This is a genomic window from Paeniglutamicibacter sulfureus (assembly GCF_030512175.1).
In the GTDB taxonomy this organism is placed as follows: Bacteria; Actinomycetota; Actinomycetes; order Actinomycetales; family Micrococcaceae; genus Paeniglutamicibacter; species Paeniglutamicibacter sulfureus.
Window position 1 is genome coordinate 365,820 of sequence record NZ_JAULBL010000002.1, and the last position, 225,243, is coordinate 591,062.

214 protein-coding genes, 4 pseudogenes and 1 riboswitch (2 of these 219 running past the window's edge) are annotated in these 225,243 nt (G+C 64.7%); of the genes and pseudogenes, 126 read left to right on the plus strand and 92 right to left on the minus strand.

Annotated elements, in window-relative coordinates; translation table 11 throughout:
- From Q2T94_RS08305 to Q2T94_RS08315, 3 genes are all read left to right on the plus strand, one after another.
- Positions 1-16, plus strand: the end of a protein-coding gene (locus tag Q2T94_RS08305; protein WP_302263640.1) for a M23 family metallopeptidase. The gene continues 1,022 nt to the left of window position 1, outside the view; 16 of the gene's 1,038 nt are visible here — the last part of the coding sequence; its start codon lies beyond the left edge, outside the window; its stop codon occupies positions 14-16.
- 256 nt (positions 17-272) lie between these two features.
- Entirely contained in the window at positions 273-827 is a 555-nt protein-coding gene (locus tag Q2T94_RS08310; protein ID WP_302263641.1) for an NAD(P)H-dependent oxidoreductase, read from the plus strand.
- Between the two features lie 111 nt (positions 828-938).
- Positions 939-1,892 (plus strand): acyl-CoA thioesterase, encoded by a 954-nt coding sequence (locus Q2T94_RS08315; RefSeq protein ID WP_302263642.1) that lies wholly within the window; start codon positions 939-941, stop codon positions 1,890-1,892.
- A gap of 95 nt (positions 1,893-1,987) precedes the next feature.
- On the opposite strand, the gene Q2T94_RS08320 is transcribed toward Q2T94_RS08315, so the two are convergent.
- A complete protein-coding gene (locus Q2T94_RS08320) occupies positions 1,988-3,703 on the minus strand; it encodes an alkaline phosphatase D family protein (protein WP_302263643.1) in 1,716 nt (571 codons plus the stop codon).
- Between the two features lie 149 nt (positions 3,704-3,852).
- Here Q2T94_RS08320 and Q2T94_RS08325 point away from each other — a divergent pair, with 149 nt between their 5' ends.
- The 5 genes from Q2T94_RS08325 to Q2T94_RS08345 all read left to right on the plus strand — a co-directional run bounded on the left by Q2T94_RS08325 (position 3,853) and on the right by Q2T94_RS08345 (position 9,338).
- Positions 3,853-4,302 carry an SRPBCC family protein gene (locus tag Q2T94_RS08325; RefSeq protein WP_264271107.1) on the plus strand — a complete coding sequence of 150 codons (450 nt, stop codon included), beginning with the start codon at positions 3,853-3,855 and terminating at the stop codon, positions 4,300-4,302.
- Positions 4,303-4,379: 77 nt separating this feature from the next.
- Complete coding sequence (locus Q2T94_RS08330) at positions 4,380-5,819, plus strand: glycosyltransferase family 87 protein (RefSeq protein ID WP_302263644.1); 1,440 nt, start codon at positions 4,380-4,382, stop codon at positions 5,817-5,819.
- Entirely contained in the window at positions 5,809-7,221 is a 1,413-nt protein-coding gene (locus Q2T94_RS08335; RefSeq protein ID WP_302263645.1) for a phytoene desaturase family protein, read from the plus strand. Before Q2T94_RS08330 ends, Q2T94_RS08335 begins: the two co-directional genes overlap by 11 nt.
- A 259-nt stretch (positions 7,222-7,480) precedes the next feature.
- Complete coding sequence (locus Q2T94_RS08340) at positions 7,481-8,710, plus strand: sensor histidine kinase (RefSeq protein ID WP_302266384.1); 1,230 nt, start codon at positions 7,481-7,483, stop codon at positions 8,708-8,710.
- Positions 8,703-9,338, plus strand: coding sequence for a response regulator transcription factor (locus Q2T94_RS08345; RefSeq protein ID WP_302263646.1), 636 nt, complete (start codon positions 8,703-8,705; stop codon positions 9,336-9,338). Before Q2T94_RS08340 ends, Q2T94_RS08345 begins: the two co-directional genes overlap by 8 nt.
- A 12-nt stretch (positions 9,339-9,350) precedes the next feature.
- On the opposite strand, the gene Q2T94_RS08350 is transcribed toward Q2T94_RS08345, so the two are convergent.
- The 3 genes from Q2T94_RS08350 to Q2T94_RS08360 all read right to left on the minus strand — a co-directional run bounded on the left by Q2T94_RS08350 (position 9,351) and on the right by Q2T94_RS08360 (position 11,987).
- Positions 9,351-10,091, minus strand: coding sequence for an SGNH/GDSL hydrolase family protein (locus Q2T94_RS08350; RefSeq protein ID WP_302263647.1), 741 nt, complete (start codon positions 10,089-10,091; stop codon positions 9,351-9,353).
- A gap of 127 nt (positions 10,092-10,218) precedes the next feature.
- Complete coding sequence (locus Q2T94_RS08355; protein ID WP_302263648.1) at positions 10,219-10,863, minus strand: hypothetical protein; 645 nt, start codon at positions 10,861-10,863, stop codon at positions 10,219-10,221.
- 68 nt (positions 10,864-10,931) lie between these two features.
- Positions 10,932-11,987 (minus strand): CPBP family intramembrane glutamic endopeptidase, encoded by a 1,056-nt coding sequence (locus tag Q2T94_RS08360; protein WP_302263649.1) that lies wholly within the window; start codon positions 11,985-11,987, stop codon positions 10,932-10,934.
- A 133-nt stretch (positions 11,988-12,120) separates the two neighbouring features.
- Here Q2T94_RS08360 and Q2T94_RS08365 point away from each other — a divergent pair, with 133 nt between their 5' ends.
- Positions 12,121-13,362 carry a sensor histidine kinase gene (locus Q2T94_RS08365; RefSeq protein ID WP_302263650.1) on the plus strand — a complete coding sequence of 414 codons (1,242 nt, stop codon included), beginning with the start codon at positions 12,121-12,123 and terminating at the stop codon, positions 13,360-13,362.
- On the plus strand, positions 13,350-14,018 hold the full coding sequence (locus Q2T94_RS08370; protein WP_302263651.1) for a response regulator: 669 nt from the start codon (positions 13,350-13,352) through the stop codon (positions 14,016-14,018). The genes Q2T94_RS08365 and Q2T94_RS08370 overlap by 13 nt, the downstream gene beginning before the upstream one ends.
- A 9-nt stretch (positions 14,019-14,027) precedes the next feature.
- On the opposite strand, the gene Q2T94_RS08375 is transcribed toward Q2T94_RS08370, so the two are convergent.
- Positions 14,028-15,095: an LLM class flavin-dependent oxidoreductase gene (locus Q2T94_RS08375; RefSeq protein ID WP_302263652.1), complete on the minus strand. Its 1,068-nt coding sequence runs from the start codon at positions 15,093-15,095 to the stop codon at positions 14,028-14,030.
- Positions 15,096-15,183: 88 nt separating this feature from the next.
- Between Q2T94_RS08375 and Q2T94_RS08380 the strand changes: the two genes are divergently transcribed.
- The 14 genes from Q2T94_RS08380 (at position 15,184) to Q2T94_RS08445 (ending at position 27,235) form a co-directional block, all read left to right on the plus strand.
- On the plus strand, positions 15,184-15,783 hold the full coding sequence (locus tag Q2T94_RS08380; RefSeq protein ID WP_302263653.1) for a CGNR zinc finger domain-containing protein: 600 nt from the start codon (positions 15,184-15,186) through the stop codon (positions 15,781-15,783).
- Positions 15,784-15,929: 146 nt separating this feature from the next.
- Entirely contained in the window at positions 15,930-16,880 is a 951-nt protein-coding gene (locus Q2T94_RS08385) for an ATP-binding cassette domain-containing protein (RefSeq protein ID WP_302263654.1), read from the plus strand.
- Positions 16,877-17,740, plus strand: coding sequence for an ABC transporter permease (locus Q2T94_RS08390; protein WP_264271119.1), 864 nt, complete (start codon positions 16,877-16,879; stop codon positions 17,738-17,740). The genes Q2T94_RS08385 and Q2T94_RS08390 overlap by 4 nt, the downstream gene beginning before the upstream one ends.
- Positions 17,741-17,770: 30 nt before the next feature.
- On the plus strand, positions 17,771-19,108 hold the full coding sequence (locus Q2T94_RS08395; protein ID WP_302263655.1) for a sensor histidine kinase: 1,338 nt from the start codon (positions 17,771-17,773) through the stop codon (positions 19,106-19,108).
- A gap of 11 nt (positions 19,109-19,119) precedes the next feature.
- Positions 19,120-19,836, plus strand: a complete 717-nt coding sequence (locus tag Q2T94_RS08400) for a response regulator (protein WP_302263656.1) — start codon at positions 19,120-19,122, stop codon at positions 19,834-19,836.
- Between the two features lie 12 nt (positions 19,837-19,848).
- Positions 19,849-20,013, plus strand: a complete 165-nt coding sequence (locus Q2T94_RS08405) for a hypothetical protein (protein ID WP_264271122.1) — start codon at positions 19,849-19,851, stop codon at positions 20,011-20,013.
- Between the two features lie 73 nt (positions 20,014-20,086).
- Entirely contained in the window at positions 20,087-21,364 is a 1,278-nt protein-coding gene (locus tag Q2T94_RS08410) for a M18 family aminopeptidase (RefSeq protein WP_302263657.1), read from the plus strand.
- Positions 21,365-21,438: 74 nt separating this feature from the next.
- Entirely contained in the window at positions 21,439-23,574 is a 2,136-nt protein-coding gene (locus Q2T94_RS08415; RefSeq protein WP_302263658.1) for an acyltransferase family protein, read from the plus strand.
- A 171-nt stretch (positions 23,575-23,745) separates the two neighbouring features.
- On the plus strand, positions 23,746-24,051 hold the full coding sequence (gene rpsF / locus Q2T94_RS08420; protein ID WP_071213679.1) for a 30S ribosomal protein S6: 306 nt from the start codon (positions 23,746-23,748) through the stop codon (positions 24,049-24,051).
- A gap of 44 nt (positions 24,052-24,095) precedes the next feature.
- Entirely contained in the window at positions 24,096-24,689 is a 594-nt protein-coding gene (locus Q2T94_RS08425) for a single-stranded DNA-binding protein (protein WP_264271125.1), read from the plus strand.
- Between the two features lie 62 nt (positions 24,690-24,751).
- Positions 24,752-24,991 (plus strand): 30S ribosomal protein S18, encoded by a 240-nt coding sequence (rpsR, locus tag Q2T94_RS08430; RefSeq protein ID WP_007269381.1) that lies wholly within the window; start codon positions 24,752-24,754, stop codon positions 24,989-24,991.
- A gap of 15 nt (positions 24,992-25,006) precedes the next feature.
- The gene (gene rplI, locus Q2T94_RS08435) at positions 25,007-25,462 is read left to right on the plus strand and encodes a 50S ribosomal protein L9 (RefSeq protein WP_264271126.1); all 456 of its coding nucleotides are present in this window, start codon (positions 25,007-25,009) and stop codon (positions 25,460-25,462) included.
- 213 nt (positions 25,463-25,675) lie between these two features.
- Entirely contained in the window at positions 25,676-26,302 is a 627-nt protein-coding gene (locus tag Q2T94_RS08440) for a dihydrofolate reductase family protein (RefSeq protein ID WP_302263659.1), read from the plus strand.
- 243 nt (positions 26,303-26,545) lie between these two features.
- A riboswitch (SAM riboswitch) is annotated at positions 26,546-26,658 on the plus strand.
- A 67-nt stretch (positions 26,659-26,725) separates the two neighbouring features.
- A complete protein-coding gene (locus Q2T94_RS08445) occupies positions 26,726-27,235 on the plus strand; it encodes a flavin reductase family protein (RefSeq protein WP_264271128.1) in 510 nt (169 codons plus the stop codon).
- 94 nt (positions 27,236-27,329) lie between these two features.
- On the opposite strand, the gene Q2T94_RS08450 is transcribed toward Q2T94_RS08445, so the two are convergent.
- Complete coding sequence (locus tag Q2T94_RS08450) at positions 27,330-27,755, minus strand: DUF1801 domain-containing protein (protein WP_302263660.1); 426 nt, start codon at positions 27,753-27,755, stop codon at positions 27,330-27,332.
- A gap of 515 nt (positions 27,756-28,270) precedes the next feature.
- Between Q2T94_RS08450 and dnaB the strand changes: the two genes are divergently transcribed.
- A complete protein-coding gene (dnaB, locus tag Q2T94_RS08455; protein WP_217390892.1) occupies positions 28,271-29,644 on the plus strand; it encodes a replicative DNA helicase in 1,374 nt (457 codons plus the stop codon).
- Positions 29,645-29,828: 184 nt separating this feature from the next.
- On the plus strand, positions 29,829-30,590 hold the full coding sequence (locus Q2T94_RS08460) for a ZIP family metal transporter (protein ID WP_302263661.1): 762 nt from the start codon (positions 29,829-29,831) through the stop codon (positions 30,588-30,590).
- Positions 30,591-30,848: 258 nt separating this feature from the next.
- On the opposite strand, the gene Q2T94_RS08465 is transcribed toward Q2T94_RS08460, so the two are convergent.
- From Q2T94_RS08465 to Q2T94_RS08475, 3 genes are all read right to left on the minus strand, one after another.
- Positions 30,849-31,592, minus strand: coding sequence for an ATP-binding protein (locus tag Q2T94_RS08465; protein ID WP_302262616.1), 744 nt, complete (start codon positions 31,590-31,592; stop codon positions 30,849-30,851).
- A 22-nt stretch (positions 31,593-31,614) separates the two neighbouring features.
- Positions 31,615-33,267, minus strand: a complete 1,653-nt coding sequence (gene istA, locus Q2T94_RS08470) for an IS21 family transposase (protein ID WP_302262615.1) — start codon at positions 33,265-33,267, stop codon at positions 31,615-31,617.
- A 121-nt stretch (positions 33,268-33,388) separates the two neighbouring features.
- Positions 33,389-33,691: an SRPBCC family protein gene (locus Q2T94_RS08475; RefSeq protein ID WP_302263662.1), complete on the minus strand. Its 303-nt coding sequence runs from the start codon at positions 33,689-33,691 to the stop codon at positions 33,389-33,391.
- A 116-nt stretch (positions 33,692-33,807) separates the two neighbouring features.
- Between Q2T94_RS08475 and Q2T94_RS08480 the strand changes: the two genes are divergently transcribed.
- Complete coding sequence (locus tag Q2T94_RS08480) at positions 33,808-33,999, plus strand: helix-hairpin-helix domain-containing protein (RefSeq protein ID WP_264271132.1); 192 nt, start codon at positions 33,808-33,810, stop codon at positions 33,997-33,999.
- 15 nt (positions 34,000-34,014) lie between these two features.
- On the opposite strand, the gene Q2T94_RS08485 is transcribed toward Q2T94_RS08480, so the two are convergent.
- The 5 genes from Q2T94_RS08485 to Q2T94_RS08505 all read right to left on the minus strand — a co-directional run bounded on the left by Q2T94_RS08485 (position 34,015) and on the right by Q2T94_RS08505 (position 37,318).
- A complete protein-coding gene (locus Q2T94_RS08485; protein WP_302263663.1) occupies positions 34,015-34,347 on the minus strand; it encodes a GNAT family N-acetyltransferase in 333 nt (110 codons plus the stop codon).
- Positions 34,348-34,370: 23 nt separating this feature from the next.
- On the minus strand, positions 34,371-34,754 hold the full coding sequence (locus tag Q2T94_RS08490) for a ribonuclease E inhibitor RraB (RefSeq protein WP_217390719.1): 384 nt from the start codon (positions 34,752-34,754) through the stop codon (positions 34,371-34,373).
- A 37-nt stretch (positions 34,755-34,791) separates the two neighbouring features.
- A complete protein-coding gene (locus tag Q2T94_RS08495; protein ID WP_302263664.1) occupies positions 34,792-35,799 on the minus strand; it encodes a pirin family protein in 1,008 nt (335 codons plus the stop codon).
- A 125-nt stretch (positions 35,800-35,924) separates the two neighbouring features.
- Positions 35,925-36,212 (minus strand): MoaD/ThiS family protein, encoded by a 288-nt coding sequence (locus tag Q2T94_RS08500; protein WP_264271135.1) that lies wholly within the window; start codon positions 36,210-36,212, stop codon positions 35,925-35,927.
- Positions 36,209-37,318 carry a WD40/YVTN/BNR-like repeat-containing protein gene (locus Q2T94_RS08505; RefSeq protein WP_302263665.1) on the minus strand — a complete coding sequence of 370 codons (1,110 nt, stop codon included), beginning with the start codon at positions 37,316-37,318 and terminating at the stop codon, positions 36,209-36,211. The genes Q2T94_RS08500 and Q2T94_RS08505 overlap by 4 nt, the downstream gene beginning before the upstream one ends.
- A gap of 194 nt (positions 37,319-37,512) precedes the next feature.
- Here Q2T94_RS08505 and Q2T94_RS08510 point away from each other — a divergent pair, with 194 nt between their 5' ends.
- Entirely contained in the window at positions 37,513-38,247 is a 735-nt protein-coding gene (locus Q2T94_RS08510) for a DUF998 domain-containing protein (protein WP_302263666.1), read from the plus strand.
- Between the two features lie 378 nt (positions 38,248-38,625).
- Here Q2T94_RS08510 and Q2T94_RS08515 read toward each other — a convergent pair whose 3' ends face one another.
- Together Q2T94_RS08515 and Q2T94_RS08520 are read right to left on the minus strand one after the other, a co-directional pair.
- Complete coding sequence (locus Q2T94_RS08515) at positions 38,626-38,766, minus strand: hypothetical protein (protein ID WP_302263667.1); 141 nt, start codon at positions 38,764-38,766, stop codon at positions 38,626-38,628.
- 110 nt (positions 38,767-38,876) lie between these two features.
- Complete coding sequence (locus tag Q2T94_RS08520) at positions 38,877-39,449, minus strand: recombinase family protein (RefSeq protein ID WP_264271142.1); 573 nt, start codon at positions 39,447-39,449, stop codon at positions 38,877-38,879.
- A 426-nt stretch (positions 39,450-39,875) separates the two neighbouring features.
- Between Q2T94_RS08520 and Q2T94_RS08525 the strand changes: the two genes are divergently transcribed.
- From Q2T94_RS08525 to Q2T94_RS08545, 5 genes are all read left to right on the plus strand, one after another.
- Entirely contained in the window at positions 39,876-41,222 is a 1,347-nt protein-coding gene (locus Q2T94_RS08525; protein ID WP_302263668.1) for a hemolysin family protein, read from the plus strand.
- Positions 41,219-42,262 carry a hemolysin family protein gene (locus tag Q2T94_RS08530; protein ID WP_302263669.1) on the plus strand — a complete coding sequence of 348 codons (1,044 nt, stop codon included), beginning with the start codon at positions 41,219-41,221 and terminating at the stop codon, positions 42,260-42,262. Before Q2T94_RS08525 ends, Q2T94_RS08530 begins: the two co-directional genes overlap by 4 nt.
- A 369-nt stretch (positions 42,263-42,631) precedes the next feature.
- Positions 42,632-43,654, plus strand: coding sequence for a TerC family protein (locus Q2T94_RS08535; RefSeq protein WP_302263670.1), 1,023 nt, complete (start codon positions 42,632-42,634; stop codon positions 43,652-43,654).
- A complete protein-coding gene (locus Q2T94_RS08540) occupies positions 43,651-43,785 on the plus strand; it encodes a hypothetical protein (protein WP_302263671.1) in 135 nt (44 codons plus the stop codon). The genes Q2T94_RS08535 and Q2T94_RS08540 overlap by 4 nt, the downstream gene beginning before the upstream one ends.
- Positions 43,755-44,138 (plus strand): hypothetical protein, encoded by a 384-nt coding sequence (locus Q2T94_RS08545; protein ID WP_302263672.1) that lies wholly within the window; start codon positions 43,755-43,757, stop codon positions 44,136-44,138. Before Q2T94_RS08540 ends, Q2T94_RS08545 begins: the two co-directional genes overlap by 31 nt.
- 61 nt (positions 44,139-44,199) lie before the next feature.
- On the opposite strand, the gene Q2T94_RS08550 is transcribed toward Q2T94_RS08545, so the two are convergent.
- Together Q2T94_RS08550 and Q2T94_RS08555 are read right to left on the minus strand one after the other, a co-directional pair.
- The gene (locus Q2T94_RS08550) at positions 44,200-45,303 is read right to left on the minus strand and encodes a zinc-binding dehydrogenase (RefSeq protein WP_302263673.1); all 1,104 of its coding nucleotides are present in this window, start codon (positions 45,301-45,303) and stop codon (positions 44,200-44,202) included.
- 113 nt (positions 45,304-45,416) lie between these two features.
- Positions 45,417-46,739, minus strand: coding sequence for an MFS transporter (locus Q2T94_RS08555; protein ID WP_302263674.1), 1,323 nt, complete (start codon positions 46,737-46,739; stop codon positions 45,417-45,419).
- Between the two features lie 139 nt (positions 46,740-46,878).
- On the opposite strand from Q2T94_RS08555, the gene Q2T94_RS08560 reads away from it, so the two are divergent.
- The gene (locus tag Q2T94_RS08560; RefSeq protein ID WP_302263675.1) at positions 46,879-48,357 is read left to right on the plus strand and encodes an aldehyde dehydrogenase family protein; all 1,479 of its coding nucleotides are present in this window, start codon (positions 46,879-46,881) and stop codon (positions 48,355-48,357) included.
- Between the two features lie 19 nt (positions 48,358-48,376).
- Here the strand turns inward: Q2T94_RS08560 and Q2T94_RS08565 are convergent, their stop codons facing one another.
- A complete protein-coding gene (locus tag Q2T94_RS08565) occupies positions 48,377-49,105 on the minus strand; it encodes a GntR family transcriptional regulator (RefSeq protein ID WP_302263676.1) in 729 nt (242 codons plus the stop codon).
- A gap of 59 nt (positions 49,106-49,164) precedes the next feature.
- On the opposite strand from Q2T94_RS08565, the gene lhgO reads away from it, so the two are divergent.
- The 3 genes and pseudogenes from lhgO to Q2T94_RS08580 form a co-directional block, all read left to right on the plus strand.
- The gene (lhgO, locus tag Q2T94_RS08570; RefSeq protein WP_302263677.1) at positions 49,165-50,415 is read left to right on the plus strand and encodes an L-2-hydroxyglutarate oxidase; all 1,251 of its coding nucleotides are present in this window, start codon (positions 49,165-49,167) and stop codon (positions 50,413-50,415) included.
- 528 nt (positions 50,416-50,943) lie between these two features.
- The gene (locus Q2T94_RS08575; RefSeq protein ID WP_302263678.1) at positions 50,944-51,420 is read left to right on the plus strand and encodes a hypothetical protein; all 477 of its coding nucleotides are present in this window, start codon (positions 50,944-50,946) and stop codon (positions 51,418-51,420) included.
- A gap of 176 nt (positions 51,421-51,596) precedes the next feature.
- Positions 51,597-52,334, plus strand: a pseudogene (locus tag Q2T94_RS08580) (pyruvate kinase); the annotation flags it as partial.
- 640 nt (positions 52,335-52,974) lie between these two features.
- On the opposite strand, the gene Q2T94_RS08585 reads toward Q2T94_RS08580, so the two are convergent.
- Together Q2T94_RS08585 and Q2T94_RS08590 are read right to left on the minus strand one after the other, a co-directional pair.
- Positions 52,975-53,583 carry a flavin reductase family protein gene (locus tag Q2T94_RS08585; protein ID WP_264271719.1) on the minus strand — a complete coding sequence of 203 codons (609 nt, stop codon included), beginning with the start codon at positions 53,581-53,583 and terminating at the stop codon, positions 52,975-52,977.
- Between the two features lie 120 nt (positions 53,584-53,703).
- The gene (locus tag Q2T94_RS08590) at positions 53,704-54,483 is read right to left on the minus strand and encodes an IclR family transcriptional regulator (protein ID WP_264271718.1); all 780 of its coding nucleotides are present in this window, start codon (positions 54,481-54,483) and stop codon (positions 53,704-53,706) included.
- 173 nt (positions 54,484-54,656) lie between these two features.
- Between Q2T94_RS08590 and Q2T94_RS08595 the strand changes: the two genes are divergently transcribed.
- Complete coding sequence (locus Q2T94_RS08595) at positions 54,657-55,472, plus strand: maleate cis-trans isomerase family protein (RefSeq protein ID WP_302263679.1); 816 nt, start codon at positions 54,657-54,659, stop codon at positions 55,470-55,472.
- A 12-nt stretch (positions 55,473-55,484) separates the two neighbouring features.
- A complete protein-coding gene (locus Q2T94_RS08600) occupies positions 55,485-56,882 on the plus strand; it encodes an SLC13 family permease (protein WP_302263680.1) in 1,398 nt (465 codons plus the stop codon).
- A gap of 255 nt (positions 56,883-57,137) precedes the next feature.
- Here the strand turns inward: Q2T94_RS08600 and Q2T94_RS08605 are convergent, their stop codons facing one another.
- Positions 57,138-57,662, minus strand: coding sequence for a hypothetical protein (locus Q2T94_RS08605; protein ID WP_302263681.1), 525 nt, complete (start codon positions 57,660-57,662; stop codon positions 57,138-57,140).
- Between the two features lie 211 nt (positions 57,663-57,873).
- Here Q2T94_RS08605 and Q2T94_RS08610 point away from each other — a divergent pair, with 211 nt between their 5' ends.
- Together Q2T94_RS08610 and Q2T94_RS20685 are read left to right on the plus strand one after the other, a co-directional pair.
- Complete coding sequence (locus Q2T94_RS08610) at positions 57,874-59,199, plus strand: MFS transporter (RefSeq protein ID WP_302263682.1); 1,326 nt, start codon at positions 57,874-57,876, stop codon at positions 59,197-59,199.
- Positions 59,159-59,482 carry a DUF302 domain-containing protein gene (locus Q2T94_RS20685; RefSeq protein ID WP_495885114.1) on the plus strand — a complete coding sequence of 108 codons (324 nt, stop codon included), beginning with the start codon at positions 59,159-59,161 and terminating at the stop codon, positions 59,480-59,482. The genes Q2T94_RS08610 and Q2T94_RS20685 overlap by 41 nt, the downstream gene beginning before the upstream one ends.
- Here Q2T94_RS20685 and Q2T94_RS20655 read toward each other — a convergent pair.
- Positions 59,464-59,642: pseudogene (locus Q2T94_RS20655) on the minus strand (DUF4158 domain-containing protein); the annotation flags it as partial. The gene Q2T94_RS20685 and the pseudogene Q2T94_RS20655 sit on opposite strands and share 19 nt — an antisense overlap.
- A 150-nt stretch (positions 59,643-59,792) precedes the next feature.
- On the opposite strand from Q2T94_RS20655, the gene Q2T94_RS08620 reads away from it, so the two are divergent.
- Positions 59,793-60,152, plus strand: a complete 360-nt coding sequence (locus Q2T94_RS08620) for a hypothetical protein (RefSeq protein ID WP_302263683.1) — start codon at positions 59,793-59,795, stop codon at positions 60,150-60,152.
- Between the two features lie 324 nt (positions 60,153-60,476).
- Here the strand turns inward: Q2T94_RS08620 and Q2T94_RS08625 are convergent, their stop codons facing one another.
- A complete protein-coding gene (locus Q2T94_RS08625; protein ID WP_302263684.1) occupies positions 60,477-61,550 on the minus strand; it encodes a LacI family DNA-binding transcriptional regulator in 1,074 nt (357 codons plus the stop codon).
- A 150-nt stretch (positions 61,551-61,700) separates the two neighbouring features.
- Here Q2T94_RS08625 and Q2T94_RS08630 point away from each other — a divergent pair, with 150 nt between their 5' ends.
- Positions 61,701-62,672, plus strand: a complete 972-nt coding sequence (locus Q2T94_RS08630; protein ID WP_302263685.1) for an asparaginase — start codon at positions 61,701-61,703, stop codon at positions 62,670-62,672.
- Between the two features lie 29 nt (positions 62,673-62,701).
- Positions 62,702-63,583: a polysaccharide deacetylase family protein gene (locus tag Q2T94_RS08635; RefSeq protein WP_302263686.1), complete on the plus strand. Its 882-nt coding sequence runs from the start codon at positions 62,702-62,704 to the stop codon at positions 63,581-63,583.
- 703 nt (positions 63,584-64,286) lie between these two features.
- Here Q2T94_RS08635 and Q2T94_RS08640 read toward each other — a convergent pair.
- A complete protein-coding gene (locus Q2T94_RS08640) occupies positions 64,287-64,592 on the minus strand; it encodes an ArsR/SmtB family transcription factor (protein WP_302263687.1) in 306 nt (101 codons plus the stop codon).
- Positions 64,593-64,990: 398 nt separating this feature from the next.
- On the opposite strand from Q2T94_RS08640, the gene Q2T94_RS08645 reads away from it, so the two are divergent.
- Entirely contained in the window at positions 64,991-66,094 is a 1,104-nt protein-coding gene (locus Q2T94_RS08645) for an NADH:flavin oxidoreductase (protein ID WP_302263688.1), read from the plus strand.
- Here Q2T94_RS08645 and Q2T94_RS08650 read toward each other — a convergent pair.
- Together Q2T94_RS08650 and Q2T94_RS08655 are read right to left on the minus strand one after the other, a co-directional pair.
- Positions 66,063-67,163, minus strand: coding sequence for an SDR family NAD(P)-dependent oxidoreductase (locus tag Q2T94_RS08650; protein WP_302263689.1), 1,101 nt, complete (start codon positions 67,161-67,163; stop codon positions 66,063-66,065). The genes Q2T94_RS08645 and Q2T94_RS08650 overlap by 32 nt on opposite strands.
- Positions 67,164-67,639: 476 nt before the next feature.
- Positions 67,640-68,815 (minus strand): zinc-dependent alcohol dehydrogenase, encoded by a 1,176-nt coding sequence (locus Q2T94_RS08655; RefSeq protein ID WP_302266386.1) that lies wholly within the window; start codon positions 68,813-68,815, stop codon positions 67,640-67,642.
- 642 nt (positions 68,816-69,457) lie between these two features.
- Between Q2T94_RS08655 and Q2T94_RS08660 the strand changes: the two genes are divergently transcribed.
- Positions 69,458-69,952: a DUF2231 domain-containing protein gene (locus Q2T94_RS08660; protein ID WP_302263690.1), complete on the plus strand. Its 495-nt coding sequence runs from the start codon at positions 69,458-69,460 to the stop codon at positions 69,950-69,952.
- A gap of 248 nt (positions 69,953-70,200) precedes the next feature.
- On the opposite strand, the gene Q2T94_RS08665 is transcribed toward Q2T94_RS08660, so the two are convergent.
- Positions 70,201-70,767 (minus strand): DUF4383 domain-containing protein, encoded by a 567-nt coding sequence (locus Q2T94_RS08665; protein WP_425566747.1) that lies wholly within the window; start codon positions 70,765-70,767, stop codon positions 70,201-70,203.
- A gap of 247 nt (positions 70,768-71,014) precedes the next feature.
- Between Q2T94_RS08665 and Q2T94_RS20555 the strand changes: the two are divergent.
- The 4 genes and pseudogenes from Q2T94_RS20555 to Q2T94_RS08680 form a co-directional block, all read left to right on the plus strand.
- Positions 71,015-71,371, plus strand: a pseudogene (locus Q2T94_RS20555) (GAF domain-containing protein); the annotation flags it as partial.
- Positions 71,372-71,457: 86 nt separating this feature from the next.
- Complete coding sequence (locus tag Q2T94_RS20560; RefSeq protein ID WP_367281534.1) at positions 71,458-71,661, plus strand: ANTAR domain-containing protein; 204 nt, start codon at positions 71,458-71,460, stop codon at positions 71,659-71,661.
- Between the two features lie 155 nt (positions 71,662-71,816).
- Positions 71,817-72,056 carry a hypothetical protein gene (locus Q2T94_RS08675; protein ID WP_302263692.1) on the plus strand — a complete coding sequence of 80 codons (240 nt, stop codon included), beginning with the start codon at positions 71,817-71,819 and terminating at the stop codon, positions 72,054-72,056.
- 232 nt (positions 72,057-72,288) lie between these two features.
- Positions 72,289-72,426 (plus strand): hypothetical protein, encoded by a 138-nt coding sequence (locus tag Q2T94_RS08680; RefSeq protein ID WP_264271567.1) that lies wholly within the window; start codon positions 72,289-72,291, stop codon positions 72,424-72,426.
- A 258-nt stretch (positions 72,427-72,684) separates the two neighbouring features.
- Here Q2T94_RS08680 and Q2T94_RS08685 read toward each other — a convergent pair whose 3' ends face one another.
- Complete coding sequence (locus Q2T94_RS08685; RefSeq protein ID WP_264271568.1) at positions 72,685-73,020, minus strand: YnfA family protein; 336 nt, start codon at positions 73,018-73,020, stop codon at positions 72,685-72,687.
- A 96-nt stretch (positions 73,021-73,116) separates the two neighbouring features.
- Between Q2T94_RS08685 and Q2T94_RS08690 the strand changes: the two genes are divergently transcribed.
- Positions 73,117-73,563 (plus strand): SRPBCC family protein, encoded by a 447-nt coding sequence (locus Q2T94_RS08690; protein WP_264271569.1) that lies wholly within the window; start codon positions 73,117-73,119, stop codon positions 73,561-73,563.
- A 21-nt stretch (positions 73,564-73,584) separates the two neighbouring features.
- Here Q2T94_RS08690 and Q2T94_RS08695 read toward each other — a convergent pair whose 3' ends face one another.
- Both Q2T94_RS08695 and Q2T94_RS08700 read right to left on the minus strand, forming a co-directional pair.
- Positions 73,585-74,310, minus strand: coding sequence for an SDR family oxidoreductase (locus Q2T94_RS08695; RefSeq protein ID WP_264271615.1), 726 nt, complete (start codon positions 74,308-74,310; stop codon positions 73,585-73,587).
- Between the two features lie 256 nt (positions 74,311-74,566).
- On the minus strand, positions 74,567-74,758 hold the full coding sequence (locus tag Q2T94_RS08700; protein WP_302263693.1) for a hypothetical protein: 192 nt from the start codon (positions 74,756-74,758) through the stop codon (positions 74,567-74,569).
- Between the two features lie 324 nt (positions 74,759-75,082).
- Between Q2T94_RS08700 and uraD the strand changes: the two genes are divergently transcribed.
- From uraD to Q2T94_RS08720, 4 genes are all read left to right on the plus strand, one after another.
- Positions 75,083-75,589, plus strand: a complete 507-nt coding sequence (uraD, locus tag Q2T94_RS08705; RefSeq protein WP_302263694.1) for a 2-oxo-4-hydroxy-4-carboxy-5-ureidoimidazoline decarboxylase — start codon at positions 75,083-75,085, stop codon at positions 75,587-75,589.
- Between the two features lie 61 nt (positions 75,590-75,650).
- Positions 75,651-76,007, plus strand: a complete 357-nt coding sequence (uraH, locus tag Q2T94_RS08710) for a hydroxyisourate hydrolase (RefSeq protein WP_264271572.1) — start codon at positions 75,651-75,653, stop codon at positions 76,005-76,007.
- A gap of 5 nt (positions 76,008-76,012) precedes the next feature.
- Positions 76,013-76,939: a factor-independent urate hydroxylase gene (pucL, locus tag Q2T94_RS08715; protein WP_302263695.1), complete on the plus strand. Its 927-nt coding sequence runs from the start codon at positions 76,013-76,015 to the stop codon at positions 76,937-76,939.
- Positions 76,940-77,014: 75 nt separating this feature from the next.
- Entirely contained in the window at positions 77,015-78,619 is a 1,605-nt protein-coding gene (locus Q2T94_RS08720; RefSeq protein ID WP_302263696.1) for a solute carrier family 23 protein, read from the plus strand.
- A 139-nt stretch (positions 78,620-78,758) separates the two neighbouring features.
- On the opposite strand, the gene Q2T94_RS08725 is transcribed toward Q2T94_RS08720, so the two are convergent.
- Positions 78,759-80,633 carry a CocE/NonD family hydrolase gene (locus tag Q2T94_RS08725; protein WP_310290458.1) on the minus strand — a complete coding sequence of 625 codons (1,875 nt, stop codon included), beginning with the start codon at positions 80,631-80,633 and terminating at the stop codon, positions 78,759-78,761.
- 149 nt (positions 80,634-80,782) lie between these two features.
- Between Q2T94_RS08725 and Q2T94_RS08730 the strand changes: the two are divergent.
- From Q2T94_RS08730 to Q2T94_RS08740, 3 genes and pseudogenes are all read left to right on the plus strand, one after another.
- Positions 80,783-81,524, plus strand: a pseudogene (locus Q2T94_RS08730) (DUF5937 family protein); the annotation flags it as partial.
- 87 nt (positions 81,525-81,611) lie between these two features.
- Positions 81,612-81,869, plus strand: coding sequence for an ArsR/SmtB family transcription factor (locus Q2T94_RS08735; RefSeq protein WP_302266388.1), 258 nt, complete (start codon positions 81,612-81,614; stop codon positions 81,867-81,869).
- Positions 81,870-82,122: 253 nt separating this feature from the next.
- Positions 82,123-83,679, plus strand: coding sequence for an AbgT family transporter (locus Q2T94_RS08740; protein WP_302263698.1), 1,557 nt, complete (start codon positions 82,123-82,125; stop codon positions 83,677-83,679).
- An 892-nt stretch (positions 83,680-84,571) separates the two neighbouring features.
- Here the strand turns inward: Q2T94_RS08740 and Q2T94_RS08745 are convergent.
- Positions 84,572-85,336, minus strand: a complete 765-nt coding sequence (locus Q2T94_RS08745; protein WP_264271577.1) for an IclR family transcriptional regulator — start codon at positions 85,334-85,336, stop codon at positions 84,572-84,574.
- Positions 85,337-85,553: 217 nt separating this feature from the next.
- Between Q2T94_RS08745 and Q2T94_RS08750 the strand changes: the two genes are divergently transcribed.
- From Q2T94_RS08750 to Q2T94_RS08765, 4 genes are read left to right on the plus strand one after another with little or no spacing between them, the layout of a single operon-like run.
- Positions 85,554-86,942 (plus strand): NAD-dependent malic enzyme, encoded by a 1,389-nt coding sequence (locus Q2T94_RS08750; RefSeq protein ID WP_264271578.1) that lies wholly within the window; start codon positions 85,554-85,556, stop codon positions 86,940-86,942.
- Between the two features lie 23 nt (positions 86,943-86,965).
- A complete protein-coding gene (gene aceB, locus Q2T94_RS08755) occupies positions 86,966-88,594 on the plus strand; it encodes a malate synthase A (protein WP_302263699.1) in 1,629 nt (542 codons plus the stop codon).
- Positions 88,591-89,868 (plus strand): DUF6986 family protein, encoded by a 1,278-nt coding sequence (locus Q2T94_RS08760; RefSeq protein ID WP_302263700.1) that lies wholly within the window; start codon positions 88,591-88,593, stop codon positions 89,866-89,868. The genes aceB and Q2T94_RS08760 overlap by 4 nt, the downstream gene beginning before the upstream one ends.
- Entirely contained in the window at positions 89,861-90,697 is an 837-nt protein-coding gene (locus tag Q2T94_RS08765; RefSeq protein WP_302263701.1) for a bifunctional allantoicase/(S)-ureidoglycine aminohydrolase, read from the plus strand. Before Q2T94_RS08760 ends, Q2T94_RS08765 begins: the two co-directional genes overlap by 8 nt.
- Before the next feature lie 144 nt (positions 90,698-90,841).
- Here Q2T94_RS08765 and Q2T94_RS08770 read toward each other — a convergent pair whose 3' ends face one another.
- Positions 90,842-91,540, minus strand: a complete 699-nt coding sequence (locus Q2T94_RS08770; protein ID WP_302263702.1) for a maleylpyruvate isomerase family mycothiol-dependent enzyme — start codon at positions 91,538-91,540, stop codon at positions 90,842-90,844.
- A 161-nt stretch (positions 91,541-91,701) separates the two neighbouring features.
- Here Q2T94_RS08770 and Q2T94_RS08775 point away from each other — a divergent pair, with 161 nt between their 5' ends.
- Positions 91,702-92,292 (plus strand): GNAT family N-acetyltransferase, encoded by a 591-nt coding sequence (locus tag Q2T94_RS08775; RefSeq protein ID WP_302263703.1) that lies wholly within the window; start codon positions 91,702-91,704, stop codon positions 92,290-92,292.
- Positions 92,293-92,325: 33 nt separating this feature from the next.
- Here the strand turns inward: Q2T94_RS08775 and Q2T94_RS08780 are convergent, their stop codons facing one another.
- The 4 genes from Q2T94_RS08780 to Q2T94_RS08795 form a co-directional block, all read right to left on the minus strand.
- Positions 92,326-92,817, minus strand: a complete 492-nt coding sequence (locus Q2T94_RS08780; protein WP_302263704.1) for an FBP domain-containing protein — start codon at positions 92,815-92,817, stop codon at positions 92,326-92,328.
- Positions 92,818-93,110: 293 nt separating this feature from the next.
- Entirely contained in the window at positions 93,111-93,869 is a 759-nt protein-coding gene (locus Q2T94_RS08785) for a formylglycine-generating enzyme family protein (protein ID WP_302263705.1), read from the minus strand.
- A gap of 204 nt (positions 93,870-94,073) precedes the next feature.
- The gene (locus Q2T94_RS08790; RefSeq protein ID WP_302263706.1) at positions 94,074-94,814 is read right to left on the minus strand and encodes an aspartate/glutamate racemase family protein; all 741 of its coding nucleotides are present in this window, start codon (positions 94,812-94,814) and stop codon (positions 94,074-94,076) included.
- Positions 94,815-94,859: 45 nt separating this feature from the next.
- The gene (locus tag Q2T94_RS08795) at positions 94,860-96,380 is read right to left on the minus strand and encodes an NCS1 family nucleobase:cation symporter-1 (RefSeq protein WP_302263707.1); all 1,521 of its coding nucleotides are present in this window, start codon (positions 96,378-96,380) and stop codon (positions 94,860-94,862) included.
- A 302-nt stretch (positions 96,381-96,682) separates the two neighbouring features.
- Between Q2T94_RS08795 and Q2T94_RS08800 the strand changes: the two genes are divergently transcribed.
- From Q2T94_RS08800 to Q2T94_RS08825, 6 genes are all read left to right on the plus strand, one after another.
- Positions 96,683-97,474, plus strand: coding sequence for a hydroxypyruvate isomerase family protein (locus Q2T94_RS08800; protein ID WP_302266389.1), 792 nt, complete (start codon positions 96,683-96,685; stop codon positions 97,472-97,474).
- Between the two features lie 68 nt (positions 97,475-97,542).
- Complete coding sequence (locus Q2T94_RS08805; RefSeq protein WP_302263708.1) at positions 97,543-98,460, plus strand: 2-hydroxy-3-oxopropionate reductase; 918 nt, start codon at positions 97,543-97,545, stop codon at positions 98,458-98,460.
- 169 nt (positions 98,461-98,629) lie between these two features.
- The gene (gene gcl, locus Q2T94_RS08810) at positions 98,630-100,435 is read left to right on the plus strand and encodes a glyoxylate carboligase (RefSeq protein ID WP_302263709.1); all 1,806 of its coding nucleotides are present in this window, start codon (positions 98,630-98,632) and stop codon (positions 100,433-100,435) included.
- A gap of 31 nt (positions 100,436-100,466) precedes the next feature.
- Positions 100,467-101,612, plus strand: a complete 1,146-nt coding sequence (locus Q2T94_RS08815; protein WP_302263710.1) for a glycerate kinase — start codon at positions 100,467-100,469, stop codon at positions 101,610-101,612.
- Positions 101,613-101,661: 49 nt separating this feature from the next.
- Positions 101,662-103,053, plus strand: a complete 1,392-nt coding sequence (allB, locus tag Q2T94_RS08820) for an allantoinase AllB (protein ID WP_302263711.1) — start codon at positions 101,662-101,664, stop codon at positions 103,051-103,053.
- 245 nt (positions 103,054-103,298) lie between these two features.
- Positions 103,299-103,790, plus strand: a complete 492-nt coding sequence (locus Q2T94_RS08825) for a hypothetical protein (protein WP_302263712.1) — start codon at positions 103,299-103,301, stop codon at positions 103,788-103,790.
- A 12-nt stretch (positions 103,791-103,802) separates the two neighbouring features.
- Here the strand turns inward: Q2T94_RS08825 and Q2T94_RS08830 are convergent, their stop codons facing one another.
- A complete protein-coding gene (locus Q2T94_RS08830; protein ID WP_302263713.1) occupies positions 103,803-104,750 on the minus strand; it encodes a GlxA family transcriptional regulator in 948 nt (315 codons plus the stop codon).
- Positions 104,751-104,855: 105 nt separating this feature from the next.
- Between Q2T94_RS08830 and Q2T94_RS08835 the strand changes: the two genes are divergently transcribed.
- Both Q2T94_RS08835 and Q2T94_RS08840 read left to right on the plus strand, forming a co-directional pair.
- Positions 104,856-105,506 carry an isochorismatase family protein gene (locus Q2T94_RS08835; RefSeq protein ID WP_302263714.1) on the plus strand — a complete coding sequence of 217 codons (651 nt, stop codon included), beginning with the start codon at positions 104,856-104,858 and terminating at the stop codon, positions 105,504-105,506.
- A gap of 94 nt (positions 105,507-105,600) precedes the next feature.
- Positions 105,601-106,953, plus strand: a complete 1,353-nt coding sequence (locus Q2T94_RS08840) for a flavin monoamine oxidase family protein (RefSeq protein ID WP_302263715.1) — start codon at positions 105,601-105,603, stop codon at positions 106,951-106,953.
- Between the two features lie 186 nt (positions 106,954-107,139).
- Here Q2T94_RS08840 and Q2T94_RS08845 read toward each other — a convergent pair whose 3' ends face one another.
- Positions 107,140-107,397 (minus strand): metal-sensitive transcriptional regulator, encoded by a 258-nt coding sequence (locus Q2T94_RS08845; protein ID WP_302263716.1) that lies wholly within the window; start codon positions 107,395-107,397, stop codon positions 107,140-107,142.
- A gap of 161 nt (positions 107,398-107,558) precedes the next feature.
- Between Q2T94_RS08845 and Q2T94_RS20690 the strand changes: the two genes are divergently transcribed.
- From Q2T94_RS20690 to Q2T94_RS08875, 7 genes are all read left to right on the plus strand, one after another.
- Positions 107,559-107,735 (plus strand): DUF8730 family Cys-rich protein, encoded by a 177-nt coding sequence (locus Q2T94_RS20690; protein WP_495885112.1) that lies wholly within the window; start codon positions 107,559-107,561, stop codon positions 107,733-107,735.
- Between the two features lie 189 nt (positions 107,736-107,924).
- Entirely contained in the window at positions 107,925-109,322 is a 1,398-nt protein-coding gene (locus Q2T94_RS08850) for an MBL fold metallo-hydrolase (RefSeq protein WP_302263717.1), read from the plus strand.
- 108 nt (positions 109,323-109,430) lie between these two features.
- On the plus strand, positions 109,431-110,015 hold the full coding sequence (locus tag Q2T94_RS08855; RefSeq protein ID WP_302263718.1) for a rhodanese-like domain-containing protein: 585 nt from the start codon (positions 109,431-109,433) through the stop codon (positions 110,013-110,015).
- Positions 110,016-110,123: 108 nt separating this feature from the next.
- Positions 110,124-110,420, plus strand: coding sequence for a rhodanese-like domain-containing protein (locus Q2T94_RS08860; RefSeq protein WP_302263719.1), 297 nt, complete (start codon positions 110,124-110,126; stop codon positions 110,418-110,420).
- Positions 110,421-110,489: 69 nt separating this feature from the next.
- Positions 110,490-111,383: a sulfite exporter TauE/SafE family protein gene (locus Q2T94_RS08865; RefSeq protein WP_302263720.1), complete on the plus strand. Its 894-nt coding sequence runs from the start codon at positions 110,490-110,492 to the stop codon at positions 111,381-111,383.
- Between the two features lie 163 nt (positions 111,384-111,546).
- Positions 111,547-112,197, plus strand: coding sequence for a class I SAM-dependent methyltransferase (locus Q2T94_RS08870; protein WP_302263721.1), 651 nt, complete (start codon positions 111,547-111,549; stop codon positions 112,195-112,197).
- Positions 112,198-112,366: 169 nt separating this feature from the next.
- The gene (locus Q2T94_RS08875; protein ID WP_302263722.1) at positions 112,367-112,714 is read left to right on the plus strand and encodes a monooxygenase; all 348 of its coding nucleotides are present in this window, start codon (positions 112,367-112,369) and stop codon (positions 112,712-112,714) included.
- Here the strand turns inward: Q2T94_RS08875 and Q2T94_RS08880 are convergent.
- The 4 genes from Q2T94_RS08880 to Q2T94_RS08895 form a co-directional block, all read right to left on the minus strand.
- On the minus strand, positions 112,711-113,898 hold the full coding sequence (locus Q2T94_RS08880; RefSeq protein ID WP_302263723.1) for a siderophore-interacting protein: 1,188 nt from the start codon (positions 113,896-113,898) through the stop codon (positions 112,711-112,713). The two genes, Q2T94_RS08875 and Q2T94_RS08880, sit on opposite strands and share 4 nt — an antisense overlap.
- Positions 113,899-114,023: 125 nt before the next feature.
- Positions 114,024-115,505 (minus strand): carboxyl transferase domain-containing protein, encoded by a 1,482-nt coding sequence (locus tag Q2T94_RS08885; RefSeq protein WP_302266390.1) that lies wholly within the window; start codon positions 115,503-115,505, stop codon positions 114,024-114,026.
- Between the two features lie 26 nt (positions 115,506-115,531).
- Entirely contained in the window at positions 115,532-116,764 is a 1,233-nt protein-coding gene (locus Q2T94_RS08890; protein WP_302263724.1) for a CaiB/BaiF CoA transferase family protein, read from the minus strand.
- Positions 116,765-116,807: 43 nt separating this feature from the next.
- Positions 116,808-118,172: an SLC13 family permease gene (locus tag Q2T94_RS08895; protein WP_302263725.1), complete on the minus strand. Its 1,365-nt coding sequence runs from the start codon at positions 118,170-118,172 to the stop codon at positions 116,808-116,810.
- A gap of 135 nt (positions 118,173-118,307) precedes the next feature.
- Between Q2T94_RS08895 and Q2T94_RS08900 the strand changes: the two genes are divergently transcribed.
- Positions 118,308-119,009, plus strand: coding sequence for a FadR/GntR family transcriptional regulator (locus tag Q2T94_RS08900; RefSeq protein WP_377700283.1), 702 nt, complete (start codon positions 118,308-118,310; stop codon positions 119,007-119,009).
- Between the two features lie 27 nt (positions 119,010-119,036).
- Here Q2T94_RS08900 and Q2T94_RS08905 read toward each other — a convergent pair whose 3' ends face one another.
- Positions 119,037-119,927, minus strand: coding sequence for a LysR family transcriptional regulator (locus Q2T94_RS08905; RefSeq protein WP_302266391.1), 891 nt, complete (start codon positions 119,925-119,927; stop codon positions 119,037-119,039).
- Positions 119,928-120,057: 130 nt separating this feature from the next.
- Between Q2T94_RS08905 and Q2T94_RS08910 the strand changes: the two genes are divergently transcribed.
- Together Q2T94_RS08910 and Q2T94_RS08915 are read left to right on the plus strand one after the other, a co-directional pair.
- On the plus strand, positions 120,058-121,473 hold the full coding sequence (locus Q2T94_RS08910; protein WP_302263727.1) for a M20 family metallopeptidase: 1,416 nt from the start codon (positions 120,058-120,060) through the stop codon (positions 121,471-121,473).
- 24 nt (positions 121,474-121,497) lie between these two features.
- A complete protein-coding gene (locus Q2T94_RS08915; RefSeq protein WP_302263728.1) occupies positions 121,498-122,805 on the plus strand; it encodes an MFS transporter in 1,308 nt (435 codons plus the stop codon).
- A 74-nt stretch (positions 122,806-122,879) separates the two neighbouring features.
- Here Q2T94_RS08915 and Q2T94_RS08920 read toward each other — a convergent pair whose 3' ends face one another.
- Positions 122,880-123,779 carry a LysR family transcriptional regulator gene (locus Q2T94_RS08920; RefSeq protein ID WP_302263729.1) on the minus strand — a complete coding sequence of 300 codons (900 nt, stop codon included), beginning with the start codon at positions 123,777-123,779 and terminating at the stop codon, positions 122,880-122,882.
- 85 nt (positions 123,780-123,864) lie between these two features.
- Here Q2T94_RS08920 and Q2T94_RS08925 point away from each other — a divergent pair, with 85 nt between their 5' ends.
- Positions 123,865-124,791: an EamA family transporter gene (locus Q2T94_RS08925; protein ID WP_302263730.1), complete on the plus strand. Its 927-nt coding sequence runs from the start codon at positions 123,865-123,867 to the stop codon at positions 124,789-124,791.
- Positions 124,792-124,899: 108 nt separating this feature from the next.
- Here the strand turns inward: Q2T94_RS08925 and Q2T94_RS08930 are convergent, their stop codons facing one another.
- From Q2T94_RS08930 to Q2T94_RS08945, 4 genes are all read right to left on the minus strand, one after another.
- On the minus strand, positions 124,900-125,877 hold the full coding sequence (locus Q2T94_RS08930; RefSeq protein WP_264271609.1) for an aldo/keto reductase: 978 nt from the start codon (positions 125,875-125,877) through the stop codon (positions 124,900-124,902).
- Positions 125,878-126,057: 180 nt separating this feature from the next.
- A complete protein-coding gene (locus tag Q2T94_RS08935) occupies positions 126,058-127,140 on the minus strand; it encodes a maleylacetate reductase (protein ID WP_302263731.1) in 1,083 nt (360 codons plus the stop codon).
- A 134-nt stretch (positions 127,141-127,274) separates the two neighbouring features.
- On the minus strand, positions 127,275-127,763 hold the full coding sequence (locus Q2T94_RS08940) for a MarR family winged helix-turn-helix transcriptional regulator (RefSeq protein WP_302263732.1): 489 nt from the start codon (positions 127,761-127,763) through the stop codon (positions 127,275-127,277).
- A 1-nt stretch (position 127,764) separates the two neighbouring features.
- Positions 127,765-129,393 carry an MDR family MFS transporter gene (locus Q2T94_RS08945; RefSeq protein ID WP_264271620.1) on the minus strand — a complete coding sequence of 543 codons (1,629 nt, stop codon included), beginning with the start codon at positions 129,391-129,393 and terminating at the stop codon, positions 127,765-127,767.
- A 356-nt stretch (positions 129,394-129,749) separates the two neighbouring features.
- On the opposite strand from Q2T94_RS08945, the gene Q2T94_RS08950 reads away from it, so the two are divergent.
- Complete coding sequence (locus Q2T94_RS08950; RefSeq protein ID WP_264271612.1) at positions 129,750-130,034, plus strand: hypothetical protein; 285 nt, start codon at positions 129,750-129,752, stop codon at positions 130,032-130,034.
- 457 nt (positions 130,035-130,491) lie between these two features.
- Here the strand turns inward: Q2T94_RS08950 and Q2T94_RS08955 are convergent, their stop codons facing one another.
- From Q2T94_RS08955 to Q2T94_RS08965, 3 genes are all read right to left on the minus strand, one after another.
- Positions 130,492-131,943: an MFS transporter gene (locus Q2T94_RS08955; protein WP_264271613.1), complete on the minus strand. Its 1,452-nt coding sequence runs from the start codon at positions 131,941-131,943 to the stop codon at positions 130,492-130,494.
- A gap of 150 nt (positions 131,944-132,093) precedes the next feature.
- Positions 132,094-133,404 carry an amidase gene (locus tag Q2T94_RS08960; RefSeq protein WP_302263733.1) on the minus strand — a complete coding sequence of 437 codons (1,311 nt, stop codon included), beginning with the start codon at positions 133,402-133,404 and terminating at the stop codon, positions 132,094-132,096.
- 62 nt (positions 133,405-133,466) lie between these two features.
- Complete coding sequence (locus Q2T94_RS08965; protein ID WP_264271368.1) at positions 133,467-133,973, minus strand: flavin reductase; 507 nt, start codon at positions 133,971-133,973, stop codon at positions 133,467-133,469.
- Positions 133,974-134,225: 252 nt separating this feature from the next.
- On the opposite strand from Q2T94_RS08965, the gene Q2T94_RS08970 reads away from it, so the two are divergent.
- A complete protein-coding gene (locus tag Q2T94_RS08970; protein ID WP_264271367.1) occupies positions 134,226-134,867 on the plus strand; it encodes a response regulator transcription factor in 642 nt (213 codons plus the stop codon).
- Between the two features lie 118 nt (positions 134,868-134,985).
- On the opposite strand, the gene Q2T94_RS08975 is transcribed toward Q2T94_RS08970, so the two are convergent.
- The 10 genes from Q2T94_RS08975 to Q2T94_RS09020 all read right to left on the minus strand — a co-directional run bounded on the left by Q2T94_RS08975 (position 134,986) and on the right by Q2T94_RS09020 (position 143,396).
- Positions 134,986-135,807, minus strand: coding sequence for an ABC transporter permease (locus Q2T94_RS08975; RefSeq protein ID WP_264271366.1), 822 nt, complete (start codon positions 135,805-135,807; stop codon positions 134,986-134,988).
- Positions 135,804-136,637, minus strand: coding sequence for an ABC transporter ATP-binding protein (locus Q2T94_RS08980; protein ID WP_264271365.1), 834 nt, complete (start codon positions 136,635-136,637; stop codon positions 135,804-135,806). Before Q2T94_RS08980 ends, Q2T94_RS08975 begins: the two co-directional genes overlap by 4 nt.
- Positions 136,638-136,647: 10 nt before the next feature.
- Positions 136,648-137,619 carry an ABC transporter substrate-binding protein gene (locus tag Q2T94_RS08985; RefSeq protein ID WP_264271364.1) on the minus strand — a complete coding sequence of 324 codons (972 nt, stop codon included), beginning with the start codon at positions 137,617-137,619 and terminating at the stop codon, positions 136,648-136,650.
- A 37-nt stretch (positions 137,620-137,656) separates the two neighbouring features.
- On the minus strand, positions 137,657-138,613 hold the full coding sequence (locus tag Q2T94_RS08990) for a PDR/VanB family oxidoreductase (RefSeq protein WP_264271363.1): 957 nt from the start codon (positions 138,611-138,613) through the stop codon (positions 137,657-137,659).
- A gap of 69 nt (positions 138,614-138,682) precedes the next feature.
- Entirely contained in the window at positions 138,683-139,471 is a 789-nt protein-coding gene (locus Q2T94_RS08995) for an SDR family NAD(P)-dependent oxidoreductase (protein WP_302263734.1), read from the minus strand.
- Between the two features lie 9 nt (positions 139,472-139,480).
- Entirely contained in the window at positions 139,481-140,014 is a 534-nt protein-coding gene (locus tag Q2T94_RS09000) for an aromatic-ring-hydroxylating dioxygenase subunit beta (protein ID WP_264271361.1), read from the minus strand.
- Positions 140,007-141,284, minus strand: a complete 1,278-nt coding sequence (locus Q2T94_RS09005; RefSeq protein WP_302263735.1) for an aromatic ring-hydroxylating oxygenase subunit alpha — start codon at positions 141,282-141,284, stop codon at positions 140,007-140,009. Before Q2T94_RS09005 ends, Q2T94_RS09000 begins: the two co-directional genes overlap by 8 nt.
- 23 nt (positions 141,285-141,307) lie before the next feature.
- The gene (locus tag Q2T94_RS09010) at positions 141,308-141,817 is read right to left on the minus strand and encodes a nuclear transport factor 2 family protein (RefSeq protein WP_264271359.1); all 510 of its coding nucleotides are present in this window, start codon (positions 141,815-141,817) and stop codon (positions 141,308-141,310) included.
- Positions 141,818-141,819: 2 nt separating this feature from the next.
- Positions 141,820-142,206: a hypothetical protein gene (locus tag Q2T94_RS09015; RefSeq protein WP_264271358.1), complete on the minus strand. Its 387-nt coding sequence runs from the start codon at positions 142,204-142,206 to the stop codon at positions 141,820-141,822.
- A 47-nt stretch (positions 142,207-142,253) separates the two neighbouring features.
- Positions 142,254-143,396, minus strand: coding sequence for an acyl-CoA dehydrogenase family protein (locus Q2T94_RS09020; protein ID WP_302263737.1), 1,143 nt, complete (start codon positions 143,394-143,396; stop codon positions 142,254-142,256).
- Positions 143,397-143,593: 197 nt separating this feature from the next.
- Between Q2T94_RS09020 and Q2T94_RS09025 the strand changes: the two genes are divergently transcribed.
- Entirely contained in the window at positions 143,594-145,078 is a 1,485-nt protein-coding gene (locus Q2T94_RS09025) for a PAS domain-containing sensor histidine kinase (protein ID WP_264271356.1), read from the plus strand.
- A 246-nt stretch (positions 145,079-145,324) separates the two neighbouring features.
- On the opposite strand, the gene Q2T94_RS09030 is transcribed toward Q2T94_RS09025, so the two are convergent.
- The 3 genes from Q2T94_RS09030 to Q2T94_RS09040 all read right to left on the minus strand — a co-directional run bounded on the left by Q2T94_RS09030 (position 145,325) and on the right by Q2T94_RS09040 (position 149,184).
- The gene (locus Q2T94_RS09030) at positions 145,325-146,863 is read right to left on the minus strand and encodes an MFS transporter (protein ID WP_302263740.1); all 1,539 of its coding nucleotides are present in this window, start codon (positions 146,861-146,863) and stop codon (positions 145,325-145,327) included.
- A gap of 20 nt (positions 146,864-146,883) precedes the next feature.
- Positions 146,884-148,119: an amidohydrolase gene (locus tag Q2T94_RS09035; protein ID WP_302266392.1), complete on the minus strand. Its 1,236-nt coding sequence runs from the start codon at positions 148,117-148,119 to the stop codon at positions 146,884-146,886.
- Between the two features lie 204 nt (positions 148,120-148,323).
- Complete coding sequence (locus tag Q2T94_RS09040) at positions 148,324-149,184, minus strand: prephenate dehydratase (protein WP_302263742.1); 861 nt, start codon at positions 149,182-149,184, stop codon at positions 148,324-148,326.
- Positions 149,185-149,299: 115 nt separating this feature from the next.
- On the opposite strand from Q2T94_RS09040, the gene Q2T94_RS09045 reads away from it, so the two are divergent.
- The 5 genes from Q2T94_RS09045 to Q2T94_RS09065 all read left to right on the plus strand — a co-directional run bounded on the left by Q2T94_RS09045 (position 149,300) and on the right by Q2T94_RS09065 (position 155,276).
- Entirely contained in the window at positions 149,300-149,935 is a 636-nt protein-coding gene (locus Q2T94_RS09045) for an RraA family protein (RefSeq protein WP_302263744.1), read from the plus strand.
- A 525-nt stretch (positions 149,936-150,460) separates the two neighbouring features.
- Positions 150,461-151,168, plus strand: a complete 708-nt coding sequence (locus Q2T94_RS09050; protein WP_302263746.1) for a FadR/GntR family transcriptional regulator — start codon at positions 150,461-150,463, stop codon at positions 151,166-151,168.
- A complete protein-coding gene (locus Q2T94_RS09055) occupies positions 151,165-152,130 on the plus strand; it encodes an asparaginase (RefSeq protein ID WP_302263748.1) in 966 nt (321 codons plus the stop codon). Before Q2T94_RS09050 ends, Q2T94_RS09055 begins: the two co-directional genes overlap by 4 nt.
- Before the next feature lie 103 nt (positions 152,131-152,233).
- Positions 152,234-153,667, plus strand: a complete 1,434-nt coding sequence (locus tag Q2T94_RS09060; RefSeq protein ID WP_302263750.1) for an aspartate ammonia-lyase — start codon at positions 152,234-152,236, stop codon at positions 153,665-153,667.
- Between the two features lie 79 nt (positions 153,668-153,746).
- Positions 153,747-155,276, plus strand: a complete 1,530-nt coding sequence (locus Q2T94_RS09065) for an amino acid permease (RefSeq protein WP_302263752.1) — start codon at positions 153,747-153,749, stop codon at positions 155,274-155,276.
- A gap of 117 nt (positions 155,277-155,393) precedes the next feature.
- On the opposite strand, the gene bcp is transcribed toward Q2T94_RS09065, so the two are convergent.
- On the minus strand, positions 155,394-155,870 hold the full coding sequence (gene bcp, locus Q2T94_RS09070) for a thioredoxin-dependent thiol peroxidase (protein WP_302263754.1): 477 nt from the start codon (positions 155,868-155,870) through the stop codon (positions 155,394-155,396).
- 302 nt (positions 155,871-156,172) lie between these two features.
- On the opposite strand from bcp, the gene Q2T94_RS09075 reads away from it, so the two are divergent.
- From Q2T94_RS09075 to Q2T94_RS09100, 6 genes are all read left to right on the plus strand, one after another.
- Entirely contained in the window at positions 156,173-157,906 is a 1,734-nt protein-coding gene (locus tag Q2T94_RS09075; protein ID WP_302263756.1) for an ABC transporter ATP-binding protein, read from the plus strand.
- A gap of 87 nt (positions 157,907-157,993) precedes the next feature.
- Positions 157,994-159,982, plus strand: a complete 1,989-nt coding sequence (locus Q2T94_RS09080) for an ABC transporter ATP-binding protein (protein ID WP_302266393.1) — start codon at positions 157,994-157,996, stop codon at positions 159,980-159,982.
- Between the two features lie 220 nt (positions 159,983-160,202).
- Positions 160,203-162,344: an acyltransferase family protein gene (locus Q2T94_RS09085; RefSeq protein WP_302263758.1), complete on the plus strand. Its 2,142-nt coding sequence runs from the start codon at positions 160,203-160,205 to the stop codon at positions 162,342-162,344.
- Between the two features lie 145 nt (positions 162,345-162,489).
- On the plus strand, positions 162,490-163,146 hold the full coding sequence (locus tag Q2T94_RS09090; RefSeq protein WP_302263759.1) for a pentapeptide repeat-containing protein: 657 nt from the start codon (positions 162,490-162,492) through the stop codon (positions 163,144-163,146).
- 60 nt (positions 163,147-163,206) lie between these two features.
- Positions 163,207-163,971, plus strand: a complete 765-nt coding sequence (locus Q2T94_RS09095; RefSeq protein WP_302263761.1) for a CPBP family intramembrane glutamic endopeptidase — start codon at positions 163,207-163,209, stop codon at positions 163,969-163,971.
- A gap of 95 nt (positions 163,972-164,066) precedes the next feature.
- Positions 164,067-165,218, plus strand: coding sequence for an MFS transporter (locus Q2T94_RS09100; protein ID WP_436836844.1), 1,152 nt, complete (start codon positions 164,067-164,069; stop codon positions 165,216-165,218).
- Positions 165,219-165,526: 308 nt separating this feature from the next.
- Here Q2T94_RS09100 and Q2T94_RS09105 read toward each other — a convergent pair whose 3' ends face one another.
- Entirely contained in the window at positions 165,527-165,811 is a 285-nt protein-coding gene (locus Q2T94_RS09105; RefSeq protein WP_302263763.1) for a transcriptional regulator, read from the minus strand.
- A gap of 2 nt (positions 165,812-165,813) precedes the next feature.
- The gene (locus tag Q2T94_RS09110) at positions 165,814-166,470 is read right to left on the minus strand and encodes a hypothetical protein (protein ID WP_302263764.1); all 657 of its coding nucleotides are present in this window, start codon (positions 166,468-166,470) and stop codon (positions 165,814-165,816) included.
- A gap of 140 nt (positions 166,471-166,610) precedes the next feature.
- Between Q2T94_RS09110 and Q2T94_RS09115 the strand changes: the two genes are divergently transcribed.
- Positions 166,611-167,966: an MATE family efflux transporter gene (locus tag Q2T94_RS09115; RefSeq protein ID WP_302263766.1), complete on the plus strand. Its 1,356-nt coding sequence runs from the start codon at positions 166,611-166,613 to the stop codon at positions 167,964-167,966.
- A gap of 13 nt (positions 167,967-167,979) precedes the next feature.
- Here Q2T94_RS09115 and Q2T94_RS09120 read toward each other — a convergent pair whose 3' ends face one another.
- Entirely contained in the window at positions 167,980-168,639 is a 660-nt protein-coding gene (locus Q2T94_RS09120) for a GntR family transcriptional regulator (protein ID WP_302263768.1), read from the minus strand.
- Positions 168,640-168,784: 145 nt separating this feature from the next.
- On the opposite strand from Q2T94_RS09120, the gene Q2T94_RS09125 reads away from it, so the two are divergent.
- The 4 genes from Q2T94_RS09125 (at position 168,785) to Q2T94_RS09140 (ending at position 172,356) form a co-directional block, all read left to right on the plus strand.
- A complete protein-coding gene (locus Q2T94_RS09125; RefSeq protein WP_302263769.1) occupies positions 168,785-170,119 on the plus strand; it encodes an MFS transporter in 1,335 nt (444 codons plus the stop codon).
- A 68-nt stretch (positions 170,120-170,187) separates the two neighbouring features.
- A complete protein-coding gene (locus Q2T94_RS09130; RefSeq protein WP_302263770.1) occupies positions 170,188-171,408 on the plus strand; it encodes an alpha-hydroxy acid oxidase in 1,221 nt (406 codons plus the stop codon).
- A gap of 34 nt (positions 171,409-171,442) precedes the next feature.
- Positions 171,443-172,015, plus strand: coding sequence for a hypothetical protein (locus Q2T94_RS09135; RefSeq protein ID WP_302263771.1), 573 nt, complete (start codon positions 171,443-171,445; stop codon positions 172,013-172,015).
- A gap of 38 nt (positions 172,016-172,053) precedes the next feature.
- Positions 172,054-172,356: a hypothetical protein gene (locus Q2T94_RS09140; protein WP_264271336.1), complete on the plus strand. Its 303-nt coding sequence runs from the start codon at positions 172,054-172,056 to the stop codon at positions 172,354-172,356.
- 330 nt (positions 172,357-172,686) lie between these two features.
- Here Q2T94_RS09140 and Q2T94_RS09145 read toward each other — a convergent pair whose 3' ends face one another.
- Both Q2T94_RS09145 and Q2T94_RS09150 read right to left on the minus strand, forming a co-directional pair.
- Positions 172,687-173,016 (minus strand): hypothetical protein, encoded by a 330-nt coding sequence (locus Q2T94_RS09145; RefSeq protein WP_302263772.1) that lies wholly within the window; start codon positions 173,014-173,016, stop codon positions 172,687-172,689.
- A gap of 57 nt (positions 173,017-173,073) precedes the next feature.
- Entirely contained in the window at positions 173,074-173,628 is a 555-nt protein-coding gene (locus tag Q2T94_RS09150) for a CGNR zinc finger domain-containing protein (RefSeq protein ID WP_302263774.1), read from the minus strand.
- Between the two features lie 145 nt (positions 173,629-173,773).
- Between Q2T94_RS09150 and Q2T94_RS09155 the strand changes: the two genes are divergently transcribed.
- The gene (locus Q2T94_RS09155; RefSeq protein ID WP_377700281.1) at positions 173,774-174,748 is read left to right on the plus strand and encodes an EamA family transporter; all 975 of its coding nucleotides are present in this window, start codon (positions 173,774-173,776) and stop codon (positions 174,746-174,748) included.
- 96 nt (positions 174,749-174,844) lie between these two features.
- On the opposite strand, the gene Q2T94_RS09160 is transcribed toward Q2T94_RS09155, so the two are convergent.
- The 3 genes from Q2T94_RS09160 to Q2T94_RS09170 form a co-directional block, all read right to left on the minus strand.
- On the minus strand, positions 174,845-177,127 hold the full coding sequence (locus Q2T94_RS09160; RefSeq protein WP_302263775.1) for a heavy metal translocating P-type ATPase: 2,283 nt from the start codon (positions 177,125-177,127) through the stop codon (positions 174,845-174,847).
- Between the two features lie 75 nt (positions 177,128-177,202).
- A complete protein-coding gene (locus tag Q2T94_RS09165; RefSeq protein ID WP_302263776.1) occupies positions 177,203-177,526 on the minus strand; it encodes a heavy-metal-associated domain-containing protein in 324 nt (107 codons plus the stop codon).
- Positions 177,527-177,599: 73 nt separating this feature from the next.
- Positions 177,600-177,929, minus strand: a complete 330-nt coding sequence (locus Q2T94_RS09170) for a metal-sensitive transcriptional regulator (RefSeq protein WP_264271331.1) — start codon at positions 177,927-177,929, stop codon at positions 177,600-177,602.
- Between the two features lie 83 nt (positions 177,930-178,012).
- Here Q2T94_RS09170 and Q2T94_RS09175 point away from each other — a divergent pair, with 83 nt between their 5' ends.
- Positions 178,013-179,281, plus strand: a complete 1,269-nt coding sequence (locus Q2T94_RS09175) for a carboxylate--amine ligase (protein WP_302263778.1) — start codon at positions 178,013-178,015, stop codon at positions 179,279-179,281.
- A gap of 325 nt (positions 179,282-179,606) precedes the next feature.
- On the opposite strand, the gene Q2T94_RS09180 is transcribed toward Q2T94_RS09175, so the two are convergent.
- Positions 179,607-180,023, minus strand: a complete 417-nt coding sequence (locus Q2T94_RS09180) for a VOC family protein (RefSeq protein ID WP_302263780.1) — start codon at positions 180,021-180,023, stop codon at positions 179,607-179,609.
- A gap of 269 nt (positions 180,024-180,292) precedes the next feature.
- On the opposite strand from Q2T94_RS09180, the gene Q2T94_RS09185 reads away from it, so the two are divergent.
- Positions 180,293-181,603, plus strand: a complete 1,311-nt coding sequence (locus Q2T94_RS09185) for a helix-turn-helix domain-containing protein (protein WP_302263782.1) — start codon at positions 180,293-180,295, stop codon at positions 181,601-181,603.
- Here Q2T94_RS09185 and Q2T94_RS09190 read toward each other — a convergent pair.
- A complete protein-coding gene (locus Q2T94_RS09190) occupies positions 181,600-183,396 on the minus strand; it encodes an HNH endonuclease signature motif containing protein (protein WP_302263784.1) in 1,797 nt (598 codons plus the stop codon). The genes Q2T94_RS09185 and Q2T94_RS09190 overlap by 4 nt on opposite strands.
- A 255-nt stretch (positions 183,397-183,651) precedes the next feature.
- On the opposite strand from Q2T94_RS09190, the gene exaC reads away from it, so the two are divergent.
- From exaC to thpD, 7 genes are all read left to right on the plus strand, one after another.
- Positions 183,652-185,175: an acetaldehyde dehydrogenase ExaC gene (gene exaC / locus Q2T94_RS09195; RefSeq protein ID WP_302263786.1), complete on the plus strand. Its 1,524-nt coding sequence runs from the start codon at positions 183,652-183,654 to the stop codon at positions 185,173-185,175.
- 175 nt (positions 185,176-185,350) lie between these two features.
- Entirely contained in the window at positions 185,351-186,379 is a 1,029-nt protein-coding gene (gene adhP / locus Q2T94_RS09200) for an alcohol dehydrogenase AdhP (protein ID WP_217387020.1), read from the plus strand.
- A gap of 148 nt (positions 186,380-186,527) precedes the next feature.
- On the plus strand, positions 186,528-186,941 hold the full coding sequence (locus tag Q2T94_RS09205) for a DUF779 domain-containing protein (RefSeq protein WP_217387021.1): 414 nt from the start codon (positions 186,528-186,530) through the stop codon (positions 186,939-186,941).
- A gap of 564 nt (positions 186,942-187,505) precedes the next feature.
- Positions 187,506-188,051, plus strand: a complete 546-nt coding sequence (gene ectA / locus Q2T94_RS09210) for a diaminobutyrate acetyltransferase (protein ID WP_254455710.1) — start codon at positions 187,506-187,508, stop codon at positions 188,049-188,051.
- Positions 188,052-188,194: 143 nt separating this feature from the next.
- Complete coding sequence (ectB, locus tag Q2T94_RS09215; protein WP_217387023.1) at positions 188,195-189,463, plus strand: diaminobutyrate--2-oxoglutarate transaminase; 1,269 nt, start codon at positions 188,195-188,197, stop codon at positions 189,461-189,463.
- A gap of 66 nt (positions 189,464-189,529) precedes the next feature.
- The gene (locus Q2T94_RS09220; RefSeq protein ID WP_264271322.1) at positions 189,530-189,934 is read left to right on the plus strand and encodes an ectoine synthase; all 405 of its coding nucleotides are present in this window, start codon (positions 189,530-189,532) and stop codon (positions 189,932-189,934) included.
- A 144-nt stretch (positions 189,935-190,078) separates the two neighbouring features.
- Positions 190,079-190,978: an ectoine hydroxylase gene (gene thpD, locus Q2T94_RS09225; protein WP_302263796.1), complete on the plus strand. Its 900-nt coding sequence runs from the start codon at positions 190,079-190,081 to the stop codon at positions 190,976-190,978.
- Here the strand turns inward: thpD and Q2T94_RS09230 are convergent.
- Positions 190,975-191,430 (minus strand): pyrimidine dimer DNA glycosylase/endonuclease V, encoded by a 456-nt coding sequence (locus Q2T94_RS09230; RefSeq protein ID WP_302263798.1) that lies wholly within the window; start codon positions 191,428-191,430, stop codon positions 190,975-190,977. The genes thpD and Q2T94_RS09230 overlap by 4 nt on opposite strands.
- A gap of 91 nt (positions 191,431-191,521) precedes the next feature.
- On the opposite strand from Q2T94_RS09230, the gene Q2T94_RS09235 reads away from it, so the two are divergent.
- From Q2T94_RS09235 to Q2T94_RS09250, 4 genes are all read left to right on the plus strand, one after another.
- On the plus strand, positions 191,522-191,968 hold the full coding sequence (locus tag Q2T94_RS09235) for an acyl-CoA thioesterase (protein WP_302263799.1): 447 nt from the start codon (positions 191,522-191,524) through the stop codon (positions 191,966-191,968).
- 147 nt (positions 191,969-192,115) lie between these two features.
- Positions 192,116-192,331 carry a hypothetical protein gene (locus Q2T94_RS09240; protein ID WP_302263800.1) on the plus strand — a complete coding sequence of 72 codons (216 nt, stop codon included), beginning with the start codon at positions 192,116-192,118 and terminating at the stop codon, positions 192,329-192,331.
- A gap of 595 nt (positions 192,332-192,926) precedes the next feature.
- On the plus strand, positions 192,927-193,232 hold the full coding sequence (locus Q2T94_RS09245; protein ID WP_264271317.1) for a transcriptional regulator: 306 nt from the start codon (positions 192,927-192,929) through the stop codon (positions 193,230-193,232).
- Between the two features lie 220 nt (positions 193,233-193,452).
- Entirely contained in the window at positions 193,453-193,980 is a 528-nt protein-coding gene (locus tag Q2T94_RS09250) for a DUF3253 domain-containing protein (RefSeq protein WP_264271316.1), read from the plus strand.
- Between the two features lie 494 nt (positions 193,981-194,474).
- Here Q2T94_RS09250 and Q2T94_RS09255 read toward each other — a convergent pair whose 3' ends face one another.
- The 5 genes from Q2T94_RS09255 to Q2T94_RS09275 all read right to left on the minus strand — a co-directional run bounded on the left by Q2T94_RS09255 (position 194,475) and on the right by Q2T94_RS09275 (position 201,320).
- Entirely contained in the window at positions 194,475-194,963 is a 489-nt protein-coding gene (locus Q2T94_RS09255; protein WP_264271315.1) for a hypothetical protein, read from the minus strand.
- Positions 194,964-195,187: 224 nt separating this feature from the next.
- A complete protein-coding gene (locus Q2T94_RS09260) occupies positions 195,188-196,438 on the minus strand; it encodes a phospholipase D-like domain-containing protein (protein WP_302263802.1) in 1,251 nt (416 codons plus the stop codon).
- Positions 196,439-196,575: 137 nt separating this feature from the next.
- Positions 196,576-198,051 carry an aldehyde dehydrogenase gene (locus Q2T94_RS09265; protein ID WP_302263803.1) on the minus strand — a complete coding sequence of 492 codons (1,476 nt, stop codon included), beginning with the start codon at positions 198,049-198,051 and terminating at the stop codon, positions 196,576-196,578.
- 732 nt (positions 198,052-198,783) lie between these two features.
- Positions 198,784-199,602 carry a CPBP family intramembrane glutamic endopeptidase gene (locus Q2T94_RS09270; protein WP_264271312.1) on the minus strand — a complete coding sequence of 273 codons (819 nt, stop codon included), beginning with the start codon at positions 199,600-199,602 and terminating at the stop codon, positions 198,784-198,786.
- A gap of 209 nt (positions 199,603-199,811) precedes the next feature.
- Positions 199,812-201,320, minus strand: coding sequence for a SulP family inorganic anion transporter (locus Q2T94_RS09275; RefSeq protein ID WP_302263804.1), 1,509 nt, complete (start codon positions 201,318-201,320; stop codon positions 199,812-199,814).
- A gap of 435 nt (positions 201,321-201,755) precedes the next feature.
- On the opposite strand from Q2T94_RS09275, the gene Q2T94_RS09280 reads away from it, so the two are divergent.
- A complete protein-coding gene (locus tag Q2T94_RS09280) occupies positions 201,756-204,074 on the plus strand; it encodes a helix-turn-helix transcriptional regulator (RefSeq protein ID WP_302263805.1) in 2,319 nt (772 codons plus the stop codon).
- A gap of 16 nt (positions 204,075-204,090) precedes the next feature.
- Here the strand turns inward: Q2T94_RS09280 and Q2T94_RS09285 are convergent, their stop codons facing one another.
- Complete coding sequence (locus Q2T94_RS09285) at positions 204,091-204,747, minus strand: IclR family transcriptional regulator (RefSeq protein WP_264271309.1); 657 nt, start codon at positions 204,745-204,747, stop codon at positions 204,091-204,093.
- Positions 204,748-205,003: 256 nt separating this feature from the next.
- Here Q2T94_RS09285 and Q2T94_RS09290 point away from each other — a divergent pair, with 256 nt between their 5' ends.
- The 3 genes from Q2T94_RS09290 (at position 205,004) to Q2T94_RS09300 (ending at position 208,605) form a co-directional block, all read left to right on the plus strand.
- Positions 205,004-206,239 (plus strand): CaiB/BaiF CoA transferase family protein, encoded by a 1,236-nt coding sequence (locus Q2T94_RS09290; protein ID WP_302263807.1) that lies wholly within the window; start codon positions 205,004-205,006, stop codon positions 206,237-206,239.
- A 1-nt stretch (position 206,240) separates the two neighbouring features.
- Positions 206,241-207,119, plus strand: a complete 879-nt coding sequence (locus tag Q2T94_RS09295; protein WP_302263809.1) for a hydroxymethylglutaryl-CoA lyase — start codon at positions 206,241-206,243, stop codon at positions 207,117-207,119.
- Positions 207,120-207,195: 76 nt separating this feature from the next.
- Positions 207,196-208,605, plus strand: a complete 1,410-nt coding sequence (locus Q2T94_RS09300; RefSeq protein WP_302263811.1) for a 2-hydroxycarboxylate transporter family protein — start codon at positions 207,196-207,198, stop codon at positions 208,603-208,605.
- Between the two features lie 56 nt (positions 208,606-208,661).
- Here Q2T94_RS09300 and Q2T94_RS09305 read toward each other — a convergent pair whose 3' ends face one another.
- Together Q2T94_RS09305 and Q2T94_RS09310 are read right to left on the minus strand one after the other, a co-directional pair.
- Positions 208,662-209,450, minus strand: a complete 789-nt coding sequence (locus tag Q2T94_RS09305; protein WP_302263813.1) for an IclR family transcriptional regulator — start codon at positions 209,448-209,450, stop codon at positions 208,662-208,664.
- Between the two features lie 54 nt (positions 209,451-209,504).
- The gene (locus Q2T94_RS09310) at positions 209,505-211,418 is read right to left on the minus strand and encodes an FAD-binding monooxygenase (RefSeq protein WP_302263815.1); all 1,914 of its coding nucleotides are present in this window, start codon (positions 211,416-211,418) and stop codon (positions 209,505-209,507) included.
- A gap of 220 nt (positions 211,419-211,638) precedes the next feature.
- On the opposite strand from Q2T94_RS09310, the gene Q2T94_RS09315 reads away from it, so the two are divergent.
- Entirely contained in the window at positions 211,639-212,436 is a 798-nt protein-coding gene (locus Q2T94_RS09315; protein WP_302263816.1) for a dioxygenase family protein, read from the plus strand.
- Between the two features lie 12 nt (positions 212,437-212,448).
- Here the strand turns inward: Q2T94_RS09315 and Q2T94_RS09320 are convergent, their stop codons facing one another.
- On the minus strand, positions 212,449-213,054 hold the full coding sequence (locus Q2T94_RS09320) for a GNAT family N-acetyltransferase (protein WP_302263817.1): 606 nt from the start codon (positions 213,052-213,054) through the stop codon (positions 212,449-212,451).
- Positions 213,055-213,658: 604 nt separating this feature from the next.
- Here Q2T94_RS09320 and Q2T94_RS09325 point away from each other — a divergent pair.
- Positions 213,659-215,119 carry an aldehyde dehydrogenase family protein gene (locus Q2T94_RS09325; protein WP_302263818.1) on the plus strand — a complete coding sequence of 487 codons (1,461 nt, stop codon included), beginning with the start codon at positions 213,659-213,661 and terminating at the stop codon, positions 215,117-215,119.
- A 143-nt stretch (positions 215,120-215,262) separates the two neighbouring features.
- On the opposite strand, the gene Q2T94_RS09330 is transcribed toward Q2T94_RS09325, so the two are convergent.
- Genes Q2T94_RS09330 through Q2T94_RS09340 form a run of 3 tightly spaced genes read right to left on the minus strand, consistent with a single transcriptional unit; the run spans position 215,263 to position 218,430 of the window.
- Positions 215,263-216,807, minus strand: coding sequence for a tripartite tricarboxylate transporter permease (locus Q2T94_RS09330; protein ID WP_302263819.1), 1,545 nt, complete (start codon positions 216,805-216,807; stop codon positions 215,263-215,265).
- A 1-nt stretch (position 216,808) separates the two neighbouring features.
- On the minus strand, positions 216,809-217,450 hold the full coding sequence (locus Q2T94_RS09335) for a tripartite tricarboxylate transporter TctB family protein (protein ID WP_302263820.1): 642 nt from the start codon (positions 217,448-217,450) through the stop codon (positions 216,809-216,811).
- Positions 217,447-218,430 carry a Bug family tripartite tricarboxylate transporter substrate binding protein gene (locus Q2T94_RS09340; protein WP_264268627.1) on the minus strand — a complete coding sequence of 328 codons (984 nt, stop codon included), beginning with the start codon at positions 218,428-218,430 and terminating at the stop codon, positions 217,447-217,449. The genes Q2T94_RS09335 and Q2T94_RS09340 overlap by 4 nt, the downstream gene beginning before the upstream one ends.
- A 163-nt stretch (positions 218,431-218,593) precedes the next feature.
- Between Q2T94_RS09340 and Q2T94_RS09345 the strand changes: the two genes are divergently transcribed.
- From Q2T94_RS09345 to Q2T94_RS09365, 5 genes are all read left to right on the plus strand, one after another.
- Positions 218,594-220,192 (plus strand): sensor histidine kinase, encoded by a 1,599-nt coding sequence (locus Q2T94_RS09345; RefSeq protein ID WP_302263823.1) that lies wholly within the window; start codon positions 218,594-218,596, stop codon positions 220,190-220,192.
- Positions 220,189-220,734 (plus strand): response regulator, encoded by a 546-nt coding sequence (locus tag Q2T94_RS09350; protein WP_302263824.1) that lies wholly within the window; start codon positions 220,189-220,191, stop codon positions 220,732-220,734. Before Q2T94_RS09345 ends, Q2T94_RS09350 begins: the two co-directional genes overlap by 4 nt.
- A gap of 230 nt (positions 220,735-220,964) precedes the next feature.
- Positions 220,965-222,458, plus strand: a complete 1,494-nt coding sequence (tcuA, locus tag Q2T94_RS09355) for an FAD-dependent tricarballylate dehydrogenase TcuA (protein ID WP_302263825.1) — start codon at positions 220,965-220,967, stop codon at positions 222,456-222,458.
- Positions 222,459-222,508: 50 nt separating this feature from the next.
- A complete protein-coding gene (locus Q2T94_RS09360; protein ID WP_302263827.1) occupies positions 222,509-223,162 on the plus strand; it encodes a GntR family transcriptional regulator in 654 nt (217 codons plus the stop codon).
- Between the two features lie 30 nt (positions 223,163-223,192).
- Positions 223,193-223,894, plus strand: a complete 702-nt coding sequence (locus Q2T94_RS09365; RefSeq protein WP_302263829.1) for an NADPH-dependent F420 reductase — start codon at positions 223,193-223,195, stop codon at positions 223,892-223,894.
- A gap of 84 nt (positions 223,895-223,978) precedes the next feature.
- On the opposite strand, the gene Q2T94_RS09370 is transcribed toward Q2T94_RS09365, so the two are convergent.
- Together Q2T94_RS09370 and Q2T94_RS09375 are read right to left on the minus strand one after the other, a co-directional pair.
- Complete coding sequence (locus Q2T94_RS09370) at positions 223,979-224,779, minus strand: 3-hydroxybutyrate dehydrogenase (RefSeq protein ID WP_302263830.1); 801 nt, start codon at positions 224,777-224,779, stop codon at positions 223,979-223,981.
- A 47-nt stretch (positions 224,780-224,826) separates the two neighbouring features.
- Positions 224,827-225,243 carry the 3' end of an MFS transporter gene (locus Q2T94_RS09375; RefSeq protein ID WP_302263832.1) on the minus strand. It continues 957 nt past the right edge of the window, so the window shows 417 of its 1,374 coding nt (coding positions 958-1,374); the start codon falls outside the window, past its right edge; the stop codon is at positions 224,827-224,829.

Here is a 225,243-nt window from a genome sequence, read left to right on the forward strand (position 1 = left end):
CGAGGGCTGGCTCTAACGGCCAGGCATCGCCGATCTGTGGCGGACTTCGTTTCGTATACCTCGAGAACTTGTCCTGCAAAGCTGAAACGATCCAGATCACCACGGCAATGACCGCAAGAACGCCCACGATTCTCCCTACGCGGCCGCTTCCGAGCATCCGCCAATGTGTTGCTCGTCACGGCGGTGTGGGGAATCGAGAGGCCCATTGCGTGGTTGACATTGATTGACGCATCAAGCACCACCCCCCCCGAAAAAACAGGAGACTCCCTCTTATGGCAACCACCGTCCTGACCCTCGTCGGTTCCCTCCGCAACGGTTCCACCAACCAGCAGCTGGCCGAGGCCACCGTCGCGAACGCCCCTGAGGGCGTTGAGGTGAACCTTTACGCCGGCATCGAGGACATTCCGTTCTACAACGAGGACATCGACGTCGAGGGACAGGTTCCGGCTGCTGCCGTCGCCCTGCGCGAAGCCGCCGGTGCGGCCGACGCCCTGCTGCTGGTTTCCCCCGAGTACAACGGCACCATGCCTGCAGTGCTGAAGAACGCCATCGACTGGCTTTCCCGCCCGATGGGCGCCGGTGCCGTCTTCGGCAAGCCCGCCGCCGTCATCGGCACCGCCTACGGCCAGTTCGGTGGCGTGTGGGCCCAGGACGAGGCCCGCAAGGCCGTCGGCATCGCCGGCGCCACCGTGCTGGAAGACGTCAAGCTCTCCATCCCGGGTTCGCTGGTCCGCTTCGCCGAGACCCACCCGAAGGACGACGCAGAGGTTGTCGGCCAGGTTTCGGCAGTGCTCGAGGGCATCCGCGCCGCCGCCGAAAGCAACTAGTCCAGAAATGGTATTGACCCTTCGGGGTCGATGAGTGCACCTGTGGCCGGTACCTGTTTCGGGTGCCGGCCACAAGCGTCTGTTGCGGCGGCACATGGCTAGTATTGGCACATGAACGACGTGATGACGCTGCGCTTCCTGGCCGCACCGACCGATGTTTCCGAAGACGGGCTCACGGTCCAGGCCGGGCGCGTGCTCGAGTGGATCGACAAGGCCGGCTACGCCTGCGCCGTCGGCTACTCCGGCGGCTACTGCGTCACCGCCTACGTCGGGAACGTCCACTTCACCCGGCCCATCGAAAACGGCGACCTGATCGAGGTTACCGCCCGGATCGTGCACACCGGGCGCAGCAGCATGCAGGTGGTGGTCACCGTCGACGCCGCCGACGTGCGCGAACGCGTCTTCAAGCCCGCCATGGACTGCATCCTGGTCTTCGTGGCAATGGACGAGCAACGCCGCGCCAAGGCGGTCCCGCCCTGGAAGCCGGCCGATGCCGCAGCGGCCCAACTGGCACATGGGGCGGCCGACCGCGTGGCCGCGCGCGCCGAGATCCGCCAGGCCATGCTGGCGCAGGAGTACACGGAGGCCGGCACCGCGCCTCGCGAGAAGTTCAGGTTCCTGGCCTCCCCGACGGACGTGAACTGGGGAGGGAACGCACACGGCGGGATCGTGATGCGCTGGATCGACGAGGTCGCCCGGGCCTGCGCCATGGGGTGGTGCGGGGATGATGCGGTGGCCGTCTATTCCGGGGGCATCCACTTCACCAATCCCATCCACATCGGCGACGTCGTCGAGCTCGAGGCGCGGCTGATCCACACCGGACCGCATTCCATGCACATCGCCGTGCACGTGCGCGCCCGCGACCCCCGCGAAACGCAGTGGCGCGACACCACCCAGTGCATGACCATCTTCGTCGCCCGTGACGAGTCCGGCCGCGCTTCCGCGGTGCGGCAGCTGGTGCCCGTCAGCGAGGAGGACCGGCGGCTGGACGCACACGCCGTGGACCTGGTCCGGCGGCGGGCGGAACTGAGCCCCCTGCGATTCGCCACGGAGCGGGTGTACTGAGCCGGCGGCAAATACCGTACGGGGCAGGTGCGGCCGGGCATCGGACGGTGCCCGCGGTTGCCGGCAGGGCGGTGCCCTGGAGATCCCCGCCCCGTTTACGATTCCGGCGAATGCGTGTGGTCCCCGCGCGCCCGAAGCGAGGCAACCTCCACGGTGTCCAACCTCGGATGCATATGGTCCCCATCCCGGACCACCCCGGTGACCCAGCTGATTTCCAGTCCGTCGCCGGTGGCCTCAATGATGGCCAGGCAATTGTCGAACCACGGCCCCTTGATGCCGCTCCAGGCAAACGGGGGGTTGGGCACGTGCGCCTGGCTCGCCATCCAGGCCCCGAAGGGGACCGCGGGACCCAGCGCCAAGGCTGCGGCAAAGTACCGCAGGAACCGGGGCAGCGGGTTGCGGATCGGGGAACACACGGCCTGCAGGATCCTGCTGCCGCCCTGTCGTTCGACTTCGGAAACGTAGGAAAAGTGCACATCCCCGGAGAGGAACGTGACGGTCTGCGGGGCCGGTCCGCGCTTGCCGTCGGCGACCTCCGTGGCAAACCGGGCGACCTCCTGGAAGCTGCTTTGGAAGGCCGCCCAATGTTCAAGGTCGAAGGTCCTGCGCAACCGCTCGCCCAGCCAGCCCCGCAGGCTTCTGCGGCTTCCGCTGGAGATGGCCTCATCCCAGGATTCCACGTGGTGCAGGCCCATGGGCAGCAGGAAGGGCAACGAGGTGCCGATCAGCAGGTGGCGGAAGCCGCCGCGCATCCGCCCATCAAGCCACGCAAGTTCAGTCGGGTCGAGCAGGGCACGCCGGCCGGGGTCCAAGGTGCGTGCGGCCCGGGAGTCAACCACGATCAGGCGCACCGCATCCCAGTCCCGGCAGTAGCTCCAACTGTGGCTTTCGGGTTCCGCGTCGACGCGCTCGGCGAATTCGTCCAGCTCGGCGGTCAGGTCCAGCTCGCCGGTTCCCGTGTGGGCAGCGATGCGCCGCCACAGCGGATCGGCAGCCCGCTGATCGGGGGAGAGGTTTCCGAGGTGCTGATAGATCCAGTACGAACCGATCCCGGAAACCATGCGTTCGTGCCACCAGCCGGTCTTCTGCATCTCACGTTTCCACTCCAGGGATGAGTTCCAGTCGTCGCGGATGTCGTGGTCGTCGAACATCATGGCGCTGGGCAGCGTGGAGAGAAGCCAGCGGTTGGCCGGGTCCGACCAGGCCAGGCTATAGAGGTGGGCGTATTCCTCGTAGTCCTTCAGCTCTTCCCCGGGGGCTTCCTTGATGTTGCGGCGCCTGCGGATGAACTCCTGCATTTCCAGGCTGGTGGAGTCCGCGTAGACCTGGTCGCCAAGGAACAATGCCAGGTCGGGCCAGCGGCCGTGCTCGAGCCCGGCCATGGAGAGGGCGTAGGCGCGCATTGCGTCGACCCCGTGCGTACGATTGCCCGCTTCGTCATGCGGGACACTGGTGCGACAGGATCCAAAGGCCAGCCGGGGTTCCTTGGCCGGATCCAGGGTGGCGATCATGGAGTCGGGGAACCCGTCCTCGATGGGCCAGACACGTTTTCCGTTCAGGTGCACGGTGTAGGGACGGACGGTTCCCGCCTTTAGCCCGGATACTTCGACCAGCGCGTAGTGGTGGCCGTGGGCACCGAACGTCGCTGCCTGCCAGGAGTCCGCGCCGCAGCGGACCTCGACGGTGCAGGCCATGGCGGTTTCGACCCAGAGGCTGGCGGAGGTGTTGTCCACGTGGCGGAGCATGGGGCCGAGCAAAAGGCCCTGGGCGGTCTCCGGGCCGAGGCCGGCCGGTGTGGTTCCAGTGCTCATCGGAATTCTCCCTGGTGGTGCCGGTCAACCCAGAATGGCACACCGGAAACCTCCGGCATAGACCGGCATTCCACCAAAACCCGGTCCCCGCCCTCTCGTCCTGGCCCGATGTGCCGCTGCGCGGTGCGGGCAGTGCATAGGATGGGCTGATGAGTCACTCCCGCTACCTGCAGACCCGCCGGCGCTTCATCCCCGCTGCTGCCCCGCACGAGGTCTTCGAGCTGCTCACGAATCCCGAAATGCACCCTGTCATCGACGGCTCCGGAACGGTGCGGGCCTCCAGCGGCCGGTCACAGCGACTGACCCTGGGCAGCGAATTCGGCATGCAGATGCGTCTGGGCGTTCCCTATCGCATCAGCAACACCGTGGTCGAATTCGAGCAGGACCGGACGATCGCATGGAGGCATTTCAGCGGACACCGCTGGCGCTATGAACTCGAACCCCAAGGGTCCGGGACACTGGTCAGCGAAACCTGGGACGCCAGCCGGCTGCGGCACCAGTGGATGCTTCGGCTCCTGGGCTTCACCCGGAGAACCGGGCCGAACATGGAACGGACGCTCGAGCGGCTCGCCGCGCAATTCCCCGGCCGCGCCGAGTAGGGCACTGCGGAAGGGCGAAACACCGTGCGCCACCGCGCATCACGCACCTCCCGGCGCCGGGCACTAGGCTAAAAGCCATGAGCCAACCACCCGCCCCGGGCCCGTCGAAGCCACGGCTCGCACCGATGCGCATCACCGTGCCGAGCCGCAGCGACGCCTTCCTGCGCAAGTTCACCGAGGTCATTGGCGGGCCATTGGGCAGGCACTCCAGCCCGGGGCGCATCGCCCCCGGGTTCTTCACCGTCGAACGCGTGCTGGTCATCCTCACGGTGATCGGTGCGTTGCTGGCGGTTCTGGCGAAGAATGCCTGCAGGCTCAATGGCTGGGGCGGCACCAACCCCTATGCGTGGGCCTGCTATTCGGACTGGACGGCACTCTTCCACGCCCGCGGCTTTGCCGAGAACGCGTTCGCCCCCTTCGCCGCCGGCGCCGAGTTCGAATATCCCGTGTTGATGTCAGTCATCGCCTCGCTCACCGCTGCCCTGGTGCCGGCCGGTGAATTCGACAGGTCGCTGGCCTTCTTCGACCTAAACCTCTTCCTGGTGGCGGGCCTGTGGCTCGTCGTCGTCGTGGCCACCGCACGGACCGCCGGGCGCCGCCCCTGGGACGCCGCCATGGTGGCACTGGCCCCGGGGATGATCCTTGCCGCTTCGATCAACTGGGACATGTGGGCCGTGGCGTGCCTGGCACTGGCGATGCTGGCCTTCTCGCGGCAAAACACTTTCCTGGCCGGGGTGCTCATCGGTGTGGGGACCGCGATCAAGGTCTTCCCGCTGCTCTTCTTCGGCGCCGTGATCGTGCTGGCCATCCGCACGGGCAGGTACAAGCCGCTCATCGTCTCGCTGGCCGGGGCGGCCCTGGCCTGGTTGGCGGTGAATCTGCCCATGGCCCTCGTGAACTTCGACGCGTGGAAGCACTTCTTCACCTTCACCGAGGACCGCGGGGCGGGGCTGTCCTCCTTCTGGCACATCTTCAACGTCACCGCCGGCGTCGTGCCGCAGATGGCGGAGCTGGATGCCGCCACCATCAATGCCCTGGCCCTGGGGCTCTTCGTGGCCAGCTGTGCCTTCATTGCCTATCTCGGCCTCAACGCCCCGGTGGCCCCGCGGCTGAGCCAGCTGGTGTTCCTCATCGTCGCCTCCTTCATCATGTTCAACAAGGTCTACTCGCCGCAATTCGTGGTGTGGCTGATCCCGCTGGCGGCACTGGCCTGGCCGAAGTGGAAGGACTTCCTCATCTGGCAACTCTTCGAGGTGCTGCACTTCTGGGCGATCTGGATGTACCTCTACGCCACCACCGCCGACATCCAGGCCTCCAACACGTTCCCCACCTCCTTCTACGTCTTTGCCGTGCTGGGGCACATGATCGCCACCGGGTACCTGATGTACCGGGTGGTCCAGTCGATGTACGACCCCGAGCTGGACCCGGTGCGCCGGGTGGGGCAGTCCGATCCGCAGGCAGGTGCCTTTGCCGGGGCGAAAGACCGGTTCGTTCTGGGAGCAAAGCATGGCGCATGACGTTGCGGTGATCGGGGCCGGGCCCAACGGGCTGGCCGCAGCCCTGACGATGGCCAGGGCGGGGCTTTCGGTGCGGCTCCTTGAGCGCAACGACACCGTGGGAGGTGCCGCGCGCACCAGGGGGCTGGGGTACCCCGGGGCAATCCACGACCTGGGCTCGGCGGTGCACCCGATGGCGCTGCTCTCCCCGTTCTTTGCGGAGATCGGCCTGCGGGACCGCGTCGACTTCGTGGTTCCGGAGATCTCCTTCGCCCACCCGTTTCCCGACGGCCGGACCGGAATTGCCTGGCGGGACCTGGAACGGACCGTTCAGGCGCTGGGCGCGGACGGCAACGGCTACCGCAGAATCCTTGGGCCCGTCGTTGAGCGCATGGCAACAACCTCCGACCTGTTGCTGCATCCGCTGCTGCGCCTCCCGCGGCAACTCGGTGCACTCACGGTCTTCGGGCTGCGCGCGGCCCAACTCATGGTCCCGGGCCTGGGCACCGGCGAACTCGCCGCTGCGATGATTGCCGGGTGCGCAGCCCACACCGCCGGCGGCGGCCGCGGGCCCGCCACCGCAGGTGCCGGTCTCTTCCTCGCTGCCGCTGCGCACTCCGGGGGGTGGCCGATCCCCATCGGTGGCTCGCAGGCGATCGCCGATGCGTTGGCCGGCATGTTCGTTGAGGCCGGGGGGAGCATCGAGCTGGACACCGAGGTCACCGACCTGGCCCAGATCCCCGAAAAGACAGTCCTCTTCGACACCTCCCCGGAGGCACTGGCCTCCATTGCCGGGCGGGTGCTGCCGCAGAAATATAAGAACATCCTCACCGGCACGCGCCGGGCTCCGGGGTCCTGCCTCATCCACTATGTCCTCAACGCACCCGTGCCGTGGCGCAACACCGAGCTTGCCAATGCCGGCACTATCCATCTGGGTGGCACCGCCGCGCAGATTGGGAGGGAGGAGCGCCGGGTGCGCACCGATGTTTCGAGCGCGCCCTACGCGATCGTTTCCCAGCCCAGCCGCTTCGATGCAAGCCGGGCGCCGGAGGGCAAGCACGTGCTCTGGGCCTATTGCCACGTGCCCAACGGAAACCCCGCGGACCTCACCGCCGTAATGGACCGCCAACTGGAGGCCGTGGCCCCGGGCTTCACCGACACCATCGAATACAGCCAGGCGGTTACCGCGCCGGGACTGGCGTCTCAGAACCCCAACCTGGTCGGCGGGGACCTCTCGGGCGGGGCGACCGACATGCGCGGCATGCTGGTCCGCCCCACGCTGTCCACCGATCCGTGGCGGACCCGGGCCAAGGGGATCTATCTGGCTTCCAGTTCAACCCCGCCGGGTCCGTCGGTGCACGGAATGAGCGGCCACCTTGCGGCGCTGAGCGCCCTTGACCACGAGTTCGGGATCCACAGGTAGGCAGCGGGAATCCGCGGGTAAAAAGAATAGGAAAAAACCTATACTCCCTTATACATCCTTGGACTTCACTAGATTCCGCCATGAACCGGGGGAGCTCGGGCCATTTCCCGAGCAAGACGAAGCGTGGGATCAACCATTTGGTGGAGCCGGTCCGTGAAGGTGCGCGGCTACGCTGGGTGTTGTGACAGATCCTGCCCCGCAACCCAGCCTCGGGGCCGAGCCGAGCCTCGCAGATGCCCCTACCGCCTCGGCCGGCGAGATGGTGCTGCGCGTTCTGCGCGTGGGGCTGCACGTCGGCTTCGCCGTGTTGCTGGGCGTCGGGCTGGTGCGCGCGCTGCTTTCCGAAACGACGATGCTCCGGCTGATCACGGCCATCGCCCTCACCGGTCTGTTGGCAGCGCTGTATCTGGCCGGAACCATCGCGGAAAAGCGCCATTCCGCCGGACGGGCGCCAAATACCGTGCGCTGGGCCAATTGGTGGCTTGCAGGGGTTGTGCTGTTGTGGCTCGTGCTGCTCTACCTGCACGCGGACTATTCCTGGCTGGCGTTCCCACTCTTCTTCCTGCACCTGCACATCCTGGGCCAACGCCATTCCCTGATCGCCGTGGCGCTGCTGACCGCCTCGGTCGTTGCGGCCGGATGGTTCCACTCCGGGTCCCTCGCCCTTCCCCAGATCCTGGGACCGATGGTCGGGGCGATCTTCGCGGTCATCATGGGCATGGCCTATCGGGCGTTGTACACCGAGGGCGTTAACCAGCGCCTTGCCCTGGACGAATTGCGGGCCACCCGGGCGGCGCTCGCCGAGGAACAGCACCGCGCGGGGACCTTGGGCGAACGCACCCGGTTGGCCCGCGAAATCCACGACACCCTGGCCCAGGGGCTCTCCAGCATCGTGCTGGTTTCCCGATCCGCCACGGCAGCCCTGGCGGCGGGGGACACCCGGGCTGCGGCCGAACGCCTCGAAACCATCGGCGCCACCGCCGCCGAAAACCTCGCCGAGGCCCGCGATTTCGTGGCCGACCTATCCACGGCCGGCGACGGAGCCCATTCCCTGGTCGGAAAGTTGCGCCGACTCTGTGTCGCCACCGAACGCACCGCGGCGGCAGCCGGCCGCGGTTTCGAGATCACCTTTCGGCAGGACGGCCCGGCCACCGCGCTTCCCGCCGAGGTTTCCGCGGCACTTATCCGCGCCGCCCAGTCCGGGCTGGCCAACGTCGCTGCCCACGCGCACGCCAAACGCGCTGTCCTCAGCCTGGGGTACCTGCCGGATGCCGTGACCCTTGATGTGTTTGACGACGGGGACGGCATGCACCTCGCACAACTTCCTCTTGAGCCGCGTGCCGACGGCACCGGCTATGGGCTGGCCGGGCTGCGCGAGCGCCTGGGACTACTGGGGGGTTCCCTGGAGATCGAATCAACCCCCGGGGAGGGAACGGTGCTGGGCGTTCGCATCCCCTTCACCACGGAAGGAAGCCAGGACGATGCCTAATCTGAAGATCATGCTGGTCGATGACCACCCGGTGGTGCGGGCGGGCCTTCGCGCGGTGCTCACCGAACAGGGCGGGCTCTCGGTGCTGGCAGAGGCCTCCGACGGGGCCGCGGCCCTGGCGCAGCTGGAGCGGTTGAAGACCTTGGGCCAGCGCGTGGATGTGGTGCTCATGGACCTGCAGATGGACGGCATGGACGGTGTCACCGCCACAAAGAAGATCCGTGCCGAGAACGGCCCGCCGGTGCTGATCCTGACCACCTACGACTCGGACGCCGACATCCGGGCGGCGCTGGATGCCGGGGCGGCAGGCTACCTGCTGAAGGACGCCCCGCTGCCCGAGGTGCTCGCGGCGGTCGAGGCCGCCGCAATGGGGGAGCAGGTGCTCTCGGCGGACCTTGCCGCCAGGGTGACCCCCGAGGCCCGTGCCAACTCCACCGACCTGAGTCCGCGCGAGCTCGAGTTGCTGCAGCTGCTGGCCCGCGGGCGGAGCAACAAGGAGATCGCCGCGGAACTGTTCATCTCCCAGTCCACGGTCAAGACGCACCTGATCCACATCTACGACAAGCTCGGGGTGGACAACCGCACCGCCGCCATCGACAGGGCCCGGGCGAACAGGGTCATTCGCTGAATCGTGGGCCGGCTACCGGGCCGCGACGTCGGGCTGCCCCTTGAGCGCCCCGAGAATGAGCGCCTCCATCTTTTCCCGCAGGTGGCGGTGCCCCTCCACCGAGGGATGCAGTCCGTCCGGGCCCACGAATCGCTCGGCATCAGCGACGACCCAGCCCCGTTCGATGGGATCGACGTACATTGCCCCGGCGGCTTGCGCCTCTTGTTTGACCGCGTCCCGCAGCGCCAGGAACCTTGCCTCCGGCCGGGTGCTGTACGCCGGTGGCCCAACCACCAGGAATGCGGAGCGCGGCGCCCTCTCCCTGGCCGCCGCGTACGTTCGGCCCACGGCAGCCGCCAGCTCCGTGGGGTCTTGGTGAAGATCGTTTATTGAGCCGAAGAACACCACCAGGTCGGCGTCCGGTGTCAGAGCCTGTTCCACCTGAAGGGCGAAGGTGGAGCCGGTGACGCCGACGTTGAGATAGCCGCTGCCGTTTTGCGCAGCGTTGAGCAGATTCAGCTGCATCGAGTCGTCCCCGGGCGCCATGGCGATGAGGTTCGGCCAGGCGTTCTCGGCGCTGGTGCCAAAACCGGTGCTCAGCGAATCGCCGATGATCACCACGCTGCGCACGGAGGTCGAGGCCGACACCGACGAGGAGTCCGGGGTGGAGGTCGTGGACCCGGTGCCTTGGCAGCCGGCAAGGACCAACGCCCCCGTCAGTGCCAGCAGCAGAGGAACGGGGGCTTGGCGCCATCGCCGCGGAGCATGCTCCATGTTTGGTCCCTTTCTGGCCGAACCAGGTACGCCGCCTTGGCGGCGCCCTCCTTCAAAACGACTGTCGCTCCCCAGCGTACGCGCAGCGTCTTGGCGTCGGCAGGGGCGTCGGCGCGCGGGCCTGGGATCAGCTTTCGGGGCAGTATTTATCCCGGGCCATGGGAATGGGGGAATCGACGATCTCGCCCTCGTTCTCCGAGCAATCGAAGACTCCCCGCTCCTTGTCTTTCCAGCTGTTGACCCTTCCCTGGTCGGAGAGGTTTCCGCACTCCAGGGTGATCGGCACGGAGACTTGTCTTACGGCCTGGTAGCCCAGTGTCTTGGTTGGTTCCTCGATGGACTCAAGCAACTCCACAACGCCGTCCAGCCCTTCAATGCCGCCCAGCGTGGGGTAGCCGATGGTGTCGCCGATATCCTCGGTGAACCTACCGGTGGAAGGGCCGGCCCCGTCCCAACTGATCGTCGCTTCATAGCTCTCGCTGAGGTATTGCGTGGTTTTCTTCCCACCCGAGGTCGTGTCCAGTTCCATGGCTCCGATGATTCTCCAGTCCTCCTCGCGAGGTGGACCCGAGGTAATGACCGGATGCTCGCAGCTCGCCCAATTGTTCGGGTCGCCTCCGGCTCTCTTGGCCGGTGCCGAGGGCGATGCGGACGCCGAGGGGGTTGGCGCCGGTCCGTCCAACGGAACGCATCCGGCCAGCAGCAGCATCGTTGCTGCCAGCGGCAGGATCGCCATCGAGGTCCTGCGGGCGCTGCGGCCGGTTGCCTTCACGGTGAACCCTTTCAACGATGTTTGCCCAAACCTACACCGGGATGCGCCGCCGAACCCGGCAACCCGGCTCAGGGCTGGCGCGGTGCGTCCCCGGGCTGCACCCAATAACCCGGTGGGGCGATCGCCGGTGCCGCCGCGGGCGGGACGCTGAGCCGCTGGATCTTGCGCCTGTTCGCCAGCCAGACGATGACCAGGACGAAGACCGTCGTGGTGGCCATCGATGCGATGAGGCTGGGCAGGTTGCTTTCGGTGACGCTGACATCGACCAGGCCGATGGCGCCCAGGGAGAAGATGGCGGAGTTGTTGACCACGTGCAGGGCAATGGCGGCCTCCAACCCGCCGGTGCGCCAGGTGAGCCACCCTGCGGCCAGGGCGAAGAAACCCACATCCAGCTGACCGTAGATGTCGTAGGCATGTCCCATCATGAAGAGGGGAATGGGCAACAGGATTGCGAAGGCTGGATGGCGCAGCCAGCCGCCCACCAGCTGCATCAGGTACCCGCGGAACACATACTCCTCGGCGGTGGCCTGAAACGGCACGAGCAGGATGGTCAGCCCCAGCAAGAGCCACATGTCCGGGGCGTTGAAATCCGGGCTGAAGCCGAGCCCGGACAAGGCGTCCACGACGAAGGTGATGCCGAAGCTCAGCCCCAGCACGCCGAGGGCAACCAACGCGCACAGCCCCAGCCAGCCCCAGCGCATGCGTCCGGCCACCGAGGTCAGCGATCCGACCTTCTGGACATTCATCATCCGGGTTGCCAGCAGGATCACCGGCAGCATCAGGATCAGGGAGACCATGGAGATGACAAAAACGAACGGGTCGGACATGTCGATCGAATCGATGGATATCATGACTTCGTCGGCGGCACTCTCCAGTTCCGGGTTTCCGATGGCGACGAAGACAAAGACGATCGCAGCCAGCAGCAGTAGGCCCAGGTACAGGCCTAGGGCAATGAGCCCCACCAGCAGCGTCTTCCACCAGCGGTAGGCGGAGTAGGTGCGGGCCAGCCGGTGAAATGGCAGCGGTTCGGCCGGGACCGGGGGCACCGGAACCCATTGGGCTGGGTGCTGGCCGGGCTGCGGGTTCTGTGCCGGGGGCAGTTGCGGCGGCGGGATCGTGTTCATGTCACCATTCTGTATCACCAGGGGCCCCGGGCGCCTCGCCAATTGGGACGATCTTTCCGCGGCCGGGAAGACGGTCCCACGTGGTCCTTTCGGTCGATACCGGGCCACGGGCCCCGCCGGTAACGTTAAGCCCATGACCACGGAACTCGAACCGACCGCCCCGCGCACCCGACTGCGCCGGTTCCTGTCCCAGGCCTGGCGCGTGGGCCTGGGCCTCGTGCTCGGATTCGTCTTCTTTTCCTTTGTCTACGAATCGTATTCGCCGGACTCCGAGGCGGACATGGACGCGGTGGGCCTGCTGGTGGGCCTGGACATGCTGTGCGGGCTGGCCGCCCTGCTGCTCTATCCCTTCCGCCATCGCTACCCGGTGCCCATCTCGGCGGCCCTGGTGCTGCTGTCGATTCCGTCCTCCATCGGCGCAGGGTTCGCTGTGCTGGGCGTGATTTCCCTGGCCACCCGGAGGAGGCCCTGGGAGATCGCGGGCATTTCGGCGATGTTCCTGGCCGCCGTGCCGCTGGGGGAGTGCCTGGTGGGTGCCGAGCTGGTGGCGGAAGACGACACGACCACTTGGTGGCAAGTGGGCATCGTGGCATTGGTCATGGTCGGGTTGATGGTGCTTTTGGGGATGTACGTCGGGGGTCGGCGGCAGCTCGCCGTTTCCCTGCGCCGGCAAGTGCACAGTGCCGAGCGCGAACGGGAGGCACAGCTCCACGCGGCCAAGGCCGACGAGCGCACCCGCATAGCGCGCGAAATGCACGACGTCCTGGCACACCGGCTCTCGTTGGTCGCCCTGCACTCCGGGGCGTTGGAATTCCGCAGCGACCTGACGCCGGAGCAAACGAGGCAGACGGCCGGCGTCATCCGCGAAAACTCCCACCTGGCCCTGGGCGAGCTGCGCGAGGTGCTGGGGATGCTGCGCGACCCCAACACGCTCTTTGACGGCGAATTGGCCAGGCCGCAGCCGAACCTCGGGCAGTTGCAGGAAATCCTGGATGCCAGCCGTGCGGTGGGCACCGAAGTCCAGTTGGTCCTGGAAGCGGAAACGCGAGAACGCCTGGACGTCCTGTCCGAGTCCACCGGGCGCCACCTGTACCGGATCGTCCAGGAGGCGCTGACCAATGCCCGCCGGCACGCGCCCGGGCAAGACGTCATGCTGGAGATCGGAGGCCACGCGGAGGACCGGCTGTCCCTGCGCGTCTCCAACCGACTGACCCAGGTTCCGTCCCTCGTCTCGGGTGCAGGGTCCCTGCCCAGCTCGGGCCTGGGGCTGACCGGCCTGGCCGAGAGGGTGCGGTTGGCCGGCGGGGAACTGCAGATCGATCCGGGGACCAAGGGAGAATTCGTGCTGAAGGTGTGGCTGCCGTGGGGACAGTAGGCGAGTCGATTCGCATCATGCTGGTCGACGACGAGAACCTGGTGCGGGCAGGACTGCGCATGATCCTCGAATCCGACCCGCGCATCGATGTGGTCGGCGAATGCGCCGACGGCCGCTCGGCGGTGTCGATGGTCGCGGAACTGTCACCGGACCTGGTGCTCATGGACATCCGGATGCCGGTCATGGACGGGCTGGCCGCAAGCGAGGCCATCCTGCGGGCCAGCCCGGAGCAAAAGATCCTCGTCCTGACCACGTTCAACACCGACGACATGGTGCTTTCGGCGCTCAGGATGGGAGCCAGCGGTTTCCTGCTCAAGGACACACCGCCGGCCGAGCTCATGGAGGCGATCAACCAGGTTGCCGCCGGGCGCACCATGCTCTCGGAGTCGGTGACCAGGCAGCTCATCGCCGTTGCCGGCTCGCGGCCGGAATCCACCCGGCGCAACGCAGCACTCGAAAGGCTAGCTGTGCTCACCGAGCGGGAACGCGAGATCGCCGCGGCGATGGCGCGCGGCAGCTCCAACCAGGAAATCGCCGAGGAGCTGTTCATCTCGCTGGCAACGGTGAAAACCCACATCGGGAGGGTGCTGGACAAGCTCGACGCAGACAACCGCGTCCAGGTCGCGCTCTGCGTCTTCGAATCCGAGGACCGCTAGCGTCCCGGACTACAACACGGGAAGGGCGTAGTGGTCGGCGATCAGCTCCACGGTCCGGGTCTGGGCGTGGCGCGAGTGGCCGCCGACCACGAGCATCACTTCGTCGACCCCCGTCTGGCGGTGGAGCAGCTCCAGGCCCTGGGCCACGTCCGCGGCGGTGCCGTGGAGCGTGCGGTCGGTCCATTCCTCGAGGATCGCGCGTTCGTGGTCGTTGGCCGGGTAGGCCGCGACCTCGTCCGGTGGCAGCATGGCAAAGGGCTTGCGCTGGAACATGCGCATCATCGCCATCGCCGTGGACGTGGACTGGCGGCGCGCCTCGGCCGGGTCGTTGTCGGCGATCGCGCCCACGCTGACCAGGCTGTAGGGCTGGTCCAGCAACGCCGAGGGCCGGAAGTTCTCGCGGTACAGCCGCATGGCCGTGACGACGTCGGCGCTGCCGAACTGCAGGGCGAAGGCGTAAGGGCGGCCGAGCTGGCCCGCCAGCTGCGCCGAGTACGGGGAGGAGCCCAGGATCCAGACCTCGGGATTCGTCTCGGGCCGCGGCACCCGGTTCTGTTCCGCCAGCCAGGGACCCGGCACGGCGTGGACGTCCCGGTACGGGTGCCCCTGCGGGAAGTCGTCCTCGATGAAGCCGAGCAGTTCCAGCACCTGCTGGGGGAAGTCGTCGTTGGCGTTGTGGCGCCGCCGCAGTGCCGCCGCCGTCTGCCCGTCGGTTCCCGGCGCGCGGCCCAGGCCGAGGTCGATGCGCCCCGGGGCGAGCGACTCGAGCATGCCGAACTGCTCGGCGATCACCAAGGGTGAGTGGTTGGGCAGCATGACGCCACCGGCCCCGAGCCGGATGCGCTGCGTCTCGCCGGTCAGGCGGGCCACCATCAGCTGGGGCGAGGAGGTCACGGCACCGGGCATGGCGTGGTGCTCGGACATCCAGAAGCGCTCGAGGCCGCGCTTCTCGGCCAACTGCGCCAGTGCGATGATCTCCTCGAAGGTCTCCTGCGCCGTCTGCCCGACACCGGTGATGGCATTATCGAGCACCGAAAGGACGAAGGGCGCGTTGCCCAGGGGGCGTGACTGGTTCATGGGTTCTCTCTCAATTATCACGGAAGAAGTATCAGATAGGCGTGATAGTCAGCCTACCGGCTTATCACGGGAAAATACAGCTGGTAACATGAGATCTATGTCAAGGATCCCGCTTCCCCCCGCGCCCGGCGCCGACGACCACCCGAGCCTCGCCCTGGTCAATAGCGTCGTGAGCCTTCCCGGCGGACGCGTGGCGGACGACCTGGGGAGCCCGGCCGAAGCCACCGCGTGGCTCGTCGGACAGCGACTGGTTCCGGCCGAAACCGCCCTGCTGGCCTATTGCCAGGACCAGCTGACGAGGTTGCGCGGAAATTTGCGCACCCTCTTCACCGCCCGGGTGGCGGGCGGCGCTCCGGCGCCGGAGGCAGTGGAGAGCGTAAACCAGGCGTTGGTGAAGGTGCCCAGCGCACCGCTGCTGCAGTATGACACCGGCAGCGGACTGCGCAGGGTCCTGCGACATCCCGTGACCCAACTGGTCGAACACGCCATGGCCCAGATCGCGGAGGACGCGGCCGCCTTGCTGACCGGCGGCCAGGCCGAGCTGATCGCACAATGCGAGGCCAGCTCCTGCGACCGGTTCCTGCTGCGGACGCACGCCCGGCGCTGCTGGTGCTCCACCCGCTGCGGCGACCGCGTGCGCGCGGCCCGGGCGTACGCCCGCAAGCTGGAGCGGGCCCAGGCCGGCTGATCCCAGGCCCTCGTCGGGCGGCACCAGCGCCTGGGCCCCGGGATCCCTCAGGGTAAACCCGTACGCCGAAAGAGTGACTGTCGATTCCGTGAAGATCATCCGCTTGGGCGGCGACCGCGGAGGCGGTCCTCCGTAACGTTGAAGACATGATCACAGCAACGGCACTGACCAAGAACTATGGCACCAAGCGTGCGGTGGACGGGATCTCCTTTACCGTCCAGCCAGGCAAGGTCACTGGATTCCTCGGCCCGAACGGCGCGGGAAAATCCACCACCATGCGCATGATCGTCGGCCTCGACCGGCCCACCTTCGGCAGCGTGAGCGTGAACGGCCGCAGGTACGCCGAACACCATGCGCCGTTGCGCGAGGTCGGCGCCCTGCTCGAAGCCAAGTCCGTCCACCGGTCGCGCAGCGCGCGCACCCACCTGCGGGCCCTTGCCGCGACCCACTCGATCCCCAATACCCGCGTCGACGAGGTCATCGAGCTCACCGGACTCGGTTCCGTCGCGACCAAGAAGGTCGGCGGCTTTTCCCTGGGGATGGGCCAGCGCCTGGGCATCGCCGTGGCACTGCTGGGCGACCCGCAGACGCTGATCCTCGATGAACCGGTCAATGGCCTGGACCCGGAGGGCGTGCTGTGGGTCCGGAACCTCGCCCGCCACCAAGCGGCACAGGGCAAGACGGTGTTCATCTCCTCGCACCTGATGAGCGAGATGGCGTTGACCGCCGACCACCTCATCGTCATCGGCCGCGGCCGGATCCTCGCCGATGCCCCGATCGAGCAAATCATTGACGGGGCGAATGTGCCCACCTGCAAGGTCAAGACCGATTCGGCCGAGGACCTGATGAATGCGTTGGCCGCGCAGGACGTTCACCTGACCCGAGTCGATGCGCAAACCATCCAGGTCGTCGGACTCGATGGCCGGGCAATTGCAACGCGCGCGATGGAATTGCAGATCCTGCTCCACGAGCTGACGCCCATCCAGCAGTCCCTCGAAGCCGCCTACATGGCGCTGACGCAGGACGAGGTCGAGTACCACTCCCACCTTGGCAACGAGCTTGCCGCCGCGACCACCGGAAAGCAGGACCAGCCATGAGCACCACGACCATGAAACGACCACGTACCGCCGCACCCGGTGCCGCCGGTGGCGGAAAGCTCAGCTTCGCCGGCGTTTTGCGCAGCGAGTTCATCAAGTTCTTCTCGCTGCCCTCCACGCTGATCCTGGTCATGGCCACCTTCGTGGCCATGACGGGGATCGCCGCGCTCGGCACCTGGGGCGTCGGTGCATCCCTGGAGGCCATGGCGTCCGAACCGGAAATGGCGGCGCAGATGGGGGACATGAATGTCCTTGCCGCCTCATTGCCTGTCAGCGGGCTGATGGTTGCCCAGTTGATCATCGGCGCACTCGCCGTCATGGTGATGAGTTCCGAGTTCGCGACGGGCTCGGCCCGTTCCACCTTCGTGGCGACTCCCACGCGGCAGCCGGTGTTCTGGGCCAAGGCCCTGATGGTCACCATCGTTTCGGCACTCGTCGCGCTGGCATCGATCCTGTCCGCTTTCCTGGTCACCAAGCCGATCGCCGACAACTACAACCTTCCGCTGGACTTCGCCTCCGAGGCCTTCGTACGCAACCTCTGGTTCGGGGTGCTCTACGTCGTGATGGTCTCGCTGATCGGCCTGGCCTTGGGTGCGATGCTGAGGAATTCCGCCGGCGGCATCGTGGTGCTTGCAGCCCTCTTCTTCGTGCTTCCCATCACCGTCGACGGGCTCTCAGGCATGGTGGAATGGCTGGCCGATGCCGCTCGATTCCTCCCCGACCACGCCGGAACCGCGCTGATGCAGATCCCAGGCGCCGAAGGGGCCCTGGAGACCTGGGCCGCCGGCCTCGTGGTCGGTGCCTGGATCGCCATCCCGCTGGCCGCCGCCGCAATGTTGCTACAGCGCCGCGATATCTAGAACCGGCCATTGGTCGATAGGCTCAGGGACATGAGTGAAAACACGGCGCCGCTCGACTCCGGGGACCCGGAGTCGAGCCTTGCCGAGATCTCGGCACAGCGCATCGGACCGCTGCGCGGATTCATGCGCCGCCGGCCGCTACTGGTCGACACCGCCGTGGTGCTGCTGTACCTGCTGCTGACCGGGCCGAGCCTGGCCGAGGCGGCGCTGGCGTCCCACTGGCCAACCCTCGGGTTGCTCGCGCTCACCGGCGCCTCGCTGTTCTTCCGCCGCAGCCGGCCCATGTTCGTGCTGATCGTGGTGGTGCTCTTCGAGACCGTCGCGACCCTGCTCGATTCCTCGTATTTCGGCGGCAGCGCCGGCCTGTGGATCGCACTGTATGCCGCATCCACCAAATATGCCGCCCGGCGCATGTTCGCGCTCACCGCACTGATCACCGCCCTGCAGGGGCTGGTTTTCGTCATGCTGGGGCTGCCGTCCATGTTCACCGATTCCCCGGAGGACCAGGCTGCCCTGGCCGAAATCGGCGGGCGCACCCTGACGATCACGCTGTCCCTGGCCTTCCTGCTGGGCACCAACGCCGCGGCGGTGGCCATCGGCGCGGCGGTGCGCAACAACCGGCTGCACGAGGCCGAGCTGGACAACTGGGCCAAGCGGGTCCAGACCCTGGCCCAGGTGCGCGAACGCACCCGCATTGCCCGCGAGATGCACGACGTGGTCGCGCATTCGCTTTCGGTGATGATCGCCCTGTCCGACGGTGCAGCGGTGGTGCTCAAGCGCGACCCGGCGCGGGCCGGGGAGGTTCTGGGCGAACTCTCCGGCACCGGGCGCCGCGCCCTGGCCGACATGCGGCGGGTCATCGGGGTACTGCGCACCGGGGACGGGGTCTCGCTGGAACCGCAGCCCGCCGGCGGATCCCTCGAAGAGATGCTGGCAGGCTTCCAGGTGGCCGGCCTGCCGCTGCGCTACACCCAGTCGGGTCCCGCCCTGCCGGACGACGCGACCTTCCAGCTCACCGTCCACCGCATCATCCAGGAATCCCTGACCAATGTGCTGCGCTACGGGCGCAACGTGAGCGCGGTGGAGGTCACCGTGCACCGGCTGCGCGACGATGTCACGGTGCGGATCCACGACGACGGCACGCAGCAGGAAGCGCGTCGCGAGATGATCGGATCGGCCCAGGGCATCCGCGGCATGAAGGAGCGCGCAGCGCTCTTCGATGGCACGCTGCACGCCGGGCCCGCATCCCGCGGCGGCTGGTCGGTCGTGGCCAGGCTCAAACTGCCGCACCAGAGCCCATGTCCCGGGGACTCCTCGACGTCCCAGGCCAAGCGCCCGACCCCCAAGTCCCAACACCAAGGAACGTGAGAACAACACCCATGTCCGAAGCCACTTCCACCTCCTCCGCCCGCATCGGGGTGCTGTTGGTCGATGACCAGCCGCTGCTGCGCATGGGCTTCCGGCTCATTCTCGAGGGCGAGGACGACCTCGAGATCCTCGGGGAAGCCTCCGACGGGGCCGACGGCGTGCGGCAGGCCATCAAGCTCAAGCCCGACGTGGTGCTCATGGACGTGCGCATGCCCACCATGGACGGCATCGAGGCCACCGCCCGCATCGTGCGTGAACTGCCCGAGGCGAAGATCATCATCCTGACCACCTTCGACCTGGACGAATACGCGTTCTCCGGGCTTCAGGCCGGGGCCAGCGCCTTCCTGCTCAAGGACGTGGCACCCGAGGAACTGGTGAATGCGGTGCGCCTGGTGGCCTCCGGCGACGCGGTGGTGGCACCCCGGGTCACCGCCCGGCTGCTGGAAACCTACGTGCGCGACGGCGCCCCGAACCGCTCCAGCTCCCCGGCACCGGAACGCGACCCGCTGCTGGGGGACCTGACCCCGCGCGAGTTGGAGGTGCTTGGGGCCATGGCCGAGGGGCTGTCCAACGCAGAGATCGCGCACCGCTTCTTCCTTTCCGAGGCCACGGTGAAGACCCACGTGCGCCGAATCCTGACCAAGCTGCACCTGCGCGACCGCGTGCAGGCAGTGGTCTACGCCTACGAGACCGGGCTGGTCATCCCCAGCCAGGGCCTGGATTACTAAGGACAAGCGACCATGAACTCGGAATTCCTGCGCAGCCCCTGGCTGCTGCTGGCCGTGGTGCTGGGGGTCCTTGGGGCCTTCCTGCTCACGCTCTTCGCCCTGCCCGTTCCCGGTTGGGCTAGCATCGTCCTTGGGGTCGGCGCCCTCGTGGTGGCACTGCTCCGCACCCGCACCTAGGGTGCCCCGGCCGCCCACCCCGGTCCGGCCCGCGCACCACACCCGCATGCCCACGAGTCCAAGGGAACCTTGAATGTCCAGCGCAGCCATCGAGCACATCAACGACCTGTCCGCCTTCGTCGCCGCCTCGCCGTCCTCCTTCCACGCCGCCGCCGAGGCGGCGCGCCGGCTGGCCGCGGCCGGCTTCACCGAGCTCTCGGAGTCCGAGGCCTGGGAGCCGGGCCCCGGCGGGCACTACGTGCAGCGCGACGGGGCGATCATCGCCTGGGTGCAGCCCGTCGACGCCACCGCAAGCACCGGTTTCCACATCGTGGGCTCACACACCGATTCGCCCTCCTTCAAGCTCAAGCCCAAGCCCACCACGGGGGCCCACGGATGGCTGCAGGCGGGAGTGGAGGTCTACGGCGGCCCGTTGCTGAACTCCTGGCTGGACCGCGAGCTGCTGCTCGCCGGACGCCTGGTGCTGCTTGACGGAACCGAGGCGCTGGCGCGCACCGCCCCGATGCTGCGCTTCCCGCAGCTGGCCATCCACCTGGATCGGACCGTGAACGACGGTCTCACCCTGGACAAACAACAGCACATGAACCCGGTGTGGGGGATCGGGAACCCGGCAGAGGCCGACGTGCTGGCGGTGCTGGCCGAATCGGCCGGCGTGGATGCGGCGGAAATCGGCGGCTACGACGTGGTGGTCGCCGATGCGCAGCGCGGCGAGGTCTTCGGGGGCTCCAATGAGTTCTTCGCTTCCGGGCGCCTGGACAACCTCTCCTCCGTGCACGCCTCGCTCACCGCCCTGGTGCACCACGCGGCCGCGGGCACCGGCGAACACATCGCCGTGCTCGCCGCCTTCGACCACGAGGAGATCGGCTCGGCCTCCCGTTCCGGGGCATCCGGCCCGTTCCTAGCCGACATGCTCGAGCGCATCGGGCACGGACTGGGCGCCGACACCCAGGACCGCAACCGCGCCTACTCCGACTCGGTCTGCCTCTCGGCCGATGCCGGGCACTCGGTGCACCCGAACTACCCGGGACGCCACGATCCGGCCAACCGCCCGCTGCTGGGGGCCGGTCCGCTGCTGAAGATCAACGCCAACCAGCGCTACGCCACCGACGCGGTGGGAGCCGCGCTCTTCGCCAGGTTGTGCGCGCAGGCAGATGTCCCGTACCAGGAATTCGTGTCCAACAACCAGATGCCGTGCGGGTCGACCATCGGCCCGCTGACCGCCACCAGGCTGGGCATCCGCACGGTGGATGTGGGAATCCCGTTGCTGTCGATGCACTCGGCGCGCGAGATGTGCGGCGTGGCCGATCCGCTGCGCCTGGCGAAGATCTCCGAGGCGTTCTTCGCAGCCTGAGAGTTCGCCGGGAAACGCGCGGTTAACACCGGGTGGTTACCCGCTGTTAACCGGTCCGTGCTTTGCTCGCGGACATGATTGCCGAACCGAAGCCACCACGCCGTTTCCTGCCCGAGGTCCAGTCGCTGCGCGCCGTGGCCGTGCTGCTGGTCGTGGCCTACCACCTCGAACCACGCCTGGTCCCGGGCGGTTTCATCGGCGTCGACGTGTTCTTCGCGATCTCCGGTTTCCTGATCACCGGGCACCTGCTGCGCGAGGTCCGCAAGACCGGTCGCATTGACCTGCCGGGCTTCTGGGCGGCCCGGGTCCGGCGGATCCTGCCCGCCGCGTTTGCGGTGATCCTCGCGGTGCTGGCTGCCACCATGGCCTTCCTGCCGGCCACGCAATGGAAGACCGTGGGCACCGCGGCCCTTGCCTCGGCGTTCTCGGTGGAGAACTGGGTGCTGGCCGCCGATGCCGTGGACTACCTTGCCTCCGATGCAGAGCCGACCGCGCTGCAACATTTCTGGTCCCTGGGGGTGGAGGAGCAGTTCTACCTCGTCTGGCCGTTGCTGGTGCTGCTGGCCGTATGGGTGGCCCGGTCGCTGCGTGGCATCGGGGCCCGGGAACGCGTCGGCCGCCGGGAAACCAGCGGCGGCCTTCCCCGCACCGCTCTCCTGCTGGTCTTCGGCATCGTCATCATCGCCTCGTTGGCCTACTCGATGGTGCTGGTGGGTTCGGGAAATCCTGCGGCCTACTTCATCACCCCCGCCCGCGTCTGGGAAATGGCCGCCGGTGGCCTGTTGGCGCTGCTGCTCGCCCCGCCCGAACCCGGGCTGGCGGCACGCGGCGCTCGATGGCTCGATGTCCCCGGCGTGCGGACGGCGCTGGCCTGGGGCGGCTTTGCAGCCATCGCGGCGGCAGCCTTCGGTTTCGATGCCGGCACACCCTTCCCTGGGCTGTCGGCAGCGCTTCCGGTCGCCGGAACCCTGGCGGTGATCCTGGCCGGCCAGACCAGTGGAGTCCTGGCCCCGCAAAAACTCCTGGAACTGCCCGCGGTGCAATGGGTGGGCAACGTGTCCTACTCGCTGTACCTCTGGCACTGGCCGGCGCTCACCTTCTTCCTGTTCTTCGCCGAGGACGAGCCGGGACCCGCCCAGAGCATCGGGTTGCTGGTCCTTTCGCTGCTGCTTGCAGGTGCCAGCCACCGCTGGATCGAAACCCCGGTGCGGACCCTGGCCCCGCTCGCCGCCTCGAACTGGCGTGCCCTGGGTGCCGGTGCGGCCGCCCTGGTCCTGGTCGCGGCACTCGCGGTGGCCCCCGGGACGCTGGCCGAGCGCGAGATCGCCGCACAGGAACGCGCTGTCGCCACCCTGCTGGCCGCCCCTCCGGCAGGGTTTGGCGCCGCGTCGGTCCCGGCCGGCGCCCCCGCCTACCTGGAGGGCCAAAAACAGATCGTCCCGGTCCCCGCCGACGCAGAGCACGACCTGCCCGACCTGGGAGAGTGCGTGCAAAAACCGAAGTCACCTATCACCGTCGAATGCGCCAAGGGCGCCAAGGACGGGTCCCTGACCGTGGCCCTGGTGGGCGACTCGCATGCCACGCATTGGTACCGGGCGATGGAAGAGACCGCCAAGGAGCAGGGCTGGACACTGCTGACCTACCTGAAGAACTCCTGCCCGTTCAACGCCACCAAGCGCACCGCCGAGGCCGACGGCAGCATTTCCTGCCACCAGGCAAACGAGGACACGCTGGAGCGCATCCTGGAACGCGGGGACGTGGACGCGGTGGTGACCAGCCACTGGGCCGGGGCCACCTTCGAAAAGGGGGCCGCAGAGGGTTTCGCCGAGTATTGGGGCAAGCTCGAGGACGCCGGCATCCGGGTCTACCCGATCATCGACACCCCGCGACCCGGAACGAAGTCCTATGCACGGGACTGCGTGGCGCAGAACCCGGACGAACTTGCCACCTGCGGCGCCCCGGTGTCCGAGGCCTTTGAGGCCAATGACTACACGCTGGCCGCGGCCGGGTTGGAGCCACGTGCGGGGGTGCTGGATTTCTCCGACCAGTTCTGCGCTGACGGATTCTGCCCCGCCGTCATCGGGAACGTGTTGGTATACCGGGACAAGCACCATGTCTCTGACACCTATGTACGGACGCTGGCCCCGGTCTTCGGCGAACGGCTTGAGGCGTTGCTTCGCGCCGACGGGCTTATCGACCCCGAGCGGTGAGCCCGGGTGATGCACCGCACCCGGCGTAGTCGGGCGCGGCAGTGATTTTCCGCTAGAATGGTTGAGGCTGTTTCTGCCGCGCCCGGCAATCGGGTTGTGGCGACAGCAAATGCAAAGAACCTCCTGTTGCGGAAATGCCGTGACCGTTTAGCCCAAAGGAGGTGGGTTCACATGCGTGCTTATGAATTGATGGTGCTGATCGACCCCGAGGTCGACGAGCGAACCGTTGAACCAACCCTCGGTAAGTTCCTCGATGTTGTCCGTAACGATGGTGGAACCATCGAGAACGTTGACATCTGGGGCCGTCGCCGCCTGGCCTACGACATTCAGAAGAAGAATGAGGCCATTTACGCGGTAGTTAACTTCACCGCCACCCCCGCTACTTCCGCAGAGCTTGATCGCCAGCTGGGCCTCAATGAGACCATCATGCGCACCAAGATCACCCGCCCGGAAGAGGCAAAGGTCGTTGCAGAGTAATTCTGCTCTTCGATCTTCGTAGAACAACACTTTAGGAGGCTCCAATGGCAGGCGAGACAGTCATTACGGTTATTGGTAATTTGACCGCTGACCCGGAACTGCGTTTCACCCCGTCAGGATCGGCAGTGGCGAACTTCACCATTGCTTCGACCCCGCGAACCTTCGACCGCCAGACCAATGAATGGAAGGACGGCGACACGCTGTTCCTCCGTGCGTCGGTGTGGCGTGAGGCTGCCGAAAACGTCGCCGAGACGTTGACCAAGGGCATGCGCGTCATCGCCCAGGGCCGCCTCAAGTCGCGTTCCTACGAAACAAAGGAAGGCGAAAAGCGTAACGTCACCGAGCTTGAGGTCGATGAAATCGGCCCGTCGCTGCGTTACGCTTCCGCAAAGGTCACCCGCACCCAGCGCTCCGGCGCCGGCGGTGGTGGTGGCTTTGGTGGCCAACAGAACGCAGGCGCAAATGCCGGCGGCTTCAGCGGTGGCAACCAAGGCGGCGGCGGTGGATTCGGTGGCGGCAACGCTGGCGGAAACTCCGGCGGCGGCTGGAATGCACCGGCGAACGATCCATGGGGTGCTCCTGCCGGAGGAAACAACGGCGGATGGGGCAACCCGGGTTCCGACGAACCACCCTTCTAAACAAAATTATTCACCATCCCGCAGAAAATTCTGCGGGCTCCACCTGATAAAGGAGCTCCACGATGGCTAAGGCTGAACTCCGTAAGCCCAAACCAAAGTCCAACCCCTTGAAGGCCGCTGACATCACTGTCATCGACTACAAGGACGTAGCATTGCTGCGCAAGTTCATTTCCGATCGCGGAAAGATCCGCGCCCGTCGCGTTACCGGTGTTTCCGTACAGGAACAGCGCAAGATCGCACAGGCCATCAAGAACGCGCGTGAAGTAGCCTTGCTGCCTTACTCCGGCGCTGGCCGCGGCTAAGGAAGGTATACCAACATGGCAAAGCTCATTCTGACCCACGAAGTTACCGGCCTCGGTGCCGCAGGCGACATCGTTGAGGTGAAGGACGGTTACGCACGTAACTACCTTCTCCCGCGCGCCTTTGGCATCACCTGGACCAAGGGCGGTGAGAAGCAGGTTGAGTCGATCAAGGCCGCCCGTGCTGCTCGCGCCGTTGCTTCCCTGGAAGACGCCAAGGCACTTGCCGCTTCGCTTTCCGCCAAGCCGGTCAAGCTGACCGTCAAGGCCGGCGCTACCGGTCGCCTCTTCGGCACCGTGAAGACCGACGACATCGCCAAGGCTGTTGCAGCCGCCGGCGTTGGCGCGATCGACAAGCGCAACATCGAGATCAACGACCACATCAAGTCGACGGGTAACTACACCGCGACCGTGCGTCTGCACACCGATGTCTCCGCAACCGTTTCACTGCAGGTTGTTGCCGCAAAGAAGTAATTCCTTGTGCACCCGCCGTCTTGTGTGACGGCAAACCACTGTGGACCCCGCCCTCGGCGGGGTCCATAGTGGTTTAAGGCCTCCTCTGGTGCATCGGGTCTGGCGCCGGGCGTTCCCGTCGAGTAGCTTGGCCAAATGGGGCAGTGCCCTCCTGGATGGACTGCCACGTCGAATCCCGGGAAAGGGCAGCCAAACAAGCGAGAAGGCGCGGTCATGAAGCTGGTATTAACGGAGTTTGTGAGTCTCGACGGGGTGTCGCAAGGCCCCGGGTCTCCCGAGGAAGACACCACCGACGGATTCACCCAGGGCGGATGGTTCGTCCCGCACATGGACGAGGCCTTCATCGAACAGGCCGCGCAATGGCTCGGCGAAGCGGACGGGCTGCTGCTTGGCCGCCGCACCTATGAGGCATTTGCCAGGGACTGGCCGCAAATCACCGACCCGGACGACCCCTTCACGGTGCTCATGAACTCCCTGCCCAAGTACGTGGCCTCGCAAACGCTTGGCGAGGGAACCTGGGATCCAACCACCATCCTCTCCGGTGACGTGGCGACCCGGGTTGCCGACCTCAAGGCGCGCCCCGGCAAGGAGCTGCAGATCCACGGGAGCGCCAGGCTTGCCGCTTCATTGCTCGCCGAGGGGCTGATTGACGAGCTGCGACTGGTGGTGGCGCCGGTGGTCCTTGGCCATGGAAGGCGACTCTTCCCGGAGGGAGGCGCACCCACAGGACTTCGGCTCTCCAGCACCACGAGCACCCCGGGCGGGCTTGCCATCCTGGTCTACGAGCGCATCGGCGATGCGTCCTATGCGACTTATACGGGAGTTTCGGACCTCTCGTAGGTGGAAGAGGTGCCGGCCACCGCGTTTGTGGCACGTATGCCAACCATAATTCCGGGCTATGTCATCGTCTTCTTCGGCCCCAGAGCTGTCGTCCACGCGTTCGGGAACGAATGCGGGCGTCTCGGGCAACTGTGGCACCATCGAGGCAAATGATCGCACAATCTTCGATTCTTACTCTTCGTGACTTCGTATGTCGAAACAAACTTTGACGAGACGTAATTATTTCTTCTAACGTTGGTGAAGAATCAAGAGTGTCAACGTAAGGCCCTGGCCCGTTGGCCGGCAACCCTCTCACGGTAGTGGGGTGCTCCAGGTGATGATTCGGCCTACCGGAACCCCGGAGGCAAGTACCGCACACCTCGTTGGTTGGCGCGTGTGTAGCACGCACCGCGATGGTGGGCCGAAGCCGAAGGATTGAGCACCATGACACTCACCTCTGACCTCACCCCCGACACCCTGCGCAACGTCTTTGCCCAGCATCCATCCGGCATTGCCGCACTCTGCGCCATCGTTGACGGGCAACCGCAGGGAATCATTGCCTCGTCCTTTACGGTTGGCGTCTCCATGGATCCGCCGCTGGTGATGTTTGCTGTCCAGAACACCTCGAAGACCTGGCCGTTGGTGCGCACCAACGGGCGGATCGGGGTTTCAGTGCTCAGCGAAAAGAACGAGGGCGTGTGCCGGCAGATCGCTTCAAAGTCGGGGGACAGGTTCGCCGGGCTTCGTCTTGATTCGACCGATGAGGGTGCGCTGTTCCTGCATGACGCCACCCTGTGGCTCGATTGCTCCGTCGAGCAAGAGGTTCCTGCAGGCGACCACCATGTGGTGCTGCTGCGCGTGCACGGCCACCAGACGCACGACAACGCCCACTCACCGCTGGTGTTCCACGGTTCGGCATTCCGTCGCCTGGATGCCGAACAGCTGGTCTCCTAGGGAACCTGAAATGCGAGGGCTCAGCCTCCGTGGTACCGAATCCATGATTCGATGCCACGGGGACTGAGCCCTTTGCCTTTGCCAACACGTTTTCCTAAGACGAGTGGTGCACCACGCCAGTCATGTACCGGTAGCCGTCACGGGCAAGCCGGGCGAGTACGTCCAGGTCGACGTCGGCAAGCTTGTTCACATAGAGGCACGATGCCCCGCGTTTGCACTTGCCCAATTTCTCCAATAGGGGGCCGGCGGTCGGTGCAATGGTCAGCCCGTAGAGGGCAAGGTTCGCCGCCCTCGGGGAGAAGCCGATGGCACTGGCATCCCCTTCGCGCCCCGATTCGTACTTGTAGTGGTAGCTGCCGAACCCAACGATTGTCGGGCCCCACATAACCGCGGGCTCTCCGCTGACCTCTTCCATCATCCGGAGCAAGACCTCGGCATCCGCGCGCCTGGTCGGATGTGACACTGCCGATATGAATTGAGCCGGGTCAACGGCTGTCGGTGCGGTCTTGTTGGCGCTCATGCGGCCCAGTATGTCAGTCGTTGGTGATCTCCATCAATCCCCGCTATCCCCAGATCCGCGGGAAGTTCCGGCGTGTCTGTGGATAGCTTGTGGGTAACTATGAAATGGTGGCCAATCCAAGCCCGGAATCCCGGGGTTTTTGTGTGTATAACCGACTTTTCCGCGTGTGGAGGATGTGGATAAATACTTTGTATCCACAGGGGTTGATCTACATAGTGCCTAGTCAAAGTCTGGTTATGGATAGAAAATTGGTGTAATCCACAATGTTCTCCCCAGACTGTGCACACAACACGCCGCAAGGTTCACAGGTTATCCACACGGCCTGTGGATAACCGTGTTGGGTTTGTGGGAAAACAGGTCTATGGTGACAGTGTTCCCCACCTATTTCCACAGGTTCGCGGTGCCCTACGGCACGTGTGAGTTTGAACCTAACGAATCGTCCGTGCTCCTTGAGACACTGAATAGGTAATGATGCGGAAAACTTGGGAACCCGCGCAGCTTGAAGGGAAAAACCCGTGTCGCTAGCCAGCACCGAAACCAGCTCCGATTCACATGGATCGGACTATGGACGCACCCCGCCGCAGGACCTCGTAGCCGAGCAAAGCGTACTGGGCGGCATGATGCTGTCCAAGGATGCCATCGCGGACTGCGTGGAGGTGCTGCGGGGACTGGACTTCTATCGCCCGGCGCACGAGGCCATCTACGAGGCCATCATCGACCTCTACGGCCGCGGTGAGCCGGCCGACGCCGTTACGGTCTCGGACCTTTTGACCAAGCGCGGCGAGATCACCCGGATTGGCGGTCCGGCCTACCTGCACACGCTCATCCAGTCAGTGCCCACCGCTGCCAACGCCGGCTTCTATGCCGAGATCGTTCGCGAACGTGCGGTCCTGCGCCGCCTGGTTGATGCCGGTACCAAGATCGTGCAGCTCGGATACTCGCAGGACGGCGAAGTCGACGCCATCGTGAACGAGGCCCAGGCCGAGGTCTACAAGGTCGCCGAACGCCGGACTGCCGAAGACTATGTCCCGCTACGCGACATCATCGAGGGCACCGTCGATGAAATCGAATCCGCCGGCAGCCGCGGCGAGGGCGTGATCGGTGTTCCCACCGGAATCTTCGAACTCGACGAGTTGACCCAGGGGCTGCATGGCGGCCAGATGATCGTTATTGCTGCACGTCCCGCGGTGGGCAAGTCGACCTTCGCACTGGATTTTGCCAGGTCAGCGTCCATTAAGAACAACATGACCTCCGTTTTCTTCTCCCTGGAAATGGGACGCAACGAAATCGCCATGCGCCTGCTGTCGGCCGAGGCGAGCATCGCGCTGCAGAACCTGCGCAAGGGTACGATCCAGGACGAAGAATGGTCGAAGATCGCCACCACGATGGGCAGGCTCAACGACGCTCCGCTGTTCATCGACGATTCGCCGAACATGTCGCTGATGGAAATCCGCGCCAAATGCCGCCGGCTTAAGCAGAAGCACGACCTCAAGCTCGTGGTGCTGGACTACCTGCAGCTGATGAGCTCGGGCAAAAAGGTCGAGTCGCGACAGCAGGAAGTCTCCGAATTCTCGCGTGCGCTGAAGCTGTTGGCCAAGGAGCTCGACGTTCCGGTCATCGCGCTGTCGCAGCTGAACCGTGGTTCGGAGCAGCGTACCGACAAGAAGCCGATGATCTCCGACCTCCGCGAGTCCGGTTCCATCGAGCAGGATGCCGATATGGTCATCCTCTTGCACCGTGAGGACATTTACGACAAGGAGTCGGCGCGTGCCGGCGAGGCGGACGTGATCGTGGCCAAGCACCGTAACGGTCCGACCAAGACCATCGTTGTCGCGTTCCAAGGCCACTACTCGCGCTTCAACAACATGGCACAGGACGGAATGGGCTAATTCCCACCGCATGGCGCCCGGCGGGCGGTTGCCCTCCCCGTTTCGGGGCGGAGCAACCGCCCGCTTTCGTTTGGCGTTCCCGAAGCGATCCGCCGAGGCACGTGCGTGGGTCCAGCGCTTGTCCGTCGATCATGGGTTGCGCGAAATCACTGCATGAATAGTCGTTATGCGATAGCGTGGCGCCATGTTGATGTCCATGCAGGCGTTGATGTGGGGCACCGTCGCCGGGTCTGCGCTGCTGCTCGGTGCCGCCGCGGCCTGGTGGTTGGAGATTCCGCGGAAAATCGTCTCGAGCGTTATGGCGTTCGGCGCGGGAGTCCTGATTTCCGCCCTCGCCTTTGAACTTGTGGTCGAGGCCGAGGAAGTCGGCGGACTGGGGGCCACGGTGATGGGTTTCCTGGCCGGAGCCACCATCTATGTCGGCGTAAACTCCCTGCTGGTGCGGTTCGGAGCCGAACACCGACGCCGGGGCAAGGTCGCCACGAGGGCCGGAAGCCGCGATGGCGCAGCGCCGAACGGGGGAGCCGCGGTAGCCCTCGGAGCATTGCTGGACGGCATTCCCGAGTCCATCGTGCTGGGTGTGGGATTGCTTTCCGGCACCGCCGTCAACCCGACCATGCTGGCGGCCATCTTCATTTCCAACGTGCCCGAAGGGCTGGCGAGCACGGCCGACATGAAGCGTGCGGGCAAGGGGCCGAAAGAGATCTTTGCGATCTGGGGGAGTATTGCGCTGCTTTCAGGGCTGGCCGCCATGATCGGCTTCCTGGCTCTCGACAACGCCCCGGGCGAGGTCATCGCGGTGGTCACCGCGATCGCAGCGGGCGGCATTCTGGCGATGCTCGCCGACACCATGATCCCCGAGGCCTTTGAGGAACAGCACATGCTCACGGGATTCATTGCTGCGCTTGGTTTCCTCACGGCGCTGATCCTGCATTACGGCGCTTAGGCGCGGGCTTCGGCAAACTCCTTGAAGGCGGTCATCGTCTTCAGGTTTTGCTTCCTGAACATGGGGGCAAAGAGCAATGCCACGATTCGCATGAAACCGGTGAACTCAAAGACATTGTGGGCAACCCAGCGTGTGGCGGTTCCATCGAGATCATGGAATTGTATGGACGGAGCTTTCGGTAACGCCTGTGGAACGAACCGGTAGCACTGGTGCGAGGACCCGGTAGTGCCCGAACCCTCGCACCAGCACCCCACCGCTTTAGCTTGCAGGCTCAGCTCCTTGATCGGCGTGGGCGCGCCGGCGCATATTCGGCCCGTCAAGCTGGATCAGTTCACTGCTGGAAACAATGCGGTTAAGGATTGACTCGGCGATCACCGCATCGTGCAGCGACTTGTACCAGTCCTCGGGATCGAACTGCGACGTCACCACCGTGGCGCCCCGGTGTTCACGTCCTGCAAGGATATTGAGCAGTTCGCTCGCAGTCTCCGGGCTGATCGGCGTGGTCAGGAAATCATCCAGGACCAGGACATCGCAGTCGTGCAGGTCTCCGAGGAACTTCAGCCGTTCGGAGTCCGCCCGATGATAGACCGCGAGCTTATTGGCCAGGTCATCAAGCCGGAAGTAGCGTGCCGTGTGGTCGTGCCGGCAAGCCGCGTTGACCAAGGCCTGGGCCAAATACGATTTGCCGACACTTGATTTCCCGAGGATCACCAGATTCGTCGTCTGCTCAATCCACTGGCACGACGCGAGCCGTGCCACGACCTCCCGGTTCAGCGTCCTATCGGGCAGATAGTGGATCTCTTCAATGCAAGCGGCCGGGTTGGGCGTTTTCGACTCCTTGAGCAGTTTCACCACCCGACGCTGGGCCCGGGCCGTGGTCTCCTGGTCCAAGGCGTGACGGACCTTGCGGGAGAACGTCCATTCGTCATAGGCCGGATCGTTGGCCATGTCGATGACAGCCTGGCCGAACGCGGTCATCCGCAACCTGGTAAACAGCCCCATGTCATCTTCCGTCAGGTGGTGGTCAAGCACGGCCTTCCCCCGTCGTCGGCTCGGTCAGGCTTGCGTTGGTCAGCGCCTCGAGACTGAACTGCGAGATCCCGTCCAGGTGGGCACGGCTGGTATCCCGGACGCCCACCGTTCTCCCCGTCGCAGCGGACGGCCCCGGGCCAGGAGCGAGAGTTGCAGGACGCCCGGCATGGTCCGCACGCAGGACGGCGATGCGATGCTTGACCGCGGTATAGCTGATCGGGTTCCTCGCGTCGTGCACGCAGAGGTCGTGGCAGGCCTGTTCCAACAGGCTGCGGTTGTTGCCTTTCCCCAGCTCGAGGATGTTCAAGCACGACCGGTAGCCCTGGGCTTCGATCTTCTTCCGCTCCAGCAACCGGGTCAAAGCCTGGACCGTGTAGGGGCCGACCTTGGTCGCTTGCCGGATGAAATAGGCCCGGGTCCATAGCAGTGAGGTGTCCTCATACCCGTGCGGCGCATGGTCGGCGTCGGTGACGTAGGAATGACGCCGCGCCCCACGCTGGTGCGAAGCGATCACTGCCCCGCCGGCAAGGATCGTGACCTGCTCACCGACCACCCGCACGTCCAGGGTCTGCCCGGCGTGCTGGTGCGGAACCGAGTATTTGATCGTGTCGACCTGCACGTGCCAGTCCCGCGAGACCTTCGCCTTGCGCCACTGAACTTCCCGCCACGGCTCATCCGGGAGGCCGATCAACTCGGGGCGCTCGGCTTCCTCGAACCACTCACGCCGGGAGCGGGGCTCACCGCGGAAGGGCGTCCGTTCGTTGATCATGTCCATCTGTTCGGCCACGGCCTCATTGAGCTCATCCAGGGTCGTGAAGCGCCGGTCGGCAAGATAGTGGATGATCCAGTTCGTCACGATCTTCACCCCGGCCTCGACGTGGCCTTTCTCTTGCGGCTTGTAGGATCCGGTCGGGACTGCCGCGCTCTGGTAATACTCCAGGAAAGCCTCATAGGACTGGTTCACGTCCCGGGCCTTTTCATAGCGGCTGATCTGGTTCGAGGCGGTCGAGGCATTGTCGGGAATGACCAGTTGGGTCACGCCTTGAAAATATTCAAAGGCCCTGCGGTGCATCTGGCACCACGCTGGAAGCTTCTCGTCCAGGGACCCGTACGCGAAGATCATGCCCGAATACGGCAACGACGCCACGAAGACCGAGACCTTCGTGGTTTCCCGGGTGATGGGGTCGGTCAGCTGCATCTTGGTCCCGGCCCAGTCGACCTGCATCGTGCGTCCGGGTTCGTGCGTAAGCGGGCTGGTCAGGTCGTTGGCCTTCACGTGCTCGGCAACGATCTGGCAGAACCGTTCATACCCGTAAAACCGGGCGGAGCCCGTGTGCGGGGTGTCCAGGTAGCGGGCCCACATGACCTTTAACGGTGGCTTTTTCCGGCCGATCCGGGCCTTCACCACGGCATCGATGTTGACGGGAACGAACTCGCTGGACACGTTCTTGCGGCCATCGCTGAAAAGCCGGTCAAGGTCCTCATCGCTAAGCGCACCGACCTGATCAAGGGTGGTCAGTTTCTGGTCGTCAAGGACCTGGCGGGCCTTGGAGATCGTTCGATGCGAGCAACCGGCTCGCGCTTGGACCTGCCGATACGAATTGCCCTGCACCAGCAGGGCCATGATTTGTTTGTAATCAGCCACTACGGTCGGTTTCCTTTCACTGTCCACGACCTGTTGCCGTGGGTGAAAGCAATCCTGACTCTGAATCCCCCGAAGCGCTACCGGATACTTACATTTTTGCTACCGGTTCGTTCCACATGCGCTACCGAAAGCTCCGCCTAAACAGGAATTCGTTCCGGCAGACATTGTGCACTCCCTTTGCGTCGTAGACGCCGTCGAATGCCTCTGGCAGGTCGCGCCGTGTCACGGTTTCGACCATCTCCATGGTGCCCCTGCCCTGCTTGTAGACCAGCCGGGACGTGGACCCGGGTTGGCCCGGCGTGCCGGTGAGGGCCTCAAAGGAAATAAGCCCCTCCTGCCAGACTTTGAGGTTCTCGAGGTCGTCAAAGAGCTCGATGAAACGTGGTCGGGGGACATTGACGGTGAGCTCCTGGGTGAATTCCATTCCTGAAGCATATCCACGCATATCAACTGTTTGACCGCCTGAGTGGGCCAGGTTCCGGGTTCCTGGCCTGTCCGCCAGTCCCGCGACCTGCGGGAGGGCATTGCTACGCTGGAGAGATGACCAGCCATCCCTTGCCCAGGATCTCCGCTCCCGCGGCCCGCGCCCTGGAAGGGGCGGGAATCACGACTCTCGAGCAGGCCGCTGCTTACGGCGCCGGTGCGCTCTTGGACCTGCACGGCTTCGGGCCCAAGGGCATCGTAATCCTGCGCGCTGCGCTCACCGAGCTTGGACTCGAACTGGAGGACTGATCCGCAGGCCGCGGCTCATGCCTTCGGCAGGATCGCCAGGTGCTCGGGTGTGGGCTTCACCAGTTCGGCGTCGAACTCGTGGTGCTTGGTCAGGTAGACCTTGATGTACGGGCAAACCGGGACGATCTTGTGGCCCTGTTCCACAGTGTCGGAAAGCGCGGCTGAAGCGAGCTTTCCGGCAAGTCCTTGTCCTGCGTAGGACTCGTCGACCACCGTGTGGAAGAAGACCCGCTCAACACCGCCGGCGGTTTCCAGCTCGCGGTAGTGTGCCGCCCCAATCGCCGTTTCCCCGTCCAGCAGGGCGTAGCGACTGCGTTCGGGCCTGTGCTCGACATGGATTTCGCTCATTCCTTGTTCCTGTCCCTTGGGTGTCATTGGTTTCCAAAAAGTCGGCCGAAGAAGCCCCTGGGCTCGCTGTCGGGGGCATCGATGAACATGGCGCCGAAACCGTCGTAGGTCCCTCCGTGCTTGCCGGTGATGGCGTGCACGTTGCGCAGGGCATGCTCAGCGCTTTCCACGTCGATGGCCTGGTCTCGGTAGACGCGCAGCAGGTATCGGGAATTGGCATCCTGGCCCTCGGTCCGATCGACTTGCCATCCGGCGCGTTCAAAGTGGGCGGCGGCCTCGTTCATCTCGCGCAACGCGCGGAAGGAAACGAAGTGCTCCAACTCGCGCTTGGCATCAAGCTGGTCGCCCAGCGCCGCGCGTTCGGCCAGGGCCCGGCGCAGCTTGGCCAGTTCCTCTTGCAATGACACGATGCCCACCGGCTCCTTCATCTTGTTGGCGTCTTGCTCAGTCGCGGGGCCGCAACCGCACCGATGGCAGCGCCGGTGCAGGCAGGGCGGCGGGCTCGCCGGCGGGGAAGTCCCCGAAGCGCTTGGTGGAAGCGTCGCCGGATTCTGCACCGATCTCCGCCTGCCACTGCCGGCGGTATTCGACCACTTCATCGTGGGTGCGGCCCACGAAGTTCCACCACATGAGGATCTGCTCGTTGAGCGGTTCCCCGCCGATGAGCAGCGCGCGCACCGGCTTCTCTCCCGCGGTGAGGGTGAGCTCTTGGCTCCCTGGCGGAAGGTAGGCCAAATGGTCTACTGGCAGCTCATCGGCCCCCACGGAAAGGGAACCCGAATCCAGCAGCACGCCATGCTCGTGGTGCGCCTTCACCGCCAGCCGGATGCTGGTGCCGGGTTCCAGGCGAATCTCTGCCCCCAGCAATTCGGTGTGGGTGGCGACGGGGGATTCGGAGTGTTGGTCGGCTCCGCCGTCGTTGGCCACGGACAGCTCGCCCAGGAAGACGCTGACATACCATCCGTCGCCGGCCAGCGGTTCGGGGCGGTAGTGGGCGAAGGTCGGCGGCATGTGCCGCGCGGAATCGGGCAATGCGACCCACAGCTGGGCACCGTGCAGCGTCGTGGTTTCGGGGGTGGAGAACTCGGAGTGACTGATCCCGCGGCCAGCGGTCATCAGGTTCACCTCGCCGGGGCGCACCATGGCATGGAAGCCCGCCGAATCGCGATGCTCGATTTCCCCGGTAAACAACCAGGAGACCGTCTGCAGCCCGGTGTGCGGGTGGCGCGGGACCTTCATCCCGCCGGATTCACCCACCGGATCCGGCCCGTAGTGGTCAAGGAAGCACCAGGCGCCGATGAGGCTGCGCTGCTTTTGCGGCAGCGTGCGACGCACATCCATGGCGCGCGGCCCGCCGAGCGGGACATTGCGCGGGAGAAGCAACTCGATTCCGGCGTGCGCCTCATCCGATCCGCAAACCAACTCGTCAGGGGCAGCCTCGAGGTTACTCATGTCTTCAGCGTAGTGCCGGGGGCGCTTTTCGGCACCCCCGCGACCCGCCCTGCCCCGGGTGCCGCGCCCTGCACCACGGCGCGGGACTCGCGGTGCTTGCCCCGTCGGGCCCGGGTGATCCTCCGCTAGCCGCCAGCCACCGATTGCATAATCAGCACGCTCTGCCCCTCCCGCACCGGCGAGCCCAGGCCCTCAAGGGTGCGGATATTGTCCGGCCCGACGAAGACGTTCACGAAGCGGCGCACCTCGCCGCGTTCGTCGCGCACCCGCCGTCCAAAGAGCGGGTATTTCTCGCCGAGCGCATCCAGGATCCCACCCACCGTGCCGTCCTCGGGCAGCGGGACCTGCAGGCTGCGTTGGCCCTCAAGCGTGGAAGCCAGCACCGAGGGCACTTCGACGGTAATGTCCGTCATTTCCCCGCACCGTTGACCTGGGCGGCCCGGACGCTGAGCACATCGGGCAGGCGTTGGGCCACCGTGACAAAGTGCGCGCCCTCGTCGTTGCTGGCGAAGACCTCTCCGCCGCGGGTGCCGAAGTAGACGCCCACGGTTTCGGGGTGATCGTCCACCGCCGCCGCGTCGCGCAGCACTGCGTTCCAGTCGGCATCGGGCAATCCGGCGTGTTGCTCGTTCCAGGTGTCCCCGGCGTCCGTGGAGTGGAAGACGGAGAGCCTTCCGCCCACCGGGTTGCGTTCCTCGGCGCCCTTGAGCGGAATGGTCCACACGCTGCCGCCGGTGCGCGGGTGGGACAGGAAGACAAAGCCGAATTCCGCCGGTAGGCCATCGGCGATGCTGTTCCATTCATCGCCGGAATCGTCACTCCGGTAAACACCGCCGTGGTTTTGGGCGTAGAGCCGGTTAGGGTTTTCGGCATCCGCGGTGATGTGGTGGACGCACTGGCCGAACTCGGGGAAGGGTTCCGGGAAGAAGTCCGCCTTGATGCCCTTGTTCCGGGGTTCCCAGGAGTCGCCGCCATCGGTGCTGCGATACACCCCGCCGGTGCTCATGGCCGCGTGGACGACGTTTTCGTCCACGACATTGGGCACGATGCTGTGCACCGCCGCCCCGCCGAAGCCGGCACCCCATTCGCTGCGGTGCGGGTGGTCCCACAGGCCGCGGTTCAGTTCAAAGTTTTCCCCGGAGTCCGTGGACTTGAAGACCGAGATCGGTTCGCACCCGGCCCACACGACACCGGGACGATCGGCGGTGTCGGGGCGCAGGTGCCAGATCCGCGCCAATGCGGTGTCGGTGTCCGCGGGAAACTTGATGGCACCTTGCTCGGGTTCGGACCAGGTTGCGCCGGCGTCGCCGCTGTAGACGACAGTGGGTCCCCAGTGCCAGTCGTTGACCCCGGCCAGGATACGGGTCTTGCCGTCCCGGGTGTCGATGGCCACGGAGGGAACCTCGAGGTTGGCGAAGTGGGGCCCCGTGAGATTCCAGTTTTCGCGGTCTGTGCTTTCGGCCAGCCAGAGGCCCTTCTTGGTCCCGATGGCAAGGATGGTGCGTGCGTCGTTGTCCATGACATTTAGTGCAACACCGCGGCGACCCGGATTCAAGGGTTGTGGTGACCCTTAAAAGACCTAGTTGTGGATCGATGTGTTGCCTCACAAGAAAACCTCTGTTTCCGGGGAGCATTTTCGTGTTTTCCTTGTCCGTTCCACGGTATCGGAGCCGTGCGGAAAAAGCTGACATGCCAATGTGGGAAGCTTGGGCAATGATCCCGCAGAGCCCGGACACTGCCCGACGGAGGTTTGCCGTCGCAGCCATGGTCGGCGTCGCCGTCTACGTCCTTGTCGACGTGGTGCTCCAGTTTCTGCCCCCGCACTACAGCGTGGTCAGTGACGCCGAAAGCAACCTGGCGGTTGGTCCGTTCGGGTGGATCATGAATCTGAATTTCCTCGGCCGGGCCGTCACCACCATGTGCGTCATTGCAGCCATAAACCGGGTCGGCCGGGTTTCGAGGCTTCGGCGCACAGGGACTCTGTTCTTGGGTATCGGGGACCTGTGTTCGGCGGTTTTGGCCTTTTTCCCGACCGATGTTGGCGTCGAGTCCGGCCTGAGTCCGGCGACGGTTGCCGGCACCGTTCATCTCTACGTTGCCGGCACGGGTTTCTTGGCGGCACTGGTAGGAATTTGGGTGCTGACGAAGTGGATGCGTTCGGGCCCTGGGTTTAGAAGTGCCTACCCGACCATCGTCTTTTTTGCGGCACTGGCTACGGCCGGATTCGCGTCACTGGGTTTGACGGCCGTCAGTGGGCAAAATCTGCTCGGGCTTGCCGAGCGGGTCTGCCTGGCCGGAGTCCTCGGATGGGTACTGGTGTGCAATGCCATCAGGCGCTTGTCCCGGCGGAGCGGGCCGATTCCTCCTGCCAGCACGGCGATTTCCGGGCAGGCTCCTCCGTCTGCGGGAACGACGGTCCAGGGTGGACAGCGGAATGTCGGTTCCTAGGGCGCGTCTCCTAATCGTGATTTTTTGATGGCGGTGCTCCAGATGAGCACGGCATGTAGCACGACCGCCGACCGGCACGTCAGCGAGAGCATGTCGTACCGGGTCGCCACGCCGCGCCATTGCTTCAGGGCATTGAAGCTGCGTTCGAGGACAGTCCATCTGCGGCAAAAGTTCCGAGAAACTGATGACCTGATTTGAGCCGGTGTTGCCCAGTCGAAGAATCGAATTCGTGAATTGTTCTGAGAACGTCAACATAGAATTTTTTGCGTTGGTTGTTGTGCCCAGTGAAGCCAGGTGGATAGGGATCAATTATCGAGAGCCTGGGATCGTGGGCACTGTTGATCCAACGTCTAATAGCAGCATTGATATGGTCGTCTCTCATTGAATAGCCCGCGTTTGAGCTGTATCGATTGTTTCCACAATCTTCTTCGTAAGATCGACGGAAGCAGGAATTCCAGCATTCACTGAAGCTCCCGCGCCAAGCAGGACGGTTATGCGCTCTTTGCTGGGATCGTTCATACGAAGGCCCTCTTTCAACGGGACGACTTTGTTCTTTTCCAGATAGCTCTTAGTAATTTGGGCTGGCGGGATAACTCTAGCTCTCGACGCGGAGGGAAAGGCGATCGCGGTTACATCGACCGCTGAACAATCCGGTAAACCGTGCTGCCGACGACCCCGAAGAGCTCGGCGATTTCCGCGCTGGTGTGCTTTCCACTGTGGTGGAGGGCGACGAGGTGTTTTTCCTGGGCGGGGGAGAGCTTGGGCTGCTTGCCGCGGAGCCTGCCCTTGGCCTTGGCCATCTGCATGCCTTCGCGAGTGCGGGCGCGGATGAGGTCGGACTCGAACTCGGCGACCATGGCCAGGACGTTGAACAGGAGCCGGCCGACGGGGTCGGTGGGGTCGTGGACGTTCCCACCCAGCCTCAGCTTGATGTGGCGCTTGGTGAGGTCCTCGACGATGTCGCTCGCGTCGGGCAGGGAGCGGGCGAGGCGGTCGAGCTTGGTGACCACCAGGGTGTCCCCGGCCCGGCAGGCGGCAAGGGCCTGCTGGAGGCCGGGGCGTTCGCGGTTGCGCCCGGTGAGCCCGTGGTCGACGTAGACCAGATCGTCGGGCACGCCGAGTGCCCTGAGCCCGGCTTGTTGGGCGGCGAGGTCTTGTTGGTTCGTGGAGACGCGGGCACACCCGACCAGATGCGATGGCAGGACTTGAGAGTAGCGTTTGCTCCACCTTCACCGGTTATGCATTATCTCGGGCGGGGCTCGTGGGAATCCTACATCCGTGGAATTTCAATGTTTTTTGATGCTGGATTTCTGTTGCTCGAGTGTCGCGCTGGGGGATCCATGGTCGCGGCACCCAATCCGGCTGAATCTGAAGGTGTGCAGGAGGTGCGTATCAGGATAGAGATGTGTATATGCTGTGAAAACGTGGGATATTTGGCGAATAAGGTCCGCTTCCTTCCGAAAGTGATCCTGGTCTGCTGGATAATCAGTCGAAGTATTTAGGCCGTAGGAAGATACTCCGGCCAGAAAGGAATGATGGACTCTCCAAGCGGCAGTCAATATCACAGTCCAAGCCCTCTGCTGGGCAAGCACGCCCCAGGGATGCATCACAGCAGGGGGTGCAAATAGATGGAGTGGATATCACTGCTTCTGGCCATCATCCTGATCTTCGGATGTGGCCTGTTCGTCGCCGCGGAATTTTCCCTGATCACGGTCAGCCGAAATGAAGTCAAGGCGGCCGCTGACGCCGGTGACAAGCGTGCAGTCGGTGTGCTCAGGGGGATGGGTACCCTCTCGACCCAGCTCTCCGGCGCCCAACTGGGCATCACCCTGACCAACCTGGGCATCGGCTTTCTTGCCGAGCCCGCCATCGCGGCGCTGGTCGTTGGACCACTGCAGTCCGCCGGGATGCCCGAAACGGCGGCTCGATCGATTTCCATCGCGCTGGCGTTGGTCATCGCCACCATCTTGACCATGGTCTTTGGTGAGTTGGTCCCCAAGAACCTCGCCATCGCCAAGCCCTTCGCCACGGCTAAGGCCGTGGTGGGTTTCCAGCGCGGGTTCAGCGTCGTGACCCGGCCCCTTCTGTATTTCTTCAACGGCAACGCCAACTGGATCGTGCGCCGTTTCGGCATCGAGCCAAAGGAAGAGCTGGCATCGGCACGGTCGGCCGAAGAACTGGTGGCATTGGTCGGCCACTCGGCGCGTGAAGGGGTGCTGCCGTCGGAAACGGCGGAAATGCTCCGGCGCACCGTGGCCTTTGGCAACCGCCGTGCACATGATGTCATGACTCCGCGAACCCGGATGGTTTCGGTCACCGCCGACCAATCCGTCGACAGCATCTTGGCCTTGGCCGCCGAATCCGGTCATTCCCGGTTCCCCCTGCTCGATGCCCAGGGTCATCGAGCAGACGGGCTCGTACATATCCGCACCCTCTTGGGGGTGCCCCACGCCCGGCGTTCCACCACCCCGGTGGGCGCATACGCTGAAACAGCTATCCTGGTTCCCGACACCATCGAATTGGATGAGCTGATGGATCAATTGCGCGGCGGCGGCATGCAAATGGCCGTGCTGATTGATGAAACCGGTGATATCGCCGGGCTTATCACCCTCGAGGATCTTGTCGAGGAAATTGTCGGCGAGGTTCGCGACGAGCATGACCCCGAGGAAAACACCGTTCAGATCCTCGCGGAGAACCACTGGCTCCTGGATGCCTCCCTGCGCCCGGATGAGGCCAACGATCTGATCGGCTGCGAGATTCCGGAGAATTCCGACTACGAAACCCTCGCCGGTCTGGTCACCTTGCATCTGGGCCGTTTAGCTTCCAGGGGGGACGCTGTCACGTTGGTCGTACCGGGATTGCCCGGCCAACTGCGGAAACAGTTGCTCTTCACTGTCAATGAGGTCCAAGGCGCGCGAATCGCCGCCTTGGACGTGGTGGCCACCGAACTCGATGACCTGGAGGAAACCCGATGAGCGATGTGGTTGGAATCGTTGTCACCCTCGTGCTGCTGGCCGCGAACTTCTACTTTGTGGGAGCAGAATTCGCGTTGATCTCCGCGCGCCGCAGTATCATCGAACCGCAGGCTGAACGCGGGAGCCGCAGCGCCAAGATGGCGTTATGGGCCATCGAAAACGTCTCCCTCGTCATGGCAGGCGCGCAGCTGGGCATCACCGTGTGTTCACTTGCTCTGGGATACGTCACCAAACCATTGGTGAAGTACGCGGTGGCCGGTCCCTTCGAGGCGATCGGCATCCCGGCCTCGTGGATCGACCCCCTGTCCTATGCGATCGCACTCGCCTTGGTGACCTACCTGCACGTCGTGTTCGCGGAAATGGTGCCCAAGAACATGGCCCTTGCCGGACCCGAACGGATGGCCCTGGTCTTGGGTCCAAGCATGGTGGTCCTGGTGAAGATCCTGCGCCCTGTCCTGTGGCTGATGAACAGCATGGGCAACTTGGTGCTGCGCGGTATGGGCGTTACCCCGAAGGATGAAGTCGCCAGTACCTTCACCCGGGACGAAGTGGCCAGCATGGTCGCCGAATCCCGCGAAGGCGGACTCCTTGACCACCACGATGAACGCCTGCTGATGGGGGCTTTGAGCTTCGATGCCCGCACCATCGGTTCGGTGGCCATCGACTTCGCCCGGGTCCAGACGCTGCCGCGGGATGTATGTGCGGCAGATGTCGAAGCAGCAGCCGCACATGGCTTCTCGCGCTTCCCGTTGACCGATCCCACCGGCGCCCCGGTGGGTTACGTTCACATCAAGGATGTGTTGGGACTGGACCCAGGGGCCCGCATCCTCCCCTTGGAAGACGATGTCGTGCGGGCCTTGCCCGAATTCATGGCCGACCAATCCGTGCGTCCGGCGTTGCAGGCCATGCAACGCAATGGTGCCCACCTCGCCCTGGTGCGAGACACGGCAACCGGAGCAATCACCGGAATGGTGACCCTGGAGGACATGCTGGAAGAACTAGTCGGGCAGATCCGCCACGACAGCAACACCGCACTCTAGTCACGGCAACGGAGGGGTGGCCATCATTTCGGTGGCCACCCCACTGCATGCTCCAGCGCCGTTCCCCACCCGCGTCCTGGTGGAATCCCGAATACCTGCCCAAAACCGGATCGTGGACTCCCAACTGGCCTGTCGTGAAGGCTCCACAGTCGCCAGGAATTCGCTGGGTAAATCCTGAATCTTGGACTCATGGCATCAACGACCGGTCGGCGATGTTGTAGTCTGATTTGTATCAAGGGGAGTACTCCCGTTCGCGATCGGTCCGTCAATACGTATGCATTGGTGCATCCCGGGCCATCGGTTCTGATCTGATCAGAGCGGAGGAGACCTTGGCGTCATGTCCACGCAATATCCCTTTGGAGTACCCTCATGCAGGTATCGCCCCTGATCTGGATCATCACCATTGCCGTGACGATCGTCTTCTTCGTTTACGAATTCTTCGTCCACGTGCGCAAGCCCCACGAGCCGTCCATCGGTGAATCCGCCCGATGGTCGGTGTTTTACATCAGCCTCGCACTGCTGTTCGGTGTCGGTATCGGCACGCTCTCGGGATGGACATACGGGGGCGAATATTTCGCCGGTTACCTTACCGAAAAGGCACTGTCGATTGACAACCTCTTTGTTTTCCTGCTGGTCATGGGTGCGTTCGCCGTACCGAAGATCTACCAGCAGAAGGTACTGATGGTAGGCATCATCATCGCGCTGGTACTGCGTGGCATCTTCATTGCCGTCGGCGCGGCGCTGATCGAGAACTTGTCCTGGATCTTCTACGTCTTCGGCGCCCTGTTGCTCTTGTTGGCCTACCGGCAGGCATTCTCAAACCACGAAAGCGATCCGGCCAACAACCGGTTCATGCGCTTCATACGCCGCCACTTGGCGGTGACCGATGAGTACCACGAAGACAAGCTCACCGTGAAGAAGGACGGCAAGCGGTTCGTTACCCCGATGCTGCTCACCATCATCGCCATCGGGTTCGTCGACTTGATCTTCGCTGTCGACTCGATCCCCGCCATCTACGGGCTCACCGACCAGGCCTACATCGTCTTCACGGCGAACGTCTTTGCCTTGATGGGGCTACGCCAGCTGTTCTTTCTCATCGGCGGCTTGCTGGAGCGACTGGTCTACCTCTCCCAAGGCCTTGCCGTCATCCTGGCGTTCATTGGCGTGAAGCTCGTCTTCCACGCACTGCACGTCAATGAGCTTGCCTTCATCAACGGCGGGCAGCCGCTCCTGTGGATCCCCGAAATCCCGATCTCCTTCTCCCTGCTCTTTATTGCCGCCACGATCACCGTGGCCACCGTCGCGAGCCTGTTCAAGACCCGCGGCAACCAAAAGCGTCCCGCTGCACCTGCACCGAGCGATCCCTCCACCACGAAGGATGACTCCAAATGAGCATGTTCTCCAAACTCACCGGCCTCGCCCTGAAAGCCCTGGACAAGTCCGGTACGACGAATCAGCCCAAAGCGCCGGCCAGAAAGACTGGCGTGCGATCGTGCGCACTGCAGCAGAAGCCGATACCCTGACCGGCGACGGACGCGCCACCGAGGGTTCTGCCGGCCGTCGGCCAGCTTCCCCCGATGCGTGCCGTGCACAGTCGCACCGCTCCGATTCGCGTGTTCCATCCGGAGTGATCAGCAACGCCGACCGGGCGGCCATCGCGCGCTACGATTACCTCCTGGAAACAGCCGATCCGCACCAAATAGAGCAGATGCACCGCGAAGCCTTCGAACGCCTGACCCCGGCCCAGCGGGATCAAATCCAGCAGCGGATACGCACGGAACTTCCCATCAAGGACCATCCCCGAACCTCCGGTGCCGATGACCTGGCCCGAACCGCCATAGCCCTGCCGGCAGCGGCTCTGCTGGGGACAGAATGAGGGCGTTCGCACGTTGGCATGCGAACGCCCTCATTTCATTTTTCCCTGGCCCTACTTCTGGTTAGTTCCCTGTCTGAGGTCTTAGGGCGGCCTTTGTAACCGCGCCTGATGCTACATCGGCAAGTGCTTCGTTCACGTTCTCCAAGTCGTATACGGAGAGTATGGAAGCCAGATCGTGATTCTTGACCAGCTGCGGTAGTGATTTCACGTACTTGACGTAGTGTGCCGGCGAGAAGCCCCAGGATCCGAACACCTTGAGCTGCTTCTTGGTGATCAGGTGGGGGTTGATCGGAGTGGGGCCGTGATCCGTGTATTGCCCGAGCACCAGTACCTGGGCGTTTGGCCGCGCCAGGTCTATGGATTCGGCCACCGCGGATGGTATACCGGCGCATTCGATTACGACGTCTGCTCCCTGGCCGGCAATCTCGTGGAAAGCTGCAAGACGTGCTTCGGCGGTCGGGTAGGTATCCATATCGATCGCGATATCCGCAGCTCCTATCTTCAAAGCGACCTCAATACGCGAGGTTGGGCCACCTAGGATGATGACCTGGGCGGCGCCCATGGCCTTGGCGTACATGGCCGAAGCCAGACCCACCGGCCCGGCTCCCTGGACCGCGACGATCGAACCGGGTTCGATCGTAAGGTTTTCAACGACACCATGGATGGCGGTTGGTCCCGCGCAGCCTAGTGTGATTACCTCCTCGAAGCTGACGGTGTCCGGCAGCTTGATGATGGTCGTACCTGCTTCTAGGGATATGGTTTCTGCCCAGCCACCTTGAAGGTGTGGTGCATCCGAAGCTTTGCGGTTGATGCCGTAGATCTTGCGGTTGAGGCAGAGCGTTGGTTCTTTCAGCACAAGGCATTCGTAGCAGCTGCCGCAGGGAATGTTGTTGGCCCATACAACGCGGTCGCCCACCGTCAGTGGTTGGCCCTCAACGTCGGTGGTTAGTCCCTCGCCAAGTGCCCGGATATGGCCGACTCCTTCGTGTCCCATGGCCAGTGGCAGAGGCACGGAAAGGTGCCCGGTGCGCAGGTGGACATCGGTGCCGCAGATTCCGCCGAGCGCAACATCCACCAGGGCGCCGCCGGGCGCTGCGGAGGGCATTGGATACTCCTGCAACTCGACCGATTCATTGAATTCTTTCAACACAGCCACTTTGGGCATGGAACTACTCCATTCTTGGGGCCATTGTCAGGTTTATTTTTTCCTGAAAGGCTCGCTGTCCATTAATTTGATTCTTGTAAGCGTATCGTCCGACGATTGCGCCTTCGCGGCTGTTAGTCGGCCGAGACGGAAACGGCGTCGGCTTCCTGCGGGCTGCGGGGATCCTTGGCCCTGCGAGCCAGGGCAATGGCCACGAATCCAATGGCCGCGGCGACGGCAATGTACGTGGCTACGGCCGTGGAAGAGCCGGTATTTTGCATCAGGTACGCGGCGATGAACGGAGCAGGAGCCGAGGTGATGATTCCACCGAGTTGATAAGCCAGAGAGCTACCAGTAAAGCGAACTTCGGTCTGGAAAAGTTCAGGGATGAAGCTGGCTACAGCTGAATAGGCGGTTGCGTGCGCAATGGGCAGAGCCAGGATCATCGCAGCAAGAGCGCCCATCGGTTCCCCGGTGTTGACAAGCCAGAATACCGGGTAGATCAGAAGAGCGACTAGGGCGGCACCGGCCAGCATGACGGTTTTCTTGCCAATTCGATCGGCGAGCATTGCGACCAGTGGGATGGTGAAGACCTGGATGCTGGCCGCGATGATCAGGGCAATAAAGACGGATTCACGGTTGAGTCCAACGTGAGCGGGACCGTAGCTGAGCAGGTAAACGGAAGAGATGTAGAAGATGATGTTCGGTGATGCCAGCGTCAGGGTGCCGAGGATTAGTGGCCACCATGCGGTGCGCAGCAACTCGAAGAGTGGAACTCGAACTTCACGCTTTTCCGACTTCATCTTGAGGAATTCCGGGGACTCCGTGATCCGCAAGCGGATGAACAATCCAACGAGGATCAAGAGGGACGAAATCCAGAAGGGTACCCGCCATCCCCACGCATGGAAGGAGGCTTCGTCCATCTGCTGCATCAGCAAGAAGATGGTGGAGGAAAGGACCAGTGCAGCAGGGACGCCCGACTGGGTCCAAGATGCGTAGAAGGCCTTCTTGTTCTTCGGCGCATGTTCCAGAGCCATAAGGACCGCGCCTCCCCATTCGCCGCCGACGGCCAATCCTTGGAGGAAACGGAGCACGACCAGGAGGATCGGGGCCCAGATGCCAATGGCATCGTAGTTAGGCAAGAAGCCGACGAGGAAAGTGGAGACACCCATCAGTATCAGGGACCACACGAGAATGGTCTTGCGGCTAACCTTGTCACCGAAGTGGCCAAAGAGGATGCCACCAAAAGGGCGGGCGATAAAGGCGACGGCAAAGGTGGCGAGCGCTGCCAGGGTCCCGGCTGCGGGTGACAACTGGGGGAAGAACTGGTCATTCAGAACGAGGACCGCGGCAGTGCCGAAAATATAGTAGTCATACCATTCGATGGTGGTACCGATCATCGAGGCGGCTGCTACGCGTCTCGCCGGATGGCGATGCGTCTGCGCAACGTTGGGCATCTATTACTCCGCTCAGGGGGCTTCACAAAATATGTACTTTATGTCACAGCCATACTTCCTTGCATGTAACATGTATGTCAAGAACGCTGCTGAATTCAGTGTGAAAAATGTGCAATCTAGTATAGAAGGAAGATGTCATATGACTGATGCTCCATGGAAAACGATTACCGGGAAGCTTGGAGAGATCGAGGTTCCGCTGGGGCTGTACATCGATGGTGAATGGCGGGCAGCGGAGGGGGAAAAGGTCTTTTCCGTGCAGAACCCGGCAGATGAGACCGAGATTGCGGCCGTTTCCGATGCCAGCCCACACGATGCGCTCGATGCCCTGACCGCGGCGACCGCTGCCCAGGAGGCGTGGGGAAGCACCACGACGCGCCACCGTTCCAATATTCTTCGCAAGGTCTTCGAGCTGCTGGTCGAGCGCAAGGAGGAAATTGCTTGGGTGATGTCGGCTGAAATGGGCAAGCCGCTCACGGAGGCGCGTGGCGAAGTCCAGGTGTCGGCGGATTACTTCCAGTGGTTCTCGGAGCTGGTCACGCAACAGCAGGGCACCTACACAGAGTCGCCCACCGGCGGCTTCAAAATCATCACCACGCGCCAGCCGGTTGGCCCTTCCTACCTGGTAACCCCGTGGAACTTCCCGCTCTTCATGGGCGCGCGCAAGGCGGCTGCGGCCCTGGCCGCCGGGTGCACGATTATCATCAAGCCAGCTGCGCTGACACCGTTGGTGACCCACATGTTTGTGCAGGTCCTACACGAGGCCGGGCTTCCAAAGGGCGTGGTTAACCTTGTCACCACGAGTTCGTCGTCCAAGCAGTCGCAGGCCCTGATGTCGCGCACCGAACTGAAGAAGGTCAGCTTTACCGGCTCGACGGCAGTTGGCGTCACCCTGCTCAAGCAGGCGGCGGACAACGTGATGGCTACGTCGATGGAACTGGGCGGAAACGGCCCGTTTGTCGTTCTTTCCGATGCGGATGTGGAAGAGGCCGCCGCGGGTGCGGTGGTAGCGAAGTTCCGCAACGCCGGGCAGGTTTGCGTTGCCGCGAACCGCATCATCGTGGAGAAGTCCGTGGCTCCTGCCTTCCGGGAAAGCTTCTTGGCGAAAGTTGCCGAGCTCCGGGTCGGAGCAGGTACAGAAGACGGGGTCAATGTCGGACCTTTGGTCGATGAGAAGCAACGCAACAGCGTGCAGCGGCTCCTCAGCGACGCGGTGGCCGAAGGGGCGGAGATCATCTTCGGTGGCGACTCGACCGAGGGGCCAGGCTTCTTCATTAACCCCACGGTGGTCGCGAATGCTGGTCTGGACTCGACCATTGCCACGAGTGAGATTTTTGGTCCGGTTGCCTCCATCTACGAGGTCGAAGGCGACGACGCCGCGCTTGACTTGGCCAACCAAACGCCCTTCGGCTTGGTTTCCTATGTCTACACGCGGGACGTGAGCAAGGCGATCAAGGCCGCTGAGCGACTCGACAGCGGTATGGTCGGCGTCAACCGCGCAGTGGTGGCCGATCCGGCGGCACCGTTCGGTGGGATCAAGGCTTCTGGCTTTGGCAAGGAAGGTGGGCATGCGGGCATCGAAGAATACCAAATCGAAAAGTACATCGCGCTCAACATCTGACCTGCAAGGGGAGCCGGAGTCAGAGGACACCTCTGCTTGGCTCGGACAACCAGGCGAATGAATGTTCGATGTCCGCCATAGCGAATTCGGGACGATTCTGGGTTTCCTGGTGAATCAGAATCCGTGCGGTATTCGTGATGTGTCTGAACACCGCACGTTCAACCGCCTGAGCATTGCCTTCTCGATAGCCGCTGATGATGTCGGCATGGTCATCGAAGCATTCCCTGGCAGAACGGGAGGTGGGGACGGTCCCGACGCCGGTGCTGAGAACAAAATCACGTTGTTCTTGAAGCATGATCAACGCCTTTTCATTCCCTGAGCCGGCGAGCAAAGTTTGGTGAAAGTCTCTGTCCGCGCGCAGCACCGCGTCAGGATCACCTGACTCGGCAGCTGCCCGAAATTTTTCTACCGAGGATTCGAATTGAACAGAAGAGAAATGGTTCTTTCGCATGGTTGCCAGCCGAGACAATGGCACTTCAAGCATCACCCTGATCTGGAAAACCTGGATCAAGGTCTCCACTGACGTATTGAGGACACGAAATCCTTTCTTGTCTTCGATACGTACCATGCCACGACGCGCGAGTTCCATGAGTGCCTCGCGGACCGGGGTGCGGGAAACGCCCAACTTAAGGGCGACCTCTGATCCCGTGTACAGCTGGCCGGGAATGAGTGAACCCTGGACGATTTCCAATCGGATTGAATCGACAGCTTGCTCAGTCAGGGTTGCGTTGCGATTGACGGATTCCATTTACCTATTATCCCAATTCAAGTAAGAGCCAAGACACATTCACAAGGAGAGACGTAGCAATGTCTACATATTCGTTCGGCGTCGTGGGTGCCGGAATAATCGGTGCGGCAGTGGCGAGAGAACTGACACTTCGCCATCCGGGCGCGCAGATCACCGTTATCGACAAGGCAAGCGAAGTCGCGTCCCACCAGACTGGCCATAATTCAGGGGTCGTCCACGCAGGGTTGTACTACCAGCCCGGAAGCCTCAAAGCCCGGCTGTGCAGGCGTGGCGTCGATCTACTGCGCGACTACGCAGTTGCCAAGAACGTTCCCTACGAGGAGTGCGGAAAGCTCGTCGTAGCGCTCACCGCTGAGGAAGAGCGCAGGGTTCGAGATATCTACGCCAAGGCCACGGCCAACGGTGTACCTGATGTCGAGCTCATCGGACCCGAAAAGATCCGGGAAATTGAACCCAACGCCGTCGGACGCTTGGCACTGCATTCCCCGCACACCGCCATCATCGACTATGCGGCCGTTACGCGCGCACTGATCGACGACGTGACCAACGCGGGAGGGAAGCTCCTGCTGGACAGCGAGGTCACAGACATCTCCAATACCGGGGAAGAATGCACCGTGACCGTAGACCGCAATGGGCAGCTAACGAGCCACCGGTTTGACTATCTCGTTGTTTGCGCCGGCCTTCAGACTGACCGGGTCGCCCGTCTCGCGGGAGGGGCAACGTATCCCAAGATCGTTCCATTCTTCGGCCAGTACTCGATGCTTGCTTCGGAACACCGGAGCATCCTCAACGGACTCGTGTACCCGGTTCCTGACCCCGCATACCCTTTCCTCGGCGTACATCTCACCAAGCGAGTCGATGGCGAAATGCTGGTTGGCCCGAATGCGTTTCTTTCGTTTGGACGAGAGAACTACAAGGGCTGGGGCATCGGGATCAAGGACAGCCTCGACGTGGTGTTCAGCGTAGCCTTCTGGAGGTTCGCATCACGGAACATCAAGGCCGCCATCCATGAATTTGGCGCAGTGATTTCTCGCAAAAAGTTCCTTGCGGGAGCCGCCGCCTACGCCCCGAGCTTGGACGGAGCACAGTCCACCCCAATTACCCGCGGAATCCGCGCGCAGGCGATGGATAAAAACGGACAGTTGGTGGATGACTTCGTTATCGAACAACTGGGTCGCGTCACCGCGCTGAGAAATGCCCCCTCTCCCGGCGCAACATCTGCGTTGGCCATTGCTGAGCATCTCGCCCAAAAAATCGACGAAACTTTGTCTAAAGTTACAGACGGCGTGCCGAAGAGCGACGCTCACTAACCAAGGGGTTTTACCGTGGTGCAGGAAACCGCTGATTTCCGTTTTTTGGGATTCAGCGGTTTCCTGATCTCTGGATCGTCGTTCACACCGTGGTCGCTGGTTTGAGTGCCGGGCTCCACACCTTTCGCTCGTTGTTCCCTTCTTGCGTCAGGCAGAAGGGCTGCCGATTCAAGCGGCAAGGGCGTCTGTGGCGCCATTGCCGCTTGAAGCATGTGAGGAGGAAGGCTATGCCCGGCGTTTCATTTTCGTTGCTAAAGACGCTAAATGACATCCCCCGCCATGAAAACGACAGCCTAAGAGAACAGACATCCCCTTCACCTTTCCCCGGAGCAGGCGATTGAACAACCTAGCCACATTCCCTATGAGATCCTGGCGGGATTGAACGCGCTTTTCCAGATAAATAGAGGAGCAAACGCATCGCAGCGGGGCTGCTCTCCCGGATGGGGGCAGGCTCCACGCTGTACGTGGCCTCGGCCATGCTGTCGGTGTCCCACAACAACGACGCCCCCAAGTAAGGAGCCCACTCGCATGCGCGCAGCCGATGGACGGTTCTGGTCCAAGGTCATCAAGGGACCGCGTCCTGAGGGCTGCTGGTTCTGGGTCGGAGCGATCAGTGACGACGGATACGGCAGGGTCACCGTGAACCGGGACGGACATACCAGGGCGGTGCGCCCGCACCGCTACGCCTACTGGCTGTTGACAGGTGTGTGGCTTGATGATACGCCCTCGTTGATGCATGACTGCGACGAACCACTGTGCATCCATGCCAGTGCGGATCCCGGTTCGCATCTGGTGCCGGGGAGCCACCGGGAGAACATGCTCGGCCGGATCAAGAAGAGGCGCCACAGCAATGGAACGGGCTTGCGCTATTGGGGCGTTGGCCGTGTCGCCCAATCAGACAGGTCACGGCGATTGCGTGACGAGTTGCTGGCCAACGGATGGAACCAGGAACGGATCGCGGCGATACGCTTCAACCACGACCCGGACACCCCCACCCTGTTCTAGGCTTCCCAAGGTTCGGAATCCGTCGCGGCGGAAGCAGGGGCCGGCTGGTACTTCTCGCTGAGCTCGATGACCGCCCTGGATAGTTCCCGCGACCCCGAGCTTTCGGCGGCGCTACTGACGGAGCTCGGAAAACAAATATCCGCCACCCTTACCCCGCACAAGGACAGCATCCATTCATGAGACGCGCCAAGAACGTTGCCACGTTCGGTCCCGCCATCGGCAGCTACGCTGCCACACTCGCCGACCTGGAAGCGGGTGTCGACATTGCCCGGTTGAACATGAGCCACGGTGAGCACGACGTGCACGAGCAGACATACCTCAATGTGCGCAAGGCCGCAGAAGAATTGAACCGGCCCGTCGGGATCTTCGCCGACCTCCAGGGACCGAACATCCGGCTCGGGCGGTTTGCCAAGGGACCACACCACCTCGCCGCGGGACAGCGGTTCACCATCACCATTGACGACATCGAAGGTACCGCCTAGATCTGTTCCACCACCTTCAAGGGATTGCCCGGCGATGTGAGTCCCGGCGACTTCCTGTTGGTTGACGACGGGAAGGTCGCGCTGCGCGCGACCTCGGTCACGGACACCGATGTGGTGACCGAGGTCGTGGTGGCGGGAGCCGTCTCCAAAAACAAGGGGATCAACCTTCCCGGCGTGGCCGTCAGCATCCCCGCCCTGGCCCCCAAGGACGAAGAGGATCTGCGTTGGGCGCTGCGCACCGGCGTCGACATTGTCACCCTGTCCTTCGTGCGGGATGCGGCCGACATCCGCCGGGTCCACGAAATCATGGATGAGGAAGGCAGACGCACCCCCGTCATAGCCAAGATCGAAAAGCCCCAGGCCGTGGCCGCTCTGGAGGAAATCATCGACGCCTTCGACGCCATCATGGTGGCCCGCGGCGACCTCGGGGTAAGCCACCGAAATTAAACGGCGGTCAGGGGTGGGTCGGTGGATCGAGGCCTAGTGGTGGTCCTAGAACTCATCTTGTGAGTTCGGTCGTACTCCTCGGCGAATTCTGTGGCGACAACTTGATTGCCGCGGCAGAACGTACACATGCTGTCCATGAGTCCGAATACACCGCGGCCGTTGCAGCGCGGGCATTCAACCTCATCTTGTGAGTTCGGGTCGTATCAAAATTTTCACCATGCCGCTATTGTGGGGCACGAGAGGCCCCTCTATTCGACAAGCTCCGGCCAGAGGATTGGGGCATCGATGCCAGCTGAAGCGCTGAGGAAACCCAGGCTGCTTCTGAGAGGGCACATCTTTAGAACACGAACTTTCCCACGACTGATCCGTGCCTCAAGAACAACGGGCATATGCAGCGCTGCTGTTAGAACATTGGCTATACCTGTAGAGGCGGACGTGTCCGCATGGACAGGGCCAATACCGACAGGGCGGTAGCTATCGGCTTGCGTATGACGTCCACGCTCGCCCTCTCACCGATCAATGACCCGGTGAAGGTTCCCGTGCGGACGCGACGCTCGGCTTCGATTGACGGACCCAAGAAAGCCACAGAAGCTGTCTGGTCTGCTCTCTATATGTTGCTGAAGTTCTAGCGTGGCCTCACGAGATCAAAACGGCCCTCGGCAAGGATCTCGAAGTAGGCACTTGGCCCACCTGCACGCAGGACAGGTTGGGCGAGAGCTGTCTGATAAATACCCTCGGGAATCATGGCTTCATCGATGTGCACCGCGATGACTTCCCCGATCGTGAGTACACCGGTGGAAGCGTGCCCGTCTGCACCGCGCAGCGGGATGATGTCACTGACCCGGCACTCGAAACTTACTGGTGAGGCGGCGACGCGCGGTGCACTGATATCAACGGAATCGGCGGCTTCCAAGCCGGATGCGACGAATTCATCGAGGTCGGCCGTCGTTGACGTTGCGTTCATTTGTTCTGCAAGGGGGCGCGTGACCAGGTTCCAGGTGAACTCACCGCTCAGCTCGGCGTTGAGCGCGGTGTGCTTGCGGGTCGTACTTGAGAAGCCAATGAGTGGTGGCTTGTAGGAGAAGGCATTGAAGAAGCTGTACGGGGCGAGATTGCGAACTCCAGCAGGGGAAAGTGTCCCAATCCAACCGATCGGACGCGGCCCGACAATTGCATTGAACGGATCGTGCGGAAGCCGGTGGCCCTCTGCTGGGCGGTAGAAGTGCGAAGTCATCTGTCCAGTCAATCATCAATCGACAGCCCCGATGTGTTTTTTCCGCACAGCCAGTATCCCAAGGTTCGCGGCCAATGCTATCGACCTGTGTTGACCGTCACTGTATTGTGGGCCAGACATCTATATATCTGGATTCGAGTATCCCAATGCGTTGCTAGCCTCAACCGCATAGCGGGCGATGATGGGGCCGAGTCGTTCAACGTCGTTGGGGCCGACCCGCTGCGTTGGGAACCCCAAACCTAGAACACCAGTGAGGGCCCCCATATGACCGAATACGGGGGCGCTGATAGAGCCAACATCTTCATGGCGTTCGCCAAAGGCAGCATAAAAGCCCTGTTCGCGAGCAGTTTCCACTTGCCGCTCAAGGATTTCTAGCTTGTCCGGGGTTGAGGGAGCAAACTTTGTCAATGGCAAGTCCCTCAGCGCATCCCAGGCTTCAGGATCGTATGCCAAAAAGATCTTCCCAGGTGCACCAGCATGAATTGGCATCACTTGCCCAACCATGAATGGGCGCATTACGACATGTCGTGTCTCAGCAACAGCCACAACCGTTCGAAAAGCTCCGTCTCTGGTGTAGAGACAGGCGCTCTCACCGGTCTCATCCCTCAGTCGCTGAAGGATCGGTTTGATGAGACGAACGACATCAAGCCCGACTGTGCCTGGAGTAGCCCAACGAACCAAACCGATTCCGATGCGGTAACGGTCGTCTTCCCTGTCTAGAAATCCTTCTCGGACCATGTTCTGAACCAGTCGTTGGCATGTACTGGACGGCAGTCGTGTTTTCTTGATCAGTTGCTGCAATGTCGGTTCAGGATCCTCCACAGTGAAACAGTCAAGAATCTGGACCACTTTCTGCAGTACGAGAATCGGCGCGGCTGCAGACGCTTTCTTTGCTTCCATAAGCCCTGACTTTACCTCGCTGTGCATCTGCGGTGTTGCTTATTCCAGATCACTCGTGTCCGTAGTGTGACGTAGTTGACACAATCGACAAATAACCCGCATACTGAGTTCACAACTTACAGAGTGGGATTCCCCACTTATGATTCTGCGCTTTCAATGGAGAACCCGTGAACATGTCAGCCGTTACTTGCGAAACTTTCCCTGAACAGAAGGATGCCAAAACGTCCAGAATCGGACTCATTGTCCCCAGCTCCAACACCACTATGGAAACGGAACTTCCGGAATTGTTCCGCCGCCAGTCAGAGGCCACGGGTCATCATTACACCTTCCACTCCGCGCGTGCTGCACTGAAGAACGTCAACCGCGAGGAACTGTTGGCCATGGTGGATAAAGCGGGGGAATGCGCTCGTGCGGTTTCTGACGCCGCCGTCGATGTCATTGCTTACGCCTGTCTCGTGGCGGTGATGGCGCAGGGCCCCAATTCCCATGAAAAATCAGAAAAGATCATTGCGTCCGCGGCTGAGGAGAACGGTCACCCTGCTGCGGTTTCAAGCAGTGCCGGCGCACTAGTGCGTACTCTGCAATCAATCGGGGCACGAAAGGTTTCGATGGTAGCGCCCTACATGCTGCCCCTTACCCAAATGGTGCGTGAGTACATCGAAGGTGCCGGCATAGAGGTAGTCGATGCGATCAGCTTAGAAGTTGATGACAATCTAGCCGTTGGTGCATTGGATCCACAGAAACTTCCGATGATTGCTCAAGGCCTCAATCGTGAGGGTATTGATGCCGTGATTCTTTCGGCATGTGTGCAGATGCCATCACTACCTGCGGTCCAGAAAGCAGAGGATCTGCTGGGAGTACCCGTCATTACGGCCGCAACGGCAACTGCGTACGAGATCCTGAAAGCGCTCGGGCATGAACCTTCAATTGCCGGAGCTGGGGGTCTGCTCTCCGGAGCCTACGCACCTGTTGCTTCTCGGCGTGCTTAGGGGAGAGTCACCATGTCTTTGTCTCTGATCGCATTCTTCGTTCTGATTGGGGCGTTTGCTCTCGGCTCATTTACGCGCGTCAACGCAGGCCTCGTTGCATTAGTAGCAGCATTCGTCGTCGGAGGTCTCGTTGTTGGGATGCCCATCAAAGACGTCATCGCACAATTCCCCAGCGGCCTGTTTTTCATCCTTCTTGGAGCTACGCTGCTGTTTGGAATCGTGCGCGTCACCGGCACGATCGATCTACTCGCGTACTGGGCCGAGCGACTCGCCGGAGACCGGCGCTTCCTAGTGCCGGTACTAATGTTTCTTCTGACCGCCGGCTTGGCTTCAGCAGGAGCATTCACGCCTGCGGCGATCGCTATTGTGGCACCTGTGGCGTTGGCATTGGGTTCTAGGTTCAGGATCAGTACGCTCGCAATGGGTTTAGTCATCGTCCAAGGAGCCAACGCTGGTGCTTTCTCTCCGGTCAACCCCTTTGGTGTTCTAGCCAATGTGATGCTCGATAACGCGGATGCCTCCGGAGATTCCCTGAAGCTCTTCCTCTACTGCTTCATATTCAACGCTATCCTCGCCTTCATCGCCTACGTCGCTATCCAGGCCATTATGAACAGGCGTGGCGGACGGCCTCTCCCCCGCTCAGAATCAACCAGCAGCGGGACTGCTCTTAGGACCACTCTGGCCGATGACTCCGTGGGTCATGACGCAGGTCAGTACCGAACGACAACCGGAACACAAACCGGAGTCGCTGTAGCCGACCCACGCACGCAACCCGATATCGAAGTTTCGCTCGGGGCACCGGTGAAAGTGGACGCGACTCCTATGAGGATCCTTACGCTTGCCGGGGTGGGAACCCTACTGATTCTAACCACGGTTTTCAGTTTGGATGTTGGCGTTGCGTCCCTGATCATCGCTATCGCACTGATCTGCATCAAGCCCGGAGTTCAAAAGCCTGCTATTGAGGGGCTGCCTTGGAACGCGATTATCCTCGTAACAGGCATCGTCACTTATGTCGGAATGCTCGAAGAGATGGGCGCGTTGAAAGAACTCGAGGCCGGTATCGCTAGCCTCGGTAACGGATCAATTGCAGCACTGATTACGAGCTATGTTGTCGCTATAGTCTCTGCTTTCGCCTCGACCACCGGAACACTTGGAGTAATCAGTCCCATTGTTACACCTATTTCCTTGGACCCGCTGCTCAGCCCAATCGGAGTTGTCACCGCCATTGCCATCAGTTCTTCGGTAGTGGATGTTAGTCCGATGTCCACCAGCGGCGCGCTCCTCATGGCTAGTGCCCCACCAAAGGACGAACGACTCTTCTTCCGCGCTCTCCTCCTCTGGGCCATCGCAATGATCGCAGTTGTCCCTATGCTCGTGTGGTTCATCTTCGTGCAGCTCGGCCTCGGATAGCCACGAAAGGACATACGAATAGATAAAGGCATCCTAGTGCGGTGCATGTTTAAAGAATCAGCGGGCTTATCCATATTGGTCTAGATTTTTTTGGCCCCAGTGTTCGGAACTTTTGTTGGGTTGTTGACCTCAGTATGGAATTGGTCCGTGTTTACGCCGAATGCCGGCAGGGGTTTCCACATAGCCATATTCGTTGGCTAGAGATGAAGAGGCAGTGACCGGTTATTTTTCTAAGCGGTCACTGCCTCTTCATCTCTACTGCTTGATCAGTTCGTGGATGCCACCGACGAGCCACTTCCCACCGAGTGCATTCTGATGCAGCTCCACATACCAAGTCCCGGCATCGGTCTTGAAATCAGCCGTTACAACCTGCTCATTATGCTCCGTACCGTCCATCACCGGACCGGAAAGGATCTTGTCGAACGGGATTCTTGCCGGGTCGATGTACTCGGCCTCGATGGCATATTCCTTCTCCAGATAGGGGCGTATCTCGGCGTGCCAGCGCTGCTCCGGTTCATCGGGCCGGGCAAACAGGCTCATGACCTTCACCGCGACCTCTTCCGGGCTCTCGATCACCGGGACCGAGGCCTCCACGGTCGGGGAAACCTGGGCGGTGCCCTCGGCGTTGCCGGGCAGCTGCGCGCAGCCGGCGATGGCCAGCACGGCCAGACCGGCACAGGAGAACGCAGCGACCCTGGACCACAGGCCGGCACCGCGCCCGGGGGGCGTGGAACCGGGTGCGTTGGAGTCGGGGGCATGGGGGATCCTGGAACGGGGCATTAGAGCACTCCCTTGGATTTGAGGATGGGCACGGGGTCAATCACGTATTTCAAGGTGGGGGTGCGCGCGACGACAGGCTGCTTCATGCTCGGACTCCTGGGGTGCCGGGGCTGGGCGGCAGGACGGCAAGGAGCCGGAGGGCTAGTGGGCTTCGGGTGCCGTGGTGGTGGCGGGGGATCCCAGGGACGTGCGTCGCAGCGGGCATGCGGGGATGGCAAACCAGCACAGCGCCGCCACCGCCCTGGGCCTGCGCGCCAACGCGACCCAGTTCGCCCTGCTCGTCGCGATCAACGCCCTGGTTGGGGGCATGGTCGGGCAGCAGCAAGCCGTCCTGCCGCTGCTGGCCCACGCCGAATTCGGCCTCAGCGGATACACGTTCCTCTTCACCTACGTGGCCGCCTTCGGGATCGCCAAGGCAACCTCCAACTGGTTCGCCGGAACCCTCTCGGACCGCTACGGACGCAAACCCGTGCTGCTGGCCGGCTGGCTCTTCGCCATCCCGGTGCCGCTGATGCTCATCCTTGCCCCGGACTGGAGCTGGGCCATCGCCGCGAACGTGCTGCTTGGCATCAACCAAGGCCTGACCTGGTCCACCACCGTCATCATGAAAATCGACCTGGTGGGTCCGGCCCAACGAGGCCTGGCCATGGGCCTGAACGAAGCCGCCGGCTACGGGGCCGTGGCCGCCACCTCCCTACTGGCCGGATACCACGCCGAACAATACGGGCTGCGACCCGCGCCCTTCCTCCTGGGGATCGCCTACACGGCCCTGGCACTGCTGCTGTCCGGGGTGTTCGTCAGGGAGACCCGCCCGCACGCCCTCCTGGATGCCGGAAACATTGCCTCCCGGGGCGCCTCCGCCCGGCATGGTCGGGATGCCAAACTATCCAACCGCCAAATCTTCTCCCTGACCAGCTTCCGCGAACCTGCCTTGTCCTCGGCGAGCCTGGCCGGCCTGGTGAACAACCTGAATTTCGGCCTCTCCTGGGGCCTGTTCCCGCTGCTGTTCGCCACTGCGGACCTCGGCACCAGCCAGATCGGCCTGCTTTTCGCCCTTTATCCCGGGGTGTGGGGCATTGGCCAGATGTTCACCGGGGCCCTCTCTGACCGGATCGGGCGCAAGCACCTCATCACCGCCGGCATGCTGGTCCAGGCCACAGCCCTGGCGATCATCGCGCTCGGAAGCGGCTTTGGAGGGTGGGCGGCCGGAACGGTGTTGCTCGGTGCGGGAACCGCGATGGTGTACCCCACTCTGCTGGCCGCAGTCGGCGACGTCGCCCATCCCTCATGGCGTGGACGAGCGGTGGGCATCTACCGGGTCTGGCGCGACCTCGGATACGCCGTTGGTGCCATCATCGGCGGGATCGTCGCCGACCTCGTGGGGCTCAACGCGGCACTGTGGATGGCCGCGGCACTCAGTGTGGCCGCAGCGATCGCCGTCGCGATCCGCATGTATGAAACGCACCCACCGCATCCCCGGCCAACCCCTGCCGGCGATGCCCCGGCAATGCTGCCGCGCGACCACACCAACCCGTAGCGTGGGCACGGAACCGAGGTCCCCTACCGTAGCGGAGCACGCAACTGCCCACGGCGCGCCTCCACACCACGACCCGAGGAGAACCACAGTGAACTACACCCACGCCATCACCGTGCCGCTGTCTTGGCAAGACGCCGTCGAACGGACACGCGGCGCCCTGGCGGAACAGGGAGTCGGTGTCCTGACGGTGATCAACGTGAAGGAGACCTTCACCCAAAAGCTGGGCCAGGAGGCCGGGAGGCCGTGGGGGACTACATCATCTACCCGCACCGTGATCAGTTGAACAGCAAATCCCAGGCGGTTGTGCATTCCCCGGCGGCGACCGACCACCAATAAGCCGGCATCGTCCAACCAACAGAAACGTTCCAGGTCCTCCGCTGGTACCTCGTCGGGGAATCCGCGAACCCTGCGACCTGCTCATCACTTAGAAAATCGACCGCCATGCCCCCCAATCAACAGGCCGCTGACTCCTTAGCGTGAATTTCCGGGCGATTCTTCCCCCGACCCCGAAAAGGACGGAACACTCCGCACTCTGGGCATACCGAGAAATCTTCCGTCTAATGCAGGAATAGTGCATTAGACGGAAGATTATTGTGGCTGATCGAGGAGTGCCGCCGGGTTCTGCCTCGCTGTCGCTTTTGCCGGGTGTCTCCTTCCTGAACGACGCAGAATCGGTTTTCACTGCCATGCTGGAGGGCTGGCAGATGCGCCAGCGTGGCGGACGGAACCTCAAGGAATCCTCCGTGCGAGGCACCGTGAGCCAGATTTCGCAGTTTCAGGCGTATATCAACGACTGGCCCTGGAACTGGAACTGGACCGCCGCCGATTTTGACGAAGTGGATGATGCATCTGGTGGCAGTCAAGCAACTGGCTCCCTCGACGATTCGCACCTACCAGTACGTGGTGAGGGAGTTTTGCAGCTACTTGTGTTCCGAGCACTATGGCTGGGTTGAAGAATGCTCCACCCGCTTCGGAAACCACCCGTCCCAGGTCTGCCACGAGTGGAACACACGTTCCACGGTTCTATTTTTGTAGCGGCAGTCTGGGTGCGGCGTGATGCCGATGTTGTGGAATCCATGGACTGCTCCTTTCCTTTCGGGTGGAGAAAGTTTCACAAACTTTTGCGCAAACGGTCGAACAAGATGGGCCCGTGGAATGCGGGGAACCTGCGTGAGTGTGTGAGAGCACATACACAAACGTTTGTGCATGTGTCAGAAAGGGACGATACACGGGAAAGGTGTTGCTTGTCACCCTTACGACCGAGGCATTACTGACTTTCAGCTTGCGGTCGAGGCGCGAACAATCAGTTCAGGAGCCAGTCGGACCGACTCGACGGGTTCGCCACGCAGCATCGCGAGCAGCAGGTTCAACCCGGCCCGTCCCATCTCATGCATCGGCGAATGGATCGTGGTCAGTGGGATGGAAAGCTCGGCCGCCAGTGGGGTGTCGTTGTAGCCGACGATGGCCACGTCGTCGGGCACCGTGATGCCGCGATCGCGCAAGACGCCCATGGCGCCAATGGCGGCGAAGTCGTTGGTGGCGAAGATGGCATCGGGGCAGCCACCCTGCACAAGCAGGCGTTCGGTTGCCTGCCGTCCGCCCGGGGCATCGAAGCCTCCGTGGACGATCCGCTCGGGACGGATCCTGATGCCTGCTTCCAAGCAGGCCTGGACCACCCCGGCCGTTCGGTCGTTGCCGGTGGAGGCGTAGTCGCGGCCCGACAGGATGCCTATGTCCCTGCGGCCGGTCGCCAGAAGGTGCTCGGCAACGAGCCTACCGCCCATGATGTCGTCGCACGTGGCGGAGATGTGGTCGCCCGACCGCCTGGAGACCAGGGTGAACTTGATGCCGCGCTTGGCGAGGGTGTCAAGAAACGGGTCCCCCGTATGGGCATCGCCGAAGATGAGCCCGTCAACGCGCCGCGAGAGCATGAGCTCGGTGCGGGAGGCCTGGTTTTCCGGCCGGTCGAGGGAGTTGGTGACAAAGGTGGAGATCCCCTGCTCCGTTGCGGCTTCTTCGATGCCTTCGTAGACGGTGGCCAGGACAAAGTCCTGAAGCCGGGGGACCAGTACGCCCACGAGCCCCGAGCGACGTGTGCGCAGGCTCGCTGCGTGGGGGTTTCGTTGGTAGCCCCGGGCGGCAACCACCGTTCGTATTCGGTCTATCATGTCGCTGGAGGCCCAGCGCCGGGCCTCCTTGTCGGAGGAGTTGATGACCCGCGAAACGGTGGAAACATTGACCCCGACCTCATCGGCAATCATGCGCAAGGTAACGGGTCCTGAACCTTTGTCCATGTCTCCTCCGAAGGTGCCGCGTGCCTCGGCTGCCTGCGCGACCGGTTGTGCACTCATCAATGACCCAGCATATTTCATAGCGGCGACGTGACATGACGCACTTGCGGCAAACGTTTGTGTGGGGCATGCTAGCGGTATTCGTTCCCGCGGCAGCAATTGAAGCGGGACTATCCATGCGACAGAAGGGTCCAGGTGAAGGTGCATAGCATGCCTCAGGTTTCGGTATTGGCAACGGGAGGGACCATTGCCTCGAGCGAAAACGATCGAGGAGCCTCGGTTGCAAGCCGCGGAGCGGGCGAACTGCTCGGCGGCATCGCCGCTGGAGGGCCCAACGTGTCCTCACGTGATGTCATGCGGCTCGGTTCCTACCTGTTAGGCCACCGCGAACTTCGCCTGATCTGCGAAGCTGTCGCCGCGGAACTGGCCGATGGCGGCGTGGATGGCGTCGTAGTCACGCACGGAACCGACACCATGGAAGAAACGGCATATCTCCTGGACCTGGTCCAGCACTCTTCCAAGCCCGCGGTGCTGACCGGCGCCCAACGCCCTGCCGACCACCCCTGCCCGGACGGCCCGGGAAACCTGCAGGAGGCCATCGCGGTCGCGGCAAGTCCTTCCGCCCGCGACAAGGGCACGATGATCAGTTTCGCCGGCAACATCTATGCAGCCAGGGGCACCCGCAAGGCCCACACCGTCGCGCCCTCCCCCTTCAAGACCATGGACGGCGGACCAATCGGCCAAATCGCAAACGGCCAACCCCATTTCATGTCGGCCCCCATCCGGCCCAGGGCTCTTGCCCTGCCCCCGCCCGCATTCGATAGCATCAGAGTCGACATCGTTACCGTCCACCCGGGTTCCGACGCCACCCTTGCCAGGGCCGCCGTTGAGGCGGGAGCCCGAGGCGTCATCATCGCCGGCAGCGGCGTGGGCAACGGCAATTCGTCGATCCTGGCCTGGGTCGAGGAAGCCGTGCAGGCTGGAATCACCGTAGGGTTGGGCACCCGGGTTCCAGAAGGCCCCGTGGTCCCGTTCTACGGCAACGGAGGCGGGGCCGACGTGGTCAGGGCGGGCGCGCTGCAGCTCGGCTCGCTGCCACTTTTCCAGGCCCGCCTGCTCTTGGCATTGATGCTCTCACACGGCCAAAAACCAAACCCTGAGCTGCTCGCAGCTCACATTTAAACCGATCCGAAACAAGATAAGGAATGAAGATGGCAAAAGAAATTTCCGTGGCGTTCGGCATCGACGTTGATGCCGTAGGTGGCTGGCTCGGATCCTACGGGGGAGAAGACTCCCCGGACGACATCTCACGCGGCATGTTTGCCGGCGAGGTCGGCGTCCCGCGACTGAACGCCTTGTTGAAGAAGTACGACCTGCCGGCAACCTGGTTCTGGCCGGGCCACTCGATCGAAACCTTCCCTGAGCAGTTCGACGAGGTTGTCGCGGCCGGCCATGAGATCGGTGTCCACGGCTACAGCCACGAGAATCCCCTCGCGATGACCCGCGAGCAGGAGACGGACATCCTGGATCACTGCATCAACCTGATCGAGCAGCGCACCGGGAAACGGCCGACCGGCTACGTGGCGCCGTGGTGGGAGTTCTCCAACGTCACCAATGAGCTCTTGCTTGAACGCGGCATCGCCTACGACCATTCGCTCATGCACCGCGACTTCGAGCCGTACTACGTGCGTGTCGGGGACAGCTGGACCAAGATCGATTACGACAAGCCCGCCAGCACCTGGATGAAGCCACTGGTCCGCGGCGTGGAAACCGACCTCGTGGAGATCCCGGCCAACTGGTACCTCGATGACCTGCCGCCGATGATGTTCATCAAGTCCAGCCCGAACAGCCACGGATTCGTGAACCCTCGCCACCTGGAAGAAATGTGGCGCGACCAGTTCGACTGGGTGTACCGCGAACACGACCATGCGGTCTTCACCATGACGATCCACCCCGACGTCTCCGGCCGGCCGCAGGTCCTGCTGATGCTTGAGCGGTTGATCGAGCACATCAACAGCCACGAGGGCGTGAAGTGGACCGACTTCAACTCCATCGCTGAAGAGTTCAAGGCGCGCAACCCGCGCCAGAAGTAACCGGAAGGAATTCGGCCCGCACATGTGTGGAGCCTGCGCACGCATCGCACCGGATTGGGCCGGACCCATGGTCTCCGGCCCAATCCGGCGTGCCTCGATTGGCCGTTTCCTCACTGGGGTGTGCCGTGGGATCAAGGTCGGCACGTTCCCCGGCGGGTGGACGGTTACCAGACAAACAGGTGCGGCTCGCACCACTTCGAACTTTGACGAACTGCTCGACCTGGTTGCACCGCACTGCGCCGTCCCCGGCTGGGAAGCCTTGGATGCGGCTCTTGTTGAATACCGGGGATCCGCAAGAGCCGAGGAATTCAGCGACTACCTGCCTCCGCCCGCGGATGTCAGGAGCGCATCTGCAGTCGTCCTTGTTCGATCCGGTGCTGCTCCAACGCATCTCCGCCTGGCAGCGTTTGGGCTCGGCGTCAGGGCATTGGAAGGACATAGCGCGGCGGTGGAATTCCCACACCGGCTCGCGCCGTTCACCATGGTTGCAGTGGACGGGACCATCCTGGGCTCTGTTCCGCTGCCGGCCCCGGCCCCGTGAAAACGACACTTCGCTGCTCGTTTCCAGGACGCCGGATGAAGCACTGTGGAGGCTGGCACGTCGCGTAGCCTCGGTGATTCAGGCGGGAGCTGCCGCACGTCAGGCAGTCCCGCCCTGGGGGCGCTTCGGGCTTCTGCGACCAACCGACGGAACTGCACCCCATCATTGCACTTCGGATGTGGCGACGGCTGTTTCACTTCGGGCGGCTTGAAGAACCGCCCGCAGCAATCCCGGAAACCGGACTTCAATGTCGGCTGCTCGTAGCGTGTTGAGGATCGTGGTGCCGCTGTAGCGCTGTTTAATCAGGCCAGCCTCACGCAGGACCCTGAAGTGATATGTGGAGGTGGACTTGCTGATTGGCAGTTGGAAGGCGCTGCAAGCCTGATCGATTGATGCGTTCGCGAGTTGGCCAACAATTTGTCGTCGCACTGGGTCGGACAACGCGGACAGCACGGTGTCCAGCTGCATCTCTGCTTGGGACGGGTGGGCGAGAGCGCGCACGTGTACTTGGCCTCCTCGATTGCTGAATTGACTGCGAATCTATTGTACGATAGTTCTAGTACTATGAAGAATGTCGTACTTTGAACGCGGGTAAGGCAGTGCGAGTTAGCACTAAAGTGCGCAAGCCGTTGAACTGCTTCTTCTGCCCTGCCGCTCTCGTGCGGATCCATGCCCCGCCTATGCATGGACCTGGTCATGCACGGTGCAGTTGGCGACAAAGCGGTCCCCGACAGACCAAACTAGAAATCCCGAAAATTCAACAAACCGAACGCTGGCCGTGTTTACGCACACAATCGTTTGGGTAACCAATATGCTCAAGCTTCCCAACGGAATAGCGCCAACCCTGAAGATCCAAGGAGATAAACATGACAAACCCCAGCCCGTTTTGGTCGCGTCTGAAGATCGGTTCCACGTTGTTGCCCAACCGTGTGGCGTTGGCCCCCATGACCCGCGTCAGTGCCACCGAGGACGGATTGGTCACGGACAAGATGGTCTCCTATTACGAGGCTTTCGCCCGGGGCGGCTTCGGACTGCTGATCACCGAGGGGATCTATCCCGACACTTCATACAGCCAGGGCTACTTGCATCAGCCTGGTCTGGCAACCGATGAACAGGCCCGGTCCTGGGCCAGGGTTGTAGACGCCGTCCACGCATCAGGGTCCGCAATATTCGCCCAGCTCATGCACGCTGGATCCCAAGCGCAGGGAAGCCGCTTTGCGGACGCCACGGTGGGTCCCTCCGAGGTCGCGCCCAAGGGGGAACAACTGGCCTTCTATCGCGGCGAGGGGCCCTACCGGGTGCCTGCTGAAATCACTCGGCATCAAATGCAGGACGTTCGACAAGGCTTTGTGGATGCCGCATTGCGCGCCAAGGCTGCCGGGTTCAATGGCGTGGAGATTCACGGCGCCAACGGCTACCTGCTGGACCAGTTCCTCACCGATTACCTCAACCTCCGCACTGACGAGTACGGAGGCTCCGCCCAGAACCGGGTGCGTTTCCCTGCGGAGATCGCCCGTGCCGTGCGTGAGGCCGTCGGACCAGAAATGACCGTGGGTATCCGGATCTCCCAGGCTAAGGTCAGTGACCACGACCACCGGTGGGCCGGTGGAATTGATGAGGCCAAGATCATTTTCTCCACTCTGGGTGACACAGGCGTCGACTTCATCCACACCACCGAGTACAAGGCCTATGCTCCGGCGTTCGGCGACGGGAGTCCCTCGCTGGCCGCCCTGGCCAAGCGGCACTCCGGGTTGCCGGTGATCGCCAACGGACACCTGGACGACCCCGAGACAGCTGAAGCGCTGCTGGCCGACGGCACAGCCGATGTCATTGCCTTGGGCAAGGCGGCTCTGGGCAACAGAGACTGGCCGGATCGGGTCCGCCACGGGCGGCCTCTCGACGAGCTGGACGCGAGCCTTTTTGCCCCGTTGGCCGACGTCAAGGACTGGGAGCTCGATTTACTCTCCTGAGCTTGACGTTGAACCTTCGGAGGGCCAACCACCAAGAAAGTGGTTGGCCCTCCGGCGTGTCGCATCGCTTGAGCCGCCCTCGTTTTTCGATGCTTCTGGTCCCAGATGAACGAAGTACCACCAAGAACCGAGGGCCGTGATCCGGCTGGCGCCTGTGCCGGAGAATCAACCAGAGGCCAAGAATGGTGCCGGCAGTGCCGAAGCCCCTGATGCGGTTGGACCGCCAATTCCCGGTGACGTGGTTGCTTGAAGGGTCAGGGGCGAAGACCGTACCGCTCGAAGGGGAGACGGGGCCTTTTCGCAGGGCGAGCAGGTCCATCACCGGGTTGATGCACCGGTCGTAGAACCGCGGGAAAACGCCGTGGACCGGGACGAAGGTGCGCTGGATCTGGCCGACTACGGTTACCGGCCGTGGCCGTTTCGCGTTCCCCATGATCGCCCGGGCCACACGATGCGGGGAAGCAACGGGGGGCAGCGGGTGCACGCGTTTGCCGGTGTAGTTCGCGGCGTGCTGGTAGATGGGGGTGTCGATTGTTGCGGGCAGGACCAGGCAGATGTGGATGTGCTTGGATTTTTGTAACTCTTGGCGCAGCACCTCCGTGAAGCCGAGCAGTCCGAATTTGCTGGTCACGTAGGGGGAGATATATGGCGAGGTGATTTTGGCATAGACCGATCCGATGAGAATCAGGGTTCCGTGGCCCTGGTTCCGGAAGTGCGGCAGCACGGCGCGGGCAGTGTGGACGGGACCGAAAAGGTTTGTTTCAACGATTCGGCGAAACACGTCAGGTGGGGTGGTTTCGAAGGTCCCGTAACTGTAGACGGAGGCACCGCCGATGCACACATCGATCCGCCCGAACGCTTCAACCGCTGAATGGATGAGGGCCTGGACCTGGGACTCGTCGCTGATGTCGGTGGGCACGGCGATCACCTGCGCTCCGTGCGTGGTGCATTCGGCGGCGACTTCTTGAAGGGTTTCCGCGCTGCGGGCCGCGAGGACGAGGCGGGCACCGGCTTTGGCGAAGGTGTGTGCGGTGGCCCGCCCGATACCGCTGGAAGCACCCGTGATCACGACCACCGCTCCAGGTGCCCCGCGGCCTTGGCCTCTCACCGTCCCCGCCGGCCCGGCGGGGCAGCCACTGCGGGGTAATGATCAGCGGGCACGGTCGGATTGACGCGGCAGGCTTTGTTGGCCATTCCGGGAACCATGTGCGCGTCCATGCCTCTTGCGTTCGCCCGCCAGGGGCTTTCCTTGGGTCCCGGGGACACACGCAGCGAAGGAGCAGTCGCCTCGTTGACCACAAACAAGCCGGAACCGTACAGCGCTCCACTGCCCACCCTCATGAGGGGCCCTGTTCCTGACAGAGCGACACGGCGCTCCACATGCTGGGCAGGAACAGAGCCGGCCGGGAAGGCCGAGGGCCGCGGAGGCCAAGGTCCCAAGGCCCTCGAGATGCTGTGCCGTCTGGTTTTTCACCTCTCGGGGGATGTGTCACAGGATTCCCTTCTCACCGGTTCAGTTGCAGTTCCGGGTAGATGAGGGGTCGGTCAGGGCTTGAGGACGACCTTGATGCAGTGGTCCTGCTTTTTTTGGAACACCTCATACGCCTCGGGGGCTTCATCGAGGGGGATTTGGTGGGTCATCAGGTCGGTGACGCCGAGCGGGTCCGCAGGGTCCTCTACCAGGGGCAGAAGATCATCGATCCACCGTTTGACGTTGCACTGGCCCATGCGCATCTGGATCTGCTTATCGAACAGGGTCAGCATCGGCATGGGATCCGCCATGCCGCCGTAAACGCCGCTGATGGAGATAGTGCCGCCGCGGCGAACAACGTCAATGCTCGCGTGCAGAACGCTCAGCCGGTCAACCCCGGCCTTTTCGATGGCTTTTTGTGCGAGCGGGTCCGGCAGCAGGCCGGCCGCATGCTGGGCGAAAGTACCGACCGGGGAGCCATGGGCTTCCATGCCCACGGCGTCCAGGACGGATTCCGGCCCCCGGCCTCCGGTCATTTCGCGCAGTTCATCGCCAATGTTCCCGTGAAAGTCCAGGGTTTCCACGCCGTGCCGTTCGGCCATGGCGCGCCGTTCGGGCACGGGCTCGATGCCGATCACCCGGTACCCCAGATGCACACCGGCGCGCGCGGCGAACTGCCCCACCGGTCCCAATCCGAAGACCGTCAGGGTGCCGCCGTCGGGCACGTTCGCGTACTGCACGGCCTGCCAGGCGGTGGGCACGATGTCGGAGAGGTAAAGATAACGGATATCGGGCAGGTCCTGGCCCACTTTGATGGGGCCATAATCGGCGAAGGGCACGCGCAGGTATTCGGCCTGGCCGCCCGGGACGGAACCATAAAGCTCGGAGTACCCGTAGATGGGAGCGCCGAGGCCTTTTTCGCGGACTTGGGTGGTTTCACACTGCGACTGCAGGTCCAGGCGGCACATCAGGCACGTGCCGCAGGCGATGTTGAAGGGAATGACCACCCGGTCACCGACCTTCAGGTTCCTGACGGCGCTGCCGACCTCCTGGACGATCCCCATGGGTTCGTGGCCGAGGATATCGCCCTTCTTCATGTAGGGGCCCAGTATCTCGTATAGATGGAGGTCGGAGCCGCAGATTGCGGTGGAGGTGACTTTGATGATGGCGTCGGAGGGTTCCTGGATGACCGGATCCGGCACCTCGTCCACGCTGATCGAACGCTTTCCCTGCCAGGTAACTGCCCTCATTGCATCAAGTCCCTCTTCGCCGGTATGGATGCTTATCAGTCCAGTATGTTCACACTTGTTGCCGGAAATGAAGAGCTCCGCCGCGGTGGATCCGCAGCTGAAACCGCCACCCCGGCCAAAGAGAAGCCGACCAGGGGAACGGCCACCACGCAGCCCGGGCAAGAATCGAGGTGGCAGAACAGCGCGCCGCAGGCATTGACAGGGTTTTGAACGCTGCCGCGAGGGCTGCAGTTGTCCGCGCCATCGACCAAGTCGGCTGATCCAAGGCTTAGAGGGAAAGAGGCAGGCTCTCAGCGCGTCCTTGAACCGGTGTTGGGCGAATTCGGTTCCGAGCGCCGCGTGGCCCTGGCATTGACCTCTCAACTGACTGTTCACCGAACCCTGGAACTGGCTTGGGAGATCGATTGCCCCATGGAGATGGCGCCCCCGATGGAATCATCGACGCCATGCTCGGTCCACGGGTCACCGTGGGTCAACCCCGCGAAGGGTCCTGCTGCGTCAAGGTCCTGCCAGGCGGCGTCCGGGACCAGAAGGTTCTGAAGCCCAACACTGGCCTCTGGCTTCTAAGGGAAATGGCGGATAGCCTCGCAACTGGATGCCATACATATCGGGCACCCCAACCATTCGTCAATGGAGGCGGAGATGGAGAGCAGGGCAAAAGCCGCAGGGCATGCTATTCACCAGCAATTGGTTGTCTTCCCGCTCGGGCTGCTTGCCACGGCGGTCGTGTTCGACGTGATCGGACTTTTGACCGACAACGGCCGGTTCACGACGGCTTCTTACCTGATGATCGCCGCCGGAGTACTGAGCGGGTTGCTTGCCGCAGTATTCGGGCTGATCGATTTCACCGGTATCCCAAAGGAAACACGCGCCAAGCGCATCGGGTTGCTGCATGGTGCCGGCAACACCGTCATGATCGTATTGTTCGCGATCAGCTGGTGGCTCCGCGGCAACGCCGAGGAAAACGTGCCTGGCACCATGGCCTTCGTGCTTGCGCTGCTGGCAGCCGTCATCGCCATGGGGACGGGGTGGTTGGGCGGCGAACTGGTGGGACGGCTGCGCGTAGGCATAGATGATGACGCAAACCTCGATGCCCCAGCCAAATTCACTACGCACATCTCCCTCAAGAAGCAGTAGCACCGAACCGGTTAGTCTGGCCCGAGCCCGAGCCCGAGCCCGAGCCCGAGCTGTCCGGTATTCCATGGCCTCTGCCGGGGTCTTGTGGACCCCGGCAGAGTCGCCGGTCGGGCTCGTAGCTACGAATGGTCGGTCGTCGGCGATGCGGATCCCACTCAGGTTTCGGGCGGTGATGGCATCGCGGACCAGGTGCAACGCCGGTACGGATGGGTACTCGTGCGCTTTCCGATGCCGCGGATTCCATCGTGTCAGCGGGGTCTATCATGTGTTGGCCGTGCCCGCGGTCCTGTTCTTGTCCCGGTGAGGAGCAGTGCGAGGGCGACCATGCCGAGGCCCAGGACCAGGTGCAGCCAGTTCTCTGCGTCGTTCATCGGCACGAAGTCGGCGTCGCTGTCGTGGTCGATGAGCAGCCCGTAGACCCACAAGACGAGATAGATGACTCCGCCCCAGAGCAGGTAGTGCTTGGCCGCGTCCCGGGTCCTGACCGTCGCAATGCCTGCTGCCCCGAAGAGCAGGTGCACGATGTTGTGCAGGATGGACACCTGGAACACGCGCATCAGCATCGCCTCCGAGTGGTGGCCAGCGAAGGAGAATTGGTCGTAGTTGGTGGTGAATCCGGGAACGCATCCCAAGATCCCGACAAGCAGCAAAACGGCGCCGACGGCCAGCGCCGGCTTCTGGACGTTGTTGCGCTCGGTGCCCGTGCGTGCGGTGTGGCTGGTCCTGGTGCGGCCCCTTCCGGAGATCGTGCCGCAGCTACTTGCTGCGTCCTCACATGCTGCATCACCGGGACCAAATCTGGAACCCCTGACCACGGGGTCCGGGGCCGAAAAATCGGGCCCTCGTCAGTGATGCCGATTGCGTGTGCCCGGTCGAATCGGATTGCCGTGAAGATATTGAGTACTCCGGTGTTGGTGGTTCGGCAGTTGGTTGCAAGAATGGGGCATGGCCGAGAATCGGGCGGACACCAGCATCCGTGAAGACGAAAAGGACCGATGCATGCCCTTGGAAGGTGGCCTGGCAGAGCTGATGGATGTGCTTGCCCGCCTGTTGCACAGCGAAATGGACGAAACGGCGGTACTTGATTGCCTGGCGTGCACAGCCGTTGGGCTCATCCCCGGGGCCCAGGAAGCATCCATCGGCCTGGTGGTGAATCGCCAGAAGATCGAGGCCAGGGCCTTCTCGGGGGACTTGGCCCAGAGAATGGATGCGCTGCAGGAGCAGGTCGGGCAAGGGCCGTGCCTCGACTCCGTCTACGAACGTAAAACAATCATGATTCCTGACATGGCCAGTGAGAGTCGTTGGCCCAGGTTTTCTCTGGAGGCCCGCGCTTTGGGTGCGTCAAGCATGCTCTGCTTCCAGCTATTCACCGATGGCAACAATGCGGGAACCTTCAATCTCTACAGCCGGCAGGTCAACGCCTTTGACGGGGAATCGGTGCGCGCGGGGATGCTAGTTGCGGCGCATGCGACCGTGGTTTTCATGGGCACACAAAAATTGGACAGATGCGTGAGGCGCTGGCCTCACGGGACGTCATCGGTCAGGCCAAAGGCATCCTCGTGGAGCGTTACAAGCTCACGGCTGCAGAGGCCTTTACCCTTTTGGCACAAGCCAGTTCCCGTAGCAACATCAAACTCGTCAATGTTGCGGGACACCTAGCGAACACAGGAAATTTCCCTTCGCCAGAGCCGTCCTCGGCGAGCGTCTGAGTGAACTCCATTCGGTTCTCACCAGGGATGGTGGGGCACGGAAGCGCGGACCGCACGCTCTTCCCGTCCCTTCCTCCTGACCGTAGGTGGGCGAACCAGTCGTCGGCGTCGACCGGCAACCATTGCCAGGGGAACTTGCCCGAGAAGTCCGTGAAGTGCATGACGTTGCGGCGACCCACGGAGATGTGGTGCTCGCGCAGGCTGCGGGCGCGTTGGGCCTGTGCCTACCCGTCAAGAATCTCCTCAAGGAAGGCATCGGCATCTGGTTCGAGCTCGCGGTGCGGGAAGGACACCACATTGCCGTGCTCAGCGATGACAACGACCAGCGTTCATGCCTGCGATATTTGCATGATTCCTGCGTAAATTGCAATAGAAATCATGAAGTACTTGGTTAACCGCCCTTTGCTGGAAGCCGTGAAGTGCGTCCGCGACGGGTCGACCGTCCACGAATCATTGATGGTGAATCCTTGGTTGATCAGGGATGATGCTCCATCGAGGAAGATTCTCCATTTTTCAACAAAGTGCAGGAAATGCACTTTGTCTCTATTCTGGTTGACATAATATTTATTACCGGTTGTTATTTATCTGTGGGGAGTGGCCGTAGAGCGGAAGGGAGGCGACATCCCAATGCTGAAAAGTGCCAGCGGTGGCCGCAAGGCAGCCTTGGGCATGCGCCTGGCGGACCCGACTCTCGAGCTGCTGGAAGCGGCCACCAAGACCGGTGCGGCGGTCGACTTGATCGCTGGGCTGTATGAAAAGAACTAGGACCGGATCTACGAAGACCCGGCCACCGGGAACCCCACCCGGCCCCGGGGCACTTCAAATCGTGTTCTGCGACCTGGGCACCCCATCCCCGGACTGGAACGTGTTCGACCAGTTGAGGGAAGACCTGGCGGCCCGTGGTGTGCCGGGTGAGGAGGTGCGCTTCATGCACGAGGCGAGGAACGATGCCGAGAAGGGCCGGCTCGTGGGGTGCTCCCAGGAGATGGGAGTGGGACCAGCATCCGGGCTCGGGCAGTGCTCCTAGGCCCCGCGCGGGCCGTACATGATCAGCCCGACCCCGGCCAGGGCAACGATGGCACCGGCGATGTCCCAGCGGTCCGGACGAAACCCGTCAAGGAAGACCGCCCACAACAGCGAACCGGCAATGAAGACGCCGCCGTAGGCGGCCAGGATGCGGCCGAAGTTGGCGTCGGGTTGGAGCGTGGCCACGATGCCGTAGAGTCCCAGGGCCACGGCGCCGGCCCCGACCCATAGCCAGCCCCGGTGCTCGCGGATTCCCTGCCATACCAACCAGGCGCCCCCGATTTCGAGCAGGGCGGCCACGCCGAAGAGCAGGATTGATTTCATCACGGTCATGATCCCAATCCTTTCATCAACCGGTGGTGCGTGTTTGCCCCCACAGAAGCGGCGGATTATTCGGTCCATCGCTCGAACCGGGGTAATCTCGTGCGCATGGATATGGGCAAACTCGTCATTGATCGCGAATTTTCCGCACCCCGAGGCGCGGTGTGGGCAGCTTTTACAGAACCGGAAATCCTGGCCGAATGGTTCGGCCCGGAGGGCTGGGGCGTACATGTGGACACGGTGGACATTGAGCCCCGGGTCGGCGGCGTACAGAAGTTCGTGATGCACTTGCTTGAGGACCCCACCCAAACTTCGCCGGTGCATGCGACATTCACCGAGGTCAGGGACCATGAGCTGCTGGTCGGGGAAGATGGACCGCATGAAATGACCCTGAACCTGGTCATCGAATTGCGCGTGGAGTTTTCCGATTGCCCGGCGGGTACCGCGCTGAGGATCACCCAGGGTCCGCTGCCGTCCGAGGTCCTGGAGCCGGCGCGTGCCGGATGGGAGTCCTCGTTCATCAAGCTCGACCGTTTGTTTGCCGCGCACCTCTAGGGTGCCGCGGACTGGCCGGCCCTAGCCACGGCCGATGAACGGCATCCCGGCGGCGGTGATGGTGACGTGGTTGATCGACACCTCGGCCGGTGCGGCGGCAATGAACTCAATGGTTGCCGCGGCTTGGTCCATGTCGAAGGTGGGCTCGACCTTCCGGCTTCCGTCGGCCTGCAGCGCGCCCGAGGTCGCGCCGACATCCTTCATCATCTCGGAGGCGGCGTTGCCGATGTCGACCTGCGAGCACGCTATTCCGTAGGGGCGGCCGTCGAGCTCAATGGACTTGGTCAGGCCCGTGATCGCATGCTTGGTCACCGCGTAGGCAACGGAGGCGGGGCGCGGCACCTGCGCGCTGATCGAACCGTTGTTGATGATGCGACCGCCGCCGGACGCCTGCATGTGCCTGAACGCGGCACCCGCGCAATGGATGGCACCGCCGAGGTTGACTGCGCAGACATCCTGCCATTGCTGCGCCGTGAGCTCGCCGATGGTTGCGGAGGGGCCAAAAACCCCGGCGTTGTTGAAGAGCGCGTCGATCCTGCCGAAGCGATCGATCCCGGCGGCGAATAGCCGTTCCACGGCCGATGGGTCGGTGATGTCGGTGGGCACCACGAGCGCGTTGGGGTGTGTGCCTGCGCTCTGCTCCAGCTGCGCCGCGCGCCGCCCGGCAAGAACCACATTCCACCCGGCCTCGAGCATGCGTCGGGTGACTGCGCGTCCGATTCCGGAACCGGCCCCGGTGACCAGCATGGTTCGCCGCGCGGGTACGGTCTGATTGGGGACAGGGTTCAAGCGGAATCATCCTTTGAAGTGAGACTGGCATTGATCGGCTGTGCCTGCAGGCGAAGTGTTCGCGTTCAGGCATTCGACCCCAGCCTACTGAGGAGACCGCCGCAGCGGCGGGACACCCGTGCCGGGCCGGGGTTCCACCGCCGTGGCCGTTCTTTCGACGTGGTGTGCAATTCGTGGCAGTTGCTCCGGGGCCCTCGAGCCGGACTCCCGGGAGCTACCTGCGAGCGGCGCGCAACCACGACCAGAGTCCGATGCGTGGCCTGGGACTGCGCGGGACACGGCTCATGTCCGGGTCCAATCCGCCGATTGGGTGGAACATTCCGGTGCTGAGTGCCGTCGAGGTTTCCAGAAGTGCGCGCGCTTTTTTCTCGCTGGATGCTTCAGCGATGGGCTGGCTGGTGTTCATGCGGTCCTCCTCGAAACGACAAAGATTCCAAGATGCGAAATCTAAATATTGTTTGGTGAAATTAAGTATGTACGCGGAGCACGGGAAAGGCAAGGGCTCGCCGCAACTTGCTTCACGCCGGCCTCCGGGCAGGGGTGGGCGGGCAGCGGGAAAAGATTCGGCCAAACCCTTGACGGGAAGGGTGTGATCCGAGTTGCATGGTGTGAAAGCAAAGTTCCACCATCCAGAAACATCGAGTCGAAGCCGGTGCCAAGCCGGTGGTAAGGGTGTTCAGCCCTGGATGGTGCAGGAAAACCTCGCAGGATTGAAAGAGCTGATCACCCCATGGACATTTCCCGTTTCAACGACCTCGACTTGGCTGACGCGGCCGCAGTGCTTCGGCCCTGTGCAGATATTGGCCGCTGGATTGAGACGATTCTCAGCGCCCGCCCCTTTGGTTCCATCGATGAACTCCTGGCCTGCGCGCAAAACGCCGCCGACCCGTTCACCGAAGCGGAGATCAACGTGGCGCTTGCCCACCATCCCCGGATCGGGGAACGCGCCGCCGGTTCATCCGCGGAAGCAACGCTCAGCCGCGGCGAACAATCCACGCTGAATCTCGACGGGCGAATTGCCGCCGAGCTTCTCTCCGGCAACCGTGCCTACGAGGAACGGTTCGAACGCGTCTTCCTGATACGCGCCGCCGGCCGAAGCAGCGAAGAAATTCTCGCTGAACTGCGCCGCCGACTGGACAACGACCCCGAGGCCGAACTGGCGGAAGTCGGAGAACAGCTGCGCGCCATCGCCCTCCTTCGCCTCGACGCGTGCTTCGGCCGCGTGCCCTCAAGCTAGATCACGTCCACCGGAATCTTAAGCTTTTTCCTTCCCCTCAACGAATCCAAAGGAGCCTTCGATGAGCGCCAACCAGGCTGCGAGAAGCCACATCACCACCCATGTACTCGACACCGGGACCGGGAGGCCTGCCTCCGGTGTCAAGGCCACGCTGGAAGCCAAGACGGCATCCGGCTGGCAAGAAATCGGATCAGGAGTCACCGATGCCGACGGACGCATCGAGTCACTCGGTCCGACAAAGGTTGAAGCAGGTCACCACCGAATCGCGTTCGGCACCGGTGACTACTTCGGAAAGACGGGTACGGAAACCTTCTTTCCCGCGGTGAGCATCGATTTCGTCGTTGGCGACACCGCCGCTCACTACCACGTACCTCTTCTTATCAGCCCGTTTGCATATTCCACGTACCGAGGGAGCTAGATATCATGAACACCTTTGCAGCCGAAAAGAAGACCGGCACCAAGATCGTTCTCGGCGCCAACCAATACGGCAAGGCCGAGGTCCGGCTGGTGAAGATCACCCGGGACACCGAGCGGCACGAGATCGAGGACTTGAACGTGACCTCGCAGCTTCACGGCGACTTCCTGGCCGCGCACATCGACGGCGACAACCGGCACGTTGTCCCAACCGATACACAGAAAAACACGGTCTACGGCTTTGCCCGGGATGGCGTTGGCTCGCCGGAGGCGTTCCTGTTGCGGCTCGGTGCGCACTTCACCACGGAATTCGACTGGGTCACGGGCGGGCGCTGGGCAGCCGAGCAATACTTCTGGGACCGGATCCAGGAGCACGATCACGCGTTCTCCCGGAACAAGTCCGAGGTGCGCACCGCGGTCCTGGAAATCAAGGACGGCGAGGCCTCGGTGCTCGCCGGGATCAAGGACCTCACGGTCCTCAAGTCCACCGCCAGCGAATTCCGCAACTTCCCCGTTGACCGCTACACCACCTTGCAGGAAACCGGCGACCGGATCCTGGCCACCGACGTCAGCAGCCGCTGGCGCTACAACTCCAACGCGGTTGCCGGAGGGGACGTGGACTTCAATGCCGTCTACGACTCGGTGCGGGAACTGCTGTTGGCTGGCTTCGCGGCCAAGCATTCCTTCGCCTTGCAACAGACAATGTTCGACATGGGCGAGGCGGTCCTGGAGGCGCATCCGGAGATCGAGGAAATCAGGTTCTCGCTGCCCAACAAGCACCACTTCCTCGTCGACCTGTCCCCGTTTGGACAGGACAACCCGAATGAGGTCTTCTTTGCCGCGGATCGCCCGTACGGCCTGATCGAGGCGGCCATCACCCGCGAGGGCGCCTCCGCAGCCCATCCGATCTGGGAAAACACGCCCGGATTCTGCTAGCCGATGAGGTCTCGGGGGTGCGCGCGGTGCAACGCGCGCACCCCCGATGCGTCGCAACCCGTCAAGGAGTCAGACATGAAGGCCGCGCAAGTCAAAAATACTACACACCGTCCCGAGGACGAACGGCTGCCCCTGGGCAAGACGATCGCCTACGGGCTCCAGCACGTATTGACCATGTATGGCGGCATCATCGCCCCGCCGCTGATCATTGGCGGTGCCGCCGGGCTCACCCCGGAACAAATCGGCGTGCTGGTCGCCAGTTGCCTCTTTGTCGGCGGTCTGGCCACGATCCTGCAAACCGTCGGCGTCCCCTTCTTCGGCGCCCAGCTTCCCCTGGTCCAGGGCACCTCCTTCGCCTCCGTTTCCACCATGGTGGCCATCGTCAACGGCGACGGCGGCATCCAGTCGGTTTTCGGCGCGGTCCTCGCGGCCTCCGCGATCGGCTTCCTGGTGGCCCCGTTCTTCGCGAAGATCGTGCGGTTCTTCCCGCCGGTGGTCACCGGCGTGGTCATCACGATGATCGGGCTCTCGCTCATCCCGGTAGCGGCCAACTGGGCCATGGGCGGAAACGCCAAGGCCGACGACTATGGTTCGCTGGCCAATATCGGCCTGGCCGGCATGACGATGGTCATCGTGCTGCTGCTCTCCAAGGTCGGCAAGGCAGCGATCTCACGCCTGTCGATCCTGCTGGCAATGGTCATCGGCACCGTCATTGCGGTGTTCCTCGGTGTGGCGGACTTCTCGGCCGTGGGTCGCGGCGCCATCTTCGCCTTCCCGCAGCCCTTCGCCTTCGGGTGGCCGGTGTTCGAGGTCGGTGCCATCGTCTCGATGACGATCGTCGTCATCGTGATCCTCACCGAAACCACCGCCGACATCCTCGCGGTGGGGGAGATCGCCAAGACCCGCGTCGATTCGCGGCGCATCGCCGACGGCCTGCGCGCCGACATGGCCTCCAGCATCCTGGCCCCGGTCTTCAACACCTTCACCCAGAGCGCGTTCGCGCAAAACGTCGGCCTGGTGGCCATCACCGGGGTGAAATCCCGCTTCGTGGTCACGGCCGGCGGAGGCATCCTGGTTGTCCTGGGCCTGCTTCCGGTGCTCGGCCGCGTGGTCGCCGCGATCCCCACCCCGGTCCTGGGCGGGGCAGGCATCGTGCTCTTCGGCACCGTTGCGGCCTCGGGGATCCGCACCCTGGCGAGCGTGAAATACGACAACAACCTGAACATGATCATCGTGGCCACCTCCATCGCCTTCGGTGCGCTGCCGATCGTCAAAACCGACTTCTACGATGCGTTCCCGACCTGGTTCGCCACCATCTTCCACTCCGGCATCAGCTCGGCCGCGGTCATGGCCGTGGCACTGAACCTGCTGTTCAATGAGCTGAAGATCGGCACCCCGAAGCGACACGGTTCGGCCTATGCCGCGGCCCCACCACGCATGCTCATTGCCGACCAGATCCCGCGCATCGTCAAGGCGGAGGAAGTCCGCGGGCTACTGGACGGGGACCGGTTCAAGTCCGGCAAGCTCATCGCCGCGGACGGCGAGGAGATCCCCGTCGTCGACGACGACGAATTCAAGGGCATCGTCGAGGAGTATCGCAAGAAATGCGAGGCGGCCGGCGTCCCGTGCCCGGACGAGTCCGAGTTCGTGCGATCCGGGAAGCCCCCGCAGCTTCACTGAGCGACTCTGGCCCGTGCGGCCATTGGCACGGATCCAGGAACCACAGTCGACCCGGTTCCCTGGGTCCGTGCGGACGCGCATTTTCGGGTTGTACACATCGCTTCCATTGCCGGTTCTGCCAACCGGCGAGGCAATGGAGCTAGTCGGGTAACACGTCTAGTGAAAGCGACGTCGGATGGGCATCCGACATGTGCACGGTGTTTTCGGCCACGATCTTGATCCTGTCGGTGGCAATCGTCCCGCCGGTATTTGAGTTCACGTCAAAGCGCGGAAAGTTGCTCGATGAAACATCAAGGCGGATCCGATGGCCTGCGGCAAAGAGATTTGCGGTCGCAGGTGCCGAGACCGTGACGCGGTATACCCGGTGGGGCTCCATTAATTCAGGTTTGGTGAAGGAATTGCGATAACGCACCCGCAGGATTCCTTCGGTGAGATTCATGGCAAAACCCTGGGGGAAGTCGTGGCTCGGCGGGTACTCGTCGATCAGCTTGATGGTCAGGTCGGTATCCTTGGCCGAGGATGAGAGGAAGATCTCCGCGGTCACTTCACCTGCGATGCCCACTTGCTCCTGCAGGGGCTGGGTGCGGAATACCAGAACGTCGGGCCTGGCACTGAGCGGTAGGTGCGGCTGGCTGGCTCCGAAGATTTCGTCGCTGGGCACCTGGTTGTAGGCCCCGCCGCGCATGACTGGTTCGCCGCTGGTGACCTGGCCACCGATGGTGGGGACCGGGTCGTTCGGATCAAAGGCATAGGTGATAGAGGTTTCCTGTTCGACCGGTTCGGGAATCAGTCCCCCGTCTGGCGAGCAGTACAGGGTGACCCTTTGCGCGTTTTCCGGGGGCCACGTAGCCGCGTGTTCCCATCGGCCGCCATGATCCAGCCGGCCATGGGCCGTGGCATTGCCCCTGCCGCCACCCATCAGGAAATAGGTGACAGCGGCCCGTTGCACGGCACTCGTGTCCCGTCCCAGGACCTCGTCCATCCAATCAGCCCTAAAGTCCAGGTACGACGGAGCAAGATTGCCGTCAAAATATGCCGCCGGGCCAAAGTCGACGTCGCCTGCGTAGCTCTGGCAGCGTTTCCCATGGGTCCAGGGTCCCAGGAGCAGGTAGGCCGGACTGGACTTGCGATCTCCGAGCTGCTGAAAATTCTCGATGGCCGAGGCAATGTAGGGGTCGTACCAGCTGGAGATGTGGAAGCTTGGCACATCGGGAAACTTGTCGTAGGAATCGCGGGCATAGATTGCAGGCTGTGCCCAGTAGTCGTCGAAGTTCTCATGGGCCCACTGCTCCAGCAGGTAGCCTTCATAATCGGGGGCCAGACTCAAAGGTGAGCTGCCCTGCCGCCACGGCGTCTGGTGGAACCAGTCCGCTACGTTCAGCGCGGCCAGCCCGGAAGCGAGAACGGGATCGCCTGCTGCTGCCGGACTTCGCACCGCATGGCGGAAGGCCCACGTGGCCTGCTTGAGTTCGAAGGCGCCGCCCATGCGCATGCCCACCTCATAGGCCGAGGAGAATCCGCCCGAGTCCATAAACATGGCAGCCAGGCCGGAGGGGGCCAAAGCAGCCGCCGCCGTTTGCACATGGGCCGAGTAGGACACCCCGTTCATCAGCACACGCCCGTCACACCAGGGCTGGGCTTCGATCCAGGCGATCGTGTCTACCCCGTCCTGTCCCTCATTGAGGTATTTGACGAATTCGCCCTCCGAATTACCTCGGCCGCGGCAGTCCTGACGGATCACGACATAGCCTCGTCGGACGAAAAAATCGGCGATCTCGGATGGCAGAGGTATTGGCTGGTCATGTATTGACTGGTCCGAATCCCGGCTTGAACGCTTCCCATAGGGTGTGCGTTCCAAGAGTACGGGCCGGGGCGCTTCGGGAGCATCGCCCAGGTATACGTCGGTGGCAAGCCGGCATCCATCACTCATCGCAACCATGAATTCCTGCGGATGGCCGACTTCCTCAGACAGCAAGGATCTGTCGTCGATATATCTGGTCAACTGTGATCTCATTCCTTGATTTTCACTTCCCGGTGTTACTTTTAGGTTGCGCCGGCGGAGCCCTACATCATGAAGTTAGCCAGTGAACCGGCGCCGCGTGCGACAGTTGGCTGAATTGAGTCAACTGTTCGTAACAAGGCCGGCATGGCAGAGGAGGTCTCATGGCCATTGCACTTCAATTTGCAGGATTCGACATCAACAACCTGCGCGTATCGGTCTCCCCCCTGTCCGAACTGATGGCGGTACTCCACGTCTTGGCGGAACCTGACCATCACTTCGAATCGTCCGCAAAAGTTCAGGCCATCGCGCGGAATCTGGACGATCGGCTGATCGCCGAGTTCAACGCTCTCTCGCCCCTGTGGGCACGGTCGCGCACGATTCTTCTTTCCGGTGTCCACCGGACCAAAGCAGAATCTTGACCGTGAACTCGCTGGCATGGCCGCCCTGCCGCTTGAGGCTTTCGTCTCCATGGCGGCCGAAGCCATCCGCGGCTTCAGCAAGGACCTCCCGGCAGCCTCGGAACTGTTGCATGATGAAAAAACCCGTCGGGAGTTCCTTGACACGTGCCGGTCGCGATCTTTGGGCCGATTCGAGTTGGCCGAACAACTTCTGAATGACCCGGAGCAGTTCAGGCGGAGGATCATCGAATTTTGCTCGGATTGCTGGAGTTCGTTCTTCAGGAAGGAATGGGAGGATCTCGCCCTCAACATCAGCGGCGCCGCAGCCCAACTCGCAGACAAGCTGAACCGCGACGACCCCATCGCAACGATCGCCTCGCTCAGCGTCACGGCCAAGGCGTTCCGCGGAGCCTCCGAGGTCCGTTTCGACACGCTCCAGCAACGCCGGGTGAAGATGGCAGGACGCCAGCTGCTGCTGGTCCCCTCGCGTTGGATCGGCAACCACCTCACGGTTAAGGACAATGCCGGGTACCCGGTCATCGTCCATTTTCCGGCGCAGACCCCGCAGGAGGAACTCCTGCAGATCCAGCAGATGCGTGGCAGGCTCAGCGCGCTTAGTGCCGACTCCCGAATGGAGCTGTTCCGGCACATCTCGGCAGAGCCCATGACGACCTCCGATCTTGCGGTCAGGCTCGGTCAACCCGCGGCACAGATCTCCCGATCCCTGCGGGTACTGCGCGAAGCGGGCTTGGTGGTCTCGGACCGCCAGGGAAAGCTGGTCTACCACCGCATCGACACCGCCACGGTGCTCAGGATGGGCCCGGACCTGCTGGCCACCCTGACCAGATGACTTCTCCTACCTGGCGGCACGTTTCCGACGTCGGCGAATGGTGGGGATCATTGGTTGGCATTCATTGAACCGTCCTTATGCATCTCGCGGGACAGTTTCCAAATCCTCGTCGCAACTTCCGGAACGATTGTCGAAAATTGGATAATCATCTCCCAGCACCGCGGTGCTTGTAATACAAATCACGAGTGGGGTTTTCGATTCCCACGCTACTGGGCAATCCGCGGCTCAGGGTTACCGCACTACTGGAGGATCCATGACCATCACCAAAATCGGAGGCCGGAGCGAATCGCTCGGGCTCCGTTTGCTCGCCAGCGTGGAAAGGGCAGGCAATGCACTGCCGCATCCGTTCTGGCTGTTCTGGATTCTCTTCGGCGTGCTTGCCGTCGCCAGCTGGATATTGTCGAGCGCAGGGGTGCGCGTCACGGATCCCGCGACCGGAGAGACTGTCGGGGTCAACAACGCGTTGAGCGTCGAGGCCATTCGCTCCCTGCTGACCGGCGCGGAGGAATCCTTCGTCACGTTTGGGCCGCTGGGGACGGTGCTGATCGTCATGCTGGGCGTTGCCGTGGCGGACAGGTCCGGACTCTTCGAGGTCATTGCCCGACGTGCGCTCAGCAATGTGTCGCCGCGTTCCGTCGTATTCGCCGTGGCTCTGGGCGGCGCGCTTTCCAAGTTCCTCTCCGACTCCGCCTACGTGGTGTTGATTCCGCTGGGCGCGGTGGCTTTTAAGGCCGTAGGCCGCTCTCCGATGCTGGGCATGATCGTAGCCTTCGTCTCGATCAATGCAGCCGGAGATGCCAATCCACTGATCGCCCCCGGCGATGTGGTCTTTGCAAAGGTAGCCACCGAGGCCGCCCACCTCATCGATCCGAGTGTCACCGTTCGAGCCACGGACAACATGTACTTCACGACGGTCTCAGCCATAGTGTTGGCGATTACGGTCACCCTGGTCACCGAGCTGATCCTGAAGAAGCGTGAGCACACCCTGGTGGTCGACACCGAGCAGGCCGACACGGCGGCAATGTCCGCCATGGCTCCCAGCGCCCTGCTCTCCGACGAGCAGGAACGCCGTGGACTGCGCGTCACGGGACTCTCCGCGGTGGCCTTCCTCGCGCTGCTGGCCGCGGCCATCATTCCTGCGGGATCACCGCTGCGTGGAGCGGGCGGGGAGTTCCTGGAATCGCCGTTTCTGGACGGCATAGCATTCTTCCTGTCGATGTTCTTTCTGGTTCTGGGCACGGCTTTCGCCTCCGGTTCCCGGCAACTGGACTCCGCCTCAGACATCCCTCGTTTCATGGCCGACGGCGTTCGTTCGATTGCACCGCTGATCGTCCTGTTCTTTGCCGTCTCCCAGTTTTTGGCGTTGTTCAAGTTCACGAAAATCAGCACCGTGGTGGCCGTGGTCGGTTCCGATGCCATCCAAGGCCTGGGGATCAACAGCGTTGGCCTCTTCTTGATTGTTGTCGTCTGCATCGCGGTCCTCAACCTGATGATCACTTCCGGTCAGGCCCTGTGGGCGCTCGTTGCACCGGTCATCATCCCGATGATGATGCTGCTCGGGACAAATCCTGCCACCACGATGGCGCTCTACCGCATCGCCGATTCGTGCACCAACTCCATCACCCCGATGAGCACCAGCTTCGTTCTCTGTGTGGGCTACCTCCAGACGCTGAACAAGAAGGCGGGCATTGGCACGCTGATCTCCTTCACGTTGCCGTGTGCGTTGATCATGTTCGTGGTGTGGCTCGGTTTGTTCCTCGCCTGGTGGGCGCTGGGCATTCCGCTCGGTCCCGGTGCCCCCGTGCGGTAGCGCAGGCGACAACCGGCCGCCTGCGGCTCGGTGCCGGGGGCAGGTTCAAGGGATGAATCCAAAGGAATCGTCAGTTGGTGGGCCCAGTTTCCGGGTCGTAGCTGGCGGGGCAGCAAGGACCATGTCCAACCGATCACCGACTCCCCATGCCCTTAGGATCCGGAGGCTTCGCCCAGGGATCCCGGCCCGACGAGCGTTGTCGCTGCCATGTCGTCGGGCCTTGGGGCCCGAGCGACCGTCCTCCCTGACAGGAAATTGGCTGACTCGGTCCTTGGGCACGTTCGCCCGCCCTTGCGAGGATATGCAAATGCACCATTTCGTGGTGCCCCGCGGCCGACAGCAGAAGGACGATCTTGGCTCCTGAAGCATTCGCGGGTGATGCCGAAGAACGCACCAATATGGGCAGCCAGACGGCGTTGGCAGGAGGGGGCAACATGGCCACTGCTCTCTGGCGGTGCTCCACGGGGGAGTGTTTCCGGTCCACACGTCGTCACAGTTTGGAGGTGGAAGCTCCAGGTGTTGGGCTCCGGCTTAGGAAACCCGCGAGATGCTTGTTCACATTTCGTAGGCATGGGACCGGTATCGAGAGCATGCTGGTGAGGATCCCAGGGGCGGCAAGAGGGTGACCTCCTCGTTTTCCGCACCGTACCGGGCCGGCGGGCAGCCCCGAGTCCAGTGACGCAACGGTCTGCTGGACGCCTGGGCACGGCAGGGCCGGTCGCAGAACGCGCCGATCATGTGCATCGTGGCCATGGAAAGCCGCGCGGCTTCCCGCCCTACGCGGCGGCTCGCCTATGCAGCGCGCGCCAAGGCGCCGACGCGATGAAGGATCGTGCGTACAAAGTGGATTCAGGAATTCCCGGTTCCATGACGTCCCGTGCGGTCGGTCGCCCTAGCCCGTCGTGACGGCGAGGGCCGCGGAAAGCTGGGCCGTCGCTGCGCGCAAGCGCGGCACGGCCCTGGCTGCGAACTCGTCGTTGAGCCGGGTGACGGGCCCGGAGACGGAGATCGCCATCGGGGTCGGCGCGCCGGGGACCGCCATTGCCAGACAGCGCACGCCGAGCTCCTGCTCTTCCTCGTCGATGGCATAGCCGCGGGTGCGCACCTGATCGAGTTCCTCGAAGAGCTGGTGCATGGTGCCGATGGTTTTCGGCGTGTGGGGCGCCATGCCCGCCTGGTTGACCAGGCGCTGGACCCGGTCGTTTTCCAGCACCGACAGGATTGCCTTGCCCACTCCGGTTCCGTGGAGCGACGAGCGGCGACCGACCTCGGTGATCATGCGCATCGCGTGCGGCGACTGGGCTTGGGAAATGTAGGTGACCATGTCGCCGTCGAGCACCGCGATGCTGGCCGACTCGCCCAGTTCGTTCACCAGGTTCTGCAGGATGGGCGTGGACAGGGCGCCCAGCTGGCGGTTGGCGACCTCGCCCAGGCGGATCAGCCGCGGGCCGAGGGCGTAGCGGCGGTTGTTCAGCTGGCGGACGTAACCAATGCCTACCAGGGTGCGCAGCAGCCTGTGGATGGTGGGAAGCGGGAGCGGGGTGTCCATGGCAAGTTCGCTCAGGGCCGCCTCCCCGCCGGCCCGGCCAATGAGTTCAAGGAGCTCGAAGGCGCGCTCGACGGATTGGACGCCCGATGTCGTCTTTACTTCGGCCATGGCGATGCTCCTGGGTCTGCTGGTGCGCGGGCGGGAACCGTCAAAAGGTCCCGCAAACGGTCAAGTCTTGTGGTGCAACACTACCGGAACCCAAGCTATTTCTTCCACGATCCGAAACTTTGATCACAATTCCCGTGACCCACTCCACATAAGTGCTTGTCATTTCACTTCGTAGATAATAGTATCCACTATACGGAAACTTTTTCAGGAGGACGATATGGCTGTACCTAGCCCGGGATATTCACTGACGCTGCGTGTCCAAACGCCCGTCTCGATCACTGCAACCAGCGAACTGGCCGCGGCCGTGGGCCGCGCCGGAGGGTCAATCACGGCACTTGACGTGGCCGAATCCGGCCATGACCACATGGTCGTCGACGTCAGCTGCAACACCACCGATGCCGCACACGGCCAATCGGTCCGCGATGCCCTCGATGCGCTGGACGGCGTGAACGTCCGCAATGTCTCGGATCGCACCTTCCTCATGCACCTGGGCGGCAAGCTGGAGGTCGTCCCGAAGGTCGCCCTGCGAAACCGCGACGACCTCTCCCGTGCGTACACCCCCGGGGTTGCCCGCGTGTGCATGGCCATCGCCGAGAACCCCGAGGACGCCCGCAACCTCACCATCAAGCGCAACACCATTGCCGTGGTCACCGACGGCTCCGCCGTCCTGGGCCTGGGCAACATCGGCCCTGCCGCCGCGCTTCCGGTCATGGAGGGCAAGGCCGCGCTGTTCAAGCAGTTCGCCAACGTCGATGCCTGGCCGGTCTGCCTGGACACCCAGGACACCGAGGAGATCATCATGATCGTCAAGGCCCTCGCCCCGGTCTACGGAGGGGTGAACCTCGAGGACATCGCCGCACCGCGCTGCTTCGAGATCGAGGCCCGCCTGCGCGAGGAGCTGGACATCCCGGTCTTCCACGACGACCAGCACGGCACCGCCATCGTCACCCTCGCAGCATTGACCAACGCGCTGCTTGTGGTCGGCAAGCAGATCGACAAGGTCCGCATCGTCGTCTCCGGCGTCGGTGCCGCCGGCAACGCCATCATCCAGCTCCTGGCCGCCCGCGGCGCCAAGAACATCATCGCCGCCGGCCGCAACGGAGCGATCAGCCGCACCGATGTTTCCGCAGACCCGCACCGCCAGTGGCTGGCCGACAACACCAACCCGGAACAGTTCACCGGGACGCTCAGGGAAGCCATGGTCGGCGCCGACGTCTTCATCGGCGTCTCCGCCCCCAACGTCCTGGACGAGGCGGACATCGAGGCCATGAACGAGAATGCCATCGTCTTCGCCATGGCCAACCCCGACCCGGAGGTCGATCCGATCGCCGCCGGCCGCCATGCCGCAGTGGTCGCCACGGGCCGTTCGGACTTCCCGAACCAGATCAACAACGTTTTGGCCTTCCCGGGTTTCTTCCGCGGACTGCTCGACGCACGCGTTTCAGACATCACCGACGAAATGTTGTTGGCCGCAGCCGATGCCATTTCCGCCCGGGTGAGCCAAGATGAACTCAACCCAGGTTTCATCATTCCCTCCGTCTTCGACCCGCACGTGGCCGCAGACGTTGCCGAGGCCGTCTCCTCCGCGGCCGTGAAGAACAAGTAGCAAGAAAGATCTGGTCCACCACGATGAGCATCACACTGACCCACACCCCGTCCGTTGCCAAGGCCGATGAGATCCTCTCCACCGAGGCGCTGGCCTTCGTCCTGAAGCTGCACGAGAAGTTCGCCGGAACCCGCGAGGAGCTGCTGGCGGCACGCACCAAGGCCCGCGCGGAGGTCGCCAAGACCGGCACCATGGACTTCGACCCGGCCACCGCGGACATCCGCGCCGGCGACTGGAAGGTCGCCCAGGCGCCGGCCGCCCTGCAGGACCGCCGCGTGGAAATCACCGGCCCGGCTTCCCCGGCCAAGATGGCCATCAACGCGCTGAACTCCGGCGCCAAGGTCTGGCTTGCCGACCTTGAGGACGCCTCGACCCCGACCTGGCACAACGTCGTGGACGCGCTGGTGAACCTCACCGAGGCGGCCGCCGGCACCCTGTCCTTCGAAGATGCGGGCAACGGCAAGTCCTACGCGCTGCGCACCGACGCACCGCTGGCCACCGTCGTGGTCCGCCCGCGCGGCTGGCACCTGCCGGAGGCCAACGTGCTCATCAACGGCGCACCGGCAATCGGCGCGCTGGTGGACTTTGGCCTGCATTTCTTCCACAACGCCAAGGTGTTGGCGGAATCGGGCCAGGGCCCGTTCTACTACCTGCCCAAGATGGAGTCCTACCTCGAGTCCCGCCTTTGGAACCAAGTGTTCGCCTTCGCCGAGGCGGAACTCGGGATCGAGCACGGCACCATCCGCGCCACCATGCTCATCGAAACCATCCCGGCCGCGTTCCAGATGGACGAGATGCTCTACGAGCTGCGCGACTACGCCTCGGGCCTGAACGCCGGGCGCTGGGACTACCTCTTCTCCATCATCAAGTACTTCCGCGAGGCCGGCGAGAAGTTCGTCATGCCGGACCGCGCCGATGTGGCCATGACGGCGCCGATGATGCGCGCGTACACCGAACTGCTGGTGGCCACCTGCCACAAGCGCGGTGCCTTTGCGATGGGCGGCATGGCCGCCGTCATCCCGAACCGCCGCGAGCCGGAGGTCACCGCCGCCGCGTTCGAGAAGGTCCGGGCCGACAAGACCCGCGAGGCCAACGACGGCTTCGACGGCTCTTGGGTGGCACACCCCGATCTGGTCCCGATCTGCGTGGAGGTCTTCGACTCCGTGCTCGGCGCCAAGCCCAACCAGATCGACCGCCAGCGTCCCGAGGTCGCGGTCACCGCCGAACAACTGCTCGACGTCGCCTCGGCACCGGGCTCGGTGACCGAGGCCGGGGTCAACGCCAACCTCTACGTTGCAGTGGCATACACCGCCGTCTGGCTCTCGGGCAATGGCGCGGTGGCCATCCACAACCTCATGGAGGACGCGGCAACGGCGGAGATTTCCCGTTCGCAGATCTGGCAGCAGATCAACAACCAGGTCGTCGCCGCAGACACCGGCAACACCATCACCGCCGAACTCGTCGCCGATGCCCTGGCCGTCCAGGTCGCCAAGCTGCGCGACGAGGTCAACGACGAGGAAACCTTCGCCGCCTACTATGCCCCGGCCGCCGAACTCATCGGCCGACTGGTCTCCGGGCGCGAGGAGGACTTCGAGGACTTCCTCACGCTGCCTGCCTACCGCCTGCTGAGCACCGAGCTGGTGGCCAAATGATCCGCCAGGGCGCGCTGGGCGCGGCCGCACTGGCACGCGTCGAAAGCGACCTGGCAGCCACCGACGAACTGCTGGAGCAGAACTACCCGGGCGACGACGGACGGCGCCAGCCGATCCACACCGCCTATGTCCCGGCCGACCGCTTCACCCCCGAGCTGCCCGCGGCCTGGGGCGCCGCGGCGCTTGAAGCCGCAGGCGGCGTGGCGGGTCTGTCCGACCTGGCCGGGAAGCTGGGACTGGCGCAGCCGCAGGAACTTGCCGCGCTGGTTGCCGCGAAGCTGGGCAGCGAGCCCATCGAGGACCTGCGCCTGGACTTCGAGGACGGATACGGCAACCGTGGCGATACGGCCGAGGACGCCGCGGCCGTTGCAGCGGCAGAACAGGTCGCCAAGGCCGTGGCGGCGGGCGTGGCTCCGCCGTTCATCGGCATCCGCTTCAAGTGCCTCGAGGCACCCACCCGGGCCCGCGGGCTGCGGACGCTGGATCTGTTCGTCTCCACACTGGCCCGCGCCGGCGAATTGCCGCCGGGCCTGGTGCTGACCCTGCCGAAGGTCACCACCGTCGCCCAGGTCCGTGCCATGGTCTTCGTCTGCGAGCAGCTGGAGGCGGCGCACTCGCTGCCCGCCGGCCGCCTGCGCTTCGAGGTCCAGATGGAAACCCCGCAACTGATCCTCGCCCACGACGGCACCGTCCCCTCTGCGACGCTGCTGCACGCGGGCCAGGGGCGGATCACCTCGCTGCACTATGGCACCTACGACTACTCGGCCTCGCTGGGCATCGCGGCGGCCTACCAGTCCATGGAGCACCCGGCGGCCGACTACGCCAAGAACGTCATGCAGGTGGCCGTCGCCGGCACCGGCGTGCACCTCTCCGACGGCTCCACCAACATCCTGCCCCTGGGCGATCCGGAACAGGTCCAGGCCGCCTGGGCCCTGCATGCCCGGCTGGTGCGCCGCCATCTGGAGCGCGGGATCTACCAGGGCTGGGACCTGCACCAGAACCAGCTGCCCACCCGCTACCTGGCCACCTACGCGTTTTACCGCGAGGGCTTTGCCGCCGCGGCGGCGCGCCTGCGCAACTACGTGCACCGCATCGAATCGGCCATCATGGACGAACCGGCCACCGCCAAGGCGCTGGCCAACTTCATCCGCCGCGGCCTGGTCTGCGGCGCACTGACCGCCGAGGAGATCGCCGCGGAAGCAGAGATTTCCCTATCCACCCTTGAATCAATCGCCCTGACGCGAGCAACACAGACGGAGGACTCGAATGTCTAAGATCCAGACTCGTGCGGATGCAAGCTACTACACGAACTACGGAGGGCACCCGCCGCAGACCGACCTGTTGACCGACCGCGCCATCGTCACCGAGGCCTATACGGTCATCCCGCGCGGGGTGCTGCGCGACATCGTCACCTCGGTCTTCCCGGAGTGGACCGGCACCCGCGCCTGGGTGCTGAACCGCCCGGTTGCCGGCGGCTCGACCACCTTCGCCCAGTCCATCGTGGAGGTCTCCCCGGGCGGCGGCTCGGATCACCCGGAGCCGCAGGCCGAGGTCCAGTCCTTTGTCTTCGTGGTCTCCGGCCGGCTGACCGTGACCATCGACGGCACCGCGCACACCCTGGAAGAGGGCGGCTTCGCCTACGTCCCGGCCGGCACTGCGTGGCAGGCCCACAACAACGGCGTCGAGGTGGCGACCTTCCACTGGATCCGCAAGCGCTACGAGGTCCTGGCCGGCGTCGTGGCCCCGGGACCGGTCGTCGGCAACGAGCGCGACATCGAGCCCGGCGCGATGCCGGAGACCGAGGGCAAGTGGCGCACCACGCGCATGCTTGACCCGCAGGACGTGGCCTTCGACTTCGGCGTGAACATCGTGACCTTCGAGCCCGGCGCCTCCATCCCGTTCGCCGAGACCCACGTGATGGAGCACGGCCTGTACGTCTTGGAGGGCAAGGCCGTCTACCGGCTGAACGCCGACTGGGTCGAGGTCGAGGCGGGGGACTACATGTCGCTGCGCGCCTTCTGCCCGCAGGCCTGTTACGCCGGCGGACCGTCGAACTTCCGCTACCTGCTCTACAAGGACCAGAACCGCCAGATCGCCTTGTAATGCTGCACCCCGCTTAACCACCGTCGGGCCCTTCGAACGCGATGCGTTCAAAGGGCCCGACGGTGTTTGGGGGAGGGGAGAACCCTCGCCCCGGTCTCGGCCGGCGCCCGTTGGGAAAGGGGTGGTGCCGGTGAGAGGCGTTTGCTACCAGGCCGGGAGCACCGGCAGGGGTCCGCTGGATTCAATGTAGCGTGCCTGGCCGCGCGCGAGCCACTCGATCAGGCCCTCGCGGTCCGACTTGATTTGCAGGGCGCCGTCGCCGACGACCCACTCATCGCCTTCCTCGGTCACCAGTGTCATGCCCGGGGCGTCCTTGGCCCGCATGGTGCGCACCGCCGCCTCCACGGCGTCCAGCTGCGAGTCAGGGTCGGCCTCCTCGATGGTCCAGGCGGTGTCCAGGTCGTGGTGGTGCACGACGACCTCGGCGATGCGCAGAGCCACGATGGAAGTGGCGGGGATGACCTTACCGTGCAGGTTCACTTCCTGGACCGCGAGCTCCCCGGCCAGGCGCTCGCACTGTTCGGCGAAGTACTCCGCGGCGCTGCGGAATTTCTCGACCAGTTCCCCGCCCGGCAGGGCAGCGAGCGCGGCGATCTCCGCGTTGCGGGCCTCCGGGGATGCATAGAGCTGCTGCTCTTCCCCGGTGGCGGCCCAGTCAATGAGCTTGACCAGCGAACGGCCGTTGGATGCCAGGTGGGCAATGACGTCGGCCCGGCTCCACCCCTCGCACAGGGACGGCGCCGACATTTCGTCGGTGGACAGGGTGTCGATCGTGGCCAGCATCATGTTGGTTTCGCGGCCGAGTCGGGAAAGGTCCGAGTGCAGGCGGGCAGTGTTGATCATGCAGACACCCTACCAACGCGCGGGCCGGCGATGGGCCCGGAATCCAATCCATATCGAACCGGTATCGACTCATATGCAGGGGCGTGGCTCGGTGCCGGACCGCCATTCCCGGCTTTTATGCCGCCGGACGGTAGTTTGGTGGAATGATCCCGGACCGGCAGATGACGCAACGGCTACGTCTCGATCCACCCGTCCCCGAGGACCTGGATGAGGTCTTCGCGATCTCCGGCGATCCGCGGACCTGGGCGCACATCCCCGGCGAACGGGTCACGGATCCGCGGCAGACCGAGGCCTCGCTGGAAACGTTTGGCGCCGGCTGGCGGGAGCACGGCCTCTCGCACTGGGTCGTGCGGCTGGGCGAGGCCGGCGCCTACCCGCCCCTGGAGCCCGGCCAGGTACTGGGCACCGGGGGAGTGCACCTGCTTGCGGCGGTTGCCGGCACGCCCGTATGGAACCTTGGCTACCGGCTGGACCCGGCCTGCTGGGGCCACGGATTCGCCACCGAACTTGCCAGGTACGCGGTGGAACGCGCCCATGCCGCCAGGGATTCGGTGCCGGTGATCGCCCGGGTGCTTTCCACCAACCCCGCATCGCTCAAGGTGGCGCAGAAGGCCGGTCTTCAACTCCGTTGGGAGGGAGCTCCGTCGCCGCAGACCGCCGCAGCGGTCGGGGACCGGCCGGCTTCCCGGCTCATCCTTGCGGACCGTGAGCTGGATGGCGACGTGCTGGCATGGCTGGTGTCGCGGGGCTAATTGCGTCGTTCCGCAAGTGGCCAGCTGCCGGGATCAGGCGTCGTCGCGCACCCGCTTGGCGAAGTTCAAGACATGTTCGCGCAGCACGGTGATGCGCCGGTTGACCTCCGCCTCGCGATCGAAACCGAGGTAGGGCAACGATTTCATCATGCGGACATTGGCGGGGCACTGGAATTCGGCGCACACCAGGATGCCGATGGTGTCGCCGTCGCGGCCGGCCTGGCCACCCTTCCTGGCATTGAAAAACACCACGTCGTTGGGCAGGTCGACGTCTTCGCACCACGAGCACTGGGGGCGGTTGCGGATCTTGCCCTCGGTCTTGCGGAACATGATGCCCACGGGTGCATCGTCGAGAACGGTGACGACATAGCCGACCAAGGGCAGCTTTGGATCCCTCCACCCCAGGAACTCGAAGGTGTCCCAATCCAGGGAGTCGAAGTCCTCCGGGAGCGTGATGGCCTTGCGTTCGCGCATCGAGGCATTGATGAAGGATGTGCGGATCTGTTTTTCGGAAAGTGAATGCATGGTAATTTCGGGCCTGACTGTCGTGCCGCTTCGTCGCCGCGGCGAAGGGGAGGGGCATGCTTCGGGTGGGGCAAAGGATCCGCGCGCGGTCGGGCGACGAGTCGCCGATCACCCGGCGGCGGATGTGGGCGCGCCAAAAGGGCGCGAAATATCACCGAAAATGGACAGCCTTATCTCGAGCCGGCGGAAAAGACGCCGGCTACCTCCGAACGCCCGCGGGGCGGTGGGGTCGAGATCAAAATGGACATGCGAAAAAGTATACGCCCACGGATGGGGTGACTTGCGGGACGCGGTCAGTCACGCAGCAGGCTCCGCAATGGCGTCCACCCGAGGGGAAGAGGGCCGCGGATATCGGCGCGCCGGCGATCCGTGGTGGCGGACCACCCCTGTGCAGCGGCCTCGCCGCGCTCGCCGACCGCTCCTCGAGCCACCCGGAATCCGACGTCCTCAAGCACGGCATCGGGTGCGCTGCCCCGGCGCACCGAGGCACGGCAGCTCCAGGACTTGTCGTCCCAGCCGCCGCCGCGCAGACTTCTGTAGTCCCCGTAGCGTGCCGTGTCCGCAAAGTCCCAGCACCATTCCCAGATGTTGCCGATCATGTCGAAAAGGCCAAAGCCATTGGGCTCCTTGCTCCCGACTGGTTGCGGGCCGCTGACTCCGTCTCCGGAGGTCCATGCGATCTTCGGCAGGGGAGCATAGGTGGGTGCCGTGGTGCCGGCGCGACAGGCAAATTCCCATTCGGCCTCGGTCGGCAACCTGAAACCCCCGGAGCCGACATTCCAGGTGATCTCTCGACCTGCTATCTCGTAGGCCAGATCGAGTCCGTGGTCCTGCGAGAGCTTGTTGCACCAGCGCACCGCTTCGAACCAGGTGACCGGGTGGGCGGGCACATCCTGCGCGGAGGCCTCGACGAGTTCGGCACCGTCCGCATCCGCCCATTGGGCCTGGGTGACAGGTGTCTCGGAGAGATGGAACGGGCGGAGGCTGACCTCGCGGACCGCATCGGATCGGGCGTCGCGCAGGCGGGCCTTGCCCGCCGGGATCGAAGCCATTGAAAGTTCCACCTACCGATCATCCCGCAAAGGGCGGCGGCGAAGTGTCTTCCGGCCTCGGCGAACCCAAAGACGCGGGAGGTGGCACGATCGGGCGTGCTTCAAGCTGCAGGCCAAACCCGCGACCATTGGCCAAATGAACGGGGGGCGGCTGCCGTACCGGCAGCCGCCCCCCGTCAAGCGTGGTCCTCGATTTCCGGCGCGTCAGCCCGCGTTGACGGCGGCCTTGGTGATCGGCCAGCCGGTGACCACCTTGGGTCGAGGCGTGGCGTAGGTGCGCACCTTGGAGGTGCTCAGCCCCAGCCGGATGAGGGATTCGGCGATGGTCACCGCGGCACGCACGCCGTCCACGATCGGCACGCCGGTGGCCTCGGCGACCTTGGCCTCAAGCTCCGCCATGCCGCCGCAGCCAAGCACGATGACCTCGGCCTTGTCGTCCTGCACCGCCTGGCGAGACTGCTCCACGATGGCGGCCACGGCGCGTTCGGGATCGGACTCGAGCTCGAGCACGCCCAGTCCGCTGGCGCGGACCGAGGCGCAGCGGTCGGTGAGCCCGGCCAGCTTCAGCCGGTCCTCGATCAGCGGAACCGTCCTGTCCAGCGTGGTGACCACGGAGTACTTGTGCCCCAGGAACTGGGCGGTGGATGCGGCCGCCTCGGTGATGTCCACGACCGGGACATCGAGCAGTTCCTGCAGGCCCTCGCGGCCGTGTTCGCCGTAGCCGGCCTGGATGACGGCGTCGAAGGGTTCGGTGTAGTTCACGACCTTGTCCATGACGGCGATGGCGGCGAGGTAGCTCTCGAAGTTTCCCTCGCAGGAATCGGCGCCGAAGTCGGGCGTCAGCTCGACGATCTCGGTTCCCGGGGAGGCCGCCGAACGGGCCGAGTCGCCGATGGACCGGGTCATGGACGCGGTGGTGTTGACGTTGAGGACCAGAATGCGCATGGGGAAACTCCTGTGTGGCGGTGGATCTGAAGCGGGCGGTGGGCCCTAGTGGGTGGGGGCGACGGCGATGGCCTCGCCGTCGACGTCCTGGTGGACCTGGCCGCGCTTGGCGATGGCCAGGTAGACGAGGGCGCCGAGGCCGGAGCCGATGAACCAGGCGAAGGCCGAGACGTGTCCCAGGGCCGGGGAGAAGGCCAGGACCAGTGCCGCAATGGCGGAGATGCCCAGGGCTGTGATGGCGCGGAAGTTCACGCCGCGGGTGAAGAAGTACGTGCCCTCGGGGTTGGTGCGGTAGAGGTCCGGGACATTGATCCGGGCGCGGCGCAGGATCCAGTAGTCGGCCATGATAATGCCGAACAGCGGGCCGAGCAGGGCGCCCAGACCGCCGAGGAAGTAGGTGATGACGGCGGGGGAGTTGTAGAGGTTCCACGGCAGGATCAGCAGACCGATGACGCCGGAGATGATGCCGGCGCGGCGGAAGTTCAGCACCTTGGGGAAGAGGTTGGTCAGCGCGTAGATCGGGGCGACGAAGTTGGCCATCAGGTTCACCGCGATGGTCAGGATCAGCAGGGCCGCCGATGCCGCCAGCAGCAGGAAGGTGTTCGGAATGGCGGCGACGACGTCCGAGGGACTGTCGATGATGGAGCCGTCGATCTTGAACTGGGCACCGGTCATGACCACGACGATCACGCCGAAGAGCAGCATGTTCAGCGGGATGCCCCAGAAGTTGCCGCGCACGATCGAGCCCTTGGAGCGCGCGCTGCGGGTGAAGTCGCAGAAGTTCAGCACGAAGGTTGCATAGATGGAGACCCAGAGGGCGCCGCCGCCAAGGATTCCGAGCCACATGTCGACCCCGGTCTTGGCGTCCCCGGTGGACCAGGCGATGGAGCCGCCGGCCTGGGCGAACATCCATATGGCCAGCGCACCCATGGTGACGAGGATGACCGGGCCGGCGAAGGCCTCGTACTTGCGGATCATTTCCATGCCGTAGCTGACGATGACCAGTTGCAGCGCCCAGAGGGAGACGAAGCAGATCCAGCCAAGGGTGGAAAGGCCCAGGATGCTGTTGGAGTTAAGATCCGCGGCAGAGGGGGCCACGGCCAGGATCATCACCACGAGCACCACGGATGCCAGGTAGGTCTGGATGCCGAACCAGGCGATCGCCACCGCACCGCGCAGGAGGGCCGGGATCTGTGCCCCGCGGATGCCGAAGGCAATGCGGCTCATGACCGGGAACGGGACGCCGGTCTTTTCGCCCATGAAGCCGGAAAAATTCAACAGCCCAAAGAGCAGGACTGCGCCGAAGCCCAGGGCCAGCAGGATCTGCCAGCCGCCCAGGCCGAGTGCAAAGAGCCCGATCGCAAATGCGTAGTTCCCCAGGGAGTGGACGTCGTTGGCCCACAGCGTGAAGATGCTGTAGCTGGACCAGGTTCTTCCCGCCTTGGTGGTCGGTGCCAGGTCGCTGTTGTACAGCGACGCGCTGAGCCCATGGGGATTCAGTTCGTGCTGGACCACGGGCGGGACGCTGGATTCTGACGTCGCAGTGCGCACATCTGGATGGGTCATGAGAGCTCGTACCTTTCACCACAGGGGGGTGTGACGGAGATTACTTCGTGGATCGATGATGACACGATTCCATGTAAAAGAAAAGGATTTTCGTCAGGTGGAATTATCGGAAAAATCCTGTGGCCCAAATTTCACTGGTCACGCCCGGTTCGCATCAAATTCCGTCGCCCGGGGCGTGGTGGCTGGTCGGTGGGCGGAGGTGTTGCGCACCCTTGACAGTGACTCAGCCCACTCGCTAGAGTTCTCATCAAGCAATAAACATATTTCACAATATGGAAGTTGGAACCATGAAGGAGTCGAAGATGGCCTACACCGTCAACTGTTCAATCTTGCTCACCGAGCTCCCCTTGCTGGAGCGCGCCGCCGCGGCCAAGGCCGCGGGCTTCGACAGCGTTGAATTCTGGTGGCCGTTTGCCACGGCGGTACCCGCCGACTCCGAGGTCGACGCCTTTGTTGCATCGATCAAGGACGCGGGCGTCACCCTCGAGGGCCTGAACTTCTTCGCCGGCGACATGCCGGCCGGCGACCGCGGACTGGTTTCCTGGGTCGGACGCGAATCCGAGTTCCTCGACAACATCGACGTCGTGGCAGGTATTGGCGAGGCCACCGGCTGCAAGGGCTTCAACGCCCTGTACGGAAACCGGCAGCCCGGGGTCGACGGCCAGGCGCACGACAAACTGGCCGTTTCCAACCTGGTGGCCGCGGCCAAGGGCGTCGAGCGGATCGGGGGCACGGTGTTGCTCGAGCCGATCTCGGGATCCGAGGCCTACCCGCTGAAGACCTCCGCCGACGCATTCTTTGTCCTGGAAAAGGTCCACGCCGCAGGCGCAGCCAACGTCAAGCTGCTGGCCGACTTCTACCACCTGGCCGTGAATGGCGACGACGTGGCCACGCTGATCGAGGAGCACGCCCACGAATTCGGGCACATCCAAATCGCCGACGATCCGGGACGCGGCGCACCGGGCACCGGAACCCTGCCACTGGGCGAATGGGTCACCCGTTCCCGCGACCTCGGCTACGCCGGCGGCGTCGCCCTTGAATACAAGGCCGCCCACGCGGAGGCCTTCACCTGGCTCATCCGCCAGCCAGTCTAAGCAGCCCCCACCTTTTCGGGCACGCGCTGCCCGAGCCACCAGCACGCACAAGTTTTCAGGAGCACGGCATGTCGAACACGCACAAGATCGCATTCATCGGCCTGGGCATCATGGGCCTTCCCATGGCCATCAACCTGGCCAAGGCAGGCTTTGAGGTCACCGGCTACAACCGGAGCCCGGAAAAGACCGCGGAACTCGTGGCCGCCGGCGGCAAGGGTGCCGGGTCCATCCCCGAGGCCGTGGCCGACGTCGACGTCGTCATCACCATGGTCCCGGATTCCGCTGACGTCGAAGACGTCGTCACCGGCGAGGCCGGGGTCTTCGCGCACGCCAAGTCCGGCGCTCTGTGGATCGACAATTCCTCCATCCGCCCCGACGTGGCGGCGCGCCTGTCCGACGAGGCCCGCGCCGCGGGACTCCGCCCGCTGGACGCCCCGGTCTCCGGCGGCGAAGCCGGTGCCATCGGCGGAGTGCTCTCCATCATGGTCGGCGGCGAGCAAGCAGACTTCGCCGACGCCGAGGCCGTCTTCAATGCCGTGGGCAAGACCATCGTGCTGGTGGGCCCCTCGGGTTCCGGCCAGACCGTCAAGGCAGCCAACCAGCTGATCGTTGCGGCGAACATCCAGGCACTTTCCGAGGCGGTGGTGTTCCTTGAGGCCTACGGCGTCGACACCGACGCGGCCCTGGAGGTCCTCGGCGGCGGGCTCGCCGGCTCCAAGGTCCTGGACCAAAAGGGGCAGAAGATCCTCGACAGGTCCTTCGAACCAGGCTTTCGCCTGGCCCTGCACCACAAAGACATGGGCATCGTGACCTCCGCCGCCCGCGAGGCGGGCGTCGTGCTTCCGCTCGGCGCACTCGTCGCCCAGCTCGTGGCCTCCACCGTGGCCAGCGGCGACGGCGCACTTGACCACTCCGGACTTTTCCGCGGCGTACAACGCCTCAGCGGATCCGCCGACGTGCCGGCCGAACCCGTAGCCGCCAACTAGCAAGCAGGGCAGTTGGTGCGGTGCCGGCCCGGAAGCCGGCACCGCACCGTCCGCCCCAGGGATCCTTCGCGGCCAGCACCCGCTGTGCGCCATCGGTCCACCCAAACCCACACCCTCCTCCCGCCAGGCAAGTGCCGGCGCCGGGGATTGACACAAGGAGCTGAACACCATGGCAAAGTTGCGCGTCGTTGATGCAATTGTCCTGATCCTGGAAAAGGAAGGCGCCACCGAGGCCTTCGGGCTGCCAGGTGCTGCCATCAACCCCCTGTACTCGGCCATGCAGCGCCGCGGCACCATCCGCCACACGCTGGCCCGCCACGTCGAGGGGGCCAGCCACATGGCCGACGGCTACTCACGGGCCACGGGCAAGATCGGGTTGTGCCTGGGCACCTCGGGCCCCGCCGGCACCGACATGATCACCGGCCTCTACGCCGCGATCGCCGATTCCATCCCGATGCTCTGCATCACCGGACAGGCGCCGACCGACAAGCTGCACAAGGAAGACTTCCAGGCCGTGGACATCGAGTCCATCGCCAAGCCGGTCACCAAGTTCGCAGCCACCATCCTGGAGCCGGGCCTGGTCCCGGGATACTTCGCCAAGGCCTTCCAGATCATGCGCTCGGCACGCCCGGGCCCGGTCCTGCTGGATTTGCCGATCAACGTGCAAATGGCGACGATCGAATTCGACATCGACGCCTACGAGCCGCTGGTCCCGGACAAGCCTGCAGCCACCCGCGGCCAGGCCGAGAAGGTCCTGGACCTGCTGGTCGCCTCCAAGCACCCGATGATCATTGCCGGCGGAGGGGTCATCAACGCCAACGCCTCGGACAAGCTCGTCGAGCTGGCCGAACTGCTGAACATCCCGGTCTCCCCGACCCTGATGGGCTGGGGCACCATTCCCGATGACCACCGCCTGCAGTCGGGCATGGTCGGCATCCAGACCCACACCCGCTACGGCAACGTGTCCTTCCTGGCTTCCGACTTCGTGCTGGGGCTGGGCAACCGCTGGGCCAACCGCCACACCGGCGGCCTGGACACCTACCGCAAGGGCCGCACGTTCGTGCACATCGACATCGAGGGCACCCAGATCGGCCGGGTCTTCTCCCCGGATATGGGCATCATCTCCGACGCCGGCGCCGCGATCGACCAGCTGCTGGCTGCGGCCCGCGACCGCAAGGCCGCCGGCACCCTGCCCGACTACTCGGCCTGGGCCGATGAGTGCACCGCGCGCAAGGGCACGCTGCACCGCAAGACCAACTTCGAGAACATGCCGATCAAGCCGCAGCGCGTCTACCAGGAAATGAACGAGGCCTTCGGCCGCGACACCACCTATGTCTCCACGATCGGCCTGTCCCAGATCGCCGGCGCGCAGATGCTGCACGTCTACGGTCCGCGCCAGTGGATCAACGCCGGCCAGGCCGGCCCGCTGGGCTGGACCGGCCCTGCGGCCCTGGGCGTGGTGCGCGGCAAGCCGAACTCCACCGTCGTCGCCCTCTCCGGCGACTACGACTTCCAGTTCATGATCGAGGAGCTGGCCGTCGGCGCGCAGTTCAAGCTGCCCTACATCCACGTGGTGGTCAACAACTCCTACCTGGGCCTGATCCGCCAGTCGCAGCGCCCCTTCGAGATGGATTACCACGTCTCCCTGGGGTTCGAGAACATCAACTCCCCGGAGACCAACGGCTACGGCGTTGACCACGTCAAGGTCGCCGAGGGCCTGGGCTGCAAGGCGGTGCGCGTGGAGGACCCGTCCAGGCTGGCCGAGGGCTTCGCCGAGGCCGGACGCCTGGCCGCGGAGTTCCAGGTGCCCGTCGTCGTCGAGGTCATCCTGGAGCGTGTGACAAACATCGCCATGGGTGCTGAACTGGATGCAGTCAACGAGTTCGAGGACCTGGCCACCGCGGCCGCCGACGCCCCCACGGCGCTGGCCCCGCTGGAAGCATCGCACGGCGTCCACGTGGGCGCATCGGTCTAGGCCGGAAAAACACGAGAGGAGGCGGCACACCATGTTGGTAGTAGTGGCACCGGACAAATTCAAGGGATCGCTCACCGGCGCGCAGGTTGCCGCCGCCATCGAGGCGGGGGTGCGCGCGGCAATGCCCGGGGCGCGCACGCTCGCGGTGCCCGTCGCCGACGGCGGAGAGGGAACCCTCGCCGCGGCCGCCCAATGCGGCTTCGAGCTGCACCAGGCGACGGTCGCCGGGCCCACCGGGGAGCCGGTGCGCGCTGCCTTCGGCCTGCGGGAGGAGGTGGCCGTCGTGGAGATGGCCGAGGCCTCCGGCCTGGACCGGCTGCCCGGCGGGAAGGATGCGCTCGGGGCCACCAGCCTCGGCACCGGCGAACTAATCGCCGCGGCGCTGGACGCCGGGGCGACCCAGGTCATCCTCGGCGTGGGCGGGAGCGCCTGCACCGACGGCGGGGCCGGCATGCTTCAGGGACTCGGCGCCAGACTGCTGGACGAGCAGGGCAACGAGCTGCCGCTGGGCGGCGGAACGCTTGGCACCCTTGAGACAGTGGACCTCTCCGGGCTCGATACCCGCATCGCCTCGACCTCTTTCACGCTCGCAGCCGATGTGGAGAACCCGCTCACCGGGCCCAACGGCGCAGCCTTCGTCTTCGCCCCGCAAAAGGGTGCGAACCCTGGCCAGGTGGAGATCCTCGATGCGGCACTTGACCGTTGGGCTCGACTCCTGGGTAACGAGCTAGGCACCGAGAGCACCAACAGACTCGTCTCCTCGCCGGGTGCCGGGGCCGCCGGCGGCGTGGGCTTCGCCGCGATGGCCGTGCTGGGAGCAACCCGGCGCCGCGGCATCGACGTGGTGCTGGAGCTGACCGGACTGGAAGAAGCACTGTCCGGGGCCGTCGCGGTGTTCACCGGCGAGGGCAGCCTCGACACCCAGTCGCTGGAGGGCAAGACGCCGGTGGGCGTGGCCCAGCTGGCCGCCGCCCACGGCATTCCCGTCTACGCAATTTGTGGACGCAACCAACTTTCCGCCGAGCAGGCAACCGACGCGGGTTTCACCGCTGTCAGGTCGCTGCTCGAGCTGGAACCCGATGTTGCCCGTTGCATGAGTGAGGGTGGACCACTTGTGCAACGGGCGGCAACCCTCTTGGCCGAAGAATTCCTGGCCACCCACGCGGCCCCCGCGTAACCCCGCCAACCACCGCATTTTCCAACGCACGAGATCTAAGGACGAGACCATGGGCAACACCGAGCTCACCGAGGCAACGACGCCACGGACGGAAGAAAACACAGGCGCGGACTTCGACCTGGTGATCCGCGGCGAGCGGATCGTCACGGGCGCCGGAACCGTCGCGCGCGAAATCGGCATCCGCGACGGCAAGATCGTGGCCATCGAGCCGCTGGGCAACAACCTCTCCGGCGCGCGGCTCATCGAGCTTTCCGCCGAAGAGGTGCTGATCCCGGGCCTGGTGGACACGCACGTGCACGTCAATGAGCCGGGGCGCACCGAGTGGGAGGGCTTCGAGTCCGCCACCAAGGCCGCCGCCGCGGGCGGGGTGACCACGATCGTGGACATGCCGCTGAACTCGATCCCGCCGACCGTCAACGTCGAGGCCCTCGAGCTCAAGCAGGACGCTGCCCGGGCCAAGGCCTACGTGGACGTCGGATTCTGGGGCGGGGCCATCCCGGGCAACAAGTCCGACCTGCGCGAGCTGCACGACGCGGGGGTCTTCGGTTTCAAGTGCTTCCTGCTCCACTCCGGCGTCGAGGAATTTCCGTACCTCGAACCCGACGAGATGGAAGAGGACATGACCGAGATCGTGTCCTTCGACTCGATGATGCTGGTCCACGCCGAGGATTCGCGCGCCATCGACCGCGCCCCAAACGCCGAGGGCGACCACTACGACCGCTTCCTGGCCTCGCGTCCGCGCGGCGCCGAGAACGTCGCGGTGGCCGAGGTCATCGAGCGCGCCCGCTGGACCGGCGCCCGCGCCCACATCCTGCACCTGTCCTCCTCCGACGCGCTTCCGATGATCGAATCGGCCAAGCGCGACGGCGTGAAGCTGACCGTGGAGACCTGCCCGCACTACCTCACGCTGCTGGCCGAGGAGATCCCGAACGGCGCCACCGCGTTCAAGTGCTGCCCGCCGATCCGCGAGGCCTCCAACCGCGAACTGCTCTGGAAGGGACTCGAGGACGGGATCATCGACTGCATCGTCTCGGACCACTCGCCCTCGACCATCGACCTCAAGGACGTCGAGAACGGCGACTTCGGCGTGGCCTGGGGCGGGGTCGCCTCGCTGCAGCTGGGCCTGGCGCTGATCTGGACCGAGGCCCAGCGTCGCGGCATCAAGCTCGAGACCGTGCTGGACTGGATGTCCAAGCGCCCGGCGGAAATCGCCGGCCTGCAGCACAAGGGTGCGATCGCGCTGGGGAACGACGCCGACTTCGCCTTCTTCGCACCCGAGGACAGTTTCCTGGTCGATGTGAACAAGCTGCACCACAAGAACCCGATCTCCCCGTACCAGGGCAAGGTCCTGGCCGGCAAGGTCCGCCGGACCTTCGTGCGCGGCACCGAGGTCGACTTCACGACCCCGCAGGGCAAGCTGATTCGCCGCGGCGAGGTCTAGGCCGCCGAGCCGACTTAAACTTCCGGGCCGCCCCGGCTTCTCCCGCCACCTTCAACGCGTCTCCTTGGTCAGTGACCGCGCTGAGGGTGCGGGGATCGCCGGAGCGGCCCGGTATTCTTAACTTCGGATCGGCCCGCCAATCGCTTTATCCAAGAGGTTGACTATATGCTGGAGTGGTGCGGGTTTGCACCACGCATCGCACCACGTCGACGTGGGGCCGAACAACTTCGAGCCGGGGGAGCGCCATGGCGGGGACAGACAGGACGCAGGCGTATTCCGCGACCCCGCCGGACCGCGGTCCGGGCAGGGATTCGGCGGCCCCGAGCTGGCAGCGGGTCAATTGCCTGGGGATGGTGGTGACCGCGGTCCTCACCGGCGCGATCCTTTTCGTGCTCGCCGGCAATAGCCACGGCGGCCTGAACGAATTCCGGATGGTCAACACCCTGCTGCTGGTGGCCTTCGGTTTCGTGGTGTTGGCCGCGCTGTTCAGCGCATTGGGCGCGAAGTTCCTCGGGCTCACCTCCCGTTGCACCTGCATGCTCGCCGTGGGGCTGGCCTGGGCGCTCTGCGTCCCGCTCGCCGCCTGGATCAACATGGGCGGGGCGACGGCCGAGGCGTTCGAGGTGGAGTTCGGCGACTGGGGCTGGGCACTGCTTCCGGCGTTGGCCTATGCCCTGGTGATTCTCGCATTGCAGCTGGGCGATCGCCGTCGCGCCACGGGCTCCGCCTCGGCGTAAACGGCCCGCCGCTCAGCGGGCGGTGAAACGGTGGCGGTATGAGGTCGGCGTGGTGGAATAGGCGGAAACGAAGTTCTGGCGGAAGGTCACCGCGCTGCCGAAGCCGCAGGATTCGGCAATGCGGGCAATGCTCCAGTTGGTGGTTTCCAGCAATTGGCGGGCATCGTCGAGCCGCCGGCCCAGCACCCAGCGCGCGGGGGAGAGCCCGGTGACCTCCTTGAACCTGCGGGTGAAGTTCCGCTTGCTCATCGTTGCATGGGCCGCCATGGCGTCCACCTCGAGGTCCTGGTCGAGGTTCGACAGTGCCCACTGAATGGTCCGGCCCAGCGGCCCGTCCAACTCGGGATCCGGCAGCGGGCGGGCGATGTATTGCGCCTGGCCCCCATCGCGGTGCGGAGCGATGACGATCTGGCGCGCCACGGTGGCCGCGGCCGCCGAGCCGAGGCGGGTGCGCACGATGTGCAGGCAGGCATCCAGGGCCGAAGCGGTGCCGGCCGAGGTGAGCACGTCGCCGTGGTCGATGTAGAGGGCTGAATCGTTGAATTCCGCGGCATGCGGCTTGGCCGCGACCTCCCGGGCGGCTCCCCAGTGCGTCACGGCCGTGCGCCCGTCGAGCACGCCGCTGCAGGCGACCGGGTAGGCGCCGAGGCACAGGCCCGCAATGGCGGCACCGCGCCCATGGGCCTCGCGAATCAGCCGAAGCAGTTCCCCGGAGGGATCGGGCAGCTCCGAGAGCCAAGAGGGGAACACCACGAGGTCGGCGTCGGCTGCAGTTTCCGGCCCGGAAATGTCGCCGATCAGGTTGCCCTCGGCGCTGCGCACCGGCTGCCCCGCGTCATTGAATACCGCCGTCGTCCAGTCCGGGGCGAGACCCAACCGCGCAACTTCGCCGAAAACCAGCAGGGGCGTGGCGAGGTGGAACATGGTCATGCCATCGAAGGCGTGGATGGCGATCTTCATGTTGGCCCATTTCCATCGAAGATGTGCATATACGCCACTCACTGTACCCGAGCGGGCCCTGCCATGCTGGAATCACCAACCAAACACAACGAATGGGAGCCCACCATGGCTGAATTGCGCCGCGCACTGGTCATTGTCGACGTGCAGAACGACTACTTCGCCGAAGAAGGGCCACTCGCCATCCAGTACCCCAACCGCAACGATTCCCTGGCGAACATCACCCGAGCCATCGACCTGGCCAATGCGCAGGGCATGCCCGTCGTCGCCGTGCAGCACCAGTACCCGGCATGGGCGCCAGTGTTCGCCGAGGGCTCCAAGGGCTGGAAGCTGCACCCGGAGATTGAGGCCCGTCGCAAGGATTCCTGGAAGTCCCTGGTCAAGAGCTACGCCAGCGTCTTCGCCGGCACCGACTTCGAGGCCTGGCTGCGAGAGAACCAGATCGACACCATCACCTTGGTCGGCTACATGACCAACAACTGCGACCTGGCCACCGCCGCGGCCGCAGAACCGCTGGGCTTCGGCGTGGAGATCCTCTCCGACGCCAGCGGAGCGGTTCACCTGGCCAACGAGGCGGGCCAGGTCGATGCGCAGCAGCTGCACGAAGCACTGATGGTGCTGTTGCACTCCAACTTCGCCACCGTCGCCACCGCCGACGCCTGGGTGACGTCCGTCGAGGGCGGCGCCGAGCTGCCCAAGGGCGACCTCGGCTCCTCCGCTGTCCAGGGACGCGCCGCGTTCGCACCGGTCGCCGGCTAGATCCGCTGACTTTGTCCCGGGGCCAGCGCCCCGGGACAAAGTCGTTTAACGCGCCGGTGTTGTGGCCAAGGCAATGACCTAGTGGAGGTTTTGGATGTTTGATGTGGACGTAGTTGTCGTGGGTGCGGGCCTGGCCGGTCTCAGCGCTGCCCGGAAGTTGGTGGCGGAAGGCCGGTCCGTGGCAGTGCTGGAGGCCCGCGACCGGGTGGCGGGGCGCAATATGGGCGGCTTCCTGAGCAATGGGGAGCCGGTGGAGCTGGGCGGCCAATGGGTCGGCCCGACGCAGGATGCGGTGCTGGGGCTGATCGAGGAACTGGGGCTGGAGACCTTCACCAGTTTTGACGAAGGCGAGTCGCTGACCGCGTATGACGGGAAGGTGGTGCGCTACGCGGACAAGTCCTATGGCCTTCCGCCAGAAACGGCCGCGGAGGTGAACCGGCTCTGGGAGGAGCTGGAGGCGATGGCCTCCACGGTGGTCTTGGGCGAGCCGTGGGAAACGGCCGGAGCCGGGGACTTGGATCGGCAGACCCTGGACTCGTGGGTGGTTGAGAACACCTCCGACGCGCTGGCCCATCGCTTCTTCCGGCTGCTGGTGCCCTCGCTGTTCTCGGCCGAGTCGCCGGAGCTTTCGCTTCTGCACTTCCTGTTCTACGTCAAGTCGGGAACCAGCCTGGAATCCCTGATGACCACCACGGGCGGTGCGCAGGAGTCGAGGATCGTGGGCGGAACGCACCTGATCTCCGAGCGGATGGCCGAGGCGCTGGGGGAGTCGGTGCGGCTCAACGCCGTGGTGCGGACCATCCGCCAAGACGAGTCCGGGGTCGTGGTCGAGTACGAGGGAGGCAGTCTCACGACCGGGCACGTCATCGTCGCCATCCCGCAGACGCTGGCCGGGCGCCTGCGCTACGATCCGCCGCTGCCTGCGTTGCGCGACGGACTTACCCAGCAGATGCCGGCCGGGGCCGTGATCAAGTTCCAGGTTGGCTACGACACGCCGTTTTGGCGCGAGGAGGGGCTTAGCGGCACGGTGTGGAGTTTCGATGACCCCTTCAACGTCGTGCTGGACAACAGTCCGCGCGACGGGTCCTGCGGAGTGCTGGTCGGCTTCCTGGAGGGCCACCATGCCCGCACCGCTAGCCCACTGGGCGAGGCGGAGCGCCGTGCGCTGGTCGTCGCCGACCTGGTGAAGTACTTCGGGCCGAAGGCGGCGAAGCCCTTCGACATCGTGGAGCAGGACTGGACGGCGGAGGAATTCACTCGTGGCTGCTACGGGGGGCGGCTGGGTGCCGGCGCCTGGACGCAGTACGGTAAGGCCCTGGCGGCTCCCGTCGGACGCATCCACTGGGCGGGCGCGGAGACCTCGTCCGTCTGGAACGGCTACATGGACGGGGCCGTGCGTTCCGGTCTTCGGGCAGCAGACGAAATCCTTCTCGCCATGCCGAACTGAGACCACCAGTGGCGGCTAAACGTCGGCATCGGCAGGACCTTCAGCCGAATCCGAGCGGCCAGTCGTCTCGGAAACAGTCACCGAGGGTTCCCGGGTTTAAGGAACTACGATACGGATCGCGTGAATTATTTTGCCTATGGAATTTGAAGGCATTGAAGTAATTCTGCGGCGTTGGCTGGTTGGGAACTATGCCAGTGAGAGGAAGAGCTTTTCCATGTCAGCGCGGTCGGCCGCAGGGTCCTCGCTTTTCAGGCACTGCTCGAGGCCAGTGGCGATAATGGAGAACCCGGCACGGTCGATGGCCTTGGAGGCGGCGGAAAGCTGGGTAACAACCGCGCGGCAGTCACTGCCTTCCTCCAGCATGCGTATCACCGCGTTCAGCTGGCCCTGGGCTCGTTTGAGCCTGTTGATGGCCGGTTTCATGGTGTCCGCTTCAAGTTCCATGGTGGGTCCCTCCCGGGTGTTGGTTTCATCAATTCTATACCCCCGGGGGTTTTCCGGTGATTCGGGACAGTGACTTTAAATACCCCTGGGGGTATGTGTCATACTCGAATGCAGAGGGGGCGAATGGGCCCTCGATAAACCGAGACGCGAGGAGCCGCCACATGTGCCGTGCGACCAAATGCCGCAAGTGCCAGAAAACCACCTGGGCCGGATGCGGGCAGCATATCAAGCAGGTCATGGCCCACGTGCCACGCAGCGAACGCTGCACCTGCGATCCAAGTGCCTCGAGGGAATCCCGCAAGGGCGGTGGGTTTTTCGCGCGCCTCTTTGGCCGCTAAGCCCAACCATCCCAGGCCCGGCGGTCGGCATCATTCACCATGGTGCCGACCGCCGCTTTTCTGCGCAGAGGGCATCTGGGGGTCTGGCCTATGGATCGGTTGACGGATACCCCCGGGGGTATTATTGTTTGTGATGGCGAGATACCCCAGGGGGTATTATTTTTGACTCACGCAACCAAAGGAGAGACCATGCTTCTCGAACGCATCTATGACGAGGACCTCGCGCAAGCCAGCTATCTCATCGGCTGCCAGGCAATGGGCGAAGCTGTCGTGATCGACGCACGCCGCGACATTCAGGTGTACCAGGACCTTGCCGCGAAGAACGGCATGAAGATCACGGCCGTCACGGAAACCCACATCCATGCCGACTACCTGTCCGGTACCCGTGAACTGGCGGCCGCCACCGGCGCGGCGATCTACGTTTCCGGTGAGGGGGGCGATGACTGGCAGTACGGATTCGACGCCAACCGTCTCTTCGACCAATCCACCATCATCCTGGGAAATATCACCCTCCGAGCGCTGCACACCCCGGGCCACACCCCCGAGCACCTCTCCTTCCTGATCACCGATGGCGCCTTCAGCGACGAACCGGGCTTCCTGCTCACGGGAGATTTCGTGTTCTCGGGTGACCTGGGCCGTCCCGATCTGCTCGACGAGGCAGTCGGCGGCACCGACACCCGCTTCGCCGGGGCGCACGACCTGTTTGTCTCGCTCAAGGAGAAGTTCCTGACCCTGCCCGACTATGTGCAGATTTACCCGGGCCACGGTGCAGGCAGTGCCTGCGGCAAGGCGCTGGGCGCCATTCCGTCCTCCACCGTCGGATATGAACGAAACTTCTCCTGGTGGGGCCCTTACCTCGCGGCAAACGATGAGACCGGATTCATTGAGACCCTGCTCGACGGGCAGCCCGACGCCCACGCCTACTTTGGCCGGATGAAGCGACAAAACCGACAGGGACCGGCCATCATGAGCGAACGCGCACCGCTGGTCGAGATGTCCGGCTCTGATGTCGTTGAGGCCCTAGCGGCCGACGAAATCGGCATAGTCGACACCCGCCACCACAGCGAGGTCCACAAGGGCACCGTGGTGGGGGCGCTGAACATCCCGGCAGGGAACAAGGCAGCCAGCTACGGCGGTTGGGCCATGGACCCGGAAACCGACCAGCGCCCGCTGGTGTTGTTGGCAGCCGGCAGCGAAACGGCCACCGAAATGTGGGACCACCTCGTCCGCGTGGGCATCGACAACGTCGCCGGCTACGTGACCTCGTTCGAGGGTCTTCCGACCTACACCCCCGAGACGTTGGCCCCCGCCCAATTGGCGCGGTTCGACGCGGCGATGGTGCTCGACGTGCGCAACAAGTCCGAGCACTCCGCCGGGCACATCCCGGGCTCCGAACAGCTCAACGCCGGCCGCGTGCTGTGGCACACTGACCAGCTGCCGTCCGACGGCGTGATCGTGAGCTACTGCCAGTCCGGCGTCCGCAATTCCGTGGCAGCCTCCGCCCTGCGCCGCGCCGGACACGAGGTCGTCGAGCTCGAGGGCAGTTACGCCGGATGGAACGCCTGGAAGCAATCGCAGGACGCCTAGGCGCCCCACCCACCCCTACCACCCGATCAGCATAAAGCGGTCCCGCATCATCCCTTCCGGACGCGGGACCGGCCGGGCACCCTGCCCGGCGGAAAGGGCCCCAAAGCCATGAACACGACTCCCCAGACCACCAGCCCCGTAGAGCTCAACGAGTGGATTGCCTCCGGCGACCATGTCGTGGTTCTCGACGTGCGTTCCGCTGCCGAATTCGAAAGCCTGCATATCAAGGGCTCCTACAACGTCCCCCTCCCGCTGCTGGCCGAGCACACCGCGGAGCTTGCCGCGAGAATCGACACCAAGGTGGTACTTGTCTGCCAGTCGGGCGTGCGCGCCACCGAGGCCCGCTCAAAGCTCGCCGGAGTCGGCTTCAACGATGCCCATGTCCTCGTGGGGGGCGTGCCGGGATACCAGCAGGCCGGCGGAGAAACCGTCCAGGGTTCCAAGCGCTGGGCCTTGGAACGCCAGGTGCGAATGGCCGCCGGTTCCCTGGTTGTCGCCGGGTTGGCCGGGGGCAAGTTCCTCTCCCCGCAACTGCGCACCGTTGCCGGTGTCATCGGTGCGGGCCTGACCTTCTCGGCTGCCACCAATACCTGCGCCATGGGCAAGGCCCTGTCCAAGATGCCGTGGAACAAGACCGGCAACGAGCCAACCCGTGAATCGGTCATCGCCCAGCTGCCCGGCAGGAACTCCTAACACCACCCCGGCCGGCTCCGTCGGCCTTTCCCCAGCCCTTTCCTGCCCCGGGACTGACACCCCGGGGCAGGAAAGGCACTCACTCCTCAACGCGCCAAAGGAACAACCATGCCCGATATCACCGTCGTCGACGCCGACCGGCGCCGCAGTGAGGACCAGATCCTCGACGTCCGCGAAGACTTCGAAGTTGCCGAGGGCATGATCCCCGGCGCCATCCACATCTCCATGGGGGAGCTGGGCAACAGGCTGGAGGAGATCGACCGGTTGCGTCCCGTCATCGTGGTGTGTCGCAGTGGCAACCGCAGCACCCGCGTCGCCGACGCACTCACGGGCGCCGGATTCACCGCCGACAACATGGACGGTGGCATGAACGCCTGGCAGCGTGCCGGCTTGCCCGTCACCTAGCGAAAACTCCCCGACGGCCACCACCCGCCGCGCGCAGAGCTGCCCCCCGACCCCGCAAGGACTTTCTCCATGACCCTTACCCTCGCTCTAACCCTCTTGCTGTCGGTGCTGATCGGACTCTCGCTCGGATTGCTCGGCGGGGGCGGATCCATCCTCACGGTCCCGATCCTCACCTATGTCGCCGGCATGAACCCCAAGGAAGCCATCGCCGCCTCGCTCTTTGTGGTCGGCGCGACCTCCGCGGTCAGCGCCGTGGACCACGCCCGCAAGAAACGCGTGAAATGGCGCACCGGGCTGGTCTTCGGGGCCGCCGGCATGGCGGGGGCCTTCGGAGGCGGCCTGCTCGGCGGCCACATCCCTGGAACCATCCTCATGGTCGCCTTCGCGCTGATGATGGTCGCCACCTCCTTGGCCATGATCCGCGGCAGCAAGGTCCCCTCGCCCGTGGCCCACGACGGCGAGCTCCCGGTGCCCAAAGTCATCCTCGAGGGCCTGGTCGTGGGGTTGGTCACCGGCCTGGTCGGCGCCGGTGGCGGCTTCCTCGTCGTGCCCGCGCTCGCCCTGCTCGGCGGACTGTCCATGCCGGTGGCCGTCGGCACCTCGCTGATCGTCATCGCCATGAAGTCCTTCGCCGGACTCGGCGGATACCTCACCACGGTCTCCTTGGATTGGGCGCTGGTCGGCGGGGTCACCACGGCCGCGATCCTCGGGTCATTCATTGGTGCCCGGCTCGCCGGACGCATCCCCGAATCCTCGTTGCGCAAGGGCTTTGGCTTCTTCGTGCTTGGTATGGGCATCTTCGTGCTCTTTCAGGAACTGCCGGCACCGGCGAACCTCATCCTCGTCGTCACCGACGCCGCCCTCGCCGTGGCTGCGGCCCTCTGCTGGTTCGCCGTCCCCGCGTGCCCGCTGCGTCGACGGATTGCATCCCCTGCAAAGCCCGAATGCGCCGAAACACGATGAGTCCAAGGTAGCGCGACCGCCGTCGATCTCGGCAAGGGCCGGCGGAGCAATGCGCGTAGGTTCGAACAACGTTTGCCCGGGGATATCATGGCGCCATGGGACCGCCGGCATCCCCGTGGTGGGCAGCAAGCACGATGTGCACCACTGATGAAGGAGCTGGCTGATGACTGGAACAACTGGTCCGCTTGACGCGACGGCGTGGGACCGCAGGTATGCCGACCCGGCCGGAGTGTGGGGCGCCGCACCGAATGTCTGGGTGGTGCAGGAACTTGGCGCGCTGGCGCCGGGCAGGGCGATGGACCTGGCCGCGGGAGAGGGACGCCACGCGTTGTGGCTGGCCGACCGGGGCTGGAAGGTGAAGGCCGTTGATTTCTCTTCCACAGGCCTGGAGGTGGGACGCAACGTGGCGACGGCACAGGCTCTGGGCGAGAACATCGAGTGGATCATGCAGGACGCAACCGCCATCACACCGGAGCCCGGAAGCGCGGACCTGGTGCTCGTTGCCTATCTGCAGCTGCCGGCAACGCAGCTCCAGGCAGCGGTGACCGTCGCGGCCGGGGCTCTGGCCCCGGGTGGCCGTTTCCTGTTTGTCAGCCACGATGCCTCCAACCTCGAGCATGGGACTGGAGGTCCGCAGGATCCCGCAGTGCTGCAGACCCCGGCCCAGGTGGCCGGCTGGCTGCGCGCTGCGGGCATGTCCATCTTGTCCGCTGAAACCAGAACCAGGGCCGTGGCCGGCAAACTTCGACCGGCCCTGGACTGCGTCGTCGTTGCCCAGGCTTCACCGGGCGACAATGAACGAAACCGTGCGTAGCGTCAATAGTTGACGCACCGCACCGCAGGGCCTCTTTTTGCGTGTGGCACGCCCCCGATAGGGTGGGGCTTGGCCCTGATGCCTGTGACAATCGTCCGCCCTGCCGGACTTCGGAACTCATTCAACTGCCGTACATCCTGCTCGCCACCATGGAAAGTGAAGCCAAACAATGACTACTACAAATAATGACGCCCTCCGGTCGGAAGAGAGCCTGTGGATGGTTCAGGTCGACTTCCCCACGGAGGGGCCCTTTGGAGATGAGATGGCCAAAGGCTATGCCGAGTTGGCCCACAGCATCGCACAGGAACCCGGCCTGATCTGGAAGTTGTGGACCGAGAACAGTGAGACGGGCGAGGCCGGGGGAGTCTACCTGTTCACCGCGGAGGAAGACGCCCGGGCGTACCTGAAGATGCACAGCGCCAGGCTGGCCGGATGGGGGATTACCGGTATCCGCGGGAAGGTCTTCCAAGTGAACCGTTCCCTGTCGCAGATCACCCGGGGCCTTCCTTCGGCCTAATCATCCGTTACGGCACTCCGCTGCCCGGTCGCGGGGCGCGGACCCTCGGCTGCCGGCACGGGCCACATGCGCCCGGGGCGGCGCGCGGTCCAGTAGCTGGAAACGTGGATGTTGCGCTGCTCGATGTCCCAGTGCGAGGCCAGCTTGCGGATGTCGCGCACCGCGTCGCGCCCGCCCAGCGCCAGAACCTCGACGCGTCCATGCGGAGCCGGAATGTCCCGCAACGCGTCGGCCAACAGGTTGCTAACGGCCGCGGGTTCGCCGTTGCGGTGGAGCCAGGTGAGTTCCATGTGCAGGGGTAGGTCGAACTCCTGTTCGTCCTCCGGGCCCTCCACTTCGAGGAAGACCCGCCCCGATGCCGTGCGCGGCAGCATTTCCAGCGCCGCGGCGATGGCCGGGATCCCCGCGTCGTCTGCTGCGTAGAGGTGCTGCTCGGCCTTCGGATCGGGACGGAACTTGCCCTTGGACTTGGAGAGCACCAGCTGGTCGCCGGGCTGCGCTGCCGCTGCCCAGGCGGCGGCCGGACCGGCGGGCTCGTGGATGAAGAATTCGATGGCCAGTTCCCGGGCCACCGGGTCGTGGCGGCGGATCGTGTAGGAACGGGAGGCAGGGAAGTCCTCGCGCCGCAGCGTCTTGCGAAGCGAACGCATGTCGTAGGGCGCCAGCAGCCCGAGGGCGGGGTTCGCGAAGTACAGCTTGACGTACTGGTCGGCCGCGCCGTTGGACTCGAAGTCGTCGAAACCTTCCCCGCCGGCGACGATGCGCACCATGCTGCGGCTGGGCCTTTCCACACGCAGGACTTCCATCACGATCTGCGAACCGCTGATCCGCCGCCTGGGGACCGGCATGGGTTCATGGATCGGGCCCGGCGCGAGCGGCGACCCGGTGGATTGGTGCAGGTCCGTCGGAACGGCGATCCGGTGCCCGGCCTTCCGGATTGCCTTGGCGGCGGCCGCGTATGCGGCCTTGCCACCTGCCTTCTCCGCGTCCCGCAGCACCGATTCACGCAATGCCTTGGAGAGCTTGGTTCCGTCATGCCGGGAAGCCCGCTTCAACTTCTTCTTTGCGGCCTTTCGCCCGGCCCTGCGGCCGGCTTCCACGGCGACCTCGAGTATCTGAGCGTGCCCCGCGGCAAGGGGGTGGGGCACCTTTCCGGTATAGCGGCGCTTCTTGTGATGCGACATGGCTTGGCTCCTCCGGGCGGATGAGGGCGTGGGCGTCGCCCCTTTACCTCGAGTCTGGCCTGAATATGGGCCGGGCACAAGCAGGTGCCCAGCCCCGAAGGGACCGGGCGCCGCGGTGTGTCCCGTCAGGCGCCCAGCGTCCGGAACTTTGCCCGGCGCCGGGCCAAGCGCTCGTTTTCCGGGATCGCACGGGCATGGGCCAGCTCCAGCTCGATGGCCTGGCCCATCCGAGTGCAGAATTCCCGCGGTTCAAGGGATGCATCCGGAAGTTCCTCGACCACGCGGTCCACCAGGCCGATGCGTGCGAGCGAGGCGACCTCGACGCCCTGTTCGGCGGCGACCTCCGGGGCTAAGTCCGCGGTGCGGTGGATGATGGCGCTGGCTCCTTCCGGCGGCAGCGGGGAGAGCCACGAGTGCTGGGCGGCAATGATCCGGTCCGCCGGCAGCAGCGCCAGTGCCCCGCCGCCGGTTCCCTGGCCCAGCAGCACCGACACGGACTGCGCCTTCAGGCCGATGAGCTCGTTGAGCGACCGCGCTATTTCCCCGGCAAGCCCGCCCTCCTCCGCTTCCTTGGACAGCGCCGCCCCGGCGGTGTCGATGATGGTCAGCAGCGGCAGCTGGAGTTCCTCGGCCAGCTGCATGCCGCGGCGGGCCTCCCGCAGCGAGGCGGGGCCCATCGCGGGGGTGTCTTTGTGCCGCGGGCGCTGGTGGCCCAGCACCACGCATGACTGTTGCCCGAACCTGGCCAAGGCCAGGATCAACCCCGGGTCCTTTTCTCCCTGGCCGGTGCCGTTCAACGGCAGCGCATCGACCGCCCCGGCGGCCAGCAGCATGCGCAGGTCCGGGCGCCGGGGGTTGCGGCTGATCAGGATGGATTCCCAGGCGCTCGCGTCGCTTGGGGTCCCGGCACGTACCTCCGGCACGATGGCCGGGTCCGGTCCCTGGGTGGGCGTCAGGATCCGCAAGGCGCGGTCGACGATCGCCGGCAGTTCCCCGGGCGTCACCACGGCGTCGATGAGCCCCTTGCGGTAGAGGTTCTCCGCCACCTGGACGCCGGGCGGGAACGCGGTGCCGTTGAGGGTCTCAAACACCCGAGGGCCCAGGAACCCGAGCAGCGCGCCGGGCTCGGCCACCGTCATGTGCCCCAGGGACCCCCAGGAGGCCATGACCCCGCCGGTGGTGGGGTGGCGCAGGTAGACCAGGTAGGGCAGCCCGCTTTCCTTGTGCCGGCGCACCGCATCGGTAATGGCGACCATCCCGAGGAAAGCCAGGGTTCCCTCCTGCATGCGGGTGCCGCCGGAGGCCGGGCCCGCCAGCAGCGGCAGCCCCTCGGCGGTGGCGCGTTCGATGGCCGAGGTGATGCGTTCGGTGGCGGCCTGCCCGATGGAGCCGGCGAGGAACCGGAATTCGGAGACGATGACCGCCACCCTGCGGCCCCGGATCAGCCCCTCACCGGTGAGTACGGATTCATCGACGCCGCTCTTGGCCTCTGCGGCGGCAAGGTCCGCCGCGTATTTTTCGCCGATGACCGGGCGCCGGACCGGGGCGTCCCAGGAGGTGAACGATCCTGCATCCAGGACCGTGTCGATCAGTTCGGTTGCCGTCATGCGCTTTGCCTTCAGTTCGGTTGCAGTCACGGCCGTGCCTCCGTTTCCTCGTCCAACCAGGTGCGGATGGAGGAGGCGTCGGCGTCCAGCACAGGGGGAGCGGTGTGTGCCGTCCGGGTGGTCTCTGCCTCGGTGGCCGGGTCGAAGAAGCGCAGGGGCGGGCCGGGCAGGGTGATTTTGCCCAGCACCGGGTGCTCAACATCCACCAGCAGGCCCTGCGCGGCGACCTGGTCCCATGCGTAGACCTCGTCCAGCGTGCGGACCTTGCCGGCGGGGATGCCGGCGGCATCCAGTTTCGCCAGCAGGTCCGCCGGCTCGTGGTGCGCGAAGGCCGCCTCGATCTCGGCCAGGAGAAGTGAGTGGTTCTTGACCCGGTCGGCATTGGTGGCGAATTCCGGCCGGGTACCCTCGAGCCCGAAGGCCGCGGCGAAGGCCAGCCACAGCTTCTGGCTGCCCACGCTGATCTGGACCTTGCCGTTGCGGCAGCCAAAGAGCCCGTAGGGGGCGATGGACGGGTGGTGGTTGCCCTGGGCTTGGGGCACCTGGCCGGCCACGGTGGACCGGGTGCCCTGGAAGGCATGGACGCCGACGATGGCGGCCAGAAGGGACGTGCGGACGACCTGCCCCTTCCCGGTCCTTTCGCGTTCCAGCAGGGCCGCGAGGGCACCGTAGGCCCCGTACATCCCCGAGAGCAGGTCGGCGATGGGAACCCCCACCCGCTGCGGGTCATCGGGCCCGGACCCGGTCAGGGACATCAGGCCCGCCTCGCCCTGCAGGATCTGGTCGTATCCGCTGCGGTGCGATTCGGGGCCGTCGTGCCCGAATCCGGTGATCGAGAGGATCACCAGCCGGGGGTTGAGCTCGTGCAGCGCCTCGACGCCGAATCCAAGGCGCTCCAGGACGCCGGTGCGGAAGTTCTCCATCAGCACGTCGGAGCGCTCGATGAGCCGGGAGAGCGTTTCCTTGCCCTCCTTGCTCTTGAGGTCCAGGGCGATGGACTCCTTGTTGCGGTTGCAGGACAGGAAGTAGGTGGCCTGCGGGTTGTCCTCGGGTCCCACGAATGGGGGACCCCAGCTTCGGGTGTCGTCCCCGGTCTCGGGCGACTCGACCTTGATGACGCGGGCACCGAGGTCCCCCATCATCATGCCCGCATGCGGGCCGGCCAGGGCGCGGGTCAGGTCCAGCACGGTGTAGCCGCCCAGCGGTCCGGCGGCGGTGGCGGGGATGGTTGGCAGCGTCTTGTACGCGGTGGTGCTCACGAAGACTCCTTTAACTGGTGGGGGGAGGGGGAGAAGAAGCAGGTTAGAGCCAGCCGGGCACGACCAGGGTGAGCCAGGCCAGCAGCGGTCCGACGGCGACGACGATGCCGCCGTAGCCCAGGATCTGCTTGTAGAAGCGGTCCTTGTCGGTGCCCTCGGGGGCGTTGGCCAGCACGAGTGCGCCGTTGGTGGAGAACGGCGAAACATCCACGATGGTGGAGGCGATCGCCAGTGCGCAGACCACGCCCACGGCGCTGACGGAACCGGAATCGAGGAACGGGACCGCGAGGGGAATGAGTGCCGCGAGGATCGCGGTGGACGAGGCGAACGCCGAGACCACCGCGCCGATGTAGCAGATCATGAGCGCAGCAAGCAGCGGCATGCCCATGTTCGCGACGCCGTCCGAGACGTACTCGATGGTCCCCGCTTCCTCGAGGACCCCGACGAAGGTGAGCATTCCGCAGATCAGCAGCACGGTGGACCAGCTGATCTTGTTGACCGCTCCCTTTTGCGCCTTGGGATTCACCAGTGCCAGGATCACGGCGATGGTGATGGACACGAAGCCCACATCGACCTTGAAGCCCAGCGCAATGACAGCCAGGGCGATCAGGCCCAGGATCGTCATGACCTGCGGGAAGCGCTCGCCGGAGGACTTGGTCGCGGCGGCGCCGTCGCCGGCCGGGTCGCGGGGGCCGTAGGTTCCGCTGCCGGAACCCTTGAAGTCGACGTCGGCGGTGCGGGCACCGACCGAGACCTCCAGGCGGGCCTCCGCAACGCGCTCGGCCAGCTGCCCGGCGCGGGATCCGGCGAGCTTGCTTCCGCCCAAGACGATGAAGAGCACCAGGGCAATGACCAGGTTGAAGACGAAGCTGGAGAGGAAGAGTGCGGTGGGGCTGAAGGCAAAACCGGTTTCGGCGATGAGCCCGTTGACGATGACGCCGTAGACGGCAATGGGGGAGAACCCGCCGGCCTGTGCTCCGTGGACGATGAGCATGCCCATCATCAGCGGATTGATCTTGTACTTGGCGGCGAAGCTCAGGCCGATGGGTGCCATGATGGCCACCGCCGCGGGACCCAGGGCGCCCACCGAGGTGATGGCCGCGGTGATGATGAACATGACCCACGGAATCAGGGAGATCCGGTTGTCGACGAGTTTCACTGCCTTGTTGATCAGCAGGTCGATGGTCCCGTTGTTCTGGGCTATGGCGAAGAGATAGGTGACTCCCACCAGGGTGAGGAACAGACCCCCGGGGAAGCTGGCCAGGATGTCCTTGGAATCCATGCCCAAGAAGACCGCGCCCAACAGGAACGCGCCGACAAATGCGAGTGCCCCCATGTTGATGGGGAGCACCGTGGCAATCAAGAACATCACCGCCAGGACGATGATGGAAATAACGGCGGGGGACATATGCGATTCCTTTGTTCAGATCCAATGGTGTGAGTCGCGTCACGATGTCACTGGACTAGCCTCCTAGACAGTAGGTGTCTTTGTCAATGGGCGTCCGGTGTAGATTGGAGTTAACACTTGAACGCTGGGAGGTCTATCGTGGCTCGGGAAAAGCCTGCATCGCTGGGCAAGGTGGCGCGTCCGCGGCTCTACGAGCAGCTGATGAAACAGATCCTCGGCTACGTCGAATCCGAGCAGCTGGGCCCCGGCGACCACCTGCCGGCCGAGCGGGACCTCGCCGACCAGCTGGGAGTCTCGAGGGCGACGATCGCCCAGGCGCTGGTGGCACTCGAGGTCCTGGGCGTTATTGACGTGCAGCACGGGACCGGCGCGGTGTTGGTCTACCGGCCGAGCATCGCCACCGTCCTGCGCGACCTCCGGGAACACCAAAACAGGCTGCCCGAAATCGTGGAGGCGCGCAGCACCCTGGAGGTGAAGCTCGCGGCGCTGGCGGCGGAGCGGCGCACCGACGCCGACCTCGAGCGCATCGAGAAGGCCCTGGACGTCATGTCCGGCGAGATCGCCGGGGGCGGCCGCGGTGAGCGAGGCGACGAACTCTTCCACGAGGCGGTGACCGCCGCCGCGCACTCGCGCGTCCTGGCCCAGCTCATGACCTTCATTGCCGAAATGGTTCTCGAGACCAGGCTCGAGTCCCTGGGGCAGCCCGGCCGCCCGGAGCGTTCGCTTGAATCGCACCAGGTGATCGCGCGGGCCATCAGGAATGGCGACGCAGCGGCCGCGGCCGCGGCCATGCAGGCCCACATCGACCTGGTCTCCGACGTCGCGCTGCTGAAGTAACCTCCCCCGACGGCCCGCGGCGGCTGGTTAGTCCTGGCGCAGGACCTTGGTCATGGTTTGGATGAATGCCGCGGCCAATGCCGATTGACGGCGCCTCGGCATGGTGAGGATCTGTGCCCGGCGCTCGCCGAGCGCCGGGTGGTCAACCGGAATGAAACGTAGCCCGTCGGTGAGGCCCTCGCGCCGGGCAAAATGGCTCAGCAGCGTTGCCCCGACACCGGATCGAGCGAATTCCATGGCCGGATTGATGTGGTCGGTGATCATCGCAATGCGGGGTGCCAGTCCCTCCATTTGGGCGGCAATGTCGAACAGCTCCCGCTGGCTGATGCCCTTGGCGGGAAGTGAGAGCGGGTATTGGCAGAGCTCGGCCAGCGAGACCTCGGCATGCGCGGCCAGGGGATGGTCGTCGGCGACCACCGCGTAGGCGGGTCCCGGGCAGGAGAATTCCACGGTGACGTCGCGCTGCGGACCCAGGGCGAAGATCATGGCCACGTCTGCACTCCCATCGACGATGCGGCGCGTTGCCTCCGGCGACGGAAGCACCGTGAGCTGGATCGACACATCTCGGTGTTCCCGGCAGAATGCGGCGATGGCCGACGGCACCCGATAGGCAGCCAGGCCCTCGGAGCTGACGATTTCAAGCGTCCGTTGCTTGCCCGAGGCCTGCTCGCGCAATTCGCCCAGCAGTTCCTCGGCCTCCGCCTCGCTGCGGCGTGTGTGGGCAAGCAACAGCACCCCGGCATCTGTCAGCTGCATTCCGCGCGGGTGGCGGCGGAACAGCGCGACCCCGGTGGAGTGCTCAAGCTGGGTGATTTGCCGGCTGATGGCCGAGGCCGAGACATGCTGCGCTTCGGCAGCATCGGTGATGGAGCCGGTGCGGGCCACTTCATGGAAGTAGACCAGGGACGTGGGCAGCATCTGCACGATTCGATTCTCATTTCATCAGGTTTGACTTCAAGTCAACGGGGTTGCGAAAAATGCTACTGGTGGATGCCCGTCGCTGCTCTTAGTGTGATTCACGATACAACAACCAAAAGGATGTGCGGGCATGAGCAATCGCAAGGAAATATTGAAGAAGGCGGCGTCATTTGTCGATGGCGGGGGATTCTTCTCGGAGCTGGCGGCGTTGGTCGGGCATCGCACCGTCAGCACCAACTCGGCAAACCGCCTTGAACTGAATTCATACCTCACCGACAAGATCGCTCCCCGGCTCCAGCAGATGGGCTTCGATAACCGGATCCACGCGGAGTGGAACGGCGGGGCCAACAGCTTCCTGGTCGGCCGCCGGATCGAGGACCCGGATCTTCCGACCATGCTCTGCTACGGCCACGCCGACGTGGTCGACGGACACGAGGGCCAGTGGGACGAAGGCAGGGATCCCTTCACCCTCAGCGCCGAGGGCGAACGCTGGTACGGGCGCGGCTCGGCGGACAACAAAGGCCAGCACTTGGTCAATCTCAAGGCCCTGGAATTCCTGCTCGAGGCGCACGGGAGCCTCGGGTTCAACGTGGTGTTCCTCTTTGAGTCCGGAGAGGAAATCGGTTCCCCGGACTTGGCGGAGTTCGCCGAAGCCCACCGCGAGGAGCTTGCCGCCGATGTCTTCATCGCCTCGGACGGGCCCCGGCTATCGGCCCAGGCCCCGACCATCTTCCTCGGCGCCCGCGGTGGAGTCACCTTCGAACTCGCCGCCGACCTGCGCACGGAGAGCTACCACTCCGGAAACTGGGGTGGACTGATCCGCAATCCCGCCACCACCCTGGCCGCCGCCATTGGCGTGCTGGTTGACGGACACGGCAGGATCAAGCTCCCGGCGTTGCTTCCGTCCTCCTTGCCCGCCGCTGTGCGCAATGCGCTGGACGGCATCCAGGTCGCCACGGGTCGGGACGACCCGAACGTGGATGCCGGCTGGGGGGATCCGGAATTGACCCCGGCCGAACGCGTCTACGGGTGGAACACCCTCGAGGTGCTGGCCATCGGGGCGGCGGATCCGCAGAACCCCGTCAACGCCATCCCCGGCACCGCGCATGCCGTCCTTCAACTGCGTTTCGTTGTGGGCACCGACGTGCAGGACCTCGAGGGCCAGGTCCAGCGCGCACTCAACGAAGCGGGCTTCCCGATGGTCAGGGCGAAGGTGCTGACCAGCTTTCCGGCAAGCAGGATCGAACCCGATGACCCGTGGGTTTACTGGGCGTCCGAGTCCCTGCGCGAAAGCACCGGCCTGCCGACGACCATCCTGCCCAACATCGGCGGTTCGCTGCCCAACGCCGTCTTTGAATCGACCCTTGGCCTGCCAACCCTCTGGATCCCGCATTCGTATCCCGGATGCCTCCAGCATGCCCCGAACGAACACATGCTCGAACCGATCGCCCGCCAGGGACTGCAGCTCATGTGCGGTCTCTTCCACGACCTGGGGGTCCGCGGCAACAGCCCGTTCGCGCCCAGTGTCCTGTCCACCCACGCCTGACACCGCCTCCCGAGGGGAACTCCCATGAACCGCAGTCAGAACCCGATCGCCGCAACCCCGCAAGCACCGGGCGCTCCGGCGCCCCGCAAGCAATCCATGGCCCGCGGCATCGCCGCCGCCACGATCGGCAATGCCCTCGAGTGGTACGACATGTCGATCTATGCCCTGCTGGCGATCTACATCGGCCACAACTTCTTCCCCTCGGACAACCCCGCCGTCGAGGTGATCCAGGCCTTCGCGGTCTTCGGGGTCTCCTACCTGATTCGCCCTCTGGGTGGATTGATTCTCGGCTCGTACGCGGATCGCAACGGCATGAAAAAGGGCCTGATGCTCACCATCCGGTTGATGGTGCTGGGAACGGCGGTGATCGCCTTCATGCCCGGCTATGACGCCATCGGCATCCTGGCCCCGATCGGCCTCATCCTGGGCCGTCTCATCCAGGGCTTCTCGGCCGGCGGCGAGTTCGGGGCAGCCACCTCGTACCTCATTGCGCAAGGCGAGGGTCGGCGCGGGTTCCTGGGCAGCTTCCAATTCGCCAGCCAGGGCTTGGGCGCCCTCATGGCCGCCATCACCGTGGTCATCCTGACGTCGATGTTCAGCGAGGCCGAGATGAACGCCTGGGCCTGGCGGATCCCCTTCGTCATCGGGCTGCTGGTGGGCCCGGCCGGCTGGATGATCCGCCGCTACGTGGACGAGGCCCCGCTGGCCGAGGTGGCGCCGGAGGAAAAGCACGCACCGGTGCGCGATGTCTTCGTCTCGCAGAAGGCAGGCGTCCTGATGGCCGGCGGCGCCCTGGCGATCTCCACCGCGCTGAACTTCGTCATCCAGTACATGCCGACCTTCGGCATCAAGCAATTGGGGATCAGCCCGTCGATTTCCTTCACCTCGCTGATCCTGACCGGTGTCATCCTAACCTTCCTCACCCCGCTGGTCGGTCACCTTTCCGACAGGTTCGGACGCATCCGGATCATGGTCCCGGCCGCCATCGCGATCGCGGTACTGACCATCCCGCTGTTCATGTGGCTCATTGCCGGCCGGACCTTCCTGGTGCTGGCGCTGGTCATGATCGTCCTGGGCCTGCTGAAGTCCGTCTACTTCGGCGCCCTGCCCTCGGTCATGGCGGATGTTTTCCCGGCCAAGACCCGCGCGACCGGCCTGTCGTTCAGCTACAACACTGCTGTGGCGGTGTTCGGTGGATTCACGCCGATGATCTGCGCCTACCTGATCGAGGTCACGGGACAGGCGATGGCACCGAGCTATTACCTGGCGGTGCTTGCGGGCGTCAGCATCGTTGCCCTTGCTTCCGCAGTGAAGTTCCGCGGGGTTCGCTAACTGGTTGCTGGGGACGACCGGGGCAGGGCCCGCCTTGCGGAACCTTGCCCCGGTCGTCTGTTATCTGGCGCCGCTCAGCCGTTGCGGAGCCGCTCGAGCACCAGGGCCAGTGCAGGCCAGGCGCTGCGTCCCCGCCGCGTCCGGGCGAAGGCGCGCAGCTGCAGGTCCGGGTGGTGCAGCGGCAGGATGGCGATGCCTTCGCGTTGCGGCCGGTCGGCCGGAAGCAGCCCCACGCCCAGGCCGGCGAGGATCAGGTCCTCAACCAAGTCCAGGCTGTCGGATTGGTGGCGCAAGGCCGGCTCGAAACCCGCCATCGAGGAGATGAGCCGGAGCACGGTTTCGTCGGCAATGTTGCGGGAGTTTCCGATCCAGTCGCGGTCCCGGAAGGCGGAGAGGACCGCCGCGGCGTCAGGCATCTTTGCGGCCGCCGCGAAACGTTGTGCCTCGGCGGTCGGCACGCCCAGCCCCCACGCGGTGCTCCACAGCGGCAGGGTTTCGATGTCCGCACCCACCTCGTCCGGGGCAAGGTTGTAGTCGTAGGTCAGGGCCAGATCGAGGTCGTCGGCGGCCAGCAGCTTCAGCGCCTCCGCCGGCTCGTGCTCGAGCACCACGATCCGCACCCGGGGGTGGTGCTCGGCCAGTTCCTCGATGACCGGCATCAGCGTCCTGCGGATCGCGGTGGCGAATCCGGCCACGCGCAGCGTTCCGGAGGGTTCGGCCCCGGAATCCAGGTCGAGCCGGGCGGCGTCGACGGCAGCGAGGATGGTTTGCGCGTGCTCGGCCAGTCGGCGTCCGGCCGGGGTGAGGCGCACCCCGCGTCCGTCGGGCTCCAGCAGCCGGGCCCCGGTCTCCCGCGACAGCTGCGCGATCTGCTGGGAAACGGTCGAGGTCGTGGTGCCCAGGATGTCCGCCACCCCGCGCATCGATCCCATGCGGGAGAGCTCGTACAGGTATTGCAGGCGCCGGGTTTCCATATGAACTATTGTGCAGGATTGGCGAACGATATGTTGATGATTCTCGCGTGGACATGGACGGCGCATCTCCGGTCTACTGGGAACCATGAGTCACGCACCAGCCTCCGCCACACGTTCCGCCTCCGTCGGATCGATGATGGCGTTTGCCGCGATGGGCTGCGTCCAGCTGGGCCTGGCCGCATCGATCGGGCTGGCCGGCTCCCTGGGATCCGAGGGCGTCGCCTGGCTGCGCCTGGCCTGGGCGGCCGTCATCCTGGTGGCCATCGCCCGTCCCTGGCGCCTGACGTTCAGCCGAGCCACTCTGGGGATCTGCGGATTGCTGGGCTTGGCCACCGCGGGCATGACGCTGGCGTTCATGAAGGCGGTGGAAACGATCCCGCTGGGCACCGCGAGCGCGCTGGAATTCATGGGCCCGCTGGGAGTTGCCATCATCCAGGGCCGGGGCGCCGGGCGATGGTGGGCGTTGGTTGCCGCGGCCGGGGTGCTAGGACTGACCGAACCCTGGCACGGTGCCGCGGACCTCACCGGCGTCCTCTTCGCCCTGGCGGGCGCCGGGTGCTGGGCCGTCTACGTCCTGCTCACCCAGCGCGCCGGGGACGCGGTCGACGGGATCGGCGCCCTGGCCATCTCGATGCCCGTCGCGGCGCTTGCCGCGACGCTCGTGGTCGGACCGGGCGTGATCGGGCGCATGGATCCGCAGGTGCTGGCGATCGGCTTCGCCCTGGCGCTGCTGCTGCCGGTGATCCCGTTCAGCCTCGAACTGCTGGCGCTGCGCCGGCTGACCACCGCGGCGTTCGGAACGCTGATGTGCCTGGAGCCGGCCATTGCCATGGCCGTCGGGCTTATCTTCCTGCACCAGGTCCCGCGCCCGGCGGCGATCTTGGGCATCGTGCTGGTCATCGTTGCCGGCATCGGGGCCACGCGCACCGGCCGGCGCGACCCCGCGAAGCTCTCCCCGACCGCGCAGGATCCGGCCGCTACCGCGGTTGCCGCTGCGCAGTCCATCCGGTAGCCGGCGGCCGGCCGGCAAAAGACCGCATAGCGCAGCGCGGCATCCGGCAAGCGCAACGACAACTGCCCTGAGGCCCCCGGCGGGATCGTAAGCGGCCCCGCCGGGCATTCACCAGCGGGGGTGGACCGCCTCGCGGAAGTAGCGGTCATAGATGGAGCGGACGCTTTCGTCGAACTCCGGGGTGATTGCGGCCCCGACGGCGGCATTGGCCCGGGCCTGCTCCACGGTGCGGGCACCGGGAATGACCGCGGTGACGCCGTCCTGGGCACTCACCCACGCGATGGCCGCCTGTGCTGTGCCTACGCCCTGCGGCACCAGCTGCTGGAACTCGGCCACGGCCTGGAGACCCAGCTCGAAATCCACGCCGGAGAAGGTTTCCCCGACGTCGAAGGCGGCGCCGGTGCGGTTGTAGTTGCGGTGGTCGTCTTCGGCGAACCTGGTTTCGCTGGTGTACTTCCCCGAGAGCAGGCCGGAAGCGAGGGGAACCCGGGCGATGATGCCCACTCCCGCGGCCTTCGCGGCGGGGAGCACCTCGTCCAGCGGCTTGAGCCGGAAGGCGTTCAGGATGATCTGGACGGATGCGGTGCCGTCGTGGCGCAGGGCCTCGAGGGCTTCATCGGTCCGTTCGACGCTGACGCCGTAGTTCTTGATGGCGCCCTCGGAGACGAGGGTGTCCAACGCGTCATACACCTCTGCGCGGCTGTAGACGGCGGTGGGCGGGCAATGCAGTTGGACCAGGTCCAGGGCTTCGGTCCGCAGGTTGCGGCGGGATCGGTCCACCCATTGGCGGAAGTTGGCCAGGTTGTAGTTCTCCGGCCGTTGTTCCAGCCGGCGGCCCATTTTCGTGGCCACCGTGATGCCGGTGCCGGGGTTCTCCGCGAGGAACGCCCCGATGGCCTGCTCGCTGCGGCCGTCCCCGTAGACGTCGGCCGTGTCGAAGAAGGTGACGCCGGCCTCGGCGGAAGCCGCGAGGATGGTCCGCGCCTGCCCCGGGTCGACGTTGCCCCAGTCGGCCCCGAGCTGCCAGGTGCCCAGTCCGATGACTGAAACGTTCCGTCCGGTCTTGCCCAATACGCGCTGTTCCATACCCCGACTATAAATTGCGAGGCCGACGCGGGGTCAATTCCGGTTCATGCGAGGTAAGGAAGTAAGGGAACGCCATGCCGCCCGGCAACCTGCCCGACGGCCAGCCGGATGCCGGTGGCGTGCCGACAGGCCGCAACATCGCCGCGGCCAAGGTTCGAGCCGCCGGTGGCTTGGCTGCGTTCAGGCTTTGACCGGTGAGAGGCCGGCCGCGTCGGTGCCGTGGAGCGCAGCGGTGAGCAGCTCCGTCAGGTTTTCCCCGGTGACGGTCCTCGGGTTGATGGCAGGAACCTGCGGCAGGATGAGTGACACCGCCTCCGGGATGTCCGCCGCGTCGAATCCGTAGTTCTTCAGCGCCCGCGGTGCGTCCAGCCGCTTCCGCAGCGCGTTGAGCCCCTCAAGTGCCGTGGGGCTGCCAAAGGCCGCGGCAATGCGGGACTCGGCTTCGGGCGCGTGCGGCGCATTGAACGCCAACACGTAGGGCAGCACCGTGGCGTGGGTCTGGGCATGTGGCATGTTCCAGGTGCCTCCCAGCACGTGGCAGATCTTGTGGTGCAGGCCCGAACCCGCCGAGGCGAAGGCCACCGCCGACAGGTAGGCGCCATAGAGCGCCTGCTCACGGCCCTCGATTCCCGCCGGGTCGTCGGTGATGGCCGGCAGGCCGGTGGCCAGGGCGCGGATTCCCTCGGCGGCGAGTGCCGCATTGATCGGGTCGGCACGCGGCCCCCACAGCGAATCGATGCAGTGCGCCATGGCGTTCAGCCCCGAGGCGACCGAGAGCCCCGAGGGCAGCGAGAGACTGAGCTGCGCATCGTAGATGACGGTGGCAGGGAGCACCCGCGCGTCGACACCGGTCTTTTTGCGGCCGTCCTCGGTCAGGCCCCAGACGTTGGTTGCCTCGGAGCCCGCATAGGTGGTGGGGATGGCGATGACGGGCAATCCGGTGTCCAGGGCGACGGCCTTGGCCAGTCCCACGGCCGACCCGCCGCCGAGGCACACGAGCAGGTCGACGCGGTGCTCCCGGGCGGCGGCGCGGGCACGTGCCGCGCTTTCGATCGGCACGTGCTGGACGATGTCGGAATAGTGCAGGGCGACCGGGAGCCGGGCGGAAAGGCCGGCGGCCGTGTTGGCGTCGCGCCGCCCGGCGATCATCATGACCCGCGAGGCGCCAAATGCAGCCACCTCCGCGGCCAGGTGTTCGGCGGCCTTGCCGGTGCCGAAGAGCACGCGCTGGGGCAGGGTGTCGTGGCTGAAGAGCAATCCCATGGGGGCATTCCTTGGTTCGGGATCCCGTGCGGGGGACCGGTGGCGCTGACTGAAACGCTACCCGATACGCACGTGGTCCCTGGCCCCGAAGATCTTCATTCCGGGACCAGGGACCACGTGGCTGGGGGATGGGGCTAGATGCCCGAGTCGTTCAGCTTGGCCAGCAGGTCGGTGAAGCGGCGGACCTCGCCGGGCTCCCATTCGGCGAGCCGGTCGTGGAGCACGCGGCGGGCATTGGCCAGCGTCGCGTCGAAGCGCGCCCGGGCCAGATCCGTCATGGCGACCAGCAGGGCGCGGCCGTCGTTCGGGTCAATGCTCCGCTCCACCAGGCCCAGGGCCTCGAGCTGCTTGATGGTCCGGCTCATCATCGCCTTGTCCACCTCCGTCTCCTCGGCCAAGGCCCCCTGCTGACGGGCTCCCGAGCGGGAGAGGATCGTGAGCACCCTGAACCCCAGCGGGTGCAGTTCGGGATGAATGGCCGCGGCCCTGGAGCGGATGCTGTTGCGGGCGTTGACGAACATCGTCGCGAATTGGTGCTCGACCTCGTCGATCAGGGACGACATCACGGCGTCATCTGTGCCCGCGCGTTCCGTGACGGCGAGGGGATCGGCCAGAGCGTCCATGTCAGTGGCGGGCCGAGGTGTCTTCGTCCGCGAGTCGCGGGGTCGCCGCGATGGCGGCCTCGCTGACCTCGGCCAGGTTCCGCTCCGCGGCCTCGGCTTCCTCGCGCTGGTGCCGGGTCTGGCTGCCCAGCTCCAGGTTGGGCATGAAGGCCACCGCGAGGATGGTCAGGATGCTCAACGGGGCCGCCACCATGAAGACGTGGGCCACGGCGTCGCCGTAGGAGGACTCGATGATGGTGCGGACCGATTCGGGCAGGGAGTGGACGGCGGGGATGTTCCCGGAGGCCAGCGATTCTGCCAGGTCCTTGCCCTTCTCACCCAGGGCAGCGATCGCGGCGCCCAGTTCGGCGCTTTTGGAACCCATCAGGTCCGCGACCTTGGTGGCCATCAGGGCCCCGAGGACCGAGACGCCGATGGTGCCGCCCAGAGAGCGGAAGAAGGCGATGCCGGAGGAGGCCACGCCGATCTCGGCGGGGGTGACGGCGTTCTGCACGATCAGCACCAGGTTCTGCATGACCATGCCCAGGCCCGCGCCGAGGAGGAACATGTAGGCGGAAACCAGCACGAAGTTGGTGTCGTAGTGGATGGTGCCCAGCAGGTAGAGGCCCGCCAGCTGCAGCACCGAGCCGACGACCATGATGGCCTTCCACTTGCCGTGCTTGGAGATCATCGCGCCGGCGATCGTGGAGATGATGAGCAACCCGGCCATCATCGGGATGGTCATCAGCCCGGACTGGGTGGCGTTGGCGCCGCGGGCCAGCTGCATGTACTGGGCCAGGAACACCGAGGTGCCGAACATCGACACGCCCACGGAAATTGAGGCGATGACCGAAAGGGTGAAGGTGCGGTTCTTGAACATCGTCAACGGGATGATCGGCTCGGAGGCCTTGAACTCGACGATCACGAAGGCGGCCAGGGAGGCAACGGCGCCGCCGACCATCCATGCGGTGGTCGCCGAGGCCCACTCGAAGTCCTTGCCGGCCAGGGAAACCCAGATCAGCAGCGACGAGACGCCGGCCGAAAGCAGGACGATGCCCGCGTAGTCGATGGAGACCTTGCGCTTGGCCTGGGCCGGAAGGTGAAGCGTCTTCTGGATCAAGATGATCGCGACTGCAGCGAAGGGCAGGGCGATGAAGAAGTTCCAGCGCCAGTTGATGGCGTCGGTGATGAAGCCGCCGATCAGCGGGCCGCCCACGGTGCCCAGCGCCATGACGGCGCCGAAGAGCCCCATGTACTTGCCGCGTTCGCGCGGGGAGATGATGTCGGCCATGACGATCTGGGTCAGCGCGGTCAGCCCGCCGGCGCCCAGGCCCTGGAACACGCGCATGGTGATGAGCATGTTGGTGTCCTGCGAGAACCCGGCGATGGCCGAGGCGATTACGAAGAGGAGCAGGGTAAGCTGCAGCAGCAGCTTGCGGTTGGCCAGGTCGGCCAGCTTGCCCCAGATCGGGGTCGAGATCGTGGTGGCCAGCAGAGTCGCGGTGACGACCCAGGTGTAGGAGGTCTGGTCGCCGGCCAAGTCCGAAACGATGACAGGAAGGGACGTTGAGACCACGGTTCCGGCGAGGATCGAGACGAACATGCCCATGAGCAGTCCGGTCAGTGATTGCATGACCTGGCGGTGAGTCATGCCCGATTCGGACTTCTCCGGTTCCGCCTTCGTGGGGGTGGGTGTCTGGGACAAAAGGGGCTCCAAAAACAGCAGGAATATGGTTGATTGATATCAACTATATGGAATTGGTTGCCAAAGTGCAACCAATTTGGCTGTGATGTGAAGCTCGGCCCGCGGGTCGATGGGACGGTTCAGGTCCACTCGTCAATGGGTGGCATCGAGACCGGACCCGACATGGCACTGCATAGAGGTCGCCACTCACGTAGGGGTCTGAATGATATTGACGGCCGTGTCGTCCGGCCTTGGCTTGAGGTAAAGGTAACCCCCATGTCACGGTTGCCTTTCAGCCAGTAGCATGCTGGAAAAGCGATCACATGGAGGTCCAATTGCCATACCCCAAGAACCACCACAAGATGTTCCTGACGTGTTACACAGACACCTTTAACTATGGGTGGCACCACGTAGACCTGTTTGTTCACGATGAAAACGATCTTGAAGTGAACTGGGTTCACTGGGGCGTGAGTGCGGATGGCCCCGACGCAGCGGACAAGTCGCTGGTGACGGTTGAGCCAAAGCTGGAACGGACGGGCGAATGGAAACACGGCGTGAGCGAGGCCGGCCTGGAGTACTGGACCGCCGACGCCGCCTGGGTCGACTAGGATCCGCCCGGAAAGCGCCACCAGCTCAACGGTGCCGTCACCGTCCTCGAGCCCCGAGCAACTACCGAAGGAAAGCGACAAGTTCGCTGGCCTTCGGTTGCGCCGGGGCTCGAGTGCGTTTCGCAACGACTAACTCCGATGCATGTTTGGGGCCCTAGAACTTCGGGCGAGGGCTCGACCATTCAGCCAGTTCCGTTTCCGACGTGAATTCTCCCGCGGGAAGTTGGATTGGGTGCGGGATCGGCAGCGCCATGACGCCGTCGACTTCCCGTGTCTCATGCTTCAGGTTCCCAGCGCAAGGAGGCGGTTGCCGCCGTCACCGAATAGAACCGGAAACAGCCGCAACCGCCTACGCCAGTCCTCAAGGGACTGTATTTTATTTGTGGTGCCGGTCGGGATCCCAGTCAGCAGGAATCTATCCCACCGCTGTCATGCCCCGAACTGCGGCGGACGTTTCTTAGCTGTTGCTCTTCTGGGCGAGGCGTCGCTGCAGGCGCTGGCCGGTCTTGTCCGGGTTGAAGAAGATGACAGAAAGGATGCCTGCCGCCAACAGCAGCCCACCGGCGATGGTAAGCGACTGGTTTACGCCGGAGATCATGTTGCCGATCATTTCGGCCGTCTCCGGGGTGCCCTTGGCGGCGGTCCGGTAGCCGGCCTGCTGCATGAACATGCCGACGGCTGTCGGTGAAATGATGGCACCAATCGAAGCGACTCCACCGAGGGTTGCCATGATCACCGGTCGCTGTCCGGCACCGACGGCGAAAGCCATGGCCGAGGGAGCCATCGGATAGATGACACTGAAACCGGCACCGAGTGTCAGCAGCACGACGACCATCGGTCCAGAGACGAAGGGCAGGGCCAGGAAGCAGGCCCCGGCCAGGACGAGGCAGATGCCGAACGGTGCGGCGAGTGCAACGCGTACCGACTTGCCACGGCGCATTTGGTTTCGGCCCATAAAACCGAGGGCCAGCAGGACAACCGCGCCGAAAATCCACGGGAAGGTGGTGATCAGTGCAACCATTTCCGGGGACATATTGACGACGCCGGCCAGGTACTTCGGCGACCAAGTGGTGAGGAAGCCTTGCGTCCAGAAGTTGGTGAAACCGCCGAAAGCGGCAACGAGGAACGATGCGCTGAGCAGGATCCAGGTGACCTTGACCGGCTTTTGGTCTTCATACTGCTTGGTCCGCTGGTCCGAGGCTATTTCGGCGGCGGTCTTCTCGCGGACCGGGGCATTGGCAACCGCTTCGGCTTCTGGTTCGGCCGTTTCCTTGTTCTTTGAGCTGCCGAATGGTCCGTCGGCACCCAGGATGAACCAGGCGATGACCCACGCCAGGCCTACCAGGCCGAGGGCGCCGAAGGCCCATCGCCAGCCGAAGTTGCTGATGATAAAGGCGAGGAACGGGGCTGCCAGAACCGGTCCCAGCGTGGAACCGATGGCAATGAGGTTGCTGGGCAGCGCCCGGTCGGCCGGTTTGAACCATGAGTGGGCCGAAGAGAGTGACATGGCAGTGGCTGGGCCTTCGGCGCCGCCTAGCAGGATGCGGGTGACCAGAAGGATAGCTGCACCGCCGCCGAAGAGCATCGGGAACTGGAGCACGGCCCAGGCAAGACCCATGGCGAAGATGACCCACTTGACAGAGGTGCGGCCCGCGATCAGGCCGAGGAGCACGGAGCCGATGGCATAGAGGAAGAAAAACGCACTGCCTATCATGCCGAACTGAACGGTGCTGATGCCTAGTTCAGGGATCGCCTTGTAGGCAACGAGACCGAGTACTGCTTTGTCGGCGAAGGCAACGATCTGGAAGAGGACCAGCATGATCGTGATGATCCATGCGCGGCGGTTCATTCGCCCGTTGCGGATTGCACCGCCCAGGGTTCGGTCGCTCTGGAGCTGTGTTGAAGACATTGGCACCTCAAGGTGTGTGTGGGAGTAGGGTGGCCGGAAATCCGGCAGATTTCGAGTGACCATTGAAGACTATGTGGTGTGCAGCACAGCCGATAATTGCTGATTCCCGCCCCTGAATACGGGTAATCCTCGCCCGAGTAGGGGAAAGCCTTAGTGCTGGGCCAGGGAAGGCTCAAGCCACTCTGCGATGTCCAGCAGGCCACCGGGATGCCCCGGGTTGCCGATGACCTGGATGCCCAGCGGCATGCCCGCTGCATCGCGCAGCCCGGCCATGGTGACCGCCGGTAGACCGAGGGCCTGCCACGGGCGGCTGAGGATCGGGTCGCCAGTCTTGGCCAATCCTGCGGGTGCCGATCCGGGTGCCGCGGGGGCGATGATGGCGTCGAAGTGCTGGAGCCGATTAAGGATGTCCTTGCGGGCTGCAGCGAGTCCTGCCATGGCCCGGTGGAAATCGGCGTCGGCCAGAAGGTCGCCACTGGACAGGAGATCGGCCAGCGGACCACTGACCTCATTCTTCCGCGACAGCAACCATTTGTGCGTGCAAGCGGCCTCGTATGCCATCACGCTCATATGCAGCGGGACCAGGTCCCGCACGGCTGCGGCCGAGCCCAGCGACTCGACCAATGCGCCCCGCGTTCTGGCGGCGGATATGGCCAAGTGCAAGCCCGAAAGCATGTCACCGGAGACAGGGGCGATGTCGGTACCGTCCCAAACCAGCAACCTGGGTGGGCGCCTTGCCCCCTGGGCGGGTGCCGGAGTGCCGGAGATCGCGGTGTAGGCAATCCGCAGGTCCGCGGCAGTGGCGGCCAGAAAGCCGATCGAGTCCAGGCTGTGGCTCAGCCCGGTGACGCCGTCCGTTGGGATCGCGTGGATCGGGGCGACCAGGCCGGCCACCCCGCAGTAGGAAGCGGGACGGGTGAGGGAGCCAGCTGTCTGCGTGCCGAAAGCGAACGGGACCATGCCACTGGCCACCGCGACGGCCGATCCGCTGGATGATCCGCCCGGAGTGTGTGGTGCGGTTCCACGGGTCGGCCGGTGAGGGTTGATGGTGGGCCCGGGTGCGAAGTATCCGAACTCGGTGGTGACCGTCTTGCCCAGCACGATGCCCCCGGCACCCCGCAGGGCGGCGACGCAGCCGGCATCGGCGCTTGCCGGTGGTGCCTGGTCGAAGATCGCCGAACCGCAGCCAGTGCGCATCCCTGCCACGTCGATGATGTCTTTCACCCCCGCCGGGGTGCCCCATAGTGCCCCCCGCGATCCCTCCGGGATGTCGGTCAAGCCGTGGGCCGCGGCGATGGCAGAGTCGGCATCGACGCTTACCCAGGCCCGGAGCTCCGGATCCAGCGCCTCGATCCGTGCCAGCGATTCGCCGACCAGATCCAGCGGTGTGGCCACTCCGGTGGCCAGGCGCTGGATAGAGGCTGCAAGCGATACGGGAGCGGCGGCTTCAACTGCTGTCATGATGTGGAATCCTTGGTCATCGACGAATCGCGTATTGGCGGCCCGCTGTGGTTGGCAGTGGGCTAGACGGCGACCGGCTGGCCGATGGGGTGGAAGGCGCGGTTGAAGTACACGAGTCCGCTGTTGTCGTTGTTGACCTCGACCCGGTCAAGCCGGATGAAAAGGACCGAATGCGAGCCTTGCTCGGTAATGGCTTCGATGGTTCCGATGCACTTGACGTGGGCGTCGGCGAGAACCGGGACGTCGGTGTCTTTCTCCCAGATGTCCCAGGCAAAGCGCTGGTCCATCGGAACTTGGGTCGCACCGGAGAAATGGCGCGCCAGTTCCTCTTGCTCACCTGCAAGGATGTTGATGCCGACCTTGCCGTTGTTCTTGAATATGTCGTGGGCGGCACTGTTCTTGTTCACGCACACCAGGATGGTGGGCGGCGAATCGGTGACGGAGCAGACGGCGCTGACAGTGATGCCCAGCCGCCCGTGCGGCCCATCCGTGGTGATGATACTGACCGCGGCCGGAAGGTGGGCCATCGCAGTCCGAAAGTCCGTTTGGATTTGGGTTAGCTGGGTCATGGTGCTCTCCTGATCGGATGGTGCCGCCCGCTGCAAGTGGGTGGCTGGGGACTACCCGGAGGCGTCTTATTCAGACTTCCGCGGGCTTGGTTAGTAATCTATGAACTGAATCACTTCCGGGATATCCCCAGTAGCCCTAGGGTTCGGGGCAACTGGCCCAATGCGGATAGGTAGTTCCCTTAGTGTCCGGCCGTTGCAGGTCCTTCAGGGAATGGCTATGGTTCCATGTCGTAGCAGTCGAAATTGGAGACCATGACTAACACAACGATGACCACTGAACCGATCGTGTACATCGTCGATGACGACGACGAGTTATGCACCTCGCTGGCTTGGCTTCTGGACTCTGTCGATATTGCTTCGCAGAGCTACAACGACGTGGCGTCTTTCCTTGATGGGTACGACAGGGAGCGAGCCTCCTGCCTGGTTTTGGATGTTCGGATGCCCCGGACCGGAGGGTTCGCCCTTCAGGAGACCTTGAACCAAATTGGGGCACCGATCCCGATCATCTTCGTGTCGGCCCACGGCGACGTCCGCATGTCGGTGCGTGCACTGCAGCAGGGCGCAGTTAATTTCTTCGAGAAGCCCTACGATCCCCAACAGATGCTCGACGCCGTGCAGGAGACACTCGAACTGGCCGAGGTGCGCTTTGCCGAATCCGCCGAGCGGAAACAGGTACTGGAACGGCTGCGCACCCTGACTCCGCGCGAACGCGAGATCCTGCTGCTGGTCATCGACGGACTGCCCAGCCAGAACATCGCCCGGAAACTGGGCACTAGCGTGAAGACGATCGACGTGCACCGGGCACGGATCAAGTCAAAGACAAATGCGGAGAGCATATCAACGCTGGTCAGGGACGTGCTGAGCCAGCGGATCGACCTCGCCGTAGACCTGTAGGGGACTCGGCCCACGGACGGGCCCGCCCGGAGGAGGCATGACCACCGCTTTCCTTCGATTTTGACGCGAGAATGGCCCGGTTCCCAAGGAAACCGGGCCATTCTCGCGTCACAGCCGGCTAGCTCTTCACCCCGTAACGGGCAAGGTACCTGCCCGAGGCAATGCGCAGGATCCTGTCTATGGTGAAGCCCAACAACCCTAGGGTGATGATTCCAACGAAGGTCCAGTCGATGCGTCCGTAGTTTCTTGCTTGCCAGATCAACGCGCCCAGGCCGTGCTGGGCGGCAACGATCTCGGCGGAGACTATGGTGAGGAAGCTGTTTCCCATCGCCAGCCGGGCACCGGTGACGATGCCCGGAATAGCCGAGGGCAACACTACGGAGGTCATGATCTGGCGCTGGCTGGCCCCCAGATTCGATGCCGCGTTGATCCTGTTCTCCGGGATGGCCAGCACCGCCGCGATGGTGCTCACCGTGACGATGAATACCGAGGTGTAGAAGATCAGCACAACCTTTGACGTCTCACCGATGCCGAACCAGATCACGGCCAGCGTCACGAAGGCGATGGGCGGGATAAACCTGAAGAACTCGATATACGGGTCCAACAGCTGCCGAACGACGTTCAGGCGACCCATGAGGATGCCGATGGGTGCGCCCACCGCGACGCCGAGCAGCCAGCCAATCAGGATCCGCTGCGTAGAGGCCCAGATGCTCACCCAAAGTGTTCCGTCGACGGTCAGCTCGACGGCGGCAGCGGCAACTTCCATCGGCGAAGCCACGGCCGTGGGGCCGTACCACCAGGCCACGACGCTCCACAGCGCGAGACCGATGGCAGCCGATGCGGCCCACCATAGAAGCTGACGCGCTCCTTGCCAGGCTTTTTTGTTCCGTGGCGGTTCAACGACAGGCTGCACGCGAGGTGCTGTTTCCAGGGCGCTCATCCTTCGTCATCCAATCCTTGGGCACGCAATGACGCGGCGACTTCCTCGCGGATATCAGCGCGCAGTTGTTCGTAGACGGAAACGACCTCAGCGGAGGTGCGCTCGCGGGGGCGGGGTAGATTCAGGTCGTAGACACTCTTGAGTCCTGCCTTCGGCCCGGAGGACATGACCACGACGCGGTCGGCCAGCGCCACCGCCTCGTCGATATCGTGGGTCACGAACACCACGGTGCAGCCGGTTTCTTCCCAGATCTGGGTCAGCTCCGCCTGCATCACGGCCCGGGTTTGAGCATCGAGGGCACCAAACGGTTCGTCCATGAGCACGAGCGGCTGCTCGTTGGCCAGCACCCGCGCGATCTGTACGCGTTGACGCATACCACCGGAGAGCTGGTTCGGGAACTTTGCCCCAGCCTTTCGCAATCCCACCATGGAGAGGAAACGGTCGGAAATCCTTGACTGTTCGGCCTTAGAAGCGCCGTGCATCTTCGGGCCGTAGGAAACATTGGCCGCCACGCTCATCCAGTCGAACAGCGCGTCCGATTGCTGGAAGACCATTCCCGCATGCGGGTTGGCCCCAAGCACCGGCTCTCCGGCGCAGGTGATGGTTCCCCCGGTGACTGCCGTGAATCCGGCAATCGATGACAGAAGCGTGGACTTGCCGCATCCACTGGGTCCCAGAAGGCAAACGAATTCTCCGGGCCTGATGTCGAGGCTGATGCCCTCCACGATTTCGGTCGAACCGAAGCCGATCGACACCGAATCCAACTGGACGCTGGTTCCCGAGGTTTCACCGCGGGAACCGTCCCTCGGGGCTGTGGCAGTCGTTGTCATGGCAGGAACCTCATTTCTTGTTGATCCAGTCCACAAGAATGCGCTTGTCCAGCTCCGGCATCTCCTTCAGCACGCCCGTGCCGACAAAGTAGTCGGCCATGGTATTTCCGGTCTCGAGGTCCTTGCCGGTAAAAGAACGGATCTCGTAGTCGATCTGGTCGATGGCCTGAAGGATCTGCTCCTTGGGGACCTTCGTGTGCGCCAGGGTGGCCGTCACTGCGCGCTCCGGTTCGGCTTCCACGATTCTTGCAGCCTCGGCCAGGGCCGAGGCGACTTTCTGCGCTGCCTCGTCACGGGCGTTGACTAAGTCGGAACGGCCGATCACCCAGTGGTTGTAGAACCAGTCATAGTCGCCGGTGGTTTCTGCCACAGTGCCAGCACCTTCGGCGACGGCGTTGCTTGGCCACGGCTCCCACATGACGAAGCCGTCGGCGTCGCCGCGCTTCAGCAGGGCGGAGGCGTCATTCGGCGTAGCGGTGATGAACTCGACCGATCCGGCATCGATGCCCTTGGCCTCGAGGTACTTGGCCGTGGCGATCTCGCTCAGACCGGGCACGACCACCATTTTCTTGACGTTCTCGGGCTTGACGCCGTTGCGCAGGACTACCTTGACGTATTCGCCCGAGGTTTGGGTGGCGAACAGCGCAATCAGTTCCGGGCTCTGCTGGAACTGGGTGATGGTGGTGGCGTCCGAGCTGCCTGCTAGGTGGACCTGTCCGGCAGCGAGTGCGTCGACGGCTTCGCCGCCGCGGCCGAACTGGATCAACTCCACTTCGACACCGGCTTTCTTGAACAGTCCCTCATCCTCGGCAACGAAGTAGGGGGCATACGTGGTGTCGATGCCCACGGCGATCTTGACCGGTCCGTTGGCGTCGACCTTGGTGTTTCCCTCGGCCGGGCGTGAGCAACCAGTGGTTACAGCAAGTGAGAGGGCAGCGACTGTTGCCGCCACGATTTTGAGGTAGCTGACGTGCTTCTTCATGTAGGTGCCTTTCGAAATGGATGAATTAAGGGCAGATCTAGAAGAGCTCCAATAGCAGGCGCTTGCCGCAGGTCCGGGAAACGCAGGTGGCCATCTGGTCGTTTGCCGCCTTCTCTGAAGTGGAGAGACAGTTGTCGCGGTGCTCGGGCACGCCATCGAGGACGCCCATGACGCAGGTGCCGCAGATTCCCTCCTTGCAGGAGGTATCGACCTCGATGCCGTTTTCCTGGAGCACGTCCACGATTGAGCGATCGGCCGGGATCTCGAAGATCTCGCCGGTGTCCAGCTCCACTTCGAAGGCAGTGTCGTTGGAGGTGTCGATCTCCTCGGCTTCGAAATGCTCGATGTGGACCTGGTCCTCGCCGACAACCGGGGCGAACGCTTTGCGGACGTTGTCCATGAAGCCCACCGGGCCGCAGGTGTAGACGTGTACGCCGGTATCGGCGTCCCGGGCGAGCGCAGTCATGATGGTGCCCTGCTCGTTGCGCGGAACCCCGAAGTGGAAGCGCACCGATTCGGTGAAGCCGCAGCGCTCCTCGAGCAGCTCCGTGAAAGCTGCCTCCGCGTGGGAGCGGGCGAAGTAGTGCAGCTCGAAGTCGATGCTCGAGCGGTGCAGGTTGTAGGCGATGCTGATCATCGGGGTGATGCCGATGCCCGCCGCCACGAGGATGTGGCGGTCGGCATCGGTGGCAACCTTGAGCAAGTTGCGCGGCTCGCTGACCTCAAGTTCGGTGCCCACCGAGACATCGCCGTGTAGCGCGGCGGAACCGCCGCGCGAGGCAGGTTCGAGCTTCACCGCGACCAGGTACGAGCCCTCGTCAGGTGCATTGCAGAGGGAGTACTGGCGAGTGACCTCCGTGGGGCCGACAACGTCGATGTGCGCCCCCGCCGGGGCCGGGGCAAAGTCCAACCCGTCGGCGCGTTCCAAACGAAATGTCTTGATGCTGCTGGTTTCGTCCGAAACCACGGCCACTTTGACCCGGACCTTCTTCATGTCCGTACTCCTCTAAATTGGGTGGGGCTTCTAACCTGTGGGGCCGCCATGCGCCGATCGCTGAGGCGATCAGCGCATGAACAGCCCGCCATTGATGTCCCAGCTGGCACCGTTGACCGATGCCGCCTCGGGGGAGGCAAGCAGGGCGACTGTTGAGGCGATGAATTCCGCGGAGCCGAGCCGGCCCACGGGAATGTTCGCCTTGACTGCCTCCAGCTTGTCGGCGGCAACCGTCTCGTAGACCACCGGAAGGTCAAGCGGACCCGGGGAAACCGAGTTCACCGTGACGCCGCCGGAGGCCAGGTCGCGGGCAAACACCTTGGTGAGCGTGCCCACCCCGCCCTTGGCCGCGGCGTAGTGGGCGCCGGTGGCCGTGCCGCCGTTCTGGCCGGCCAGCGAACCGATGTTCACGATGCGACCATAGCCGTTTCCGGCGAAGTGCTTGCCGAAGACCTGGCAGCCCAGGAAAACGCCGTCGAGGTTCGTGGAAACGATCTCGGAGAAGTCCTCCGGGCTGATGTCCATCAGCGGCTGGACCTGGGAACGGCCGGCGTTGTTGATCAGCACGTGTGCAGCTCCCCAACGCTGCACCGCGGACTGAAGGGCCGCCTCGAAGTCCTCCTTGCGGCGGACATCGAGGACCGCGGCTGCTGACGTCTTGCCGCTTGGATCCAGCTCGTCGGCCAGTTCCTGGACCGGTTCGATTCGGCTGCCGGTGGCGAGCACCGAGTAGCCGGCAGCGTGCAGGGTGCGCGCAATGACGGCGCCCAGGCCGCGGGTGGCGCCGGTGACGATGGCGACCTGGCCGTTGTCGACCCGTTTCCCGGCGGTCGTCTGATTGTCTGTCGTCGTAGTCATTCCGGGGCCCTAGAGCAGGAATCCGGAGGCGGTGACGGCCCCGTCGGAGTTGACCAGGCGCACGACCTTCAAATCCAGGCGCGGTTTGCCGTCGGCGAAACTGATCCGGTGCTCCAAGTCGGCTGCCAGCAGCAGGTGCTTTTCGCGCTTGAATCCGACGATGATCTGCGCCGAGCGCAGCGTGACCGACTCACCGTCGTTAGACGTGACGGTGAAGCGGGAGATGGTGCGTGCGGTGCGAGCCGATGCGACCGCCGACATGGAATAGCCCTCGGTTAGCCGGGTCACGCGCATCCGGCGCATCCGGGCATCGTCGTAGACCATGTTCAAGCCGGACTCGAAGTCATCGGTGTCCGGATCGATCGGGATCACATACTTGCCGTCGGGGGTCCACAGGCCCTCCCAGGCCACGTAGTCCTTGGCGTCGAGCAGTGTCGCCTCGTGCCAGATTAGCGCGATGGCCTTGGAGACCAGCGGATCGAGCAGCGCGTCGGATGCGAAGCCGTTTTCAAGGGGGGCGGTCAGCGTGCTTTCGCTAGTCATCGCTCATCATCTTCTTCCACTGTGAGTAGGATTCGCGCATGCCCGATTCGTCGGTCACGTGCGAGGTTTTCCAGCCTTCGTCCACCGTCTTTTCGCGGCCCAGGCCGCGGTTGACCATGATGGGCATTTCGGGGTTGGCGTAGGCGCCGCGCTGCACGCGGTCCCAGGCCTCGGAGTCATCCGGGGTGCCGAAGCCGAACGGTCCCTGGAAGTGCTCGTGGATGCGCAGGCGTTCGCGGTTGACGCTTTCCGGTCCGCCGTCCAGGCCCAGGGCCAGGTGCTGGATCTCGGTCTCGTTGACCGAGATCGGGCGCAGGACGCGGAAGAAGGACATTGACATGGCAACGTTCGGGAAAAGGTTCAGGTTGAACCCCGCGCCGTGCATCGAGCGCACGACGCGGCGGACCTGATCTGCCGGCATCGTCTCGGAGAGCTCGTCGATGATGTGGCGGAAGCGTTCTTGCAGTTCCTCGGTTCCGTCATCGGCATCCAGATCGACGTGCTCCGGGACCATGATGGCGACGCTGTGGCCATTGCCCAGCGCATGGGTCACCGCGTTCTCGTCGGTCATGAAGGAGAGCATGTCGGCCGTTTCGGCGTCAACGGAGGCCATCCACGAACGGTGCACGATCGGGAAGTGGTAGCCGTCGGTGGTGTTTTCCAGCTGGATCTTCCAGTTGCCGTCGAAGCGGAACTTGTGCTCGCCCTGGACCTTGATCCCGTAGCCGGCACCCTGCATCATGAAGCGGTCCATCCAGAGCTTTGCGTCGCCCAGGAAGTCCTCGAGCGGTTCGATGTCCGCGTTGAAGGAGGCGAAGATCATCCCGGCGTAGCTTTCGACGCGCAGTTTCTGCAGCGGCATGTCCTTCTTCTCGATGACGCCCTCGTAGCCCTCGGGGTACGGGATACCGCGCAGCTGGCCGTCGAGCGAGTAGGACCAAGAGTGGTACGGGCAGGTGAAGCCGTTGGCCTTGCCCTTGTCCGGCTCGCAGACCGAGGCGCCGCGGTGGCGGCAGCGGTTGAGCAGGACATTGAACGACCCCTTGCGGTCGCGGGTGACGATCACCGGCTGGCGACCGATCATGGCCTTCTTGAAGCTGCCCTTGTCCGGGATCTCGCTTTCGTGGGCCACCCAGACCCAGGTCTTGTAGAAGATCTTCTCCAGCTCGGCTTCGAAGATATCCGGATCGGTGTAAAGCTGCCCGGCGACCCTGTCGGTCGAGGCAAGTGCGGAGAAGCCGTCTTGGTTCTCCATGATGGGGGTGCTCATCAGTGACTCCTTGGGGATGGTGGCTAGTGTGGGGTGGCGAGGTTCGCCGGGGAGAGCGCCACGAGGCGCTGCGTGCGGAAGGTCTTGATCCGGGCCATGGCCCCGTCTAGTTCGAAGTCCACCGTGATGCGGGCGGCAACCACTTCCTGGCGGCCGTCCGTGTACGCGGAGACCTGTTGCATGATCCAGCTGCCCGATGCCGTGGGGAACGAGATGTTGATGCGCCCCTCGCCCAGCACATGGGCGTTTGCGGTGAACGGGCCGCCGGGCAACAGGTGGCTGCCCAACATGCGGACGATGGCGTCCCTGCCGTTGTAGCTGCCGAACTTCTCGCCGTATTCAGGCCCGATGCCCTGCCAAGTCGCGTCCTCGGTGAACAGCGCGCCGAGTTCGGCTAGGTCGAATTCCGGCTGCGGAACGTCGCACAGTTCCATGTAGCGGGCGATGATCCAGCGGATCGATTCACCGGCCTCCAGCAGTTGAAGTCGTGTTTCAAACCCGGCGACGTTCGTGGTGGCACTGATTCCTGCCACGGCTACTTGGCTATCTCGACATCGCTGCGGATGGTCAGGGCACGGCCCATGCGGGCCTCAATGTGCGCATAGGTCCACAGCGCGTGGTCGTCGTCGACCATCGTGGTGCGGAACAGGTTGCACACGGCCTTGACCGTTTCCTGTGTGTCGACATCGGCCATCACGTAGCAGGTCCAAGGCCATCCGGCAGAGGGACCGACCATGTGGGAGTCGTCGTCCATGTTGCCGATGACATCGACACCGGGCATTGCGGCCATGGCCGAAAGCATGCTGGAGAAGGCGACCCACACCGGGCCGATTTCGTTCTTGGGCAGGCTGAAGAAGTTCTGGTTGATGCCGATGCAGAACAAGGTGCGCAACGGTTCGGGGCGGGCATCGCTCGCTGTCATGGTTGTTCCTTCGAGGGGTTCGTGCGGTGGGTGAGCAGGTGGTCTGGTTAGATGAAGCCCGGGATGACCGGGGGCTGGCCCATCAGGACCGAGCCAGTGCCGTCATACATGCCATCGCCGAGGAACGCGTGCTGGGTGACGACGGCCGAATCGCGCAGATGACGCTGCAGCGGGTTCCCGTCGTAGATGGCCGCTGTCCCGGAGAGCGAGTAGGCGGTGTTGACGGCTTGGGCGCCGGCCTTGGCGACGTGGGTGGAGGCAAGGCGAAGCAGAGCCTTTTGGGAGTCGGTGGCCTGTCCGTTGGCCACTACCGTGGCATAAGTTTCTTCGGTGATCTCATAGAAGAAGGCCCGTGCCGAACGAAGCTCGGCCTCGGCCTTTGCCAGATCGATCCGGTAATACGCGCGATCGGCGAGCTTCGGGGCTCCGGTGATGCCCGTCCGTCCGGCGCCGATCTGTGTCGCATAGTCAAGCGCGGCACGGCCCACACCGAGGTTCACGACGGCCAAGACCTGGGCGGCGTAGGCGATCGTGGGGTAGTGGTAGAGCGGCTCATCAATCATCGGTTCGCCGCCGCGGATGAAGGTCCAGTCCTGATCCACATCGACCCCGTTAACGACAAGGTCGTGGCTGCCGGTTCCGTGCAGGCCAATGACGTCCCAGTTGTCTTTGATGATGACCTGGTCCGGGCGCAGCAACGCGGTGCGCGGCTTGCCTGCGGCGGTCTCGCCACCGGCGATGCCGACGCCAAGCACGTCGGCGCCCTTGCAACCGCTGGCGAACTTCCAGGTGCCCTTGATGTGGAACTTCCCGTCCTTCACCGGTGCCTTCTGGACCGGAAAGAGTCCGCCGGCGAAAGCCAAGTCGGGTCCGTCCTTGTACAATTCGGCCTGCGTGTCGACGGGCAGTGCGGCCAAGTACACGAGTGCTGAGCCGAAGCTCGCTACCCAACCGCTCGAGGCATCGACGGTGGAGATCAGTTCGATCTTGCGGAGAAATTCCGCGGGCGGGAGCGCGTCGCCACCGAACTGGAGCGGGGTGGCAGCGCGGTAGATTCCGGCCGCCTTGAATGCGTCGATAACGTCCTTGGGTACGAAGCGGTTCGTGTTGAACTCCTCGCGTCGCCGGTCGATGAGTTCCAGGACCGTGGTCAGCGCGTCCTGCGCGGGTGCTTCGGCAACGGTCGTCATGGAGAGGGCTCCTAGCTTGTAGCTTTTCTGAGGCAAGTACGGATGTCGAGGGTCTTGCTGGTGTTGTCTGAATCACGGTATTTACCCAATTACTGCCCTTCAATGGGTGTTTACGTGCCTCCAGACAAAGAAAGATTGATTCCAACTGAAGTAACTACCTATTGCGGCGAAGCCGGACTGGGGTAGAACTGGAAGCCGTGAATACGCAAAATTACGAACCTTCCGAGGCCGATGCCCGGATTCTGCTCACAGGGCTGGACCACTGCCTCCTGATGCATGACGCGGAGTCGAAGGACATCCTCTGGGCCAACCCGGCGGCGTGCCGGGTGCTCGGCTTCACGCTGGAGGAGTTGCGACCGCTGAAAGCTGATGACATGAGCAGCCTGGCCGAACCCTACAGCCGGACCGTCGGGCGCCGCTGGCTGCAGGATGCCGTGGTGCACGGTGCCAGCCGCACGCAATGGATGTACCGGAACAAGGAAGGGCAGGATTTCCTGACTGAGGCGCTGGCCCGGCACGTAATTCTGCCCGAGCGCGAGGTGGTGCTCGTTGAATTCAGGGACATGGAACGCGAGGAGCAGCTCAAGAGCGGGCTGGAGCGGACCAAGGGACGGCTAAACGCCTTCATCGGGAACATGGGCGAGGCCATTCTCGTCGTGGGTTCCGACGGGCTGATTTCTTATGCCAGCAATTCGGTCTTTCCGCAGTTGGGTGTGCACCCGGACGAGGTTGTTGGGCGGTATTTCACTGATTTGTGCCTTGGCGGTGCGGCTATAACCTTTGCCCGGGTGTCGGCCGAATGCGCTGCGGATGCCGGCATGGTCAGCTGCCGACTGGAACTGCGCACGCCGCAGGGTGAATCACGCTGGTTCGGGGCCGCCTGCCAGAGCATCGACCTGAAGCATGACCTGTCCGGGACGTTGATGTTCCTCCACGACATCACCGATCGCGTGTCTGCGGACATCGAACGCGAGCGGGACCAGGAACACCTGAACTACCTGGCCCGCTACAACGTCATGGGCGACATGGCGATGGCCCTTTCGCACGAGTTGGGCCAGCCCCTCGGCGCGGCGACGAACTTTCTGGACGGGGTCAAGCGTCGATACCGGGCGGGCAAGATGAGCGCGGTCGACCTGGAGTTCGGGCTGGAGAACGCGCAGCGCCAAATTGAGCGCGCCAACCAGATCCTGCGCAGCTTGCGTGGATTCGTGGGCACGCTGGAAACGTCCGAACAGCACGTTGACCTGAACGCCGTGGTGCGGGACTGCATGTACTTCGTTGAGCTCGTGGCCTCGCGGCACTCCGCAACGCTAGAGATGGCACTGGATCCCGGAGAACTTCCGGTGCTCTGCGAGAAGGTGCTGATCGGCCAAGTCGTGCTAAACCTGTGCCGCAACGCGATAGAGGAGATGTCTCGCTTCCCAGAGGAACGGCGCGTGGTGACTCTTGAAACGGCATGCGAAGATGACTCAGCGGTCTTCCGGGTCATTGACCGCGGATCGGGACTTTCCGGCTTCCCCGACGGAAGGATCTTCGATGGCGCATTCACCACGAAGGCCGATGGGAGCGGCCTCGGGCTGGCACTCAGCCACCGGATCGTTACCCGGCACAACGGAACCATCAATGCAGTGGAAAACCCTGGTGGCGGGTCGACCTTCGCGTTCAGGTTGCCGTTGTGCTGACGCCTGAACTGCCAATCGACAAATGAGACGGCGTGGCCGCGGACCCGAGGGGGCGGCACCGAACCTTCTGCGACAGCAGAAGATTTACCTCACACACCGCCATGGGGGCATGGAACGTGGCCGCGCAGCTGGGTGCCCGGAAGTCAACATGCAACCAACCGCATTGGCTCCCAATGCTAACGAGGGCCGGTACCGGTGCGAAGCACTGGAACCAGCCCTCGAAAAGTCTGCTCAATCAGCTGACGCCTAGTTGCCGAATGCCGGGGGAGCGACGTCGTGCGGCTCCTTGGGTTCGGGCTCCGGCACCCGGTCCTTGGGCTCTGCCGGAACGGTGACGATGATGGCGGCAATGGCGATGACCACCATCAACACGTTGAACAGCAGGCCGATGGCCCCTCCGAAGCGCAACGCCACGTTGTCTTGCCGGCCGATGAACAGGCCCCAGGACTGGATCAGTTCCGGGTTGACCGCCTGCCCGGCGACGTACAGGGCCGCGGAAATCGCGACGCCGATCGCGTTGCCCAGCGAGGAGGCCATCTTGTAGATGCCCGAGGCCGCGCCCACCTGGTTGTCCGGGACGCTGGAGAGCGCCGCGTCGGTGGACGGGGTGGCGTAGAATCCCAGCCCGACTCCGAAGAGCGTGAAGCCGATAACGGAGAGCACGATGTACTGGTCGATGTACAGGAACGTCATCGAGCACAGCAGGATGCCCACGCCGGTGATCATCGAGCCCCAGAGCATCGGTTTTTTCGGCCCGAAGCGCTGCAGCAGTTTCTCGCCCACCCGGATGGTGGACAGGATGGCGATGAGGTAGCCAAGCGTGAGCAGGCCCGATTGCAGGGAGCTCATGCCCGCGGCGATCTGCACCAAGCCCAGGGAGACGATCAGCGTGCCGGCCGCGCCGTTGAGCAGGAAGTTGGAGAGCGTGGCGCCGGTGAAGGTGCCGTTGGCGAACAGCTTCAGGTTCACGAAGGCACCCGCGCGATGCGTCTCGATGTACAGGAAGACCAGTCCCGAGACCGCGGCGAGGGCGATCAGTCCCAGTCCGCGCAGGCTTAGCCAGCCCAGTGCCGGGCCCTGTGAGATGTAGACGTTGATCGAGACCAGCAGCACGATGAACGCGACCAGTCCGCCCCAGTCAAAACCGCGCTTGGCGGCGGCCGGGTCGCTTTCGGCCTTCGACTCCGGGGTGCCGCGCAGCAGCACCAGCGCCAGGATCGAGAGCACCACGGAGATCCAGAAGATCGAGCGCCAGCCCAGTGCGCTGGTGGCCATCAGCCCGCCGAAGAGCGAGCAGAAGCCGGACCCGCCCCAAGAGCCGATCGACCAGAAGGACAGGGCACGCTGCCGTGCCTTGCCCTCGTAGAAGGTCTTCACCAACGCCATCGAGGAGGGCATGATGCAGGCCGCGGATAGCCCCTGGACCACCCGGCCACCCAACAACATGGTGCTGGTCAGCCCGCCGAGGTTCTCCGGGGTCAGGGCGATCAGCAGCGATCCGGCGATGGAGAGCCAGATGCCGGCGTAAAGGACCTTGACCCGGCCCAGGCGGTCCGCCAGTCCGCCGGCCACCACGATGAAGATGCCGGAGAACAGCGAGGTGACGGACACCGCCAGGTTCGCCAGGGTCTCCTCGACGCCGAGTTGGCCGCGGATGCCGGGGATGACATTGAGCAGGGTCTGGGCGAAGAGCCAGAAGTTGATGACCGCCAGGACGATGCCCAGCAGCCACTTGTCGGTGGGTTTCCAGGCGGTGGTTGTCGGGGAGTGGGTCTCAGCGCCCATGGTGTTCCACGTTCCTTCGGTCAGTTGGACTTGCCCAGGTACGCCAGGGCGGCGAGGACCATGGTGCGGGTTGCGGTTTCCAGGGTCGGGTCGATGGCGGGGGCGAAGAAGGGGGAGTGGTTCGCCGGGATGTCGGAGGACACCGTCCCGTTGGCCACCGCCTTGCGGTAGTCGTCGGCCGGGACGCAGCCGACCATCCAGTAGCTGTAGGGGATGCCGAAGGCGCCGGGGATGGCGCCGAAATCCTCGGATGCCGTCGCGGGGGTGGCCTGGTAGACCTGTCCCGCAGGGAAATGCTCGGTGAAGACCGTTGTCACACGCGCATTCACCTCTGCGTCGTTGTCGGTGAGCGGGAACTGGTCGTAGTACTCGAAGTCAGGCTCCCGGGGCGAGCCGGCGGCGGCGCATTCGCCGCGCACGATCCGCTCGATGGAGGCCATGATGTGCTTGCGCAGGGCGAGGTCGTAGGTGCGGATGTTCAGCCGAAGCTCGGCCTTGGCCGGGATGATGTTGGCCGCGGTCCCGGCGTTGGAGGACCCGACGGTCACCACGGCGAACTGTCCGGGCATGGTTTCCCGCGACACGATGGTCTGCAGCTTCAGCACGATCGAGGCCGCAAGCACCACGGGGTCCACGGAGTTGTGCGGCATCGAACCGTGGGCACCGCGGCCGTGAACGGTGATTTTCAGGCTGTCCCCGGCGGAGAGGATCGGCCCGGCGGCGGTGCCGACGAGTCCAGCCTCCACTGGCATGACGTGTTGGGCCAGCGCGACGTCCGGACGCGGCAGCTTGTCCACCAGCCCGTCGGCGACCATCGCCCTGGCCCCGGCGGCGGTTTCCTCGGCGGGCTGGAAGAGCGCGATGTGGGTGCCGGACCAGGCTTCCCGGTTCTCCGCGAGCACCTTCGCGGCGCCCAGGAGGGTGGCCATGTGCATGTCGTGGCCGCAGGCGTGCATGACGCCCTCGACCGTGGAGGCATAGTCCAGTCCGGTGTCCTCGGTGACCGGAAGCGCGTCGATGTCGGCGCGGGCCAGGACCACGGCCCCTTCGCCGTTGGCCAGCACCCCGACCACGCCCGTTCCGCCGATGCGCTGCACGTCGTAGCCCAGGGCCGCGAGCTCCGTCTCGAGGCGTGCGGCCGTCTGGTGCTCCTGGAGGCCGAGCTCGGGGTTGCGGTGGAAGTGCTTGTAGAGCTCCCGCTGCCACTCAAGTTGGCCGTCCAGGGAGTCAAGAAGTGAGGGGTCAACCACGGGGATCGCCTTTCCGTTCTGGCCGCGCACAGGCACTGCGGGTTGCCATAGCCTGGTTGCGGATCCGGTTATTCAACGTATCCCCGCAGGTCAGCGCTTGTCCATGTCGTGACGCGATATTCATTTAGTGTTCCCCGCAGGAGACCCCATCCCCGGAATGGCCAGGTGCGTCCGTCCCAGACTGAAGTAGCAGTTAGCGGACCCAGTGATCTATGAGTGTTCGCCGTTTCCCCGGATTCGGTAGTCCTGTGCGGCGTAGACGCCCAGGATCTTGATTTCGGATGTGAAGAACGCCAGCTCCTCCAGTGCAGTCTTCAGGGGCCCGTCCTCCGGGTGTCCTTGAAGATCCACCAAGAACATGGTCGCCGCAAATTCCGCGCCCACCATGTAGCTTTCTATGCGCGTCATGTTGACTCCACAAGTGGCAAATCCACCGAGGGCCTTGAAGAGCGCCGACGGAACATTTCGAACCCGGAAAACCAGCGTCGTGATGACATTTTCGGGCAATTCGTGGCGCGCGGGCAGCGGTTTTTCCCTGGCAAGGACCACAAATCGCGTGGTGTTGGTGGGGTCGTCCTCCACTCCGGAGGCAAGCACGTCAAGACCATACATTTCAGCGGCCCGCGGTGGTGCGAGGGAAACCTTGGACGGGTCGTTCCAGGAACTTACCTCCCGCGCCGAACCGGCGGTGTCCCCGGCGATGACCGGAGTCAACTTAAGCGACCGGATTATTCCACGGCATTGCCCCAGCGCGTGGATGTGACTGTGCACTTCCCTTGCATCCTCGAGTTTGCTGCCCCGGATTCCGAGCAGGTCGAAGCGTATGCCCAGAAAGTATTCCCCAACGATCTGGAGGTTGGAAGCCGGCAGAAGGCTATGGATATCCGCAACGCGACCCGCTATCGAATTTTCGATGGGGATCATCGCCAGCTCCGCCGAACCGTCGGCCACGACGGCAAAAACCTCCTCAAAGCTGGAGCAGGCCAGGGGCTCGAAATCCGGGTACATCTCCTGGCAGGCAACGCTCGAATTGGATCCAGGTTCCCCCTGATAGGCAATTTTTTGATTCACGCTTGAGAAATATCCTTAGGTCTTCAGGCTTATAAGGAGCCGACGAATGTCTATACGACGAAACTTGGTGGTCAACAGGGACTGCAAACAAAATAGCACCGGAAACGAGTTTCAGATGATCATCACCGCACCCACGGAGTCCCTCCACTTCAGCCCGCAATGGGAGCGACCGGACCTGCACGGTGTCAGGCAGCTGGCCCAATTCCCTGTCGCCCTGATCGGCGATGCCCAGGGGCGCATGGGCGTCATGCACTCGGCCCTGCGCTCGGTGACCCCCGGGCTGAAAATGGCCGGCACGGTTCTTCCGATCAACACCCGCGAAGGGGACAACCTCGCCATTCATCGGGCCCTCGATGACGCACGCGAAGGCGACGTCCTGGTCATCAACGCAAACAGTGACACCGGCAGGGCGTGCTTCGGCGACATTCTGGGCGAGATCTGCATCAACAGGGGTATTGCAGGAGTCGTGATTGACGGAGCGACCCGTGACATCGATGAATTGCTGGCCATGGGGCTTCCGGTCTTCGCGCGCGGGATCAGCCCCGCGGGCCCCTTTAAATACGGACCGGGAACCATCGGCGCTCCGGTGGCCTGCGGCAATGTTGTTTGCCACCCGGGGGACGCAATCCTGGGGGACAACGACGGCATCGTGGTGGTGCCGCAGGGGCGCATTGCCGCGGCACTGGAGCGAACCGCAGCGCAAGCGAATAGCGAAGACTACATGCGGGCACTGATTCCGTCGCGCGCCTAAATCCGGGTAAGCGTCCGGCCTTGTCCGATGGCGCAGCCGACGCGGCCTCTGCGCTGATGGAGCCCGAAAAATCCACCGATGTTCCCAACCGCGCAGGTGACACCAAGGGCTCGGTCCCAACGGACGGGGCCATTCCTGTCAGGGGCGGCAGTTGCCGTGTTCCCGCGGCACGATCACGGCATCGCGGGCAGGATCGCCAAGCGCACTGGCGATTTGGTAAAAACTGTCCCGTTACCTTGTTGCCCGCGGCTCGGGCGCACCCATTGGGCGGGCGCGGAGACCTCGCCTGTCTGAATCGGCTCCATGGACGGGCCTCCGCGGACTCGCCTGACCATCGTCGGAAGGCCGCCCCGATCCCGCCCGGGAACTAACTGCGCGCGCTGTGGTTCCACAAGACGCCGCGCCTGAATCTGCGCCTTGACGGGCATGTTTGTGGCGCCCCCGGTGCAGGGTGAGAGTGGATCCCGACGGGGCCGCCGGGCGGCGCCTTGACAGCACTTTGTGAGGAGTGACATGGTTCAACGCATGAACCTGTCAGACAGCCGGACGGCCGGACCGCAGCCCATCGTCCGGGTCAGCGCGGCCGAGGCCGTATTCACTGCCATCCGCGATGCCATCGAGTCCGGGGAGCTGCCCGTGGGGCACAAGCTGAGCTCCGAATCGGTGCTCGCCGGAAAGTTTGCGGTCAGCCGTTCGGTCGTTCGCGAGGCCCTGCGCTCCTGCGCCGCCCTTGGCCTCACCGAGACGCACACCGGCAAGGGAACCTTTGTCATCGCGGGCAAGGCCAGCGACGACCTGGTGCTGGGCAAGTTCTCCGCGCGCAGCCTCATGGAAGCGCGCCCGCACATCGAGATCCCCGCGGCCGAACTCGCCGCCACCCGCGCCACCCCCGACCAGCTCGAGGAGCTGCGCGGCATCATCGAAGCCATGGAGGACGAGGACGACGCCCAGCGGTGGGTGGCCCTCGATGCAAGCTTCCATGCCACGATCGCCGCGGCCAGCGGCAACGGGGTCTTTGAACGGGTCGTGGGCGACATCCGCGAGGCCATGGTCAACCAGTCCGAGACCATCAACCTCATCACCGGCCGCCAGCACCCTTCGCACGCCGAACACCGCGATATCCTCGCCGCCATCGAGGCGCGCGACGGCGCCGCGGCGGGCAAGGCCATGGCCGGGCACCTGGCCGCGGTCGACGAAGCGCTGACCAAGATCCTCGGAGCAGAAACCGCATGAGCACTTCCACCTTCCCGGCCCACGCCCCGCTGGCCGTGCAGACCCGCGGCGAACTGGTTGAAAGCGTCCACTACGGCTCGCTCGTGGCCCTGGGCGCCGATGGCAGGACCGTGCTCACCCGCGGCGAACCGACGGCTCCTATCTATCCGCGCTCGGCCCTGAAGCCGCTGATGGCAGTTGCCATGGTGCGCGCCGGACTACGGCTCTCCGCCGAGCAGCTGGCACTGGCCTCCGCCAGCCATTCGGGCTCCGTCGATCACCGCGACCTGGCCGCGAAGATCCTCGCCGACGCCGGGCTGGAACCCGGCGCGCTGCGCAACTCCACCGACCTGCCCTACGGGGTGGCCGAACAGCGGGCCTGGCTCCGCGAAGGCAACGGTCCCACCCAATTGGCGCAGAACTGCTCGGGCAAGCACGCCGCGATGCTCGCCACCTGCCTGCTCAACGGCTGGGACACCGAGACCTACCTGCACCACGACCACCCGCTGCCCACCCTGATCCGCGAGGTCGTCGCCGAACTCACCGGCGAACCCATCACCGTGGTGAGCGCCGACGGCTGCGGCACCGAGGTCTTCGCGCTCTCCCTTTCTTCCATGGCCAGGGCCTTCGGCAAACTTGTCACCGCACCCGTTGGCACGGCGGAGTACGAGGTCGCTGCAGCCATGCGCGCCCATCCCCTGATGGTTGCCGGGCTGGGGCGCGACGTCACCGCCCTGATGGAAACTTTCCCCGGCGTGCTGGCCAAGGACGGGTTTGAGGGCATCCAGCTCATCGCCCTGCCCGACGGCTCCGCCGTGGCACTGAAGATCTCCGACGGAGGCGACCGGGCCCGGATGCCCGCCGCCGTCCCCGCCCTGCTGGCCCTGGGATTGGATCCTGGCAGGCTGGCCGCATTCGACCACCTCCCCGTGCTCGGCGGCGGAAAGCCCGTCGGCACCCTGGCCGGTCTGCCCTTCCCCTAGCAACCTCCCTTCCTCGCTCCACCGCACTCCCGCCCGCACTGGCGCGCGCCCAAAAACTTCCACCCCCTTGCATATCCGCCTCACCGCCACCCCTAGGAGAGCCATGTCCGAATCCACCGCCACCTTGCAGGTCGCCGCGCCCCGCGCGGTCCGCAGCGAACACGACCTGATCGGGGATCGTGACATTCCCGCGGAGGCATATTGGGGCGTGCACACGCTGCGCGCCGTGGAAAACTTCCCGATCACCGGCCAGCCGCTGTCCACCAACACGCACCTGGTCACGGCGCTGGCCATGGTCAAGCAGGCCGCCGCCCAGGCCAACCTGGAACTGGGGCTGCTCGACGCGACCCGCGCCGCCGCCATCATCGAGGCCTGCCGCGAAATCATCGCCGGGAACCTGCACGAGCAGTTCGTGGTCGACGTGATCCAGGGCGGCGCCGGCACCTCCTCGAACATGAACGCCAACGAGGTCATCGCCAACCGTGCCCTGGAGATCATGGGCCACGCCAAGGGCGAGTACCGGTACCTGCACCCCAACGACCATGTCAACCTCAGCCAGTCCACCAACGACGTGTACCCCACCGCGGTGCGCGTGGCCACGATCTTCGGCGCCGCCTCGCTGGTGGCCGCCATGGAGCACCTCGGCGCGGCCTTCGCCGCCAAGGCCGTGGAATTCCGCACCGTGGTGAAGATGGGCAGGACCCAGCTGCAGGACGCCGTCCCGATGACCCTGGGACAGGAATTCAACGCCTACGCCGTCACCCTCGGCGAGGACCGCGCGCGCCTGGCCGAATCCACGCTGCTGATCCACGAGATCAACCTGGGCGCCACCGCCATCGGCACCGAGCTGAACGCGCCGGTCGGCTACTCGGCCCTGGCCTGCACGCACCTGGCGGCGATCTCCGGGCTGAAGCTGGAAACCGCCTTCGACCTGATCGAGGCCACCGCCGACGTGGGTGCCTTCGTCCACCTCTCCGGGGTGCTCAAGCGCGTGGCGGTCAAGCTCTCCAAGGTCTGCAACGACCTGCGCCTGCTCTCCTCCGGCCCGCGCGCCGGGCTGGGCGAGATCGACCTGCCGGCCGTGCAGTCCGGGTCCTCGATCATGCCCGGCAAGGTCAACCCGGTGATCCCCGAGGTCGTGAACCAGGTGGCCTACGAGGTCATCGGCAACGACGTGACCATCACGATGGCCGCCGAGTCCGGGCAGCTGCAACTCAACGCCTTCGAGCCGATCATCGTGCACAGCCTGACCAAGTCGATGCGCCACCTGGAGGCCGCCTGCATCACGCTGGCCGACAAGTGCATCGTCGGCATCACCGCCCACGAGGAGAAGCTGCGGGCCCAGGTGGAGAACTCCATCGGCCTGGTCACCGCGCTCACTGTGCAGCTCGGCTATGCGGCTTCGACGAAGATCGCGCTCGAGGCCCTTTCCACCGGCCGCGGCGTGGCCGAGCTGGTTCTGGAGCACGGGCTGCTCACCGAGTTGCAGCTCAACGAGCTGTTGCGTCCCGAGCGACTGGCCAACCTCAGCGAATAAGCCCCCCAAGCGTTCCCACCGTTTCAACCCGTTCCACCCTTGAGCAAGCCCCCAGACACTCCCCGAGAGGCACCTGCGCATGACACGTGAAATCCCAGAAACCCGCACCACGCACCGACCCGACACCCCCAACTCGGCGTTGACCGCCGAGGACAAGGGAATGCACAAGGGGCTCAAATCCCGCCAGATCCAGATGATCGCGATCGGCGGGGCCATCGGCACCGGCCTGTTCATGGGCGCCGGCGGCCGGCTGGCCGGCGCCGGACCGGCATTGATGTTCAGCTATGCGGTCTGCGGGTTCTTCGCCTTCCTGATCCTGCGCGCCCTGGGCGAACTGGTCGTCCACCGTCCCTCCTCGGGTTCCTTCGTCTCCTACGCCCGGGAGTTCTTCGGGGAGAAGGCCGCATTCGTGACCGGCTGGCTGTACTGGCTCAACTGGGCCATGACGGCCATCGTGGACATCACCGCGATCGCGCTGTACATGAACTTCTTCGCCAAGTACGTGCCCTGGATCGGTTCGGTCCCGCAGTGGGTGTGGGCGCTTGCGGCGCTGCTGATCGTGCTGGGCCTGAACCTGGTCTCGGTGAAGGTCTTCGGCGAGCTCGAGTTCTGGTTCGCGCTGATCAAGGTCCTCGCATTGGTCGGGTTCCTGGCGGTGGGCATCTACTTCGTCATCTTCGGGTCCCCGATTCCCGGGCACGAAGTCGGCTTCAGCCTGATCGCCGACAACGGCGGGTTCTTCCCCAACGGCCTGCTGCCGGTGGTCGTGGTGATGCAGGGCGTCGTGTTCGCCTACGCCTCGATCGAGCTGATCGGCACCGCCGCAGGCGAGACGGAGAATCCCGAGAAGGTCATGCCCAAGGCCATCAACACCGTGATCATCCGCATCGCCATCTTCTACGTCGGATCGCTGGTGCTGCTCTCGCTGCTGCTGCCCTACACCGCCTACAAGGCCGGCGAGTCCCCGTTCGTGACGTTCTTCGGGTCCATCGGAGTTTCCGGCATGGACTCAATCATGAACCTGGTGGTGCTCACCGCGGCGATGTCCTCGCTGAACGCGGGCCTGTATTCCACCGGGCGCATCCTGCGCTCGATGGCGCTGGCCGGATCCGCTCCGCGCTTCACCGCCAAGCTGAACAAGCAGGGTGTGCCCTACGGCGGCATCGCACTGACCGCCGCGGTGGCTGGCCTCGGCGTGGTGCTCAACGCGATTGTTCCGGCCAATGCCTTCGAGATCGTGCTGAACATGGCAGCGCTGGGCATCATCGCCTCTTGGGGCATGATCGTGCTCTGCCAACTGGCGCTCTATCGCCTGGCCAAGCGTGGGGGAGCGGTGCGTCCGGCCTTCCGGATGATCGGGGCGCCCTACACCGGGTACCTGACCCTCGCCTTCCTGGCCGCTGTCATCGTGCTGATGGCCTTCGATTCCCCGGTGGGCACCTGGACCGTTGCCTCGATCATCGTCATCATCCCGGCGCTGATGATCGGTTGGTACGCCTCGCGCGGGCGCATCCGGGACATTGCCGCGGCGCGGGCGAACGCCGATGCGCTCTCCGACCCGACGGAGAACCACGAGTTCTCTGTCAACGGGGCTTCCGACTCTCAGTAGGAAGACGGGGGCGGCACCGGCGCGGACACGATCCGCGCCGGTGCCGCCTTTTTAACCGCCGTGGCACCGGCACCGGCACCGGCGCCGGGACCGCGGAGCCGGTGCGCGGGTGGCTTCCTAGACCCCGAGTTCCTCGCGCAGGCGGGCCACATGGCCGTCGGCGGCGACGTTGTATTCGACCAGGGCCACCTTCCCGTCCGGGTCAACCACCACGGTGCTGCGCAGGGCGCCGGAGTACTTCTTGCCGTTGACCTCTTTCTGCCCGTACGAACCATAGGCAGTGGCCACCGCAAAATCGGGATCCGAGAGCAGCGGGAAATTCAGCGACTCGGCCTCGGCGAACGAGGCCAGCGCATCGCCCTCATCCGGGGAAATGCCCAGGACCTCGTAGCCGGCGGCCCGCAGCGAGTTGAGGTTGTCCCTGAAATCGCAGGCCTCCGTTGTGCATCCCTTCGTCGCCGCCTTGGGGTAGAAGTACACCACAACGTTCTTGCCCGCATAGTCGTCCAGGGCTACCTGCGTGCCGTGCGCGTCGGCCAGTGTGAACTTGGGTGCGCGCTCGCCGGCGGACAAGGGTGTTGAAGTCAAGGACATGAAATTCTCCATTCGATCAAGCAAATTGTTGATGTCGTTTCCAGCCTAGGGTTTTCTCGCGGACACTGAAAGGGAATCGGAGAAAACCGTGCGCTGCAAGGCATGATGGTTGTCGTCGCCGTTTCACCCCTACATCCTGCGATGTAGACCCTTTGGAAAAATCAGTCTTTGGGAGGGTCAAACCGGGGGACATCGAGGGTAGAGTGACCAATGCTTGGCTGAAAAATGCCATGTTGCCGCCCTCGAAGGGCCACCAAACCATGGTGGATTCGTGCGGCTAAAAATCATGAGGACACTGCCTGATGCTCTTAAAGCTCATACTTAGACATTCGAAACCCTACAAGTGGTGGATTGCCGCCGTGCTGTTCTTCCAGCTCGCCACCACCATCGCCACCCTCTTCCTGCCCAGCCTCAACGCGCGCATCATCGACACCGGCGTGGTCAAGGGCGACACCGACTTCATCTGGCGCACCGGCGGCGTGATGCTTGCCGTCGCGTTCGTCCAGGTGCTCACGGCCATCGCCGCCGTGTACTTTGGCGCGAAGACCGCCATGGCCATCGGCCGGGACCTGCGCCATTCCGTCTTTGACGCGGTCACCGCGTTCTCCGCGCAAGACGTCAACAAGTTCGGCGCCGCAACGCTGATCACCCGCGGCACCAACGACGTGCAGCAGGTTCAGATGCTGGTGCTGATGGGCCTGAACTTCATGGTCTCGGCCCCCATCATGTGCATCGGCGGCATCATCATGGCGCTGCGCGAAGACGTCGGCCTGTCCTGGCTGGTCTGGGTCTCCGTGCCCGTGCTGCTAGTGGTCGTCGGCGTCCTGGTCATCTTCCTGATGCCGCTCTTCCGCCAGATGCAGGACCGCATCGACGGAATCAACGGGGTGCTGCGCGAGCAGATCACCGGCATCCGCGTGGTGCGTGCCTTCGTGCGCGAACCCCACGAGACCGAGCGCTTCGAGGAGGCCAACGCCAAGCTCACCCGCGTGGGCGTGAAGGTCGGCAACCTCTTCGTGTTGATGTTCCCGCTGATCGGCATGATCCTGCACATCGCCACCGCCTCCGTGCTGTGGTTCGGCGGACACCGCGTGGAGACCGGCGAAATGCAGGTCGGTGCGCTGACCGCGTTCCTGCAGTACCTGCTGCAGATCCTGATCGCGGTGATGATGGGAACCTTCATGGCCATGATGATCCCGCGCGCCATCGTCTGCGCCGAGCGCATCGACGAGGTCACCACCATGGTCCCGTCGCTCACCGACCAGACCGAGCGCGTCGCCGAGATGGACGCCCCCGGAACCATCGAGTTCCGCAACGTCACCTTCGGCTACCCGGGTGCCGAGGCGCCGGTGCTCAACAACATCTCATTCACCGCCCGACGCGGCGAAACCACCGCCATCGTCGGGTCCACCGGCTCGGGCAAGACCACGCTGCTGAACCTGATCCCGCGGCTTTACGACGCCAGGCAGGGCCAAGTGCTGGTGGGCGGGGCTCCGGTCACGGAGCTGACCCGCGCGCAGATTTCCGCCGCGGTGGCCACCGTGCCGCAGCGTCCCTACCTCTTCTCCGGAACCGTTGCCTCCAACCTGCGCTTCGGCGCGGAACACGCCAGCGAAGAGGACCTGTGGGATGCCCTGCGCACCGCACAAGCCGAAGACTTTGTCGCAGCACGCGAGGACGGCCTCGGCTCGAAGATCTCCCAGGGAGGCACCAACGTCTCCGGAGGACAGCGCCAGCGCCTGTGCATCGCCCGGGCCCTGGCCGCGAAGCCGGAGATCTACCTCTTCGACGACTCCTTCTCCGCACTCGACGTGGCAACCGACGCGCACCTGCGGGCCGCGCTGAAGGAACCCACCAAGGATGCGGCGGTCATCATCGTCGCCCAACGCATCTCAACGATCACCGCCGCCGACCAGATCCTGGTCCTGGACCACGGCGAAATCGTTGCCCGCGGAACGCACGAGGAACTCCTGGAATCCTCGGAAACCTACCAGGAAATCGTGACCAGCCAGCTGGCAGTGGAGGAGGTGGCCTAAATGGCAAAACGCACCAAGAAGGAAACAACGGCAGTCGTGGAACCGACCGACGAGATCGACGAGTTCGACACGGCCGGGGCCTCCGACATGTTCGGCGACTCGCTCCCGGTCCGCAAGGCCAAGCACTTCTGGCCCTCGGCCAAGCGCCTGGTGGGGCTGCTGGCCCCGCAAAAACTCGGCATGACCGTGGTCCTGCTGCTGGCGGCCGCCGGAGTGGTTCTCTCGGTGATCGCACCGAAGATCCTGGGCCAGGCCATGGACGTAATCTTCGCCGGCGCCATTGGCGGGAACATGCCCGCAAATGTCCCGGTGGAGCAGGTCATTGAGGGGCTGCGTGCCTCCGGGCAGAATGACCTGGCCGAGATGATGTCCAAGATGAACCTCGTCCCGGGCGTCGGCATCGACTTCCCCCTGCTCAGCCGCTACATCCTCATCGTGCTCTCCATGTACTTCGTGGCCTCGCTGTTCATGTGGGCCTCGGGCTGGTTGCTGAACCGCCTGGTCATGAAGGTCGTCTACGGCCTGCGGCGCGACGTGGAGCACAAGCTCAACCGGTTGCCGCTGAATTACTTCGACACGCGCCAGCGTGGCGACCTGCTCAGCCGCGTCACCAACGACGTGGACAACATCCAGAACGCGCTGCAACAGGCGATCAGCCAGCTGGTGCAATCGCTGCTGACGGTCATCGGCATCATCATCATGATGTTCATCATCTCCTGGCAGATGGCGCTGATTGCGCTCATCGCACTGCCGCTCTCCGCGGTCGCCGCGGGCGTCATCGGCTCCCGCGCCCAGGGGTTGTTCACCGCGCAGTGGAAGAACACCGGTGCACTGAACGGGCAGATCGAGGAGTCCTTCTCCGGCCACGACCTGATGAAGGTCTTCGGGCGCGAGCAGGACATGCTGGACCGCTTCCACGAGAAGAACGAGGAGCTCTACAAGGCCTCCTTCGGCGCCCAGTTCGTCTCCGGCATGATCTTCCCGGTCATGAACTTCATCTCCTACCTGGCCTACGTCGGCATCGCCGTGGTCGGCGGCCTGCGCGTGGCCTCGGGGCAGATGTCCCTGGGAGATGCGACGGCGTTCATCCAGTACTCGCGCGAGTTCACCCAGCCGCTGGGGCAGATGGCCGGCATGGCCAACATGCTCCAGTCCGGCGTTGCCTCCGCGGAGCGCACCTTCGAGCTGCTGGATGCCGACGAGCAGGACGAGGACACCGTGACCGCGTCGCTGCCGGCCCGCACCGACGGCCACGTCGAGTTCGAGCACGTCACCTTCTCCTACTCGGAGGACAAGCCGCTGATTGAGGACCTGTCCTTCGAGGCGCACCCGGGGCACACCGTGGCCATCGTCGGCCCCACCGGCGCGGGGAAGACGACCCTGGTGAACCTGGTCATGCGCTTCTACGAGCTGAACTCCGGGCGCATCACCCTGGACGGGGTGGACGTGACCCGGATCAGCCGGGCCGACCTGCGCTCCAAGGTCGGCATGGTGCTCCAGGACGCCTGGCTCTTCGGCGGTTCCATCCTGGAGAACATCCGCTACGGGCGCCTGGAGGCCACGGACGAGGAGGTCATCGAGGCGGCCAAGGCCACCTTCGTTGACAGGTTCGTCCGCGCCCTGCCCGAGGGCTACGACACGGTCATCGACGAGGAAGGCACCAACGTGTCGGCCGGCGAGAAGCAGCTGATCACGATCGCCCGCGCGTTCGTGGCCAACCCGTCGCTGCTGATCCTCGACGAGGCGACCTCCTCGGTTGACACCCGCACGGAACTGCTGGTGCAGAAAGCCATGGCGGCGCTGCGCAGCGACAGGACCAGCTTCGTGATCGCCCACCGTCTCTCCACCATCCGCGATGCCGACACCATCCTGGTGATGGAGGAGGGCAGGATAGTGGAACAGGGCAACCACGAGGTGCTGCTGGCCGCCCGCGGTGCGTACTACCGGTTGTACCAGTCGCAGTTCGCCGGCCCGGCCGAGGTTCTCGACGCGGAAAACGCCCCCGGCGGCGCCCCGGTGCTCGAGGGCAGCGAGCCCGCCCTTGAACAGGACGCCGAAGCGGAGTTGAAAGGCTAGAACCGGTGCGCCGGTAGCGCGCCGGGCACTGCCAGCGCGCAGATGGCCCCGAAGGGTGCGGATCCCAAGGATCCGCACCCTTCGGGGCCACCGCCATTTGTTGGAAGTATCAACTTGTGGCCCCACGACGGATCGAGGGTTCGGGTGGTGGGATAGGCTTGCCCGAGTGACAGTTCGAACCGGTTCCGCCCCTCAGCCATCCCCGCACGGGACCCCATCTGTGGACGGTCCACGGATCAACACCAACGGCTCCTCGGTGGGATTCCGGGCCGATATCCAGGGACTTCGCGCCATCGCCGTGCTGATGGTCATCATCCACCACCTGCGCCCCGGCGCGCTCACCGGCGGATTCATCGGCGTTGACGTGTTCTTCGTGATTTCCGGCTACCTGATCACCGCGCACCTGTTCCGGGAAATGCGCGCCACCGGGACCATCAAGCTGGCAACTTTCTGGGCCCGGCGCATCCGGCGGCTGCTGCCCCTGGCGTTCACCGTGCTCCTGGCCAGCGCCGCACTGGTGTATTTCTTCATCCCTGCCACCGAGCACGGCACCATGTTCAAGCATGTTGCCGCCGCCGGGTTCTACATTGAGAACTGGGCGCTGGTGGCCGACGCCACCGACTACTCGGCCGCAGGGCAAATGGCCACCGTGGTGCAGCACTACTGGTCGCTCTCCGTGGAGGAACAGTTCTACCTCGCTTGGCCACTGTTGATCCTGGGCGCCGCGTTCGTGGCCGGCAAGCTGGTGCCGCGGGCGAGCATCGACCGGCGTGGCTTCTCCGGACCAGGGACCCGCAGGCTCTTCCTGGTCGCCATCGGAGCGATCATGCTCCTTTCCTTTGCCTACGGGCTCTGGGTCACCACCGCGAACCCCTCGGCAGCCTACTTCGACACGGCCGGAAGGGCCTGGGAGTTTGCCGCCGGCGGCGTGGTCGCTTTGTTCTGCGTGAATCGCGGGGTCGGTGGACTTCGCGGCGCGCTGCTGGGTTGGGGCGGGCTCGCACTGTTGCTGGCCGGTGCCCTGCTGATCCCCACCGAGACCCGCTTCCCCGGAACCATGGCCTTGGTTCCGGTGCTCGGCACCGCCGCGATGCTCGCCGCCGCAGGCACGCAGCGCCCGGGCATGCGCTGGTTCTCCCACGCCAGCTGGCTCTCGATCCACCCCGTGCGCCGGGTCGGGGACGTGAGCTACGGGGCCTACCTGTGGCACTGGCCGCTGATCATCGTTGCACCCTTCGTGCTGCACGCCGAACCAAAGTGGTACCACGAGGCAGGCATCCTGGGACTGGCAATCCTGCTGGCCTGGCTATCGCAGTTGCTGATCGAGGATCCGCTGCGCTTCGGGAAAATGCTGAAGCCGGTGCGCAACACGTTGGTCTTTGCGCTGGCAGGGATGATGCTGCTGGCATCGATCGCGTGGGCGGGCACCACTGCGTCGGCGCAGAGCGCGAACCTGCCGCGGATGGACACCGCCTCCACGTGCTACGGCGCCGGGACGCTGGAACACGCGGCCGACTGCCTGCCCGTCGCCTCGGACTTCGCACCCTGGCCCTCGGCGGTTGCCGTCTCCCAGCAGGTGCGCAGCCCCTTGTTCCCGGGCTGTGAAACCGACACCCTGCAGGTGGCGGAATCCAGCTGCCGTCTCGGCAAGACCACTGACCCCAGGTTGCGCGTTGCCGTGGTGGGGGACTCGCACGCCTCGGCCTGGCTGCCGGCGCTGGTGGAAATCGCCGAGGAGCGCGACTGGGAACTGGTGACCCACATCCGCTCCGGCTGTTCGCCCTCGGTCGCCGCGCTCAAGGGCTCCGAAAAGCTCAGCGGCACGGCCGAGCGCCTATGCACCGAATCGGTGCGTGCCCTGGGTCCGCGGCTCGCGGCGGATCGGGACATTGACGCCGTGATCGTGGCCGCGCAGGGCAACAAGCGCTCTTGGATCTCCTCCCCGGGCTACGAATTCGCCGACCCGGCCACCGAGGGTTTCACCAGCCTGTGGCAATCCTGGATCGATGCCGGCAAGACGGTCGCGGTGATCCACGAGGTGCCGCGGCTGGGAAACGTGAACGTGCCCACGTGCGTGGCCTCGAACCCCCGCGACCCGCTGGCCTGCGCGGTGCCCCGCAAAGAGGGCCTGTCGATCAGGGAGAACCTGCAAAAGGCGCTGGACAGCGATGCCGCCCCACGCGGCATCGTGCGCGCGGACCTCACCAATTCCATCTGCTCGCAAGAGACCTGCTTCGCCGTCATCGGTTCGCTGATCACCTACTACGACCAGTCACATCTGTCCCACGACTTCTCGGCGTCCCTGGCGCCCATGCTCGCCAGGGAACTGGACCAAAACCCGGTCTTCGGCACCGGCGGCTAGGGCCGGCGGTGGGGAACCCCCTCCACCGTCGCGTCGACACTGCCCCGGACCTCCCGTCAAGTTGTCACCGAGGTGAGAAAGCCAACGTGCGCCTACCCACGCCCCTGCCCGGTGCCGGCGTGGTGTGCGGCATAAAATGATGCCCATGCCTGCATCCGTGAAAGCCCCCCGCCTGCCCGCCTTCAAGGAACCGGCCACCACCGGGTCCGGGGACCTGACCGGGCTGGAAACCGACGGGCGCGCCGAGGGCCTGCTCTTCGAATCCGACGACGCGGCGGGGGTGGACCTGGAGGACGCGGTCTTCACCGAATGCATCTTCCGCTCGGTTTCACTGCAGGGCGCACCCATGGCCAGGGTGACCTTCGGGGATTGCCGCATCGAGGAGGTCAATGCCCCGGTGCTCGAGGCACCCGACTCCGGATGGTGGAACACCGCAGTGGTCGGTGGACGCATCGGATCGGCCGAGCTCTACGGAGCCACGTTCCGCTCGGTGAAGTTCGAGCGGGCCAAGCTCGGCTACCTGAACCTGCGCCGCGCGAGGATCAAGGACGTGGAATTCCGCGACGTGCACATCGAGGAGCTCGATGCAGGAGGCGCCAACCTGGAACGGGTCACCTTCATCGACTGCACCATTGACACCCTGGCCCTGAACGGCGCCAAGCTCAAGGACGTGGACCTGCGCGGGGCGCGCCTGCGCACGCTCTCCGGAATCACTGCGCTCAAGGGCGCCACGGTGAGCTACGAGCAGCTCCTGGACCTGGCCCCGATCCTCGCCAACGAACTGGGCCTTCGCGTCGAGTGAGAAGTGTGCGGGGCGCGGAAGTGGATTCCGGACCTGGGAACGCTCGGTAGGCTGGAAACCATGCAGCAAACTCCTGTCCCATACCCATACGCCCCGCTGCCGCGCAAGCGGCAACCGGTCTTCGAGGCCGGGCCCATGCGGCGCGGGGACGTGGTGGTGCTGGGCACCTACCTGGTGCTCTTTGTCCTAGGCGCCGGTGGACTGCTGGCGCTGGTCCCGGGTTTCGTCGAGGCCTTCAAGAACCAGGATTCGGCGCAATTCGGCGTTAACCTCATCATCTACGTCGTGGTGTTCACCGGGGCGATCATCATGGGCTTCGAGGCGCTGCGTTCCTCATTCGCCACGTTCAAGTACCACCCGTGGGCCAAGGCCCTGATGGTTCCCGGGGGCTGGCTGGGGTCCCTGATCGTCAGCGCCATCGTGCTGGTTGCCATGGGGAATCCGGTCAAGAGCGAGAACCAGCTGGCCATCGAGGGCATGACCCGGTCGGTGCCGTTCGCGACCATGTTCGTTGTCACCGTGATCCTGGGCCCCTTCGTGGAGGAATACATCTTCCGCCACCTGCTGATCGGCAAGCTCAGCCGCAAGCTCAACGTCTGGGTCTGCGTGCCGATCTCGGTGGTGCTCTTCACCTCGCTGCACTTCATTGGATCCGGTTCCTTCGACCTGACCAGCGCGATTCCCTATACGACGCTGGGGATCATGATGTCGCTCGCCTACGTTGTCACCGGAAAGTCGCTGGCCTACTCCTACGTCCTACACGTCTTCAACAATGCCGTGGCGCTGATCCTGTCCTATACGCTGCTGCCGCTGTTCCAGCAGTAGATATCCAACGAAAGACCGTCGCACAGGTGAGTAGCGTTCCCGAAGATTCAGCGCACTGGCACGGCCATGCCCATGGCAGCCGCGGCTACCGCAAGATGATCCTGGCGCTGTTCGCCGCCGGGGTGGCAACCTTCTCCCAGCTGTACTCGGTCCAGGGCGTGCTGCCCGAACTGGCCCGCGACCTGTCGGTGAGCGAAGCCGATGCGGCGCTTGCGGTTTCCGCCGCGACGCTGGGCCTGGCCGCTTCGGTGCTCTTCTGGTCGCTGCTGGCCGACCGGATGGGACGGCTGCGCGCCATGACCATCGCCGTGACGGCGGCCGTGGCGCTGGGGCTTGCGGTGCCATTTTCCCCTGGCTTCGAATGGCTGCTGGCCCTGCGTTTCATCGAGGGCCTGGCCCTGGGCGGGATCCCCGCGGTGGCGTTGGCGTACCTATCGGAGGAGGTGTCGCCCCTGCATTCGGCGGTTGCCGCCGGGACCTATATTTCCGGGACCACCCTTGGCGGGCTTGCCGGACGCCTGGTGGCCGGGCCGCTGAGTGAATTTGTTTCCTGGCGCCTGGGCACCCTGGTGGTGTCGGTGATGGCAGCCGTCGCCGCGGGCGTTTTCATCGCGGTGGCTCCCAAGCCGCGCGGTTTCACTCCCGTGCCCTGGCGCAGCCCGAACCGGATTCCCTTGTGGAAAAAGCTGTGGATGAACCTGCGAAAGGGGCCGCTGCTGGTGCTCTATGCGCAGGGTTTCCTGCTCATGGGCGGCTTCGTGGCCGTCTACAACTACCTGGGATTCCGGCTGGAGGCCGCGCCCTTCCTGATCCCCGCCTCGCTGGCCTCGCTGGTGTTCGTCGCGTACCTGTCGGGAGCCTGGTCATCGCGCCAGTCCGGGGCGATGGTGGCGCGCTTTAACCGCCTGCCGGTGCTGCTGACCTCCATTGCGTTGATGGCCGCGGGCCTTGTGATGACACTGGTCGATTTCCTGCCCACGGTCGTCTTCGGGCTTTTGGTGTTCACCGCCGGGTTCTTTGCCGCCCATTCGGTGGCCAGCGGCTGGATTCCAATGCTCGGCGTCGGTGGGCGGGCACAGGCCGCCAGCCTGTACAACCTGGCCTACTATTCCGGGTCTTCGCTCTTTGGCTGGGCCATCGGCATGGCGTTCAACGCCGCCAACTGGCCGGGGTTGGTGGTTTCGGTGGTTTCCCTGTTGGTGCTGGCGGCGCTGCTGGCACTCGGGGGCCTGCGTCGGCACCCCTAGGCTTGGCGGGGAAAGCGGGCCCGACGACGGGTTTCCCGGCGAGTCTGTGCAAATCGTGCTGGCTCCGGCGCCGCCACCCGTTATGCTAAAGAAGTTCTCTGTATACCCATATTGAGAAGTAACAACGAAGAGATTGGAAGTGGACCACATGCGTGGAAGCAACCTTGTATGGACAATCGTAGGCGTTCTCGTCGCCGTTGCCTTGGTAATCTGGATCGCTTCTGCGATCTAGGGCATCGTCTCTGAGTAGTTAACGGCAAGCCCCGTCCAGCAATGGACGGGGCTTGCTGCATGCGGGGAAAGCGCAGTTAAAGCAGTTGGATGAGCTGGGCCTTGTAGGCCTCGAACGCGGCGACGCCCCGAGCGGTAATGCCGACATAGGTGGCAGGGCTTCGGCCCTCGATGACCTTCACCTGGGAGATGTACCCGGCGTCCTCCAGCTTGCGCAGGTGCGTGGAAAGGTTGCCCGCGGTCATCGACAGGATTTCGCGCAACTTGGGGAAAGCCATGGATTCCTTCGGCCCCAGGGTGTTCAGCGCCGACATGACCCGCAACCGGGCATCCGCGTGGATGAGTGGATCCAACTCGGCCATGGCTACTTCGCCGCCGGGGAGGAAGCGCGGCGGCGAGCCAGTGCGAGGAGCCCGGCGGCGATGAAGAGGACCGGGCCGCCGATGGCGAAGATGGAAATGAAGGTCCCGGGTCCGGCGACAAGCCCGGCGACGTTCAGCGCGGTGAAGCAGGCACCGAGGATGAACATGTCTCGGTCCTGGAAGATTGCGGCCCCGGCCATGTACATCAGGGAGACGACCAGGATGGCCACCGCGTTGATCAGCCAGCCGGTCGCCAGCTGCGCGGAGTCCGGCATGAGCCTGGCGAAGGCGATGCTGAATATGGCCACGGTGGCGAAGCCGCCCATCCAGCTCATGCCGTAGGCCATGCCCGCGAACTTGGAATCCCCACGCACCTGGGATCCGGAACGGATGCCCAGAACCGCGGTGTAGGCCACGGCGGCGAGCAGGATTATCCCGCCGAGGACCAGCGCGGTCGTGTAGGCCAGTGGAATCCAGCCGAACGTTGCGCCGTGCAGCAGCCCGTAGCCGGCCAGGTAGGCGAGGGCCCACACGAAGTAGATGAGCGCGACGTTGGGTTCAATGGAGGCGCGGGTTGCCGCGATGGTCTGGTTGATCGCCGCCAGTGCGGCGCGCGGATCAAGTTGCTGGTGGGAGTCGGGGGCAGGGTTCGTGTTCATGGTGATGCCTTTCCTTCGCGGTGCCGGGGGATGGAATGAAACGACAATCGATCTGCAAACAAGTTTGTGACACAAACCTGTTTGTGTCAATGGCTTCTGGGGGACATCGTGGGCGAGACCGTGCCCGGTAGGCTGGTGGGGTGAAAGAAGCAGGCAGGAAACAGGTCGTCACCCCCGATGCGTCCCGCGGGTTGGGCCGAACCATTCTGGCACTGGCGGTTCCCGCGCTGGGCGCTCTCATTGCGGAGCCGCTCTTCCTGCTGGCCGACATGGCCATCGTCGGGCACCTGGGCATCAACGAACTTGCCGGCGCGGGGCTGGGGACCACGGTCCTGCAAACCGCGGTGGGACTCATGGTCTTTCTGGCATACTCCACCACCCCCGCCGTAGCCCGGGCCATCGGCGCCGGCGACCTCGGGCGGGCCATGGCCGCCGGGCGCGACGGGATCTGGCTTGCCCTCGGCCTGGGCGTGGTCCTGGGCCTGGCCGGGTTCTTCGGTGCACCCATGCTGGCGGCCGCCATGGGAGCCCAGGGCGAGGTGCTCCGGTTCGCGGTGGACTACATCCAATATTCCACCTTCGGCATACCCGCGATGCTGCTGGTGCTCGCCGCAACCGGGGTGCTTCGCGGCATGCAGGACACCAAGACCCCGCTCTACGTGGCGGGGATAGGCTTTGCCGCAAACATCGCGCTTAACCTCATCCTGGTCTACCCGCTGGGGATGTCCGTTGCCGGTGCCGCGCTGGGCACCTCGATCGCCCAATGGGGGATGGCCGCGGTGTACCTGTGGATGCTCATTCCACGGATCCGCAATGCCGGACAGTCGCTGGCGCCGCACGGACGCGGGGTGCTGGGCACCGGCCAGGTCGGATCCTGGCTGATGCTGCGCACGCTGTCGCTGCGCCTGGCCTTGCTTGCCACCGTCTGGGTGGCCACCGGACAGGGTGCACTCACGCTCGCCGCCCACCAGCTGGTCTTCACCATCTTCACCTTCATGGCCTTTGCGCTGGATGCGCTGGCCATTGCGGCGCAGGCGCTGATCGGCAAGGAGCTGGGGGCCGGGAACGCGGTGCGGGCCAACCTGCTGACCAGGACCATGTGCCGCTGGGGCCTGTACTTCGGCGCGGCAACCGGCGCGCTGCTTGCGGTCATCGCCCCGTTCGTCGGCGCGCTGTTCACCACGGATGACTCGGTGCGGCAGGCGACCATGGTCGGGGTCTGGATCCTCGCCGCGTCCCAACCGGTCTGCGGGCTCGTGTTCGTGCTGGACGGGGTGCTCATCGGCGCCGGGGACGCGCGCTACCTGGCGGTAGCCGGCGTCCTCACGCTGCTGGTCTACCTGCCGCTGCTCTTCATCGTCACGCTCTTCGAGCACGCCGGCGTCTCCGCCGTCGCCTGGATCTGGGTGGCATTCGGCCTGGGCTTCATGCTCGCCCGCGCCGCGACGCTCACATGGCGGGTGCGCACCGACAAGTGGATGCGCCTGGGCGCCTGAACCGCGGGGAGACTCAGGCCCAGAGGCTCCCGGGGTCGGTGAACTGCTGGGCCATGGCGGTGCGGATGGAACGCAGGTGCACGCGCATGGCTTCCTCCGCCGCCCGCGCATCCGCCGCGGCGATCGCGGCGTAGATGGCCTCGTGCTCGGCAAGCTCGGTGGGGGCACCCATGTAGTGCTGCAGCCCCGGCAGCACGTGGTGGGCGCGGGCGGTTTCGTCGAAACAGCGCCGCAGGGAATCGGCCAGGCGTGAATTGCGCGAGGCGTCCGCGATGGCCTGGTGGAAGTCCTGGGCCGCCTTCATGGCCCCCAGCGGGTCGGCGGCGGAGAGCGCCGCCTGGGCATCGAGCAGCTGGCGCAGCTTCACGGTGAGTTCCTGCGGCAGGAATCCGGCGGCGGCGGCCGCCGCGTGCGGTTCCAGGAGCATGCGCAGGTCAAGGGTTTCCTGCACGTCGTGCAGGCCCATGGTGCGCACCAGATAGCCCTTCTTGGGCAACACGGTCAGCAGGCCCTGGGAGGTCAGCAGGCGCAGCGCCTCGCGGACCGGCGTCTTGGAAACGGAGTACTCCTCGGCCAGGCGCGGCTCGACCACGATGCTGCCCGGGGCGATCCTTCCCGAGAGGATGGCCGCGCGCAATTGCACGACCAGGCGATCGGTGAGCGATGGACTCATCGGTGAAACTCCCTCGGGTCGGCGGGCGTCGGTGCCCGCGTCACATTGGGCCGGATGCTTCCGCGGCCCTTGTGAAAGATACTACCTCCCTGTTAGAAATATCTTTCAGGGATTTTTCAGGATTTTGGACGGATGGATGTCAACGATGACCACTAACCCCGGGCTTCGCGCCGAGGAACAGCGCGCCGAGAACCAGCGGCTCACTCCGGCCGGACGCCGGGCAGTCTTCGCCGCGGTTCTCGGCACGGTCATCGAGTGGTACGACTATGCGCTCTATGGAGCGGCGGCCGGCCTGGTCATCGCCCCGCTCTTTTTCTCCGAGGCGGTGTCCTCGGCCGCCGCCATGATGGCCTTTGCCACCTTCGCGGTGGGGTTCGTCGCCCGACCGCTGGGCGGGGTCATCGTCGGGCACATCGGCGACAAGTACGGCCGGCGCCCGGCCATGATGCTCACCATCGTCCTGATGGGCGTGGCCACCGTCGGCGTGGGGCTGCTGCCTACCAGCGCGGCAATCGGGGCGGCCGCCCCGCTGCTGCTGGTCATCCTGCGGCTGCTGCAGGGCTTCGGGGCCGGAGCCGAGCTGGCCGGGGCCATGACCCTGGTGGCCGAATTCGCCCCGCCGAAGCGCCGCGGCTTCTACACCTCGCTGGTGCTCTCCACCCCGCCGGCCGGCATCGCGCTGGCCACCTTCGCCTTCTTTGCCGTGTCCTCGCTGGGCACCGAGGCGTTGCTGGACTGGGCGTGGCGCGTCCCGTTCCTCGTTTCCGCGGTGCTCTTCCTGTTGGCCCTGTACATCCGCAACCGGCTCGAGGAAACCCCGGAGTACTCCCGGGCCGTCGAGAAGGCGGCGGCCGAACGCACGAAGTCGCGGCTGCCGCTGCGCGACGTGCTGGCCCGCGACTGGCGCCAGGTCCTCATCGGGTTCTTCTCCATCACCGGGCACAATGCCATGAACTACATCCTGGCCGTCTACGCGCTGAGCCTGATGACCTCCCCGCTGGTGGGGCTGGCCAAGTCCGACGCGCTGTTGGCCGTCACCCTCGGCTCGCTGGTCTCCGTCGCGCTGACCCCGGTGGGTGGCCGACTTTCGGACAGGTTCGGCGCCGCGAAGGTGCTGCTTTTCGGCTCCGTCATGGGCGCGGTGCTGGCCTACCCGATCTTCGGGCTGCTCAGCGCCGGCAGCTTCGCCCTGGCCTTCACCGCGATCGCGCTGGGCTACGGGCTGGTCATCCCGGCCACCAGCGGTGCGCAGGGTGCATTCCTCACCAACCTCTTCCCGCCTCAGCGCCGACTCAGCGGAATCGGCGTGGCTCGCGAGACCAACGGGGCCGTGGTTGCCGGGCTCAGCCCGCTGATAGCCGCCGCCCTGGTCAACGCCGCGGACGGCAGCACGCACCTGGCCGCCGGCTACCTGCTGGCATGCTGCCTGCTCTCGGCGATCGCCGTTCTGCTCTCCCTGAGGGTTCCCGCCAACCACTGACCCGCCCTTCCCCGTGCCCCACGCACCATCCCCCCACGCACGATCCACAGAAAGCCGGACACCCCCCCATGAAGCGCCGCCTGCCGCAGATATCCGAACTTCGCTCGCTGATGAACTTCGAGCCCGTCACCCTGGACAGGCGGGCGGCACGACTGGCCAAGGCCGCCGACGTGTGGGACCTGCGCGCCATCGCCAAGCGGCGCACCCCCACACCGGCGTTCGACTACGTCGACGGCGCGGCCCAGCGCGAGCTGACCTACCGCCGCTCCCGGGAGGTACTCGACTCGATCGAGCTGATTCCGCGCATCCTGCACGGCACCGCGAAGGCGGATTTGTCCACCACCATTGCCGGTGCGTCCTCGGCACTGCCCTTCGGCATCGCCCCGACCGGGTTCACCCGGTTCATGCATGCCGAGGGGGAGACCGGCGCGGTGCGCGCCGCCGCGGCCGCCGGCATCCCGTTCTCCCTGTCCACCATGGGCACCCGCTCGCTGGAGGAGGTCGCCGAGGCGGCACCGGAGTCCCGCCGCTGGTTCCAGCTCTACCTGTGGAAGGACCGCGAGAAGTCGCGCCAGCTGCTGGAGCGTGCCAGGACCGCGGGCTATGACACCCTGCTGGTCACCGTCGACACTCCCGTGGCCGGCCAGCGCCTGCGCGATGCCCGCAACGGCATGGTCATCCCGCCCAAGCTGAACCTTAAAACGGTGCTGGATGCCTCCTACCGCCCCGAATGGTGGTTCAACTTCCTGACCACCGACTCGTTGAAGTTCGCCTCGCTGTCCAACAGCGCCACCGACCTGCCCACCCTGATCAACTCGATGTTCGACCCGACGCTCTCCTTCGCCGACCTGGAATGGATCCGCTCGATCTGGGACGGCAAGCTCTTCGTCAAGGGGGTGCTCACGACCGAGGACGCGCGCAAGTCCGTTGACGCCGGGGCCGACGGACTGGTGGTCTCCAACCACGGCGGTCGCCAGCTGGACCGTGCCCCGGTCTCCTTCGAAGCGCTGTCCGAGGTGCGTGCCGAAGTCGGTGCGGGGGTGGAGATCATCCTAGACTCGGGCATCATGTCCGGTGCCGACATCGTCGCCTCGCTCTGCGCCGGGGCCGACTTCGTCCTCATTGGCCGCGCCTACCTCTACGGGCTGATGGCAGGTGGCGAGCAAGGCGTCGCGCGGGTCATCGAACTGCTGGCCAAGGAAATCGAGGTCAACATGCAGCTCATGGGAGCGGCCACGATCGCCGACCTCGGCCCGGGGTTGATCCGTCGGCGGCCCGGGCGCGAATGAGGCCGGAGGTTCCATCGCCGGTAGACTTGTGGACGTGCCTGCAGTAAAAATCCCCGCAACCATTGCCGCCGAAGTAGCCACCCCAGTGATGGGGCGCGCCGCGACGGCCGCCGGTTTTGCGCTCGTGTCCATATTCTGGCCCGCCGCCAACAACCAGGTGCTGGCCTACTCGTTGGCTGCCTTCATGGTGATCAGCGCAAAGTTCCTCTGGGACTATGCCAGCGTCCCGAGCGCCCCGAAGTCCGTGCGCGGGCTCTATGCGGGTTCCGCGGTGGCCATGATCCTCGCGGGCCTGGTCATGGCGTTCCGTCCCGAGACCCTTGTGGTCGCGATCGCCGGGGCCGCCGCGTGGATCCTCGCCGGCGCACTGGAAATCGTGGTCTTCATTCGGCACCGCGCCGAGTTCGTCCCGTTCAAGGATCAGCTGGTCACCGGCTTCGTGTCCCTGGGCGCGGGGGCGTCGCTGCTGATGGGTCTGCACTTGGACGCCCACGGATTGCTCGGTCTGGCAGGCGGTGGCGCCATTATCCTGGCGGTGTTCGTACTGATCTCGGCCTTCGGCCTGCGCCATGCCGCGAAGGAACCCGAGACCGGGCTTTGGAGCTAGAATAAATGTTGAACCAAAAACCTGTAGGAGGGCCTTTCGTGGGCAACACCCCAGCCGAGAAAAAATCTTGGCAGCAGAGCATCAAGGCACCCCTTTCCTTCTCCTTGGTCATGGGCATCGTTGCCGGCGTCATTGCCACCATTTCGTCAACCGGTGGCTCGGATAACCCGTTGCGTATCGACATCGGGCTTGTGGCCTTTGGCGTCGCCTTCGTCGCGTGCTTGTTGATTATTTCCGTGATGACCATGGCGGGCAAGGAAAACCCCGAGGAAATGGGAACCGGATCCGGAGTCAACCGCTCGTCGGAAACCCCGGACGCGAAGCCCAAGAAGAAGAACTAGATAAACCACGCTTTTGGACGATGCCGCCCGGGAATCCCGGGCGGCATCGTTGGTTAACCGGCGGTGGCGGTGAAGAAAGTGCGGGCGTCGATTTCTTGGCAACCTTGTTGCAACAAGGCTTCTTCCCAGTCCCTCACGGCGACCGGACGTACATCGCTTCCGCACGGCGGCGCTGACGGGCGCCTTCATTTTCGCGCTTGGTCTTTTGGTGTTTGTCCCGATGATCAAGGGCTCCGAGCACAGGTTCAGGCGCCGGCAAGGCTTTCCCGCAGGATAGATCCGTGAAGGCCAGGTGGTTGCCTCCACGGCATGGCTTGTGCTGCTGACGGGCTAGAGCGCGGGCTCGGCGCCGTCGCGCCCGCCCCAGCGATCCAGGAATTCGTCGTGGTCCAGCTCCTCGAGGTCCGAGCGGACCATCGCCACCATTGACTCGGCATCCTCGATGCTGCCCGCATTGATGCGCAGCACCTCGGCTTTGTTGTCGATCCGGTGGACGACGACGGCAGCACCGACTGCGTCGGATCCGGCTCCGCCGAAGAAGCCATTGACCAGCGCGGCGGCCCAGCGGGCGGCGGCTCTTGCCGGGCCGTCATGGGACTTCTCCAGGTCGACTTCGTACTCGTCAGCGGCGTGTGGTTGCGGGGCTTCTTCGCTGTTCACGGTGGCTCCTCCGATCGGCGGGCCTAATACACTTTCGGCCCTGGCTCCAGTGTATGTTCACAGCCCGGGTTTTTGCTCGGATTTTCGCTGGCGGTATGCGCGCACGTGCTCCCGGTTGGCACAGTTGCCGGTGTCGCAATAGCGCTTCGAACGATTCCTCGAGAGGTCCAACAGCACCGCCTCGCAGTCCTCGGCCGCACAGGCCCGCAGGCGCGACAATTCGCCCGAACGCAACACATCCACCAGGGCCATGGCGGCTTCCACCGCCATGCGCTCGCTCAGTGGCGCCTCCGGCGTGGTGGCGTGGATGTGGTATTCCCACCCGTCGTGCTTGACCAATTGCGGCAGGGCGCGGGCGTTGCGCAGGATGTTGTTGACCCTGTCCACGGCCTCCTCCTCGGAGGCGGACCACAGCTTGCGCAGCTGGGAGCGCAGTTGGCGTACCGAGCGCAGCTCCGCGTCATTGTGGGTCCGAGAGCCGGTGAACCCCTGCTCGTTGAGGAACTCGTTGAGGTCGGCACGCGTGAGCAGCCCGTCGGAAGCTTGGACTGATGAGTTGATGAGGGCAACGACAGTGCCCAGGGCAACCTCTGTGTCAGGGGCAAAGATCAATGTGACTCCTGTGGTGCACTGTGGATTGACGGGGAAACCCCCGTGGATCTAGTGTCATGATCATACATAATTTTACTCCTGACAGTCGTTGCGGCCACAAGCCCCCTTCGCGCGTCGGGCCGACTTTGCCAAGGAGCGTATCGCCGTGCCAAGAGAAGAAATCCCCACACAGTTGGCACAGCTGTCACCCCCTGCAGTCCCGGTGTCGTCCTCGCGCCCACGCCTGGGCGGCGTCGGCATTGCGCTGTTTTCATCGGCGGTCTTCGGCCTGTCTGGTTCGTTCGCCAAGTCGCTGCTGGAGGCGGGCTGGAGTCCCGCCGCGGCGGTGACGCTGCGCATGGCAGGCGCAGCACTGGTGTTGCTGATTCCCACGCTGCTGATCATGCGTGGCAAGTGGTCGCTGCTGGCCCGCAACTGGAAGTCGATCCTGCTCTTTGGGCTTTTCGGCGTCGGCGCCTGCCAATTCTGCTATTTCCTGGCCGTCGAAAGACTCGATGTGGGAGTGGCGCTGCTGCTGGAGTACCTGGCCCCCGTGCTGATCGTGCTCTTTCTGTGGGTTCGCCACCGCAGGACTCCCAAGGCCATGACGATCGGTGGCGCGCTCCTTGCCCTCGCCGGCCTGGTCGCCGTCCTGGATCTGGCGGGTGAGACGCGCGTTGACCCGATTGGGGTGCTCTGGGGACTGGGTGCTGCCGTAGGTTTGACGGTCTACTTCTTCGTCAGCGCCCGAGCCGATGGCGCACTGCCTCCAATCGTGCTGGCCACCGGCGGGCTGCTTGTGGGGGCAGCGGCCATGGGAATTCTGGGTGTGGTCGGCCTGCTGGACATGCAGGTGAGGTTCGTGCCCGTGAAGCTGGCCAGTTGGGAAACCCAGTGGTGGGTGGCACTGGGCGGACTGGTGCTGTTCTCCACGGTCATCGCTTATGTCACCGGCATCATGGCAGCCCGGACACTGGGCTCGAAGCTTGCTTCCTTCATCTCGCTCACCGAGGTGCTTTTCGCCGTGCTGTGGGCGTGGCTTCTGCTGGGTGAGCTGCCCGCAGGAGTCCAGTTGCTCGGAGGACTGTTGATCGTCGGCGGCGTGCTGCTGGTACGGGCCGACGAATTGCGCAGCCGGTAGCCAGCGCGGCCAACACGCAAGGCCGGTGTGCAGCCGCAGTGCCCCAGACGGGAAGCGCTGCCGCCACACACCGGCCTCGTCGTGGCTCGGACGTTGCTACTTGCGCCCAAAGCTGCGCAGTCGCAGTGAGTTGGCGACCACCAGCACGGAGCTGGCGGCCATGGCAGCCCCGGCAATCATCGGGTTCAGGAACCCGAGTGCCGCCACCGGGATGCCGGCGGTGTTGTAGACGAAGGCCCAGAACAGGTTCATCTTGATGGTGCCCAGCGTCTTGCGGGACAGCTCGATGGACTGGGCCACCTGGTTGAGGTCATTGCCCATGATGGTCAGGTCCGCAGCCTCGATGGCGACGTCGGTTCCCGATCCCATGGCGATCCCGAGGTCCGCCTGGGCGAGTGCCGGAGCGTCGTTGACCCCGTCGCCGACCATGGCAACGACCCGGCCCTCGGCCTGCAGCTTGCGCACGGCCTGGGCCTTGCCCTCGGGGAAGACATCGGCAAAGACATCGGCCTCGGCAATGCCGACCCGGGATGCAACCTGCGCGGCCACTGCGGCATTGTCGCCGGTCAACAGCACCGGGCGCAGTCCCAGTTCCTTCAGCCGGGCAATCGCCGCCTCGGAGGACTCCTTGATGGTGTCGGAGAGGTTGACCAGTCCGGCGAAGGCGCCGTCGACACCGATCATGATGGCGGTGGCACCGGTTTGCTGGGCCTCGCGCAGTCTCAGGTGGTCTGACTCGTTGAGCTGGACTCCGTTTTCCCGCATCCAGCTCGACCGTCCCGCAACCACGGTCCGGTCTCCAATGCGGGCCTTGACCCCGCCACCGGGGGCGGAGGTGAACGCTGTGGCCTTTGCCAACGGTGCCTCTGCACGCGCCGCCGCAACGATGGCGTGGGCAATGGGGTGCTCTGAACCCGATTCCGCGGCGCCGGCCAGGGCCAGCAGCGTGGCGGCATCGAAACCGGCGGCCGGGACGGTGGAAGTGACCGCGAGGTTGCCCTCGGTGATGGTTCCGGTCTTGTCCAGCAATACGGTGTCGATCTTGCGGGTGTCCTCCAAGACCTGTGGTCCGCGGATCAAGATGCCCAGTTGGGCCCCGCGTCCGGACCCCACCAGCAGGCCGATGGGGGTAGCCAGGCCCAGCGCGCAGGGGCAGGCGATGACCAGCACCGCGACTGAGGCGGCAACCGCGGCGTTGATATCCCCGGTGAATACCAGCCACAACACGAAGGTCAGCACAGCAATGGCCAGCACGATCGGAACGAAGACGGCGGAGATCCTATCGGCGAGCCGGGCGATGGGGGCCTTGCCGGTCTGCGCCTGGGAAACCAGTCGGCCCATCTGGGCCAGGGTGGTGTCCTTGCCGACCCGGGTGGCGCGCACCAGCAGGCGGCCGGAAGTGTTGATGGTGGCGCCGGTGACGGTGTCTTCCGGTCCGACCTCGACAGGCACCGATTCTCCGGTGACCAGTGCCGTGTCCACGGCGGAGTGGCCGGTGACCACGAAGCCGTCGGTGGCGATCTTTTCACCCGGGCGCACCACGAACTCGTCGCCGGGCACCAGTTCGGCGGCGGGGATCTTCGTTTCGACACCATCGCGCAGCACGACGGCTTCCTTCGCGCCGAGGTCCAGCAGCGTCTTCAGTGCGTCCCCGGCCTTCGACTTGGCGCGCGCCTCCAGAAAGCGTCCCAAAAGCAGGAACGTCGCCACGACGCCTGCGGTCTCGAAGTACAGGGCGTGTTCGCTCATCGGCATGCCGATGTGGGCGGTCAGCATCGGGTCAACCGCCAATTGCCACAGGGAGAAGAAGTACGCGGCGAGCACCCCGATCGACACCAGCGTGTCCATCGTGGAGGCCAGGTGCCGCGCATTGATCGCGGCGGCGCGGTGGAACGGCCAGGCCGACCAGAAGACTACGGGCGTGGCCAGAACCAACGCGACCCAACCCCAGTGGGGGAACTGCGCCGCAGGGATCATGGAAATGATGAACAACGGAACCGTGAAGATCGCGGCACCAACCAGTCGCTTCTTCAGGTCGTTTCCGCCGTGCCCGGTGATGTGGTCCGTGCGCGGGGCCTTGGGCGGTTCGACAGTGCCGATGGAAGCCGACTGCGCCTGGGAAGGCGCGGCGGCATAGCGGTCGGCCTTCAGGCTGGCCTGGTATCCGGCTGACTCCACGGTCGCAATGATCTGCTCGTCGCTGATGGATTCCGGGACCGTGATCCGCGCCGATTCCAGCGGCAGGTTCACCAGGGCCTCGACGCCGTCGATCTTGCCGAGCTTGCGCTCAACCCGTCCCACGCACGATGCGCAGGTCATGCCCTGGATATCTAGTTCTATGATGCGTTGGTTGGCGGGGAAGGTTGTTTCGTTGCTCATCTTTTCCGTTCCTGGGGCGGGCGATGGTCCGTGCATCTGGGTGCTCGCCCCGTGCGTTGGCAATCGGGAGTGGGCCTAGGCGTCTGTGGAGACGACGGTGTAGCCGGCCTCCTGGACTGCCTGGGTCAGCACTGCGTTATCCACCTGTGAGTTGGTGGTGACGTTGGCGGTCGAGGTGCCTCCTGCGGAGAGGAAGACCTCTACATTGGTGACGCCTTCAACTTCGCGCAGTTCCTCGGTGACGGATGCGACGCAGTGGCCGCAGGTCATGCCGTCGATCTTTAGGGTGATGTTGTTCTGGCTCATGATGCCCTCCGGTCGCGTGGTGATGGTGAGTCCTTCATTCGAGTTGCATCCGCAGCTCCCGCCGCAGCAACCGCCGTTAGATGTATCGCTCATGTTTTCTCCTGGGGAGTGGTTTCTTGGGTGTGTGGAATTCAGGGATCGCGTGTGCCCCCCTAGCGCAGCCCCCCTAGCGCAGCAGTCGGCCAATGGCCGTGGTGACCTCCGCGACCTTCTCGTCCACAAAGGACTGGTCGCCGGTTTCGATGCTCTGCGCTGCGGCGTTCACGACGCAATGGGAGACGTGTTCTTCGACTAGGCCGAGGCTGACCTTGTGCAGGGCAGCGTTGATGGCGGAGATCTGCGTGAGGATGTCGATGCAGTACTTGTCTTCATTGACCATCCGATTGACGCCGCGGACCTGGCCCTCGATGCGGTTGAGGCGCTTCAGCAGCGCTTCCTTGTTGGCTGTGTATCCGTGGCCGACATGCTCGTCGATCGGAAGGGTGATGTTTTCCATACCCCAAATAATACCCCCTGAGGGTATTAAGTCAAGTACCCCCATGGGGTATCCGATTTGTGCCGGGTTGATAGTTTTGGATCATGCAGATCAACGAGAACCAGCCCTTCGTCCCTGTCATTTTGGGCGGTGACATCGGCGCGTACTCGTTGGCGCGCGAGTTCCACGAGCAGTACGACGTGCTTTCGGTGGTCGTCCCCTCGGTGATGACCGGCATTACCGAGCACTCGCGGGTCCTGGTGCCGCGGCCCTTCGCCCGGCAGGACGATCCGGCGGCGTTCGCCGCCTTCGTGTCCGGGCTGGGACGCGAATTCGGCGGCACCAACGGTGCCAAGCGGCCGCTGTTGCTCTTGGGTGCCGCCGACCAGCACATCCGCTTCATCGCCACCCATGCCCAAGAGCTCGCCGAATGGTTCACCATCCCCTATGTGGGCAATGCGGAGTTGGACCGGGCCACGGAAAAGGATGCTTTCTACGAACTTTGCCGCGACCTTGGCGTCAGCTACCCGGCCACCGTGGTCCACGACTGTGCCGGGGCATCCGCGGATCCGGTGGCTCTTGAGGCGGAGCTTGCCGCCGAGGGGGTTCCGTTCCCGGCCATCGTAAAGCCCTCGGACGGAGTGGCCTGGGGTGCACTGGAGTTCGCGGGCAAGAAGAAGGTCCACACCGTCGCATCGCTGGCGGAATTGACTGAGCTCATCGCCAACGCCTCCAACGCCGGGTACGCCGGCACCTTGGTCATCCAGGACCTGATCCCGGGCGATGACAGCGGCATGCACCTGGCCACGTTCTTCAGCGACCGAAGCGGCAAGGTCCGATTTGTCTCCTGCGGGCGGGTCATCGTCGAGGAGCATGCCCCCGGCGCGCTGGGAAACTCCGCTGCCATTGTCACTCAGCCCAACGAGACGGCGGTTGCCGAAGGGTCCCGGTTGCTCGACGCCCTCGGCTGGACCGGCTTTTCCATGTTCGACATGAAGTTGGACCCGCGCGACGGGACCTACAAGTTCTTCGAACTGAACCCGCGCCTGGGCCGCAACCACTTCTATATCACCGCTGCCGGCCACAACGTGACGCGCTTCTACGTCGAGGAATACCTTCGCGGCGGATTATCCGGGGGAGCGGAGCTAGAGGTCGCGGAGAACTTCCACCTCTACAACATCCTCCCGCTGCGCCTTTTGCGTCGCTACCTTCCGGGCGACATGAAGAACGAGGTCGAGGAACTCATTTCGGCCAAGCGCTATAGCCACCCGCTGTACTACAAGAAAGAAACCAATCCCCGCCGCTGGTTCTACATCCTGGTGAGCACGGTAAACCACTACCGCAAGTTCAAGCGCCACCACCCGGCATCCTAGAGTTCCCCTCCCCTTCGGGCGTAGAGTGATTGCACTTTAGTTCCGCAAGGTTCAAGGGAGAAAAACATGGGTGACTACAAGTTGTACACGGATGCCGAGCGCGCCACCTACTTGGCGCCTTCCTGCGAACGATGCGGGCAGCATCGCCATATCGTGTGGGAGGACAAGGGCGAGAACGAGGCCCATTGGGCACCACGCGATGCAGGTTGTTCCAACGAGGCCTGCACGGGGTGACCCTGGAGGCCCCTGCACCGGAAACCACGAGGCAGTCGTTCCTTGCGACCTATGGAGCGCAAGGAACGACTGCCTCTTCTTTTCAGGTTCCTTAGGACCCGGGGGCCGATGACATGTCCATCCAGCCCACTTCCCACTCGTGGCCGTCGGGATCCAGGAAGGCCACCGAGTACATGCCCGGGAACTCCTCCGCTGCCTCGCGGTAGATGGTTCCGCCATGTTCAAGTGCGCGGCGTGCGTACTCGTCGACTTCCTCACGGGTTTCCCCGCTGATGGCATTGAGCACCTCACGCGGGCCGGCGCCGTAGGTGGGTTTGTCTCCGTTGCGCAGGAACGAGGAGTAGAACTCCTCGGTGAGCACCATGACCCAGATGGTCTCGGTGATCATCCATGCGGAGGCCACGTCGTTGGAAAAGTCGGTGTTCTTTTCAAATCCCAGCCCGGCATAAAACGCATCCGAGGCAGTGAGGTCCTTGGTGGGAAGATTGACGAAAATCATGCGGGCCATGGGGCCGGCTCCTTTGCTTGGGGGAAAGGGGGTGCATGGGCGTGAAGTGCGAAACCGTCACGAACCCATAATGCTCGGGCCATGGGGGTCGGGGCAAGGGTTGCGGGATCCCTGCGCTTGCACGGGGAATGTGGTGACCGCCGTGGGTGCATTTGGGGTTCAGCTGACCAGGAATCTCACCTAAGCTGGGGAGCGCATGGTGAAGGGGATCACACTGGGTGTCAGTCGGTACTCCACGCCTTGGCTCCTTGTTCCCCGGAAGGTGAAAAATGCGTCTCAATTCTCCGGCATCGCCGGCACTGCAGCGCAGTGCGCTGGCGGCCCACGAGACGCTGGGAATCGGGGCGCTCGACCACGTGGCTTGGAAATTGCGCGACGTTGTTCGCGAATCATGGCTGCGGTCCCTGGAATACAAGGGCAAGGCCGAATCCAACGCCCACACGGTGCTCAGCGACGATGCCCTGCGCGAATTGCGGAGCACCTCGCCGTTGCGGCTTGTTCTTCCGGTTTTTGACCGGCTCCTTCTCGAACCGGCACGGGAGACCGGGTTGATCCTGGCCATCGGGGATCCCACGGGACGCCTACTCTGGGTCAAAGGAGACAGCCAGGCCTTGCAGGACGCCGAATCCATGGCTTTTGTGCCCGGTGCCGATTGGTCCGAACGCACAGTGGGTACCTCGGCGCCGGGCACGGCGCTTGCCACCCGAGGCGGAGTGCAGGTTTCAGGTGCGGAACACTTCGACCCCATTGCCCAACGCTGGAGCTGCACAGCTGTCCCCATCCATGCGCCAGGCACCGGGGAAATACTCGGCGTCGTGGACATTACCGGCGGCGAGGAAGCCGTCGCCGCACATTCACTGGCACTCCTGAAAGCGGCGGTGGCGGCGGCCGAGTCCGAGTTGCGCTGGCACCAGGAAAAAGTCGAACCGTCGCAAAGGTCCTTTATTGTTCCTTCGGCCTCCCGGGTGAAATCCGAACCGGTATCGAGGTCAATGCTTCGGCTGACCTCCGGCGCCGGAGCGGAGCTCCACCGCGGCGACAAGGTCATTGATCTAAGTACCAGGCACGCGGAACTGCTCGCGTTGCTGAGTTGGCATCCCCGCGGGCTAACCGGCGAGGAATTGGTCGAGTTGTTGCATCTCAATCCCGATGCCGCCGATGTGGGAACGCTCCGGGCGGAAATGGTCAGATTGCGCAAGGTCTTGGCGGAATTCGATCCACTGCTGGTACCCCTTTCTCGCCCGTATCGGCTCGGGAGTATGCCGCAAAGCGACGCCCGGGAGGTGCTGCTAGCCATAGAAGGCGGTGACCTCGACGCAGCGTTGGCCCATTTTGCGGGTCCGGTCCTCCCGCGCTCGCAGGCCCCGGGCATCGAGGTGATCCGAGACGAGGTCTTTGCCGCCCTGCGGCAGGGGATGCTGCAGGATGGCACCGATGCGCAACTTCTTCGCTTCCTGGAGCTGCCCGAGGTGCAGGACGACGAGGAGGTCCTCGGAACCACGTTGCAGGTGCTGCCCGCCCGCTCGCCCCGCCGGGCCATGGTGGTTGCCGCGCTTGAACGGCTCGAAACCCGTTCTTAGTCGGTGAACATCGGCGGGGTGTAGCCGGCGGTGCGCAGTTCGGGGTGCCAGTACAGGTTTCGTTCCGGGTCTCCGCGGGGCTGCCCGGCCCGGGCAATGACGTACGGGATCCCGTTGACCATTCTTAGGGTGATCAGGCCGGAATGGACCTGCAGATGATGGAAAGCGCAGGTCAGACATCCATTGTCCACGCTGGTGGGCCCGCCCTCCTGCCAGGGCTTCACATGGTGGGCCTCGGTGGTTGCGGCAGGACGGTGGCAGCCGGGGACCACGCAGCCGCGGTCGCGGATGGCCAGGGCCTTGCGCTGCGCCGGGGAGAAGCTGCGTGCCTCCCGTCCCAGATCTAGGATCTCCCCCTCGGTGCCGAGCACCGCGGGGAGGATGTCGCCGTTGCAGGCGAGGCGGCGGATGCTCGCGGCGGAGATCGGGCGGCCGTGGTCGGTGATCCCGGCGTCCTCGCATTGGCCCAGCAGGGCGCGGTAATCGATCAGCACCCCGACCTTCACGCGCAGGCCCCCGGATTCGGGGACGCCGGTGCCGTTCAGGGTGCCGCTGATGGCGGCGATTACCCCGTCCAACAGCAGTTGGGGGGCGGTGCGCGGGTCGCGGGCCTCCCACCACGTCGAGGTGTCCCAGGGTTTGGCGGTGGGGTTCGCAGCATTCGTGCCGTCGGCGGTGGCGGGGGGTCCGCACGCCCATTCGCTTCGCGGGACCAGGTCCGGGCTCGTGCCCGGGGCCACTGCCCACTCGGGCGCGGGCATGCCGACCGGAGCGGCGGCGTCGGAGACCTGCGCTGCGTCGGGACCCGGGCCGCTGGCGCCCGTGGTGCCGGTGCCGGGATCGATGGCGAGACCGCCGGTAGAGGCGGAGGCGGGCGGGAGCTTGTCGGAGCGCGGGTTGGTCCAGGCCTCGGCGAAGGCGAGGATCGTTTCGGAGTCGATGGGGTCGCAGCGCAACAGGTACTCGTCGCAGCCGTCGCGGTAACCGCGGTAAACCATGCCGCGCTTGGCCAGGATCTCCTCGTCGGTGATCGGGGCGCCGTTCTCCGCCAGATAGGTGCCCCAGTCGGCGAGAGCCTTGTGGGAGTGCCTCGGCTCCCGGGTGCGGGCCTCGTGGACCAGGGATTCTTCGATGGCGGTGTTCAGGTTCGCCGCGTCGGGTCGTTCGGCGATGCGCGGCTGCATCGACTCCAGCCGCCCGGCCAGCTGCGCCAGGGTGCCCACGTCGGCGGACCCGTCGGCCGCGGCCCCGGCCAGCAGCGGGAACAGGGGCGCCGACACGCGTGCTGCGGGTTCATCTGGCGACCGGCGGTCCTGGCCATGGTCGGGAGACTCCGGCGGGGTGGGTGCCGGTGCGACGAGCAAACGGCCGCCGGTGATCCGGCGGCGGGCTTCGGTGGCCGAGATGTGCAGGTGCGCCTGCAACCAGGAGGCGGTGTCGCGGTGCGGTGCCATCCCCGGGCATATCCGTTCAGGAGGAACTTCCGCGGTGCCCTCGGCCAAGGCGCCGGGGTCGGCGGCCAGCGCGTCGATGGCGGCCGCGGTGTCCGGGTCCAGCCGGTGCACCTGGTTCGCATCGGCTCGGAAGGCGGTGCGCAGCTGCTCGTAGGCGATCGCCCGGTTCCCCTGTTCCAGCAGGCCCAGCAACAGTGCGGCGGATGCCGCGTCCGGCTCCAGCCCGTCGAGCTCCCGCTGCGCGGCACGCAACCGGGCCACCGCGTCGGCGAGGTGGCGGATCGCGGTGTCGGTGCGCGCATGCCCCCTCGGGGGGATCGGTGCAGCGGAAGTCCTCATGCGCTCGAGTGTGCTCCGCCCACGACCCGGGCCGCTGCCGGAACGGGGAAATGTGGGGGAGAGTGGACGCGGGCAACTGTGGCGGCGGGCGAAACGGGTCATGGTGCAACGTGGATTGCCGGCACATGACGGGTGCCGGGGATAGTTCGGAGGTGCCCGGCGCCGTGGAAGGGACTGATGCAACCTTGCCGCAACGTTGGTGTGAGTAGGCTCACGTCCAGAGTCGCACCACACCACCGATTGCAAGGAGTCGTCATGACGGTCTACGCCAACCCCAACACCGAGGGTTCCCTGGTCCAGTTCAAGTCCCGCTACGAGCACTACATCGGGGGCCAGTGGGTCGCCCCGATCAAGGGCGAGTACTTCGAGAACATCACCCCGGTCACCGGCAAGGGCTTCTGCGAGGTCGGCCGCGGCACCGCCGAGGACATCGAGGCCGCCCTTGACGCGGCAGAGGCCGCAGCCGGACCCTGGGGCAAGACCAGTCCGGCGGCACGCGCCGTGATCCTGAACAAGATCGCGGACCGCATCGAGGAAAACCTGGAGATGCTCGCAGTCGCCGAGACCTGGGACAACGGCAAGGCGGTGCGTGAGACCATCAACGCCGACATGCCGCTGGCCGTCGACCACTTCCGCTACTTCGCCGGCGCCATCCGCGCCCAGGAGGGCGGCCTCTCGCAGATCGACGAGCACACCACCGCCTACCACTTCCACGAGCCGCTCGGCGTGGTCGGGCAGATCATCCCCTGGAACTTCCCGATCCTCATGGCCGTGTGGAAGCTGGCCCCGGCCTTGGCGGCGGGTAACGCCATCGTGCTCAAGCCCGCCGAGCAGACCCCGGTCTCGATCCTGGTGCTCATGGAACTGATCGGCGACCTGCTCCCGGCCGGCGTGCTGAACGTGGTCAACGGCTTCGGCGTCGAGGCCGGCAAGCCGCTGGCCTCCAACAAACGCATCCGCAAGATCGCCTTCACCGGCGAGACCACCACCGGCCGGCTGATCATGCAGTACGCCTCCGAGAACCTCATCCCCGTCACCCTGGAACTCGGCGGCAAGTCCCCGAACATCTTCTTCGAGGACGTCGCGGCCAAGGACGACGCGTTCTACGACAAGGCCAAGGAAGGCTTCACCATGTTCGCGCTGAACCAGGGCGAGGTCTGCACCGCCCCCTCGCGCGCCCTGGTCCAGGAATCCATCTACGACACGTTCATGGCCGACGTCGTGGAGCGCACGCAGGCCATCAAGCAGGGCAACCCGCTGGACACCGAGACCATGATGGGTGCCCAGGCCTCCAACGACCAGCTGGAAAAGATCCTCTCCTACCTGGACATCGGCAAGGCCGAGGGCGCCAAGGTGCTCACCGGCGGCGGCCGCGCCGAACTCGAGGGCGACCTGGCCGGCGGTTACTACGTGCAGCCGACCATCTTCGAGGGCCACAACAAGATGCGCGTCTTCCAGGAAGAGATCTTCGGCCCCGTCGTCTCGGTCGCCAAGTTCTCCGGCTACGAGGACGCCATCGAGATCGCCAACGACACCCTCTACGGGCTGGGCTCGGGGGTGTGGAGCCGCAACGGCAACACCGCATACCGCGCAGGCCGCGACATCCAGGCCGGCCGCGTCTGGGTCAACCAGTACCACGCCTACCCGGCGCACTCGGCGTTCGGCGGCTACAAGTCCTCGGGCATCGGGCGCGAAAACCACAAGATGATGCTGGACCACTACCAGCAGACCAAGAACCTGCTGGTCTCCTACTCCGAGAACAAGCTCGGTTTCTTCTAAACCGCCCTGGGGTCGGCGGCCGGAAAGCCGCCGACCCCTCCAATGCGCACCACCCCCGCACGTGAGCACCACCCGCTTTCCGCCCTGCTTCCGTGGTGCGTGATCAGGGGCCAGTCACCTTCCGGTGCACGAACCCCCTGTCCCCGCGCCATCAACCAATGACAAGGAAATACTGATGAGCACCATGCGCGCAGCCATAGTCGAGAACTTCGGCGACGAACTCACCGTTGGAACCACCGAGATCCCCGAGCCAGGCCCTGGCCAGGCGCTGGTCAAGGTCATCGCCTCCGGCGTTTGCCACACCGACCTCCACGCCGCCGAGGGCGACTGGCCCATCAAGCCGATCCTCCCGCTGGTCCCCGGACACGAGGGCGTCGGCAACGTCGTGAAGATCGGCGAAGGCGTCACCGAGGTCAAGGTCGGCGACCTGGTCGGCAACGCCTGGCTCGCCAGCGCCTGCGGCAGCTGCGAGTACTGCGGCACCGGCTGGGAAACCCTCTGCGAGTCGCAGCAGAACGGCGGATACTCTCTCAACGGTTCCTTCGGCGAATACATGCTGGTGGATGCGAAGTTCGCCGCACACATCCCCGAGGGTTCGGACCCGTACGAGATCGCCCCGGTGCTCTGCGCCGGCGTGACCGTCTACAAGGGCCTGAAGCAGACGGAAGTGAAGCCCGGCCAGTGGGTCGTCATCTCCGGCATCGGCGGGCTCGGGCACATCGCAGTGCAGTACGCGGTCGCCATGGGCATGCGGGTCGCCGCGGTAGACGTCGCCGAGGAAAAACTGGCCCTGGCCCGCAGCCACGGCGCCGAGGTCACCGTCAACGCGTTCGCGCAAGACCCGGCCGAGGCCATCCAGGCGGCCACCGGCGGCGCCCACGGGGTGCTCGTCACCGCGGTGCACCCGGCGGCATTCGGCCAAGCCATCGGCATGACCCGGCGCGGCGGAACCATCGTGTTCAATGGCCTGCCGCCGGGGGACTTCCCGGCACCGATCTTCGACATCGTCCTCAAGGGCCTGACCATCCGCGGATCAATCGTCGGCACCCGGCAGGACATGGACGAGGCGCTGGAGTTCTACGCCCGCGGCAAGATCAAGCCCACCTTCCACACCCGCCCGCTTGAGGACGTCAACGCGGTCTTCGACGAAATGAAGCACGCCAAGATCGATGGCCGCGTGGTCATCGACTACGTCAACAAGTAGCGGACGCCCAGCCCCCTGCCCCGTGGAACCAGGGCAGGGCCAGTGCAGGAACCGTTCCACACCTCCCGCCCGGCACCGATCCCCCAAGACGGTGCCGGGCGGTGGTGTCTGCCATTGGAAACACCCACAAGCACAAGGGAGCACGACCATGGAAAACGTCATCGAGTCGGCGCCGGCGATTGCCGGCGAGGAATTTTCGCGGGTGGCGCTCGGGCAGGAGGCCGCTGACCTGTTGCGCAAGCTCTGGAACCGGCACGGGCCGCTGATGTTCCACCAGTCCGGCGGCTGCTGCGATGGGTCCTCGCCCATGTGCTTCCCGGCCGGGGAGTTCAAGACCGGCGATTCGGACATCCTGCTGGGCACGTTCGCGCTGCCGGACGGCGAGGACGGTGCGTTGGGCTCCCTGGACTTCTGGATGAGCCGGGAGCAGTTCGAGTACTGGAAGCACACCAAGCTGACCATTGATGTGGTTCCCGGACGAGGCTCGGGGTTCTCCGTGGAAGCGCCCGAGGGCAAGAGGTTCCTGATCCGCAGCGAGATCATCGAGTTTCCTGAACGCTAAAGGCGGCTCCCACCCGCAGGAAAGCACCGCAGCGTACCGTCAGGCACGTATCCCGGAAGCTAGGCCGCGGTTTACGTGCAAGCCTTAGGGGGGTAAGCGGCGCCCGGTTTGGCCAACTCCATTGGCAGGCGAAAGCGGGGTCGGGATTGACGGCCAGGGTTCCCTGGATCCCGGTGGCCACGGGGAACGGGTCTCTGCATACCCGGTGTGGCGTCATACCCGGTGTGGCGTCGATTTCGGGTCTCCGGCGATCGCCCGCAACAGAGGTAGATGCTCCGATGAGCGGATTCATTCGGCGACGTTGCAGCTTTCCCGCATGCCAGTCCGCTCCTTCAATGTCGACCACTCTGCCCCCGGATCGCGCCCGGGGCCGTGGGACCCTTCGTAATATAACAAAATGATAACGGTATTTCGGGCCTTTTTCGGGTCCCGCTCGACCCCCGCGCTTCCTTAGTCGCCCATGGGATGCCTCCGAATGGGCCGGCAGCCCCGGCGTTGGCCGATTCTTGTCAAATCCCCGGACTCGGGGTTGAGTTCTGCTGACATATGGCTACGTTGGAATGGATGGTTGAAGAACTCGAAAACACATTGTCCGAGGCAACATTCCGCCAACCAGCAGTATCCGACGGCCGCGCCCTGTGGCAGATGGCCCACGACAGCCAAGTACTGGACGTGAACACTTCGTACGCGTACCTGCTCTGGGCCCGCGACTTCGCCGAGACGTCGCTCATCGCCGAAATCGACGGTGCCCCGGCCGGCTTCGTCACCGGCTACCTGCGCCCCGAGGACCCGGGAACACTCATGGTGTGGCAGGTCGCCGTGGGTGCCGACTTCCAGCAGCGCGGCCTGGCTGCGGCCATGCTCGACGAATTGGCAACACGCAGCGGCGCGGAACTGCTCGAGACCACGGTCACCGATGACAACGCGCCTTCCAACCGGCTGTTCACCCGTTTCGCCGAACGGCACGGTGCCGAACTGACCCGGACGGCGTTGTTTACCCCCGAGCTCTACCCGGACGACCACGACACCGAGTACCTGTACAGGATCGGCCCGCTGGGGCATGGCACCAATTCACCGGTGCCTGAACTGGCTGCCGCCGGAAGCCGCTAGCGGCACCATTTCCTGACCACGCCGTATCCATTGCGGCCAGCGGGCGGCCCGACCTGCCCGCACCACCATCAGTATCTTCGCACCGAGGCCAGCTCCTTCGAGGACCGGCCGCAGCTTTGTCATACCTATTGAAGGGAAAGACCATGAGCAATATTTTTGAAACCCTGGAATCCGAAGTCCGCAGCTACTGCCGCAGCTGGCCCGTCGTGTTCACGCACGCCAAAGGCGCCACGCAGACTTCCGAGGACGGGACCGAGTACCTGGACTTCTTCTCCGGCGCCGGCGCCCTGAACTACGGGCACAACAACCCCGCGCTGACCAAGCCGTTGCTGGACTACCTTTCCAGCGGCGCGGTCGTCCACTCGATGGACATGATGACCCCGGCCAAGCGAGAGTTCCTTGTGACGTTCCAGGAACTGATCCTCAAGCCGCGCCACCTTGACTACAAGGTCATGTTCCCGGGCCCGACCGGCACCAACACGGTGGAGGCCGCCCTGAAGCTGGCCCGCAAGGTCACCGGGCGCCAGCACATCCTCTCCTTCACCAACGCGTTCCACGGCATGACCCTGGGCTCGCTGTCGGTCACCGGCAACTCGCTCAAGCGCAAGGGCGCCGGCATCCCGCTGACCAACAGCTCCAAGATCCCCTACGATGACTACTTCGACGGCACCACCGCCGACTTCATGTGGCTCGAGCGGGTCCTGGAGGATTCGGGCTCCGGCGTGGACAAGCCGGCCGCCGTGATCGTCGAAACCGTGCAGGGCGAAGGCGGCCTGCGTGCCGCCCGCATCGAATGGCTGCGCAGCCTCGCGGCGCTGCTCAAGCGCCACGACATCCTGCTGATCGTCGACGATGTCCAGGCCGGATGCGGCCGCACCGGCACCTTCTTCAGCTTCGAGGAAGCCGGGATCGAGCCGGACATCGTATGCGTCTCCAAGTCGATCTCCGGCTACGGGCTGCCGATGGCGTTGACGCTGTTCCGTCCGGAACTGGATGTCTGGGAGCCGGGCGAGCACAACGGAACCTTCCGCGGCCACAACCCGGCCTTCGTCACCGCCACCGCCGCGCTGCGCACCTACTGGGCCGACGACAAGTTCCAGCAGCAGCTGGCGGGCACCATCGAGACGCTGCACCGCGGACTCGAGGAAATCGCTGGCACCGTCGAGGGCGCGGGCCTCCGCGGCCGCGGCCTGCTCGTGGGCATCATCTTCCCGGATCTGGAGACGGCTTCCAAGGTCGCCGCCGAGGCCTTTGCGAACGGACTGCTGGTCGAGACCTCCGGTCCCGATGACGAGGTCGTCAAGCTCATGCCGCCGCTGACCGTCACCGACGAGGAACTGGGCCGCGGCCTGGCGATCCTCGCCGCGGCAGTGCGCACCGTCGCCGGCACCCCGGCGCTGGCCTCCGCCTAATCACCCCCCCGACTTCCATGGCCGGCAACGGCCGCCGAGTACACTATCGATCCCCTTGGAGGACACATGCTGGTTACCAACCTGAACGACCTGAACGACACCGACCGCGACGTCAAGTCGGAGACCTGGCGCAGCCGCCGCATGGTGCTTGCGGGGGAGGGCGTCGGCTTCTCCTTCCACGACACCGTGATCTACGCCGGGACCACCTCGACGTTCCACTATGCCAACCACATCGAGGCCGTGTACTGCGTGCAGGGCGAGGGGACGCTGACCAACGAGGAGACCGGTGAGGTGCACCAGTTGGGCGACGGCACCATGTACCTGCTCAACGGCAATGAGAAGCACACCGTGCGCGCCACCACCGAGCTGCGCATGGCCTGCGTGTTCAACCCGCCGGTGACGGGCCGCGAGATCCACGACGAGAACGGCGTCTACCCGCTGATCGTCGAAGAGGCGGTTTCGGCTTCCTGACCCGCATCGGGGGGCCATTCGCCCCCCGTGGACTTGCCTGCCCCACGGGGCAGGGCAGTGCGATGTGCCGGCCCCGAAGGGTCCGGCACATCCGTGTCTGCGCGGTACGGCGCAGACAAGTTAAAAAACCGAGGAGGAACGGACATGACGGAGATATTGCGTCGCCACCACGATGCGTATCCAACACGAACAGGCAGCAATTACACGGTGCTTGATCGCCCGGGCCCGGTGGCCTGGGGAACCGCCGCCGATGGACCCATTGACGCGCAGACCCTGCAGGGTTTCGAGTCCAAGGGCTATCTGGCCATCGACCAGCTGGTGGACCCCGAGGAGTTGGAGGTTCTCCGGGTGGAACTGCGCCGGATGTCGGAAGACCCGTCGGTGAGGACCGACGAGCGGACCATCATCGAGGCGAAGTCCCAGGAGGTGCGCTCGATCTTCGACGTGCATCGGACCAGCGAGGTCTTCAAGAAGATCGCCAACGACCCCCGCGTTGTGGGCCGGGCCCGGCAGATCCTGGGCTCGGAGGTCTATATCCACCAGTCCCGGGTGAACTTCAAGCCTGGCTTCGAGGGCAAGGAATTTTCCTGGCACTCGGACTTCGAGACCTGGCACGCCGAGGACGGCATGCCGGACCCGCGGGCGGTGAGCATCTCGATCTCGCTGACCGACAACTACACGTTCAACGGGCCGTTGATGATCATGCCCGGCTCGCACAAGAAGTTCATTTCCTGCGGTGGCGAAACGCCGGAGGACAACTACAAGAAGTCCCTCATCATGCAGGGAGCAGGAACCCCTGACAAGGAGACGCTGACCCGGTTCGCCGATGAATACGGGATTGACGTGCTCGAGGGCAAGGCCGGCGGGGCAGTGATGTTCGATTCGAACTGCATGCACGCCTCGAACGGCAACGTGAGCCCGTACCCGCGCTCGAACATCTTCATCGTGTTCAACAGCGTCAAAAACACGTTGGTCGAACCGTTCGGCGCGGACCAGCCGCGCCCGGACTACATCGGGGTCCGGGACTTCACCCCGGCCGGCTAGCTCCGGCGTCCGGCTTCGGGCCGTTCCCAGGACTCGATGTCCCCGGGGACGGCCCCGAAGGCGGGATGCAGCCGGGGCGGATCATCCGCTGCCAACAGGGCCTCGCGATCCGGATCGCGCATCGCCAGCTTGCCCAGCAGGTGCTCGCGCTCGTAGCCGACCTGACCGGCGGTGACCGTCAGCAGGCGGATCGGGCCGCGGGCAGGCGGGCGCAAAACCAATGCCCGGTTGAAGTTATAGCCGCGCGCATCTGCCTCCAGGGCGATGCCCTCGAGGTAGTTTCCGACCGCGGCGAGTGGATCTTCCGTGGCCCGGAAACGCTGTAATTGCGGGTGGTTCCGGTAGCCCGTGGTCTTTCCGTCCAACACCTTTTGCGCCAACAGGGTTTCCCGCCAGCAGGCGAGCAGGCCCTTAGTGTCCAGGTATTGGGGGTGCAGGCTCCATAGGCGCATCCACCCATCCTAGCGATGCGCCGGAAACACCGGGTCGCCAGGTGCCGTAAACAACAGCGGACTTTCCGCGCGGCTCTGGTGCAATGGTGGGATGAATGAAGAAACCTCACGCGAAAATGCAGGCCAGGGAACAGGTGAGCCCTTCGAACTCTCCTTGCAGCTGCGCTGGTCGGACATGGACGCACTGGGGCACGTTAACAACGCGCGAATCGTGACGCTCATGGAAGAGGCACGGCTGCGTTGGTCACGACCCGATGCGCACACCGGGCGGTTCGAATTCGGTTTGGTCGTGGCCTCGCTGCAGGTGGACTACCTCCGCCCGGTTCTCTATCGGCCGGAGATCCGCATTCGGGTCGGGGTGGTGCGCATCGGCACCAAGTCTTTCACTGTGCGCCACTCCGGTTATATGGACGGCCAGCCGGTGTTTGACGGGACCACGGTGATGGTTCCACTAGCCGAGGACGGGGTGTCATCGCGAGCGCTGAGCAAGCCGGAGCGCGGCTGGCTTGAGAGTTCGCTGATCCAGGCCCGGACCTGATTTTCCGCACCGAAGGTTTACCGTAGCGGATCTCTTGCGCCAGAAGATCTCGGGTTCGGTGAAGACGCTTGGGCGATATCCTCTCCACGCCCTCGGATTCCGATCTCAAGCATTTTCGTTCGGCGGTACCCGGTGGAGAATTGACCCATGCTTAAGGCATCCAACAGCTACCTCTGGGCTCTCGTCGTTGCCCTGTATTTTCTGGAGTACGGGGTATGGCAGCTTGCCACTGATGAATTCGGGGCCGGGGTCATTTTCACGGTGATGGCGCTCGTATGGGTTGCGCTTGCCAGAGTGCAGTATCGCAAAACTCGCGAGAAAAAGCCGAAAATGAATCCGGCGGACCGCAGGTCGGATCGATGACTCCACGGCACATGCCGTCTAATTGTCGAAGTCGACTGCACGGAAGGCTGATCCTACGGGAGCAACTGCGCGCAAATTTTCCATCACCGCCAGATTCACTTGCCATAGTGACAAGTGACCATTACTCTTTCCACTATGGAAAGTAACTTAAGGGGTTCGTCGCCAGAAGAGGCGGCAAATGCCCTGGACACGCTGGCGTTCGACCGTAAGCGCCTCGCAGCGAGCCTTCAGACACCGTGGGTACTCTTGGCCGCTTTCGGAGCCGTAGGCGCGTGGTGGGTCTCAACGGCTGCGACCACCAACCCCGGTGAGAACTATGACCCGCCCTCCAGCAGCTGGCTGGCTCTCGTCGGGGCACTTGTGGTGGCACACCTAATCAGGCGCGAGACCGGTGTTGGCTTTCGCACTATGGGCGCGCATGCCAGCTGGGCTCTGGGCGGGATCGTTGCCAGCTGTCTTGCGCTCTTCAGCGTCTCACTCGGCTTCGTCTCGTTCGGTCTGCGGTGGCCGGTCGCATTGGCTAGCTTGGCCGCGTTTGCAACGACAACGTGGTTGGCCGGTGTCGCCTATCGGTCGGCAGTGGAGTTGTTGGCACGTGAACGAGGCTAGGTTCGATGACGTCATCCACGCCCCCGTGCGGTTGCGCATCTGCGGACTCCTGCGTCGGGTCGACCGTCTCGACTTCGCAGTGCTGCGAGATGCGCTGGAGGTCGCTGACGCCACGCTTTCCAAACACGTGAAGATCCTCGCCACGGCCGGCTACGTCTCATCTGGCAAAGCAGCATCCTCGGATCGCAGCGACGCTCGCCAGATCACTTGGTTGTCCCTCACCGGGGCGGGGAGGTCCGCCTTCGACGCACACGTGCGGGAACTTCGGAAGATCGCGGGGCCATCCAGCTGACAGGCTGAGGCCCGGCACGCGGATCCCGGCACACCTGACCGGTGGTCGTACTTCGGCTAGGCATTCGGAAAGCAAGGAGTCAAACGAATGCGCAAAGCGCCATTTTGGCTCGTTGGTTTTTGAGCGCCAGGCCCGGGACAACGTCAGTATCATGGAGACACTCTCGATGAGTTGAGGACGCCAAGACGAAGACACATGAGCCAGCAGGGGGAGCCCGATCGTGACACACGACAAAACACCGGACACCACCCCGGACGGACACCACCTCATCATCAATGGGAGAAAGTGGAGAGCGAGCGATCCCTCCATCCCTCCGAAACTTCGCCAGGAACTCGTCGAGGAACTTATGGCCGCCCGACGAGCCGTCAAGGCCCATGAGAACGAGGCTCGGGCACGAGTCAATGATGCAAAGATCGCGCTGGGTGAGCGCGGCCAACCTTGGTGGGAGGCGCCCGAGCCCCAGGCCTTCAATGAAAGAATTTCTGCGACCATCCGAGCACTTCTGCGCAAGCGCATAGACTCGTCGATTTGCCCGAGCGAAGTCGCCCGAATCGTGAGTGGTAAGGGGGATGCTTGGCGTGACCACATGAGCAAGGTCCGTCGTGTCGCGTCCGAGATGGCTTGCCGCGGCGAGATCGTTGCAACCCAGAAGGGTATCCCGGTGGAAGCTGACAACGTTCGTGGTCCCATTCGCCTTAAGCGCGGTACCTCGGTTGGGGACATTCCCTCTGGCACCCGGTCCGAGTAGCCGAAGTCCATACCCGCATGCAGGAATCGATTTCATGTGAGAGGGACTTCGCGTGCTGGTTCGGACCCGTACGAACGGCGTATCCCCGTGCTCGGACGACAGATTGCAGTTGCGACGGGGTGACAGCCCCTATCGAGGCCTGATCACAGATCGGTAGGCATCCGCTCTACCCGATTCATGATGTTCCGCCATCGTCACTTCCCAGCCGGACCCGAAACAGTGCTTGAGAGAGATTGACCAAGGCCAACGGGAAACTCCTTTCGTACGGGGACGGGCAATACCTGGCTGGCCGATCGATCTTGGCGTTCGCGCTAGTTTCCCGAGATTGACCGATACCGGTCCATCTAGGGTTCACAAGGTGTAGAGGCCGGCGACTGGGAACTCGAGAGGTTGTTTCCAAGGCGAAATTATGCAGCTTCTGGTTCCGGTGATCCCATGCATTGCGAAGGAACTCGAAGGATTCGGTCGCTGTCCAATGGCTCGAATCGACTGTTCTAGATTTCGCGAGAATCCCCGGGAGACAGACGATCTTGGAAAACCTCGTCATATTCCATAACGGTCAACGCGGCAATCTGAACTGCTTCAATCAGTGCCAATTCCGCAGCACGGACATACGTGCTTTGGTGTTCGCTTTGCTCATCAACGACGCGCACATACCCATCTAGATAGGGAAGCACTTCAACGGCGTCGATCCCTGACTCTCGAAACCCATTGCAGACTATTCCCATTATTGAGGAAGCATCCATGCTGCGCAGGGCAGAGGACCACAGAAATGCAGCGACAGCCTCAAGAGCCGCACGCGGATGCTCGGTCTTTTCAACATCCCCTGACGGTTTGCGCACGAGGGCCGCCCGGTCATCGAGCAACTGGCGAATTATGCCTGGACGATAGAACTCGTTGGATGGTCCGATAAGACTGCCAAACCGGGCAGCCAGCATGTGAGCTGTAGAAAAGTTTTCCGGATCTAATCGGTCAGGCTGCATTCGAATCTCCTGATTTCTTGTCGGAATTTCGGTTATGCACCAGAACATCAGCTAACGTATCCGAACTCAAGGTTTCGGAAGTCTCTTCCTGGAAACGAAGCTCAACTGCCGCTCAAGTCCGCAGGGCAGCGGCACTCAACCGCGTTTTTCCCCTAGTATCCAGAGATCGGCGAGGAGACTCGGCGGAACAGCGTCTTCAGTTTCGCGTGGGTCTGGGCCGATGATCAGAGGAACGGGCGCAGCGGGATGAGGATGGTTTCGCTGATCGGCGCGGCGAAGTTCCGTTCCTTCCACTCAGTCAGTGTCAGTTCCCTGCAGTTTGTGCTGTCGATTTCGAAGATCTTTTCCATGTCGGCTGCGAATGCCCGGTCGTGGATCTCCAAGTTCGTTTCGTAGTTCCCGGTCAGGCTCAGCCGGTCGATGTTGGCGGTGCCGATTGTGGACCAGTGGCCGTCGATGGTGGCGGTCTTGGCGTGGATCATCGCGTTGCGGTAGAGCAGGACGGTCACTCCTTCGCGTAGCAAGGATGTGTAGAACCCCCGGGAGAGCCAGTCCGCAAGGACGTGGTTTGAGTCTTCCGGCTGGATAAGCCTGACGTCGACGCCCCTCTTGCTGGCAGCGATCAGGGCGCGCAGGATTTGCTTGTCCGGGATGAAGTAGGCGGTGGTGATGTAGACGTGGCTCTGCGCGCGGTTGATCGCTTCCAAGTAGATGCCCCGGATCGGGTACACCAGGTGGGCCGGGATGTTGTTCACCGTCCGGATATGTGGGTCCCACGACTGCGGGGGGTGGTGCGGGATCTCCGGCTCTGCGCACACGGTATTCCAGACGCCCACAAAGGCCTGGCGCAGGTCCCACACGGAGGGACCAGTGATCCGCACATGGGTGTCGCGCCATTCGGTGGCGTACAGGTCCCCGATGTTGTATCCGCCCACGAAGCCGGTCTCGTCGTCCACGACCAATAGCTTGCGGTGGTCCAGCCCGGTGCTGCGCAGCGGGGTGAACAACCTGGACGGGCGCAGGACCGGGAATCGGTAGACGTGGATCTTCGGGTGGAACCGGTAGAAAGATTGCGGAACAACGAGGTTGGCGAATCCGTCGTAGACGACGAAGACCTCCACGCCGCGCTCGGCGGCTTCGGCCAGCGCCTCCTTAAACCGCCTCCCGGTGTCGTCGGACTTCCAGATGAACGTCTCCAGGAAGACCCGGGTCTTGGCGCCCCGGATGGCGGCCAGCATATCGGCGTAGAGGTCTTCGCCGTAGGTGTAGATCGTCACCTCCGAATCCGCGACGCGTCCTTCGAATACCCCGGGCTGTGGGAAATTCGGGCGCTTCGTCCTTTGCCGGTGCTTGAAGGCATCGTAGAGGACCAAGGCGCCGACTACGGCGGCCTGCACGGCCAGGAACGCCATGACGAGTCGCGTGACCGACTTTTTCGCCGCGACTACTACGGGATCAGGTATCTCGGGAAGCATGACCCCAGCATAGCGGCGGGAGAATGCCGTGCGGTGCCACAGATGACGCAGGCTGTGACTGTGGACGTGGCCAGCCGCGGATTGCCAATGTGGCGTGGCCCTTATCAGCTGGAGGCCTTGCGCGCTGGTTGGCCGCGTTAGTGCAGGGTGATCCAGATGGTCTTGATCTGTGTGTACTGTTCGAACGCTTCCAATCCGTTGTCTCTCCCACCGAAACCAGAGGTCTTGTACCCTCCGAAGGGCGTCGTGATGTCACCCTCGCTGTAGCCATTCACGGCAACCGTTCCGGCCCGCACTCCTCGCGCCAGTCGCAGTGCGGTGTCGATGTCTCTGCTCCAGACCGTGGCCGCCAGACCGTACTCTGTGTCGTTGGCCAGACGAAGCGCTTCATCCAAATCGGTGAAACCAAGAACGGCGACGACCGGGCCAAAGATCTCCTCGCGGGCGACGGACATATCGGCGGTGACGTCGTCCAAGACCGTGGGTCCTATGAACCAGCCACCGGTTTCTTCAAGGACGCGTTTCCCGCCCGTGACGATTCGGGCGCCGGCGGTCTTGGCTTGATCGATAAATCCCAAGACACGATCCATGGCGTCCTCCTCGATCATCGCCCCGATGACTGTGGCGTCCAGCGTCGGGTCACCGACTTTGCGCGCCGAGGCTTCGCGGGCCAGGGCAGCGACAAAGGGGACCTTGAGGGATTCGTGCACCAGGATCCGTGACCCCGCTGAACAGTTCTGGCCTGCATTCCAGAACGCCGAATCGGCCAGGTCAGCAGCTATCTGGTCGAGGCGGTCGCCGTTGTCGGCGGTGATGATTTGCGGGTTTTTTCCTCCGCATTCGAGCACGATGTTCTTCAGGTTGCTGTTGGCGGAGTAGCGAAGAAATTCGCGGCCAATTTCCGTTGACCCGGTGAAAGTGATCATGTCGACGTCGTGGTGGAGGCCCAGTGCCTTGCCTGCCACATGGCCGAGTCCCGGTATGACGTTGAAGACGCCGTCCGGCAATCCCGCTTGGGTGGCAAGCTCAGCGATGCGAAGCGTAGTGAGCGATGCCAGTTCCGGCGGCTTGACCACTACGGAGTTGCCAGCCGCCAGCGCCGGCGCCAGTTTCCACATCAGCATGGCGGCCGGAAAATTCCACGGCAGTACTGCCCCGACAACGCCGATTGGTTCGCGGACGATCATTCCGAGGTGCCCCGACCCCGTGGGTGAGGTTTTGCCGAAAACCTTGTCGATGGCTTCCGCGTACCAACGCAACGTATTGATCACGTCTGGGAGATCGAAGTCCCGGCAATCAGTGATCGGTTTACCTGCATCCAGTGTTTCCAATTCCGCCAATTCCGCCACGTTTTTTTCGATCAGATCCGCGAAGCGGAGCAGGGTATTCTTCCGGACGTTGGGGTCTGCCGTGCTCCAGGCACCTGATTCAAAAGCCGTGCGGGCGGAAGCGACGGCACGGTCCACGTCGGCCGGACCGCAAGCTGCGATGTTGGCGATGGCCTTGCCGGTTGCAGGGTTGAGTGTCTCAAAGGTGGCGGCATCGCTTGCGTCAGTGAATTGTCCGTCGATATAAGCCTGCCGGTGGATGCCATCCAGGGTCGTATTTGTCATTTTCCCGGTCCTCGCTGTCTGTGGTGAATATAGAGGGGGTGGATCGCTGCTCCGGTGGTGCGGCGTCGGGGTGTGGATGTGGAAGGCTTTTCGGGCGGTTTGCCCGGCCGGTATTTCCGAGGGTGTGGGCAAGGTCGGGAACACCGCGCCGCGCGCTTGTTTCCAATTGCGGCGCTGTTCGCGGTAGCGGGGGGTGCCCACTGGGTGTGGCGACGCTTCCGGGGCTATCGCGACAAGATGTCCACGCCGTGTCGGGCTGTAAACATTCCCGCGCCATCGGTTTCTCTGTGATCTTGATGGCAGTCGACTAAAGCCTGACATCGTTCCTGGTTATCAACTCGGCTGGATCGCAGCAAATCAAGACAGCGGCCCAAGAGCAGTCCGGCACCGTGATGGTCCATGTCGGGAACCTGGCGAGGCAATTGGCGAGCGCCCGTGTTTGACGTGCCGATCATGACTGCGATTTTCGCAGCCATCGCTACTTTCCACAACACCCTCTCACGCTACCTGTGGGCGCTGGATCGGCGGAGTCTGGTCTGGAGCCGGATGTGGTCTGCCCGCCTGATCGTCAAGACACCGCATGCTTCAGCAACGGTTCAACCCATTGGCGTTTGCCTGGCTGCACCCGTAGCCGGACCATGGCCATCATTGCCGAACCGTCCCGATTTCGAACAGGTGTTGATGCGGGACCATCCTCGGGGGAACTCGTCCACCGAACCGGACAGTCGGGGCTCAGTACAAGAAAACCGCCAACCAATCGCGGTTGTGCGCGTGCACCAATACGAGGAACAAAACGAAGTCGAAGATTAGGTGCACTGAGACGACGTAGGTCAGCGACTTCGTCAGCTTGAAGGTGTAGCCCTGCAACAGCGCGAAGGGAAAGGTCAACAGCGGACCCCAGGCCTGGTAGCCGATCTCCCAGAGAAAAGACGAGAAGATCACCGCCTGCAGGATGTTGGCGAGCCAGTCCGGAAAGTGTCGCCGCAGCAGCGTGAAGGTGGTGCAGATAAAGAACAGCTCATCCCAAATGCCAACAGCATTCACGCCCAAGAAGAGCCGCCAAAAGATGATGGGATCCGATGCATCCGGCCAGTTTTGGTAGACCCCTGTGCTGATCAGGTACACCGGCAAAATGAGGTAGCCAAGTGCTACGACACCGATCAGGTACAGCTTGGCCGCCAATGGCCATTTGCGGCCGGTGTTCACCGGAAATTTGATGATCTCTTCACGGTAGGCAAAACGCGAGGTCAGCCATGGCACCAGCACGGCCAACCCGAGTGCACCACCCATGAGGACCATGTGCTGGATGCTCAAATCAGCATTCAACGGGACCAAGCTGATGATCACCAGTCCCACCGCAATGAGCGCCAAGTGGCGCGCGAGCGCGGAGTCGATGATCGCGGCCGTGATCAGGGCCAGGGCGAGTAGGCCGTAACCCACCGGGTCATTGCCGACACCAAAAAGCAGAACTCCGGACGCCGAGAGCAACAATGCCGGCAAGAGTTTCCAGCTGAGCGCGGTACGGGGTGGTTCAGTCAGGATCGTTCTCACACCATTAGCATGCCAGCACCGCCCATATCGCAAAACCATTGACATGCATTCGGCCTGGACCGAAACCAACACGCACTACGCGGGCCGCGTCGTAGGAGCCATCGGGGCGGGAAGGCAGCGGGCGCGCGGGATCCGTGCCAGCGCGGCCGGGTCTAAACGTGCGGGGCGGGGCCGAAGGACCGTGCCAAGGTCCCAAGGGCGCCGAAGCGTTAGCCCAGGTGCCCCGCCAAGCGTTCGCGCATCGCGGCGCTGGCTTCGTTCAAGCCAGCGATCTCCACCCGCTTACCGCCGGCCTCGTACTTGGCCGTGATGGCGTCGAGTGCCGCCAGCGTGGAAACGTCCCAAAGGTGCGAGGCGTGCATGTCTATGACCACGTTCTCGGGATCCAGCGCGTACTGGAACTGGGTGTAGAGGTCGTTGGACGAGGCAAAGAAGAGCTCGCCGTTGACCGTGTAGGTTGCGGTTTCGCCCGCGGCATCCACCGTGCGCTTGACCGTGACGAAGTGCGCCACGCGCCGGGCGAAGAGCACCATCGCGGTGAGCACTCCGGCTCCCACGCCCACGGCCAGGTTGTGCGAGGACACCGTGGCCACCACGGTGATGAGCATGACCGAGGTTTCGCTCTTGGGCATGCGGCGCAGCGTGGAGGGACGGATGGAATGCCAGTCGAAGGTCGCCCACGACACGAAGATCATGACCGCGACCAGCGCGACCATGGGGATCAGCGCCACGACGTCGCCGAAGACCACCACCAGCACCAGCAGGAAGACGCCGGCCAGGAACGTGGAAATCCGGGTCCGGGCCCCGGAGGCCTTCACGTTGATCATGGTCTGCCCGATCATGGCGCAGCCGCCCATGCCGCCGAAGAACCCCGTCACCAGGTTGGCCACGCCCTGGCCCCAGGCCTCGCGGGTCTTGCTGGAGCCGGTGTCTGTCACGTCGTCGACCAGCTTGGCGGTCATCAGGGATTCGAGCAGGCCCACGAATGCCACCGCCAGAGCGTACGGCGCAATGACCTGGAAGGTCTCAAAGGTCAACGGGATCTGCGGGAAGAAAAGCTCCGGGAGGCTTGAGGGCAGCTCACCCTTGTCGCCCACCGTGGGAACCGCAATGGCACTGAAGACAGTCACCAGGGTCAGCACCACGATCGCCACCAGCGGGGCCGGGACCTTCGTCGTAATCTTCGGCAGCCCAAAGACGATCAACAGGGCGAGGCCCAGCAACGGGTAGACCAGCCAAGGGACGCCCATGAGCTCGGGCATCTGGGCGATGAACACCAGGATCGCCAACGCGTTCACGAACCCGACCATGACCTGGCGGGGGATGAAGCGCATCAACTTGGCCACGCCCAACACCGCCAGCAGCACCTGGAACACGCCTGCCAGCAGGATGGCAGCGACCAGGTAGTGCACGCCGTGGCTGGCCACCAGCGGTGCGATGACCAGGGCCACCGCACCGGTGGCGGCCGAGATCATCGCGGGGCGCCCGCCCACCACCGCGATGGTCACCGCCATGGTGAAAGCCGAAAACAGTCCGACCCTGGGGTCGACCCCGGCGATGATGGAGAACGCGATCGCCTCCGGGATCAGCGCGAGCGCCACCACCAACCCGCCGAGGACCTCCACGCCGAGCAGCTTCGGGGAGCGCAGGGTGCGAAGCACCGACTGGCGTTCGACGGGCGTCGGCACGGCGGTTGCGGTGGCGGGCAGGGAAGGCATGCGGGGGTCCGTTCGGAAGAATGGGCTTGCGGGGCGCCGGCTTCGGTGGGACCCACCGGCGCAACTAAGGGGCAGGTGTCGCACAAGCGGCGAAAAACAGGGGATTCAGCCCAATTCTAGGGGAGTCGGGGGCACCGCGGGTGGCCAATGTGTCCGAGAGGACATTCCGAAGCTTGGGGAAACTGCCGCGCGCCGAAGGAGCCGAAAACCGCCGCAGTGAATTGCTGCCGGCTTCCCGGCCCATCGGGGGGCGGCGTCCAGGTGCTGCCACAGAGGGTCAAAACGGGGAAATGGCGTTTAGGATGAGGTAACAGATGAGGTAACAAGAGACCCGTCGCCATGTGGCACTGGCGGGATCCCTGAGGAACAGCCGGAGGTGCCACCTCGGCGCACCGGTGAACGTGCAACGAGTGCATAGGGGGGGAAAGGGGTGGCATGGGGGCCGCATCCGGTCGACAGACGATTCATCCTGCCTTGGCGAGGTTCCTTGCCTGGGACGACGGAACGTGCAGGTTGCTGTTCATCCGCGCCGCGGCCGGAACCGGCCGCGAAATTTTTGCGCGCTCGTGGATCGGGAACAAGGTAGGGGAAGTTCTCGATTGGTCCGGCGGGGACATCGACGAGGCAACCGAAGTGGACCTGCTGGTTCAACGGCTCCGTGCGGATGCCACATTGCACGTGGCCGTCATCCTGGCGCCGACCGCCTCCCTCTGGGACCTCTCCTCGCGGACCCCGTGCCTCGTGGCAAAACACCGCGACCTGCTGCTGGACGCCAGCGAGACGGCGCAGCTTGTCGGCCCGGGCACGGCGGCCGAGCGGGACGAGGCCCGTCTCATCCACGAATTGTCCGGAGGGTGGCTCGCGGCGACGCGGGCCCTTGCAGCGGATCCGCAGGCGCGCCCGCGCGCCCAGCAGATCATCCGCAGCGGCCTGGTCATCTGGCTGGCCAGCCGCGATCCAGACGGGGCGTTGTCGGAGGCGGCGTTCCTGCCCGCATACGACAGGCGCACCGTCGAGGCTTTCTACGGTGAATTTTCCCCTGTGGTCCACACCCTGGATGAACTCGTCGAGGCGGGCCTGGTGCAAGCCGACGGGCGAGGCGGTTGGATGATGCCGGCGATGGTACGCAAGGTGTTGGTGGAACGGGTTGGACAGCGTGGCCGCGAGTCCACCGTCGTGCTGGAACAGGCCGCCGTCAACGCGATGGCCGCAACCCGCGGGGTAGGCGCAGCGGTGGAGTCGGCGGTGGCGCGCCGCAGCTGGCAGGCGCTGCTGAACATGCTGCTGGAGAACTGGGTGGACATCCTCATGCGCAACCCCAAGCAGTTGGGCGTGATCGCGGCCAAGATCCCGCGGTTCATTGCGAACCAGACCGAATACATGCGCATCGGCCTGCGGATGCTGGGCCAGGCGGACCGGGACGGACTTGCACTGCAGCTGCCGGGGTTCGAACCCGACTACGCCACCAACCAAACGGCCCAGCGCCTGCATCGTGACACGGTGCGACTCTACGCCAAGCCAAACACACACGCGCTGACGGTAGGCATTCTGGAAATGCTCCACTTGCGGCAGTCAGGCTTTTACCCGGAAGCGGCGGCCGCCGCCCATCGCCTCCGCGAGGCGCTGCACCGTGCGCTTGACGCCCAAAGGCTCAACCCGGCCCTGGTGTCGATGGTTGATCTCCAGGCCGGGATTACCCTGCAGCTGGCCGGCCGCGATGCCGAGGCCCGCCAGGCCTATGAGCAGGGCTTCCACTGGGCGCAGGTCTCCGGCAAGGCCTTCCTGCTGGCCGACGTGGCAGGAAAGATGGCGCTGCTCGATGTGCTGGAAGGGGACAGTGGCTCTGCCATGCGCTGGCTGGCCAAGCACGATGCCTCCATCGGCGAAGTCGGGTGGGGAAAGGTGATGGTGGAGCGCACGGCCGCAATGGCCCGTGCGTTCATGGCCCTGGCCCGGCTCGACTACGCCGGCTTCGATGTGGAGATGGGCGCCCTGCCGTCCGTCGTGGACAACGACGAATTCTGGCCCGTACATGTCCAGCTGCTGGCGCTGCAGAAACTCAATGCCGGCATCTTCGATGCTGCGCGGGACTTGATCTCCTCCCTGCGCCAAGAGCGTCGCTACGCGGCGGCCGCGCCCCTGGCGCGGCGGTTGTTCGACGACACGCTGCTGCTGGCCGAGATCCTGGAGCGCGGCGGCGTGCGCCCTGGAACCGGGATCGAAAACAGGGACCCCCTGCTGGTGGCGCTCGGGCACCTGCTGGGCGGGAATCCCGACGCAGCCCTGGCCGCCCTTCAGGAAGTTCCGCTCACCGGGGGCATGCGCCGGCGGGGAAACCTGGTGCTGTATTTGGATATCGCCGCCAGGAACCCCCGGGGCCCGACTCCGGCGACATTGCAGCGAGTGAAGCAGCAGCATCGGGACTCGGGGGTCCTCTACGAACTCGCGATTCTGGGCATGGTCCCCGGGTGGTCCGAGGTGAGCCGGCACCTGGAGCTTGATCCCGAAGAGCTCCAGCGGCTGGGGTACGCGCTGGATCTTGCGCCCACGCCGTTGCCCAGGCGGCCGGTGCTGACAGTGCGGGAGCAGGAGGTCTTGAGGCAGTTGCGTGCGGGAATGACCCGCCGCCAGATCGCCGAGGCAGACTACCGGTCCGAAAACACGGTCAAGTCCCAGATGCGCAGCCTGTATCGGAAACTGGAAGCCTCCGACGTGGAGCAGGCATTGGCGAACGCGCGGGCCTGGGGCCTCTGAGCCCGGGGAGGCATCCCTAGAGTTGCTTGCCCATTTCCAGTTCGGTGCCGATCAGCCGCGCCGCGCGGACGACCTTCTCCCCGAAGTCCAGGCCGGGGGAGGTCTCAACCCGGATCAGCGGCATGGCCAGGCAGAGCGTGGCGATCATCTGGTCGCGCAGCATCACCGGTGCGCTGACCGAGCCCAGGCCCGGGGTTCGCCGGCCCACCGATTCAACCCATCCGTGTTGCTCCACGGAATCGAGGGCCTCGGGATCGCGGGAGAGCAGTCGTCCGCTCGACCCGTTGGGCAGTTCCAGCACGGAGCCCGCCGGGAGCGTGGCCTTGAGCTCGTGTTGGCTGTCCACCGTCACCCGGCAGATGCGCCGTTCTCCCCGGCGAATCCACAATTGGGCGGTCTCTCCGGTGGCATTGCGCAGCTCGGTGAGTACCGGGGCGGCAATCGATTCCAACGCGGTGCGCACGAAGCGGTGGCCCAGCTTGAAGTCGCCGTCATCGATCCGGCGCAGGAACCCGTACTCCACCATCGACAGCGCCAAGCGGTGGACCGTCGACACCGACAGGCCGGTGCGCCGTGCCAGTTCGCTGGCCGAGGCCGACGAACCATCCACCGCATCAAGGACCATGGCGACTCGTTCGAGCATGCGGTTGCTGGTGGCTGCCGACTCGGCCATGACTGTCTCCTCATGGTGTGGGCGAGCGTGTCTGCCGCCCGTGGGTTGTGACGCAATTTTTCATGAATCAAGAAAACAGCCCGTGATGTCGGGTTCCGCGCCCAAGGACCGCGGTCAGGGGCGCTGGATGCGAAGCTCTTGCCGCAACGCCTCTTGCTGTGTCCTGAATCACTTGCTACTGTCTTCCTGCCTGCAGGGAATCATATCCCATTGTGTGGGAAATTTCGATGCAGTCACCTTGGAAAGGGCGAAGACCATGACTGAAAATCTCCACCTCCCGGGCAGTACGCTGCCGCTCGAGGGAATCCGCGTGCTGGAACTGGGAAGCTTCATTGCCGCCCCGTTCGCTGCACGGCTCTTCGGTGACTTCGGGGCCGAAGTCATCAAGATCGAGAAGCCCGAGGGCGGCGACGAGCTGCGCGACTGGCGCAAGACCCGCGGCACCACCTCGATGCTTTTCCGGACCATGGGGCGAAACAAGAAATCCGTCGCGCTGGACCTGCGCAGCGAGCTGGGCCGTGAGGCCGTCCTGCGGATCGTGGCCAAGACCGATGTCGTCATCGAGAACTTCCGCCCGGGGACGCTGGAAAAGTGGGGACTGGGTCCCGAGGAGCTGCACGCCGCGAACCCCAACCTGGTCATGGTCCGCATCTCCGGCTACGGACAGACCGGACCGTACAAGAACCGTGCCGGGTTCGGCAGCTCAGCCGAGTCCTTCGCCGGCCTGCGCTACATCACCGGCGAACCGGACCGCCCGGCGGGCCGCGCGGCAGCCAGCGTCGGGGACACCGTCTCGGGTCTTTACGGCGTCATCGGCGCGCTGATGTTGATGTTCCAAAAGGCCCAGGGCGTGAAAAGCGAGGGCCCGCAGATCGTCGACGTGGCGCTCTACGAGGGCGTCTTCTCCCTGCTCGAGTCCCTGGTCCCGGACTACGACGCCTACGGCATGGTCCGCAAGCGCACCGGAGGCGCATTGCCGGGCGTCGTGCCCACCGGCTCCTACCCGTGCGGGGACGACCTGGAGGTCGTGATCGGCGGCAACTCCAACTCGGTGTTCATCCGCCTCATGAAGGCGATCGGACGCGAAGACCTCGCCGCCGATGCGACCCTGCTGACCACCGAGGGCCGCGGGGCGCGCGAAGAGGAACTCAACGGAGCCATCGCCGCCTGGACGTCCTCGATGCCGCTGGCCGAGGTGCTCAACGAGCTGGACACCGCCGGGGTGCCTGCCGGCCCGGTCTACGACGCCCCCTCGATCGCCAAGGACGAGCACTACCTGGCCCGCGACATGATCCAAACCCACGAGGTGATCATCGAGGACGAACCCGAGCTGATCCGCTTCCCCGGCGTGGTCCCCAAGATCCCCGGGCACGAGGGCCGCGTGGCCTGGATCGGTCCGGAACTCGGCGAACACACCCACGAAGTCCTGCGCGACCTGGCCGGACTGAGCATCCAGGACATCGACTCGCTCGGCGTCAAGGAGAAGAACTGACATGCAGATCCACATCACCGACGTCTTCCTGCGCGACGGCCTGCAGGACGAAAACGTCATCGTCTCCACGGGCGACAAGCTGGCGATTGCCGAAGCGCTGGTGGCTTCGGGCGTGAAGCGGCTCGAGGTCGCCTCCTTCGTGAACCCGGCCCGCGTGCCGCAGATGGGCGACGCCGACGCGGTGCTCACCGGACTGCCGACCGGCACCGGGGCGACGTTCACCTCCCTGGCCCTGAACGGCAAGGGGATCGTGCGGGCCGTGGCCGCCGGTGCCACCCACATCCAGGTGGTGACCTCCGCCAGCCAGACACACAGCACCGCGAACGCCGGGTACAGCATCGAGCAGGCACTCGAATCCCTCGCCGCCGACGTGGCCGCCCACCCGGGCATCAACTTCTTCGCCGGGATCTCCACCGCCTTCACCTGCCCCTTCGAGGGCGAGATCGATTCCGGCCACCTGCTGCGCGTGGTGCGCGCCTACAAGGCCATGGGCATCACCCAGATCGGACTGGCCGACACCCTGGGCACCACCCCCACCGAACGGCTCATGCAAAGTGTGCGCCACGTCCAAGACGCGGAACCGGAGTTGACCTACTACCTGCACCTGCACAACGCCCACGGGCAGGCGCTGGCAACCATCGACGCGGCCATCGCGGCGGGCATCACGCGCTTTGACAGCGCGCTGGGTGGCTACGGCGGCTGCCCGTTTGCCCCGGGCGCGGCGGGGAACCTTGCCACCGAGGAACTCGTGGCCCACCTGCACGCCGCCGGGCACGAGACCGGCATCGACGAAGCCGGGCTGAACCGGGCAGTACGGCTGGGCAGCGATGCGGTCTCCAACTCCCCGGCACTGCCGGTGAACGCCCTGACCGGGCACTAGAAACACCTCCCATCCACCGCACGCCGGGATGCCTCCGTCAGGAGCCGGTGCGCCCCATCATTCTGCGAGGACGACGATGTCTCAGACTGAAAACCCCGTTTCCACCCTTGGGAACCAGCACCCCGACGATCCCGGCGTCCAACGCCGCGTCGAACCCCATGTCGGCAAGCTGCGCGGCACGCACTTCCCCGGCCCGCGCGGCACCCGGATCGCCAGCCTGCCGGCAGCGCTCTTCATCGTGCTTGCCGTCATGGTGTTCATTGCCGCAGCCACCGGCAAGCTGCCGGACTCCATGCTCTCGGGCTTCACTGTCACGATCCTGCTCGGCGGGCTGCTGATCTGGATCGGCAACCTGTTCCCGGTGGTGCGCGACTTCGGCCTGCCCACGGTGCTGTGCACGTTCATTCCAGCCACGCTCATGTCCTTCGACCTCTTGCCTGCAAACCTGGTGGAGGTCGTGGAGAACTTCGTCAAGGGACACGGGTTCCTGGACTTCTTCGTCATCACCATCATCGCCGGCTCCATCCTGGGCATGCCTCGCGCCCTGCTGCTGAAGGCCGGACCGCGCTTCGCGGTGCCGCTGGTCGGCTGCCTCGTGGCAACGTTCGTGTTGGTCGGTCTGCTGGGTGCTGCCACCGGCTTCGGGTTCATGGAGGGCATCCTGTTCATTGCCGCCCCCATCATGGCCGGCGGGCTGGGCGTGGGCGCGCTGCCGATGAGCGAGATGTACGCGGCCCGCACCGGTGAGGATTCGGCGACGTTCATGGGGGAACTGATGTCGGCCGTCGTGGTGGCCAACATCGTGTGCATCATCATTGCCGGCATCTACAACGGGCTGGGCAAGACCCGCAAGCAGTTCTTCGTCGGGTTCAACGGCCACGGCGAGCTGATGCGCATCAAGGGCAAGAAATCCGAGCTTTCCCTGCCGCCCAAGAACGAGTCCTCCTCGTTCATTGCCCTGGGCAAGGGCCTGCTCTTTGCCGGCGCGCTGTTTATCTTCGGGCAGCTGGTCGGCTCCTACCTCGAGGTCCTGCACCCCTACGCGTGGACCATCATCGCCGCCGCCGCGGTGAAGATCTTCGGATGGCTGCCCAAGGACATCGAGGAATCCACGGCCGACTGGGGCGACATGGTGGGCGCCACCATGGTCCCGGCGCTGCTGGTGGGCGTGAGCATCAGCTACATCAACATGGACGAGGTCGTAGCCTCGCTGAGCAACCCGAAGTTCATCCTGCTGACCGTCGTGACGGTGCTGATCGCGACGTTGACCTCCGGCATCCTGGGCTGGCTCATGAAGTTCAACTTCGTGGAAGCCTCCATCACCCCGGGCCTGGTCATGGCCGACACCGGTGGCAGCGGAGATGTCGCGGTGCTCAGCGCCGCGAACCGCATGCACCTGATGCCCTTCGCCGCGTTGACCAACCGGCTCGGCGGCGCGCTGGTGCTGTTCGTGACCTCGCTGCTGGTCCCGTTCCTGGTGCTTTAGCCGTTCCCGGCCCGCCGGAAAAAAGGCCCCCGACACTCGGTGTCGGGGGCGCTCCGTCATTCCGGGTGCGTGTCCAGGGTGCCGCGGATAGCGGCGCAGGCCGCCAGCAGCAGGGAAACGACCCGGGCGCCCTGCAGGTCCCCGGCGCGGGAGATCGGTGCGCTGAGGGACAAGGCAAAGGACTTCCCGTTGGCCAGCGGACCCACGGGAGCGCCGATGGCCGCGAGCTCCGGTTCGGTGCGGCCGATGTTGATCGCGTAGTTCCTGGCCCGGACCTGGGCGAGCTCGGAGAGCAAATGGGCAAGGCCCCCGGCATCCAGCTCGTTGCCCTCGCTCCGGGTGGCACGGCGGCGGTAGAGCTGGGCAACGGCCGCATCGGAGAGGACCGAGAGTGCGGCCAATCCGGCGGAGGACGTGCCGGCCGGGAGCACCGTTCCCGTGCGGTCGCCGATCCGCACCAGCTGCGGACCTTCGACGCTGTGGCGGAACCGGGCGCTCGCCCCGATGCGCTCCACCAGGTTCACGGTTTCGCCCGTCGCCGCAGCCAGCGCCTCGAGCTGCGGTCGCACCGCGGCGACCAGTCTTCGGGCCGGATTCCGTGCCGCATCGAGGTGCAAGTTGGGTCCGGCGGCGTAGTGCTTCTGCGGATCCTGCACCGCGAAGCCCCGGTAGACGAGAGTCGCCAGGAGCCGGTGGGCGGTGGAGGGTGCCACGCCCAGCTCCCTGGCCGCATCGACGATGCGCAGCGCATCGCGTTCCTGCAGCAGCACCAGGATGCGCAAGGCATTTTCCACCGATTCGACGGCGTGGACGGGCCGTTTGACGATCCGATTAGTTTTCTGCACAACAGAATCCTACGGGTGGTCGCGGGTTCCGTGGAGCCCGCGACCGCATCAAGGTCAGACGAGCGCCGGGGCGCGCATGATGCCTGCGAAGAAGGCGGCCAGCTCCGCGTGGGCATCCAGCGGCAGCACGTGGGCCACGTACTGGTCGGGGCGGACCACCACGATGGCGCCGAGCTCGCGGTCGATCCCGCGTGCGGCGAAGATGTCGTTCGCCGCATCCGCGGTGAAGACCTTCTCGTAGTCGATGAGTCCCAGCGGCGCCTTGCGTGGAAGCAGGAACGCGGGAACGTCCCCGGGCTCCACGTCGCGGTGGTGCTGCTGGAGCACCGCACGCACGTCGAAGACCGCGTCGTCGTCGACCCCGGCAGGGGTGAAGGAGCACACCGGGGAGGAAGGGGCCTCGGCCAGGAAGGTGCAGAGCGCGGCAAGGCGGGAATCGGCTGCGTCGGGGCGTGCGGCGTCCGCGAACACGTAGATCCGCCAGCGGCCGTCGGCCAGCGCCTGGTGGCCGAGCTGCAGCGGCTTGGCATCGGCGAGCCGGATGACCGGTGAGGAGTGGAAGCGCTCGCCGACCGGGAAGCCGGAGGCCAGGTGCTCGTGGGTGCCTTCCCCTGTGATCATGCCCGGGCGGTAGTCGGTGGCGAATCCGGCGGTGAATCGGCCGCCCTGGGTGAAGATGCCCTGGCGTTCGGCGGCATCCATGCCGCCGGCATCCGGGTTGGCGGGGTCCTTGGGCTTGGCAGCCATCGCGGTGGACCACTTGAGGTCGAAGTCGATCAGTTCCTGGGCGATCACCTGGCGTTCTTCGGAATAGGTGTCCAGCAGGGCCTCGGGGCTGCGGCCCTGCAACACCGCCGCCAGCTTCCAGCCCAGGTTGAAGCCGTCCTGCATGGAGACGTTCATGCCCTGGCCGGCCTTGGCGCTATGGGTGTGGCAGGCGTCCCCGGCGATGAACACGCGCGGGGTGCGGGTGCCGCGGTCCTCGGGAAGCACGTCGTCGAACCGCTCGGCGATGCGCTGGCCCACCTCGTAGACGCTCCACCAGGCGATTTCCTTCACATCCAGCGTGTAGGGGTGCAGGATCTTCTGTGCCGCCTCGATGACCGAATCGGCGGTGAAACGGCTCCGGGCCTCGCGATCACCGGGGTCGATGTCGCCGAGGTCCACGTAGAGGCGCACCAGGTAGCCGCCCTCGCGCGGGATCAGCAGGATGGATCCGCCGGAGGCCGACTGGATGGCGGACTTCAGGCGGATGTCGGGGAAATCGGTGACCGCCAGCATGTCCATGACGCCCCAGGCGTGGTTGCGGGCATCGCCCTGCATCTTGATGCCCAGCGAGCGGCGCACGTTCGAGCGGGCGCCCTCGCAGCCCACGGCGTACTTCGCGGCCACGGTGATATCCGCCCCTGGCTCGGCCCCGGTGCGGCGCAGCGTTGCTGTGACGGGGTGGTCGCCGGTTTCGGCGACGGATACGTCGATGAGTTCCAGACCGTAGTCGGGGACCAGCCGGGAAGGGGAGTTGGCCATGTGCTCGAGCAGCAGGTCCTGCATGCGGGCCTGGTTCACGATCACGTGGGGGTATTCGGAGAGGCCGTCGGCGACGTCCTGGATCCGGCCGGTGCGTGCGATCCCGTCGGCGGAGTCCGGGCCCCAGAAGCTGGTCTCATTGACCCAGTAGGCCTCGCGCATCAGGCGCTCGGCCAGCCCGAAGCCGTTGAACATCTCCACGGTGCGGCAGGCGACGCCGTCGGCGTGCCCCAGTTCGAGGGCCGCCTCGCGGCGCTCAACCACGAGTGTGGAGATGTCGGGGAACTCGGCCAGCTGGGCGGCCAGGACCGACCCGGCGGGGCCGGTGCCGGCGATGAGCACGTCCACCTGCTCGGGGAAAGTTCCCGGTGCGCGGCGGCCGGGTGCGGCGGGGCGGATGTCGGGGTCTCCCGGGCGGTAGCCATCCTGGTAGAACTGCATGCTGCTCCTCGGTATGCCGGCGCCCAAAGGCGGCGTTGTGATCTGGTTCATCAACCGTAGGACCGGTCTCCTTCCCGGTGCCAGGACATTCTGCACAGCAGAATGTCGAGGCAACGCCAGGCCCGCACGAATCCGCGTCTGGCACCTCCGGGGTTTGGTGAGCGGTGAACAGCACCTTATTTACTTGAAGAATCAACTAAATAAGGTGTATGCTCATTACATGACTACTGCAGCCGACCGCCCACCGGTACTCTTTCTCTCCCACGGCGCCCCGCCCCTGGCCGACGACGCCACGTGGACATCTCAATTGGCAGGCTGGTCGGGGACCATGGAAAAGCCCAAGGACATCCTGATGATTTCCGCGCACTGGGAGAATGCACCGGTGTCGCTGAGTGCCACGCACCGGAAGCAGGAATTGGTCTACGACTTTTGGGGCTTCCCGCAGCACTACTACGACGTGCGCTACGACGCCCCCATGGCACCGGAGCTGGCCGACGAGGTCGCCCGGCTGACCGGCACCCACGGCCACCACGTGGAACGCGACGAGACCCGCGGCCTGGACCACGGCGCCTACGTGCCGCTGAAGGAAATGTTCCCCGACGCGGATGTCCCGGTGGTGCAGATGTCAATGCCCACCCTGGATCCCCAGGGCCTCTTCGCCCTCGGCCAGTCTCTGGCTCCGCTGCGCGACCGCGGCACCATGATCATCGGATCCGGCTTCACCACGCACAACCTGCGCTGGTTCAACCCGGCAGGCGGACCCGACGTCACCCCGCCGGCCGCATCGAGCGAATTCGACCACTGGGCCGAAGAGGCCATGGGCCGCGGCGACGTGGACTCCATCCTCGACTTCCTGCACAAGGCGCCTGCCGCCCGCGAGGCGCACCCGCGCTCCGAGCACTGGGCACCGCTCTATGTAGCCCTTGGCGCGGCATATGCCTCGGGAGGCATCGAGGCCAAGACCGCCATCGACGGCTTCTGGTTCGGGCTCTCCAAGCGCTCCTGGACGCTCACCTAACCCCGAAGTAGGTCAGGGATTCGATCGGAGGTCGCGGCGCATGATCAGCCGCGGCATCCTGCTGGCCACCGCGTCGGTGGTGCCGATGACGCGGAACCCGGCCTGCTCGAACATGGACCGGGTTCCGACGAACGCCATGGTCGTGTCCATCCTGCCCGGGGGATCCACGGGGTGTGCCTCGATGGCCGGCGCGCCGCGGGAAGCCGCGTACTCCACGGCCCCCTCAAGCAGGCGGGCCATGACGCCCTGCCGCCGGTGCCCGCTGCGCACCACCACGCAGATGATGCTCCACACCGGGACACCGTCCACGGGCCGGATGAGCTTTGACGCCGCCAGCCGCGGGATCTCGGCGCGAGGGCCAATGCTGCACCACCCGACGGGCTCGCCGTCGCGGTATGTGATCACGCCTGGCGGATTCTCCCGCTCGCAGAGCCTGCGCATGGCGGTCTCGCGATTGCCGCCGCCGAGCTCCTCGATGTCCTTGACGCCCAAGCGGTGCGAGAGGCACCAGCAGTGCGTGTCCCGCCGGGTCGGGTTGATGACGTCGGCGAAATCCTCGAAGTTCTCGGGCGTGACCGGATGGGTCTGCCACCGGTGGATCGATGCGGTCTCGGGCATATGCCCATTCTGCCGTTCCATCCCGACCCCGGCTACCACCCGGCGACCGTGGACACTGATTTTCATACCTTATTAACTGCCTCCGGCCGCGACATTGAGAATCACCTGAAGATCGCGGCCGGAGCTGTTGGGGCAGCGCTTGGCCTCGGGGCGTCTGGATCGACTTGGCGTGCGCCGATGCGGGTGGAATGCATCCGGCGTCAGCGGGGAGTTGTGTTCATCGACCAGTGATTAAGCGCTGGAAAGCTCCGCCACCAACTTGCGCCCGGGTAGGCAGACAGTGGCGAACACATGGAGGCGCGGCAGGTACTCCTCGACGAGCGGGGGCCAATGCCCAGAATCTCTGGACCCGTGAGCTTATCGATGAGCCCGATGTACACGGGGTGGCAAATTCGTTGGACTGTTGCCAGTTTCCGGCCTAGCGTGGGCATAGGGGGCAGGCCGCACGAGAAGGGCCAGGTTGGAGGGGCAACCAGCGAACCGTCACGGCCGGCGGGATGTTCCCATTACCTGGCAACCAACGAACCGCAAGTTCCCCGACCCAAGCAACCCGCCTGCGAAGCCCATGCACCGCACACCAGTCCACCAGATAAGGAACCACAAAGTGTCATTGCTTGAAGAATCACTCTGGAACTCGAAGATCAACGTCAACGGCTGGGTGGTCGGCGGCGCCGGCACCCAAGACGTCGTGGAGCCCGCCACCGGAAACGTACTTGGCACCCTCGGATTGGCCTCCGCCGACGACGTCTTGCGTGCTGCCACGGCGGCCGCCAAGGCACAGGTTGCCTGGGCCGCGAAGAAGCCGGAGGAACGGGCAGCGGTGCTGCGTAGGGCCGGCCTGCTCTGGGAGGAGCACGCGGACGAGGTCAATGAGTGGCTGGTGCGCGAATCCGGGGGCATTCCCGCCAAGGCTGCGCTCGAGACGCACACCGCGGCCAACGAGTGCTACGAGGCCTCCGCGCTGCCGTCGCTTCCGGCCGGCGAGGTGCTCACCACCAACGAAGAACGCTGGTCCTTCGCCCGTCGCCGCCCGGTCGGGGTCGTCAGCGTCATTGCCCCGTTCAACTTCCCGCTGATCCTGGGCATTCGTGCCGTTGCGCCGGCGTTGGCCCTGGGCAACGCGGTGCTGCTCAAGCCCGACCCGCGCACCTCGGTCTGCGCGGGTGTGACCATCATGCGGATCTTCGAGGAAGCCGGATTGCCCGAGGGGCTATTGCATCTGCTTCCCGGCGGCGCGGATGTCGGGGCCGCCGTGGTCGAAGCACCGGAGGTGCGCGTCATTGCGTTCACCGGGTCGACGGCCGCCGGTCGCAAGATCGGGGAAAGCGCCGCGCGGCTGCTCAAGCGTGCGCACCTCGAGCTGGGCGGCAACAGCGCCATGATCGTGCTCCCCGGTGCCGACCTGGCCAAGGCGGCATCCGCGGCTGCGTTCGGCTCCTTCATGCACCAGGGCCAGATCTGCATGGCCACCGGCCGGCACATTGTGCACCGGGACATTTACGAGGACTATGTGGCGGCACTGGCCGAAAAGGCACGGAACTTGCCGGTCGGCGACCCGAAGTCCGGCACGGTCGCGATCGGGCCGATCATCGATGGCCGGCAGCTGGAGCGGATCGATTCCATGGTGCAGTCCGCCGTTGCCGGCGGTGCCCGGCTGGCGGCCGGCGGGAAGCGCGGCGAGGGATGGTTCTACCCGCCCACCGTCCTGGCGGACTTGGACCCGGACCACGATGCGTGGAAGGAGGAGATCTTTGGACCTGTAGCTCCGGTGCGCAGTTTCTCCACCATCGACGAAGCGGTGCAGATGGCCAACGCGTCGAGTTACGGGCTCTCGGTGTCCATCCTCGGGGACGTGGGGATGGCCATGAAGATTGCCGACCGGGTCGATTCCGGAAAGGTCCACATCAATGAGCAGACCGTCTCCGACGAGCCCAACTCTCCGTTCGGCGGGGTCAAGGATTCGGGCAACGGCGGGCGCATTGGCGGACCGGCGGCCAACATGGAGGCCTTCACCGAGACCCAGTGGCTGACCATGCGCCCGGAGATCGCGCCCTACCCGTTCTAAACCGGACCAACTGACGATCCGTCCCGCAGCGAGGGGTCGGTTCCAGCCCAACTCAAAAAAAGGGGGTGAAGGTCGACACGGTCACAATCCGTGTCGACCTTCACCCCCTTAGCTGGTGGTTCGGGTCAAGCAAGCCCGAATGCCTAGACGCCGATCTTGTCGGAGTCGAATTTCATAGCCTGGTTCCGTGCCGCCTTGCTGTGGCGGAGGTGCTGAATGCCGGTGATCACGAGGGTGATGGCCAGCAGTCCGTACAGCACCATGGTGACCGGGCTGTCGATGAGGATCGACAGGTCGCCTTCCGAGACAGTCAGCGCGCGGCGCAGTTCCGTTTCGGCCAGCGGCCCGAGGATCACCGCGATCAGTACCGGGGCGAGCGGGAACTTGTAGCGGCGCATCAGGAAGCCCAACAGGCCGATGACCAGCAAGATCCACAGGTCGACGATCGAGGAACTGATCGCGTAGACGCCAAGTACCGAGAGCACCGTGATGCCCGCATAGAGGTAGTGCCGGGGGATGAGCAGAAGCTTGGCCCAGAGCACGGCGAACTGCATGTTCAGGATCAGCAGGACGACCAAGCCAATGAACAGCGACGCGAGCAGCGTCCAGACCATCGGACCGCTGCGTTCGAACAGCAACGGGCCCGGCTGCATTCCATACTGCTGGAAGGCGGCCAACATGATGGCAGCTGTTGCCGAGGTGGGAAGGCCGAGGGCGAGCAGGGCGCCCATGGCGGTGCCGGCCGTGGCATTCGCCGCGGCTTCCGGGGCCGCAACGCCACGGATCGAGCCGGTGGTGCCAAAATCGGTGTCTCCATTGCGGGCAGCGAGCCGCTTCTCCGTGCCGTAGGCCAGGAAGGTGGGTACCTCGGAACCGCCGGCGGGAATGACGCCGAAGGGAACACCGAATGCCGTGCCGCGCAACCAGGCAGGCATGGCCCTGCGGATGTCTTTCAGTTCCAGTCGCGGCCGGCCCTTGGATTCAACCCGGACGGCTGTCTCGTCGCGGTGGATACGCGAGGCGATATGCAGGACTTCACCCAGTGCCAGCAGCCCAACGGTGATCACGACGATGGACATGCCGTCGAAGAGCTGCGGCAAGCCCAGGGTGTAGCGGGCAGTTCCGGACGGGCCGTCCACGCCGACCAGGGCAAGGACGAGACCCAGTCCCAAGGACATCAGGCCCTTGACCACTGAATCGGAGACCACGGAGGAAATCGCAAGGAAGGCGAAGACCGCCAGGGCGAAGTATTCGGCGGGGCCGAATGCCGTTGCCATCTTCACCAGCACCGGGGCGAAGAATACGACTACCGTCGTCGCAATGAGGCCACCGATGAAAGCTCCCATGGCCGCAGTGGCCAGTGCCTTCGCGGCCCTGCCATCAAGTGCCATGCGGTGGCCCTCGAAGGTGGAGGCGATGGCAGATGAATTGCCTGGCGTGTTAAGCAGGATCCCGGAGGTTGAATCCCCGAAGAGACCACCAAAGTAGACCCCGGCGAACATGATGAATGCCGCGGTCGGATCAAGCGAAAAGGTAATGGGAAGCAACAACGCGACGGCCATAGCCGAACCGAGTCCGGGCAGCACGCCCACGGCGGTTCCGAGGACCGCGCCGATCAGCACCCACAAAAGATTCATGGGAGTCAGGGCCTGCGAGAAGCCCTCCATCAACAGGGATAAGGATTCCATGTTAGATCAGTCCTTCCAGGAAGCCGGAGGGCAGGTTGAGGCCGAGTCCGGCATTGAAGGCCAGCTGGATGACCGCGGAAAAAAGGATGGAGACGCTGAGGTCGAACAATGGACGTCGGCTTCCCAAAGCGCGGCACACGACCCAGAACAGGCCAGCAGCACTCAGTATCCAGCCCAGGACGGGCAGCGCCAGAATGAACGCAGCCACTGCTCCGATGACCATTCCGAGCGTCTTCCAATCCGAGTAGGCCTTGCGTTTGCCTGTGGCCGAAGGCAGCGTGCTTGGGCCGTAGATGGATGTGCGCTCGGTGTCGGCCAGATCGCCGAGCATGTCCGTGGAAAAGTCGGGGTTCTGCCCTTCGCTGTCCTCGTGCGGGAAACGCCGAGTGCGCAGGATCTGCACCGTGTGGATGGCGGCCACCGAGAACAGCAGCACACAGACGATGGTGGGGAAGAACTGCGGGCCCGGAACGCTGGTGCCCATCACCTGCATGGTCGCGGTCCCGTAGGAGAGGAAGCCGGCGAGGATGAATACCAATGCCGGGACGATCAGCTCGCTGCGTCCCGACCAGAAGCCGGTGATGCGTATCGGGTAGTCATCTGCCGTCCGCACGGTTGCGGAGGATTCGTCGATCGATTTCACAGTCCCAGTCCTTCCACGATGTCCTTGGTCACTGCGACCTCCGAGTCGATGAACTCCTCGAATTCATCGCCCGTCATGAAGCTGTCCGTCCAGCTGTTGCGTTCCAGAGCTCCCTGCCAGTGCTCGGTCTGGCGGTATTCGGAAACGATGTCCACGAATTCCTGCTTTTGCTCCTCGGTGATGCCGGGGGCAGCGGCGACGCCGCGCCAGTTGGCCATCGAGGCGTCGACGCCCTGTTCCTTGAAGGTGGGGATATCGACTCCGGGGAGACGCTCTTCCGAGGAAATTGCCAAGGCGCGCAGGCTGCCGGATTCGATTTGATCGGCTACCTCGTTGTAACCCGACATTCCGCCGACGGTCGTTCCGGAAAGCATCGAGGTCAGCGCCTCGCCGCCGCCGGAGTAGGCGATGTAGTTGGTCTCGATCGGATCGATGCCGACCTTCTGTGCCACCAAGCCGGTCAGCAGGTGGTCGATGGAACCCAGCGAACCGCCGGAGATCGAGGTCCCGCCGGGATTCTCCTTCCAGCGCTTGACGAAGTCATCCAGCGTCTTGAACTCCGACTTGGCCGGCACCACCAACACGGCGAAGTCATCTGCAAGCCGGGCAATGGGCACGATGTCGTCGAAGGTGGACTCGGAGTCGGAGAGCTCGATGGCGCCGACCATGACGCCGCCGGTGACCATCAACATGTCGTGGCGACCGTGCATCTGGACGAACTGGCTCAAGCCGATGGTTCCGCCGGCACCTGGCACATTGACGACCTGCGCGTTGTTCACCACGCCACCTGACTTCAGGGCCTGCTGTGACTCGCGGGCGAACCCGTCCCAGCCACCGCCGGGAGCCGCCGGGGCCATGAGGACGAGTTTCGAACGCGCGGTCGCCTCGCCTCCGCTTGCGGCCGCATTGACCAGTGCCAGGCCCGCCACGACAGCGACGACGGTGCCGTACAGCGTCTTCTTGATTATGCTCTTGCTCATTTTCATCCGTAATCTCATGGGTGGTGGACCGGGTGTCATTGGCGGGTCCCTCGACCACAAAGGTGCCAGAGAAGTGATCTGAAGCACAGCGAAAATGTGCTTTAGTTCATAAGAACAGTAAAGAAAACAAAGTCAACGAAAAGTGAAAGAGGCCCGAAGCACAGTGCGATCCCTGTCTAGACACCGCCGCCGGGCACAGCTCTTGGCCATGCAGCTGGGAATCGTGCTGGGGTTGATGAGCGCAGTGTCCGTGGTGATCCTGGTCTTCGAGGACCACCGGACCCAAGAAGTCGCCTTTGAGCGTGTTCACACCGTGGCTCTCCAGATGGCCGCCAACGGGTCAGTGCGGGAAAGCCTGGATGGACCCAGGGCCACCGAGGTGATCGCGCCAATTGCCGAGCTCGCGACTTCGGTTTCCGGTGTCCAGTATGTGACGGTGGCGGATCTGGCGGGCATCCGGGTGGCGCACCCGGAACCGGAACTCATCGGGGAGCCGGTATCCTCCGACCATGACGCGGTCCGGGAGGGGCAGTCCTTCAGGGGCACGGAGATGGGGCCGCAGGGCGTGACGCTTCGGGCGAAGGAGCCGGTGCGTTTCAACGGGAAAATTGTCGGAACCGTGTCGGTGGGCATCTTGCAGAGCGAGATTCGCGGGGAATTGCTGGAAATCGTGGCGGAGGTGGCTCCCTGGATTCTGGGCGCGGCGGCCGCGGGAACCGTTGCCTCGGCGGTGGTCGCGCGGGTGGTCCGCAGGCGGATCTACGGAGTTGAGCCCGAAGCCGTGGCGGGCCTGCTGCAGTCCCAGCAGGCGTTGCTGTTCAGCGTGCATGACGGCGTCGTCGGCGTGGATTCCGCGGGGCGGCTGACCTTGGTCAACGACGAGGCGCGGCGCCTGCTCGGGTTGACGGGGGAGGTCGTGGGGAAGCTGGCCTCCGAGGTACTCGATCCCACGGTCAGCGCCCAGCTCGGCAGTGAAGACCCGTGGGCCGAGGAAACGCAATACGTCCTGTCGGGGGAGCGCATCCTGGTGGCAACCCGGCGCGAGGCACTGGCCAACGGCAAGTCGCTGGGCCGGACGCTGACGCTGCAGGACCGCACGGAGCTGGAGGAAACGCTGCGCGAATTGCAGGGGCAAAGAAGCCTCGCCGACGCCTTGAGCTCGCAGGCCCACGAGTTCGCGAACCGGCTGCATGTGCTCTCGGGCTACCTGTCCTTTGGCGAGCCGGGGGAGGCCGCCGAGTACCTGCAGCGGATCAGCGGCGCCGCCCTCGGGGCAGACGCCGGGATCCTGAAAGATCCGGCGCTCTCCGGGCTCGTCGGCGCCAATGCGGCAGGTGCGCGCGAAGCCGGGGTGAGGCTGCTGGTGGATCCGGAATCCCGCATCGAACCGGGCTGGCGTGCGGACGAGGACGTCCTGACGGTGGTCGGGAACTTGCTGGGCAACGCGATCGAGGCCGCCGGTGACGGGGGAACGGTGCGGCTGCTGGTGAAGGCCGGGCCCGGGCGCCTGGGCATATGGGTGGAGGACAGCGGACCGGGCATTGACCCGGGCGAGGTGGATCAGATCTTTCGCCGCGGGGTGAGCAGCAAGGCCGACACCGGGCGCGGCATCGGCCTGGCCCTCGTGGACCGGGTGATCCGGCGCCGTGCCGGTTCGGTGTCGGTGGATACCGGGGAACTGGGAGGGGCCTTGTTCGCGGTCGAGTGGAATGGGGTGGCGCCGGGGACGGCGCCGGGAAGCCAAACGGAGGAACCGGCATGATTAGGACCTTGGTTGTCGACGACGATCCGGATATCGCACGCCTTCATTCCCGCTACGTGGCAGCGCTCGAAGGGTTCGAGGTGGCCGGCGTGCTGGAGCGCGGCGGGCCTGTCCTGGCGTTTCTCGAGGCGGAGCACGTCGACCTGGTATTGCTGGATGTGAACCTGCCGGACATGGACGGCCTCCAGGTGCTGGAGGATCTGCGCGGCAGCGGGCACGACACCGGCGTCATCATGATCACCGCTGCCAGCGAGCGCGACACCGTGCGCTTCGCCGTTGGCCGCGGCATCGACGACTACCTGGTCAAGCCCTTCACCGTGACCGATTTCAACCGCCGGCTCGAGGCTTTCAGGGCTTCGCGGTCCGCGGCGACGGACAGGCCGTGCCGGCTGCTGCGGCACTCGACGCGCCGCTGCCCAAGGGATTTTCCCGGCCAACCGTCGAGCTGGTGGGCCAGGCGCTGCGCGCTGCGGCTGGCGCGGGCGGGACCGGCGACATGTCCGCCGCCGAGATCTCCGAGACCTGCGGAATTTCCCGGGTGAGTGCGCGGCGGTACCTGGAGATGATGGCCGGGCGCGGGCTGGCGGAATTGCGGCCCAAGTACGGCGCGCCCGGCCGCCCGGAACACCGCTACCGCTGGACCGGCCGGTAGCCGCGCCAAGCCCCGCTTCACCGACCAGGGAACGACACCCTCTGGCGCTCTTTGTATATTTGTGTATACACTCGTATCCAGAAGGTTCCGGACGGGGGCCGAAGACAGGGAGGCTCGATCATGGGCAGCATGGAAAACGAAGCAGGCAACGAACTCGCGGCAGACGTCATCGTCGTGGGCGGCGGCAACGCGGCCTTCACCGCGGCGCACGCCGCGAGGGAGCGCGGGCGCAAGGTCCTGCTGCTGGAGAAGGCGCCACAGAACCAGTTCGGCGGCAACAGCTACTACACCGCGGGCGCCACCCGCATCGCCCACGACGGGCTCGAGGACCTGAGCGACTTCATCGAGGCCGACGAGCGCCACGCCGTGAGCGTTGTCCCGCCGTACTCCGCCGCCGACTACGCTGCCGACCTCAAGAAGGTCACCGAGGGACGCAACGACCCGGAATTGACCGAGGTGCTGGTCACCGAGTCCGCACCGGGCCTGCGCTGGCTCCAGGGCCTGGGGTTGAAGTACCGCCTGATGTACGAGCGCCAGGCCTACGAGCGCGAGGACGGCAGCTACCTCTTCTGGGGCGGTCTGCATGTCGGAAACGTCGGCGGCGGAGAGGGCCTGATGCACGACCACGTCGCCGTCGCGGCCAAGCTCGGCACCGAGGTCCGCTACGGACAGGACGTCTTCTACCTGATCATCGAGGACGGCGCCGTCAAGGGCGTCAAGGTCCGCGCCGAGGACGGCAGCGTGCAGGAGCTGCGCGCCGAATCGGTGGTCCTGGGTGCCGGCGGCTTCGAATCGAACCCTGAACTGCGACGCAAGCACCTGGGCGAAGGCTGGGAGAACGCCAGGATCCGCGGCACCGCCTTCAACCACGGCGAGATGATCACTGCCGGCCTGGCCGCCGGCGCGGCCAAGGGCGGGGACTGGGGAACCTGCCACTCCGTGCAGTGGGATGCAGACCCCGCCATCAACGAATCCAACCGCGAGCTGACCAACCGGCTGACCCGCCAGAGCTACCCGCTGGGCATCATCGTGAACAACCGCGGCGAGCGCTTCCTGGACGAGGGCGCCGACTTCCGCAACCTCACCTACGCCAAGTACGGCAGGGTCATCCTGCAGCAGCCGGATTCCGTTGCCTACCAGGTCTTCGATGCCTCGCTGCGCCCAATGCTGCGGGCCGAGGAATACGAGATGCCCGGCATCTCCGAGGTCATCGCCGACACCATCGAGGAACTGGCGGACAAGTTGGGCGTGGACGCCGCGGCGCTGTCCAAGACCGTCAGCGATTTCAACGGCTCCATCGACACCTCGATCGCCTACGACCCGAACGTGCTCGATGGCCGCGCGGCCAAGGTGACCCCGCCGAAGAGCAACTGGGCCATGCCCCTGGAGACCGGCCCGTTCTACGCCTACCCGGTCACCTGTGGCATCACCTTCACCTTCGGCGGCCTGAAGTCCGACACCCACGGCCGGGTGCTGAACGAGGACGGCGAGCACATCGACGGGCTGTACGTCTGCGGCGAAATGCTCGGCGGGCTCTTCTCCGCCAACTACCCGGGCGGTTCAGGGCTTGCTGCCGGCGTCGTGTTCGGGCGCCGTGCCGGTACGCTGGCCTAGGCAAGAAATTACGACGGAGCCCCTTTTGCGCGGGGCGGAGGTGGGTTGAGATGGCGGCAAAGGTGGATTCGGAGACGATCCATGCCGAACTGCGTGCCGAAATACTGCACGGCTCCCACGCTCCGGGCACCGCGTTCAAGGAAGTGGCCCTGGCCGACCGCTTTGGCGTCTCGCGCACCCCGGTGCGCGAGGCGCTGGGCCGGCTCCAGCAGGAGGGGTTGCTCGAACGCGGGGTCCGCGGGCTCCAGGTGCGCAACATCGACCCCGAGCAGCTCATGCAGGTCTACGACCTGAGGATCTTGCTGGAGGGGCAGGCCGCCCTGGAAGCAGCCGCCACGCGGACCGAGATGGACTTGATCCGCCTCGAGGGCCTGGTTGATCGGGACAGGGCATTGCCGGATCCGGATGACCAGACGCGTCTGCGCACCAACATCGAGTTCCACTCCGCACTCTGGACGGCGGCGCACAACCCGATCCTGAAGGACCTGCTGGACCGCCTGTCGACCCACCAGATCCACGCGCCCTCCTCGACCCTGTCGGTCGGCGCCAGGTGGGCGGATTCCCTGGACGAGCATGCCGAGATGGTGCGGCTCATCCGGAACCGCGATGGCGCCGAGGCGCAGGAGGCCATGCGCCGGCACATGGGCGAGGCGCGCAGGATCCGGCTCTCGCTCTTTGGGCAGATAGGCCTGCCCAACGGCTGAAACGCCGGCACCGCCCCGCCCGACACGGGCTTGACCGGGCCCCGCCGATCCGCATGGAATGCCGATGGCCGTGAAGTTGTTGTGATCCACATGACAACCATCGGCATCATCGGTGCAGGAAACATTGGCTCCCAGATCGCACGCAAGGCCGTGCAACTGGGTTACGACGTGGTCATCAGCAACTCGCGGGGACCCGAAACCCTCGCGGAGCTGGTGGTCGAACTGGGGCCCCGGGCGCGTGCCGCGACGGCCTCGGAAGCGGGGACCGCGGCGGACTTTGCCGTGCTCACCATTCCGTTGGGGAACTTGGACCGGATTTCGGCGGAATCGCTGGCCGGCAAGGTCGTGATCGACACCATCAACTACTACTGGGAGCGCGACGGCCACATCGAGGCCCTGGATCGCGGGGAGGCCACGACCTCGGGCATGGTCCAGGAGCACCTGCGGGACTCGCGGGTGGCCAAGGGTTTCAACCATATTCTCGCAGCAGAAATCACCACGACCGGAAGCCCGGAAGGGACCGAAAACCGCCGGGCGATGGCCACTGCCAGCGACCATGCAGACGCTTCGGCACTCGTGGCCGAGCTCTACGACGAGTTCGGCTTTGACACGGTGGACATCGGCCCGCTCTCCGAGAGCTGGCGGGTGGAGCGCGACCGCCCCGCCTACCTGGTGCGGCAGAATGCGGCAGAGCTGGAGACAAACCTGGCTCGTGCCCCACGGACCGTCTAGACCGCTGCGGCAAACCGTCCCCGGACGGGCGCTTGATGCGCCCGCCCGGGGACGGTTTCGTTGCTGCGGGGCGGAAGGCGAAAGCTAACGGGCCGACCAGCCGCCGTCCATGGTGTAGCTGGCGCCGGTGACCATCGAGGCCTCGTCACCGGCCAGCCAGGCCACCAGCGAGGCGACTTCCTCCGGCTCGACCAGGCGCTTGATGGCGCTCTCGGTCAGCATGATCTTGGCCAGCACCTCGGACTCGGGGATGGAATGGACGCGGGCCTGGTCCGCCAGCTGCTTCTCCACCAGCGGGGTCCGCACGTAGCCGGGGTTGACGCAATTGCTGGTCACCCCGAACTCCCCGCCCTCCAGCGCGGTGACCTTGGACAGGCCCTCGAGCCCGTGCTTGGCCGTCACGTAGGCGGACTTGAACGCGGAGGCGCGCAACCCGTGCACGGAGGAGACGTTGATGATCCGTCCGAATCCCTGCGCGTACATCTTGGGCAGCGCCGCGCGGATCAACAGGAACGGGACCTCCACCATGAGGGTCATGATCCGGCGGAAGTCCGCCGGCTCGAAGTCCTGGATCGGGCTGACGTGCTGGATCCCGGCGTTGTTGACCAGGATGTCCACCCCGTCCAGCGCCTGCGCCAGTTTTTCGTCGGTGACGGCGGCCGGGTCGAGCAAATCCACCGCCCAGGCGGTGCCGCCGACTTCCGCGGCCACCGTCCTGGCTCCCGCCGCGTCCTTGTCAGCGACGACGACGTGGGCGCCGCGGGCGGCCAGCGTGCGCGCCGCGGCCAGGCCGATCCCGCTGGCGCCGCCGGTGACCAGCGCCCGCCTTCCCGAGAGCGGCTGCAGGGCGGACGTGGTCGTCCGTTCGGTTTCCTGGTTCGTCATGTGTTTTCCCTTGGGTAGAACGTGGTGGGTGCGGGGCGCGGGGGCGCTTAGCCGTTGACCCGGGCGGTGTTCAGCCCGTGCTTGCGGGCATCGGCGTCGTCGATGTCGTGGAGCGAGGCGCCACGGGTTTCCTTCAGGGTCACCACCGCGACGGCGGTGACGGCGCAGGCCGCCGCGACGTAGATGGCCACCGGCAGCCAGGAGCCGAAGTCCTTGAGCAAGGCGGTCGCGATGATCGGCGCCATCGAGCCGGCCACGATCGAGGTGACCTGGTAGCCCAGGGAAACCCCGGAGTAGCGCATGCGGGTCGGGAACATCTCGGCCATGATGGCCGGCTGCCCGGCGTACATCAGCGCGTGGAAGCACAGTCCGATGGTGACGGCCAGGATGATGACGACCGGGTTGCGGGTGTCGAACATCGGGAAGGCGAAGAACGCCCAGGTGGCTCCGAGCACCGCTCCGGC

Bases quoted from the DNA above. Each gene is read 5' to 3' on its own strand.
- Q2T94_RS08310 (WP_302263641.1), top strand. From the start codon at position 273: ATGGCAACCACCGTCCTGACCCTCGTCGGTTCCCTCCGCAACGGTTCC.
- Q2T94_RS08315 (WP_302263642.1), top strand. From the start codon at position 939: ATGAACGACGTGATGACGCTGCGCTTCCTGGCCGCACCGACCGATGTT.
- Q2T94_RS08320 (WP_302263643.1), bottom strand. From the start codon at position 3,703: ATGAGCACTGGAACCACACCGGCCGGCCTCGGCCCGGAGACCGCCCAG.
- Q2T94_RS08325 (WP_264271107.1), top strand. From the start codon at position 3,853: ATGAGTCACTCCCGCTACCTGCAGACCCGCCGGCGCTTCATCCCCGCT.
- Q2T94_RS08330 (WP_302263644.1), top strand. From the start codon at position 4,380: ATGAGCCAACCACCCGCCCCGGGCCCGTCGAAGCCACGGCTCGCACCG.
- Q2T94_RS08335 (WP_302263645.1), top strand. From the start codon at position 5,809: ATGGCGCATGACGTTGCGGTGATCGGGGCCGGGCCCAACGGGCTGGCC.
- Q2T94_RS08340 (WP_302266384.1), top strand. From the start codon at position 7,481: ATGGTGCTGCGCGTTCTGCGCGTGGGGCTGCACGTCGGCTTCGCCGTG.
- Q2T94_RS08345 (WP_302263646.1), top strand. From the start codon at position 8,703: ATGCCTAATCTGAAGATCATGCTGGTCGATGACCACCCGGTGGTGCGG.
- Q2T94_RS08350 (WP_302263647.1), bottom strand. From the start codon at position 10,091: ATGGAGCATGCTCCGCGGCGATGGCGCCAAGCCCCCGTTCCTCTGCTG.
- Q2T94_RS08360 (WP_302263649.1), bottom strand. From the start codon at position 11,987: ATGAACACGATCCCGCCGCCGCAACTGCCCCCGGCACAGAACCCGCAG.
- Q2T94_RS08365 (WP_302263650.1), top strand. From the start codon at position 12,121: ATGACCACGGAACTCGAACCGACCGCCCCGCGCACCCGACTGCGCCGG.
- Q2T94_RS08375 (WP_302263652.1), bottom strand. From the start codon at position 15,095: ATGAACCAGTCACGCCCCCTGGGCAACGCGCCCTTCGTCCTTTCGGTG.
- Q2T94_RS08380 (WP_302263653.1), top strand. From the start codon at position 15,184: ATGAGATCTATGTCAAGGATCCCGCTTCCCCCCGCGCCCGGCGCCGAC.
- Q2T94_RS08385 (WP_302263654.1), top strand. From the start codon at position 15,930: ATGATCACAGCAACGGCACTGACCAAGAACTATGGCACCAAGCGTGCG.
- Q2T94_RS08390 (WP_264271119.1), top strand. From the start codon at position 16,877: ATGAGCACCACGACCATGAAACGACCACGTACCGCCGCACCCGGTGCC.
- Q2T94_RS08395 (WP_302263655.1), top strand. From the start codon at position 17,771: ATGAGTGAAAACACGGCGCCGCTCGACTCCGGGGACCCGGAGTCGAGC.
- Q2T94_RS08400 (WP_302263656.1), top strand. From the start codon at position 19,120: ATGTCCGAAGCCACTTCCACCTCCTCCGCCCGCATCGGGGTGCTGTTG.
- Q2T94_RS08405 (WP_264271122.1), top strand. From the start codon at position 19,849: ATGAACTCGGAATTCCTGCGCAGCCCCTGGCTGCTGCTGGCCGTGGTG.
- Q2T94_RS08410 (WP_302263657.1), top strand. From the start codon at position 20,087: ATGTCCAGCGCAGCCATCGAGCACATCAACGACCTGTCCGCCTTCGTC.
- Q2T94_RS08415 (WP_302263658.1), top strand. From the start codon at position 21,439: ATGATTGCCGAACCGAAGCCACCACGCCGTTTCCTGCCCGAGGTCCAG.
- rpsF (WP_071213679.1), top strand. From the start codon at position 23,746: ATGCGTGCTTATGAATTGATGGTGCTGATCGACCCCGAGGTCGACGAG.
- Q2T94_RS08425 (WP_264271125.1), top strand. From the start codon at position 24,096: ATGGCAGGCGAGACAGTCATTACGGTTATTGGTAATTTGACCGCTGAC.
- rpsR (WP_007269381.1), top strand. From the start codon at position 24,752: ATGGCTAAGGCTGAACTCCGTAAGCCCAAACCAAAGTCCAACCCCTTG.
- rplI (WP_264271126.1), top strand. From the start codon at position 25,007: ATGGCAAAGCTCATTCTGACCCACGAAGTTACCGGCCTCGGTGCCGCA.
- Q2T94_RS08440 (WP_302263659.1), top strand. From the start codon at position 25,676: ATGAAGCTGGTATTAACGGAGTTTGTGAGTCTCGACGGGGTGTCGCAA.
- Q2T94_RS08445 (WP_264271128.1), top strand. From the start codon at position 26,726: ATGACACTCACCTCTGACCTCACCCCCGACACCCTGCGCAACGTCTTT.
- Q2T94_RS08450 (WP_302263660.1), bottom strand. From the start codon at position 27,755: ATGAGCGCCAACAAGACCGCACCGACAGCCGTTGACCCGGCTCAATTC.
- Q2T94_RS08460 (WP_302263661.1), top strand. From the start codon at position 29,829: ATGTTGATGTCCATGCAGGCGTTGATGTGGGGCACCGTCGCCGGGTCT.
- Q2T94_RS08465 (WP_302262616.1), bottom strand. From the start codon at position 31,592: ATGGGGCTGTTTACCAGGTTGCGGATGACCGCGTTCGGCCAGGCTGTC.
- Q2T94_RS08475 (WP_302263662.1), bottom strand. From the start codon at position 33,691: ATGGAATTCACCCAGGAGCTCACCGTCAATGTCCCCCGACCACGTTTC.
- Q2T94_RS08480 (WP_264271132.1), top strand. From the start codon at position 33,808: ATGACCAGCCATCCCTTGCCCAGGATCTCCGCTCCCGCGGCCCGCGCC.
- Q2T94_RS08485 (WP_302263663.1), bottom strand. From the start codon at position 34,347: ATGAGCGAAATCCATGTCGAGCACAGGCCCGAACGCAGTCGCTACGCC.
- Q2T94_RS08495 (WP_302263664.1), bottom strand. From the start codon at position 35,799: ATGAGTAACCTCGAGGCTGCCCCTGACGAGTTGGTTTGCGGATCGGAT.
- Q2T94_RS08500 (WP_264271135.1), bottom strand. From the start codon at position 36,212: ATGACGGACATTACCGTCGAAGTGCCCTCGGTGCTGGCTTCCACGCTT.
- Q2T94_RS08505 (WP_302263665.1), bottom strand. From the start codon at position 37,318: ATGGACAACGACGCACGCACCATCCTTGCCATCGGGACCAAGAAGGGC.
- Q2T94_RS08510 (WP_302263666.1), top strand. From the start codon at position 37,513: ATGATCCCGCAGAGCCCGGACACTGCCCGACGGAGGTTTGCCGTCGCA.
- Q2T94_RS08515 (WP_302263667.1), bottom strand. From the start codon at position 38,766: ATGAACGATCCCAGCAAAGAGCGCATAACCGTCCTGCTTGGCGCGGGA.
- Q2T94_RS08525 (WP_302263668.1), top strand. From the start codon at position 39,876: ATGGAGTGGATATCACTGCTTCTGGCCATCATCCTGATCTTCGGATGT.
- Q2T94_RS08530 (WP_302263669.1), top strand. From the start codon at position 41,219: ATGAGCGATGTGGTTGGAATCGTTGTCACCCTCGTGCTGCTGGCCGCG.
- Q2T94_RS08535 (WP_302263670.1), top strand. From the start codon at position 42,632: ATGCAGGTATCGCCCCTGATCTGGATCATCACCATTGCCGTGACGATC.
- Q2T94_RS08540 (WP_302263671.1), top strand. From the start codon at position 43,651: ATGAGCATGTTCTCCAAACTCACCGGCCTCGCCCTGAAAGCCCTGGAC.
- Q2T94_RS08550 (WP_302263673.1), bottom strand. From the start codon at position 45,303: ATGCCCAAAGTGGCTGTGTTGAAAGAATTCAATGAATCGGTCGAGTTG.
- Q2T94_RS08555 (WP_302263674.1), bottom strand. From the start codon at position 46,739: ATGCCCAACGTTGCGCAGACGCATCGCCATCCGGCGAGACGCGTAGCA.
- Q2T94_RS08560 (WP_302263675.1), top strand. From the start codon at position 46,879: ATGACTGATGCTCCATGGAAAACGATTACCGGGAAGCTTGGAGAGATC.
- Q2T94_RS08565 (WP_302263676.1), bottom strand. From the start codon at position 49,105: ATGGAATCCGTCAATCGCAACGCAACCCTGACTGAGCAAGCTGTCGAT.
- lhgO (WP_302263677.1), top strand. From the start codon at position 49,165: ATGTCTACATATTCGTTCGGCGTCGTGGGTGCCGGAATAATCGGTGCG.
- Q2T94_RS08575 (WP_302263678.1), top strand. From the start codon at position 50,944: ATGCGCGCAGCCGATGGACGGTTCTGGTCCAAGGTCATCAAGGGACCG.
- Q2T94_RS08585 (WP_264271719.1), bottom strand. From the start codon at position 53,583: ATGACTTCGCACTTCTACCGCCCAGCAGAGGGCCACCGGCTTCCGCAC.
- Q2T94_RS08590 (WP_264271718.1), bottom strand. From the start codon at position 54,483: ATGGAAGCAAAGAAAGCGTCTGCAGCCGCGCCGATTCTCGTACTGCAG.
- Q2T94_RS08595 (WP_302263679.1), top strand. From the start codon at position 54,657: ATGTCAGCCGTTACTTGCGAAACTTTCCCTGAACAGAAGGATGCCAAA.
- Q2T94_RS08600 (WP_302263680.1), top strand. From the start codon at position 55,485: ATGTCTTTGTCTCTGATCGCATTCTTCGTTCTGATTGGGGCGTTTGCT.
- Q2T94_RS08605 (WP_302263681.1), bottom strand. From the start codon at position 57,662: ATGCCCCGTTCCAGGATCCCCCATGCCCCCGACTCCAACGCACCCGGT.
- Q2T94_RS08610 (WP_302263682.1), top strand. From the start codon at position 57,874: ATGGCAAACCAGCACAGCGCCGCCACCGCCCTGGGCCTGCGCGCCAAC.
- Q2T94_RS20685 (WP_495885114.1), top strand. From the start codon at position 59,159: ATGCCCCGGCAATGCTGCCGCGCGACCACACCAACCCGTAGCGTGGGC.
- Q2T94_RS08625 (WP_302263684.1), bottom strand. From the start codon at position 61,550: ATGAGTGCACAACCGGTCGCGCAGGCAGCCGAGGCACGCGGCACCTTC.
- Q2T94_RS08630 (WP_302263685.1), top strand. From the start codon at position 61,701: ATGCCTCAGGTTTCGGTATTGGCAACGGGAGGGACCATTGCCTCGAGC.
- Q2T94_RS08635 (WP_302263686.1), top strand. From the start codon at position 62,702: ATGGCAAAAGAAATTTCCGTGGCGTTCGGCATCGACGTTGATGCCGTA.
- Q2T94_RS08640 (WP_302263687.1), bottom strand. From the start codon at position 64,592: ATGCAGCTGGACACCGTGCTGTCCGCGTTGTCCGACCCAGTGCGACGA.
- Q2T94_RS08645 (WP_302263688.1), top strand. From the start codon at position 64,991: ATGACAAACCCCAGCCCGTTTTGGTCGCGTCTGAAGATCGGTTCCACG.
- Q2T94_RS08655 (WP_302266386.1), bottom strand. From the start codon at position 68,815: ATGAGGGCAGTTACCTGGCAGGGAAAGCGTTCGATCAGCGTGGACGAG.
- Q2T94_RS08660 (WP_302263690.1), top strand. From the start codon at position 69,458: ATGGAGAGCAGGGCAAAAGCCGCAGGGCATGCTATTCACCAGCAATTG.
- Q2T94_RS20560 (WP_367281534.1), top strand. From the start codon at position 71,458: ATGCGTGAGGCGCTGGCCTCACGGGACGTCATCGGTCAGGCCAAAGGC.
- Q2T94_RS08680 (WP_264271567.1), top strand. From the start codon at position 72,289: ATGCTGAAAAGTGCCAGCGGTGGCCGCAAGGCAGCCTTGGGCATGCGC.
- Q2T94_RS08685 (WP_264271568.1), bottom strand. From the start codon at position 73,020: ATGACCGTGATGAAATCAATCCTGCTCTTCGGCGTGGCCGCCCTGCTC.
- Q2T94_RS08690 (WP_264271569.1), top strand. From the start codon at position 73,117: ATGGATATGGGCAAACTCGTCATTGATCGCGAATTTTCCGCACCCCGA.
- Q2T94_RS08695 (WP_264271615.1), bottom strand. From the start codon at position 74,310: ATGCTGGTCACCGGGGCCGGTTCCGGAATCGGACGCGCAGTCACCCGA.
- Q2T94_RS08700 (WP_302263693.1), bottom strand. From the start codon at position 74,758: ATGAACACCAGCCAGCCCATCGCTGAAGCATCCAGCGAGAAAAAAGCG.
- uraD (WP_302263694.1), top strand. From the start codon at position 75,083: ATGGACATTTCCCGTTTCAACGACCTCGACTTGGCTGACGCGGCCGCA.
- uraH (WP_264271572.1), top strand. From the start codon at position 75,651: ATGAGCGCCAACCAGGCTGCGAGAAGCCACATCACCACCCATGTACTC.
- pucL (WP_302263695.1), top strand. From the start codon at position 76,013: ATGAACACCTTTGCAGCCGAAAAGAAGACCGGCACCAAGATCGTTCTC.
- Q2T94_RS08720 (WP_302263696.1), top strand. From the start codon at position 77,015: ATGAAGGCCGCGCAAGTCAAAAATACTACACACCGTCCCGAGGACGAA.
- Q2T94_RS08725 (WP_310290458.1), bottom strand. From the start codon at position 80,633: ATGAGATCACAGTTGACCAGATATATCGACGACAGATCCTTGCTGTCT.
- Q2T94_RS08735 (WP_302266388.1), top strand. From the start codon at position 81,612: ATGCGTGGCAGGCTCAGCGCGCTTAGTGCCGACTCCCGAATGGAGCTG.
- Q2T94_RS08740 (WP_302263698.1), top strand. From the start codon at position 82,123: ATGACCATCACCAAAATCGGAGGCCGGAGCGAATCGCTCGGGCTCCGT.
- Q2T94_RS08745 (WP_264271577.1), bottom strand. From the start codon at position 85,336: ATGGCCGAAGTAAAGACGACATCGGGCGTCCAATCCGTCGAGCGCGCC.
- Q2T94_RS08750 (WP_264271578.1), top strand. From the start codon at position 85,554: ATGGCTGTACCTAGCCCGGGATATTCACTGACGCTGCGTGTCCAAACG.
- aceB (WP_302263699.1), top strand. From the start codon at position 86,966: ATGAGCATCACACTGACCCACACCCCGTCCGTTGCCAAGGCCGATGAG.
- Q2T94_RS08760 (WP_302263700.1), top strand. From the start codon at position 88,591: ATGATCCGCCAGGGCGCGCTGGGCGCGGCCGCACTGGCACGCGTCGAA.
- Q2T94_RS08765 (WP_302263701.1), top strand. From the start codon at position 89,861: ATGTCTAAGATCCAGACTCGTGCGGATGCAAGCTACTACACGAACTAC.
- Q2T94_RS08770 (WP_302263702.1), bottom strand. From the start codon at position 91,540: ATGATCAACACTGCCCGCCTGCACTCGGACCTTTCCCGACTCGGCCGC.
- Q2T94_RS08775 (WP_302263703.1), top strand. From the start codon at position 91,702: ATGACGCAACGGCTACGTCTCGATCCACCCGTCCCCGAGGACCTGGAT.
- Q2T94_RS08780 (WP_302263704.1), bottom strand. From the start codon at position 92,817: ATGCATTCACTTTCCGAAAAACAGATCCGCACATCCTTCATCAATGCC.
- Q2T94_RS08785 (WP_302263705.1), bottom strand. From the start codon at position 93,869: ATGGCTTCGATCCCGGCGGGCAAGGCCCGCCTGCGCGACGCCCGATCC.
- Q2T94_RS08790 (WP_302263706.1), bottom strand. From the start codon at position 94,814: ATGCGCATTCTGGTCCTCAACGTCAACACCACCGCGTCCATGACCCGG.
- Q2T94_RS08795 (WP_302263707.1), bottom strand. From the start codon at position 96,380: ATGACCCATCCAGATGTGCGCACTGCGACGTCAGAATCCAGCGTCCCG.
- Q2T94_RS08800 (WP_302266389.1), top strand. From the start codon at position 96,683: ATGGCCTACACCGTCAACTGTTCAATCTTGCTCACCGAGCTCCCCTTG.
- Q2T94_RS08805 (WP_302263708.1), top strand. From the start codon at position 97,543: ATGTCGAACACGCACAAGATCGCATTCATCGGCCTGGGCATCATGGGC.
- gcl (WP_302263709.1), top strand. From the start codon at position 98,630: ATGGCAAAGTTGCGCGTCGTTGATGCAATTGTCCTGATCCTGGAAAAG.
- Q2T94_RS08815 (WP_302263710.1), top strand. From the start codon at position 100,467: ATGTTGGTAGTAGTGGCACCGGACAAATTCAAGGGATCGCTCACCGGC.
- allB (WP_302263711.1), top strand. From the start codon at position 101,662: ATGGGCAACACCGAGCTCACCGAGGCAACGACGCCACGGACGGAAGAA.
- Q2T94_RS08825 (WP_302263712.1), top strand. From the start codon at position 103,299: ATGGCGGGGACAGACAGGACGCAGGCGTATTCCGCGACCCCGCCGGAC.
- Q2T94_RS08830 (WP_302263713.1), bottom strand. From the start codon at position 104,750: ATGAAGATCGCCATCCACGCCTTCGATGGCATGACCATGTTCCACCTC.
- Q2T94_RS08835 (WP_302263714.1), top strand. From the start codon at position 104,856: ATGGCTGAATTGCGCCGCGCACTGGTCATTGTCGACGTGCAGAACGAC.
- Q2T94_RS08840 (WP_302263715.1), top strand. From the start codon at position 105,601: ATGTTTGATGTGGACGTAGTTGTCGTGGGTGCGGGCCTGGCCGGTCTC.
- Q2T94_RS08845 (WP_302263716.1), bottom strand. From the start codon at position 107,397: ATGGAACTTGAAGCGGACACCATGAAACCGGCCATCAACAGGCTCAAA.
- Q2T94_RS20690 (WP_495885112.1), top strand. From the start codon at position 107,559: ATGTGCCGTGCGACCAAATGCCGCAAGTGCCAGAAAACCACCTGGGCC.
- Q2T94_RS08850 (WP_302263717.1), top strand. From the start codon at position 107,925: ATGCTTCTCGAACGCATCTATGACGAGGACCTCGCGCAAGCCAGCTAT.
- Q2T94_RS08855 (WP_302263718.1), top strand. From the start codon at position 109,431: ATGAACACGACTCCCCAGACCACCAGCCCCGTAGAGCTCAACGAGTGG.
- Q2T94_RS08860 (WP_302263719.1), top strand. From the start codon at position 110,124: ATGCCCGATATCACCGTCGTCGACGCCGACCGGCGCCGCAGTGAGGAC.
- Q2T94_RS08865 (WP_302263720.1), top strand. From the start codon at position 110,490: ATGACCCTTACCCTCGCTCTAACCCTCTTGCTGTCGGTGCTGATCGGA.
- Q2T94_RS08870 (WP_302263721.1), top strand. From the start codon at position 111,547: ATGACTGGAACAACTGGTCCGCTTGACGCGACGGCGTGGGACCGCAGG.
- Q2T94_RS08875 (WP_302263722.1), top strand. From the start codon at position 112,367: ATGACTACTACAAATAATGACGCCCTCCGGTCGGAAGAGAGCCTGTGG.
- Q2T94_RS08880 (WP_302263723.1), bottom strand. From the start codon at position 113,898: ATGTCGCATCACAAGAAGCGCCGCTATACCGGAAAGGTGCCCCACCCC.
- Q2T94_RS08885 (WP_302266390.1), bottom strand. From the start codon at position 115,505: ATGACGGCAACCGAACTGATCGACACGGTCCTGGATGCAGGATCGTTC.
- Q2T94_RS08895 (WP_302263725.1), bottom strand. From the start codon at position 118,172: ATGTCCCCCGCCGTTATTTCCATCATCGTCCTGGCGGTGATGTTCTTG.
- Q2T94_RS08905 (WP_302266391.1), bottom strand. From the start codon at position 119,927: ATGCTGCCCACGTCCCTGGTCTACTTCCATGAAGTGGCCCGCACCGGC.
- Q2T94_RS08910 (WP_302263727.1), top strand. From the start codon at position 120,058: ATGAGCAATCGCAAGGAAATATTGAAGAAGGCGGCGTCATTTGTCGAT.
- Q2T94_RS08915 (WP_302263728.1), top strand. From the start codon at position 121,498: ATGAACCGCAGTCAGAACCCGATCGCCGCAACCCCGCAAGCACCGGGC.
- Q2T94_RS08920 (WP_302263729.1), bottom strand. From the start codon at position 123,779: ATGGAAACCCGGCGCCTGCAATACCTGTACGAGCTCTCCCGCATGGGA.
- Q2T94_RS08925 (WP_302263730.1), top strand. From the start codon at position 123,865: ATGAGTCACGCACCAGCCTCCGCCACACGTTCCGCCTCCGTCGGATCG.
- Q2T94_RS08930 (WP_264271609.1), bottom strand. From the start codon at position 125,877: ATGGAACAGCGCGTATTGGGCAAGACCGGACGGAACGTTTCAGTCATC.
- Q2T94_RS08935 (WP_302263731.1), bottom strand. From the start codon at position 127,140: ATGGGATTGCTCTTCAGCCACGACACCCTGCCCCAGCGCGTGCTCTTC.
- Q2T94_RS08940 (WP_302263732.1), bottom strand. From the start codon at position 127,763: ATGGACGCTCTGGCCGATCCCCTCGCCGTCACGGAACGCGCGGGCACA.
- Q2T94_RS08945 (WP_264271620.1), bottom strand. From the start codon at position 129,393: ATGACTCACCGCCAGGTCATGCAATCACTGACCGGACTGCTCATGGGC.
- Q2T94_RS08950 (WP_264271612.1), top strand. From the start codon at position 129,750: ATGGAGGTCCAATTGCCATACCCCAAGAACCACCACAAGATGTTCCTG.
- Q2T94_RS08955 (WP_264271613.1), bottom strand. From the start codon at position 131,943: ATGTCTTCAACACAGCTCCAGAGCGACCGAACCCTGGGCGGTGCAATC.
- Q2T94_RS08960 (WP_302263733.1), bottom strand. From the start codon at position 133,404: ATGACAGCAGTTGAAGCCGCCGCTCCCGTATCGCTTGCAGCCTCTATC.
- Q2T94_RS08965 (WP_264271368.1), bottom strand. From the start codon at position 133,973: ATGACCCAGCTAACCCAAATCCAAACGGACTTTCGGACTGCGATGGCC.
- Q2T94_RS08970 (WP_264271367.1), top strand. From the start codon at position 134,226: ATGACTAACACAACGATGACCACTGAACCGATCGTGTACATCGTCGAT.
- Q2T94_RS08975 (WP_264271366.1), bottom strand. From the start codon at position 135,807: ATGAGCGCCCTGGAAACAGCACCTCGCGTGCAGCCTGTCGTTGAACCG.
- Q2T94_RS08980 (WP_264271365.1), bottom strand. From the start codon at position 136,637: ATGACAACGACTGCCACAGCCCCGAGGGACGGTTCCCGCGGTGAAACC.
- Q2T94_RS08985 (WP_264271364.1), bottom strand. From the start codon at position 137,619: ATGAAGAAGCACGTCAGCTACCTCAAAATCGTGGCGGCAACAGTCGCT.
- Q2T94_RS08990 (WP_264271363.1), bottom strand. From the start codon at position 138,613: ATGAAGAAGGTCCGGGTCAAAGTGGCCGTGGTTTCGGACGAAACCAGC.
- Q2T94_RS08995 (WP_302263734.1), bottom strand. From the start codon at position 139,471: ATGACTACGACGACAGACAATCAGACGACCGCCGGGAAACGGGTCGAC.
- Q2T94_RS09000 (WP_264271361.1), bottom strand. From the start codon at position 140,014: ATGACTAGCGAAAGCACGCTGACCGCCCCCCTTGAAAACGGCTTCGCA.
- Q2T94_RS09005 (WP_302263735.1), bottom strand. From the start codon at position 141,284: ATGAGCACCCCCATCATGGAGAACCAAGACGGCTTCTCCGCACTTGCC.
- Q2T94_RS09015 (WP_264271358.1), bottom strand. From the start codon at position 142,206: ATGACAGCGAGCGATGCCCGCCCCGAACCGTTGCGCACCTTGTTCTGC.
- Q2T94_RS09020 (WP_302263737.1), bottom strand. From the start codon at position 143,396: ATGACGACCGTTGCCGAAGCACCCGCGCAGGACGCGCTGACCACGGTC.
- Q2T94_RS09030 (WP_302263740.1), bottom strand. From the start codon at position 146,863: ATGGGCGCTGAGACCCACTCCCCGACAACCACCGCCTGGAAACCCACC.
- Q2T94_RS09045 (WP_302263744.1), top strand. From the start codon at position 149,300: ATGATCATCACCGCACCCACGGAGTCCCTCCACTTCAGCCCGCAATGG.
- Q2T94_RS09050 (WP_302263746.1), top strand. From the start codon at position 150,461: ATGAACCTGTCAGACAGCCGGACGGCCGGACCGCAGCCCATCGTCCGG.
- Q2T94_RS09055 (WP_302263748.1), top strand. From the start codon at position 151,165: ATGAGCACTTCCACCTTCCCGGCCCACGCCCCGCTGGCCGTGCAGACC.
- Q2T94_RS09060 (WP_302263750.1), top strand. From the start codon at position 152,234: ATGTCCGAATCCACCGCCACCTTGCAGGTCGCCGCGCCCCGCGCGGTC.
- Q2T94_RS09065 (WP_302263752.1), top strand. From the start codon at position 153,747: ATGACACGTGAAATCCCAGAAACCCGCACCACGCACCGACCCGACACC.
- bcp (WP_302263754.1), bottom strand. From the start codon at position 155,870: ATGTCCTTGACTTCAACACCCTTGTCCGCCGGCGAGCGCGCACCCAAG.
- Q2T94_RS09075 (WP_302263756.1), top strand. From the start codon at position 156,173: ATGCTCTTAAAGCTCATACTTAGACATTCGAAACCCTACAAGTGGTGG.
- Q2T94_RS09080 (WP_302266393.1), top strand. From the start codon at position 157,994: ATGTTCGGCGACTCGCTCCCGGTCCGCAAGGCCAAGCACTTCTGGCCC.
- Q2T94_RS09090 (WP_302263759.1), top strand. From the start codon at position 162,490: ATGCCTGCATCCGTGAAAGCCCCCCGCCTGCCCGCCTTCAAGGAACCG.
- Q2T94_RS09095 (WP_302263761.1), top strand. From the start codon at position 163,207: ATGCAGCAAACTCCTGTCCCATACCCATACGCCCCGCTGCCGCGCAAG.
- Q2T94_RS09100 (WP_436836844.1), top strand. From the start codon at position 164,067: ATGATCCTGGCGCTGTTCGCCGCCGGGGTGGCAACCTTCTCCCAGCTG.
- Q2T94_RS09105 (WP_302263763.1), bottom strand. From the start codon at position 165,811: ATGGCCGAGTTGGATCCACTCATCCACGCGGATGCCCGGTTGCGGGTC.
- Q2T94_RS09110 (WP_302263764.1), bottom strand. From the start codon at position 166,470: ATGAACACGAACCCTGCCCCCGACTCCCACCAGCAACTTGATCCGCGC.
- Q2T94_RS09120 (WP_302263768.1), bottom strand. From the start codon at position 168,639: ATGAGTCCATCGCTCACCGATCGCCTGGTCGTGCAATTGCGCGCGGCC.
- Q2T94_RS09125 (WP_302263769.1), top strand. From the start codon at position 168,785: ATGACCACTAACCCCGGGCTTCGCGCCGAGGAACAGCGCGCCGAGAAC.
- Q2T94_RS09130 (WP_302263770.1), top strand. From the start codon at position 170,188: ATGAAGCGCCGCCTGCCGCAGATATCCGAACTTCGCTCGCTGATGAAC.
- Q2T94_RS09160 (WP_302263775.1), bottom strand. From the start codon at position 177,127: ATGAGCAACGAAACAACCTTCCCCGCCAACCAACGCATCATAGAACTA.
- Q2T94_RS09165 (WP_302263776.1), bottom strand. From the start codon at position 177,526: ATGAGCGATACATCTAACGGCGGTTGCTGCGGCGGGAGCTGCGGATGC.
- Q2T94_RS09170 (WP_264271331.1), bottom strand. From the start codon at position 177,929: ATGGAAAACATCACCCTTCCGATCGACGAGCATGTCGGCCACGGATAC.
- Q2T94_RS09175 (WP_302263778.1), top strand. From the start codon at position 178,013: ATGCAGATCAACGAGAACCAGCCCTTCGTCCCTGTCATTTTGGGCGGT.
- Q2T94_RS09180 (WP_302263780.1), bottom strand. From the start codon at position 180,023: ATGGCCCGCATGATTTTCGTCAATCTTCCCACCAAGGACCTCACTGCC.
- Q2T94_RS09185 (WP_302263782.1), top strand. From the start codon at position 180,293: ATGCGTCTCAATTCTCCGGCATCGCCGGCACTGCAGCGCAGTGCGCTG.
- Q2T94_RS09190 (WP_302263784.1), bottom strand. From the start codon at position 183,396: ATGAGGACTTCCGCTGCACCGATCCCCCCGAGGGGGCATGCGCGCACC.
- exaC (WP_302263786.1), top strand. From the start codon at position 183,652: ATGACGGTCTACGCCAACCCCAACACCGAGGGTTCCCTGGTCCAGTTC.
- adhP (WP_217387020.1), top strand. From the start codon at position 185,351: ATGAGCACCATGCGCGCAGCCATAGTCGAGAACTTCGGCGACGAACTC.
- Q2T94_RS09205 (WP_217387021.1), top strand. From the start codon at position 186,528: ATGGAAAACGTCATCGAGTCGGCGCCGGCGATTGCCGGCGAGGAATTT.
- ectA (WP_254455710.1), top strand. From the start codon at position 187,506: ATGGTTGAAGAACTCGAAAACACATTGTCCGAGGCAACATTCCGCCAA.
- ectB (WP_217387023.1), top strand. From the start codon at position 188,195: ATGAGCAATATTTTTGAAACCCTGGAATCCGAAGTCCGCAGCTACTGC.
- Q2T94_RS09220 (WP_264271322.1), top strand. From the start codon at position 189,530: ATGCTGGTTACCAACCTGAACGACCTGAACGACACCGACCGCGACGTC.
- thpD (WP_302263796.1), top strand. From the start codon at position 190,079: ATGACGGAGATATTGCGTCGCCACCACGATGCGTATCCAACACGAACA.
- Q2T94_RS09230 (WP_302263798.1), bottom strand. From the start codon at position 191,430: ATGCGCCTATGGAGCCTGCACCCCCAATACCTGGACACTAAGGGCCTG.
- Q2T94_RS09235 (WP_302263799.1), top strand. From the start codon at position 191,522: ATGAATGAAGAAACCTCACGCGAAAATGCAGGCCAGGGAACAGGTGAG.
- Q2T94_RS09240 (WP_302263800.1), top strand. From the start codon at position 192,116: ATGCTTAAGGCATCCAACAGCTACCTCTGGGCTCTCGTCGTTGCCCTG.
- Q2T94_RS09255 (WP_264271315.1), bottom strand. From the start codon at position 194,963: ATGCAGCCTGACCGATTAGATCCGGAAAACTTTTCTACAGCTCACATG.
- Q2T94_RS09260 (WP_302263802.1), bottom strand. From the start codon at position 196,438: ATGCTTCCCGAGATACCTGATCCCGTAGTAGTCGCGGCGAAAAAGTCG.
- Q2T94_RS09265 (WP_302263803.1), bottom strand. From the start codon at position 198,051: ATGACAAATACGACCCTGGATGGCATCCACCGGCAGGCTTATATCGAC.
- Q2T94_RS09275 (WP_302263804.1), bottom strand. From the start codon at position 201,320: ATGCCTTCCCTGCCCGCCACCGCAACCGCCGTGCCGACGCCCGTCGAA.
- Q2T94_RS09280 (WP_302263805.1), top strand. From the start codon at position 201,756: ATGGGGGCCGCATCCGGTCGACAGACGATTCATCCTGCCTTGGCGAGG.
- Q2T94_RS09285 (WP_264271309.1), bottom strand. From the start codon at position 204,747: ATGGCCGAGTCGGCAGCCACCAGCAACCGCATGCTCGAACGAGTCGCC.
- Q2T94_RS09290 (WP_302263807.1), top strand. From the start codon at position 205,004: ATGACTGAAAATCTCCACCTCCCGGGCAGTACGCTGCCGCTCGAGGGA.
- Q2T94_RS09295 (WP_302263809.1), top strand. From the start codon at position 206,241: ATGCAGATCCACATCACCGACGTCTTCCTGCGCGACGGCCTGCAGGAC.
- Q2T94_RS09300 (WP_302263811.1), top strand. From the start codon at position 207,196: ATGTCTCAGACTGAAAACCCCGTTTCCACCCTTGGGAACCAGCACCCC.
- Q2T94_RS09310 (WP_302263815.1), bottom strand. From the start codon at position 211,418: ATGCAGTTCTACCAGGATGGCTACCGCCCGGGAGACCCCGACATCCGC.
- Q2T94_RS09315 (WP_302263816.1), top strand. From the start codon at position 211,639: ATGACTACTGCAGCCGACCGCCCACCGGTACTCTTTCTCTCCCACGGC.
- Q2T94_RS09320 (WP_302263817.1), bottom strand. From the start codon at position 213,054: ATGCCCGAGACCGCATCGATCCACCGGTGGCAGACCCATCCGGTCACG.
- Q2T94_RS09330 (WP_302263819.1), bottom strand. From the start codon at position 216,807: ATGGAATCCTTATCCCTGTTGATGGAGGGCTTCTCGCAGGCCCTGACT.
- Q2T94_RS09340 (WP_264268627.1), bottom strand. From the start codon at position 218,430: ATGAGCAAGAGCATAATCAAGAAGACGCTGTACGGCACCGTCGTCGCT.
- Q2T94_RS09350 (WP_302263824.1), top strand. From the start codon at position 220,189: ATGATTAGGACCTTGGTTGTCGACGACGATCCGGATATCGCACGCCTT.
- tcuA (WP_302263825.1), top strand. From the start codon at position 220,965: ATGGGCAGCATGGAAAACGAAGCAGGCAACGAACTCGCGGCAGACGTC.
- Q2T94_RS09360 (WP_302263827.1), top strand. From the start codon at position 222,509: ATGGCGGCAAAGGTGGATTCGGAGACGATCCATGCCGAACTGCGTGCC.
- Q2T94_RS09370 (WP_302263830.1), bottom strand. From the start codon at position 224,779: ATGACGAACCAGGAAACCGAACGGACGACCACGTCCGCCCTGCAGCCG.